We start from the raw sequence: 228,125 nt of genomic DNA, 5'->3' as shown, positions 1-228,125 counted from the left end.
CCGATCACCACGACACTGCTGACGAGCGCGAACACGCCCGCTGTCGCATGATCGAAGACGACCTCGAGTGCGTCCCCCGGGAAACCGTCGGCGCGGGCCGCGCGGCGCAGGAGTGGCCTCGTGATCGCGAGCGCAACGCCGAGCGCCAGGGCCGTGGCCGCAACGGCGATGGTCGCGGCGATGACGGCCCGTCGCTTGTTGCGCGCCAGGAGGACCCCTCCGGCGGCAGCCACCAGCGCGATCGCCGGCAGCCACGGCCCCACCGCGACGAGGAGCGTATAGATCGTCTGCACACCGGCCGCCTGCGACGTTTCGGCGATCACGAGGGTGCGATCGATGGATGGAATTCGTTCGGCCAGCGCGAAACCGTCGGCGACCAGGGCCGCCTTCACGCGGTCGACGATCGGCCCGAGCTGCACGCCGATGTCACCCTGCGGGTCGGCCCCGATCTCGATGACGGCATCCGGGTCGCCCTCGAGACTCAGGGTCAGTTGACGGTGGGTCCGCGTGAGGGCTTCGTTCCACACGGTCGAGAACGCATCCGAGCGGACGACTTTCTCCACCACACGGTCGATCGCCGAAGTCACGCCGGCTGCTGCCGGTTCGCGCAGCAGGTCGAGGGCGGCAGCGGCCTTCGGCGGCACGCCCAGACTTTCGATCCCGTCGAAGAGGTCGTCGGTGAGGGCCTCGACGTTGAGCGCTTCGCTGATCGCGGCCTCGGTTTCGCGAATCACGGCATCCTGCACAGCCGGTTCGTCCACGAGGGGACCGAAGGTTTCGACGAAAGACTGCGTGTCCGTGAGTTCTGTGACCGCCCAGCTCGCGGCGATACTCACGGGCGCGAGCACGGCGGCCACGACGATGAGCAGGGCTGAGAGGGCCTGAGAGAAAAGCCGCGCGACTCGACCCGTCTTCGGCGCGTCGGATTTTTCCGTCGTCACACGTTCGCGTTCTCGAAGCCTCGCGTTCTCGGCCTCGAGACGGGCAATCCGCACGCTTTGGGCGCTTTCCGACTCCGTCATCATGCTGCCCTTCTCGATCGGGCACACGGTCGACTACCGGGCGCTGAGCACACGGTAGCGCTTCGACGACTCAGCCCGCTGGCGTCCGTTCGAAAGAATCGGCCATACGGATGCCGACGGCCGGCAGCAGCACGCCGTCGATGATGGAGAGGAGGAACGGGCGGTCGACGGGTTTCTGCAGCACGAGCACGCGATACGCGGTCATGGCCGGGGTGATCAGCGAGAGCGTTTCGAGGTCGCAGTCGCTCGAGATCTCGCCGCGTTCGATGGCGCGCAGCAGCAGCGTCTTGTTCGCCTCGGCACGCGGCCGGATGATGGCCTGCTCGATCGCCTGCGCGAGCTCGGGCGACTTCGACAGCATCGACGAGAGCCCCGCCATGATCTGCAGCTTCTTCTCGGCCTCTTCGATCGTGCGCGGTTTGATCAGGCCGACGAGGTCGCCGCGCAGCGTGCCGGTATCGGGCAGGTGTTCGAGGTCGGCGCGTTTCATGCACGCCACGGCGTCGATCACGAGTTCGTTCTTCGAGGCCCAGCGGCGGTAGAGCGTGGCCTTGCCTGCTTTGGCCCGCGCGGCCACCATCTCGACGGTCATGCCGTCGTACCCGCATTCGGCGAGCACCTCGAGTGCGGCGTCCAGGATTTCGGGGTCGCGCGAGTGATCGCGCTTGCGCCCCAGTTTGGGGGATTCGACCTGCGTCATTGCGGCGATCTCCTCGTGTTTTCGGGCCTGCATGAGTTCACCCCATGTTAGCGAAGGGTTAAATATAGAACTGATCGTATCCGAAACTCGCCGGTTCCGTATATAGTTCTCGACATGCCACAGACTTCCTCCGCTTCACCCGCTACCGCGGCGCCCGCTGCCGCCGCATCATCCCGCCGCTGGTGGACACTGACCGCCGTCGCCATCGCCCAGCTCATGGTCGTGCTCGACGCCACCGTGGTCAACATCGCGCTGCCCGCCGCGCAGGCCGACCTGGGCTTCTCGAACGGCGACCGCCAGTGGGTCATCACCGCCTACTCCCTCGCTTTCGGCAGCCTCCTGCTGCTGGGCGGCCGCCTCTCCGACCTCATCGGTCGCAAGCGCGCCTTCATCATCGGCCTCATCGGTTTCGCCCTCGCCTCCGCGCTGGGTGGCGCCGCCGACAGCTTCGGCCTGCTGGTCGCCGCCCGGGCCCTGCAGGGTGCCTTCGGCGCACTGCTCGCCCCGACGGCCCTCGCCGTGCTCACCACGACGTTCACGATCCCCAAGGAACGCGCCCGTGCATTCGGTGTCTTCGGCGCCATCGCCGGCGCGGGTGGCGCGGTCGGCCTGCTGCTCGGCGGTTTCCTCACCGAGAAGCTCGACTGGCGCTGGAACCTCTACATCAACGTCTTCATCGCGATCATCGCGATCATCGGTGCCGTCATCTTCGTCTCCTCGCCGAAGCGCGAAGGCGCGCGGCCGAAGCTCGACGTTCCGGGAACCATCCTCGTGTCCGGCGCCCTCTTCACGCTCGTCTACGGCTTCTCGAACGCCGAGACCGACGGCTGGGACTCCCCGGCCACGTGGGGCATGCTCGCCGCGAGCGTCGTGCTGCTCGTCGCCTTCGTGTTCTGGCAGCGTCGCGCTGCGCATCCACTTCTGCCGCTGTCGATCGTTCTCGACCGCAACCGCGGGGCCGCCTACGCCTCGGTACTCATCGCCGGAGCGGGCATGTTCGGGATCTTCCTCTTCGTCACCTACTACCTGCAGGCGTCGCTCGGCTACTCCCCCATCCAGACCGGCCTGTCGTTCCTGCCCATGATCGGCATGCTCGTGCTCGCCGCGCAGCTCTCGACCAACATCTTCGTGCCGCGCTTCGGCCCCAAGGTCATGGTGCCGTTCGGCATGCTCCTCGGCGTGACGGGGATGCTGCTGCTCACGCGCCTCACCCTCGACAGCACCTATGCGGCCGATGTGCTGCCCGCGCTCATGGTTCTCGGTTTCGCGATGGGTTCGATCATGCCGGCGTCCATGCAGACCGCGACCCTCGGAGTCGACCGCCAATTCGCCGGCGTCGCCTCGGCCATGGTGAACACGAGCCAGCAGGTCGGCGGGTCGATCGGCACCGCGCTCCTCAACACGCTCGCGGCAACCGCGGCCACCGACTTCGTGGCCTCGAACCTGCCCGCCTCACCCGAGGTGCTCGCCGACGCGGCCGTGCACAGCTACTCGACGGCCTACTTCTGGGGCGCGGGTTTCTTCCTCGTCGGAGCGATCCTGTCGGCCCTGCTGTTCCGCCGTCGCGGCCACGGCGTCTCGCTGCACAACCCCGAGGGCACCGCCCCGGCGGTCGCCGAGCCGGTCGGCGCGCGCTAGTCACTCGGTGCACGCTTAACGCCGGGCGTCGGCCGCGGATCTTTCGCGAGGACGCCCGGCGTTCTGTTCGCGCGAGAGACGCAGGGCTGCAGCATCCAGCACCACCTGGTCGTGAGCTTCTGTCAGCATCAGATGCTCGTGGAGCACGCGCAGATGAGTGAGCGCGTCGTCGAGGTGATCAGCGTCGGTCCTCTTCACAGCAGGACTGCCGATGCGAGCAACGCTTCGAGGGACTCGGCCTTCACCTGATGCTCGGGGACGATATCGACCGGGACGCCGAGCAGGTCGGCCAATTCATCGCCCAGGCGAGCAATGGCCAACATGCCGACCCCGGTGTGCATCTCGACGAGAAGGTCTAGGTCGCTGTCATCGGTATCTTCTCCGCGCGCCACGGAACCGAAGACGCGAAGCCTGCTGGCCTCATGTTGGCGAGCGATGCGGACGATGTCGTCGCGGTGCTCGAGGACATGTCTCCCGATCGGGCCATGGCCCAGAGAAGCGCGGCGCACCGTTCCCAGCATCTGGGACACCGCAGGCTGACTCACGCCGAGGATGGCAGCGATCTCGCGCTGGGATATCCCCCACGTTGAGGCACGCAGCACAGCGAACCTCAGATCAGCGGATGCGTCGGCCCTCCGCTTGGCCGCCGACGCCAGTTCGAGCCGCAGCCCCTCTTCAATGGCCTTCTTCATACTCACCTTCCATAAGGCACCTTATCGCTTCTCGCGCTCTAACCAGGGCGCGGCGCCAACAGACCCTCCTCCACACATGCAGAAGGCCCGCACCGGCGAACCGGGCGGGCCTTCTGTCGTGCGTGCGCTGAGCGCGGGTTAGAGCGACGCGATGATGTCGCGCATGAGGTTGGCGGTCTCGGACGGCGTCTTGCCGACCTTCACGCCCGCAGCCTCGAGGGCTTCCTTCTTGGCCTGAGCCGTTCCGGCCGAGCCCGACACGATGGCGCCGGCGTGGCCCATGGTCTTGCCCTCGGGGGCGGTGAAGCCCGCGACGTAACCCACGACGGGCTTCGTGACGTTGGCCTTGATGAAGTCGGCTGCACGCTCTTCGGCGTCGCCACCGATCTCACCGATCATGACGATGGCCTTGGTCTCGGGGTCTGCCTCGAACGCGGCGAGGGCGTCGATGTGCGTCGTGCCGATGATGGGGTCGCCGCCGATGCCGATGGCCGTCGAGAAACCGATCTCGCGCAGCTCATACATCATCTGGTAAGTCAGGGTGCCCGACTTCGAGACGAGGCCGATCGGTCCCTTGCCCGTGATGTTCGCGGGGGTGATGCCCACGAGCGACTCGCCGGGCGTGATGATGCCGGGGCAGTTCGGGCCGATGATGCGCGTCTTCGAGCCCTTCTCCTTAGCGTAGGCCCAGAATTCGGCCGAGTCGCCGATGGGCACACCCTCGGTGATGATGACGAGCAACGGGATCTCGGCGTCGATGGCCTCGATGACCGCATCCTTGGTGAAGGCGGGCGGCACGAAGGCGATCGACACGTCGGCGCCGGTCTTCTCGATGGCCTCGGCCACGGTGCCGAACACGGGCAGCTCGACGCCACCCTCGTGCGTGACGGTGGTGCCGGCCTTGCGGGCGTTCACGCCGCCGACGACCTGGGTGCCGGCCTTCAGCATGAGGGCCGTGTGCTTGGTGCCTTCGCCGCCGGTGATGCCCTGGACGATGACCTTCGAATCCTTGTTGAGGAAGATTGACATGCTTTTTTCCTTAGTCCTTTCCGCGCTTTAGCGGGAAGCCAGTTCGGCGGCCTTGTCGGCGCCCTCGTCCATGGTGGCGGCGAGGGTGATGAGGGGGTGGTTCGCGGCCTGCAGGATGGCGCGGCCCTCGTCGACCTTGTTGCCGTCGAGTCGCACGACGAGCGGCTTGGTGGCGGTGTCGCCCAGGATGCCGAGGGCGTCGACGATTCCGTTGGCGACGGCGTCGCACGCCGTGATGCCGCCGAAGACGTTGACGAAGACGCTCTTGACCTGCGAGTCACCCAGGATGACGTCGAGGCCGGCGGCCATGACGGCTGCCGAGGCTCCGCCGCCGATGTCGAGGAAGTTGGCGGGCTTGACGCCGCCGTGGGCCTCGCCGGCGTAGGCGACGACGTCGAGCGTGGACATGACGAGCCCGGCACCGTTTCCGATGATTCCGACCTCACCGTCGAGCTTGACGTAGTTGAGGTCGTTCTCCTTGGCCTTCAGCTCGAGCGGGTCTTCTGCCGCCGTGTCTTCGAGGGCCGCGTGGTCGGCGTGACGGAACGAGGCGTTCTCGTCGAGCGAGACCTTGCCGTCGAGCGCGATGATGTCGCCCTCTTCGGTGAGCACGAGCGGGTTGACCTCGACGAGCGTCGCGTCTTCGCCCGTGTAGACGGCGTAGAGCTTGACGAAGACGTCGGCCACCTTGTCGACCAGTTCGGCCGGGAAGTTCGCGGCTTCGGCGATCTCGCGGGCCTTGGCGATGTCGATTCCGGCGATCGGGTCGACCTCGATGCGCGCGAGCGCCTCGGGCTTCTCGACGGCGAGCACCTCGATCTCCATGCCCCCTTCGACGCTCGTGAGCGACAGGTAGGAGCGGTTGGCGCGGTCGAGCAGCACCGAGAAGTAGAACTCCTGGGCGATGCGGGCGCCACCCGCGACCATGACGCGCTTGACGACGTGGCCCTTGATGTCGAGTCCGAGGATGGCCTTCGCCGCTTCCTCGGCCTCGTCGGGCGTCTTCGCCACCTTGACGCCGCCGGCCTTGCCGCGGCCTCCGGTCTTCACCTGAGCCTTGACGACGACGACACCGCCCAGCTTCTCGGCGGCGGCGCGCACCTCCTCGGGCGTCTCGGCGACGATACCGGGCAGAACCGGCACCTCGTACTTCTCGAATAGGTCTCGTGCCTGGTACTCGTAAAGATCCACGTTCGGTTCCTAACCCCGCCTCTATCTGTGTGAGTGTATGCGGCGTTCTCCGGCCGAGGTTTGCTCGACGTCGAGAGAAATTGCCTCCCCCGACTCTACTCCCGTGCGGCGGTCGGGTTGTGGCAGGGCCCTCCAAGCTGGCCACGATATGGTGCACGCCATGACCGATTTGGGGGATGTCGCGCGCGAGGGTGTGCTCGTCGCGGGCGGTGGCCGCGCCATCCTGCTGCAGATCGCCGACCCCCGTATCGGCGTGGCGGTGGCCGCGCACTCCAACTTCAGCGAACGGCCGCTCGACCGCCTGAACGGCACGCTGTCCTTCGTCTACGCGCAGGTGTTCGGCACCGAGGAGGAGCGGCGCGAGACGGCCCGGCGGGTCAATCGAGCGCACGGGCCCGTTCACAGCGATCCGCCGCCGCGTCGTGGCTCTCACGAGGCCGCGACGTCCGGTCGCGACGGGTCGCCTCCGTCGTCGCACATCGCCAGCGACCCCCACACGGTCGCCTACAACGCCTTCGATGCGGATGCGCAGCTGTGGGTCGCCGCCACGCTCTACGACACCGCCATCCAGATGTTCGAGCGCATCTTCGGCCCGCTGTCCCCCGCCGACGCCGAGCGCGTCTATCAGGGCTATGCGGTTCTCGGCACGGCGTTGCAGGTTCCCGAGGGTGCGTGGCCGGTCGATCGCACGGCTTTCGCCACCTACTGGGCCCGGCGGATGTCTGAGCTCACCGTCACTCCCGAGGCCCGACGCGTCGCCACCGATCTGCTGCACCCGCGCCGGGGGCCGCTCTGGTTGAAGGCCGGTATGCCCCTCGCGCGCCTCGTCACCGTCGGGCTGCTCGACGATCGCCTGCGCGACGCGTTCGGCTTCCGCTGGTCGCGGAGCCGCCAGCTACGGTTCGACGCGGCCATGCGGGTGACCCGGGCAATCTGGCCACGCCTGCCCCGGGTCATCCGCACGGCCCCGCGCGATCTCTATCTGCGCCGACTGCGGGTCAGCCGTTCCTCAGCAACTTGAGCTTGACCAGCAGGTCGGGGCCCGTGCGGTCGAGCGTGCGCCCGCCGACACGGATGCCGACGAACATGAGCACGAGTCCGAGCACCACGCCCACCGCGAGCGTCGCGTAGCCGAAGACGATGTCCCCCGTGACGAACGCGATGATCGTGAGGACGATCTCGGGCAGGGTGAAGAGCAGCAGCATCCCCATCACGGCGAAGGAGATGCCGGCCTGTCCGATGCTTCCACCCGCGTTCGACTTGAAGGGCGAGTCGCCCGCGGCCGGCACGGTGATGACGAACCGCGCCGACGACACGCTGACGACGGCCATGCCGGAGAACAGCAGTCCGAGGCTGAGCCCGAGGATGGCGGGCAGGAACGCCCACTCCCCCGAGATCGCGACCGAGCCGACGGCGCCCAGAACGGTGGCCGGCAGGCCGAACGACAGCAGCGCGGCAACCCGGCCCCACCGGTCGTCGACGCCGCGGACGCCGTTGGCGAGGTGGGTCGCGAAGGCGGTGCCGTCGTAGGAGATGTCGGCGAAGATGACGAGCGCCAACGAGAACGCGATGAACGGGCCCGTCAGGTAGAGCAGGATGTAGTTCTCGTTGAACGTGGACACCACCCAGAACACGGCGAACAGGATCGGCACCGAGATCAGCTGGCGCAGGTATCGCGGGTCGCGCACCCAGTAGGTGAGCGATTCCGGGCCCTCCGCGTGGTGTCGGCCGCCGACGAGTTCGACGAACTTGTCTTCGAGCGTGGATTCGCCGCGCACCTCGTCGACGGTTCCCGCCACGAGCACGCGCCCGGCGGCGATGACGGCCACGTGGTCGCACATGCGCTGCACGAGGTCCATCGAGTGGCTCGACACGATGACCGTGCCGCCGTTCTGCACATACCCCTTGAGGATGTCGCGGATGTTTGCCGCCGAGACCGGGTCGACCGACTCGAAGGGCTCGTCGAGCACGAGGACGCGCGGTGCGTGCACGAGGGCGGATGCGAGGGCGATCTTCTTCGTCATACCGGCCGAGTAGTCGACGACGAGCGTTCCGCCGGCCTTGTCGAGGTCGAGCAACGCGAGCAGGTCGTGCGTGCGCTGAGCAACGGTGTCGCGGTCGAGACCGGAGAGCAGCCCGTTGTAGGTGACGAGTTGTTCGCCCGTGAGCCGGTCGAACAACTTGACGCCGTCGGCGAGGATGCCGAGCAAACGCTTCGCTTCGATGGGATGCTGCCACATGTCGACGCCGTGCACGAAGGCTTGCCCGTAGTCGGGTCGCAGCAGGCCCGTGGCCATGCTGAGCGTCGTGGTCTTGCCGGCGCCGTTGGGGCCGACGAGGCCGTAGAACGACCCGGTGGGCACGGTGAGGCTGATGCCGTTGACGGCGATCTTCTCGCCGAACTTCTTGGCGAGCCCGGTGACCTGCAGGGCAGGCGTGTTCGGATCGACTGAATGGTCGGGAGCGGGTGGACGGTGGCTGGCGTTCGACATGGGAACCCCTCGGATCGTCGGCGGATGGTCGGCGAGGGTTCACGACGCTGCGACACGCCACCCCCGGTCGCCCCCGAGCCTACAAGAGGCGTGCGCCGCCGCGACAGGCGCAACCTCCCGCGGCGCTCACCGCCGCCGCGCTCACCGCCGCCGCGCGCGGGATCACGGCGTGGGCGCAGTTCCGCGCGCGTTCAGCGCATCCAGCGCTCCCGTCACTTCCGTCACTTCCGGCGCATCCGGCGCATCCGGCGCATCCGGCGCATCCGGCGCATCCGGCGAGCTCAGCCTGCGAGCGACTCAGATCTTCTCGATCGGCGCGATCTTGATCAGCAGCTTCTTGGCCCCGGCCGAGTCGAAGGCCACGTGGGCGATGCGTTTGGCCCCGATGCCCGTGACCTGCTGCACGCGCCCCTCGCCGAAGTCGGTGTGCCGGATGCGGTCGCCGCTCTGCAGCTCGAGGTCACCGTTGTCGCGCACCTGGTTGGTGACGCGGTTGGGCCAATCTTTCTTCTCGGTGAGCGCTTTGCCGTTGAACGACCCTTGCAGCCCGGGCGCGGAGTCGTCGCCCCAGCGGGACTTCTGCGCGTTGAGTGCCCGCGACTGGGTGCCGCCGCGCGAGTTGGCCATGCCGGGCGATTGACGCCACTCGATCAGCTCGGCGGGGATCTCTTGCAGGTAGCGGCTGGGCATCGCCACCGACGTCTCGCCATATTGCGCGCGCGTCATGGCGAGCGAGATGTGCAGCTTCTTGCGGGCGCGCGTGATGCCGACGTAGAACAGCCGGCGCTCTTCGGACGGGCCGCCCGGTTCGCCCGCCGACATGCGGTGCGGCAGCAGGTCTTCTTCGACGCCCGTGAGGAACACGGCATCGTATTCGAGCCCCTTGGCCGTGTGCAGCGTCATGAGCGAGACGGTGCCGGAGCTGTCGTCGAGGTCGTCGGCGGCGGCCACGAGCGACACCTCGGTGAGGAAGTCGACGAGGTTGCCGTCGGGGTTGTTGCGCTCGAAGTCTTTCGTCACGGCGATGAGCTCTTCGACGTTCTCGGCGCGCGCCTCGTCTTGCGGGTCGCGGCTGGAGCGCAGCGTCTCGACGAGACCCGATTTGGTGATGAGCAGCGTGATGACGTCGGACACCTTGCCCTCGGCCACGAGTGCGCTGGCCTCGTCGAGCAGCTCGGACAGGCCCGTGATCGCGCGCGTGACCTTGGGGCCGAGGCCGAGCGAGGCCGCGTCGCGCAGCGCCTCGCGGAATGAGATGTCGTTGGCCTCGGCGAAGGATGCCAGCTGCGTCTCGGTGGCGGGTCCGATGCCGCGCTTCGGCGTGTTGAGGATGCGGCGCATGGCCAGCGTGTCGAGCGGGTTGGCGACGGCCGCGAGATAGGCCATGGCGTCTTTGATCTCGGCGCGCTCATAGAACTTGGTGCCGCCCATGATGCGGTAGGGCAGGGCCGATCGGATGAAGATCTCTTCGAGCGCTCGCGTTTGCGCGTTGGTGCGGTAGAAGACGGCGATCTCGGAGTAGGCCATGCCCGCTGCGTGCAGCTTCTCGATCTCGTCGGCCACGAATTGGGCCTCGTCGTGCCCCGAATAACCCGTGAAGCCGATGATCTTGTCGCCGTCGCCGCCGGCCGACCACAGCTTCTTGTCCTTGCGGTCGAAGTTGTTGGCGATGACGGCGTTGGCGGCCGACAGGATGTTCTGCGTCGAGCGGTAGTTCTGCTCGAGCAGCACCACCTTGGCGCCCGGGAAGTCGCGCTCGAACTCGGTGATGTTGCGGATGTCGGCCCCGCGGAAGGCGTAGATCGATTGGTCGGAATCACCCACCACGGTCAGCGAGGCGCCGGGGATCTTGCCCTCGTCGTCGCGCAGATTGCGCACGTGGTCGCCCGCGGCCTCGAGCTCGTTCACCATCTCGGTCGGCACGGCCCGCGTGAGCTCGCGGATGAGTGAGTACTGGGCGTGGTTCGTGTCCTGGTATTCGTCGACCAGCACGTGCCGGAACCGCCGCTGATACTTGGCGGCCACGTGCGGGAACGCGCGGAACAGATAGACCGTCTGACCGATGAGGTCGTCGAAATCGAAAGCGTTCGCCGCCGTGAGCGCCCGCGTGTAGGCGCGGAAGATGGCGAGGAACATGGCCTCTTGCGGGTCGGAGGTGTTGACCATGCGCGCGAAGCTGTCCACATCGGCCAGCTCATTCTTGAGCTTCGAGATGCGAGCGGACGCATTGGCCGGCGTGAACCCGAACGTGTCGGCCTCGAGCTCCTTGATGATGCGCTTGAGCAGCACACGCGAGTCGGCGGAGTCGTAGATCGTGAAGCTCTGCGTGAAGCCGAAATTCTCGGCCTCTTTGCGCAGGATGCGCACGCACGCCGAGTGGAATGTGGAGATCCACATGCCGTCGGCACCTTGGCCGAGCAGCGCCCCCACGCGCTCGCGCATCTCGGCGGCGGCCTTGTTGGTGAAGGTGATGGCGAGGATCTGACTCGGCCACGCTTCGCGGCTCTCGATCAGGCTGGCCACACGGCGCGTGAGCACGCTGGTCTTGCCCGAGCCCGCCCCGGCGACGATGAGCAACGCCGGGCCGCGGTATTCGACGGCCTCGCGCTGCTGCGGGTTCAACCCGTCGAGCAGACGCGACGCGCCACCCCAGCCGGGGCCACCAGCACCGCCACCGGCACCGGCACCAGCACCGTCGCCGCCCGGCCATCCGTTCGCGCCATCGCGAGACCCGTTGCTGTCAACGCCGTCGCCCGAAGGGATCTCGGCGACGGGCCACCCGTCGAGGATGATGGGCGTCGCGGAATCGCGGTCGGAGGGGTTCTCAGTCGTCATGTCCCCCCAAGTCTAAGCGGCACCACCGACACTCTCCCGGCCGAGATCGGGGTGGTCCACGAAGATGCCGTCGACGCCCGTTTCGAGCACCGCCTGGAACTCGCCGCGCCAGTCTCCGAACGCGTTCGTGGCACCCTCCAGCCGGAACGCCGGGGTGAGGAAACGGTTCTCAGGCCGCAGCGTCCACGTGAAGACATCCAGGCCGGAATGGTGGGCGAGATTGACGAGGGCGGCCCCATCGGCGCGCTGCTCTTCCGAACCGTCAGCGCCCAACAGCAGGCTCTTGTCCACGCTGATGCCCTGCACCCACGCGCTCGCCCCGAAGGCGGCAAGGCTTTCGGATGTCAGCTGCTCGGCGTAGCTCGGCGCCTCAGGCCCGTGGGCGGCCACCCGATCGAACGGCGCCCCCGCCTTCTCGACGAGGTACACGCCGCGCCCGCCGAGACCGCGCTCGTGCAGCTGGCGCAGCACCGTCTCCTCGAACGATTCGACGACGAGATGCTCGGTCGGGAACGACGCCAGCGCGTCGGCGACCAGCTCGTCGAGCGGCACGCCGATGGATGCGAAATGGGTGGCGTGTTTGACCTCGGCCACCAGCCCGAGTTGCCGACCGCGGCGTTCGGAGGCGGCATCCACGATCTCGAGCAGGTCCTCGAGGCGCAGCAGCGGTTCGGAACCGTCGAACGCGGCGCTCCGGGGACGCACCCGGGGCAGACGTTCACGCGCACGCAGGGTCTGCAGCTCGGCCCAATCGAAGTCCTCGGTGAAGAAACCCGTGTGCTCGCGGCCATCCACCGTGGTCGTGCGCCGGCGGTCGGCGAATTCCGGATGCTCCGCCACATCGGTCGTGCCCGAGATCTCGTTCTCGTGCCGCACCACGAGCACACCGTCGCGCGTGGCCACGAGGTCGGGCTCGACAGCATCCGCCCCCATCTCGAACGCGAGTTCGTAGGACGAGCGCGTGTGCTCGGGCCGGTAGCCCGGGGCGCCACGATGCCCGATGACGAGGGGTTCGCTGCGGCCGTGCTTCTCGCGTTCAGTCATGACGTCCAGCTAACCACCGCCGGCCGAGCGCTCGCCGCACGGCGCTACCCGCCTCGGAGCGCCCTCGAGTCGGCTCGGGCACCCCGGATGCCCCCGGAATAAGGGACAGTTCTCAGCGTTCTCTACTACTGTTGAATGAATCTCTCGCACCACGAGAAACCCCACACGCATCGCTCCAACGACGAAGGACAACCAGAAATGGCTGCATCGAACAACCCGGCTTTCAATAACCGAGCGTTCCAGGGCGCAAACGGGCAGACGCTCGCCGTGCCTCCTGTCTCCGCCGACCAGCTGCAAGACATGTACAACCAGCCCGCCGCTGGTTCCGTGCAGACCGACCGCATGTCGGTCGAAGACACCGTGATGAAGAGCATCATCGCTTTCGGCGTGCTCCTCGTGGGCGCTGCGGCCGGCTGGCTGCTCGTCTCGGTAGCGCCGTCCGCTATGAGCGTCGTCATGCTCGCCGGCATCGTCGGCTTCGTGCTCGCGCTTGTGAACATCTTCAAGAAAGAGCCGTCGCCGCCCCTGATCATGGCCTACGCCGCTGTGCAGGGCGTCTTTGTCGGAGCCATCTCGCTCGCGTTCGAGACCATGTACCCCGGCGTCGTGGGCCAGGCCGTGCTCGCCACGTTGGCCGTCGTCGGCGTCACGCTCGCCCTCTTCGCCAGCGGCAAGGTGCGTGCCTCGAAGCGCGCCACCAAGATCTTCATGATCGGGATGGTCGGTTACCTCGTTTACTCGCTCATCAACGTCGGCCTCATGGCCTTCGGCGTCATTGACACCGGCTTCGGATTGGACTCGCGAGAGGTCTTCGGCATCCCCCTGGGTCTCATCCTCGGCGTCTTCGTCGTCCTCCTCGGCGCCTACTCGCTCGTGCTCGACTTCGACGCCATCCAGCAGGGTGTGCGCAACCGCGCCCCCCGCAAGTACGGCTGGACCGGCGTGTTCGGCATCATGCTGACGGTCATCTGGCTCTACCTGCAGATCCTGCGCATGCTGGCCATCGCCCGCGACTAGTCGCCTCCGCGCCGCATTCGGGCGCGAACCGCAACACATCCTCACCGAAGCGCCGGTCCCCAACGGGGCCGGCGCTTCGTCGTGTCGCCATGAGATTCACCACCCCCGTTCGCGGGCCATTTGCCGGGCGTTCACCCGGCGCCGGTCGACTGTGAGGGCTGCTCATTCGAGAGCACTCTCACTGAAGGGGTTCACATGTCCCACAGCACCACCACCCGGGCGAGGCTCACCCGCCGCCTGCTTACCGGCGCCGCAACGGTCGCCGTCGTCGGAACGTTCGTCGCCGCACCCGCCGCCGCCTTCGCCGCCGGTCCGAGCGACAACGGCGGCTCGAGCCGCCACGGCGGACAAGACCAGACCGAGGCCGTGCGCGAGTCGCTCGTCAACGGCCCCGCCAAGAACGTCATCCTGCTCATCGGTGACGGCATGGGCGACTCCGAGATCACCGTCGCCCGCAACTACGTCGAAGGCGCGGGCGGCTCGTTCCCCGGCATCGACGCCCTGCCCCTCACCGGTCAGTACACGACCTACGCCCTGAACAAAGACGGCACCCCCAACTACGCCTCCGAATCCGCCTCGACCGCCTCGGGCTGGTCAACCGGAACGAAGACCTATAACGGCGCGCTCTCGGTAGACATCGCCGGCAAGCCGCAGTCGACGCTGCTCGAGATCGCGAAGGCCAACGGCCTGAAGACGGGCAACGTGTCCACCGCCGAGATCCAGGACGCCACCCCCGGCGCCCAGATCGCCCACATCTCGGCCCGCGGCTGCTACGGCCCCGTCGCCACCACCAAAAACTGCTCGGCCGAGGCGCTCGAGAACGGCGGCCTCGGGTCGATCAGCGAACAGCTGCTCAACCTGCGCCCCGACGTCGTGCTGGGCGGAGGCTCGACCACGTTCGGCGAGAAGGCTGCCGCCGGACAGTGGAAAGACCAGACGCTCTTCGACCAGGCGGCCGACCGCGGCTACCAGCTCGTGAACAACGCAGCCGGCCTGAACGCCGTTACCGCAGCCGACCAGACGAAGCCCGTACTGGGCCTCTTCACCCCGGGCAACTTCCCCACCCGCTGGGTAGGCCCCGAGGCCACCGTCGGCGGCGGCAACTTGCCCGCGGCGAGCTGCACGCCCAACCCGGCGCGACTCGAAACGGGTCTGTCGCTCGCATCCCTCACCACCAAGGCGATCGATCTGCTCGCCGAGCCGAAGGCCGACGGCGGCCAGGGCTTCTTCCTGCAGGTCGAAGGCGCCTCGATCGACAAGCGCGACCACGCCGCCGACGCCTGTGGCCAGATCGGTGAGACCGTCGACCTCGACGAGGCCGTGAAGGTCGCCCTCGACTACGCGAAGAAGGATGGCAACACCCTCGTCGTCGTCACGGCCGACCACGCCCACACGAGCCAGATCCTCGGCTCGACCCCTCCCGGCCTCAGCGCCTCGCTGCTCACCACCGAGGGTCAGAAGATGATCGTCGGTTACGGCACCGCCAACGCGGGCGAATCGCAGCAGCACACCGGTTCTCAGGTGCGCATCGCGGGCTACGGCCCCGGCGCGGCCAACGTGGTGGGCTTGTCTGATCAGACCGACCTGTTCTTCACCTCGGCCAACGCGCTCGAGCTGAAGCGCGACCTGAAGGCACTCAGCACGGGCGCCACCGCCACGCCCAGCGCGACGACGGTCCGCCCCGGCGCCGACCTGACGGTCACGGCCGCGGGCTTCAACGCCGACTGGCAGCTGGACGGCGTCCTCGCCTCCGACCCGGTCGACCTCGGCGATGTGGACACGATCGACGGCGGCGCCGTCTACGCGTTCACGGCTCCCACCGAGCTCGGCACCCACACGGTCACGCTCACGGGCGCCCAGACCGGTGTGACGGCCACGGCGACGTTCACGGTCGCCGCCGATGCTCCCGCCACGCCGATCCCGTCCGAGACGACGACCCCGGCCGCCGTCGCACCCGTCGCGGGTAACAGCGCATCGGGACCGCTGGCGCTCACGGGCAGCACTATCGCGCCGTTCGCCCTCGCGGCTCTCGCCCTGATGGCCGTCGGCACGGTGCTCGCCGCCCGACGCCGCCTGCGCCGCGCCGGAACCCTTACGGTCACCGCCACGCGCTAACGCGCGCTCGCTCGGGGGCTGGCGGACATCCTCTCGCCCCCGAGCCCTCGCGCAGCGACGCACAGTTGAACGAAGAAGGGCCGTTCCGAGAGGAACGGCCCTTCTTCTGTGCGGCGTCAGAGTTGTGCGACACCAGAGTGATGCGGCGTCAGGCGCCTACACTCACTCCCATTCGATGGTGCCCGGCGGCTTCGACGTGACGTCGAGCACGACGCGGTTCACACCGTCGACCTCGTTGGTGATGCGGTTCGAGATGCGGGCGAGCAGGTCGTAGGGCAGACGTGTCCAGTCGGCCGTCATGGCGTCCTCGCTCGACACGGGGCGCAGCACGATCGGGTGACCGTAGGTGCGGCCGTCGCCCTGCACGCCCACCGAGCGCACATCGGCGAGCAGCACGACCGGGCACTGCCAGATCTCGCGGTCGAGACCGGCCGCCGTGAGCTCTTCGCGCACGATCGAGTCGGCCTTCTTGAGCAGCTCGAGGCGCTCGGCCGTGACCTCGCCGACGATTCGGATGCCGAGGCCGGGGCCGGGGAACGGCTGGCGCTGAACGATGACGTCGGGCAGGCCCAACTCGGAACCGATCGCGCGCACCTCGTCCTTGAACAGGGTGCGCAGCGGCTCGACGAGCTCGAATTGCAGGTCTTCGGGCAGCCCACCCACGTTGTGGTGGCTCTTGATGTTGGCCGTGCCCGTTCCGCCGCCGGACTCGACGACATCGGGGTAGAGCGTGCCCTGCACGAGGAAACGGATTGGCTCGCCATCGGCCTGTGCCTCGCGCACCAGATCGGCCTCGGCCTGTTCGAAGCTGCGGATGAACTCGCGGCCGATGATCTTGCGCTTCTGCTCGGGGTCGGTGACCCCGGCGAGGGCCGTGAGGAACTGCTCGCGGGCGTCGACCGTGACGAGGCGCACACCCGTGGAGGCCACGTAGTCCTCTTCGACCTGACGGCGCTCGTCTTGGCGCAGCAGGCCGTGGTCGACGAAGACGCAGACCAGCTGGTCGCCGACGGCCTTGTGCACGAGGGCCGCCGCGACGGCGGAGTCGACGCCGCCGGAGAGGCCGCAGATGACGCGGGCCGAACCGACCTGCGCGCGGATGTTGTCGACCTGCTCGGCGATGACGTTGCCCGGGTTCCAGTCAGAGGGGATGCCCGCGGCACGGTGCAAGAAGTTCTCGAGCACGGCCTGGCCGTGCGCCGAATGCTTGACCTCGGGGTGCCACTGCACGCCGTAGAGCTTGCGCTCGTCGTTTCCGAACGCGGCCACCGCGGTGGAACCGGTCGATGCGAGCACCTCGAAGCCCTCTGGCGCCTTGGAGACCTGGTCGCCGTGGCTCATCCACACCGTCTGATCGGTGGGCTGGCCGGCCAGCAGGGTGCCGCCGTCTCCCGTGATGGTCGCGCCGGTCGAACCGTATTCGCGCAGACCCGAGTGGGCGACCTCGCCGCCGAGCGACTGGGCCATGACCTGGAAGCCGTAGCAGATGCCCATGGTGGGCACGCCGAGGTCGAAGATCTTGCTGTCGAGCGCCGGGGCGCCCTCTTCGTAGACGCTGGAGGGGCCGCCCGACAGCACGATGCCGGTGGGGTTCTTGGCCGCCACCTCTTCGGCCGTGATGGAGTGCGGCACGATCTCGGAATAGACGCCGGCCTCGCGCACGCGTCGTGCGATCAGCTGCGCGTATTGCGCACCGAAATCGACGACGAGGACGGGTCGTTGGCTCGTGGCCTTCTCGCTAATGGGAAACCTCCGTGGGGGTGTTGGCGCGCTCGGCGCGGGAAGCAAGATAGGCCTTCACTTCGCGGCCGACTTTGGCCTCGAGGAAGAAGGAGAGGAACGGGACGATGCCGCCCAGGGCGATCAGGATGAAGCGGCTGAACGGCCAGCGCATGAGCGACCACAGGCGGAAGTCGCTGAAGAGGTAGACCACGTAGAACCAGCCGTGCGCGATGAGGATGCCGGTCGACAGGTTGACGCCCGTCACCGTGTCGACGGGCACGAGGCCGAGGAAACCGGAGCCACCGCCCAGCTCGATCTCGAAGCCCATGGCGTATTTCAGCAGCATCTCGATGCACAGCAGCAGCAGCATGACACCGGTGATGATCGACGCGATCTGGTAGAAGCGCAGAGCGCCACGGATGCGCGGCAGATCACTCTGTCGAGGTTCTAGGGGCATGGCCCTAGTCTACGCGAACGGGTTCGGGGCCAGCTCCCGAGGCCAGGAGCTTCTCCTCGTATTCGCGCTCCCAGGTGTCGCGCACGAGGCGGTACCAGAGGAAGACCGCGAAGCCCGCGAAGACGACCCACTCGACGGCGTAGAAGATGTTGAGCCAGTTGACCGTGGTTTCGGGCACGGGCGGCGGGGCGTCGATAGCCACGAGTCCGTCGACCTGGCCCACCTCGGCGGGATCGCCCGCGATCACGTATCCGCCGTAGACGTCGTGGCCGGTCATGTCCTGCCACCGATTGATGAGCGCCGACACGGCCATGGTGTTGAGCACGTTCGGGTCGCCATCCTCGGCGGTCTCGGGCGCTTGGCCCGGGATGAGTCGCCCGGTGACGGTGACATCGTCGGATGCCGCGGGCTGGGCGTTGAGCTCCGCGGCGGCGTCCTTCGCGACCTCTTCGCTCTCGGTCCATCCGACCGCCACCGCGATAGCCGCACCCTCGGAACCGGTCGTGCCCTCTGAGCCGGCCCTCTGCTCGAAGTGCGCGGCCACCCAGTAGCCCGTGCGGCCGTCTTGCACGCGCTCGGTGATGACGCTGAAGTCGCCCGGAACGTAGCGCCCCTCGGCCGTGACGGTCTGGCCGATGGATGTGTCGTACATGGGCTTGCCTGGCGTTTGCGCCTGACCGATGGGGCGCGCGATCTCGCTGACCTCGGCGGTGTCGGCCGCGGGGACCACGGCCCGCTCGAGTTGCCAGTGGCCGAGCCAGGCGAACGCACCGGCGATGGCGATCGCGAGCAGCAACATGGCGATCCAGCGCGGCCGCACCATGACGCGCACGATGGTGCGGTCGGGCTTCGGCCGCTCATCGGGGGCCACGGCCGCGGCGTTCTCGTTAGTAATCGTCTTCTCGCTTTCGGGGGCGCTCTTCGTCTGATTGGCGCATGGCCTGCTCGATCAGACGCTCGATGTTATCGGGCTCGCCTGGGCCGGTGCCGAGAGCGGGCCTCGGCTTGGGGCCGCCCTCGCGCGGCGGTACAGGCCGCTCAGGGGCGGAGTGGCTGTAGGGGTCGGGATCGACGATGGCGGCGCGACCAGCGTCGTGGCCGGCCTCGAATCCGGCCTCGAATCCGGCGGCGTGGCCCTCGCGGCGCCCGGCCGCGTGTCCTTCGTCCCGCCCGGCGGCATGACCCTCGTCGTGGCCGGCCGCACGGCCCTCGTCGTGGCCGGCGCGACGGGCTGCCTCGCGGGCTACGGCCGCGTCCTCGGCGGCCGCGCGGGCGGCGTCGTCGGCTTCGAGGTCGCGACTGACACCGGAGTTGCTCCCGCTGCGGGGGCGTGCGAGCTCGGCGTCCATCGGGTCGACGTCGGCTTCCTCGAGCGGGTCGCCGAAGGGTTCGCGGGGGCGGCGTGCGCGCGGCTCACCCGAGCGCCCGCCGAAGGCGTCGGCCAGGGCAGCATCGAGAGCGGTGTCGCCGTCGTCGGTGGCGGTGGCTGCGGCATCCGTTCGAGTGCCGGCGGGAACCTGGCCTCGCGCACCGCGTTCGCGCGCACCGCCGTCGGTCGCAGAGGGAGCCGTCGCCGCCGCCACGAGACGTTCGGCCTCGTCGAGCACGGGGTCGGCCGAGCGCGCCGCTTTCTCGCGCCGCGCGGCCTTCTGCTTGGGGCTGCGCAGGATGAGGCGACCGATCTGTTCGGAACGCGACGCGATCACGGGCCCGATGACGGCCATGATCAGCACGTAGAGGCCAGCGAAGGGCGAGATGCGCGGATCGAGCCCCGCGCTCACGGCCAGGGTCGCCAGGATGAGCGCGAACTCGCCGCGGTTCTGCAAGATGACGGTGGTGTTGATGCCCGCCTGGGGCCCGAGTCCGTTGAGCCAGGCCACGAACTGCCCCGCGATGATGTTCAACAGTATGGTCATGCCGACCGCCGCCAGCACGGGCACGAGCACGCTGCCGAATTCGGCCGCATTGAGCGCCAACCCGAAGTTGAGGAAGAAGAAGGCGCCGAAGACATCCCGCAACGGAACGGCGACGCTTTCGATGCGGTTGCGATAGCGCGTGGCGCCGAGCACGAGGCCGATCAGGAAGGCGCCAATGGCGTCGGTGACACCGAGGAATTCGCCGATGCCGCCGAAGAGCACCGCGAGGCCGAAGAACAGGATGGTGAAGAGTTCGTCGTCTTTGGTGCGGAACAGCCTCGACACGAGCTTGCCGCCGTAGCGCGCGATCGCGAACATGGCGATGATGAACGCGAAAGCGACGACCAGTTTGCCGATCACCGGCAACAGCTCGGTCTCACCCGAGAGCACGACGCCAACGATGGCCAGGTAAATGGCGATGAAGATGTCCTCGACCACCGTGACGCCCAGGATCATGGGTGTTTCGCGGTTGGTGAGGCGGTTCAGCTCGATGAGCAGTTTGGTGACGATGGCGCTCGACGAGGTGGCCGTGATGCCCGCGATGATCAGGGCTTCTTTGGCACCCCATCCGACCATGAAGCCGAAGGCGATACCCGCGGCCATGTTGAACGCGATGTACGATCCGCCCGAGATCAGCAGTTTGCCCGCGTTCTCGAAGAACTCGTCCTGATCGAACTCGAGCCCCAGGTTGAACAGCAGCAGGATGAGGCCGAACACCGCTATCAGCTCGATGTGCGAACCGTCGAACGAGAGCGGGAACCATCCACTGTTCGGGCTCGCGATCAAGCCCACCATCATGTAGATGGGGATGGCCGGAAGGCCGATCAGTTTTCCGAGGCGCCCGAGCACATATGCGATGACGAGGAGGACGCCGAGGATGATGAGGTCTTCGCCGAGGTGCATGGGCTAACCCCCGGGCGGGGAGTCGACGCCGGCCTTGGTTTTCGAGCCGGTGCGGAAGAACATGAATGCTTTTGCCACTTTTTCGGGCGAACCGGCGACCACGAGCGTGTCGCCGGGGAACACGCGGAAGTCGGGCGAGGGCGCCGGGTTGGCGGATTCGCCGCGCACGACGGCCACGACCGTGAGGCCGACGATGCCGCGCTCGGCCGGGTTGCCGAGCGGCTGGCCGGCGATGTAGTCCTCGTAGTCGACGCGGAACCAGTCGATCGACAGACCGGGGATCTGGTCGAGGGCCGTGAGCGATTCGGTGATCTGGGTGCCGCCGAGCAGTTCGGCCAGCGTGTGAGCTTCGTCTTCGGAGAGGCGCAGCGACACCTTCGTGGCGTCGGAACCGTCTTCGTCGTCGCTGAACGTGATCAGGTCGCTGTGACCCGAGCGGTGCGCGATGACGCCGACCTTGCCGCCGTCGTCGGTGACGAACGTGTGAAGAACGCCCACACCGGGAAGTTTGACCCGCCGAACATCAGCCATGCCGGAACTCCTTGTACTTGTGGCTCGCACCGATTCAACGACCGATGGCGCGCTTGTATTCCTCAGTCTATCGAGCGGCGCGCGCCGCCCGGCCGGGAAACGAGGTCGGCGACCGGGGTGGTCAGCGAGACCGCCCGGAAGGCGAAGCGGGCTCAGCCGTGCGTGACCGCCAGCGTCTGCCGCGCGATCTCGAGCTCCTCGTTCGTCGGCACCACGAGAACCGTGATCTCGGAGTCGTCGGCCGAGATGCGGCGGATGCCCCGCTCACCCGACTCATTGCGCGAGGCATCGATGCGGATGCCGAGCCGCTCCATGCCGGCCAACGCCCCCGCGCGCACGGCGGCGACGTTCTCGCCGACACCCGCGGTGAACACGATGACGTCGAGTCGCCCGAGCTCGGCGTAGTACGCGCCGACGTAACGTTTGATGCGGTGCAGGTAGACGTCGAGGGCCTCGATGGCTCCGGCATCCCCCTCTCCTGCACGCTCTTGCAGGTCGCGCATGTCGCCGCGTCCCGAGAGGCCGAGGAGACCCGACTTGCGGTTGAGCAGCTCGTCGAGCGCCGCGAAATCGTAGCCGCCCTTGCGGTTCAGGTGCAGCAGCACGGCGGGGTCGATATCGCCCGAGCGCGTGCCCATGACCAGACCCTCGAGCGGCGTCATGCCCATCGACGTGTCGACCGAACGACCGCCCTCGATGGCGGTCGCCGATGCGCCGTTGCCGAGGTGCAACACGATCTGGTTGAGCTCGCCGAGCTCGCGACCCAGGAACTCGGCCGCGGCCTCGGAGACGAACTTGTGCGACGTGCCGTGGAAACCGTAGCGGCGGATGCGGTGCTGGTCGGCGACCTTCTGGTCGATGGCGTAGCGGTAGGCGGCCGGCGGCAGCGTCTGGTGGAAAGCGGTGTCGAAGACGGCCACGTGCGGCACATCGGGGAACGCCTTCTGGGCGGCCTCGATGCCCTGCAGGTTGGCGGGGTTGTGCAGTGGCGCCAGGTCGGCGAGGTCTTCGATGTTGATCTTGACCAGGTCGGTGACGACGGTGGCCTCGTAGAAGCGTTTGCCGCCGTGCACGACACGGTGACCGACGGCGATGGGCGGCTCCTCGGTGAGCGACGGACCGGTCTCGTCGAACGCCTTGAGCATGAGCTGGAAGCCCGCGGCGTGGTCGGCGACGGGTTCAGTGACGCGCACCTCGTCGTGGCCGGGGCGGCGGTGCACCGCGACCCCCTCGGACTCGCCGATGCGCTCGACCAGTCCGGAGGCGAGGGTTTCTTCCGACTCGCTGTCGATCAGCTGGTACTTGAACGACGACGATCCCGAGTTGACGACCAGGATGCCGCTCATGCCGTCGCCGCCTGGATCGCGGTGATGGCCACGGTGTTGACGATGTCTTGCACGAGAGCTCCCCTGGACAGGTCGTTGATGGGTTTGTTGAGGCCCTGCAGAACGGGCCCGATGGCGACGGCGCCGGCCGAACGCTGCACGGCCTTGTAGGTGTTGTTGCCCGTGTTGAGGTCGGGGAAGATGAACACCGTAGCCTGGCCTGCGACCTTTGATCCGGGCATCTTCGCGGCGGCAACGGCCTGGTCGGCGGCGGCGTCGTACTGGATGGGGCCTTCGACGAGCAGTTCGGGTCGGCGCTCACGCACGAAGGCGGTCGCGGCGCGCACCTTCTCGACATCCGCGCCCTGGCCCGACTCGCCCGTCGAGTAGGAGAGCATGGCCACGCGCGGCTCGATGCCGAACTGCTCGGCGGTGGCGGCCGACGAGATCGCGATATCGGCGAGCTGCTCGGCGGTCGGGTCGGGGATGACGGCGCAGTCGCCGTAGACGAGCACACGGTCGGCGAGCGCCATCAGGAAGACGCTCGAGACGACCCCCACATCCGGCTTCGTTTTGATGATCTCGAAACCGGGGCGGATGGTGTGAGCCGTCGTGTGCGCCGCGCCCGAGACCATGCCGTCGGCGAGCCCCAGGTGCACCATCATGGTGCCGAAGTAGGAGACGTCGGTGATGGTGTCGCGCGCGAGCTCGACCGTGACACCCTTGTGGGCCCGCAGCCGCGCGTATTCTTCGGCGAACCGCAGGCGCAGCACGTCGTCGAAGGGCGACAGGATCTGCGCCTTCGAGAGGTCGAGCCCGAGGTCGAGCGCGCGCGAACGCACCTCGATCTCTTCGCCCAGGATGGTGAGTTCGGCCACGTCGCGCGCCAAGAGCGTGTGGGCGGCGCGCAGTACACGGTCGTCGGAGCCTTCCGGCAGGACGATGTGGCGGCGGTTCTGGCGGGCGCGCTCGAGCAGGGTGTATTCGAACATGAGCGGCGTGACCACGTTGGTGCGGCTGACGTGCAGCAGTTCGAGCAGCTGTTCGGCGTCGACGCTGTTCTCGAAGAGCGCGAGCGCGGTGTCGTATTTGCGCTGCGAGTCGGCGGCCAGGCGCCCGCGGGTCTGCGTGATGCGCACGGCGGTGTCGTAGCTGCCGAGCTCGGTGCGGATGATGGGCACGGCCGGCGTGAGCCCGTCGAGCAGTGTGGTGATGGAGTCGGCGAGCTCGAAGCCGCCGTTCAACACGATGCCCGCAACCGACGGGAAGGTTCCGGATGCCTGGGCCAGCAGCACGGCCAGCAGCACCTCAGACCGGTCGCCCGGGATGACGACGACGGCGCCGTCGGTGAGGCGCGGCAGCACGTTCTCCATGGACATGGCGGCGACGACCACGCCGAGCGCCTCGCGGCTGAGCAGCGACGGATCGCCTGACATCAGCGTGCCGTCGACCGATTCGAGGATCGACTGCATGCTGGGCGCGATGAGGAAGAGGTCTTCGGGGATGGCCCACACGGGGATCGTGGTGGCACTGTCGCCCGCGGTGTGGGACGAGCTGGAACCGGTGTCGCCGTGCGCGCCGGTGCCTCCTGGCAGGACCGAGCGGATGGCGGCGACGATCTCGTCGAGCGATTCGGGATCGGCGCGGTTGGCCACCACGGCGAGGAGTTGCGCGTGCTCGCTTTGCAGTTCGGCGAGCGCGAGTTCGGTGATCTGGCGCATATCGTCGGCACCGCGCGGTTCGGAGCCGCCGAGCTGTTCGCCCATGCCTTGGCCGACACGCCCGCCGAGCACGAGCACGACGGGGGCGCCGAGGTTGGCGGCAATGCGGGCGTTGTAGCCCAGTTCGGTGGGGCTGCCGACATCCGTGTAGTCGGAACCGAGGATGACGACCGCGTCGCTCTCGGCTTCGACCCGCTTGAAGCGCTGCACGATGCGGGCGAGCGCCGCGTCGGGGTCGGTGTGGACCTCGTCGTAGGTGACGCCCACGGCATCTGCGGCACTCTGCGACACGGCGTCGTGGGCCAACAGCATGTCGAGCACGTAGTCGCCTTCGGCGCCCGTGCGTGCCACGGGGCGGAACACGCCGACGCGCGGGGTTTCGTGACTGAGGGTGTCGAGCACCCCCAATGCCACGGTCGACTTGCCGGAGTGTCCTTCTGCAGAGGTGATGTAGATGCTGTGTGCCACGGTTTCCAGCCTATTGCGGCGAACCTTGGCGGCACCTCGATGCGGGGCGAATGCACACCTGTGCAGGGCAGAAAAAATGACCCCTCGCGCACCCGCCAGAGCCCGGTTACCCTTGCTACGTTTCCGTCCTGGGGGAATTGGCCTGGATGGCGCCACGCGAGGAGCCGAGAACAAGTGTAACCCACTCGCGAGCCTCGATGCGGTCACCGGCACCCTCCGCGACCGGGTAGGATACTTGAGGTCGTGTTGCCCTGGAGCACACATCTGGAGGATTCGCCTAGTGGCCTATGGCGCACGCTTGGAAAGCGTGTTGGGTGAAAGCCCTCGGGGGTTCGAATCCCCCATCCTCCGCCAATGGAAAAGGCTCGCCCCTTTAGGGCGAGCCTTTCTCCTTTTTTGGCAATAAACACAGCGATTCGATGAGGAGGGCTGGGGAACCCAGCCTGACGGGCTCCACCATCCTCCGCGCAGCACCCGCAACCCGCTCCGCGGGTTTCCCCATTTATGGCAAGCCCGTAACCCGCCACTCCCCCAAACATCCCTTCCCCACACCCCGACACACCGCACCCCGCCTCATCCCCATAACGCACCCCACCAGCAATTTAACAAACCCGTCACACCCCACGCCCCATTCGGCCACCCACATACGGCTAGGCTTTCCCCGGTCGTAACGGGTCGTTTATCAACGCATCCGAAAGCCTTCCTGGGGGGAACACGGTGACCGATGTGTTGACGGTCAAGCCGCGGCGCGCGCTGCTAGGGCAGGGTCTTCTGGCCGCTGCGATGATCGTCGTGCCCGTTTTCGCCGTGCTGCTCTGGCTGAGCCGCGATTCGGCCGCCTTCGCTTATGTCGTCGGCCTGCTCGCCATCACGCTCGTGGGCGCCGCGGTCTGGGCCGTCCTGTTCCTGAGCGTCGAGGTGCGCGTTTCGGGTGACGAGATCGTGCGTCGCACCATCTGGGGCCGCCGCGTGACCATCCCCGTTTCGGGTGTGAGCCGGTCGTTGGTGCTCGATCTGCACCGCACCATGGCGACGCAGGCGCATCCACAGTTGTTCGTGCTGGACGACGACGAGCGAGCGCTCGTGCGGCTGCGCGGCGAGTACTGGGGCCGGCACGATATGGAGTTGCTGGTGGGGCGTTTGCGGGCGCCCGTGCAGAGGCTGCAGCATCCGGTCACCCTGGGCGAGCTGCAGGTGACGAACCCCCACATGCTGTATTGGTTCGAACGCAAACCGTCCCTGCGCTCCGAATAGGAGATATCGCTCGGCTGGTGGTGGGAGCATGGGTTACTTTTAACGGATGACCGACAATCAGCTGGGCCGATCCGGGTATTGGTACGACCGTGCCGACGACACCACGGCGGCCGTGACGAGTGTCGACGTGCTGAACCTGTTCCGTCAGTACCGCGCCGCCGAGACCCAGATGCGTCGCGACACGCGTGATTCCATGGGCATGGGCGAGACAGATCTGCTGGCGCTGCGCTATCTGTTGCGGTCCGCCAAGGCGGGCCAGACGATGACGCCCGGCAAACTCGCGCAGCTGCTCAAGATTTCGACGGCATCGACGACCATTCTGCTCGACCGGCTGGAGAAGAGCGGGCACGTGCGTCGGGCGCCGCATCCCACGGACCGCCGCTCGTCGATCGTGACCGCCACCGACGGCAGCGATGACGAGGTGCGCGCCACCCTGGGCCGCATGCACCAGAACATGGTCGCCGCGGCCGACAGCCTGAGCGCCGACGAGATTCGCACGATCAGTCAGTTCTTGAAGCGCATGATTTTCGCCGTCGAGAGCGCCCACGATCACACGGCGGCCGACGCCGAGCCCCTGACCGACGATGCCGTCGCAGCCTCGGGTGCAGTCGCCGCATCGGTGAACCCTCGAGGCGCGGCCGCGGTCTAACCGCACTCGCAGGCGCTATACCGCAGTCGCAGGCGCTTCGGCGCAGCGACCCTGGCACAGTGACTCAGGCCGTTTGCCGCCCGCCGGATGCGTGGCGCTGCACGGCCCCCTCGAGCACCTCACGGATGCCGGCGATGAGCGACGACGGCACGACATGCGGCCGCCCGCCCGTGACCGCCTCCCACTCGCGCAGGGCGACGTGTTCGACCTCGGCGGCACCCAACTCAGGGTAGGCCGCGCTCATCTGGGTGAGGAGGGCGTCGTATCCGACGAGGGCGACCCCGTCGACGACGCCGACCACGTTTTCTTCGGCTGACATCCCGGCCAGCTTACGCGACCCACGTTCGGGGGTCACGAAGATACGGCCTAGAGGTCCAGTCCGCGCACCGATCCGTCGGGGTTGCTGGCGAGGAGGGGCACGAAGCCGAGGCGTTCGTAGAAGAGTCCGGCGCCTGCATTGGCCGGGTCGAGCGCGAGGTGCACGGCCGGCACCCCGCGTTCGCGCAGGCGGTCGAACATCTCGTTCATGAGACGCCGCCCGAGGCCCTGACCCTGCGCCTCGGGCAACAGGTCGATGTGCAGATGCGCGGGATAGCGATCGACATCGGCGAGCAGCATCCGGTCGGGGTCGTCGGCGGATGTCACGAGCGCAGCGTCGCTCTCCGCCACCGGGTCGGGCCGCGCACTCGGCCACCACACACCACTGAACCATTCAGCGAAGGCTCGCGTGTCGGCGGTCGCCAGCACGTATCCGACGACGCGCCTGCCGTTGTCGACGACGAGCGCCAACGACGGATCGTGGCGCGCATAGGGCACGGCGTAGACATTCGCGAGCAGGGTGGGCGACGCGTACAGGTGCGAGGCATCCTCACCGGCGGCACCCGTGCGCAGGCAGACGTCGGCGAGATCGGCCACGTCGGCGGGTTCGAACGGTCGGATGACGAGGGGCCGGGGCTCCTCGCCCACCAAGCGCCCGGCCGCCCCACCGCCGCCGCGGCTCACGGCAGGACCGTCGCCCGCAGCTGATCGTTGCGGAACACGCCGTGCGGGTCGAACCGATCGACGAGACCGCGGAAGTCGCCCAGCCGAGGGTAGAGCTCGGCGTAGCGTTCCGGCGCGATGGTCGACACCTTGCCCCAGTGCGGGCGGGCCTCGAACGATTCGAGAGCGGCCTCGAGCGTCGGCAGAAAGGCCAGCACCTCCGCCGTGCGCGGGTGCCACGTGAAGTGCAACGCCACGACGTCCTCCCCCGAGGCCGGGCTCAGCCACAGATCGTCGGCCGCGACCGTGCGCACCTCGGCGACCTGCAGGAGCGGCGCGATGCGACCCGCGAGCGAGCGGATGGCTCGCAACGCATCCACCGCGTGGCGTCGCGGCACGAGGTATTCGGACTGGATTTCGGCCCCCGAGGACGGGGTGTGGTCGAGCCGGAAATGCGGCAGACGATCGAGCCACGCGCCCGGCTCCCCCAGCTGCGGCGTGCAGGCGAAAGCCGGGTTGCCGGGCACGGGGTGGCGGGGGCCCGAGGCGGGCACGGCGCCGAACACGGTGGCCGGCGCATCCGCATCACGGTCGGGGCGGCGCTTGTGCCACACCTGATCGATGACGTCGGGGTTCTTCCACGTGGTGAACAGGCTGACGCTCGTGGCGCCCGACGTGAGGGCGTCGAAGTTGTCGAGGGCTGCGTCGACGGGCAGCCCCTCGTAGACGCGCTGCTCGACCTGATAGCTGGGCTCGAGATCGAGCGTGACCCGGGTGACGATGCCGAGCGCGCCGAGCGACACCACGGCACCGGCGAAGTCGTCGTCACCGCGCACGAGCCGGCGCAGGTCGCCATCGGCCGTCATGAGCTCGAGGCCCGAGACCGTGGCGGCCAGGCTCTGCGCGGCATCACCCGACCCGTGGGTGCCCGTCGCGATCGCGCCACCCACAGAGATGTGCGGCAGCGACGCCATGGCCGGAAGAGCGAAACCCTCGGATTCGAGACGGTGGGCGAGTTCGCCGTAGCGCACCCCGGCGGGCACGTGCACGCGCATCGCATCCATGTCGATGAGGATTTCGCCCGGAAGCGATGCCGTCGAGATCAGCGTGCCCTCGGTGTCGCACAGGGCGTTGAACGAGTGACGCGACCCGATCGCGCGCGCGTGATCGGCGGCCGTCACCTCGGCGCGCAGCTCCCCGATCGTCGTCGGAGCGGCCAGGCGCCCGGCCGTGTAGCGGTGGTTGCCCGCCCAGTTGAGACCCGCGTCGATCGTCATCGGGCCGTGGAACCGGTGGCGGGGCCGGATGCGGGGGCGTCGGCATCCGCTCGACCGCCCGACGATGACCGGGGTATGGGCTCACCGCGCAGACGTGTGGCGAACGGCGCCCAGACGATCAGCGCCACGCCCACGCCGATCAGCAGACCGCCGAGAGTGTCGCTCAACCAGTGCGCCCCGAGATAGGTGCGCGAGAGCAGCATGAGCACCGTGTAGAACAGTCCGGCGATCCACACCCAGACCTTCGGAAAAATGATGCCGAGGGCCACGGCGAGCGTTGCCGCATTGGCCGTATGCCCCGACGGGAATGAACCGTAATCCGAGGTGACCAACATGTCCTCGGGGCGCGGGCGGCCCACGATGTTCTTGATCAGCTGCACGACACCGGCGCTCAGGACCGTCGAGATGGTGAAGAAGATCGCTGCCCACGGGCGGCGGATGAGCAGCAGCACCGCGATGACGACGAGGGGCACGACGTAGATGCCGACGATGCCGCCGCCCAGGAAGTCCATGCCGTGCGCCATGAAGTCGAGCACGGGCCCGCGATTCTCGATCATCTCGTCGAGGAACTCGCTGTCGAACTCGAACGGCAGGTCGCCGTTGCGCGACAGGACCAGCGGCACGATGAGTCCCGCGATGAGGAGTGCCAGCGCTCCGCTGATGATCGGCCACCGCCTCGAGAGGTGACGCTCGGTCGGCGTGGCATTCGATTCGCCGATTCTGGCGGCAATGTCTCGGGGCATAGGGACCATCCTGCCCGCGCCCGGCCGGGATAGCCAACGCGCCGACCGGTAAACGGTCGGGGTTGACGAACGCCCCGACACCAGGATCAGTGTCGGGGCGGACATCCAGTTGCCGGGTGGGCCGGCCGAAACGCGCTAGTTGGCGAGAGCGGGAACCGTGCGCGGGCGCACGATGAACCACAGCGACAGCACCGAGATGACCGCCGTGCCCGCCATCACGATGCCCATGGGCGCCGCCGTGCCGATGCCCATGACGCCCACGAGCGGCGAGATGATGCCGGCCAGACCGAAGTTCAGCGCACCGAGCAGCGACGCCGCCGTGCCCGCCTCGTGGCCGTGATTGACGAGCGCCAGAACCTGAACGGCCGGGAAACCGAAACCACACGCCATGATGAAGAAGAAGAGCGGAATCAGGATGCCGAGGAGCCCGGCATCCGTGCCCGCCAGCGCCACGATCGTGAGGGCTGCCACGAGTTGCACGGCCGTCGTCACCGACAGGATCCACTGGGCGCCGTAGTGCCGCATGAGTCGCGACGAGACCTGCACGCCGATGACGATGCCGATCGAGTTGACCGCGAACAGGAAACCGTATTGCTGAGCATCCAGCCCGTAGACCTGCTGGAACAGGAATGACGACGACGATAGGTAGGCGAAGAGGCCCGAGAAGCTCATGCCACCGATGAGCGCCACGCCGACGAAGACGCGGTCGCTGAACACGGATTTGTAGCGCTGGCCGACGGTCGAGTGACCGGCACCCACGCGGCGCTCCTGAGGCAGCGTCTCGACGATGAAGAACGACACGGCGACGAGCACGAGGATGCCGTAGGCCGCCAGCACCACGAAGATGCCGCGCCAATCGACGACACGCAGCAGCTGAGAGCCGATGACGGGGGCGAGGATGGGGGCCAGCCCGTTGACGAGCGCCAGGCGCGACAGCATGCGGACGAGCGGTTTGCCGCCGAACAGGTCGCGCACCATGGCCATCGCCACGACACCACCGGCCGCGGCACCCATGCCCTGCAGCACGCGGAAAACGCTGAGCCACACGATGTCGGGCGCGAAGGCGGCACCGACGCTCGCGGCGATGTGCACCGACGTGGCAATGATGAGCGGCAGGCGCCGACCCACCTTGTCGCTCCACGGGCCCATGAACAGCTGACCCACCGCGAAACCAACCGTCGTGCCCGTGAGTGTCAGCTGGATGAGCGCGGCCTGCACGTCGAGTTCTTTCTCGAGCACCGGGAATGCCGGCAGATACAGGTCGATGGTGAAGGGCCCGAGCGCGGTGAGCGCACCCAGAATGAGAACGTAGACGAGTCGTTGGCGGCGCGTGAGCGCATCACCGGGGTGCAGAACGGTGGTCACGGAGCAGTTTTCCTCGCGGGGTCGAATCGATTCGAGACAATCGACAACTCTAACAGCGCGGGCGCGGGTCGATATTCCGGTCGCGCGCGAAAAAGATGACGAATGGATGAACGGGGGCACAGGTGAGGCCCCGCGAGCGTGAACTCGACGGGGCCTCGGGGTGCGCGTGCCCGACGCACGCGCACCCGGTTGGGGAATCCCTGTTACTTCTGCGGGTCAGCTGCCGTCATGTGCGGCTCCCTTCCGCCCGCGCAGGCCGGGGATGCGGCGCCGGAGCGCCGCTCCCAGTCCGAGGGCCAGCAGGAGGATCGATGCGGCCAGGGTGCTCGAGGCATCCTGGGCGCCCGTGTTCGGCAACGAACCGGAGCCGTGGGAGCCGGAGCCGCCCGAGCCCGCTCCGCCATTCGGCGACCCCGCCGGTGCTGCCGCGTCAGCTTCGGTGCGGCTCGGGTCGACGCCGTCGGGATTGCCGTCGCCATCCGAATCCGTGTCCAGATAATCCGGGATGCCGTCGCCATCGGAGTCGGTGGGCGATCCGGGCAGGGGCCCGGCTTCCTCACGGTCGGGAACGCCATCGCCATCCGAGTCGGTGTCCTGATAGTCCGGCTTTCCGTCCTTATCGGTATCGACCGGCTTCGTGGGGTCGCTGCCCGCCTCGTTCTTGTCGGGCAGACCGTCGCCGTCCGAGTCGTCGTCCTTCAGGTCGGGAATACCGTCCTTGTCCGTATCGACCGGCTTCGTCGGGTCGTTACCCACCTCGACACTGTCGGGGATGCCGTCGCCATCACCGTCGCCGTTCGGGTCCGTCGGGGTCGGGTCTGATGCATCAGGAATCCCGTCGCCGTCGGCATCCGGGTCGAGGTGGTCGGGGATACCGTCTTTGTCAGTGTCGACCGGCTTCGTCGGGTCTGCGCCCGCCTCGTCCGCGTCGGGAACGCCATCGCCATCCGAGTCGGTGTCCTGATAGTCCGGCTTTCCGTCCTTATCGGTATCGACCGGCTTCGTGGGGTCGCTGCCCGCCTCGTTCTTATCCGGCAGACCGTCGCCGTCCGAGTCGTCATCCTTCAGGTCGGGAATACCGTCCTTGTCCGTATCGACCGGCTTCGTCGGGTCGTTGCCCACCTCGACACGGTCGGGGATGCCGTCTCCATCACCGTCGCCGTTCGGATCCGTCGGCGTCGGGTCGATCGCATCCGGAATTCCATCGCCGTCGGAATCGACATCGATGTGGTCGGGGATGCCGTCACCGTCCGAGTCCTTGGGCGCGGTCGGGTCGCTGCCCGCCTCACCGCTGTCCGGAATGCCGTCGCCATCGGAGTCGGTGTCCTGATAATCCGGTTTGCCATCCGTGTCGGTGTCGACCGGCTTCGTCGGATCGGCGCCCGCCTCGTTCTTGTCGGGCAGTCCATCTCCATCCGAGTCGCCGTCCTGATAGTCGGGCTTTCCGTCCTTGTCGGTGTCGACAGGCTTGGTCGGATCGCTGCCCGCCTCCACACCATCCGGAATACCGTCGCCGTCCGAGTCAGTCTCACCCGCGTCAGGGATGCCATCGCCGTCCGTGTCGGTGGGGTTCGCCGGGTCGCTCCCGATCTCGGTGGTGTCGGGAATCCCGTCGCCGTCGTAGTCGCCCTTGGCGTCGGTGGGGGTCGGGTCGGATCCGTCGGGGATGCCGTCGCCGTCCGCATCGGGGTCGAGGTGATCCGGGATGCCATCGCCGTCCGTGTCTACCGGCTTCGTCGGGTCACTGCCCGCCTCGTCGGTGTCGGGGATGCCGTCGCCATCGGAGTCGGTGTCTTGGTAGTCCGGCTTGCCATCCGTGTCGGTGTCGACCGGCTTCGTCGGATCGGTGCCCGCCTCGTTCTTGTCGGGCAGGCCGTCGCCATCGGCGTCACCATCCTGGTAATCCGGGATGCCGTCACCATCCGTGTCTACCGGCTTCGTCGGATCGGAACCCGCCTCGACACCATCCGGGATACCGTCGCCGTCGGAATCGCCATCCTTCAGGTCGGGAATGCCGTCCTTGTCGGTGTCGACGGGCTTCGTCGGGTCACTACCCACCTCGACGGTGTCGGGGATACCGTCGCCATCACCGTCGCCCTTCGCGTCGGTCGGCGTGGGGTCGGACGCATCCGGAATCCCGTCGCCGTCCGCATCGGGGTCCAGGTGATCCGGGATGCCATCGCCGTCCGTGTCGACTGGCTTGGTCGGGTCGCTGCCCGCCTCGTCGGTGTCGGGGATGCCGTCGCCATCGGAGTCGGTGTCTTGGTAGTCCGGCTTCCCGTCCTTATCGGTGTCGACCGGAGTCGTCGGATCGCTCCCCGCCTCGTTCTTGTCAGGCAGCCCATCACCATCGGCGTCACCATCCTGGTAATCCGGGATGCCATCGCCATCGGTGTCGACCGGCTTCGTCGGATCAGAACCCGCCTCGACACCATCCGGAATACCGTCGCCGTCAGAATCGGTGTCGGCGATATCGGGGATGCCGTCCGAATCGGTGTCGACGGGCTTCGTCGGATCGCTCCCGATCTCGGCAGTGTCGGGAATCCCGTCGCCGTCGTAGTCACCCTTGCCGTCGGTGGGGGTCGGGTCGGACCCGTCGGGAATCCCGTCACCGTCGGAGTCTGGATCCAGGTGATCCGGAATGCCGTCCGAGTCGGTGTCGACCGGGTTCAACGGGTCAGATCCCACCTCGTACTGGTCGGGGATGCCGTCGCCATCGGAATCGGTGTCCTGGTAGTCCGGCTTCCCGTCCTTATCGGTGTCGACCGGCTTCGTCGGATCGGCGCCCGCCTCGTTCTTGTCAGGCAGGCCGTCACCATCGGCGTCACCATCCTGGTAATCCGGGATGCCATCGCCATCGGTGTCGACCGGCTTCGTCGGATCAGAACCCGCCTCGACACCATCCGGAATACCGTCGCCGTCAGAATCGGTGTCGGCGATATCGGGGATGCCGTCCGAATCGGTGTCCACGGGCTTCGTCGGATCGCTCCCGATCTCGGCAGTGTCGGGAATCCCGTCGCCGTCGTAGTCACCCTTGCCGTCGGTGGGGGTCGGGTCGGACCCGTCGGGAATCCCGTCACCGTCGGAGTCTGGATCCAGGTGATCCGGAATGCCGTCCGAGTCGGTGTCGACCGGGTTCAACGGGTCAGCCCCCACCTCGTACTGGTCGGGGATGCCGTCGCCATCGGAATCGGTGTCCTGATAATCCGGCTTGCCATCCTTATCGGTGTCGACCGGCTTCGTCGGATCGGCGCCCGCCTCGTTCTTGTCGGGCAGGCCGTCACCATCGGCGTCGAGATCCTGATAGTCCGGGGTCCCATCAGCATCGGTGTCGACCGGCTTTGTCGGATCAGAACCCGCCTCGACACCATCCGGAATGCCGTCACCGTCGGAATCAGTATCGATCAGGTCCGGGATGCCGTCCGTGTCAGTGTCGACGGGCTTCGTCGGGTCGGAACCCGCTTCCACGCCATCCGGAATGCCGTCGCCGTCGGAGTCGGTGTCGCGCGCATCAGGGATGCCGTCGCCATCGGAGTCGCGCGGGTTCGCCGGGTCGGGGCCGAGCTCGACCGTGTCGGGAACGCCGTCGCCGTCGCCATCGCCGTTCGGATCGGTGGGCGACGGGTCGAACTTGTCCGGGATGCCGTCACCGTCGGAGTCAGGGTCGAGATAGTCGGGGATGCCGTCGCCATCGGTGTCGACGGGCTTCGTCGGGTCGGCTCCCGCCTCATCCTTGTCGGGCAACCCGTCGCCGTCGGAATCGGCGTCCAGGAAGTCGGGCGTGCCATCCCCATCGGTGTCGCTCGGCTTCCCCGGGTCGGGGCCGGCCTCGACGCTGTCGGGGATGCCGTCCCCATCCGAGTCGGGGTCGCGGAAGTTCGCGGTGCCGTCGCCATCCGTGTCGCCCGCGCCGTCGACGCCATCGGGGATGCCATCCCCGTCGGAATCCGTGTCCACGTGGTCGGGCGTGCCATCACCATCTGTGTCGCGTGGACGAGTCGGGTCAGGGCCCATTTCCACCGCGTCCGGAATGCTGTCGCCATCCGAATCTCGGTCGATGAAGTCGGGCGAACCGTCACCGTCCGTGTCCACCGGTCTGGCAGGGTCCGCTCCTGCCTCTGCAGAGTCGAGGCGACCGTCGCCGTCGGAATCGAGGTCTCGGAAGTCGGCGATGCCATCGCCATCCGTGTCGTCTGGACCGTCGGCACCGTCCGGGATCCCGTCACCGTCGGAATCGAGATCACGCGCATCGACCTGCCCATCCTTATCCGTATCACCACAGACCGTGAACTCGACGGCATCGAGGAAGTTGCCATTTGTATTTCCGCCGCTGCTCGTACCAGAGATGAAACTGAAGCGGGTCGACGTTTGTCCGGCGGGGACGTCGTACGTCACGCTGTGCGTTTGCCACGCAGATGGCCCTGCCGAAAAATCGCCGATGCGAGTCGGTGTGACGCCTTCCGCGCCCGCCTGGACGCTGAGATTATCAGTTCCCAAGGCCCCGCGATGGGCGAATGAGAACAGGTACAGCTCGCCCGGAACTGTCGTGAGAACCTGATACAGCGTTGCTTCTTGGAGGGCGTTGAGCTCTCCCCATTGGTCGCCCGCATAAGCCTGGCGAACATTAGTAGCCTGGATCTCGATGAGTCCGTCGGATGCCGTGGTCCGCCATCCGGGAACGGCGTTCTGGTCGAAGTATTGATACTTGCCGAATTGGTCGGCCGGTTTCGTCACAAGCGGGGACTCGAAGCCGCCGTTGACCAGAGTGCTCCCCGAGCCGAGACACTCGATGGCGTTGGGGATTCCGTCGCCGTCGAGGTCGTCGGGGCCGACCGCGGCCTGAGCCGCGCCGCCGCTCAGGACGAACGAGGCGGCGACTGTGGACGTCGTCACCCACAGGCCCAGGGCGGTTCGGGTTCGAGCTCGAGAACGGGGCTGGGCAGAAGGTCGACCGGGCGAACCCTCCCAGCGTTGGATTGAGCGCATCTGTGCCACTTTCGTTAAAAACCGATTCTGAGGCTCCCCAAGGGTTTCGGCGAATGATCGCCATCACAGTGAAATATCAACACTCTGATCTCATTGGCAGCATACTGGCACAGAGCTCCCAGCTGCACAAGAGGTAACTAGAAGCTTGGATCCGCGATCCGTCGGCGTGGCGAGCGTCGCAGTGCGCGTCGAAGCGACGCCAACGCTCAATGTGGCAGCTCGGAAACCCCGCGGCGGCACCTATGCCAACGGGCTCGCGCGCAAGCGCGTGCGGAGGACGTATCGGTAGCGCGACGCACGCGACACGCTCGAGAACTCGACCGCGCAGCTTACCGAACCCGAGTCCACGATCAGAAGACGGTGTGCGATTGCCGCGATGTCGGAGGGGCGGGACGACACGATGAGGATGGCCGCACCCCGCGCTACGAGCTCGCGAACGGCGCTCAATCGCGCCGCACGGTCGACGAGGAATGGCTCGTCAAGGATGACGACCGCCGGGCCAGACGCCGACCAAGACCGGAGGACATCCGTGAACGCCGATGTATCGTCCGCACCCCGCAGGGCGGCTGCGAGCGGCCGCCGCGAGATGCGGTAGGCCCGGCGCCCGTCGATGACCCCTGACGCCGCCAATCGTTTCAAGGTAGCGCCGCTTACGCTCGTCGGGATTCCACCCAGCAGGCCCACATCGTAGGAGAGGGGCCGCTCGCTGCCATACGACATCCCCGCAAAGATCGCCTCCGCGATGGTCAGCGATCCGACATCGACTTCAGGTATCCGCTCTGCACCTTCACCCTCGGCATCGAGGCTGGGGCCGACCGAAGGAGCCCGGCGCACATGCACACTCCCCTGCGTGGCCGGGCCCATTGAGCCGCCAAATAGGCTGAGTGCCAGCTCGCGCGCCCCGTTACCCGTTAGAGCGGCGATCTCCCCACCGAAGAGGTCGAATGACACCTGGGCGGCCACGGGAGAGGACACACCGGGAAGCGCAGGGACCGTCCACTCCGACACGGTGAGAACGGGAGGCGGCACGGACGGTGACCTCTGGACGATCGAGCGAGGGCCGACTTGATGGGGCATCCCACCGGTCGCGTCGACGCCCGCCTCTGGGAGCGCGGCGAGGAGTTCGACGACCTCCTCGGATGCCATGGGCCCCGGCTCGCACGTTCCGGCAACGCGGGCCACGCCCGCAGCGAGGCTCACGACCGTGATGGTGTGCGCGTGGCTCAGGAAGACCCCCACTGCGGCACCGGCCACGACCAACCGCACGCCCCTCGACGTCAGGTGGCGACAGGCACTCAGGACCGATTCGGATGCGACGTCGGATCGATCAGCGTTGATGACGCATGCTCGCTTCCCCTCGACCGCCACGCGAGCAAGGGCGAAGAGCACGTGATCCTCGGGTCGCACGGCCGGCAGGCCGTCCGGGCGCAGGTCGAGCCCGAAACGAGCGAAGACCTCGGCGGCTTCCCGCCGCATGCGCGCCCGGTCGACGAGGCCGAAGCGACGCGGCTCGTGCCCCAGGAACAGGTTCTCGGCCGCATCCTGAAACGGACTCAGCGCCAGTTCGCCCTCGATCACGGCACCGGCCGGCACCGACAGACGCGCGAGGAGCTCTGCGGCATCGTCGACGTCGACGTCCGTGGCGATGACGTGGATGCCCGGTCCGTCGAATGTCGTCGGCCCCTCAGACATCCGCTGCCCGCCTTTCACTTAAAGCCATCGGCGGAGGTCTCCGCCCTAGAAAAGAGAGGCCTCCGCCGATGGGTGTTACCAGATTACCGTGGCCCGCAGGCCGTCGAGCTTAGCGGCCGCCCGAGCGACGCTTGTTGTAGACGTCGAAGGCGACGGCGAGAAGGAGCACGAGGCCCTTCACGGCCTGCTGCCACTCGATGCCGATACCCATGATCGACATACCGTTGTTCAGCACACCGATGATCAGACCACCGATGATGGCTCCACCGATCGTTCCGACACCACCCTGAACCGCAGCGCCACCGATGAAGGCGGCGGAGATGGCCTCGAGCTCGAAGCCGTCACCGGCCTTGGGGCCGGCCAGGTTGAGGCGGGCGGTGAAGATCAGACCGGCGAGAGCGGCCAGGATGCCCATGTTGACGAACAGGAAGAAGTCGACCTTGCGGGTCTTGATACCCGAGAGTTCGGCGGCGTGACGGTTTCCACCGATCGCGTAGATGTGGCGACCGAACACGCTGCGGTTCATGATGACGCCGTAGATCATGACGAGCACGGCGAGGATGATGAGCGTGACGGGGATGCCCTTGTACGCGGCGAGGGCGTAGGCGAAGAAGCCGATGGCGGCGATGATCAGCACGAGCTTGATGGTGAACCACACGATGGGTTCGACATCCTGGCCGTACTTCTGGCGACCGCTACGGGTGCGCACCTGGCTGATGACGAGCGCGATGATGGCGATGACGGCCACACCGAGCGTCAGCGGGTCGAGCTCGAACTCACCGAAGACGCCGTCGAGGAAGCCGTTACCGAGGGCACGGTACTCGGCGGGGAACGAACCGATGTTGGCGTTGCCGAGCACGACGAGCGCGAGACCGCGGAAGATGAGCATGCCGGCCAGCGTCACGATGAACGCTGGGATGCCCACATACGCGATCCAGAAGCCCTGCCAGACACCCACGGCCGCACCGATGGCGAGCGAGAGGATGACCGAGAGCCACCAGGGCAGGCCCATGTTCACGGCGAAGACACCGGACACGGCGCCCACGAAGGCCGCGACCGAACCGACCGAGAGGTCGATGTGGCCGGCGATGATGACCATGACCATACCGATGGCCAGAACGAGGATGTATCCGTTCTGCACGATCAGGTTGGAGATGTTCTGCGGGCGCAGCAGGATGCCATCGGTCAGGAACGAGAACAGCACGACGACCGCGATCAACGCGATGAAGATGCCGTTCTTGCCCAGGTCGCTGAGCACGTGCGTGAGCCAGCTGGTGAATTTGTTCTCGGTCGGGTTGACCAGAGCGCCGGCGGCGACGTTGTCCGTCGGCTTGGTTTCGAGATCAGACATTGTGATTCCCTGTTGTCGGTGCCGGGCGCCTTAGCGCGGCTTTTCCATGGTCATGAGTTTGAGAAGAGCTTCGGGGTTGGCTTCCTCGATAGGGAGTTCACCCGTGATGCGGCCTTCCGAGAGCGCGTAGATGCGGTCGCAGATGCCGATCAGCTCTGGCAGCTCCGACGAGATCACGATGACGCCCTTGCCGGCCGCTGCCAGCTTGTTGATGATCGTGTAGATCTCGTATTTCGCACCCACGTCGATACCGCGCGTGGGCTCGTCGAGGATGAGCACGTCGGGGTCGGAGTAGATCCACTTCGACAGCACGACTTTCTGCTGGTTTCCGCCCGAGAGCTTGCCCGTCTTGACGAGCACGTTGGGCGCCTTGATGTTCATCGACTTGCGGAACCCGTCGGCGACGGCGTACTCCTCGTTGTCGTTGACGAGGCCGCCCTTCTCCAGCTTGTTCAGCGAGGCGAGGGCGATATTGCGCTTGATGTCCTCGATCAGGTTGAGGCCGTAGTACTTGCGGTCCTCGGTGGCGTAGGCGAGGCCGTTCTTGATGGCCTCGGACACCGTGCGGGTCTTGATCTCCTGGCCGCGCTTGAACACCTTGCCGGTGATGCGCGTTCCGTAGGACTGGCCGAAGAGGCTCATCGCGAACTCGGTGCGCCCCGCGCCCATGAGCCCCGCGATGCCGACGATCTCGCCGGCCTTCACGTTGAGGTTGACGGCATCCACGACCACGCGGGAGGGGTCCTGCGGGTGGTGGGCGGTCCAGTCCTCGACGCGCAGGATCTCTTCGCCGATGGACGGCGTGTGATCGGGGTAGCGGTGTTCGAGGTCGCGGCCGACCATGTCCTTGATGATGCGCTCTTCGGTGACGTCGGTCGACCGGATGGTCTCGATCGTCTTGCCGTCGCGGATGATCGTGACGGAGTCGGCGACCTTCTTGATCTCGTTCAGCTTGTGGCTGATGATGATCGACGTGATGCCCTGCTCCTTGAGGTGCAGGATGAGGTTCAGCAGGTGGTCGCTGTCGTCGTCGTTCAGGGCGGCGGTGGGCTCGTCCAGAATGAGGAGCTTCACGCGCTTCGAGAGCGCCTTCGCGATTTCGACGAGCTGCTGCTTGCCCACACCGATGTCAAGGATCTTGGTGGTGGGGTTCTCACGCAGGCCGACGCGGGCGAGCAGCGTCTGGGCCTCGTGGTTGGTCTTGTTCCAGTCGATCAGGCCGAACTTGTCGCGCTGCTCGTTGTTGAGGAAGATGTTCTCGGCGATCGACAGGTAGGGGCTGAGGGCCAGCTCCTGGTGGATGATGACGATGCCCTCGGCCTCGGAGTCGCGGATGTCCTTGAACGACATGACCTTGTCTTCGAAAACGATGTCGCCTTCGTACGTGCCGTGTGGGTACACACCCGAGAGCACCTTCATGAGGGTCGACTTGCCGGCGCCGTTCTCGCCGCAGATGGCGTGCACTTCACCGCGCGCCACATCGAGGGTGACATCCGAGAGCGCTTTCACGCCCGGGAACGTCTTCGTGATCCCCCGCATTTCGAGGATGTTCGTTGTCATGACGACACCTTTACCATTCCGCGTTTTCCTGATCGTTAAGTAGTGGGTGGCGGGGGTCGGCCGGCGTTTCCGCCGGCCGACCCTCACCGGGTGGTGCTGTGGGCTCAGAGCCCGGTGGTGCTGAGAGCGAGAGCTCCGCGCGAGGCGGAATTAGCCCTTGATCTCTTCTTCGGTCCAGTAGCCGCTGTCGACCAGGACATCCGTGATGTTGTCCTTGACGACGATCTGCGACTCGAGCAGGTAGGACGGGACGACCTTCTTGCCGTTGTTGTAGTCCTTGTCGTTGTTCGTCTCGGGCTTGTCACCCTCGAGGACGGCCTTGGCCATGTTGACGGCTTCCTTGGCCAGGTTGCGCGTGTCCTTGAAGATGGTGGCGTACTGCTCGCCGGACTCGATGGCCTTGACCGAGTCGAGCTCAGCGTCCTGACCCGAGATGACGGGCCATTCGTCGCCCGTGGAGTAGCCGGCGTCGGTCAGAGCCGAGATGATGCCTCGCGAGATGCCGTCGTACGGGGACAGGATGGCCTGCACCTTGTCGCCACCCGAGTAGGTCGACGTGAGGATGTTCTCCATGCGCTTCTGAGCGGTCTCGCCGTCCCAGCGCAGCGTTGCCGCCTGCTGGAAGTCGGTCTGGCCGGAGCCGACCTTGAGAACGCCCTTGTCGATGAACGGCTTCAGGGTGTCCTGAGCGCCATCCCAGAAGAACGTGGCGTTGTTGTCGTCGGGCGAACCGGCGAACATCTCGATGTTGAACGGGCCGGCGGGGGCGCCGTCGATGGCCTTGCCATCGAGGTCGACGAGGCCGAGGCCGTTCAGAACCGACGTGGCCTGCTGAACGCCGACCTTGTAGTTGTCGAACGAGGCGTAGTAGTCCACGTTCTCGGTGTCGCGGATGAGGCGGTCGTAGGCGATGACGGGGATGTCGGCGTCAGCGGCCTCCTGCAGAACGCTCGTGAGCGTGGTGCCATCGATCGAGGCGACGATCAGGGCCTTCGCGCCCTTGGTGATCATGTTCTCGAGCTGCGAAACCTGGGTGGGGATGTCGTCCTCTGCGTACTGCAGGTCGACCTTGTAGCCGGCGTCTTCGAGCTGCTTCTTGACGGCGTCGCCGTCCTGGATCCAACGCTCGGAGGACTTGGTCGGCATGGCAACGCCGACGAGGCCGCCGTCGCCTTCGCCGCCGCCGCCGGAGCCGCCCGAGGAGCACGCTGCCAGGGAGAAGACCATTGCACCTGCGGCGATGGTCGAGAGAATCACACGCTTCTTCACTGTGTTTCCTTTCAAGGGGTTGGACGTCACTGTCTCGTGGTGCTGGGGGGTTCCGATCACGTCCATGTCGATCGGTTCCCGGTATTCAGTTGTTGGTTCGTCGGTGATGCTGTTTTTTGGGGTATTCAGAGACCCTGCGCCAGGCGGTAGTAAGCCTGGTTCCAGCGCACTTCTCTCTGAAATTCGGGGAGCGAGGTCGACTCGTCGATGATGAGGAGTTCGGTCTTCGCCATCTCGGCGAAGTCGCGGAACACCTCGATCCCGACGGCGGTCGACATCACAGTGTGGTGGGCAGCGCCGGCGGTGAGCCAGGCCGCCGCGGAGGTGGCGAAATCGGGGCGGGGCTTCCACACCGCACGACCAACGGGGAGCTTCGGCAGCGCCTCGGCGGGTTCGATGACATCCACGACGTTCGCCGTGAGGCGGAAACGGTCGCGCATATCGCTCATGGCGACGACGACGGCCGTGCCCGGGTCGGTGTTGAAGACCAGGCGGACCGGGTCCTCCTTGCCACCGATGCCGAGCGGGTGGACCTCGAGCGTGGGCGTCGAGGTGGTCAGCGACGGCGAGACCTCGAGCATGTGCGCACCGAGGATCTGCTCGTTACCGGGTTCGAGGTGGTAGGTGTAGTCCTCCATGAGGCTCGCGCCACCGGGCAGGCCGGCGCCCATGACGTTCGCGGTGCGAACGAGGATGGCGGTCTTCCAGTCGCCCTCGGCACCGAAACCGTAGCCCTCGGCCATGAGTCGCTGGACGGCCAGGCCGGGCAGCTGGCGCAGGGCGCCGAGGTCTTCGAAGCTCGTCGTGAAGGCGTGGAAACCGCCCGCCTCGAGGAACGTGCGCAGGCCGATCTCGATAGCCGCGCCGTAGCGCAGCGACTCGTGGCGCTCGGCACCCTTGCGCAGCTCGGGGACGACGTCGTAGAGCTCTTCGTATTCGGCGACGAGGGCGTCGATGTCGGCATCCGATGCGGCGTGCACGGCCTCGGCCAGCTCGTTGACGCCCCAGGTGTTGACCTGGACACCGAAACGGATCTCGGCCTCGGTCTTGTCACCCTCGGTGACGGCGACGTAGCGCATGTTGTCGCCGAAGCGGGCGAGCTTCATCGAGTTGGTGGCGGCCCAACCGGCGGCCGCACGCATCCAGGTGCCGACCTGCTCCTGCACGACCGGGTTCGACACGTGGCCGACGACCGTCTTGCGCGAGATGCCGAGGCGGGTCTGGATGTAGCCGAACTCGCGGTCGCCGTGCGCGGCCTGGTTGAGGTTCATGAAGTCGAAGTCGATCTCGGACCACGGCAGCTCGACGTTGGCCTGCGTGTGCAGGTGCAGCAGCGGCTTCTGCAGCGCGTCGAGACCCGAGATCCACATCTTGGCGGGGCTGAATGTGTGCATCCAGGCGATGAGGCCGATGACCTTGTCGTCAGAGTTGGCGTCGAGGGCCGCACGGCGGATGGACTCGGAGTCCGTCAGCACGTCCTTCCAGACGATCTTCACGGGCACGGATGCCGCGGCACCGAGTTCACGCGCGATGACCTGGGACTGCTCGGCGACCTGACGCAGGGTCTCCTCGCCGTAGAGGTTCTGGCTTCCCGTGAGGAACCAGACTTCGTAGGCGTCGAGGGTGGTGGTGAGTTTCGGCATCAGTTGATCTGTCCTTGAGGCTGCTGTCCGTAGACGTTCTGGTAACGGTCGAAGAGGGAGTCGATGGCATCCGAGGGGATGGCGGTGGGCTCGCCGAGCTGGCGGGCGAGGTGCACGCTGCGCGCGACATCCTCGACCATGACGGCGGCCTTGACGGCATCCTTCGCGTCGCGCCCGATGGTGAACGGGCCGTGGTTGGCCATGAGCACGGCGCGGCTGCGGTGACCCGTGAGGGTCTCGACGATGCCGCGGCCGATGGAGTCGTCGCCGATGATGGCGAAGGGGCCAACGGGGATCTCGCCGCCGAACTCGTCGGCCATGGCCGTGATGACGCACGGGATGGGTTCGCGGCGCGCGGCCCAGGCCACGGCGTAGGTGGAGTGCGTGTGCACGACTCCCCCGACCTCGGGCATGTGACGGTAGACGTAGGCGTGCGCGGCCGTGTCGCTCGAGGGCGAACGGTCGGAGCCGGGCGTGCCGGGGATGACGTCGCCGTTCAGGTCGCACAGGATCATGTTCTCGGGCGCCAGGTCGTCGTAGCTCACGCCGGACGGCTTGATGACGAAGAGGTCGGCGCCGGGCACGCGGCCCGAGACGTTTCCGCCTGTCCACACGATCAGGTTGTAGCGGACCAGTTCGTTGTGCAGGCGGGCGACATCGGCGCGCACGCGGGCGATCTGGACCTCGAGTTCGGGGCCGTAGGTGCTCATGCGTTCACCCCGCTGTTCTCGTCGAGGGCGGATGCTTCGGCGTCGAAGGCGTCGGCGGCCGAGGCGGAGGTGCCCGCGTCGACGGCGGCTGCGGCATCCTGGGCCGTCTGCGGCGCATCGGTCTCGCCGAGAACGGCGCGGCGGATGGCCTTCAGACGGTGCATGACGTCGTTGCCGCCACGACCGAAGTAGTCGTAGAGAGTGGAGTACTCGGCGAACAGCGCGTCGTAGGCGTCGGCGCGCTCGGCGTCAGGCGTGTAGACGGCGCGGTCGACCTTGCCCATGGCCTGGCTGGCGGCCGTGATGTCGGCGTAGGCACCGGCGGCGACGGCCGCGTGGATGGCCGAACCGAGCGCGGGGCCCTGGTCGCTCGCGATGATCGAGATCGGCATGCGCAGGATGTCGGAGTAGGTCTGCATGAGGAACGCGTTCTTCAGCAGGCCGCCGGCGACGATGAACTCGGTCACGGGCACGCCCGAGGCGTTGAACGTCTCGACGATGACGCGCGTTCCGAAGGCCGTGGCCTCGAACAGCGCGCGATAGACCTCTTCGGGGCGCGTCGTGAGCGTGGTGCCGAGCACGACACCCGACAGCTCATGGTCGACGAGAACCGAGCGGTTGCCCGACTGCCAGTCGAGCGCGATGAGGCCGTGGCCTCCGACGGGCTGGTCCTCGATGAGGGTGGTCAGGTACTGGTGGATGCTGAGGCCACGCGCCTCGGCTTCGGCGTAGTACGAGCCGGGGACCTGGTTCTTCACGTACCACGCGAAGATGTCGCCGACACCGGACTGGCCGGCCTCGTAGCCGTAGAGGCCCGAGACGATGCCGCCGTCGACGACGCCGCACATGCCGGGCACGACGGCCAGGGTGTCGGAGTTCATGACGTGGCAGGTGGACGTGCCCATGATCGCGACCATCTGGCCGGGGTTGGTGGCCTGGGCGGCGGGGGCCGACACGTGCGCGTCGACGTTTCCGACGGCCACGGCGATGCCCTCAGGCAGGCCGGTCCAGGAGGCGGCCTCGGCGCTCAGGCGTCCGGCGGCGTCGCCCAGCTGGCCGATGGTGTGAGCCACCTTGGTCTCGGCGAAGTCGGCGAAGTCGGGATTGAGCGCGCCGAGGAACTCCTGCGACGGGTATTCGCCGTTCTGCAGGATGCCCTTGTAGCCGGCGGTGCAGGCGTTACGCACGTATTCGCCCGTGAGCTGCCAGACGATCCAGTCGGCCGCTTCGACCCAGTGGTCCATGCGGTTGTAGAGCTCGGGGTCTTCTTCGAGCAGCTGCAGGCCCTTGGCGAATTCCCACTCGCTCGAGATGAGCCCGCCATAGCGGGGCAGCCACTCTTCGCCGCGTTCGGCGGCGAGCTCGTTGATGCGGTCGGCTTGGGGCTGCGCGGAGTGGTGCTTCCACAGCTTGACGTAGGCGTGCGGGCGGTCGGCGTACTCGGGCAGCTCGTTGAGCGGCGTGCCGTCGGCCAGGGTCGGAACCATGGTGCAGGCCGTGAAGTCGGTGCCGATGCCGATGACCTGCGACGGGTCGATGCCCGCCTTCTGCACGGCCTCGGGGACGGCGGTCTTCAGCACGTCCACGTAGTCGGAGGGCACCTGCAATGCCCAGTCCGGCGAGAGCGTCTTGCCGGATGCCGCGAGCGTCGTGTCCATCACGGCGTGCGGGTAGTCGAGTGCTGCCGAGGCCAATTCGGTGCCGTCGGAGACGCGCACGACGACCGCGCGGCCCGAGAGGGTGCCGTAGTCGACGCCGATGACGTACTGCTCCGCCTGATCGCCCGCGGGCGTGGCGGCTGCCGTCGGCTGGCCGTGGTCGGTGTTGCTCACTGAGACTCCTTTGTCGTGTCAGGTTCAGCGCCTCAGCCGATTGCAGGTCGGGGAGGATGTGCTGGGATGTGACCGGTCACATCGTTGACAAACACTACCCCCAATCTCGAAAGATTTGTCAATTCGGCAATGTCTCGATTCGATAAACGAACACCCCCTTTCGGGAGCATCGCCGACGAGGATGCCGTCACACCGGTGTCACATCGTTGTCACACGGGTGTCACACCGTCTGGGGCCGAGTGGTCAGACCGTGGGCGCTCTGAGAATGCGCGAGCGCGCCTGTGAGGGAGCGGTGGCTGCGACGAGCCACAACCCGACGGCGAAGCACAGGGCTCCCCCGGCCACGAGCACGATGGGGACGATGATGCCCGCAGCGGGAATCCACTCGGGTGAGGTGAAGAAACCCGCCCACGTGCCGTCGGTGCCGATGGCGAACCGGCGGAACGCGTAGAGGAAGGCGTAGCCCTGGACGGCCAGGTTAACGACTCCGACCGCCACGAGCGCCGCACCGCCGACAGCGGACCCGCCTCGAGCCGGCGCGGCCGGTGCATCGCCACGCTGCGAAGCGGAGTCGGCAGCGGCCTCACGAACAGGGACCGACGGGGTGCCCCCGGGCGCGGCGGATCCGAGCGCCTGTCGGCGTGAGCGCAAACCGAGCGCCAGCGCCGCCAAGGCAATTGCGACGACCGCGAACGGTAACGAATAGCGGCCCTGCCAGATGTAGCCGTAGTCGGCCGCCGTGACGGCCTGCAGAATGGCGGGCACCAGCACCGTGGCACCGGCGGCCAAGACGATCGCGAGACGGAAACGCAGGGTGCCGGCGATCAGTCCGGCGAGGAGAACCAGGACACCGAGGACGAGCCAGAGCACGTAGAACTGTTCGGGCAGGACCGTGTCGAGCCATCCGAAGACACCGACGGCGTTGCGGCCGTAATCGGGCGTCAACGCGAAGGTGTGCCAGAAGGCCTCTGCCATGTCGGGGCGTTCGGCGCCCGACGACGGGATGTAGCCGCTGCCCGAGCTGACGAAGAACGCCCACCACAGCGCGAAGACGACCGCGACGGCGCCGGCGAGGAGGATGACGCGATTGACGGTGGATCGCCAGATCTCACGCAGTGGCGGCACACCCACCGAGACAGCCACGAGCACCAGGATCATCAGCAGGATGGCGGGCGAGATGCTGCGCAGATTGCAGAGGAACGCCGCGACCGCGGTCGTGACCGCCACGACGCCCGGTGTCGGGGCGAGGCGCCTCGACGCCAGAGCCACGAGCAGCACCAGAGCGGCACCCGCCGACGACACCTCGGCACCGCTCGGGTTGACGAGGCCGCCGAGATACACGGCGAAGGGGGTGAGGCCGACCAGCATCACGGCCAGCGTGGCCCGGGGCCTCGAGGAGACGAGGGCCGCGACAGTGAACGTGATCGCCCACAATGCCGAGGACAGGAGGGCGCTGACGAGGCGCATGGCGACCACGGCGGTGTCACCCGGGACGATGAGCGAAGGCCATCCGACCAGCGCGTAGTAAACCGGGTTGTAGGCCGCGACACCGCTCTCAGCCGTCATCGTGTCGGTCGAGGCCATGAGCTCATTCGGCGCGCAGGCCGCCGACTCGGTCGCCGTGAAGACGTAGCAGGGCAGGGAACCTCCCGGCTCGCCGAGGGTGCCGGGCAGTTGAAACGATCGGATGCCGGGCGAGGCCGTCTCGGTGCCCTCGAAGTCGCCACGCACGGTGGCGGCGGCCTTCATGATGTGCCCCGACTCGTCGGGGCCCGAGGCGGGAGGGGACGCGAGCGCCCAGGCCGCCATCATCACGAAGAGGCCGAGCCAGACGACGAGGGCGCGCAGAACGACTCGGCGCGTCACTCTGCGTTTCTTTCCACGGACGAAAGTCTAGATGAGCGGCTAGAAGCTCGGGCCCGCCGTCGAGCCGCGCACGACGAGCTCGGCGGTCATGCCCTCGATGTTGACGACCTCGGGCTCGGAGATGTTGCCGAGCAGCTGCGCCACGCAGCGTCGGCCCAGCTCGGTGAAGTCCTGGCGCACGGTCGTGAGGGGCGGCCAGAAATGCGCGGCCTCGGGAATGTCGTCGAAACCGACGATGCTCACATCGCGCGGGCAGTCGAGCCCCTCATCCCGGATGGCGTGGATCAGCCCCAGCGCCATCTGGTCGTTCGACGAGAAAATCGCCGTGAAGTCGCGGAACCGCAGCAACTCGCGGCCCGCCCGGTAGCCGAAGTCGGCCGACCAGTCGCCGAGAATTGGGGCCGTCGTCGGAATGTCTTGCGCGCTCATCTCCTCGAGGAAACCGGCCATGCGCTCCTCGGCCTCGATCCAGTCCTGCGGGCCGGCCAGGTGGTAGATCATGCGGTGGCCGCGCTCGATGAGGTGCCGCGTGGCCAGGCGCGCACCACCCCGCTGGTCGACCGAGACGGTGTGCGGCGAATCCGACGACGACTGCATGGTGACGTAGGGAACCGAGACCTGCAGCTCGGAGATGACGTCGAACACACGTTTCTGCGGGGCGATCACGACGATGCCCTCGACCGATTGGGAGACGAGGTGGTTCAGGGCATCCTGAATGCCGGATGTCTCGGTGTTGTGCATATTGGCCGTGCTGACGTAATAGCCCGCCTCACGTGCGGCGTCTTGGATGGCGCCGATGCTCGAGGCCGGCCCGTAATGCGAGGCACTCGTGGCGGCCAGGATGCCGATGGTGCGCGACTTCGACGTGACGAGCGTGCGCGCGGCACGGTTGGGGCGGTATTGCAGCTGCTCCATCACCTGGAGCACGCGCTCCTTGGTGGCCTCGCGGATGCTCGGGTGATCGTTGAGCACGCGCGACACCGTCTGGTGCGAGACCCCCGCCGCTTTTGCGACGTCGCGGATGTTGGGCGCGCGAGGCGGGCTCGCGGAATCCGCAGCCCCCGACAGCTCTGTCATGTTCGAACCTCGCACGATATGTGCACGGTCACATCGGCCGCACCCCCCAATTATGCCCCGGGCCGAGGACCTCGCTGCATCATGGTTTGGGTTTCGGTTCAGGACGAAGGGCGGCGAAGCCGCACACGAACGTGGCCATCAGTAGTAAGACGTCCGAGAGCACAAAGCTCTCCCTGAGCGAGAGTACGAGCCAGTAACACGCGAAGTAGGCAAGCCCCATGAATACGGGGCGCAAAATCTTCCTAGACATGTCTCAACCCAGCAAACTCGCGACAGTGAGAGTACCGACTGCCGTGACGACCCCGCAGGTCATTGAATTGCTTGAACACCACTTCTGAAGCGCCGTGTATCCCTGACCGACGACTCCCCAGATGTTAGGCCCCGAGCGGCTTTGAGCCGCGAACACGACTTTGCCGTTGACGTAAAGGCGGTAGTACTGGCCGCATGTGGAGGGATTTTTACCGGTCCAGTCAAATGACTTCGTCATTCCACCCGAGTAGGTGCACGTTGCCCGCGTGTATCCCGATGCCATGCGCGTAGTTGGGACCGAAGCTGTCGCAGGCGTCAGGAGCCGGTAAGAACCGTCGCGCTCAACTTCTTCCAGCGTCAATGGCTGAAGGATCACCGGCGACGAGCGCTCGTTGGCATGGGCGTGAGGGACTGTCGCTGGGTTCACGACGGCCACGGCAATGACCGCCGCCGAAAGGAGAATGCGTGTTGAGAGAAATTGAACGTTCATGGAAACCTCGCTGTTTCGGGGAGCGCCGGAGACGCTCCTAAAACAGTGATATGCCCGCACCCTGACTACCACTTCAGGCTCGGTTCCGTTGAGGTGCTAGACAACTCGGGCGCGACCGTTTTCCAGACAAAATGGCCGATGTGGAACCTTGTGGCAGCCACTTCAGGCGTCGATGGCGCGCCACTTCGCCCGACCCACGGGGAGACACGCCGCGGTTTTCAAGAGCGCGCTCACGCGAAATCACCGCGAGCGGATGCAGATATTCTGATTTTTGACCGGCGAACATCGCCCTTCAGCCGATAACGACTTGGGGAAGCGTCCGCACTATCACGCGAGGAGGAGTCATTGAGTGAAACAGAAGACCGCCCACACAGGGCTAGCTGGGCCTATCTCCTCATTCTCGCCCTTGCGTTTGGCGCACTCGCCATCTGGAATGCCTCGACGGGGTCAGTCGGTGTTGGCATCGCATTCGCCGTCCTCGGCGTTGCGCTCGCGATTCTCACTCTGCTCAGGAGACGTGACGCGCGACGCCGCGGCCGCTGAACCCGCAGCCGCCTCTCAGTCGGGGATGCGGTTGGTGGCGGCGAGCTCCGAGTACCAGAGGGCAGAGTTCTTGGGGGTGCGCTCGAGCGTGTCGTAGTCGACGCGCACGATGCCGAAACGCTTCGAGTAGCCGTAAGCCCACTCGAAGTTGTCCATGAGCGACCAGACCTGGTAGCCGCGCAGGTCGACTCCGCGCGACAGGGCCTTGTGGGCGGCCGTGATGTGGCGGCGCAGGTAGTCGGTGCGGTCGGCGTCGGGCACGCGACCATCCACGACCTGGTCGTCGAACGCGGCGCCGTTCTCGGTGATCATGAGCGGCAGGTTCGGGTAGGCCGTCGACACGCTGACGAGCAACTCTTCGAGACCCGAGGGATCGATGTTCCAGCCCATCTCGGTGTGCGGGCCGGGCTGCTCGAGGAATTCGATGTCGGATGCTGCGGGCCAGGGCGATACGGACGCTTCACCGTGCCCGTCAGCGCTCTGCTTGGGGCTCACGCCATCCCACACCCGCACGAGGTTGGTGGAGTAGTAGTTGACGCCCAGCAGGTCGAGGGGCTGCTTGATGAGGTCGAGGTCGCCGTCGTGCACGAAGGACCAGTCGGTGACCTCACGCGTGTCGGCGATGACATCCGCGGGGTATTCGCCGTCGAGCAGCGGGCCGAGGAAGACGCGGTTGCCGAGGCCATCGATGCGGCGAACGGCCTCGGGGCCCGTCTCGCCCTCCGGACGCAGCACGTGCAGGTTGAGAGTGATGGAGAACTGAGGATCGTTAGTGACGACCTCTTTGAGCGCCGTGACCGCGAGGCCGTGCGCGAGGTTGAGGTGGTGCACGGCCGCGAGGGAGGCGGCGTAGTCGTTCAGGCCGGGCGCGTGCACCCCGGAGGCGTAGCCCAGGTAGGCCGAGCACCAGGGTTCGTTGAGCGTGGTCCACGTGCCGATGCGGTCGCCGAAGGCCTCCCCCACGATGCGCGCGTAGTCGGCGAAGGCGTAGGAGGTGGCCCGGTTCGTCCAGCCACCCTCGTCTTCGAGGGCCTGCGGCAGGTCCCAGTGGTAGAGCGTGACGATGGGGGTAATGCCGCGCTCGATGAGGCCGTCGATGAGGCGCGTGTAGAACGCGATGCCCTCGGGGTTGGCTGGGCCACGACCGGTGGGCTGGATGCGGGGCCACGAGATCGAGAAGCGGTAGGCCTGCAGGTTGAGCGACTTCATCAGGTCGAGGTCGTCGTCGAGGCGGTGGTAGTGGTCGTCGGCCTGGTCGCCCGTGTCGCCGTTATGCACCTTGCCGGGTGTGTGGCTGAACGTGTCCCAGATGGAGGGGCCGCGGCCGCCCTCGTTCACGGCGCCTTCGATCTGGTAGGACGCCGTGGCGGAGCCGAAGACGAAGTCGGCCGGAAACTGCAGCCCGGCGTTACGGTAGTCGTCGCGGTAGTCGGTGGTTGCCACATCAGTCATCGGAGGTGCCTTTCTGTTCGTCGACGGCGGCGGTGCCGTCGGCGCGGGCGTGCGGAGCCCGCTGGTCCATTATTGCAGGGATGAGAGCGCGATCATGCTCGCTTGATTCCGCGCCGGCGCGTCGGGCGAACCCCGCGGGATCGGCGATCACGGCCGAGAACGGCATTTCGGCCGCCCCGATGAGCAGCAGATCGCTGCCCAGCTCGGCCGAAACGATGCTGACTCCCTCCCACGACGCCGCGAGCGTCTGCGCGCCCACCTGGCGCTCGAGATAGTCGGGATCGCATTCGGCGAGCGCCGCCAGGAATCCACCCAACACGACGCGTTCAGGGTTCAGAACGTTGATGGCGTTGCGCAGGGCGACCGACAGGATGTCGAGCTCGCGGCGAATCTCGGCGTGCACACGTTCGTCATCCGACCGCCGCAGCGCGCTCGCGAACTCCTCGGGATCGGCACCGTCGAGACCCAGCAAGCCGAGCAGACGCGCGCGACTGACCTCCTGCTCAAGCGTGCCCCCCGTGGTGGGCGACGACGGGCCGTGCGGCGCCGTCACCAGGTTGTGCCCGAACTCGCCCGCGAAACCGTTGAGGCCGCCGAGGGGTGCACCATTGGCCACCACTCCCCCGCCGATGCCCGAGGCGCCGCCGTTGAGGTAGATGAAGTCGTTGTGGCCGCGGCCCGCACCGAAGAGTTGCTCGGCTTGCGCGCCCAGGCTGGCATCGTTCGCAGCGGAGGCCGCCAGGCCGGTCGCCTCGGCCATCCGCTCGGCCACGGGGGCGTCCCGCCAGCCGAGGTGGGGGGCCAGACGCACGAGGCCGTCGCGCGAACGGACCAGGCCCGGAACCGCCACGCCCACACCGGCGATCTGCCAACCGGGGGCTTCGGGATGCTCCCGGCGGATGGCGGCGATCGACTCGACGGCCACGCGCACGGCGTCGTCGACCGACGGCACCTGTGAGACCTCCCGCCGCACGCGGGAGACGACCTCGCCGTTCATGCGCACGAGACCGACCGTGATGGCGTCGAGCTCGGGGTTGACCGCGAACGCGACGCACGAGGCATCCGCGCGCACGACGGGCGACGGCCGGCCCACCTGGCCCTGCGTGTCGGGAACGGATTCCGAGACGAGGCCCGCGGCCGTGAGTTCGGCGACGAGTGCGGCGATAGTAGATCTATTAAGGCCCGTGTGCCGCGTGAGCTCGGATCTCGACGACGGGCCGTGCCGGTGCACCAATGACAGCACGCGGGACAGGTTGTGCCGACGCACGGATTCGAGCGTGTTGCCGCGGCCCGCGGCGCTCGGCCCACGTTGCACGGTCGGCTCGCCGGGCGCGGCGGTCATGCCCGGCCCGGCCCGGGCAGCAGACGGCGAGCGGATGTCGTGATCATTAGGTGGAACCCTATCGAACGGTTGCCGCCTGGCATGCAGCGCCGCCCGATAAGACGCGAGAAGACCCGGGAGTGCGGCAGGTGAGGGGTGGGTGACGGCCGCCCTCTCGGGCCGGACGCCCAAGGCCGGCGGAGTGCACGGGCGCCTTCGACGAGTGGAGGCGATCAGCTCGTGCTGATGTCCTCGACCAGGCGCCCCGTGTCGTCGGACTGCTGCGAGCGCGCGATGTCGGCCTGGCTCAGCATGCCGACCAGGTCGTGCCCGTCGATGACCGGCAGACGACGGACGTCGTGTTTGGTCATGGTGTCGATGGCTTCGTCGACGGTGTCGTCGGCGCCGATCGTGACGGGTTTGCCCTCGCCGAGCGAACCGGCCGTGACTTCGGACGGGTTGCCGCCCTCGGCCAGGCATTTCACGACGATGTCGCGGTCGGTGACGACACCGGCCAGGCGCCCGTCTTCGCCGCAGATCGGCAAGGCGCCGACGTCGAGATCGCGCAGCTTCCGGGCCACGGCGACGAGCGTGTCCCCGGATTGGGCACATTCGGCACCGGCGGTCATGATCTCTCGAACGGTCGTCATTGCGGTTGTCCTTTCTCTCGGAAACAGGAGGTGACGCCACGTTACGACGGGCTCCCGCCGACGTCAGGAGGCTTGACAAATTTGGAGGGGCGGAGGGTTGCTGCGACATCCGATCGGTTATATGTTGTAACTACCAACAAATCACCAACGACGTTGACAGAAGGAATTCGCATGTCACTCACGCCCACCCGCGACGACAAATTCTCATTCGGCCTCTGGACCATTGGCTACAACGGCGCCGACCCCTTCGGCGGCCCCACCCGTCCCCCGCTCGATGTCGTGCACGGCGTTGAGAAACTCTCGGAACTCGGCGCCTACGGCCTCACGTTCCACGACGACGACCTGTTCGCGTTCGGTTCGACGGATGCCGAGCGCCAGACGCAGATCGATCGCCTCAAGGGTGCGCTCGACGACACCGGCATCGTCGTGCCCATGGTGACGACCAACCTGTTCTCGGCCCCCGTTTTCAAGGACGGCGGCTTCACGTCGAACGACCGCGCCGTCCGCCGCTTCGCGCTGCGCAAGGTGCTGCGCAACATCGACCTGGCCGCCGAGCTCGGCGCCAAGACGTTCGTCATGTGGGGCGGGCGCGAGGGTGCCGAATACGATTCGGCCAAGGACATCCGCCAGGCGCTCGAGCGCTACCGCGAGGCCGTCAACCTGCTGGGCGACTACGTGACCGACAAGGGCTACGACATTCGCTTCGCGATCGAGCCCAAGCCCAACGAGCCCCGCGGCGACATCCTGCTGCCGACGCTCGGCCACGCGCTCGCGTTCATCGAGACGCTCGAGCGACCCGAGCTCGTGGGCGTGAACCCCGAGGTCGGCCACGAGCAGATGGCGGGCCTGAACTTCGCCGCCGGCATCGCGCAGGCGCTCTACCAGGGCAAGCTCTACCACATCGACCTCAACGGGCAGCGCGGCATCAAGTACGACCAGGACCTCGTGTTCGGTCACGGCGACCTGCAGAACGCTTTCGCGCTCGTCGACCTGCTGGAGAACGGTGGCCCCAACGGCGGACCCGCCTATGACGGACCGCGTCACTTCGACTACAAGCCGAGCCGCACCGAGGACGAGACGGGTGTGTGGGAGTCGGCCGCGGCCAACATGCGCACCTACCTGCTGCTCAAGGAGCGCGCGGCGTCGTTCCGCGCCGACCCCGAGGTGCAGGAGGCTCTTGCGACCGCCCGCGTGCCCGAGCTGAGCGTCAACACGTTGGGCGAGGGCGAGAGCTACGACGACCTGCTGGCCGACCGCAGCGCATACGAAGAGTTCAACAGCGACGAGTACTTCGGCGGCAAGGGCTTCGGCTTCGTGAAGTTGCAGCAGCTTGCATTGGAGCACCTGCTTGGCGCGCGTTAGAGCACGCTCTAACGCGCGCCACGCAGGCGCTCAAAGGCGGTAGCCCTAGGGCGGAAGAGCGAACCAGCTCTTCCGCCCGTCCCGCGGCAGCCTCTGATCCGCAACCGCCAAGTCCCGCCTCGAAAACTCAGCCATTTCTCTTCCCCACCCCACACACCGCACATCCCGCGCACCACACCCCCGAAAGGCCCCGACCAATGCCGCTCGTAGCCGGAGTCGATTCCTCCACCCAGTCCTGCAAGATCGTCATCCGCGACGCGGACACGGGCGAGGTCATCCGCCGCGGCCGCGCCACGCACCCCGTCGGAACCGAGGTCGACCCGCAGGCCTGGTGGCAGGCCCTGAACGACGCCGTCGCCGACGCGGGCGGGCTCGGTGACGTAGCCGCGATCTCGATCGCCGGCCAGCAGCACGGCATGGTGGTTCTCGACGCCGAGGGCCGCGTCATCCGCCCCGCTCTGCTCTGGAACGACACCCGCAGCGCGCAGGCCGCCGCCGATCTCGCCGCCGAAGTGGGTGCCGCCGAATACGCGGCCCAGACGGGCGTGGTTCCAGTGGCCTCGTTCACCGCCTCCAAGCTTCGCTGGCTGCGCGACGCCGAGCCCGACAACGCCGCCCGTGTCGCCGCTGTGGCACTCCCCCACGACTGGCTGACCTGGCGCCTGCTCGGCTTCGGCCCGGCCGACGACAGCGCGCTCGGCCCCGTGCTCGACGCCCTGACGACCGACCGTTCCGACGCCTCCGGCACCGCCTATTGGTCGGCCATCACCGAGGACTATGACCGAGGTTTGCTCGAGCGCGCGCTCGGACACGACGCCATCCTGCCGCGCGTGCTGCGCCCCGACGAGCGCGCGGGCACGACCCCCGACGGCCTCATCGTCGGCCCGGGCGCGGGCGACAACGCGGGGGCCGCCCTCGGTCTCGACGCGGGCGCGGGCGACGTGGTCGTCTCGATCGGCACCTCCGGCACCGTTTTCGCCGTCACCGACACCGTGTCGACCGACGCCTCGGGCACGGTGGCCGGTTTCGCCGACGCATCCGGCCGCTACCTTCCGCTCGTGGCGACGCTCAACGCCGCACGCATCCTGGACGCCGTCGCCGGACTGCTGGGCGTCGACCACGACGAACTCGGGCGGCTCGCGCTCGAGGCCGAGCCCGGCGCATCCGGTCTAGTTCTGCAGCCCTATTTCGAGGGCGAGCGCACCCCCAACCGACCGGATGCCACGGCCACCCTCTTCGGCCTGACGCTGTCGAGCACCACACGCCCAACGCTCGCTCGCGCCGCCATCGAGGGTCTGCTGTGCGGCCTCGCCGATGGACTCGACGCCGTGCGCGCCCAGGGCGTCGAGGTGTCGCGCGTGCTCGTCATCGGCGGTGCGGCGCTCAACCCGGCCGTTCAGGCCATCGCGGCCGAGGTGTTCGCCGAACCTGTCGTCATTCCTCAGCCGGGCGAATACGTGGCGGATGGCGCAGCCGTGCAGGCGGCCTGGGCCCTGACGGGTTCGCGCCCCTCGTGGCCCGTGGCCACCCGTGCGACGCCCACGCCGAACGCTCAGCCCATCATCCGCGAGCAGTACGCCGCCCGCCGGGACGGCTGATCGACGCTAAGCCGTAGCCGAGTGGCGTCGCGCGAGCTCGGCTCCGGCGCGGCGCGCATACTCGAGCGGGCCGGCCAGTGCGGCCTCGACGCTGCCCGCGAGCTCGACCAACGAGACGGCGTCGTCGAACAGGCCGCTCGGGTCGTCCGCGATCATGCCCGCGACGAGCAGCGTGCGCGCATCTTCGGGGGCCAGGCCGACGACGTAGGAGGGGACCTTGCCGGCCGCCGACTGCGCGTCGTACCGGCCCTCGCCCGTGATGATCACATCGGCGGATGCGGTGGCCGCGGGCAGCCCGATCGCCTCGCCGACGGCGACCGAACCGGCGGCCATCGTGGCGCCCCAGAGCAGCAACCCGAACCCCGTCCCGCCGGCGGCTCCCGAACCGGGGTGCTCGGCGAGGCGATCTACGGCGGCCGCGTCGAGGGCGCCGAGGCCACCCCGGTCAGCTGACGAACGGGCCGCGTCGACGAGGCGTCCCAGCGCGGCATCCAGCACCGCGATATCGGGCACCGTTGCGCCCTTCTGCGGGCCGAAGACGGCGGCCGCACCCGACAGGCCGCGGAGCGGGTTGGTCACGTCGGACAGGATGGCGACGCCGCGCGACGGAAGCGCGCGCACGTCGCCGAGGTCGAGCGTCGCGAGCGTCTCGAGGCCCCGCGCCCCCGAGGCGATCGGCGAGCCGTCGTCGGCGAGGAGTCGGGCGCCGAGGGCGCTCAGCATGCCCGCCCCGCCATCGGTCGACGAGCTGCCGCCGAGGCCCACGAGCACGCGTTCGGCACCCGCATCGAGCGCGTGCGCGATGGCCTCGCCGAAGCCGTGTGTATGAGCATCGTGGGGGCGCAGCGGGTCGAGCAGCGTGATGCCGCTCGCCGACGCCAGCTCCACGACCGCGGTGCCGTCGGGCAGCAGCAGCCAGTCGGTCTCGACGAGCTCGTCGTCGGGGCCCGAGACCTGAACGGTGTGCCGGGTCGCAGCTGGGACGGCGGCCGCGAAGGCCTCGACCGTGCCTTCTCCACCATCCGCCATGGGCAGCAGGACGAGAACGTCGTCGGGGCGCACCTCGTGCCACCCGGCCGCGATCTCTTCGGCGACCTCGGTGGCCGTGGCCGTGCCCTTGAACGAGTCGGGCGCGATCACGACGCGCACCCCTTGCTGCTGTGACGTCATCGTCATTCTCCTGCCGAGCGCCCGCGAATCATGCAGCGCTCGAGCTTCTGCGCGACGGGCGCGCCTTGCGGGACAAAGGAGCGAAACACGGATGCCGATCGGGCATTGGTTTCGCGCGCCAGTCTAGCGAGCGACCCTGGTCACCATGCGCTCAGCAGCAGTGAGGCGACGGCACGGTGAGGGGCGGCGCGATCGACGCGCCCATTTGAGTCCGCGCGCCCGTTTCGATCAGCGAGCCGTTTTCGGTCAGCGCGCCGAGCGGCGCCGGGATGCCAGCGACTCGACGGCGGTCGAGAAATCGTCGAAGGTACGCACGCCGGCGGGATCGGCCAGAGGCAGAACGGCAAAGCCGCTGCCTGAGCGCTCGACGAAGCCGAGCACGGCGGTACCATCCGCCTCATTGATGGAGGGATCGCTCACGCGCCAGCCATCGCCCGGAATCGGGATGACGGTCAGGGCGACGCCGTCTCGCGTCTTCACGAACGCCCCTCGGAGCCGGCAGATCCGGCGGCAGACAGGCCGGAGCGGGCGGCGCCGACACTGCGGTCGAACCAGCGACGGAACGTGTTGAAAGCCATGTCGCGCGACGAATACGGGCCGCTGCCGACGGGAGGCAGGTTGCCCCGACGCAATTCGGGGCGCAACCCCCGCAGGTAATAGGTGACCCCGCGTTCCTCGGTCACGGCGATGATGGCCGCATAGCGCGAGCCATTCTCGCCCATGACCAGCCACGTGTTCGCGCGGTCCTCGACAAGCCGCAGCTCGCCCTGCTCGGCGGATCGGGGAGCCGTCGCCGCTGTTGTTTCATCCACCGAAAATCCTCCTTGGTGCTTCCTCCCCATTGTGGAACGTGCCCCCAACGGGGGTCGAGAGGCTTGACAGTTTTCGGGGGTGTGTGCGTGCCTGCGGGTGAGTGCGCTCAGTGGACGGGCGGACGACGAAACGCCCGCCACCGATGACCGGTGCGGGCGCTTCGACGAGCGAGAGTCGTGCCTACAGGGCGGCGAGCGCCTGCTTCACGTCGGCGAGCAGGTCGTCGATGTCTTCGAGTCCGACCGAGAGCCGCACCACGTTCTCGGGCACGGCCAGCTCGGTGCCCTTGACCGACGCGTGCGTCATCTCGGACGGGTAGTTGACGAGCGATTCGACGCCGCCGAGCGATTCGGCGAGCTGGAACACCGACGTGCTCTCGGCGAATTTTCGCGCCGCCGCCTCGCCGCCGCGCAGGCCGATCGAGATCATGCCGCCGAACGCGACCATCTGACTAGCGGCGAGCTCGTGGCCGGGGTGCGATTCGAGGCCTGGGTAGTACACGGTCTCGACGGCGTCGTGTGTCGACAGGTATTCGGCCAGGCGCTGCGCGTTCTCGGAGTGGCGCTGCATGCGCACCTGCAGGGTTTTGATGCCGCGCGTCGTCAGCCAGGCGTCGAGGGGGCCCGACACGGCTCCCGCGGCGAACTGCAGGAAACCGATCTTCTCGGCCAGTTCGGTGTCGGCGAAAACGAGCGCCCCGCCCACGACATCCGAGTGACCGCCCAAGTATTTGGTGGTCGAGTGCACGACCACGTCGGCGCCCAGCGAGATCGGCTGCTGCAGCGCCGGGGACGCGAACGTGTTGTCGACGACGACGGTGAGCCCGGCCTCGTGCCCCACGGCGGCCAGGGCGCGGATATCGGTGATCTTCATAAGCGGGTTGGAGGGCGTCTCGACCCACAGCACGCGCGTCGAATCGGCCCGGATGGCGGCCGTCACGGCGTCGAGGTCACTCAGGTCGACGACCGTGTGCTCGATGCCCCAGGCGCCGAAGACGCGCGCGATGAGACGGTAGGTGCCACCGTAGGCGTCGTTGCCGAGCACGACATGGTCGCCGGGTTTCAGGATTCCGCGCAGCAGCGCATCTTCGGCCGCGAGGCCCGAGGCGAACGACAGGGCGCGCACGCCGCCCTCGAGCGCCGCAAGCTGCTCTTCGAGGCCCGTGCGCGTGGGGTTGCCGCCACGGCTGTACTCGTAGCCGCCGCGCAGCCCGCCGATGCCGTCTTGCACGAAGGTGGAGGTCAGGTAGAGCGGAGGGATGACGGCACCCGTGGTGGGGTCGAAGTCTTGCCCGGCGTGGATGGCGCGTGTGGCAAAACCGTGGTCGTCGCTGGAAGTCATGGTGTTCTCCTCGAAATCAGTGTGCGCTACTCGCTGAGAAACGCGAGCAGGTCGTGACGGGTGATGACGGCGGCGGGTTTGCCGTCGGCGCTCACGAGGAGCGCATCGGACTCTTTCAGGGCGGCGCGGGCGGCGGCGAACGACTCGTTCACGCCGATGAGCGGCAGGGCCGATCCCACGACCGATCCCACCGAGTCGGTCATCTGCGCGTCGCCGGCGAAGACCTTCTCGAGCAGTTCGGCTTCGGACAGCGCGCCCACGACCTCGCCCATGACGACGGGCGGTTCGGCGCTCAGCACGGGCAGCTGCGAGATGCCGTACTCGGCCATGATCTGGATGGCGTCGCGCACCGTGTCGCTCGGGTGCGCGTGCACGAGCGCGGGCAGGTCGCCCGTCTTGGCGCGCACGACATCGCCCACCGTGCGCTCGTCGGCCACATCGCTGAACCCGTAGGACTGCAACCACTTGTCGTTGAAGATCTTGCCGATGTAACCGCGACCCGAGTCGGGCAGCAGCACGACCACGACGGCGGATGCGGGCAGGTCGCGGGCAGCCTCGAGGGCGGCGACGACGGCCATGCCGCTCGATCCACCGACGAGCAGGCCCTCTTCGCGGGCGAGGCGGCGTGTCATGGCGAACGACTGAGCGTCGCTCACGGCGATCACACGGTCGACCACGGTGGGGTCGTAGGCGGCGGGCCAGAAGTCCTCGCCGACGCCCTCGACCAGGTAGGGGCGCCCGGTGCCGCCCGAGTAGACGGAACCCTCGGGGTCGGCGCCGATGATCTCGACGTCGGTACCGGCGACCTCGCGCAGGTAGCGGCCGGTGCCCGAGATGGTGCCGCCGGTGCCGACGCCCGCGACGAAGTGGGTGACGCGGCCGTCCGTGTCTCGCCAGATCTCGGGGCCCGTCGACTCGTAGTGGCTGAGCGGGCCGTTGGGGTTGGCGTACTGGTTGGGCTTGAAAGCGCCCGGGATCTCACGGGCCAGGCGGTCGGACACGCTGTAGTAGGAGTCGGGGTCGTCGGGTGCCACCGAGGTGGGCGTGACGATGACCTCGGCGCCATAGGCCTTGAGCACGTTGCGCTTGTCTTCGCCGACCTTGTCGGGGCACACGAAAACGCATTTGTAGCCCCGCTGCTGGGCCACCAGGGCCAGGCCCACACCCGTGTTGCCGCTCGTGGGCTCGACGATGGTGCCACCCGGTTTCAGCAGGCCGTCGCGTTCGGCGGCGTCGATGATGCGCGTCGCGATGCGGTCCTTGGCCGAACCGCCGGGGTTCACGTATTCGATTTTGGCGAGCACGGTGGCGGCGATGCCCTCGGTGACCTTGTTCAGTTTGACCAGGGGGGTGTTGCCCACCAGGCCCAGGACGGTTTCTGCGTACTTCACGTCTGTCCTCACGATGTCGACGGGCCCGTTGTTCGGCGCCCGGTGATCCATCGAGCCTAACCGCTTCTACCGGGTTGTTACGGGCCGCGCCATCCCTTGCGCCGTCTGGGCCGTCGACGTAATGTTCGTACAGACGAACTTTTACTTCCGACCACACGTATGACACGTATGACACGACGATAAGGATGCCGTGAGCCCGAGAACCCCCGCCACCCCGGTCTCTGCCACCCCGCACCGAGCGCCCGACGTGGTGGGCCGTCGCATCCTGCCCCTGCTCGGCCCCGCACTCGTCGCGGGTGTCGCCTACCTCGACCCGGGCAACGTGGCGAGCAACATGACGGCGGGCGCGCTCTTCGGCTATCTGCTCGTGTGGGTCGTGCTGCTGGCCAACACGATGGCGTGGCTCATCCAATACCTGTCGGCCAAACTCGGCATCGTCACGGGCAAGAGCCTGCCCGAGATCTTGGGCGAGCGCATGAAGCGGCCGTGGGCGCGCCGGGCCTACTGGGCACAGGCCGAGCTCATCGCCATGGCCACCGACCTGGCCGAGGTCATCGGCGGGGCCATCGCGCTCAACCTGCTCTTCGGCCTCCCTCTCCTCTGGGGTGGCCTGATCACGGGCGCGGTGTCGCTCGTCGTGCTCGCCATCTCACAGCGACGGGGCGCGCGGGCGTTCGAACGCGTCATCACGTCGTTCCTCGCCATCATCGTGGTCGGGTTCTGTTTCAGCATCGTCATCAGCCCGCCGGATGTCGCGGCCACACTCGCGGGCGTCGTGCCGCGTTTCGAGGGCACCTCGTCGGTGCTGCTCGCCGCCTCCATCCTGGGCGCCACGATCATGCCGCACGCGATCTATGCGCATTCGGCGCTCAGCCGCGACCGGTTCGGGCTCGTGCGGGCCGGTGCCCGGCGACGCCTCGTCTTGCGTGCAACCCGGGTCGATGTCACGATCGCCCTCGCCATCGCGGGCACGGTCAACCTCGTCATGCTGCTCGTCGCCGCGTCCACGCTGCAGGGGGTCGAGGGCACCGACACGTTGCAGGGCGCCCACGACGCCATCGGCGATGCGATCGGGCCGGTCGCCGCCACCCTGTTCGCGGTCGGCCTTCTCGCGTCGGGGCTGGCGTCGTCGTCAGTGGGGGCCTATGCCGGTTCAGAGATCATGGGCGGTTTGCTGCGCATCCGCGTGCCCCTGCTCTGGCGGCGCGTGATCACGCTCATCCCGGCACTGCTCGTGCTGGGCTCCGGCATCGACCCCACGTGGGCCCTCGTGCTGAGCCAGGTGTTGTTGAGCTTCGGCATCCCGTTCGCGCTCATCCCGCTCGTCGCCCTGACCGCGAAGCGTGAGGTGATGGGGGATGACGTCAACCGCCGCTTCACCACCGTGCTCGCCGTCGCGGCCGCCGTCTTCCTCGTGGTCCTGAATGTCGCGCTCATCGTGCTCACCGTGACGGGCGCGTAACACCGGAGCCGCCGACACGCCGCGTTTCGGGGCGAAACGGTTACATTTGGCTGAGAATTATCTGCGGAAGGGCGGCTCGGGGAAGAGCTGTCCGCTGCCTCAGGTTTGACTTGATGCAATCGCATAGATCCGAGAGGCCCCCGTGACCCCCCAGAACCCCCCGACCGGCCCGTCCGGTGCCGGCCGCCCGAGCGGCAACCCCCAGAAGCAGCAGACCGTGAAGCAGCAGCGCGCCCAGCAGCGCGAAGCCAAGGTCGAGGCGTTCAAGAAGGAGCGGGCCCGCAAGGCGCGCAACAAGAAGATCGGCATCGTGTCGGCCATCGTCGGCGGCGTCGCGATCATCGCACTCGTGGTGGTCGCCGTCTCGACCACCATCCCCCGTTTCGCCACCTACGCGGGCGGCGGCAAGGGCGACACGAGCATCGAGGGCCTCGAGACCTTCACCAACACCAACAACCACACCGAAGATACGGTCGACTACGCGCAGACTCCTCCGGCCGGCGGCGACCACAACGCCATCTGGCTGAACTGCGGCATCTACACCGAACCCGTCCCCAACGAGAACGCCGTCCACGTGCTCGAACACGGCGCCATCTGGGTCACCTACGACCCGTCGATGTCGGATGAAGACCTCGCGACGCTCAAGTCGAAGCTGCCGGCATCCTATGTTCTGCTGTCGCCCTTCGAGGGCCTCGACAGCGAGTTCGTGCTGAGCGCCTGGGATGCCCAGTTGAAGCTCGACGACGTGAACGACGAGCGCATCGCCGACTTCTTCACCGGCTACTGGAAGGGCGGCACCGCTCCCGAGATCGGCGCCCCGTGCTCCGGCGGGATCGACGCCCCCGGCAAGGTCTGATGACCGACACCCCCGACGCACGATCGGATGCCCCGCTGCCGCACGCCGCGGCCCGGGGCATCCGTCGGCGCACCGACGCTCTCCCCGTGACCGGCCGCAACGCCGACACCGACGGTCGACGGACCGGTCGCGTGGCGGCCGACACCGAACCCACCGACGCCGAACTCGAGGCCTTCGAGGCCGCGCAACGCGCCCCGAAACCGCGCCTCCCCCGCTGGATGCTCGTGGTGGCCAGCATCCTGGTCATCGTCGTCGTCGCGCTCGTCGCCTTCTCGGTCGGCCGCCTCTCGACCCTCGCCGACCCGACGCCCACGCAGAACTCGGCCGAGGCCGGTTTCTCGCGCGACATGCAGCTGCACCACGATCAGGGTGTCGAACTGGCGTTCCTGATTCGCGACCGCTCGACGTCCGACGACATCCGCACCCTCGCCTACGACATCGCGTTCACGCAGGCCAACCAGTCGGGCCAGATGCTCGGATGGCTGCAGAGCTGGGGTCTTCCGGCCGCCGCCAGCGAACCATCCATGACGTGGATGACGCGCCCCACGCTCGAGGGAGCCAGCCACGCGCACGGCGGCACCTCGACCGATGCGGCCGCCCACGAACCCGGCGCCCCCATGCCCGGGCTCGCGACCCCCGCGCAGATTCAGCAACTCACCGACGCGACGGGCGCCGACGCCGAGAAGATCTTCCTCACGCTCATGATCGCGCACCATAAGGGCGCCATCGAGATGGCCGACGCGGTGCTCGAGCGCAGCACCAACACGGCCGTCACGAAGTTCGCTCGCGGCGTCGTCAACTCGCAGGAGTCCGAGATCGGCCTCATGGAGGACCTGCTCGCCAAGCGCGGCGGCGCGTAGCGAAATATCGCACATCGAATTCCGATACATTAACGGCCTCAGTCCATTAATGAGGAGGAACTATGTCGAGGCTGGTCTTCTGGAGCGCGTACATCGCACTTCTCGTGCTGACTCAGGTGCTCGCAGCGCAGGTGGGTACCGACGCCGATTGGTTGGTGCCCATCCTGCTGACGGCACTGTTTCTCAGCAATGCGCACCCCGCCGCACGGATGGCGGGGCTGGAGGATCCCTGGGGCGACAACAAGCGCACCTAGGCATCTGCCTCGCCTAGACGATCTCTTGCTTACTCGGGAGGGGTGGCGTCGGGGTATTTGGCGGCGATGGCGTCCCAGCCGCCGGCCTGCGCGATCGGGTCCATCCAGGTGATCTCCCAGTTGTGGCCGTCGGCGTCGGCGAAGGCGCGCGACCGCATCCAGCCGTAGTCCTGTGACTGGCCTTCGGTGGCACCGGCGGCGACGGCTTTGTCGACGATGGTGTCGATCTCCGAGGCGTCGTCCACACCGAGCGCGTTGATGACGGACGACGTCTCGCTCGGGTCGGCGATGGGCTTCGACATGAAGCGGGCCCACATGCCGTGCGTGAGCAACATGATGTAGATGCTGTCGCTCAGCTTGACGGCGGCGGCGTTCTCATCGGTGAAGTTGGGGTCGAGCTCGAACCCGGCCGAGGTCCAGAACTCGGTCGAGCGGGTGAGGTCGCTCACGGGCAGATTGATGAAGACGTTCGACAGCATTCGTGCCTCTCTGCGGCGCGACTCTCGCGCGCAGCACCAGCATCCTCGCGTGGCGCGGGCCCCGTCAAGAAACGCATCCGTTTTGCGGCGCGTCGACGCTCGGCACTCGGCACTCGGCACTCGGCACTCGACGCTGGGCGCTCGGCACTCGGCACTCGGCGCTCGGCGCTCGGCTCGTCAGTGTGGGGCGACTACTTCGGGGTCACGCGGTCGAGCACGCCGTAGACGATGATGCGCTCGGCGGTGGAGCGCAGCGGGTTGCAGGCCACGAACGTGATCGTGCCCGTGGTCGCGGGCGACTCGGAGCGGGGCGTCGGCCAGGTGACGTCGATGGCGTTGGCCGAGACGTATTCGAGCGAGCGGAACTTGTAGACGACGTTGCTCGTGGCGGTTTCGACCAGGATCTCGTCGCCGACGACGAGCTCGTTGATGTGCAGGAGGGGCGCGTGGTGCGACGTGCGGTGCCCCGCCAGCGCGAAGTTGCCGACCTCGCCGGCCGCCGCGGTGCCCGGGAAGTGGCCGATGCGCGTGTTCAAGACGGTGCGCTCGCTGACGCCCTCGCCGATCTCTTGCGCGTAGTCCCCGCCGAGGCGCGGGATGCGCAGGATGCCGATCGACCCGTTGCCGATGGCGGCGGAGCGGAGCGGACCCGCGGCAACCGTGCGGGTGTCGAACGCCGCGGATTCGGCCGCCACGGGACTGACCTGACCGACTTCGACGGCACCGACTTCGACGGCATCGACCGGGGCGGCGACGGTGAGCGGCACGACGGCGGCGGTCACGACCAGCACGCCGAGGGCAAGCGCCGCACGCGCGGAACGGTGTGTGGCTCGCATCCGATCACTCCCCCTCTGTCGTCTCAAGTGTAGGCAGGGCGGCGGGGCCGCGTCACGACATTTGTTGACGATACAGCGATTCGTACGTGCCGCCGGCCGCGATCAGTTCGGCATGAGTGCCCTGCTCGACGATGTGGCCTCCGTCGAGCACGAAGATGACGTCGGCGTTGACGATGGTCGACAGCCGGTGGGCGATCGAGACGGTGGTGCGGCCGTGCGCTGCGGCGTCGAGGGCCGTCTGCACGACGCGTTCCGAGATCGAGTCGAGCGCGCTCGTGGCCTCGTCGAGGATGAGCACGGCGGGGTCCTTGAGCAGCACCCGCGCGATCGCGATGCGCTGTTTCTCGCCGCCCGACAGGCGGTAGCCGCGCTCCCCCACGATGGTGTCGAAGTGGTCGGGGAAACGAGCGATCGTCTCATAGATGTTGGCCGCGCGCGTGGCCGCCTCGAGTTCTTCGAGCGTGGCATCAGGCTTGGCATAACGCAGGTTGTCGGCGATGGAGGCGTGGAAGAGGTAGGTCTCCTGGCTGACCACGCCGATGCGCGACACGAGCGACTGCTGCGTCAGGTCGCGCACATCCGTGTCACCGAAGAGGATCCGGCCATCCGACGCCTCTTGGAAGCGCGGAATGAGGTAGGAGATCGTGGTCTTGCCCGCCCCCGAGGGCCCCACGAACGCCGCGAACTGGCCGGGCTCGATGCTGAACGACACCCGGTCGAGCGTCGGGGCGGTTTCGGGCCCGGCGTCGGGGTAGCGGAAGGTGACATCCTCGAACCGGATCGCGGGATGCTGAACCTGCAGTTCGACCGCCCCGGGCTTGTCGGCGATCGACGGCTTCAGGTCGAGGTATTCGAAGATGCGGGCGAACAGCGCACCCGAGGTCTGCAGGTCGAGGGCTACGCGCATGAGTCCGATGAGCGGGAACAGCAGGCGCGACTGCACGGTCGTGAACGCCACGATGGCACCCGCCGTGATGTCGGTCGAACCGCCCGTCACCAGCCATCCGGCGACCAGATAGACGATTGCAGGGATGGAGGACAGGAAGATGCTCACGAGCGCGAAGAACCACTGCCCGCTCATGGCCTGCTGCACCTGCAGGCCGATCTGTGTGCGGTTCTCGCGGTTGTAGCGGTCGACCTCGGTCTGCTGGCGGTTGAAGCTCTTGGCCAGCAGCACACCCGACACGCTCAGCGCCTCTTGTGTGATGGCCGTCATATCGCTCAGCGATTCCTGCGTCTTCGTCGCTATGCGTGCGCGCACCTGGCCCACTCGCCTTTGCGCGATCACGAGGAACGGCATGAGCACGAGCGCCACGATGGTGAGCTGCCAATTGATGATGAGCATGGCCACGAGCGCCGCGATCACGTTGACGGTATTGCCGAGCACGCTCTGAATGGTGTTGGTGAGCACGCTCGCCACGCCGCCCACGTCGTTCTGCAGACGCGATTGGATGACGCCGGTCTTCGTTCGCGTGAAGAACCCGAGCTCCATCGACTGCAGCTTGGTGAAGAGCGTCACGCGCAGATCGCCCATGACCGTGTTGCCGACAGTGGCCGTGAGGTAGGTCTGCCAGACGCCCACGAGTGCCGCGACGATGTAGATCACGATCATGAGGCCGACGATCTCGGCAAGCGCTGTCAGGTTGGGGCCGCCGTCGGGCGGGAAGAGCCCCACGTCGAAAGCCTGCTCGACGAGCAGCGGCGGGATGACCGTGAGGGCAGCGCCGACCAGCACGAGCGCGACCGTGAGCGTGATGCGCGTGCGGTGCGGGGCGAACAGCTCCATGATGCGGCGGAACAGATTCGGGATGCGCGGTGCCTCGGCGTTCGCGGCGCGCTGGGCTTCTTCGTCGGCCCCGCCGACACGCCTGCCGCCCGGGCCCCCACGCATACTCATCCCCTCACCTTACGCCGCGAAAACACCGCTCTCGTGCGGTCGACGGGCCCTCGCGACCGGCGCCCGCGCACGCTATAAGAGGCGCCGTTCTGCGGAAACGGCGAACCGCCCCGAGCGGGTGCCTGAGGCATCCGTTCGGGGCGGTTCGTGACGAAGGAAGGTTCGGGTCAGCCCTTCGTCGATCCGGCCAGCAACCCGCGCACGAAGTAGCGCTGCAGGCTGAAGAACACGATGAGCGGAACGACGAGCGACACGAAGGCGGCGGCGGTGAGTCGCTGCCAGTCTTGCCCGCGCGTTCCCGACAGCTCTGCCAGGCGTTGCGTCAGCGGGGCCACGTCTTGTGTGCCTCCCGAGAAGATCAACGCCACCAAGAGGTCGTTCCAGACCCACAGGAACTGGAAGATCGCGAACGACGCGATGGCCGGCAGGGCCAGCGGCAACACGATGCGGAAGAAGATCTGGCTGTGCGTGGCACCGTCGACGCGCGCGGCCTCGATGACCTCGCCCGGAATCTCGGCGATGAAGTTGTGCAGCAGGAAGATCGCCAGCGGCAGCGCGAAGATCGTGTGCGCCACCCACACGGGCAGGTAGTTCTGCTCGGGGATCATGGGGATCGCGTCGTGCAGACCCGCCTGAATGGGCCGCAGCACAGCGGTGAACATCTGCAGCAGGGGCAGCAGGGCCATCTGGATGGGGATGATCTGCAGCGCGAACACGAGGATGAACAGCGCGTTCGAGCCCTTGAACTTGATCCAGGCGAAGGCGTAGGCCGCCATGCAGGCGATCACGAGCGGGAAGACCGTGGCCGGGATGGCGATGGCCAGCGAGTTGACGAAGTAGGCGCCCAGCTGCGGCGACGACTGCGAGGCCGAGAACAGCACCTCTGAGTAGTTGTCGAACGTGAAGCCCGGGTTCTGGAAGATGGTCCACCAGCCGTTCGACTGGATCTCTTCGGCCGGTCGGAACGACGAGACGAAGAGGCCGAAGGTGGGGATGGTCCAGACGATCGCGATGATCAAGGCGACGACCGTGGCGCTGCGCGACGTGAGCCGCTTCTTGACGCGGCCGGCCTTGGTGGGCTGCTCTTCGAGCTCTTCGCCGCGACGCAGGCGGCGGGCCGTCTTCTCGTCGGTGGCCACTTCGATCGGGGTCGGTGTGACGCTCATCGGATCTCCCTCTGCTTCCGCATCGTGCGCACGTTGTAGATGACGATCGGCATGACGAGCAGGAACAGGATGAGCGCGAGTGCGGCGCCTCGTCCCTGCTCACCGGCGCGGAACGCCTGGGTGTACATCTCGTTGGCCACCACGCTGGTGTTGAAGTTTCCGCCCGTCATCGTGCGGACGATGTCGAAGACCTTCAGGGTGGCGATGGAGATGGTGGTCACAACGACGACGAGCGAGCCGCGGATGCCGGGCAGAACCACGTTGCGGAAGCGCTGCCATCCGTTGGTGCCGTCGAGCTGCGCGGCCTCGAGCTGCTCGACGGGAACGGCCTTGATGGCTGCCGACAGGATGACCATGGCGAAACCGGTCTGGATCCAGATCATGACGACGATCAGCAGGAACGTGTTGATGGGCGACGACTGCAGCCACTGAACGGGGGCCCCGCCGAACCAGACGACGATCTGGTTGAGCAGACCGATCTGTTCGCGGCCTTCGCCGCGGTAGTCGTAGACGAAGCGCCAGATGATTCCGGCGCCGACGAACGAGATGGCCATGGGCATGAAGACCAGTGCCTTGTAGATCTTCTCGCCGCGGGCCTTGTCGATGAAGTAGGCGTAGGCCAGACCGATGGATGTCGCGAGCAGGGGCACCAGGATGACCCAGATGACCGTGTTGCCGAGCGTCACGAGAGTCGAGGGCTGCGTGAACATCCAGACGAAGTTGTCGAGGGTCCACTCGCCCGAGTTGTTCTGGAACGCGAGGAGGCTCGTGCGGAACGCGGGGTAGATCAGTCCGGCGATGATGAGAACGGCGGTGGGGAGGAGGAATCCGGCCAACTGCCAGTAGTCGCGGCCGCGCTTCGGGGCGCGGTCGAGGAAGAACAGGAGAAGACCGATCACGGCGGCGAAGATGGCGAGGCCACCCACCACTTGGAGGATCTTTCCGATGAGATCAGCACTGGTCATAGCTCAGCACCCTTCATTCGTCGGTGAATTGAACGGAGTGGGCCCGCCTCTCGGCGAGCCCACCCCGGGTGTTCGGGTGTTGTTAGCTGGAGGGCCAGCTGTTTTCGATGAAGTCGACCGTGGTCTTGGTGTCCTGGCCACCGACCCAGGCGACGATGCCCTTCCAGAAGGAGTCGGTGCCGACGGCACCGGGCATCAGGTCAGATCCGTCGAAGCGGAACGTGGTGTTCTCGTCCTGCAGGATCTTGACGCTGTCCTGCAGCAACTCGCTCGAGGCGTTGGAGGCATCGAGGCCCTTGTTGGCGCTGATGACACCGCCGAGCTTCACGCGGTTGTTGGCCCAGGTGTCGCTCGAGAGGTAGGCGCGCACGGCGTCGATCTCTTTGCTCTCCTTGAAGGCGCCGACGAACTCGCCACCACCGGTGACGACCTTGTCGTCGCTGGCTTCGGTGCCGGGCAGGAGGAAGGCGTAGACGTCGCCGTCAGAGGCAACCTTGGTGCCTTCCTTCCAGAAGCCCTCGTAGAACGAGGCCTGGTGGTGCAGCGAGCAGGTCCCGTCGAGGATCGGCAGGCCGGCGTCGCCGAACTCGGTCGAGATGACCGAGGCCACGTCACCGAGGCCACCGTTCACGTAGTCGGGGTTCTTGATGATCTCGCCGACCGAGTCGAAGGCTTCGACGATGGCGGGGTCGTTGAAGGGGATCTCGTGCGAAACCCACTTGTCGTAGGTGTCGGGGCCGGCCTGGCGCAGGACGTAGTCCTCGATCCAGTCCGTTCCCGGCCAACCGGTGGCGTCACCGGAGCCGAGTCCGACACACCAGGGCTTGTGGTCGCCCTCGTCGGCGATCTTCTTCGTGAGGGTGTTGAGCTCGTCGAGCGTCTTCGGGATCTCGTAGCCCTTGTCCTTGAACTCCGTCGGGGAGTACCAGACGTAGCCCTTGATGCTGGCCATGAGCGGGGCGGCGTAGAACGTGCCGTCGCTGCCGGTGCCGTAGCCCTTCCAGTCTTCGGACCAGAACTCGTCGACGTTGGCTTCTACCTCTTTGGTGGCGGGCTTCAGGAAGCCGCCGTCGACGAGGCGGTTGAACAGACCGGGCTGCGGGATGATGCCCAGGTCGGGCGCGTTGCCGGCCTCGGCGAGCACCGAGATCTGCGATTCGAACTCTTTGGTGCCCTGGTAGTTGACCGTGATGCCGGTGCAGGTCTGGAAGTCTTTCCAGGATTCGACGAGGCGGTCGGCCTCGGCGTCTTGGATCGTGCCGCCGATCGACACCTCGGGGCTGCCCTCGAACGTGCCGTAGGCGTCGTAGGCCGAGCAGTCGGTGTTCTCTTTGTCGCCGGCTGCGATGTCACCGGTACAACCGGTGAGGGCCAGGCCGACGATTCCAGCGGCTGCGAGCGGAAGAAGTGCTCGGCGATAGCGCTTGGGACTCATCTCATATCTCCTCATTGAGTGTGGTGCATTCGGGATTGCTGCAGGGTGAAATCCGCGATCGCAGTTCGTTGGAACGAGCCGCATCATTGCGTGCCGCACCCCCGGAAGGATGTCGGCGATTTCGTCGTGCGTAGCTGCCGTCTGGAACAGGTCGGGCCCTGTTAGGGAACCGGTTCCATGCGTCAAGCTACGGCATCGTCGGGGGTTTTACAAGCACAGATTGGTAACGAATACGGCGATGATCGCGCTCTCACGATTTCTTGCCCTAGCGTACACGATGGGCGGCAGGCATCCGCAAGTCGGGAAATTGTGTAACCGGTTCCACGGGCCGAATTTTGCCGCTACGCTAACCCAGGACACCCAATGGAGGGAGGCGACATGGCCGGTGCAATAGCGGATGTCGCCGCACTCGCGGGCGTTTCCAAGGCCACGGCGTCGAGGGCGCTGTCAGGAAAAGGCTACGTCTCGCCCGAGACACGTCAGCGTGTCGTGCAGGCCGCGAGCACCATCGGATATGTCGCTTCGCCCAACGCCGCGAGCCTCGTCACGGGGCACACCAAGAACGTGGGCGTCGTCATCCCCTATATCGGGCGCTGGTTCTTCGGGCAGATCCTCGAGGGCATCGAACAGCAGCTGCTCGCGCGCGGCTATGACATGACGCTCTACACGCTCGAGCCGTTCAGCCCGGTGCGCGACCGCGTCTTCGACTTCTTCCTGGCGCGCAAACGCTTCGACGGCGTCATCGCCGTGAACATCCAGCCGGCGGGCGACGAGCTCGAACGCTTGCACCGCCTCGGCATCCCCCTCGTCGGCATCGGCGGGCCCCTCGAGGGCATCCCCACGATCGCCATCGACGATGAACGCGTCGCGGCCCTGGCCACCGAGCACCTGATCCGGCTCGGGCACCAGCGCATCGCTCACATCGGCGGCAGCCTGGCCGAACAGCTCGACTTCTCGGTGCACGGCGAGCGCCTGGCCGGGTATCGCGCCGCCCTGGCCGACGCCGGTCTGGCCGAAGCGGACCAATTCGTGCCCACGCAGCTCAGCGTGCCGGGCGGGTACGACGCCGCCGTGCAGCTGCTGAGCAACCCGGCGAACCGCCCGACGGCCATCTTCGCGGCCAGCGACGAGGTCGCCATCGGCACCATCATCGCGGCGCGTCGCATGGGCATAGCGGTGCCGACCGACCTGTCGGTCATCGGCATCGACGGGCACGACTACGCCGAGCTGTTCTCCCTCACGACGGTGGAGCAGCATCCGCGCGAACAGGGCGTCATCGCCGCCGACATGATCCTGGCGGGCATCGACGGTGAGTCGGCCGAACCGGGCGTGCGCGATCTGCCGACCCGCCTCGTCATGCGATCGAGCACGGGGCGGCCCGCGGGCGTCTGATCTCGGCCACGACCGTGCGCACGAGGGCGATCTGGTCGGCGCCGCAGCCGGTCGGCCCCGCAACGACGACGGGCGCCGCCCCGAGGTTGTCTCGGAGTGGCGCCCGCCTCGTGCGATGCGTGTCGGCTAGCTGTCGGCGCTCACGCGTCGGCGGCGCTGCGACAGGAGCAGAGCGCTACCCAGCATCAGGATGAGCGACGCGGCGATGAGTCCGCCGGCGGGCGCGGCGCCCGTGTCGGCCAAGTCGCCGTCGGAACCCGCCGAGCCGCCGATGGGCACGGCACCACCTGCGGGCGCGTCAGCGCCAGGAACCGGCGCGGGCGTGGCCGACGGGTCGCCGGGCGTTCCGGGGGTTCCGGGAGTCGGAGCGGGCGTCGGCGTCGGGTCGACCGGTGCCGCGGCGATGGCGAAGGCCACCGTCACGGGGTCGGACGCCCGCGTGCCGAGCGCTTGCACGGCCTCGTAGGAGTAGGAGCCCGAACCGGTCAGCGGCGTGGGGAACGAGTACGTCCAGGTGCCGTCCTCGGCCACGACGGTCGCGGCATCCAGGGCCATGACGCGGGCGTTCGACTCGGCGCGCGCGGTCATCGGCTCGGCGTCGGTGACGCCTCCGTCGATGCGCACCTCGGCGCCGGGCAGGCCCGTTCCGGAGAGCGTGGTGACACGCGAGCCGGCCTGAAGGGTGCCGCTCGGGGCATCCGTGACCGTGAAGCCGGTGAGGTCGGCGCGCGAGGTCAGCCACTCGGCCGGGCCCGTCGCGTGGTCGATGATGCGGGTTTCACCCACGCAGCCGTTCCAGCCGTTGCGCGCGGCGTCGTCGACCCAGTCCGAGCCGATGATCCACGGCATGTCGGGGTTGGCCGAGATGCCGGCCGCGTCGACCGCGTTGCGCAGAACGGGCGCACCGTCGACGTACATCGTGATGGTGCCCTTCTCCGCGTCGCTCACGACGGCCACGTGCGACCACGAGTCGACCATGATCTCGCCGGACCAGTTGGTGCGGTCGCCCTTGGTGGGGTCACCCGGAACGGTCGTCCACTGGAACTCACGCAGGTTCGAGATGCCGAGGGCCGTCGGTGAGGCCGTCCAGTCCCACTGCGTCTTGGCGAAGCCGTCGATCTTCGAGCGGTTGCCCGTGTGGGTCAGGAACTTCGACCACTGGTTGGCGGCGGGCGTCCACTCGGGGCTCATCTTCACGAACGTCTCGATCGTGTAGCCCTTCGAGAGGTCGGCGTTGTTGACCGGGGCATCCTTGTCGGTCGTGAGGTAGCTGTAGCGGCTGCCCGACGAGTTGGTGAAGCACGCACCCGCCTGGTCGGCGGAGTAGCCGTGCACGTCGTCGGACTCGATGGTGACGTCCGAGAGCTCGGTGCCGACCGAGTTGGTGGCGGCGGGGTCGGCGCGGTGCAGGTCGTTCGACCCGTCGCCCGCGACATCCGGAATCGTCACATCGGTGCCCACGACGCCGTCGAGGCCGTTGAACTGCCAGTGCGCGAGCGTGCCCGGAACCTCGGGGTAGTCGGCCGGCGAGCCCGGGAATTCGGTCGTGATGGGGTCGGGTCCGACGAAACCGTCGAGCAGGATGTCGCGCGCCTTCTGGCCGAGCGACGGGGTGTCGGCGGGGCCAGCGGCGAACGTCGGGTTGAAACCCTTGAACCGTTCGGAGAAGTCGATGGGCAGGCTGAACTGCTGCTGCGAGCCCTCGAGGAACGGCTGGTCGTAGCTCGTCAGGGTTTCCTGCGGCTTCCAGGTGACCCACGGCGAGGCGGTCTGCACGTTGATCACGTCGTTCGTCAGGTCGAACTCGTAGAGGCCGAGGTAACCGTCACCGCCCTCATAGGCCATCTGGTAGTCGATGACGACCTCGGTGACCGTGTGACCGAAGTCGTTGGTCTTGTCGAGGCGCGACGAGCCGTGGAAGTGGCCGTTCAGCGTGAGGAAGATCTGGTCGTGGTTCTTGATGAGCTTGTCCCAGAGGCGCAGGCCGTAGTCGGTCTCGCGGGGCGTCTCGCCGTCGGGCGCGATGTCGATCACCTGGTGCGTGGTCAGGATGACGGGCACGGTGGGATGCTGCGCCATGACGTCGGCGGCCCACGCGAGCGTCGCATCCGAGGCACGCCACGAGAGCGCCAGGACCATGTACTTCTGGCCGTCGGCCTCGAAGATGTGGAACTGGTTGAAGCCCGTGGGGTCGCTGCCCTGGAACGTCGACACGTTCTGCGCCCGGTTCGGGCCGAACCACTTGAGGAACGGCTCGTTGGCGAGGTTGTACTGGTCGTCGAAGAGGTTGTCGTTGCTGTCGCGCACGTCGTGGTTGCCGGCGAGGATCGAGTAGGGCAGCTTCGCCTCGTCGAGGTTCTTCATGGCGTTGTCGGCGGCGATCCACTCGTTGTTCACGCCCACGCGGTCGACGACATCGCCGAGGTGGGTGACGAACGGGATCTGCAGCGCGTCGGCGTTTGTGGCGAGCCAGTCCGTCTGCACCGAGAACGGGTCGTCGCCGTAGCGCGGGATGAACTGGTCGGCCGAGTAGCGCGAATAGAACTGCGTGTCGGGCAGCACCGCGAGGGTGAAGCGCGACGCGTCGGTGGTGGCGCCGGGGGCGGGCGCTGCGGCTGCGGCGACGGGGGATGCCGCTGCGGTCGTTTCGGCGGGTTGGGTGGCGGGCGTCGGGGCGGCGGATGCGGGAGCGGCGGCGATGAGGCCGGCCCCCAGGCATCCGACCAACGCCGCCGCGGGGAACGCGGAGAGGAGTCGAGGAGTTTTCACGCTCGCCAGCCTCGGGGGGCGCATCGACGGGCCGCTAGCCGCGTGGCAAACTGGCCCCCATCCGGGGGTGAACAACGGGTGTCTCGGTGCGCGGAGCGGCCGAACGGCCCGGCGGTCCGTGTCCCCGGGGATCGGTCCGGCCGCCCCGCGGTGACCCGCGGATCGAACGGGTTACTGCGGCTGCGTGAACAGCCCCGCGGGATCGTATTTCTTGCGCGCGGCCTGCAGGCGAGCCTTGTTCGCGCCGAAGTAGGCGCTGTCAGGGTCGGTGATCGAGGCATCCGAATAGTTCACGTAGGCGCCGTCGCCCCAGTGCGGCTGCATGGCCTGCCGGAACCCGCGCGCGTAGGCGTCGAAGGGCGCGGGATCGGCGCCGTTCTCGAAGGTGGCCGTGTATTGCACGGTGGCGAGGGCATCGCGCCACGGGAACGCGGTATCGCCCGCGCCGACCTTCGCGACCTGCCCGCCGAGCGCGTCGATCGACACGCCGCCCTCGATCATGCCGCCCACCTGGCCGGCCGCCGTGGCCTGGCCGATCAGGGCCTGAATCCCGGCCGCATCGAGCGGCGCCTGCGCGATATGCGACGTCGCCCCGAACGATTCGCGTTTCAAGCTGCCGCCCGGGCCCGTGTTGCACTGCGCGACGGCGATATTCGAGCATCCCGCGTAGGTCGCCATGGCCTGCCCGTAGTCGTGCGTCGACGACGTGTTGGTGCTGGGCTTCACGGCGTTCGTGAGCCCCGCCAGCTGTGCCGCGAGCTGCCCGGGCGCGCCCAGCCACGTGCCAGACATCGTGATCGCCGGGCCGGTCGGATGCTTCACGGGCCCGCCCAGCAGCTTCAACGTCGACCAGAGGCCCGGGTCGGTCTGGGGCATCCAGCTCTGCCACGCCTCGACCACGGCCGCGGCCTGCGCGAACGGCCACGACAGGAAGAACATGGTGACGGTGGGCGCCGCCTGCGTCTGGAACGTGAACGACGTGACCACGCCCAGGTGCCCGCCACCGCCGCCGCGCAATGCCCAGAACAGCTCGGGTTCGGTGGTTGCCGACGCCGTGACGACTTTTCCGTCGGCCGTGACAATCTCGATGGCCGTGACCTGATCGCACGTCAGGCCGAAGGTGCGCGTGAGCACGCCGACACCGCCGCCCAAGGTGAGCCCGGCGACACCGACCGTGGCGCACGATCCGGCCCCGATAGCCCGACCCTCGGCTGAGAGCGCGGCATACACGGATGCGAGCGCCGCACCGGCCCCGATGGTCGCCGTCCCGTCGCTTGCGACCGTCACCTGGTCGAGCGGGCGCACGTCGATGACGAGCGACGGCGGCACATCGGTTCCGCTCGCCCCGCCCGCCGAGTATCCGGGATAGCTGTGGCCACCCGACCGGATGGCGAGGGGCACGGCATGAGCGGTCGCGAACGTGATCGCGGCCGCCACATCATCCGCAGTCGCCGCCTCGAGGATGGCGAGCGGCTGGGCGTCGTCGAACCGCGGGTTCTCGACGAGTTTGAGCTGCGCGTAGTCGGCATCGGCCGGCAACACCAGCGCGCCCTTCAGCTGCGCCGCGAACGCCTGCCAATCGGCCGCCGTCGCAGTCTTCACGGCCGTCGGCGTGCCCGCGGCCGTGGGGCTCGCGGTGGGTGTTGCGGGCGACGTGCACCCCGAGAGCATCAGCGTCGCGCCCGCGAGCAGAATCGCCTGGCGCCTCGTCAGTTCTGCCATGACCGGAGCCTACTGCGCGAGCGCCGCGCGCGGCAGGACCTCTCCCCCATCCGTCCGTCGACGTCACGATCAGGCCGCTATAGTCGTCTCAGTGACACGGGGTGCCCGCACGAATGCGGGCTGAGAACACACCCGTCGAACCTGATCTAGTTAGAACTAGCGAAGGGATGTCCGCGGATGAGTATTCGCCCAGGCACCAGTACGACCCTGCCCACCACCGGCCCATTTTCCCCGGCCGCCCACCTCGAGCGGATGCGTTCAGCCGCTCCGCTCGTGCAGTGCATCACGAATCATGTCGTGGCGAACATCACGGCAAACGTGCTGCTCGCCCAGGGCGCCTCCCCCGCGATGGTCGACATCCCCGTCGAGGCCGGGCTGTTCGCGCGCATCGCGTCGGGGCTGCTCGTCAACCTGGGAACCCCGACATCCGAGCAACGGGATGCCGCGCGCGAGGCCGCCGTTGCTGCATCCGAGGCGGGCACACCGTGGGTGCTCGACCCCGTCGCCATCGGAGCGCTGCCCGTGCGCACCGAGCTGGCCCACGAGCTGGTCGCGATGCGGCCGAGCGTGATCCGCGGCAACCCGTCAGAGATCCTGGCGCTGGCTGGCGCGGGCGCGGGTGGGCGCGGCGTCGACTCGGTGGCCGGCGCCGACGACGCCCTCGACGCGGCCCGGATGCTCGCACGCACGCACGGCAGCGTCGTGGCCGTCTCGGGCGCGATCGACCTCGTGACGGACGGCGAGCGGGTCGCCCGCCTGGCGAACGGAACCGAGCTGCTGACGCTCATCACGGGCGGCGGTTGCGCGCTCGGTGCCACCATCGCCGCCTACCTCTCGGTCGTCCACGACGGCGATCTTTTCGAGGCGACCGTGGCCGCGGTGACGAACTATACGATCGCGGCCGAGGTCGCGGCCGAAGTCTTGGTCGGGGCGCCCGAATCCGGTCCCGGCTCGGGTCGCATTCCGGCGACCTCGAATGCCGCCGACGATCATGCCGAGATCCTCGTGGATCTCCGCGCCGCTCGACCCGGGCCCGGCTCATTCGCGGTCGCCTTCATCGATGCTCTCCACGCTCTCGACGCGGCAACCGTCGCCGACCGCGCGGTGCGTTCGTGACCGCGCGTCACGCCCTCGACCTCTCCCTCTACCTCGTCACCGACACCGCCCTGTGCGGCGAGCGCGGTGTCGCGGCGACGGTCGAGGCCGCTGTGCGGGGTGGAGCGACGACGGTGCAGGTGCGGGCGAAGGACAGCAGCGCGGCCGAGGCCCTGCAGCTGCTCCTCACTGTGGCGCGGGCGTGCAACGGCCGGGTTCCCGTGCTCATGAACGACCGCGTCGACGTCTTCCTCGCGGCGCGCGCCCGGGGTGCGGCGGTTCACGGCGTCCATGTGGGCCAGAGCGACCTGCCGGCGACAGATGTGCGGCACATCGTGGGCGAAACGGCGATCGTCGGGCTCACGGCATCCTCACTCGTCGAGGTCGAGGCGGCCAACGCGTTGCCCGCCGAGGTCGTCGACTACCTGGGCATCGGGGTCATTCGCGCGACCACCACGAAACCCGACCATCCCGAGCCCATCGGTGTCGCCGGTTTCGGCGAGCGCCGGGCCGCCAGCCGCCTTCCCGCCGTGGCCATCGGCGGCATCGGGTTCGACGACATCCGCCCGTTGCGGGATGCCGGAGCCGACGGCGTCGCGGTCGTCTCGGCGCTCTGCGCGGCCCCCGATCCGGAACGCTCCGCCCGCGACCTGCGAGCGGAGTGGGCACGATGAACGGCGATTCGACCATCCGCAGCGACTCGCGCGCACAGCATGACTCGGCCGCGCCCCACGACAGGATCGGCGCCGACATCCCTCGCGTGCTGAGCGTCGCGGGCACCGATCCGACCGGTGGCGCCGGCATTCAGGCCGACCTCAAGAGCATCGCGGCGAACGGCGGCTACGGCATGGCCGTCGTCACGGCGCTCGTCGCCCAGAACACCTGCGGCGTGCGCTCGGTCCACACACCGCCCGCCGCGTTTCTCAGGGAACAACTCGACGCGGTCAGCGACGACGTCGAGATCGACGCGGTCAAGATCGGCATGTTGGGCGACGAGACGACGGTCGCCGTGGTCGACGAGTGGCTCGCCCGCATCCGACCGCCCCTCGTCGTGCTCGACCCCGTCATGGTGGCCACGAGCGGCGACCGGCTGCTCGATGCCCGGGCCGAGGATGCCGTGCGACGGCTCATCGAGCGCTGCGATCTCGTCACCCCGAACCTCAGCGAGCTGGGCGTTCTGGTGCGCGAGCCGACCGCCTCGACGTGGGCGGTGGCACTCGACCAGGCGCGCCGCCTCTCCGAGAGTTCGGGCGCTATCGTGCTGGCCAAGGGTGGGCACCTGGCGGGCGACGACTGCCCCGACGCCCTCGTCGACGTCGCAGCGCGCGGCCGTATCCCCGACGGGCTCGCCGAGGTCCCCGGCACCCGCGCGGCCACACGCAACACCCATGGCACCGGATGCTCGCTCTCGTCGGCCATCGCCACGCGCCAGGCTCAGACCGGCGACTGGGTGCACGCCCTGACCCTCTCGAAGGCCTGGCTGCTCGACAGTCTGCGCTCCGCCGACGAGCTCCACGTTGGCCGCGGAAACGGCCCCATCAACCACTTCCACTCCCTCTGGGCGGATGCGTCGGCCACCGCGTCACTCACCCAGTCCTGACCTCACCACCGAAAGAACCTCATGCTCCTCTCCGAACAGATCGTTCTCGTCACAGGCGCCGGTCGCGGCCTCGGCCACTCCATCGCCCGCGCGTTCGCCCGCGAAGGCGCCCGCGTCGTCGTCAACTACCGCTCCTCGCGTGCCAGCGCCGAAGCCCTCGCCGACACGCTCAACGCCGGCTCGAGCACCCCGCGCGCCGTCGCGCTACAAGCCGACGTCACCTCACCCGACGAGGTGGCAGCGCTCTTCTCGGCCGCCCACGCTCACTTCGGCCACCCCATCACGACCGTGGTCAACAACGCCCTCGCCGACTTCTCCTTCAACGGCGACGCCCGCGCATCCGCCGACACCATCGGCTGGGATGCCTTCGCCGCCCAGTTCGAGGGCACGGTCCGAGCCACCCTCAACACGACACAGGCCGCCCTGCCCGCAATGCGCGCCGCGGGCTTCGGCCGCATCATCACCATCGGCACGAACCTGTTCCAGAACCCGGTCGTGCCCTACCACGACTACACGGCCGCGAAGGCGGCGGTCCTCTCCCTCACGCGCACGCTCGCGGCCGACCTCGGCCCACACGGCATCACCGTCAACATGGCGTCGGGCGGTCTCCTCCGCACCACCGACGCGAGCGCCGCCACCCCCGAGGCCGTCTTCGACGCCATCGCCGCGGCCACCCCGCTCGGCCGCGTCGTCACCCCCGACGAGTTCGCCGACGCCGTCCTCTTTTTCGCGAGCCCGCTCTCCCGCTCGGTCACGGGCCAAAACCTCGTCGTCGACGGAGGCCTCGTCAAAAATTGATGGCGCATGGGCCCCGAGGAGAGCCCATAGAGGACAAATGCGGTGCCATCCACGCAGGGATGGCACCGCATTCACGTCTCGTCGAGGATCAGCTCTCGCCGATGGCGATCGCCTCAGCCTCTTCGAGTTCAGACTTGATGGGCGCGTTCACGCGGGCGAGCGCCTTGCGGCCGAGCAGCACGATGAGCATGGCCACGAGGGCCGAACCGGCGGCGGCGTAGTACGGCACCGACGGCGTGAAGATCTTGGCCAGCTCGGACGCGACGGGCGGGGCAACGGCTCCGCCGAGGAACCGCACGGCCGAGTAGGACGACGACGCCACCGAACGGGGCAGGTCGGTCGCCTCCATGACGCATTCGGTCAGCACCGTGTTCATGATGCCGAGGATGAGCCCACCGACGATGACGCAGACGATCAGTCCCGCCTTGACGTCGATGAGCAGCCCCGCGGCGATGAGGTCGAGCGAGAGCAGGATGAGCGTCATCCAGAGCACGCGGGTGCGCGGCATCCGGGCGGTGAGAACGGGGGCGACGAGCACGCTCGTGACGGCCAGGCCGATGCCCCAGCCGAAGAAGACGAAGCCCAGTTGCAGGGCGGGCAGCTCGAGCGGGAACGGCGTGTAGGCCAGCAGCACGAAGAACGCGATGTTGTAGAACAGCGCGGTCGCGGCGAGCACGGCCAAAGCCGGGCGGCCGAGCGCCTTGAACGGAGCCGACAGCTTGATGGGCGTGGGCTTCGTCTCCTCCTTGCCCAGCAACACGACGATGGCGATAAATCCGACCGCCATGAGCACGGCGGTGCCGAAGAACGGTCCGCGCCAGCTCCACGAGCCGAGCAGTCCGCCGAGCAAAGGCCCGATGGCGATACCCAGGCCGAGCGCCGCCTCATAGAGGATGATGGCGGTCGACGTTCCCCCGGATGCCGCCCCCACGATCGTGGCCAACGCGGTCGAGATGAACAGCGCGTTGCCGAGACCCCAGCCGGCGCGGAAGCCGATGACGGATTCGACGTTGCCCGACAGCCCGGCCGCCAGCGCGAACGCGACGATGAGCGCGAGGCCGATGAGCAGCGTGCGCTTGGCGCCGATGCGGCTCGACAACCAACTGGTGAAGAACATGGCCACACCGGTGACGACGAGGTAGCTGGTGAACAGCATCTCGGCTTCGGTGGGCGTGGCTTGCAGGTCGGCCGCGATGGCCGGCAGGATGGGGTCGACGAGACCGATTCCCATGAAGGCGATGACGCTCGCGAAGGCGACGGCCCACACCGAGCGGGGTTGCTTGAGAACGGCGCCGAGGCCGGCGCTCTGGTGGCCCGCCATCAGGCGTCGTCCCGTTTGGAGAGGAGCGTGCCCACGGCGACGCGCTGCTGCAGAATGCGCGTGGCTTCGGTCAGGTGCTCGAGTTCTTCGGGCGCCAGGTCGGAGAAGTGCGGCACGAGGGCCTCGGCGAGGGTGTCGCGCCATTCATGCAGCGCCTTCTCCCCCTTGGGCGTGATGGCGATCTGCCAGGCGCGCCCATCATCGACGTCGACGATGCGCTTGACCCAGTCGACCTGGTCGAGGTTGCGGATGATCTTCGTCATCGTGGGCTGCGACACCCGGCTCTGGCGGGCCAATTCTCCGAGGCGCACGGGGCCCAGCGAGACGAGCGTCGAGAGCGTGCGCCACACGGCGGGCGATTCTGCGCTCTCGGTGGACTGCGCGGCGAGGCGCGTGAGGCGGTTGGCGACGGTCACGAGATCGCCGAGGAGGAGGGGTAGCTGGTCGGCAGAGACTCCCGGCTCTGCCTTCTGATCTACGGTAAGCATTACTCAATTATATACATAGCTTGGCTATGCATTCTCCCGCTTCTCTGTCGGCGAACCGTCGGGCTCCGGCATCCGGAAACGCCGAAAGGCGCCACCCCGTGCGGGATGACGCCTTTCGAACTGAGACGAGCGGATGACCGGAGCCACCCGACCGAACCCGAGTAAGAGGCCCTCTCGGGCCCTGATTACTTGAGGGTAACGGTTGCGCCGGCCTCTTCGAGCGAAGCCTTTGCCTTCTCGGCAGCTTCCTTGGTCGCGCCTTCGAGGACAGCCTTGGGGGCTCCGTCGACGACGGCCTTGGCCTCGCCGAGGCCGAGGCTGGTGAGCTCGCGCACAACCTTGATGACCTGGATCTTCTTGTCGCCGACCGACTCGAGAACGACGTCGAAGGAGTCCTTCTCTTCGACCTCTTCAGCAGCGGCGCCGGCAGCAGCCGGACCAGCAACGGCGACGGGGGCGGCCGCGGTGACCTCGAAGGTCTCCTCGAATGCCTTGACGAACTCGGAGAGCTCGATGAGGGTCAGGCCCTTGAACTGCTCGAGCAGCTCTTCAGTTGACAGCTTTGCCATGATATTTCTCCCTTTGTCTTTTATGTACTCAACCGCGTGTCTAGGCGAAACCTAGGACGCGGACTCCTGCTTCTCACGCAGCGCGTCGACCGTGCGAACGGCCTTCGACAGCGGTGCGTTGAACAGATATGCGGCTCCGAACAGCGAGGCCTTGAAGGCGCCGGCAAGCTTGCCGAGCAGAACTTCGCGGGACTCGAGGTCGGCGAGCTTGCCTACCTCTGCGGCGGACAGCGGGTTACCGTCGAAGTAACCGCCCTTGACCACCAGGAGAGGGTTTGCCTTGGCAAAGTCGCGCAGACCCTTCGCAACGGCGACCGGGTCACCGTGAACGAATGCGATGGCGGACGGACCGGCGAGCTCGTCGTCGAACGACGAGATGCCGGCGTTGTTCGCCGCAATCTTGGTCAGCGTGTTCTTCACCACGGCAAAGGTTGCGTCCTCACTGATGGACTTGCGCAGCGTCTTGAGCTGAGCAACAGTGAGACCGCGGTACTCGGTCAGCAGAACGGCAGTCGAGCTCTGGAATTTCTCCGTGAGTTCGGCAACCGAGGCTTCCTTGTTCGCCATGGCCACTCCTTATGTATTAGTTCCGTAACGCGGTGAGCGTTACGTGACCAGGCCACCGGCAACTCTGTTGGAGTCACACCCGCACATGAAAAAAGCTCCGGCGCAAGCGCTCGGAGCAGAATGACGATCTCGGGAAAAACCCGAACCATCGAAAACTTCGAATCACCTGCGCGGGCGTTCTCGTGAGAGAGCCTTAGTTCGTCGTGCATTGCTGCACTCGGATAACCAGCGGTCTTTGGTCCTGGATCAGAGTACGCGAGGGGATGCCGCGGCGCAAGTTCGGCCGCGACATCCGTTCTGCGTGCCGGCGTTGGGCACGGGATGCCCGGAGCGACACGCTCTGACGCCCGCCCCGCGCCGTCGCGCACGAGGTCGTCAGGCGAGGGGTAGCGTGACGCGGAACACCGTGCGACCCGGGCGGCTCTCGGCCGTCACCGTTCCGCCGTGCGCCTGCACGACGCCGTGCACGATGGCGAGGCCGAGGCCCGTCGAACCCGTGGCCCGCGACCGGGAGTCGTCGCCGCGCGTGAAGCGCTCGAACAGGCGCGGCGTGAGCTCCGGGTCGATGCCGGGGCCGTCATCCGAGATCTCGATCACGGCCGTCGATGCCTCTCCGAGGGCGAGCGACGCGGTGACCGTGGTGCCGGCGGGTGTGTGCACGCGCGCGTTGCCGAGCAGATTGGCCACGACCTGGTGCAGGCGCGGCGCATCCCCCACCACACTGATGGGCTCGTCGGGGATGTCGAGCTCGAACACGTGATCGGGCGCGGCGGCATGCGCGTCGTTGACGGTGTGGATGAGAAGATCCGTGAGGTCGACGGGCGCGCGGTCGAGCTCGCGCCCCTCGTCGAGACGGGCGAGCAGCAGCAGGTCCTCGACGATGGTGGTCATGCGGCCGGACTCGGACTGGATGCGGCCGAGCGAGTAGTTGACGTCGTCGGGCAGGTCGTCGCTGTGCCGGGTGGCGAGCTCGGAGTATCCGCGGATGGAGGCGAGCGGCGTGCGCAGTTCGTGCGAGGCATCCGAGACGAATTGCCGCACCTTGCTCTCGGAGGCCTGACGGGCCGTGAGCGCCGAACCGACGTGCCCGAGCATCCGGTTGATGGAGGAACCGACGCGGCCGACCTCGGTGCGGGGGTCGGCATCGGCGTCGGCCACGCGAACACCCAGCGCGACCTCGCCGCGGTCGAGCGGCATCTGTGACACGGCAGCGGCGGTGGCGGCGACACGGTCGAGCGGGCGCAGCGACAGGCGCACGATGAGCCAGGCCACGAGACCCGCGAGCACGGCGCCGAAGAGGGAGATGAGCAGCACGATGAGCACCTGCTGCGAGACCGTCGCGTCGACCTCGTCGAGTGGCAGGCCGAAGATGTAGTCGCCGTAGGGCGTTGGCACCACGACCATGCGATAGTCGCCGAACTGGCCGCCGAGGCTGACCGTGCGGGGGCGCTCGATCTGGATGACGCCGTCCCACCCGGGCGTGCCGGACGAGGCTGCATCGACCTGTGCCGCATAGGCCACGAGCGCCCGGCCCTGGGCGGCGGGCAGTGTGTAAGCCGCACCGTGGGCCACATAGCCGGCGTCGATGAGCGAGCCGTTGCGGTAGATGGCGCCGATGAAACCCTGCGAATAGCCGGGGCGCTGGATGAAACCGGGGGGCGTCGTGTAGGTATCGGAATTCGTCGAACCCGTGCCGGGCTCCGAGCCCGACGATGTCGCACCGCCGCGGCTCACGACCTCGCGCAGCTGGTTGTCGACACCCGCGATGAGGAGGGACTGCGTCGAGAGCACGGTCGCGAAGCCCACGATCAGGCTCGCGATGGCGAGCAGCGCGATGACCGCGACCGTGAGCTGGCGGCGCAACGTCCAGGGCAGCCCGAGAGCGCGGCGCCAGAACGCGGGGCGCGCTGCCCGAGCCTCGCCGGGTTCGCCTGACGGCGCCTGTCGCGCAGACGCATCGGCCGCCGATGGCGCGCCAGGGCGAGGAGGGGGCGCGTCAGGGCGAGGCGGGTGCGGCGACGCGGGCGTCGCGGGGGGCGTGGTCACGCGCCATCCGCCGGTTTGATCATGTAGCCGACGCCGCGGATCGTGTGGATCATGGCGGGGCGCCCGGCGTCGATCTTCTTGCGTAGATAGGAGATGTAGATCTCGACGACGCTGGCCTTGCCGCCGAAGTCGTAGCTCCAGACGCGGTCGAGGATCTGGCTCTTCGAGAGCACGCGACGCGGGTTGCGCATGAGGTAACGCAGCAACTCGAACTCCGTGGCGGTCAGCTCGATGGGGGTGCCGTCGCGGTAGACCTCGTGGCTGTCCTCGTTGAGCGTCAGGTCGCCGACCTGCACGGTGGGTCCGTCGTTGTCCACAGCGAGAAGGGTCGACCGGCGGATGAGGCCGCGCAGGCGCGCCACGAGCTCTTCGAGGCTGAACGGCTTGGTGACATAGTCGTCGCCGCCCGCCGTGAGTCCGTTGATGCGGTCGTCGAGGGAGTCCTTGGCGGTGAGGAACAGCACGGGCATGTCGTCGCCGTTGGCACGCAGGCGGCTGAGGATCTGCAGGCCGTCGAGATCGGGCAGCATGATGTCGAGCACCACGGCGTCGGGGCGGAAATCGCGTGCGGCGGCGAGCGCGGCCTGCCCGGTGGCGGCGGTGCGCACCTCCCAGCCCTCGTAGCGCAGTGCCATCTTGAGCAGATCGGTGAGGGTGGCCTCGTCGTCGACGACGAGCACGCGCACGGGCGAACCGTCGGCGCGGGTGAGGGCGGTGCGGTGGGCGCTCGAAGCGAAGGGTGTGTTACTCACAATCCTCAGTATGGGCATCTTCCTATGAGCGGTCTATGAGCCAGCCAGATGCACGCCGACATAGAGAACGCAAAGGAATCGTCGTGGCCGGGCATAGGCGGCGTCCCTACCTTCTGGACTGCGGCACCCCGGCCGCCCTAACGTCAGAAGGAATCCTCATGTTTGGCACCTATCTTCGGCGCGAGCTGATCGGCAGAAGAAAACAGACCATCATCATCGCCATCGGCATGGCCCTCGCGATCGCGCTCGTCATCATCGTCAACTCGGTCTCGGCCGGGGTGAGGAATGCTCAGACGACGGTGCTGCAATCCGTCTATGGTGTCGGCACCGACATCACCGTGAGCCAGGCCGCGACTCCCCCGGCGGAAGGCGGCACCGATGGGCCCGGCCAGCGCTTCGACTTCGGGGCGGATGCGGGGGCCACCACCGACGGATCGACGACGGTCGCGACATCCCGCCTCGAGGCCGCTCGCGGGACCACCACCTTCGCCGCCTCGGACCTCGACACGGTCACGGCGTTGCAGGGCGTCTCCGGTGCCGCCGGAACCCTCGCGCTGACGAACACGACGTTCGACGGCGAGCTGCCCGACTTCTCGCAGATGCAGGCGCCCGGCGCGACCGGCTCCGACGCGGGCACGGACGCCGACTCGGGGACGGGCACTGACTCGGGCACCGACTCAGGCACGGGCTCCGACGCGGGCACGGCCCCTCAGGGCGGCGCGGATGGCGCGGGCGGCAGCTCCTTCAACGTGGACTCCTTCACGGTGCTCGGCCTCGATCCCGCCGCCGACGCCGTCGGCCCCCTCTCGGCCGTGACCCTGACGGACGGACGCGGGCTCGAAGCATCCGACACGGGCACCGACAACGCCGTGCTCGATGCCACCTACGCCACGGCCAACGACCTCGCCACGGGTGACACGCTCGACATCGGCGGAACCACGTTCACGGTCGTGGGCATCGTCGGGGCCACGGGGTCGGACGCCGAGACCGCCTCGAACGTCTACATCCCGCTCGACCGCGCGCAGACCATCTCGGGTCTGACCGACCAGATCTCGACCATCTCGGTGCAGGCGTCGTCGTCGACCGAGATCGCCGCGGTGAAGGCCGCGATCGAAAAGGACCTGCCCGACGCGACGGTCTCAACGCAGGAAGACCTCGCCTCGAGCGTGTCGGGCTCCCTATCGTCGGCCTCGGGCCTCGTCTCGAGCCTCGGCACCTGGCTGTCGATCATCGTGTTGGCCGCGGCGTTCCTCATCGCCATCCTCTTCACCATCTCAGGGGTCTCTCGCCGCACGCGCGAATTCGGCACGCTCAAGGCCATCGGATGGTCCAACCGCCGCATCGTGGGCCAGGTCGCGGGTGAATCGGTCGTGCAGTCGCTCATCGGCGGAGCCGTCGGTGTGGCCGTCGGACTCCTCGGCGTGGTCGTCGTGAACCTCTTCGCCCCCACCCTTACGGCATCGGCCAGCTCGTCGGCCGGCGGCGGCATGCCCGGTGGCGCACCCGCTGCGGCGGGTTCGGGCGGCGGTTCGGGCGCGGGCGACGCGGCCGCGAACCTGCCCGGTGGCGGTTTCGGCGGCGGCCAGGCGGCGGCATCCACCACCGATGTCGTGTTGAACGCCCCCGTCACGCCGCTCATCATCGTGATCGCCGTGGCCCTGGCGGTGGCCGGCGGCCTGCTCGCCGGCGCGATCGGTGGATGGCGCGCCTCACGCCTGCGCCCCGCCGAGGCCCTGCGCTCGGTCGGTTAGGCCGCACTCCCCTTCCCCTTATTACTTCTCTCAACGAACCCCGACGGAGCATCCGATGTACACCCTCACCGACCTCACCAAGACCTATTCACAACCCAAACGCACCGTCACGGCGCTGAACGGCGTCGACCTCACGATCCCCGACGGCCAGCTCGTCGCCATCCAAGGCCCGACGGGCGGCGGCAAGTCGACGCTGCTTCAAATGCTCGGCGCCCTCGACCGGCCCACCTCCGGGTCGATCGCGCTGCGCGGCGACGACCTGTCGACCCTCAGCGAGGCGAAGCTCGCCACCATCCGGGCGTCGGAGATCGGTTTCGTCTTCCAGGGGTTCAACCTGATCCCCACCCTGACGGCACTCGAGAACGTCGAGATGGCGCTGATTCCCGCGAAAGTGCCGGCCCAGGAGCGCGTGCATCGGGCCACCCAGGCGCTCGAATCGGTGGGCCTCGGCGAGCGCGCCACACACCTGCCCAACGAGCTCTCGGGCGGCCAGCAGCAGCGCGTCGCGATCGCCCGCGCGCTGGTCAAGAACCCGAAGGTGCTTCTCGCCGACGAGCCGACGGGCAACCTCGACGAGCAGACGCGCGACGAGATCATGCAGCTGCTGGAAGGCCTCTGGCGCGAGCAGAACCTCACGGTCATCATCGTCACGCACGATTCGGCGGTGGCCAAACGCGCCGAGCGGCGACTGCGCATCGCGAACGGCACGATCAGCGAAGTGGCCTGAAAAAGCGAAAAAACCCCGATCGGATGCTGAGAACCCCTACGATATTGGATGCCCACCGTGGGCGCTCTGCCACCTCCCCTGAAAGGGACACAATGACAAACGCTCCCCAGTACCAGTCCGCCCCCGGCCAGCAGGCCACGCCCGCCGACTACCCCGGCAAGACCCTGGGCCTCGTCGGTTTCATCCTCAGCATCGTCGTGCCGGTCGTCGGCCTCATCCTGAGCCTCGTCGCCCGTTCGCAGTCGAAGAACGCCGGCTTCGAGAACAAGTGGGCCAAGATCGGCATCATCGTCGGCATCATCCTGACGATCCTCGGCATCATCGGCTTCATCATCAACATGGCGGTCCTGCTGCCGATGCTGCAGCAGTACTAGATCGCGACAGCACCACCAGCGCGCTCCACGAACAGGGCGGTACTCCGGAGACGGGGTGCCGCCCTTCGTCGTGTGGCCGGGCGGGCGGCCCCGCGAGCGGTGGGTAGTCCTGCCCCTGGCGGCCCGGTAGCCATCCGTGTTTAGAGTGGGGTGGACGAGCCGATCCCGGCCCCCTTCACCGCCCCAGGAGGCGCCGTGCATTCTCTGCTTCCCGCGCCGCAAACGCCGCCGGCGCCCGAGCGCCCATCCGCGGTTAGCGCCACTCCGGCACAGTCCATACCCGCCGCGCCCGCCGCATCCCGCCGCCTCCCGTTTCCCGGCTGGCCGCTGTGGCTCATCTTCGGGCTCGGCATCATCCCGAGCCTCCTCGCCCTGCTCGTGCTCGGCCTCGCCAAGGACGCATCCATCGACACCGCCGCCCGGCAAGCACCGCTCGTCGACCGCACCGTCGTCGTCACCGGCACGCTCGACTCGATCGACACGACTTCGGGCATGCCGAACGTGACGGGCTACTACACGCTCGAGGTGCCGGCGGAGGCTGAGGGCGGAACGCCCATCGAGCTCACGGCGCGCGGCGGCACGAACTGGGGTTTCCCGCCCTCGAAAGACTTTCCCGAGCAGATGTCGTTCCTGGTCGAGCGGGGCGCCGACCCGAGGGTCGTGGATAGCGGCCGCCTCGGCAGCCTCGAGCCAGTCACCGCGGCTAGCGAGCGCGGAGACCGAATGGATGTCGTCATAGCCGTCGCCGCGTGGGTGATCTCGATCATCCTCTTCTGGGTGTGCGCCCTCGGCCTGCCCATCCTCGCGGTCGTGCAAACGGTGCGCCGCCGTCGCGCCCGCGTCGAACAGGCCGTCGCCGCGGGCGGCCACCGCTGGACGCACCCCTACCCCAAACGCGGCTGACGCCGGCATCCGGGCCCGTTCGGCGGCCGCGCGTACGAGGTTGCCCGCGACCGGCGACCCCGTGGCACCGTCCTCCGCATGGGTACTCCTCCCCGTGGCCCGCCCCATGCCCCTCCGCTAGGTTCGACACATGACGACCAGCACCACGCCCGCCGCCGACGCCCCCGCCTCCCCCTCGGCCGCCCGCCGACCGCGTCGCCGCCTGCGCATCGAGCTGTCGCCCCTGCGCTGGACCCAGGCCGCCTTGGCGGCCTTCGCGGTGTTGTCGGTGCTCGTCGGCGTGGGTTACATCCTGCCGGCCGTGCCAAACGACGGCCCCACCTACGAGCTGCCTGAGTCGTTCACGGCGAAGACCGACGACGGCCGAACCATCACGTTCACGGCCGAGCGCGGCATGCGCTTCGGGCTCCTGCGCCAGGACACCTCCAAGGGCTACCGCGCCGACATCCTCGACGTGAAGACGCCGCAACCGTCCTCGACCGAGTTCCCGTTCTCGGACGACTTCTTCGGCCGGAATGAGCGCAACGCGATCACGCTCTCGTTCACGCGCATCGCCCAACCCAACAGCCAGAAGGGGCCGAACCAGACCCTCACGGAGACCTTCGGCGACGTCGACACGATCTATGTCGCCTCCGAGAGCCTCTTCCCCGGCCGCACCGAGCGTGAGATCAGCGAGCTGCCCACTGCCGCGATGACGCTGACGAGCGACCTCGACACGATTCAGAACATCCGATATGCCTACGGCCCCGACGGGAACTCCGACGACGCCAGCGAGTGGTGGGTCACGTTCAACTTCGACGCCCTGCAGAAGGCGGGCAAGACTAACCTGCTCTACCCGCTCGAGTGGTACACCAACCCGCTCTTCCCCGAGCTGCGCCGCATCGCGCCCTGGGTGGCCGGTTACGCGGTCCTCGCCGCGCTGCTCGCGCCGATCCCCTTCGGCATCGCCCGCCGCCTGCGCGAGCGCCGCGACGACAAGGATGCGCCCGCGCGTTAACAATCGGTGACTCCCGGCCCGCCTCGCGCGAGACGGCCGCGCTTCTGCCTAAGATCGCCGAGGGCAGATCACCGGAGGTACGCGTGTCGGCATACGACATCGACGAATACGACGACGTGCGACACGAGCACATCGACGCCGATGCGATCCGGCGACGGCGAGAACCCGACGGCCGCGGCGGATGGATCACGCTCGGCATCGTGCTCATCGCCCTGTTCGTCACCATCCGCGTGGTCGCGCAGGCCGCGAATTTCGAAATCGGCGAGCCGCTGCGCGACTTCTTCACGCTGTCGATCAGCGTGGTCGTCGAGTCGCTGCCGTTCGTCTTCCTCGGCATCCTGCTGTCGATCTTCGTGCAGATCTGGTTGCCCGAGAACTTCCTGCTGAAGCGGCTGCCGCGCAACCCGTTCTTCCGGCGCATGGTGCTGTCGCTGCTCGGCGTGCTCTTTCCCGTCTGCGAATGCGGCAACATGCCGCTCGCGCGCGGCCTCATGATGAAGGGCCTGTCGACGGCCGACGCCATCACGTTCCTGCTCGCGGCGCCGATCCTCAACCCGATCACGATCATCACGACCTACCAGGCGTTCGGGTGGAACGACGGCATCCTCATCTCGCGCATCATCGGCGGCTTCGTGATCGCCAACCTGGTGGGCATGCTCATCAGCCGGCACCCGAAGCCCGATTCCCTCATCACGCCGGGGTTCCAGGCCGCGTGCGCCAACCAGGGTCACGGGCACGATCAGGGCCGCCGCACCACCCGCAGTGTGCGCGCCTTCGCCGAAGAAAGCTCGGCCATGCTGCCGGCGCTGTTCATCGGTTCGGCCATCGCGGGCGCCATCCAGGTGGGCATCCCCCGCGACTTCCTCGTCGCGCTCGGCTCCAACCCCATGCTCTCGGTCATCGCCCTCGTGCTGCTGGCCTTCGTGATCTCCATCTGCGCCAACGTCGACGCTTTCTTCATCCTGTCGTTCGGGGCATCCTTCATGCCCGGCGGAATCGTCGCGTTCCTCGTGTTCGGGCCCATGATCGACATCAAGATGCTCACCCTGATGCGCACGACCTATACGACGCGCGCGCTCGTCCTCATCACGGCCCTCGTCGCGGCGGGCGCCATCATCCTCGGCCTGGCGGTGAACCTCCTTGCATAACAACTTCCTCCGACGCTGGGTCGGACCGGTGCTCGCCCTCATCGGAATCGTCGCCATGCTCTGGCTCGGGCTGACGGGCAAACTCGAGCTCTACATCCATCCGCGCTATGTCGTTTTCACCGTGGTGATGGCGGTCATCGGCTTGGTGTTCACGCTCGCCTCGTTCTTCATGGCGCCACAGTGGCGCGACAAGCACACCCACGATGAGGATGCTGCACCCACCGGGCGCGCCCGCCGCCTCGCCAAGGCCACCGGCCTCCAGCTGAGCGCCGCCGCCATCATCGTGGCCGCCATCTTCGCCATGCTCGTGCTGCCCCCTGCCCCACTCTCCCTGTCGGCGGCCGAGCAGCGCAGCGTGAACAGCTCGGTCGGCAGCGCGCCCGTCGCTCCCATCAGCGACGAACAGCTGGCATCCATCGACACCTCCACCTTCACGGTCAAGGAGTGGACGACCTATCTGAACATGGGCGTCAGCGCCGAATTCTTGGCCGAGAACCCCGTCGACGTGACGGGTTTCGTGAGCGCCGACACCAACGACCCCGACAACGTGTTCTTCGTCACGCGGTTCTCGATCACGTGCTGCGCCGTCGACGCCAGTCCCCTCGGCCTCGCGGTCTATCACCCGAACTGGCAGAACGAACTCACCGAGGGCAAGTGGGTGCGCGTGCGCGGCGGCATCGTGCCCAACCCGAGCGCTTTCAGCACCGAGACCTATGCGGTCGTGCCGACCGACGTCGAGCCCGCCGACGATGCGACGGAACCGTATGTCTTCTAGTGCCCCGGCGTCTCCGGCGTCGCAACGCACGCGGCGCTCGCAGCGCACCCCTGCGCAGCGCTACCGGCGCCTCGTCATCGCGACCTTCAGCGTGCTCGTGCTGCTGCTCGGCGGCCTCACACTCGCCAACTTCGGCCTCGCGCCCGCTCTTGAACAGGCGCGCTTCGACGCCACGACCCTCACGCAATCACGCGGCCAGACGGTCGAGTTCCAAGCCAACCAACCGCTCGCCGAGGCCGGCACCATCACGGTGAAACCCGAGACCGCCTTCACCACCTCGCTCGACGATCGCACCCTCGTCGTCACCTTCCCCGAGCCGCTGCTCTCCGACACCGACTACACGATCAGTGCCACGGATGTCGGGGGCTCCCAGACATTCGGTCGGGCGACGTTCACGACCTCCTTCAGCACGCCGGGCTCCGAGATCCTCACGCTGATCGACGGCGCGAGCGCCCCAGGAACCGGCGCTGAGGGCGGCACGGGCCGCGACACCATCCGGCGCACGCTTCTGACCGACGCGTCGCACGAGGACATCCTCGAGGCCGACAGCATCGACGAGTTCGTCAGCACGGGGCAACTCGTCATCGCCGCCGTCACGAGCGACTCCGGCATCCGCTCGCTCATCGTGCACCGTTTGCGCGACGGCTACGAGGAGCGCGTGCGCCTGCCGGCCGGGTCGAGCGCCGTGCAGCTGCGGTCGTCGCCGACCACGAACCTGTTCGGATTCGTGCAGCGCACGCCGGGTGCGAGCGACACCCTCACGCTGTACGACACCACCGACCTGACGCAGCCTCAGTATGTCTTGGGCGCGACCGAGGGCATCCCCGAGAGCATGCTCGAGTGGCGTTTCGTGCCGAACACCTCGCAGCTCATCGTGCAATCGGACAAGCAGGCGCTCAGCCTGATCGACCCGGCCGGCGCCCAGCCGCCCCTGCCGCTCGGGTTGCATGCCGACATCCGCGCGTTCATCCCCGGCACGCTGTCGTTCGCGGTCTCCGACCCGACGGGCGGCTCGATCGTCAACCTGCAGACGGGCGAGACCACGCCCCTCGAGGCCATCGCCAATCCCGATGCCGCCGGCGAACCCGACCGTCTCGCCGTCGTCTCGGTGCCCGAGGGCGGCGGCCCGGCCAGCCTCGTCGAATCGCGCGTCGTGCGCGACCCCGCCACCTTCGCCGACCTGCGCTACGCCGTCTACAGCCTCACACCCGACGGCGCGCGCATGCTCTACGACCGCCCCGCGTCCAGCGGCGAGGTGCGCTCCCTCTGCCTCTCCGACAACGGGCAGTACCTGGCCATCGACGTGCGCCCGAACATCGGGGATGCCGACGCCGCCGCCTCCGAGGCCGCCACCGCCCCCGGCGCCCAGACCCTCATCACCGACCTCCGCACGCAGAAGGACGTCGGCGTCGTCGAGGGCGCCTCGGCCGACTGGTGCCTCTGACGTTCGTCGCCCAGTTCGAGCCGATCCGGCTGTATTACGGTGGCAGGGTGGATGCCGCAGCCAGACTCGTCGACCTCGCCAGAACCCTCGGCGCCGCCGAGCCCGATGCACGACGTTTCCTCGCCGAACTCGGCCGCCGCGGAGCGGGCGTGCGGCGCGGTCCGCTCTGGTTCCTCGACGCGGGCCGCGGCGGTCGCAACACCATCTCGGGCACGGGTGTGAAGCCCGAGTTCGACGACGGCACGCGCGGCCAGATCCGTCACTTCACGGGCACCGCTGCGACCGTCGCCCGCATCGGTTCGCGCGCCACCCGCTGGGCCACGCTGCACATTCTGCGCGACGGCCCCGACACGGCCGACGGTCGGCTGAGTGAGGCGGCCATCACGTTCGCCGAGGCACTCCTCTCGGGCGAGCTCGCAACGCGCGATGCGGCCGACTGGATCGCGCGCAACATCCTCGCCTGATCGGCTTTTCGCGGGCGGGAATACCTCAGGTGCCCCTCCGCTTATAGATAGTTGACCAAAGTCCACTAGATGGTTATAGTTGACCTATATCAACGACATGGCGCAGCGTCGGGCCAGCAACCACACACGTTTCCTCTGGAGCATCCACTCATGACCACCGCATCAACCGAGGCGCCGCCCGCCCCGAAGATGACGCACCGCCAGGTGCTCGAAGCCCTCTCGGGCCTCCTGCTCGGCATGTTCGTCGCCATCCTCGCCGGCACCGTCGTCTCGACCTCGCTTCCCCGCATCGTCTCCGACCTCAACGGCGACCAGACCGCCTACACCTGGGTCGTCACCGGCACCCTGCTCGCGACCACGGTCTCGACACCCATCTGGGGCAAGCTCGCCGACCTCTTCAACCGCAAGCTGCTCATCCAGCTCTCGCTCGTCATCTTCGTGATCGGTTCGGCCCTCGCCGGCTTCTCGCAAGACACCAACACGCTCATCATCTTCCGCGTGCTGCAGGGCCTCGGCGCCGGCGGCCTCACGGCACTCAGCCAGATCATCATGGCCGACATCATCAGCCCGCGTGAGCGTGGCCGCTACATGGGTCTCTTCGGCGGCGTCATGGCCGTCGGCACGGTCGGTGGCCCCCTCATCGGTGGCTTGCTCACCGACGGTTTCGGCTGGCGCTGGAACTTCTTCGTGGCCCTGCCCGTCGCCATCGTCGCGATCATCCTGCTGCAGAAGACGCTGCACCTGCCCAAGGTCGTCAAGCGCGTCGTCTCGATCGACTACCTCGGTGCCGTCCTCATCGCCGGCGGCGTCTCGCTGCTGCTGATCTGGGTCTCGATGGCCGGAAACCAGTTCGACTGGTGGAGCACCACGACCGCCTGGATGGTGGGAGGCGCCGTCGTCGCCCTCGTGCTCGCCGTGATCGTCGAGCTGCGCGCCAAGGAGCCCATCCTGCCGATGAGCCTCTTCAAGAACCGCACCTTCACTCTCGCCGTCATCGCCTCGATCTCGGTCGGTGTGGCCATGTTCGGCACCTCGGTCTACCTCGCGCAGTACATGCAGCTCGCCCGTGGCGCCTCGCCCACCGAGTCGGGTCTGCTCACGCTGCCCATGATCGCCGGCCTGCTGCTCTCGTCGACCATCATCGGAAACATCATCAGCCGCACGGGCGTGTGGAAGCCGTACATGATCGGCGGCTCGATCGCCCTCGCCATCGGCCTGGGCCTCATGGGCACCATCCACTACGACACCAACTACGTGCTCGTCTCGGTCTACATGCTGATCCTCGGCGCCGGTGTCGGTGCCGTCATGCAGAACCTGGTGCTCGTCGTGCAGAACGCCGTGCAGCCCTCCGAGCTCGGCGCCTCGAGCGCCGGTGTCGCGTTCTTCCGCAGCCTCGGCGGCACGGTCGGCGTCTCGGTCATGGGTGCCATCCTGGCCACTCGCGTCTCCGACTCGCTCGCGGCCAGCACGGCCCAGCTGCAGGCGGCGTTGGCCAAGCTCGGCGCCGAGGGTGCCAAGATCGGCGAGGCGCTCGCATCCGGAACCATCCCCAAGGTGTCGACGCTGCCCGATTCGGTCCGCCCCATCATCGAGTCGGCCTACGGCGAGGGCGTGGCTCACGTCTTCCTGCTGGCCGCCCCGCTCGCCCTCGTCACGATCCTCGCGATCGTCTTCCTGCCGAACCTCAGCCTCGGCACCAAGACGGCCCTCGAGCGCCGTGAAGAGAGCCGCCTGCAGGAGTCCGAAGAGCGCGTGTTCGAGACGGCCATCGCCTCGATCGACGGCACGCCCACCGGTTCGATCGGCGTAGTCCGCGACGGCGAGACGCGGGATGCCTCGGCCCCCGCCTCCGGCGAACACGGCGCCGACGACAGCGCGCGTCGCTCGGGCAAATAGCACCATGAGCCACGCACTCGACGCCCCGCACGACCCCGCCGTCGACCAGTCCATCGCCCGGGTGGAGGAGCAGTTCGGACTGCTCATCAACCGGGTGAAGGCGTCGATGCGGGACCGTGCCGAGCGGGTCTACCCCGGCCTGCAGCCGGTCGGGTACAAGGTTCTCTCCACCGTGGTCCGGGCGGGGCGTCTGCAATCGGGCGCCCTCTCCGAGATGCTCATGACCGACAAGAGCATCATCAGCCGCACGGTGAAATACCTCGAACAGGTCGGGCTCATCACGCGTGAGCCCGACCCGCTCGACGGTCGCTCGAGCTACATCGTGCCCACGGCTGTCGCCGTCGAACGCATGGATGCCGTGCGACTCGACGATCAGGAGATGCTCTACGACCGCCTGCGCGGCTGGGACCTGGGCGACGTCGAGCGGCTCGCCACCCTGCTTCACATGCTCAACGAGGCCGTGCCGACGGGAGCCTCGGCGGCCACGCGCGAGCGGGAACACGAGCGGGGTTCGTCGTCAGGCGCCTGCTGACGCTCGCCTAGCGCGCCGGTCGCTTCCGGGGAAGCCCGGCGGCCGCGGCCCGCGACAGCGTCGTGACGGCCGTCTCCAGCGGCCCCCGACGCCCCAGCAGCGCCAGCACGAGCCCGATGAGAAGTGCCCCGGCCACGTGCAGAAGCCACAGCTGGGGGCTCGATACGAGCCACATCAGGTCGTCATCCATCCATGCATCGGGCGGCAGCACGGCGGCCGTCGCCGCTTCGACGAAAACGTGGGTGCAGTAGATGGTGAGCGGCGCAGCCCCAGCCGCCACGACGGGTGCCAGAACCGCCGCACCCACGCCGCGCACGGCGAGCCCGGCGAACAGGCACAGGCCGATGATCGCCACGGCCGTGCCCGCCGTGAGCACGAGGTCCAGGGTCGAACCCGAGTGCGCGAGCGAGGATGTCAGCCACCACGGGCTCTCGAGCGGCACGAGACCGAAGCCCGAACCCTGCAGATCGGTTGCGACCATATCCTGTCCTTCGGAGCCGGCGGTGAACCCCCGCGACCGCGCGATGGCATCGATGCCACCGAGCGGTCCGAGCGCCAGGGCCGACAGTGCCCAACCGGCAAAAGCGGCCACTGCTCCACCGAGGGTCAGCCGCAGGGCGAGGCGCCGCAGCATGCGACCGCCGTCCTGGGCAGCGGCTGCCCGGGCCACCAATACGAGGCGCCCCACAGCCATGCCCACGAGCAGGTAGACGATCCAGGTGAAGACCGGATAGACACCCGTGACGAAAAGGTCGGCCACGAACTGCGGCTCGCCGAGGTTCGTCCACGACGGATTCGCGAAATCAGTCGCCGTCAGCCATTCCGTGCGGATGCCGAACGAGACGATCGGCCACACGACAGCCCACAGCAGCGCCACGCCGACGAGGGCGCCCGCATGCAGGCGCAAGAACGGGATGGTGAGCCAGAACGACGCCCCGTAGAAGACGAGGATGATGGCGATACCGCTGTCGACGAGGCCCACCGTCAGGCCGATCGCCATGACCACGGCGCCACGAGCGAGCAGCGCACGGATGGCGGGAGCCATCCCCTGGGGCGCCCGGAAGAGCTCGAAGGACCCGGGCGACGCGACGGTTTCGGCCGGCCGATCGCGCGCCGCCGTTCGGCTTTCGGGTCCGTGCCCGCTCCCGTCGACCCCTCCCAGGTAGCGTCGCATCGACAGCACGACGCCGACGCCCGCCAGCACCGCGAACAGCGCCGCCGCGCGCCCCTGCACGAGCGTGAGCGCGACCGTGGGGCCGCCCTCGGGCAGCTGCTCGTTCCAGACGTGAGCGGCCATCATGCCGATGAGCGCTAGGAAACGCGCCAGGTCGAGACCGACGACCCGCCCGCCGGCCAGGCGCGCGAAACCGAACGCCCGGCGGGGCGTGTCGTGACCGCTGCGGGTGGACGCGCCGGCTCCGTCAGTGGAGGGCGACGCGGCATCCGCCCGCGTCATCCGTTGCGCCAGCTGTGCTCGGGTTCGAAGCCCAGCACGCGCCGGGCCTTGTCGATCGAGAGCAGGGTCTCGTTGTCGCCCAGCTCGCTGAGGTCGCGCGCGAGCGGCACGCCCGGGAACACCTCGGCGACGAGTTCGGAGTTGGGCCTGCTCATGACGGTGTCGGCGGCCGCGATAATGAACCGGTCGAACCCGGTCGTCTGCCAGGCCAGGGCCTTCTCGATCGCCTGCGCACCATCGCGCGCGTCGATGTAGCCCCAGAGGTTCCACTTGCGCAGGGTGGCGTCGGCGTCGAACGAGGGGAACTCGGCATAGTCCTCTGGCGCCATGACGTTGGAGAACCGCAGCCCCACGATCTTCAGGTCGTCGTGCCAGCGCGTGAGCTCGATGGCCATCTGCTCTTCGAGATGCTTCACGAGCGAGTAGGTGCTCTCGGGCCGGGCCGCATACTCCTCGTCGACGGGGATGTAGGGCGGCGGGGTGTCGAACGGCAACCCCAACACGGTCTCGCTCGACGCATACACGACGTTGCGGATGCCGGCGCGGATCGCCCCGTGGAACACGTTGTACGTGGACAGCATGTTGTTGTGGAACGTGGCCACGTCGCTCGCCAGCCCGGGCGCCGGGATGGCCGCGAGATGCACGACGGCGTCGAACCCGCCGATCTTGTCGTTGATACCCCCGAGCGCATCGACGACCTGGCCGTAGTCGCGCAGGTCCACGCGCGTGAAGAGCGGCCCCCGCTCCCCCGCCTGATCGAGGTTCACGACCTCGTTACCACTCTCGACGAGCGCCGCGACGACCGCGCGACCCAGCTTTCCCGACCCACCGGTCACCGCAATACGCATGCGTCCTATTCTGACCCGGGAATGCCTCTGCGCCTAGCTGTCGAGCCGCATTCGGACGACCTCGCCCGACACGCCATCCCCGGTTCGCCCCCGCGCTCGGGGAGAGGGACAATAGATAAGTGAATCCCCTGCTCGCTGGCCGCATCGTCGTCGATGGTGACGACCGCATCGCCTGGCTGCGGGCACGCTCGCGCGGAATCACGGCAACGGATGTCGCCAAACTCAGCACGCCGGCATCCATCCAGTCGGCCGCGACCGCCAAGTTGATGGGCACCGGTTTCGGCGGCAACCGTTACACCGACCACGGCAAGGCGCGCGAACCCGAGATCGCCCGGTGGGTGGCCGCCACGCACGGCATCCAGCCATCGTCGGCGCTCTTCCACAGCGAATACGAGCGCCGCCACCTGGCGACGCCCGACGGCCTGGCGAGCACCGAAGACGGGCGCGTCATCCTCTCCGAGATCAAAACGACGAACAAGTCGTGGCGCAGCATCCCGCGCCACTATCTGCGCCAAGTCTGGTGGCAGCAATACGTTCTGGGTGCCGAACGCACGCTCGTGGTGTGGGAACAACACAACGACTTCGTGCCCCTCGACGACGAGCCCCTCTGCCGCTGGGTCGACCGCGACGAACGCGAGATCAACACCCTGGTCACCATGGCGAACGCGCTCATCGACGAGCTGCACCGGCGCACGACACGCCCCGCCTGACACCCTGGCGGACACCTCTCGGTGGTCTCCGATGCAGTCTTAGCAGTGCGGTGACGCCCCCGAAACATGCGCGAATCATTGCCCCGTGAGACTGACACCAGCACGGCACACGACCCGAACGGTGCCTCGACCATCCGCAACGACAGAGGGGGTACGATGCGCCAGGCAATGCATGAGTCGTGGCTGACTCACACCGAACCACTACCGATCGAAGAAGTTCCCGAGCGCATGACGGCCGCCGTCATCGACGCCGTCGGAGGCCCCGAACAGCTGCACCTCGCCGAGGTCGACACGCCCCGTCAGGTGAACTCCGAGTTCATCGTGCGCGTCGTCGCCGCTGGCGTCAATCCGCTCGATGTGAAGACCCGAGCGGGCCGCGGCGTCGCGGCGGGCATCGAGTCTTACCCGGCCGTGCTGGGCATGGACTTCTCAGGCGTCGTCGTGCGAGCCCCCTACGAGGCGCACCCGCTGCACCCCGGAACCGAGGTCTACGGCATGGTGTCGTTTCCCCGCTACTCGGGCAGTTATGCGCAATACGTCTCGGTTCCGAGCCTGTCGCTGGCCCGCAAACCCGTGGCGCTCTCGCATGTCGAGGCCGCCGGCATCCCCGTCGCGGCACTCACGGCCTGGGGCATGGTGGTCGAGGTCGCCAAGGCGCACGAGGGTCAGCGCATCCTCATCCACGCGGGGTCGGGCGGCGTCGGCCACTTCGCGGTGCAGTTCGCCAAATACTTCGGCGCCCACGTGATCGCCACGGGTTCGGCCCGCAACGAGGGATGGCTGCACGAACTCGGTGCCAGCGAATTCATCGACTACGAGGCCCAACGTTTCGAAGACGTGCTCACCGAGGTGGATGTCGTCATCGACCTCGTCGGCAACGTGCACGACGACACCGGCTCACGTTCGCTGAAAGTCTTGCGGCACGGCGGACTCATCGTCAACGCCCCGACGGGCAGCTGGCCCACGTTCCTCGACGAGGTCGCCGAGGCGGGTGTGCGCGGCACCACCTATAAGGTCGCGCCCGACGGCAACACCCTCTCCACGGTGTCACGTCTGCTCGAATCGGGCGATGTGCGCGTATTCGTCGACCAGGTCTTCGACTTCTCGCAGGCCTCCGAGGCGCATGCGGCCCTCGAGACCGGGCACACGCGCGGCAAGATCGTGCTGCACGTCGCAGACAGCTAGTCAGGCGGCGCCCGTGTTCAGCAGCCGATCTCCGAGCTCGCTGCGCAGGTACAGCACGCTGTGCCCGTAGCGCGTCGAGGTGACGAGCCCGACGGCACGCAGCGCCCGCAGATGCTGGTTCACGGCCGACGTGCTCACGCCGAAGCGCAGGCCGAGTTCGGTCGACGACGCCGGCTCGGCCAGGGCGGTGAGCAGCGCGGCCCGCACGCGACCGAGCACGTTGGTCACGGCATCCGCATCGCCCGTCGGCTGGGCCTCCCACATGGCGCCCTGGCCGCGGGCCGGATACATGACCATGGGCGGTTCGTCGTCTTCGACGGGCGACGAGCCACGGCGTGTGAACATGGTGGGCACGAGCGTGATGCCGAGCCCCGCGGTGGGCAGCGTGCGATCGCCGGGTGACATGACGTCGATCGACAGGACACCGTCGGCGTAGCTCATCGAATCACCCAGGTTGTTGAGCATGGCGGCCAGACCGTTCTGCGCGATCTGCCGCCCCCGGAACACGATGTCGGCCTCGAGGATGGTGCGCATGCGCCCCCAGTACGGCTGAAAGCAGCTCTGCCAATAGTGTTCGAGCCCGCGCAGCATCCGCTCGATCGCCCGGTGCGGGTCGCCCGCGAACACGCGCGGAACCGTGCCGTGGACGGCCTCGAGCTGTCGCCGGAACACGGCCGGATCGATCGCGGCCAGCCGGGCGAACTCGTCCTCGATGCGCGTGAGCGGTGAAGCGGGTCGGGGGTTGAGAAAGTCCGGCGTCCACTGCCTCGTGTCGATCAGTGCGCTCAACACCTCGGTGTCGACGTCGCGTCGCGCCTCCTGCGTATGCCGCAACCACGGCAGCTGCAGCGGGTAACGGGATGGCTCGGTCAGGGCCCGCAATGACAGCCCGAGTTCGCACAGCGGCGAGATGCCGAAACGCAGCCCTGCAAGCTCGACATCGTCCAAGGTGTAGCGCAACATGAAGCACAACGCTACATCACTGCCGCGGGCCACCCGACCCGTGGGACAACTGATCCGTGAGCAACATTCCGCCTTCCGCCGAAACCGGCAGCATCCCCCGTCTCGATCCCGCACCTCTCGCCGACCCCACGCCCGAGGGCCCCGAGTCCTCCCGAGGCCTCTCCGGCCTGCGACGTCGCCTGCCGGCCGCCCTGCAGAACCCCGTGCTGCGGGTCCTCATCGCTTCAACGTTCGTGCACACCCTCGGCCGCGGCGTCTTCCTCACCGTCACGGTCCTCTACTTCAGCCTCATCGTGGGACTCAGCGCGGCCGAGGTCGCTGTGGTCCTCACGGCCGCGAGTGCCGTCGGCGTCGCGACCTCGTTCCTCGGCGGCTTCCTCGCCGACCGCCTGAGCGCGCGCCTCCTGTCGATCATCGCGGCGGCGGGCTCGGGGCTCGCCCTCATGGCTTACACGCTGGCCGACTCCTTCGTCACGACCCTCGTCATAGCGTGCGTCGTCGATGGTTTGATGAGCGCCGAGCACGCCATCCGCGGCGCCATCATCGCCCGGGCTTTCACGGGCACCGAGCGCGTCTCGGCCCGCGCCATCCTCCGCACCGTCACCAACATCGGCATCGCGGTCGGGTCGGGTGCCGGCGGCATCGCCCTGCTGATCTCCACCCCCGAGGCCTACCGCTGGACCATGCTGGGGGCCGGCGCCATCACGGCCGCCAGCGCGCTCCTCCTCGCCAAACTGCCCACCACGGTCGACGCGCACCGCCCCTCTGCGGGAGAAACCGCCGAGCGCCTCAGCGGCCTGTCCCCTTGGCGCAACCCGCGCTACCTCGCCTTCACCACCCTGTCCGGCATCTTCGCCATCCAGTTCGCGGTCTTCGAGATCGGGGTTCCGCTCTGGATCATCCACGACACGGATGCTCCTCCCGCCGTCGTCGCCCTCCTCACGTTCATCAACACCGCGCTGGTGATCGCGTTCCAGATCCCCCTGTCTCGCGGCACCCACGACATGCGCTATGCCGGCCGCGTGTCGTTCGTCGCCGGAATCCTCATGGCGGGCGCCTGCGTCCTCTACTTCACGGCGTCGCTCACGGCCGCCGTCGCGACCGTCGTGGTGTTGCTCGTCGCCCTGGTGCTGCACTCGTTCGCCGAGATCTTGTCGTCGGCCAGCTCGTGGGGACTGTCGTTCGAACTCGCCGACCAGCGCCTGGCGGGCAGCTACCAGGGCGTCTACTCCATGGGCTATTCGCTCGGCACCATGGTCGCCCCGCTCATCGTGACGGGCCTTGCTATCACGCACGGCCTGTGGGGATGGCTGGGCCTCGCCGCCCTCTTCGTCGCCTCCGCTTCTGGCATCACCCTCATCGCGTCGCGCGCCGCCTCCCGCACGCCGTGAGAAGTGGCGGGCGCCTTCGTGGCCCGCGCGGCCGCCCCCGTTAACGCAAGAATGGCCCGCCGAAGCGGGCCATTCTTGTGATGCTGTATCGCGCTGAGTCGTGAAGACTTAGACGAGGATGTTCACATCGAGGGGGATGCCGGGGCCGAACGTGGTCGACACCGTGCCCTTCTGGATGTAGCGGCCCTTGGAGGAGGACGGCTTCAAACGGACGACCTCTTCGAGGGCGGCGTTGATGTTCTCGTCGAGCTGCTCGGGCGTGAAGCTAGCCTTGCCCACGACGAAGTGCACGTTGGAGTGCTTGTCGACGCGGAACTCGATCTTTCCGCCCTTGATCTCGGTGACGGCCTTGGCGACGTCGGGCGTCACGGTGCCGGTCTTCGGGTTGGGCATGAGGCCACGGGGACCGAGGACCTTACCGAGACGACCGACCTTGCCCATGAGCTCGGGGGTCGAGACGGCGGAGTCGAAGTTCGTGTAACCCTCGGACACCTTCTGGATGAGCTCGTCGCCACCGACCTCGTCGGCACCGGCTGCGAGAGCGGCTTCGGCGGCCGGACCGGTCGCGAAGACGATGACGCGCGCGGTCTTACCCGTGCCGTGGGGCAGGATGACGGTTCCACGAACCATCTGGTCTGCCTTGCGGGGGTCGACACCGAGCTTCAGAGCGACCTCGACGGTGCTGTTGAACTTCGACGAGCCGGTCTCTTTGGCGAGCTCGACGGCTTCGGTGGGCGTGTAGAACTTGTCAGCCTGGATCTTGTCGGCTGCGGCCCGGTAGGCCTTAGACTTCTGTGCCATTTTGTTCTCCCATTCGAGAATGTGGTGTGCCTACGCCGGAACCCGCGGGTTCCTGGTGCAGTCGCGCCTGGCTAGCGCTGCCACGATGTTGAAAAAAGGGTGGACTGCTTAGCCTTCGACGGTGATGCCCATGGAACGGGCGGTGCCGGCGATGATCTTCGAGGCGGCGTCGATGTCGTTGGCGTTCAGGTCGACGAGCTTCGCCTCAGCGATTTCGCGAACCTGGTCCTTGGTGAGCTTGGCAACCTTGACGGTGTGCGGCGTGCCGGAACCCTTGGCGACGCCGGCAGCCTTCTTGATGAGCTCGGCGGCGGGCGGGGTCTTCAGGATGAACGTGAACGAGCGGTCTTCGTAGACCGTGATCTCGACGGGGATGACGTTGCCGCGCTGGGCTTCGGTCGCCGCGTTGTAAGCCTTGCAGAACTCCATGATGTTCACGCCGTGCTGACCCAGGGCGGGGCCGATGGGCGGGGCCGGGTTGGCGGCGCCGGCCTTGATCTGAAGCTTGATCAGACCTGTGACCTTCTTCTTCGGTGCCATGTTTCTTCCTTCTTTCTGAGGTTCGAGCTCCCCGCGAGGGGGCGCTCTCCCACGAACCGGTTGGTTCGCGGTGGTCTAAAAAATCTGTGGATGCTGCGAGCGGCGTTGGCCGAACCTACAGCTTGGTGACCTGATCGAAGCTGAGCTCGACCGGGGTCTCGCGCTCGAACAGCGACACGAGGACCGTGAGCTTGCCGCTCTCGGGCTTGATCTCGCTGATCGAACCGGGCAGGCCCGCGAACGAACCTTCCTTGATCGTGATGGTCTCGCCGATCTCGAAGTCGACCTCGGCAACAGCGGCGCGGGCCTGGGTCTGGCCACCCTTCTGGGCGCCTCCCTTGGCAGGTGCCTGCTCCTTGACCTCGACGAGGCTCTTCAACATGTTGAAGGACTCTTCGAAGCGCAGCGGCGTCGGGTTGTGGGCGTTGCCCACGAATCCGGTGACGCCGGGCGTGTGACGGACCACAGACCAGCTGTCTTCGTTGAGGTCCATGCGCACGAGCACGTATCCGGGGATGCGCACGCGGGTGACCATCTTGCGCTGGCCGTTCTTGATCTCGACGACGTCTTCCATGGGGACTTCGACCTGGTAGATGAAGTCGGCGACGTCGAGCGAGCCCTTGCGCTGCTCGATGTTGGCCTTCACCTTGCGCTCGAAGCCGGCGTAGGAGTGGATGACGAACCACTTGCCGGGCAGCGTGCGCAACTCGGCGCGGAATGCGTCGTACGGGTCGACGTCGACGTCGGAGGCCTCGGCCTCTTCGCCGTCTTCGGCGTCGTCTTCATCGGCATCGTCTTCGTCGGCACCGAAACCGTTGTCTGCGGCGACCTCGTCGACCTGCGCCTGGGCGTCTTCGGCGGACTCGGCGTCGTCGCTCTCGGAGGAGAACAGCTCTTCGCTGAGGCTCTCGGGCGTGAGCGTGATGGGGTCTTCTTCTTCGTCTTCGACGGCCTCGGCGGCAGCTTCTGCCTCATCGGCGTCGTCGATGTCGAGGGCGTCGTCCACCACGGCGTCGGCCTCGGGGTCGTTGGCCTCGGCCATGGCGTCGAGAACGGCGTCGAGGTCTACCTCATCGCTTTCGACGTGGATGGCTTCGTGCTCGGCAGCGTCGACGGAGTCTTCGGCGGCGGCGAGGGTCTCGCCCTCCTGCACCTCATCGACTTCGCTCGACTGCTCGGCAGCGGTCGCCCAATCGACGTCGTCGCGATTTCTCTCTGACACTGAATCTCTTCCCTTTACTGTTCCCGGACTTGCGTGGAGGTCATCCGCTGCAACGTCTCGGTGTGCATTGCTTGTGTGTTCTGGAACCGCGCCTCTGCGAGGGCGAGCCGATCAGAAACGGGGCCGGATGCCATCTTCCGCCCGACTCCAGACGATCAGACCCCGGGGGTGCCGAAGGTCAGGAGGACCAGCCAGGAGAACAGCTGGTCGAGACCGTAAACGATGGCCATCATGATCACGACGAATACCAGCACGACGCCGGTGTAGCTCAGCAGCTCTTTACGAGTCGGGGTGACGACCTTCTTGAGTTCGCCGATCACCTGCTTGATGAACAAGATGATGCCCGCGAAGAGTCCACGCTTTTCGGCGCGTTCCCGCTTCGCTGTTGCGACGATTTCCTCGCTGGGTTCGTCGATAACTTTTCGAGCCATCTCGTTTACACCTTTCGTGTGCCGACACTGTCATGTCGACGCGCAGGGCGGACAGGACTTGAACCTGCAACCTGCGGTTTTGGAGACCGCTGCTCTACCAATTGAGCCACCGCCCTATGGAACTCCCGGAGGGAACTCCCTGGCAATCGTAGCGAACCCTGCGCGAATCCGCTCGACCTGAACCCCACGGCCACCCACCGACCTCCTGTGAAAAAGGGCAGAGAAAAGCTTGGCAGGATTCATCTGCCGCCCTCCAGTGTAGGGGACGGCTGGCCGTGAGTAAAGCTGGGGCCGGGCCGCCCGGCGGGTCGTCGGGCCAGCCGTCGGCCACGCGTCGGGCCAGCCGTCGGGCCAGGCGTCAGCGGTCGCGCTGCTCGAGCGGCACGACCATGGGGTCGCCCGTCACGGGGTCGGGGATCACGAGGGCGTGCAGCCCGAACACGTCGAGCACCAGATCGGCGTCGACGATGTCCGCCGGCGCACCCTCGGCCACCACACGGCCATCCTTCATGGCGATGAGGTGGTCGGCATATCGAAAAGCCAGGTTCAGGTCGTGCAGCACCGCGACGAGCGTGTAGTCGCCCGAGTCATGCAGCGACCGGCACAGGTCGAGCACGTCGAGTTGGTGCGCGATATCGAGGTAGGTGGTGGGCTCGTCGAGCAGCAGCACGGGCGTCTGCTGCGCGAGCACCATGGCGAGCCACACGCGCTGACGCTGGCCGCCGGACAGTTCGTCGACGCTGCGGCCGGCCAGATGCGTGATGTCGGTGGCGGTCATGGCGCGCTGGACGGCGGCTTCGTCATCCGGGGACCACTGGCGCAACAGGGTCTGGTGCGGAAAACGGCCGCGCGAGACGAGATCGGAGACGCTGATGCCATCCGGCGCGATCGACGTCTGCGGCAATAGCCCCAGGCGCCGAGCAACCTCTTTCGAGGAGTACTGCGTGATGGCTTTGCCGTCGAGCACCACATCGCCCGCCGTCGGCTTGAGCAGGCGCGAGAGCGCGCGCAGAAGGGTCGATTTTCCGCACGCATTCGGGCCGATGATGGCCGTGAACGATCGCGGCGGGATGCTGACGCTCAACGCCTGCGAGATGACCCGTCCGTCATAACCCAGCGTCAGGTCGCGCCCGGCCAGCGTCTCGGCATCGATCGCGGAGGCAGCAGTCATGGGGTAAGCCTAGCCTTACCTACTTCACCGGTCGACATATCGTGGTGCCCGCACGGGCCTCCCCGATAGAGTGTGGCCGTGGCCGAACAACTCAGACTGTCCCAGAAAATCTCGTCGATCGCCGAGTCGGCGACCCTCAAAGTAGACGCGAAGGCGAAGGCCCTGCAGGCCGAAGGTCGCCCCGTCATCAGCTTCGCGGCGGGCGAGCCCAACTTCCCCACTCCCGCCTTCATCGTCGAAGCCGCCGAGCGGGCCGTGCGCGATCCGAAGAACCACCGCTACACGCCGGCCGCCGGTCTGCCCGATCTGCGCGAGGCGATTGCGCAGAAGACGGCGCGCGACTCGGGGCTCGAGGCATCCGCCAGCCAGGTCATCGTGACGAACGGCGGCAAGCAGTCGGTCTACCAGGCGTTCCAGGTGCTGCTCAACCCGGGTGACGAAGTCATCGTGCCCACGCCCTATTGGACCACCTACCCCGAGGCCATCGCGCTGGCTGATGGCGTGACGGTCGAGGTCTTCGCGGGTGCCGAGCAGGAGTACCGCGTGACGGTCGAGCAACTCGAGGCCGCGCGCACCGAGCGCACGAAGGTGCTGCTGTTCGTGTCGCCGTCGAACCCCACGGGCTCGGTGTACAGCGAGGAAGAGACCCGCGCCATCGGCGAGTGGGCCCTCGAGCACGGCATCTGGGTCATCAGCGACGAGATCTACCAGAACCTCACCTACGACGGTGTGCGCGCCGTGTCGATCGTCGAGGCCGTTCCGGGGCTGGCCGATCAGACCATCCTCGTCAACGGCGTGGCCAAGACCTATGCCATGACCGGATGGCGGGTGGGCTGGATGGTGGGCCCCGCCGACGCCATCAAGGCCGCATCGAACCTGCAGTCGCACCTGTCGAGCAACGTGAACAACATCGCGCAGCGCGCCGCCGTGGCCGCCCTGACGGGCCCGCAGGACGAGGTCGTCGCCATGCGCGACGCCTTCGACGCGCGCCGTCGGGTGATCGTGGCCGAGCTCAACAAGATCGAGGGCTTCCGCACGCCGACGCCGACGGGCGCGTTCTACGTCTACCCCGACGTGACCGAGCTGCTCGGGCGCGAGTGGCACGGCGTGACGCCCCAGACATCCCTCGAGCTGGCCGACCTGATGCTCGAACAGGCCGAGGTGGCCGCGGTTCCGGGCGAAGCGTTCGGCCCGAGCGGATACCTGCGCTTCAGCTACGCCCTGGGCGACGACCAGCTGCTCGAGGGCGTCCAGCGCCTGCAGAAGCTCTTCGCGCGGTAAAGCTAGATCTCGACGCCCACCAAGACGGGTTCGGGCTGCAGGATGACCCCGAACTCCGACTGCACGCGCGACTGCACGTAGCGGGCCAGCTCGGCGATCTCGTCGGCGCTCGCCCCACCGCGGTTCGTGAGGGCGAGCGTGTGCTTGCTCGAGATGGCGGCGTGAGAACCGGGCAACTGGAAGCCGCGGTGCACGCCCGCGTTCTCGATCAACCACGCGGCGCTGAGCTTCACCTGCGCTTCACGGGGGGCCAGGCGCGTGATCTCACCCGTGAACTCGTCGAGCGGAATGACCGTCACGACATCGTCGTCGGCATCGACGGGCCAGCGCGGTGCCCGCTCGGGCAGGGTGCGGGCGAACGACTCGGCGACGACGGGGTTGGTGAAGAACGAGCCCGCGCTCCAGGTGTCGGGGTCTGAGGCATCCCACACCATGCCCTTGGAGGCACGCAGGGCGATCACGGTTTTGCGCACCTGGGCGACCGACAGGCGTTCGCCGAGTTCGACACCCAACGAAAATGCGAGCTGGGCGTAGGCGATGGGCTCGCTCAGGCCGCCGTTGTCGCGCAGGTCGATCTCGATGCCGAGCACCACGGCGTCTCGCTCGGGTTCGTCGCCCGAGTGGCGCTTGAGGGTGGACGTGCGGTAGCCGAGGCCGAGCTCGTCGGCGGGCACGCGCGTGACCTCGAGGGTGTCGCGGTCGAGCAGGTCGACGGCCACGAGCACCGACTCGAGTTCTTGGCCGTAGGCACCGATGTTCTGGATCGGGGCTGCACCGCACGATCCCGGAATGCCGCTCAGGGCCTCGATGCCCGCCCAGCCGTTTTCGACGGCGTGCGCCACGAGGCCGTCCCAGGATTCGCCGGCTTCGACGCGCAGTCGGACGGTGCCCTCGGGCACGTCGGCGGTGCTGCGCTCGATTCCGGATGTCGCGACGCGGATCAGGGTGCCGTCGAAACCGTCGTCCGAAACCAGCGAGTTCGAGCCGCCTCCGATGAGGAGAGGCTCGTCGTGGGCGCGCCAGGTGTTGCGCACGGCGTCGACGAGTTGGTCGCGCGTGGTGGCGACGACGGTCGACGCAGCCGGTCCGCCGACGCGGAACGTCGTGTAGGCGGCGATCGGGGTCGGCTTCTGCGAAACGCGAGCGCTGCTCGGTGCGCCGCCTGTCTCGCGGCCGTCGGAGTTCGCTCTTTCGGAAGCAGTGGCGTCTCCGGCCGACGCACCAGCCTGCCGCAGCGGAGCGGCGTCGACGTGCGTGTCGGGCCGCGCGTGGCGACCTCTCGGACGATCCGTCATCGGGTCACCTCCGCGTTCCGGGTGTCAAACGTGCTGGGTATCAAGCGTGCTGAATTCACACGTGCTGGGCGGGCGCGAACGAGACGCGGGCCTGGGCCTTGCCGAGCACCGTGGACCCGTCGACCGACACCGTGAGATCGATGCGCGCCACGGATGCCTCGGCATCGAGCTGGCCGACCTTGGCCACGACCGTGACCGAGACCCCGACCGCGGGGTCGACGACCACGGGACGCGTGAACCGCACCTGGTAGTCGATCACGGCGGCGGGATCGCCCACCCAGTCGACGACGGGCTGCACCGCGAAGCCCATGGTGAGCATGCCGTGCGCTAGGACGCCCGGCAGGCCGACGGAGGCGGCGACGTCGTCGCGGTAGTGGATCGGGTTGAAGTCACCGGAGGCGCCGGCGTAGCGCACGAGCGAGTCACGCGTGAGGGCGAAATCACGCTCGGCGACGACGTCTCCGACGGTCAGCGTGGCGAAGTCGATCGTGGTGCTCATGCGTCTCCCCTGACGACGAGGGTGGAGATGGCCGTGACGACGTGCGCGCCTCCGGCATCGACGATGTCGGACGAGGCCGTGACCATCGAGTTGCCACCCAGCGACTTGACGCTCGTGACCGTCAGCGTGGCCGTGAGCTCGTCGCCTGCGACGATAGGACGCGTATAGCTGAAGCGCTGCTCGCCATGCACGACGCGGCTGAAGTCGATTCCGGCCGTCTCATCGGCGAGGAGCTGGGCCAGAGTGGCCTCTTGCACGACCACCGGGAAGGTGGGCGGCGCCACCACATCGGCGTGCCCCGCGGCGCGGGCGGCCTCGGGGTCGAGGTTGATGGGGTTGGTGGCGAAGACGGCGCGCGCGAACTCGCGCACCTTCTCGCGGCCCACGAGATAGGGGGCCGTCGGGGGGAACTCTTTCCCCTGGATGTCCGGATTCACAGTCACCCGCCCAGCCTACCGGGCGCTCCGCGACGACCGGATGGCACGCACCGTCAGCTGGATGCCGACCGCGATCAGGAACACGGCGAAGAGGATCGTGCCAAGAGACGGCGGGATGATAGCCGCGATGAGGGCACCCAGCGCCGTGGTCGTGCACGCCGCCAACCCGATCACGCCGGCCGCCACCAGGTCGATGTTGCCGCGGCGCAGATTGCCGATGCTGCCCGAGATGCCGGTGGGGATCATCATGAGGAGCGACGTGCCCTTGGCCGCCAGGTCGCTCGCGCCGAACAGCACGATGAGCAACGGCACGACGACGACTCCCCCGCCGATTCCGAGCAGGCCCGAGAGGATGCCGGTCAGCAAGCCCAGCACGACGAGACCGATCGACGACCAGACGGTGTAGTCGATCACGGCATCCCGCGCCGGCACCACGAGGAAGAGCTGCACGATCACCACGACGAGGAACGCGATGAACGCCCACTGCAGCACGAGCTTCGGGATCTTGTGCAGCAGCCACGAACCGATCTGCGCGCCGACGATCGCACCGAGCGCGAGATAGAGCGCAGCCATCCATTCGACCGAACCGCTGGCCGCATAGGAGATGACGCCCACGATGGACGTGGGCACGATGGCGCCGAGTGAGGTGCCGGCGGCGAGGCGCTGGTCGAACTTGAGCAGGAACACGAGCGCCGGGACGATGAGGATGCCGCCACCCACGCCGAAGAGCCCCGACAGCAGGCCGGCGACGAGCCCGGTCACGATCAGCCAGACGTAGGTGCGAGGCGTACGCTTCATGACACTTCTCCTGCCGAAATATGCCGAGCGAATGCAAAACGGCCCCCGAAATCGAGGGCCGTTCAATCGAGCGGTAGCAGGAGCGGGGCTTGAACCCGCGACCTCACGATTATGAGTCGTGCGCTCTGACCAGCTGAGCTACCCTGCCGCGAAACCCACCCCGCCACGTTGCTGCGTGACAGCCGCGTGAACCGAGAAAGTTATCGAGCCCCGAGTCGGGTTTGAACCGACGACCCCTTCCTTACCATGGAAGTGCTCTACCACTGAGCTATCGGGGCGTGACCGCATTGCTTGCGCAATTTGGCACCAGTAGAGAATAGCATCTTCGAACCCTCGGTTCGAACCACCATTCCCCGCTGCATCCACTCTATAAGAGGAGCGACGGACTATTTGACGCTTCCGGCCGTGAGCCCGCCCACGATGTACTTCTGCAGGAACAGGAACAGGGCCATGACGGGCAGCGCGGCAAGCACGGCACCGGCCGCGAAGACGCTCCAGTTCGAGGTGAACTCCTGCGAGACGAACTGGTAGAGCCCCACCGCGAGCGTCTGTTTCTCGGGCGACACGAGCACCACGCTCGCGATCACGAACTCGTTGGTCGTCGCGATGAACGACAGCAGCCCGACGACCGCGAGGATGGGCGCCACGAGCCGCAGGATGATCGTGAAGAAGATGCGCGCGTGCCCCGCGCCGTCGATCTTGGCCGCCTCGTCGATGGCCGGCGGCACCGTGTTGAAGAAGCCGTACATGAGGTAGGTGTTCACGCCGAGCGCGCCGCCCAGGTAGACCATGATGAGCGCCAGCTGGTTGTCGAGACCCAGCGCGGGGAAGATGTCGCCCAGCGTGGTCAAGAGCAGGAAGATCGCGACGACCGCGAGCAGTTGAGGAAAGATCTGCACCACCAGCAGGCTCATGAGCCCGAAGCGGCGGCCCGTGAACCGCATGCGACTGAACGTGTAGGCGGCGAGCGCGCCGAGCAACACGGTGCCGACGGCCGTGGTGAGCCCGATCACGAGCGTGTTGACGAACCACGCGGCGTACGGCTGCTGCGACGACTGGAAGAGGGCGACATAGCTGTCGAATCCCAGCCGCGAGAAGAGCGCGTTCGAGCCGATGAGCGTGCCGTTCGGGTTGAGCGACGCCGAGAGCACATAGAGGAGGGGGAACACCGAGAAGACGACCATGACGATGCCGATGAGGTGACGCCATCCGGTCGCGCGGAAGCGGGCTCCCGCAGTGACGGGTCGGCGCATCGGAATCTCGGACAGGGGGGTGTGCGTGCTGCTGCTCATATCAGCTCAGCTCCTCGAGGGCCTTGGTGCGCCGGAAGCTGACCACCGAGATGATCGCCACCAGCAGGAAGATGATGATCGAGAACGCGCTCGCCAATCCGTAGTCACGATCGGCACCGACGAAGGCGACCTTGTAGACCATCGAGATGAGGATGTCGGTTCCGCCCACATTGACGCCGGCCGCGGCATCCCTCGGCCCACCGCCCGTCAGCATGTAGATCAGGTTGAAGTTGTTGAAGTTGAATGCGAACGACGCGATCAACAGGGGCGCGACCGACACGAGCAGCAGCGGGAACTTGATGAGCCGGAAGATGGCGAACGGTTTGGCGCCGTCGACCGTTGCGGCCTCTTGCAGCTCTTCGGGGATCGACTGCAGCGCGCCCGTGCACACGAGGAACATGTAGGGGAACCCCAACCACAGGTTCACGAAGAGCACGCTCGCCTTGGCCAGCCACTCGTTGGTCAACCACGGGATGTCCGCCCCACCGAACAACACCTGGTTCACGAACCCGAAGTCCTGGTTGAGCAGTCCCGCCCACACGAGCGCCGAGAGGAAGCCGGGGAATGCGTAGGGCAGGATCATGAGCACGCGATAGAACTTGCGGCCCTTCATGCGCTGGTCGTTGAACACGATCGCCAAGAACAGCCCGAGCGCGAAAGTGGTCGCGACCGAGAGGATCGCGAAGACGAACGTCCAAATGATGACGCCGATGACCGGGCCGCGGATGGTCGGGTCGGTGAAGGCTTTGACGTAGTTCTCGCCGCCCACGACGATGCTCCAGCCGGGCAGCAATTCGGTGCCGTCGTCGGCCGTGAACGCGCCCGTGCCGATGTCGGAGTAGACGGTGCCGGTGGCCGCATCGGTCATGGTGTCGGCCGAGGCGTCGTAGACGAGCGACGAGGTATAGAGGTAGGCGCTCGACCCGTCGGGGGTGCGCAGGGTGCCGTCGTTGGGGTCGTCCGAGACGGGAACCGCGAGGTCGGCGATCTCGCCCTGCCGCTGCACGATCTGCGCGAAGTCGAGCGAGGTCGCACCCGGCACGGCCACCGCTTTTCCGAGCGAGAGTTCGGCGTCGGATGTCGGGGCGAGCGGCGTCTCGGGGTCGCCGACGAGCACCTCGCCGTCGGGGTCGGTCACGAGGAAACCGAGCGTGCCGGCGCGTTCGATGACCGTCAAGTCGTAGGTGGGCGAGTCCGGAACGCGGGCCTGCGACGACTGGATGAGCGCGGTGACCGCATCCTCCTTCGTGCTGTTGTGCCCCGTGCCGTAGTTCGTGACCGAGATGTAGGCGGTGTAGCCGATCACGAACACCTGGAACACCAGGAGGAAGACGAGTCCGGGGGCGAGGTACTTGAGGGGAAGCATCCCGGGCCGGAAGTAGATGAGGTTGATGAGTCCCGCGCCGACCAACACGACGGCGAAGAGCACCCAGTTTTCCTGTAACGCGATGACGAACAACGCATAGACGCTGACGGCGTCGAGGATGCCGAGTGCCACGATCTTGACGATGAGGGGCCAGATGCCGCCCGATGCCACCTCGGCCACGCGGCGGGCCCGGCGTTGATTCGTGGTGGGCGGTGGTGCGTCGCCGCGCGCCCGATCGGAGTCGGCGCGCGGCCGGAGGTTGGTGCTCATGGTGTGTGCCGTTCTCGTGAACTGGGTGCGCGGGAGGGGCGGGTGCCGGCAGACCGAAGCCGCCGGCACCCGCGGAGGGCTGGCGCCGGACTAACCGGTGATGGCGCCCTGGATGTCGGTGGTCATCTTTTGCCACAGCTCGACGGGGTCACCCTGGCCCTGGATGATGGCGGCCTGCGTGACGCCCCAGTACTGCCACACCTTGCCCATGGCGGGGATCGACGGCATGGGCACACCGTTCTTGCTCACCTCACCGAACGCGGCGACGATCGGGTCGGATGCCGCAGCCTCGAACGATGCGGTATTGGCGGGTGCGCGCCCACCGACCTTGTAGAGCTCGGTCTGCACCTTCTCGGTGCCGATGAAGTTGGTGAGGAACTCGTTGGCGGCGAGCTGGTTCTTGGTCTTCGCCGAGACGAAGAAGCCCTGCACACCCACGAAGGGCTGTGCGGCCTGGCCACCCGGCGCGGGGATCGGGTCGACGGCCACGTCGATGCCGGCCTTCTGGGCGTCTGGCACGTTCCACGGTCCGGTGATGAAGAAGGGCGAGGCTCCCGCGTTGAACTTCTCCTTCGCGATGTCGGGCGTCACCGAGGTGCTCATCAGGCCGGCCTGACCCTGCGCCTGCAGCCAAGTCGCGAAAGCGTCGCCGCCCGCGTTGCCGATCTGCAGGTCGTCGGCGTTGTAGGTGCCGTCGGCGTTGGTGCCGAAGACGGGCGCCCCGAACGAGGTCTGGAACGGGTAGAGGTGGTAGGGGTCGGCCTCTTCGCCGATCTGCACCAGGTAGGGGAACTCGGTTCCGGCGGCCTTACCCGCCGCGACCATGTCGTCGTAGGTGGCCGGGGCCGTCGGCGCGAGTGCCGTGTTCCGCAGCAGGCCGATCGACTCGATCGAGTACGGCACGCCGTAGGTCTTGCCGTCATAGGTGACGGCCTGAATCGCGACATCCTCGAATTCGGATGCCGAGTCACCCAGCTCGACGGGCTGCACGACGCCGTTGGTCACGAAACCACCCAGCCAGTCGTGTGCGCCGATGGTGATGTCGGGACCCTTGCCCGACGGCACCTGCGCCACGAACTCCTCCTGGATCTTGGCGAAGTCTTTCTGTACGAGTTTCACATCGACGCCGGTCTCCTTCGTGAATGCGGCGGCGGCGTCCTTCAGAACGGGCGCGCGGTCGGCGTCGACCCACACGGTCAGAGTGCCACCCGAGGTCGACTCATCGGAGCTGCCTCCGCCCGATGCGCAGCCGGCCAATGCCAGCGCTGCTGCGGCTCCCGCCGCGATGACCGACAGGGAACGGTTCTTTTTCACCCTCATTGGTGATGCCTTTCTCAAAGCGATAGCCGGGAGGCCTTTCTCCCGACGGCTGCAACTGCAAGCGTTTCCATTCATACCCCCTGCTCGGGGGCGGAGCAACTCGACATCGCGGCAAGAAGCGATCGTTGCCGGAAAGTTACGGAAGAGTTCTGAGGGCAAGCGTTTCCAGGAACACCGCGACTCCCGTAAAGTACCGCCATGACTATTACGAGCGACGCGACTCCCGAACTGCCCGGAGAAGGCTCCGTCACCGACATCGCCCCCGAACAGGTGCTCACCGCCACGGGTGACGAATGGTGGCGCAGCGCCGTCATCTACCAGATCTACCCGCGTTCCTTCGCCGACGCGAACGGCGACGGCATGGGCGACCTCCCCGGCATCACCTCGCGCCTCGACTCCCTCACCGACCTGGGCGTCGACGCCATCTGGCTGTCACCGTTCTTCACCTCGCCGCAGAAAGACGCCGGCTACGACGTGGCCGACTACTGCGACGTCGACCCGCTCTTCGGCACGCTGCATGACTTCGACCGGCTCGTGACCGAAGCGCACGCCCGCAGCATCCGCATCATCGTCGACCTTGTTCCGAACCACTCCTCGTCGGAGCACGAATGGTTCAAGCAGGCGCTCGCCGCTGCCCCCGGCTCGCCCGAACGCGGCCGCTACCTGTTCCGCGACGGCAAGGGCGCCGACGGCTCGGAGGCGCCCAACAACTGGGAGTCCGTGTTCGGCGGCCCCGCGTGGACGCGCGTCACCGAACCCGACGGCACGCCCGGCCAGTGGTACCTGCACCTGTTCGACCAGAGCCAGCCGGACTTCGACTGGACCAACGAAGAGGTGCGCGAGCGATTCCGCGGCATCCTGCGCTTCTGGCTCGACCGCGGCGCCGACGGATTCCGCGTCGATGTGGCCCACGGCATGATCAAAGAAGACGGCCTGCCCGACTACACGCCACCCGCCGAGGGTGGCAGCATGGGCGGCGCCGGCGGCATCGACCCCGAGACGGGCGAGCAGATCGAGCTGCCGAGCGCTCCCTACTGGGGCCAGGAGGGTGTGCACGAGATCTACCGCGACTGGCACAAGGTGCTCGACGAATACGAGGGCGAACGCGTGCTGTGCGCCGAGGCCTGGGTCGACCCGCTGTCCAAGATGGCCAAGTGGGTGCGCCCCGACGAGATGCAGCAGGCGTTCAACTTCCCCTACCTCGAGACCCCGTGGAACGCCTCGGCCCTGCGCGTCGTCATCGACGAGTCGCTGGCCGCATTCGGTGCCGTCGGAGCCCCGAGCACGTGGGTGCTGTCGAACCACGACGTCGTGCGGCACGCCTCGCGCCTGGCGCTGACCGCCGAGAACCCCCAGGGCGCCGGCATCGGCCCGAAGAGCCCCGGCAAGCCCGTGCGCGAGGTGGGGCTGCGACGTGCGCGTGCGGCATCCGCCCTCATGCTGGCGCTGCCGGGCGGCGCGTACATCTACCAGGGCGAAGAGCTCGGCCTGCCCGAGGTCATCGACCTGCCCGACGAGGCACGCCAAGACCCCACCTGGTTCCGCACCAACGGCGAGCGCTACGGGCGTGACGGATGCCGCGTGCCCATCCCGTGGCAGGCGGGAGCGCCCGCATACGGCTTCAACGAGACCGGTGCCTCGTGGCTGCCGCAGCCGGACGACTGGGACGACTACGCGCGCGACCGTCAGGAGGGCACGCCTGGATCGACCCTCGAGCTCTACCGCCTCGCGCTGCAGCTGCGCCGGGCCCACCACCTGGGACTCGGCGGCGTCACCTGGATCGACGGTTTCGGCGACGACGTCGTGGCCTTCGCGAACAGCGGCGTGACCGTGATCGCGAACGCCGGCGAGACGGCCGTCGAACTGCCCGCCGATCTGCTGGGCGCCGAGGTGCTGCTGGCCTCTGGTCCCATCGAGGGCGCCGTACTGCCCGCCGACACCACCGTCTGGCTCGCCCGCTAGCCGCGACCTCCGAATGCCCGGCCGCCGCCCTTCGGGGCGCTGGCCGGGCATTCGGCCGTTCAGGGACGCTCTCGCAAGCGCCCGCTACACTGGACGGCGTGTCTAGACTCCTCGTAACCGGCGGCGCCGGATTCATCGGTTCCAACTTCGTCCACTATGTGCTCGCCAACACCGACCACACGGTCACTGTGCTCGACAAGATGACCTACGCCGGCAACACGGCGTCGCTCGAGGGGCTGCCTGCAGACCGCTTCGAACTCGTCGTCGGCGACATCCAAGATGCCCCGCTCGTCGACCAGCTCGTCGAAGCATCCGACGCCGTCGTGCACTACGCGGCCGAGAGCCACAACGACAACTCGCTGAACGACCCGCGGCCGTTCCTCGACACCAACATCATCGGCACCTACACGTTGCTCGAGGCGGCGCGCAAGCACGACAAGCGCTTCCACCACATCTCGACCGACGAGGTCTACGGCGACCTCGAGCTCGACGACCCCAACCGCTTCACCGAGAAGACGCCCTACAACCCGTCGAGCCCCTACTCGTCGACCAAGGCCGGCAGCGACCTGCTCGTGCGCGCCTGGGTGCGCTCCTTCGGCGTGAAGGCCACCATCAGCAACTGCTCCAACAACTACGGGCCCTACCAGCACGTCGAGAAGTTCATCCCGCGCCAGATCACCAACGTGCTGCGCGGCGAGCGCCCCAAGCTCTACGGCTCGGGCGAGAACGTGCGCGACTGGATCCACGCCAACGACCACTCCTCGGCGGTGCTCACCATCCTCGACAAGGGCGAGATCGGCGAGACCTACCTCATCGGCGCCGACGGCGAGAAGAACAACAAAGAGGTCGTCGAGCTCATCCTCACCGAGCTGGGCCAGCCCGCCGACGCCTATGACCACGTGATCGACCGCCCGGGCCACGACCTGCGCTACGCCATCGACTCGTCGCGTCTGCGCACCGAGCTCGGCTGGCAGCCGCAGTTCTCCGACTTCGCGTCGGGCCTCGCCGACACCATCGCGTGGTACCGCGACAACGAGGCCTGGTGGGCTCCGCAGAAGGACGCCACCGAGGCGCGTTACAAGGCGCAGGGGCAGTAGAGCGCCAGCGCGCATCAACCGCGAAACGGCGGGCCGGGCATTCGTTGCCGGGCCCGCCGTTTCGGCGTTCGGGTGTCAGGTTCAGTCGAGCGTGAGCCCAGCTCGCTTCAGCGCGATCTCGAGCTCGACGAAGAGTTCGGGAGCCGCCGCGATAGTGAGGTCACGCCCATATCGCGCGCCGTCGAAGCCGGCAACGGTCGCGCCTGCCTCTTCCGCGATGAGAGCGCCGGCACCCAAGTCCCACGGGTTGAGCCCGCGCTCGTAGTAGGCGTCGATGCGTCCGGCCGCGACGTTGCACAGGTCGAGCGCCGCCGAACCGATGCGGCGGATGTCGCGCACCTCGGCGAGCAGGTTCTGCACGACGCCGGCCTGCACCACGCGGCGCTCGGCCGCATAGGAGAATCCCGTGCCGGTCAGCGCCAGGTTGAGCGGCACGTTGCGGTTGACGCTCAGCGTGCGCCCGTTCAGGGTCGCTCCCCCGCCGCGCGTGGCCACGAACGTCTCGTCGGCCGCCGGGTTCGCCACGACCCCCGCGATCGACTCCCAGGTGGCGGGGTCGGCATCCCCCTCGACCACGGCGATCGACACGGCATAGGCCGGGATGCCGTAGAGGTAGTTCACGGTGCCGTCGATCGGGTCGACCACCCACGTGATGCCCGATGCGCTCGACGCCTCGCCGGTCTCCTCGCCGAGGAAGCCGTCGTTCGGTCGCGCGTCGGCCAGGCGACCCTTGATGAGCTGCTCGACCTCGCGATCGGCGGCCGTCACGATGTCCTCGGGCGACGATTTGCTCGCCGCCACGCTGACCCCCTCGTGTCGGCGCTGGAAGGCGAGGGCGGATGCCTCGGCGGCGATGTCCTGGGCGAGGGCGACGAATTCGGCGGCAGCTGTCATGCCTCCACGCTATCGCGACACGCCTGTGCGGTGGATGCCGGAGGCGCCACTTTTCGGCGCACACCCCCGTGATCATCGCGTGCCGTTCTGCCTGCCCGCATCCACGCCGTTTCGGCCACCTGCCGACCTGTTACCGTGGTCCCGTCCCCGCCCCGCGCCGCCCGTTGGCGCGTCAGATCGCATGCACGCGAACACGCATAAGGGGATTCGATGGCTCTCGAACGCAAATACTCCGTCGAGCTGAAGGCCGAGGCGCTCGCCATGGTCGACGAGCTTCGGGAGCGCGACCCGGGCGATCGCTCCGTGGTGCGCACGACGGCCACGACGCTCGGGGTGGGCGAGCAGTCGCTGCGGTCGTGGCTGAAGACGCGCGAGAAACGGGAAGCTCAGCGGGCAGCGCGGGAGGCCGGGCGCGGGGGTGCGGCATCCGGGATCGCGGGGGCGGCCGGCGCTGCGGCCAGTGCTCGCCTCGATACCGACGGCTTGGGCACGGGCTATGCAGGCGCGTCAGAAGAGCTCGAACGCGAGCTGGCCTATCTCCGCGGCGAATGTGCGCGGCTGCGGGCCGCAATCAACGCGCTGATTTCGCCGTGACGCGAGCGGCATGCGAAGAACGGCTTCGCAAAAGCACAGCCGTGCGGGCAAAAGCACAGCCTGTGCGGGCAAAGGCACAGCCGTGTGGGCACAGGCACAGCCGGTGCGGGCGACAGCGTGGGGTGAATATGGTGGCGAGTGAGGGATTCGAACCCCCGAATGCTGAGCAGTCTGATTTACAGTCAGATCCCTTTGGCCGCTTGGGTAACTCGCCAGAGCGCGCTCGACCAAACTTGAACAGCCAACCGAAGGCGCTTGAAAATAGTAGCCTGAGATGGCCGTTCAGAGAAATCGAGGCCGGTCGATAAGCTGTGTTCACATCCGGAAGGTTCGAAGGGCGCTCATGGTCGGCATCGACGACGTTGCGAAGCATGCCGGCGTCTCGACCGCAACGGTCTCGCGGGCCCTCAGCGGCCGCGGCTACGTGTCCGACGCCACGCGTGCAAAAGTCAGCGCGTCGGCCGAACACCTCGACTACGTCGTCTCGTCGAATGCCTCGAGTCTGGCGTCCGGTCGCACGCGCAACGTGGGCATCGTGGTGCCGTTCCTGTCGGAGTGGTACTTCTCCTCGGTCGTCGAGGGTGCCGAGACGGCTCTGCTCCGCCGGGGCTACGACCTCACCCTCTACAACCTGACGGGCGGCGGCGACGATCGCCGCAGCGTTTTCGAGCACTTCCTCCTGCGCCGACGCGTCGACGCGGTCATCGCGGTCAGCCTCGAGCTGAGCGACGACGAGGTGTCGAGCCTGCACTCGCTCGGCAAACCACTCGTGTCGGTCGGCGGCGTGCTGCCCGGTGTGCCCAGCCTCACGGTCGTCGACAGCGCCATGACGAGCCTGTCCACCGAGCACCTCCTGTCGCTCGGGCACACGCGCATCGCGCATATCGGCGCCGACAGCGCGTTCGACCGCGACTTCAAGGTGCCCACCTACCGCCGCAAGGGCTACGAACAGGCGCTGCGGGATGCCGGCATCACCCCCGATCCGGCCCTGTTCCGCGCGGCCGACTTCACCATGAAGGGCGGTTTCCGCGCGGCGAAGCAGCTGCTCGGGCAACCGCGGGATCGGCCGACCGCGATCGTGGCGGCATCCGACGAAATGGCCATCGGCAGCATCCTGGCCGCGCGCGACCTGGGCCTCAACGTGCCGGGCGATGTGAGCGTGTCGGGCGTGGACGACCACCAGCTGGCCGACTTCTTCGGGTTGACCACCGTGGCGCAGTTTCCGAAACGCCAGGGCGAACGGGCCGTCGAGCTGCTCATGGAGCACCTCGAACCCGAGCCGGGGGCTGCCCAGCCGGCTCCCGACCTCTCGAGCGCCGAACGCGTGCCCGTGCCGTTCGAGCTGGTCGTGCGCTCGTCGACGGCCGCCCCGAAGCCTTCCACGGCGTAGTCGATCCCGGCTGTGGTGCGCCACCATCCCTTCGCTAGGATGGGGGGATGGCAGATTCCTCTTTTGACGTGGTCAGCAAGGTCGACAAGATGGAGGCCGACAACGCCCTCCACCAGGCGCACAAAGAGATCGAGCAGCGCTACGACTTCAAGGGCACGGGTGCGTCGATCGCCCCGAGCGGCGAGAAGATCCTCATGAAGGCCAACAGCGAAGAGCGCGTCAAGGCCGTGCTCGACGTCTACCAGTCCAAGCTCATCAAGCGCGGCATCTCGCTCAAGAGCCTCGACGCGGGCGAGCCCTACGCGAGCGGCAAAGAGTTCCGCATCGAGGCGTCGTTGAAAGACGGCATCACGCAGGAGAACGCCAAGAAGATCAACAAGCTCATCCGCGACGAGGCTCCCAAGGGCGTCAAGTCGCAGATTCAGGGCGACGAGCTGCGCGTGCAGTCGAAGAGCCGCGACGACCTGCAAGACACGATCGCCATGTTGAAGTCGAGCGATCTCGACATCGACCTGCAGTTCGTCAACTTCCGCTAGGCCGGTTCCGCGACGGCAGTTGCGCGACAGCGGTCCCGCGAGATCGGCTGCCGTTGCGTGTCTTTCGAGATGTCGATGTGCGCCGCGCGTGGTCCTCGGGGCCGATGCGAGCGGCACTGACGGCCGACGACGAGCGGATGCGGCATCCCTAGCGTTGAGCTGTGAATAAAGTTCGCTCTCTCGTCTTCGCCCTGCGTCAGCCCGGCCGCCTCGTCAGCCTCACGGTGGTGACGCTCAGCGCTTGCTACGCCGTGCTGTTGCTCACCCTCACCACGGCGGCCGCCAATGGCGTGCTGGCCAGCGTGTTCGGCGACAACCCCTCGGTCATCGTCGTCCTCGCCATTCTGGCGTTCGCGTTCCTCGTGATCTCGGTCGTCGTCTCGACGGTCGTCATCTCGAACACCTACAGCATCGTGACGGCGAGCCGAGTGCGGGACATCGCCCTGCGACGCCTGCTCGGCTCGGAGGCGCGCACCGAACGTCGTCGCATCGCCGCCGACGGCCTCGGCACGGGCGTTACGGGAGCCGTGCTCGGCGGCCTGCTCGGTATCGCCATCAGCGTGGCCGCCATCCGTTTCGCCGCCGACAACCACGAGCTGCTGCTCGACCCGGATGCCGCCGGCAACTCGCTCACGCCGCTCATCGCCGTGCCACTCGCCCTCATCGTGCTGTGCACCTGGTGGGCGGCCTGGCGCGGGTCACGCGGGGTCATCGACGTGCAGCCCATCCAGGCGCTCGGCGTGGCCGCGATCGGCGGCGCGGACGAATCCGAGGCACGCTCGCGCACCCCGCTGGCCGGGCTCATCACGCTCGCACTCGGCGTCGTGCTGCTCCTCGGTGCCGCCGCGCTCGGCGTCATCACCCCGCTCGCCTCGCTCCTGGGCCTCGTGGCGGGCACCGTGACCGTCATCGGGTTCATCGGCTCGGCATCCTGGACCATCCCGCTCGTGCTGCGGCTCGTAAACCTGCTGCTGCCCCGCACGTTCGGAGCCAGGAGGGCGGCCGAGAGCCTGCAACGCCATCCGCTCCGCACCTCGCGCGCGGCCCTCGGCGTGACCATCAGCGTGGCCGTCGTGACCATGTTCGTCGTCGCCTCGGCCTCGTTCGAGGCCACCCTCACGCGCGCCTACGCGGGTTCGGAGTCCGAGGGCGACGCGTACTCGATCATCGGCATGGTGCTCGTGGTCGTGCTCGCCCTCATCAGCTTCACGGTCGTCATCGCGGCCATCGGCCTGGCCAACGCCGTGAGCCTCAGCACGCGCCTGCGGTCACGCGAGATCGCGCTCATGCGCGTGCTCGGGCAGACACGCGCCGGTGTCGCGGGGTCGATCGTGTCCGAGAGCGCGCGACTCAGCATCGCCGCCACCGTGACGGGGCTCGTCATGGGCTTCGCCTTCGGATGGATCGGAACGCAATCGCTTCTCGGCTCGATCCGTGACATCGGCCTCGTCATCCCCGTCGTACCACCGCTCTTCCTCGTCGGTGCCGTGGCGGCCGGGCTCGCGCTGACCGTGGTGGCCAGTGTCTCACCCACGCGCGACGTGTTGAAGGATGCTCCGATCGAGGCGTTCAGCCGGGCATAGGGCAGCGGCGAGGCGACTAGGCGGCGGTTGCGGCATCCACCTCTTCCTCGGTGCCATCCGATGCCCCTCGGCGCAGGCTCTCGCCGCGGAAGAAGCCCGGATTGCGCACGGCCTGCACGATCATGATGATCACGCCGAGCCCCAGCACGGTCATGCCGAGGATGAAGACCAGACCGACGCCAGCGATGTTCGAGCCGGAGCCATACTCGGGGTCCATGCTGTCGACCACGGTCGTGAAAAACAGCACGGTCAGGATGAGGCCGCCGATGAGCGGGAACAGCAGCTGGAAAAACACATTGTGCGCCGACTTGAACAGCTGCTTGCGGAAGTACCACACGCTTGCGAACGCCGTGATGCCGTAGTAGAAGCAGATCATCATGCCGAGGGCCGTGATGGTGTCCCACAAGACATCCTCACTGATGAAACGCATGACGGCGTAGAAGGCCGAGGCCGCGATCGCCGAAACGATGGTGGCGAAACCCGGCGTGAAGAACCGCGGGCTCACCTGCGCGAAGCGTGCGGGCAGGGCGCCGTAGTGGCCCATGGCGAGCAGTGTGCGGGCGGGCGACACGAACGTCGACTGCAGAGACGCGGCCGAGGACGAGAGCACGGCGATCGAGACGAGCACGGCGAACGGCCCGAGGATGGGGCCCGCCAGCGCGAAGAACACGTTGCCCTGGATCTCTTCGTTGCCGAGGCCGTACTCCCCCGTGCCGACGCCCGCGAAACCGATCGACGTGACCGAGACGAACAGGTAGAGGATCACGATGATGATGACCGTGAGCGTTGCGGCGCGACCGGGCGTCGAGCGCGAACCCTTGGTTTCTTCGGACATGGTGAGTGTGACATCCCAGCCCCAGAAGATGAAGATCGATAGGGAGAGACCTGCGGCGAAGGCACCGAAGGAGGCGACCTCGAACGGGTTGAACCACTCCCAGCTGACGGGGGTCAGATCGAAGGCGCTGCCCGACGACATGTGCACGATGGCCGCCACACCGAAGAGCAGCAGCACGAAGAGCTGGAAGCCCACGAGCACGTACTGCAGCTTCTGCGTGGTCTGCATGTCGCGATAGGAGATGATCGTCGCACCCGCCATGAACGCGAGACACGTCACGACGTTGATGACCGGGTTGAGCGTCAGATCGGCGATCGACGGGTTGCTGAAGATCTGCGACAGCATGAGATAGAAGAAGTCCACGGCGATTCCGGCCAGGTTGGACAACACGAGGATGGTGGCGGCGATGAGGCCCCAGCCCGCCATCCAGCCGATCCAGGGGCCGAAGGCACGCGTCGCCCAGGTGAACGAGGTGCCCGAGTCGGGCATGGCGCGGTTGAGTTCGCGATAGCCGAAGGCCACCAACAGCATGGGGATGAAGCCCACGATGATGATGGCGGGCACCTGCACCCCGACCTCCGACACCGTGGGGCCGAGAGCCGCCGTCAGCGTGTAGGCAGGCGCGATGCACGAGATGCCGATGACGATGGCGCCGATGAGGCCCACCGAACCGGCGCTCAGGCCCTTCTTGGAGATGCCGCCCGACGAGGCGGTCGAGGATGCTTCGGCAGACGCCTGGGCGCCCGATTTGTGCGTGGTCACAATGTCACTCTCCGAGAGTGAGGACGGAGTCGCGGGGAACGACGACCATCGGAACGGGAAGCTCGCGCAGGATTTTCGCTGCGGTCGAGCCGAGGAAGAGGTGTTGCGGGCGCGCGAGCCGGCTCGAGCCGACGAACACGATCTCGGCGGGGTCCCAATCGATCGACTGGACGGCGTCTTCGATGCGGTCGCCCGTGGCGATGACGGCCTCGGGCACGAGGTCGTCCGGCAGATACGTGCGGGCCTGTTCGACCACGGCCGTCGCGTGTTCGCGCGCCCGATCGACGGCGGCCCGGTCGGCCGATCCGCCCGGCTGGTCGATGGCGACGAGCGAGAGCAGGCGGAGGGGCGAGTCGCCGCGGCGCGCGAAGAGCAGGGCCCCGTCGAGCAGGGCGTCGGCGCCGGCGCGGGTGCCGACGGCGCACGTGATGCGGCTGAGCGGCGCGGTGCCCACGCGGCGGGCACCCTCGGGCGCGAGCGCGACGGGCACCTTGGCGCTGTGCAGCAGGTCGCTGGCCACGGTGCCGAGCGCGAACCGGCCGAGCAGGCCCCCGCGCGCGGCCCCGATGACGATCATCGAGGCGAGCAGGTCGCGCGAGGCTCCGAGCAGACCCTCCGAGAAGGAGTCGGCGTAGACGATGTGCGAGTCGTGCTCGATATCGTCGGGCAGGGATGCTTCGGCCTCGGCCAGCCATCCCGCGGCCGTGTCCTGCAGAAAGCGTTCGTAACCCGGGTCGGTGGGTGTCAGCGTGGGCTTCGACTCGCTGCCCAGAACGATGACGAGGTGCAGGCTGCCCCCGTAGGACCGGGCGAGGCGGATGCCCAGGGCGAGCGCATCCCTGCCGGTCGGTGTATCGGTGTAACCAATGACGTAACGCAAACGATCCTCGGCTTTCGGGTCGGCGAGCGGGTCGGATACCGGCGGCGTTGCCGGGCGTCTGATGGTGCGGGTGTCTGGCTGGGACTAGTGAAGCAGAGTCACGGGATTGGTGACGTTAATTCTGTATTTCGGCTCGGTTCCCGCGGGATGCTGCGGGTAGGGCCGAGCAGCGTGCGCGCCGGGTGGGGCGCGCACGCTGTGCGGAGCGACGGTCAGAGGCCGCGCGCCCCGAGGATCTCGTCGGCGGTGTCGCGACCGCGGCGGATGGCGCCATCCACGTGCTGGTAGCCCTCGGCGGCGATATCGCTGCACGACCAGTGGATCGGCCCGACGGGTTCGAGCTGGTAGGCGCCGTAACGGTGCAGGCCACCCATGTCGTAGCTCGCGGCATACGCACCGCGCGTCCACTCCTCGACGGCCCAGTCGCTCTCAAAATAGACGACGGGATTCAGCGTCTCGGGCCCGTAGTAGTGAGAAAGCGACGTGAGGATCTCTTTCTGACGATCCTCGGGGCTCAGCGTGAAGAGGCGATCGGCCTTCACATCCGAGACGAAGGCCACGAGGGTTCCTCGCGGGTCGTCGTAGTTCGAGTTGTCGTAGGCCTCGTGGGCGATCTCGTAGGGGCTGAAGGCCGTGCCCGACAGGCCGGCCTCGCGCCAGAAGGGTGTCTCATAGACGGCGTGCACCTTGATGACGAGGCCGAGCGACAGGTGCTGGTGCATTTGCTGCTGCACACGGGGCAGCGGCGGCTGGAAGTCGATGCGCGAATAGAGGTTCGGGGGAACGGCCACGATGACGTGTTTCGCCGAGACTGTCATGCCGTCGGCCGTGACCGTGGCTCCGGCATCCGTGTAGTCGATGCGGCGGACCGGCTGGCCGAGGAACACGTCGTCGCCCAGACGGCGGGCGAGCTCGATGGGAACCCGCTGCAGGCCGCCGACGACGCGCTTGTCGAGGATGAAGTCGGCGTCGACGAGGTTGCTGAAGCTGCCGGCCGACGCCGCCATGAGGAACGCCTGCAGCGCCGAGAAGGCGTAGGACGGTTTGGTGAGCATGGCCTCGGCGATGAAGAGCGCGATGTTGTCGCGGGCCTCGACATCGTCGGTCTGCTGCTCGAGCCACTCGGCCCAGGTCACCTGGTCCCATTCGGCCGCACGCGGGTGCTCCCACGGGCGGTGCGGGCCCACCTCGGCGACGATGCCGTCGATGAGCGTGATGAGGCGCTCCATCTCGGCCTCGGTCTCGGCCGACACCGGGAACATCTCGCCCGTGAAGTGCGTGAGCTCGCCACTCGGGCCGATGTAGACGCTGTCGCCCTCGCGGTAGCGCGAGTAGGTCTCGAGGCCGAGCTCCTCGACCGTCTCGATGAGCGCGTGCTGGTCGGGAGAGACCCACTGCCCGCCGATCTCGAGCAGGGCGCCGTCGATCTCGCGGGTCCAGAGCCGGCCGCCGACGCGGTCGCGCGCCTCGAGGACGGCGACGCTGAGCCCCGCGTCCCGCAGCTTGTTTGCGGCGGTCAGACCGGATGCTCCGGCGCCGACGATCACGACATCGCGTTCGAGGTGGGTCATGGATTGTCTCGATTCTGGGGGCGGCGGGGCCGCGGTTCGGGTTCGGGTGGTGTGTTCAGGAGCAGAGAGCGCGATCGAACGGATGCGTCACACGTCGTCGATGGCCGACATGACGTGCTTGATCCGCGTGTAATCCTCGAGACCGTAGGAGGACAGGTCCTTGCCGTAGCCCGACATCTTGAAGCCGCCGTGCGGCATTTCGGGCGTCAGCAGAATGTGGGTGTTGATCCACACGGCGCCGAAGTCGAGGTCGCGCGACACCCGCATGGCCGTTCCGTGGTCCGTCGTCCAGACGCTCGAGGCGAGGGCGTAGCGCACGTCGTTGGCCTTCTCGACGGCCTCGGCCTCATCGGCGAACGATTGCACCGTGAGCACGGGGCCGAAGGTTTCCTCCTGCACGCACTCGTCGTCCTGGTTGACGCCCGTGATGACGGTCGGCGCGAAGAAGTAGCCGCGGTCGCCCACGCGCGTGCCGCCCGTCGCGATGGTCGCGTGGGCGGGCAGCCCCTCGATGACGCTCGCGACCTTGTCGAAGTGCGTCTTATTGTTCAGGGGCCCGTAGAGGGCGTCGGGGTCTTCGGCATCCCCGGTCTTCGAGGCTTCGGCCGCGGCGACGAGGGCTTCGACGAAGGCGTCGTGGATGCTCTCGTGCACGAGCACGCGCGTCACGGCCGTGCAGTCTTGGCCGGCGTTGAAGTACGCGGCTCCGGCGATCGCCTCGGCGGTGGCTTCGACATCCACGTCACCAAAGACCACCGCGGGCGCCTTGCCGCCGAGTTCGAGGTGCACGCGGTGCAGTTGCGGGGCGGCAGAGGCGGCGACGGCCATGCCGGCGCGCACCGAACCCGTGATGGCTACGAGCTGGGGCGTGGGGTGCTCGGTCATGGCCTGGCCCGTCGAGGCGTCGCCGAGCACGAAGTTGAGCACACCGTCGGGCAGGATGCCGTGGCTCAGGCGCGCGAGCACGAGGGTCGACTCCGGCGTCGTGTCGGAGGGCTTCAGCACGACCGTGTTGCCGGCGGCGAGCGCGGGCGCGATCTTCCAGATGAGCATCATGAACGGGTAGTTCCAGGGCGTGACCTGGGCCACGACGCCGAGGGGTTCGCGCCGCACAAACGAGGTGTGACCGGCCAGGTATTCGCCCGCCGATTTGCCCTCGAGGGTGCGCGCGGCGCCCGCGAAGAAGCGCAGGTGGTCGGCGCCCGTGATGACCTCTTCGACCTTGATGGCCTCGCGCGGCTGACCCGTGTTGCGGAACTGCGCTTCGACGATCTCGTCGGCGTTCTGCTCGATGGCGTCGGCGAGCGCGAGCAGGGCGCTCTGGCGCTCCCCCGGCGTCGTGCGGCGCCAGGTGCGGAAGGCGGCGTGCGCTGTCTGGAACGCGGCATCCACATCGTCGGCCGTCGAGACGGGATATCGCGCCACGATCTCCTCGGTCGCGGGGTTCACGACGTCGATGATCGTGTCACCGGTGGGGTCGACGAATCGGCCGCCGATGTAGTTCTGCAGCATGTCCCGGGTGGTGGTCGTGTCGGCCATCGGGGTTCCTTCCGTGCGGTCGTGGTGCTCGGTGTGCTTACGGGTTCGGCGTCATCGTGTATTTGGTGCTCAGGTATTCGTGGATGCCCTCGAGCCCGCCCTCTCGACCGATGCCCGACTGCTTGACACCGCCGAAGGGTGCGGCTGCGTTCGAGACGACGCCCACGTTCAGTCCCATCATGCCCGTGTCGAGCCGCTCGATCATGCGCTGCCCGCGCGCGAGGTTCTCGGTGAAGACGTAGGCGACGAGGCCGTATTCGGTGTCGTTCGCGAGGCGCACGGCATCCTCTTCGTCGTCGAACGGGATGATGGCGAGCACCGGACCGAAGATCTCTTCGCGCAGGATGTCGCTTCCCGTCGGCACCTCGGTGATGACCGTCGGGGCGAAGAAGGTGCCGTCTCCGTCGATGGCCGAACCGCCCGTGAGCACCTGGGCGCCGCGCGTGACGGCGTCGTCGGTGAGCGTGCGGGCCTTCTCGACCGCCGACGCGTTGATGAGGGGGCCGATGGTGACGCCCTCGTCGGTGCCTCGGCCGACGCGCAGCTGTTCGACGCGTTCGGTGACGCGGCGGGCGAACTCGTCGGCGATGCCGCGCTGAACGATGAAGCGGTTGGCCGCCGTGCAGGCCTGGCCGATGTTGCGGAACTTGGCGAGCATGGCGCCATCCACGGCCTTGTCGAGGTCGGCGTCGTTGAAGATGACGAAGGGCGCGTTGCCGCCCAGCTCCATCGAGGTGCGCAGCACGTTCTCGGCGGCCTGGGCGATGAGCCTCTTGCCGACGGCCGTCGAACCCGTGAAGCTCAGCTTGCGGAGGCGGGGATCGCTGATGATGGGCTCCGAAACGGGGCCCGAGTGCGTGGTCGTGACCACGTTGAGCACACCGGCGGGCAGGCCGGCATCCGTCAGTAGCTGCGCGAAGAACAGCGTGGTGAGCGGCGTGAGTTCGGCCGGTTTGACGACCACGGTGCAGCCAGCGGCGAGCGCTGGCGCGATCTTGCGCGTGGCCATGGCGAGCGGGAAGTTCCAGGGCGTGATGAGGTAGCAGGGGCCGACCGGATGCTGCGACACGATCGTGCGGCCGGTGCCCTCGGGGTTGACGCCGTAACGCCCCGTGATGCGCACGGCCTCCTCCGAGAACCAGCGCAGGAATTCGCCGCCATAGGCCACCTCGCCGAGCGATTCGGCGAACGGTTTGCCCATTTCGAGTGTCATGAGCGTGGCGATCTCGAGTTTGCGCTCCTGCAGCAGGTCGAAGGCGCGGCGCAAGATCTCGGCGCGCACGCGCGGTGCGGTCGCGGCCCATTCGGCGGCGGCGTCGACCGCGGCGTCGAGGGCCGTGATGCCGTCGGCTGGCGTCGCATCGGCGATCGTGGCGATGGTGCGACCGGTCGCGGGGTCGGCGACGTCGAACGTGGCGCCGCCCGAGGCATCCCGCCATTCGCCGCCGATGAAGAGGCCGGAGGGCAGGGAGGCGAGCAGCGTCGCTTCGTCGACGGGGCGCGGAGCGGATGCGGTGTTCTGGGCGGCGGTCATGCGCGGGCCTCCTGCGTGTTCTCGGTCGATGCCTGGGCGTCGAGTGCCGCCAAGACGACGTCGATGCCCTCGTTCAAGAGCGTGTCATCGATCGTCAGCGGGGGCAAGAAGCGGATGACGTTGCCGAACGTTCCACACGTCAGCACGATGACACCCTCGGCGTGGGCGGCCTTTGCGACGGCCTGCGTGAGCGCCGCATCCGGCTCTGTGGTGCCCGGTTTCACGAACTCGACGGCGATCATGGCACCGCGCCCCCGGACATCCCCGATGCGCGCGTCGTGCGCCTGGCGGTCGCGGAACCGGCCCGTGATGAGGTCGCCGATGGCCGCGGCGCGCTCGACGAGGTTGTCTTCCTCATAGGTTTCGATGGCGGCGAGCGCGGCGGCGCAGGCGAGCGGGTTGCCGCCGTAGGTTCCGCCGAGGCCGCCCGCGTGTGTGGACTCCATGATCTCGGCGCGGCCCGTGACGGCCGACAGGGGCAGGCCGCCCGCGATGCCCTTGGCCGTGACGACCAGGTCGGGCACGATGCCCTCGTGTTCGCTCGCGAACATGGCGCCCGTGCGCGCGAAACCGGTTTGCACCTCATCGGCGATGAAGACGACGTCGTTGGCGCGGGCCCATTCGACGAGCGCGGGGAGGAATCCCTCGGCGGGCACGATGAAGCCGCCCTCGCCCTGGATGGGTTCGATGATGATGGCCGCCAGGTTGTCGGCGCCGATCTGCTTCTCGATGAGCTGGATGGCGCGCGCCGCAGCATCCGCGCCGCTCAGGTCGCCGTCGCGGAAGGGGTAGGACAGCGGGGCCCGGTAGATCTCGGAGGCGAAGGGGCCGAAACCGCTCTTGTAGGGCATGGACTTGGCGGTCAGCGCCATGGTCAGGTTGGTGCGGCCGTGGTAGGCGTGGTCGAACGCGACGACGGCCTGCTTCTTGGTGTGGCTGCGCGCCACCTTGATGGCGTTCTCGACGGCCTCGGCACCCGAGTTGAAGAGGGCCGTGCGCTTCTCGTGGTCGCCGGGGGTCAGGCGGTTGAGCGCCTCGGCCACCTCGACGTAGCTGTCGTAGGGCGTGATCATGAAGCACGTGTGCGTGAAGGCGGCCACCTGGGCTTGCACGGCCTCGACCACGCGGCGAGCCGAGTTGCCGACACCCGTGACGGCGATGCCCGAACCGAGGTCGATGAACGAGTTTCCGTCGACATCGACGACCACTCCGCCGCCGGCCGCCTGCGCGAAGACGGGCATGGTGGTTCCGACGGCCGTGGGCACGGCCTGTTTCTTGCGCTCCATGAGCTCGATCGAGCGCGGACCGGGGATGCTCGTGACGATACGGCGTTCCTGCGCGAGGGTTTCTCCACCGATGGCGGGGGCGGTCAGGGTCATAAGATCCTCCTTCGCAGGGCGTTCAGAACGCGGCTGTCGGCGATGCTGCCGTTCACGCCATGTTAGGGATGAGGACCGGATGCCTCGACTGCCGTTCTGTCGAAACATCCGCTCTCTTTTCGACAGAGCGGCAGGTCGTGGCTAGAGTGGCGGCATGCGACCGGCCCTGCGCAACGTGCTCGACGCCCCCGACCTGCACCTGACCCTCGTCGAAGGCGGTGGCCCCGGCGCCCTCGAGCGTGGAATCGACTGGGTGCACGGCTCCGATCTGCTCGACCCCACCCCGTTCCTGGCCGAGGGTCAGGTGGTGCTCACGACGGGTACCCAATTCGCGGATGCCTCGGAGCCCGACTTCGCCGACTACGTGCAACGCCTCGTGCGCCGCGGTGTGCGCGGTCTCGGTTTCGGCACCGAGGTCATCCGCGCCGGAACTCCCGCGGAGCTCGTCGCCGCCTGCCACGCCTCGGCCCTCCCCCTCTTCGAGGTGCCCTATCGCACGCCGTTCATCGCCGTCGTGCGTGCAGTCGCCGATCTGCTCGATCGCGACGCCCACGAGCGCGATGATTGGGCACGGCAGGCGCAGCGGGCACTGTCGCTCGCGGCGTTGCGGCCACATCCGATCGAGGCGGTGTTGGCCGAGCTTCACCGTCAGCTCGGGCATCCGGTCTTCCTCGTCGGCGCGGATGCTTCGGTGCGCGAGTCGCAGGCCGCGTCGGCATCGGCATCGGCGCGAGACGTCGTCGGCACAGAAGCAGCCCGGCTGCTCGACCGCGGCCAGCGCGCCAGCTCGTCCATCGCCGTCGGGGCGGCGGGCGGGGCTGGCCCGGCTGGCTCGGCTGGCTCGGCTGTCGCCGCTGCCGGCGAACACGCCACCCTGCAAACGATCGGCCGCGCGGGCGAACTCCTCGGGGTTCTCGCCGTCACATCACCCACGAGTGCATCCCTCGACCGCGCCGCCCAATCGGTCATCACGGGCGTCGTGGCCCTCCTCGGCCTGGCGCTCGAGCACGACCGCAGCCGAGCCCGCGACGGCGTCGAGCTGCGGGCTGCGCTCCTCGAGGAGGCCCTGCGCGGCGCCCCCGAGACGGCCGCCCGTCTCGCCCGCGACACGGGCAATCCATTCCCCGACGGACCCCTCGTCGTCGCGCGCCTGCGCCAAGCCGCCTCCGAGACCGAAGTGCTGCTGCGTGACACCACCTCGGCGAGCGCCGACGGCCTCGTCTTCGCGTCCCGCACCGCCGACGGCCTCATCCTCTGCGGTTCGCCCGCCCGCATCGCGGTCCTCGCCGAACGTGCCCGCTCACGCGCGGCCGCCGTCGGCCTGTCGAGCCCCGTCGCCCTCCCCGCGCTGGCCGAGGCCGCCGAGCATGCACAGCTCGCCTGCGCCCGCGCGGGTTCCAGCCAGCTGGTGCGCTTCGACGACCTCGTCCAGAACGGCATGCGCTCGGCCCTCGACGCCGACCGTCTGCGTGCCATCGCCGAGGCGCTCATCGGCCCGGTGCGCGAACACGATGCCCGATTCCAGAGCGGTTTGCTCGAGGCATCCCGCGTCTGGCTCGAGCACAACGGGCAGTGGGAGAAGGCCGCGGCAGAGCTCGGGATGCATCGCCACACGCTCAAGGCGCGCATCCGCCAGGTCGAGCAGCTCACCTCCACGTCGCTCGACTCGTTCGCCGCTCGGGCCGAGCTGTGGCTTGCACTCACGGCCTCAGAGGCGTCTTAGAGCGCGAGTCCCCGCACGAACCGCGTCAGCCGCGCATAGGCGTCGCGTCGAACGTCCGCCCGCGACAGCAGGATGTCGTGCAATGCGCCGTCGATCCGTGCAATGGTCACGGTGGGCGCCAGTTTCAGGGCGCGCATGGCGATGTCGTCCACGTTCAACACGATGTCGCTCGAGCGCATGGCCTCCGACCACACGGGTGCGATGGTCGACCGGGCCGACACCATGGTGAAGACCGCCGCGTCGATCGACAACCCCATGGCCACGCGCGCGTGCCCGGCGAGCACGGCGTTCAGCCATGCGGGCCGCACGGGGAAACCGCGCTCGGGCCGCCAGTCGAGGTTGTACTCCCAGTCGCCACCCTTGGCCTTCAGCACGCTGCGGGTGTAATAGCCGAGGTCCACGTTCGGCAGGACACGCAGCGGGTCGACCCGCGCGCCGATGCCGATGAGCGGCGTGAACACTTCGCGGCCGAAACCGCGCGCCTGAAACTCGAGCCAGGGCGAATTCAACACGACCGCCTCGGCGCGTCCCGGATGCCGGTCGGCCCACAGGCTGAGCGTGAGCCCGCCCGTCGAGTGCCCCATCAGAATGAGCGACCGCGACGGGTGGTCGGCCTCGCCGTGTCCGATGACCGACAGCGCAGCCTCGAGGTCCTCGTCATAGGTGGTGAGGTTGTCGACGAAACCGGGGGTCTGGCCGTCGCGCAGGCTGCGGCCGTACTTGCGCAGGTCGACGGCATAGAAGTCGGCGCCCATGCGATGCCAGTAGCGCGCCAGCTCGGTCTGGAAGAAGTAGTCGGACCACCCGTGCACATAGAGCACATCGGTGCGCCGCGCCGGGCGGTCGTGCAGCCCGAAGTCGGGCCCAGGCTTGTATCGCACCAGGGTGGCCGCGACCTCGCCCTCGGTGTCCGAACCGAGCGGCAACGTCAGCTGCTCGAAACCCGGCCCCAGGATGTCGGGGTGCCACGCTGCGCTCGCCATGACGTCAGCTCACCCCATCCATGAGGTCGTCGCTCCCCCGCACACAAACAGACATGCCCCCACCTTAGGGGCGGGGGCATGCCTGACGCTCAGTCTTGTCTGACGCTCAGTCTTGTCTGACGCTCAGTCTTGTCTAACCCTCAGTCTTGTCTGAAGCTCAGTCGAGGTCGGCGAGCGACACCGGCTGGCTGGCCGTGGGCTTCGCGGGCTCGGAACCACCTTCGAATGCCGTGTCGCCGGCCTGCGGTGCCGCGTGGCGCGGACCCTGGCCGTCGTCGCTCTTCGGCGACGCGTCGGCGGGCGTGGCGGAGGCGTGCTTGGGCGCCGGACCGTTGATGTCGCTGTCGGTCAGGGGCTCGTCTTCGCCGCGCGAGACGTTGACCATCTCGCCACGGGCGACGACCTTCACGCGCACGCGTCCCTCGGCCTCGCCCAGGGCCATCTCGTGCTGGTCGAGGTTGTGCCAGCCGTCGAGGTCGGTGAAACGCACGCCGCGCTCGGTCAGCAGGGCGGGGATGCTCTCCTCGGACGGGTCCTCGGGGCTCCACCAGCTGGCCTGGTCGTTGATGACGTGCGAAACCGTCTCCATGGCGTCGGACTTGGTGTGGCCGATGAGGCCGACGGGTCCGCGCTTGATCCAGCCCGTGGCGTAGACGCCGTGCAGCAGGTCGTTGTCGTCGCCCGACAGCACCTTGCCCTCATGGTTGGGGATGACGCCGTGCTTGTCGTCGAAGGGGACGCCGTCGATGGGCGAGCCGAAGTAGCCGACCGCGCGGTAGATCGCCTGGATCGGAACCTCGCGGATCTCACCCGTGCCTTCTACTCCGCCCTGGCCGTCGGGCCGCGTGCGCTCGTAACGGAAGGCCTGGACCTTGCCGTTCTCGTCGCCCACGACCTCGAGCGGCTTGGCGAAGAAGTGCAGGTGCAGGCGGCGGGATGCCTGGCCGGTCTCGCGTTCGCGCCACTTCTGCAGCACGCGGTCGATGACCATGACCTGCTTGTTGCTGGAGACGGCGATCTTGGATGCCTCGTCGTAGTCGAAGTCTTCGTCGTAGACGATCATGTCGACATCGCGCAGCTCGCCGAGCTCGCGCAGTTCGAGCGGCGTGAACTTCACCTGCGCGGGCCCGCGGCGCCCGAAGACGTGCACATCGGTGACGGGAGACTGCTTGAGCCCCTCGTAGACGTTGGCGGGGATCTCGGTCGGCAGCAGGTCTTCGGCGTGCTTGGCCAGGATGCGCGACACGTCGAGCGCCACGTTGCCATTGCCGATCACGGCCACGCTCTCGGCCTCGAGCGGCCAGGTGCGCGGCACGTCGGGGTGTCCGTCGAACCAGCTGACGAAGTCGGCGGCACCGTAGGAGCCGTCGAGGTCGATGCCCGGGATATCGAGATCGGCGTCGCGCACGGCACCCGTCGAGAAGATGACGGCGTTGTAGTGCTTCTTCAGGTCGTCGAGCGTGATGTCGGTGCCGAAGTGCACGTTGCCGAAGATGCGGATGTCACCGCGGTCGAGCACGTCGCGCAGGGCCGTGATGATGCCCTTGATGCGCGGGTGGTCGGGCGCGACGCCGTAGCGCACGAGCCCGTAGGGGGCCGGCAGCTGCTCGAACAGGTCGATCGAGACGTCGAATTTGCGTTCGGATTTGAGCAGGATGTCGGCGGCGTAGATTCCGGCCGGTCCGGCACCGACGATGGCCAGCCTGAGCTTGGTCATGTTGTTTCCTTAGTTTGTGTGGTGGGGAGTCGTTAGTGGCTGCGGTCGACGATGGTGCCCGCGAAGCGCACGAGCGCCTCTTTCACGGGGCCCTTCGGCAGCACGTCGAGTGCGGCGACGGCTTCGTCGGCCCAACGGTGGGCCTCGGCCAGCGTGCGCTTCGTGACGTCGTGTTGGCGCAGCTCGGCGATGGCGGCGTGGAAGTCGTCGGAGGCGCCGCTCTCGCTGTCGGAGACATCGGCCCGGGAGGCATCGATCCCCGTCACGTCGGCCTCAATGCGGCCGAGAAGCGCGGCGGCCTGCGGGTCGGTCTCGGCCTGACGGCGCAGGTAGATGAGCGGCAGCGTGACGACGCCGGCGCGCAGATCGGTGCCGGGCACCTTGCCGGTCTCTTCGGGCTGCGGCGACAGGTCTATGACGTCGTCGACGAGCTGGAACGCGATGCCCACCTTCTCGCCGTATTCGACCATGGCCTGCTCGTATTCTTCGGGGGCGTGCGAGAACGAGACACCGGCGCGCGCGGCCGTCGCGATGAGCGAACCGGTCTTGTCGGCCAGCACCTGGATGTAGTGCGCCTCGGGGTCGTCTCCCGGCTGCACGCCGACGGTCTCGTGCAGCTGACCGAGCACGAGGCGCTCGAAGGTATCGGCCTGCAGCAGGATGGCGCGCTCACCGAGCGAGGCCATGAGCTGGCTGGCGCGGGCGAAGAGCAGGTCTCCCGTGAGGATGGCGACCGAGTTGCCGAACACGGCGTGTGCGCTCGGCACCCCGCGGCGCTTGTCGGCGTCGTCCATGACATCGTCGTGGTAGAGCGAGGCGATGTGGGTGATCTCGATGGCCTCGGCGGCCGTGATGACCTCGTCGGTGACGCCGTCGCCCAGCTGCGCCGTGAGCAGCGTGAGCATGGGGCGCACGCGTTTGCCGCCCGCCTCGAGCAGGTAGCGCGTGGTGGCATCGGCGACGCTGTCGGCGAAGCCCAGCTCGCGCATGAGCCCCTCTTCGATGCGGTCGAGCCCGTCATCGATCGACGCGATCAGGTGTTTCGTGCCCGGGGACGCGAAAATGCGTTCGGTCAGGCCCAGCTGACTGGTCAGACGGCTGCCTCGACGGGTGGCGCTCGGATTCACAGCTCTAGCCTATCCATTGCGGGTGGGATGGTGGGTGCCGGTCGTTGGCCGCACCCGCGGGTTACTCGGCGGCAGGAAAAGGCTTGGTCGCGCGGTGCAGTGCCACGATGCCGCCCGTGAGGTTGCGGTAGTGCACATCGGTCCACCCCGCCTCGCGCAGCCACGAGGCCAGCGTGCGCTGGTTGGGCCAGGCGTGGATGGAGTCGTTCAGGTATTCGTAGGACGCAGGGTTGGAGGAGACGACCTTGGTGAGCGCCGGCATGACCTTGTTGAGGTAGAGGTCGTAGGCCGTGCGCATGGCCGGGTTTGCGGGCGTCGAGAACTCGCAGATGACGATGCGGCCGCCGGGGCGCGTGACGCGCAGCATTTCTTCGAGGGCCGTGCGCGGGCGGACGACGTTGCGCAACCCGAAGGAGATGGTCGTCGAATCGAACTCGTCGTCGGCGAAGGGCAGCTCGGTGGCGTCGGCCTCGACAAACGAGACGCGGTTGAGGTGACCGTATTTCTTCTGGCCGACGGCGATCATGCCGGGCGAGAAGTCGGCCGCGACGACCGTGGCGCCCTCGTGAGCGATGGCCGCGCTCGACGTGCCCGTGCCGGCTGCGAGGTCGAGCACCTTGTCGCCCGGGTGCGGGTCGAGCGCCTTGACCGTGGCCACGCGCCAGAGCAGTGCGTTGCCGGCCGACAGGATGTTGTTGGTGCGATCGTATTTCGCAGCGACCTCGTCGAACATCGCGGAGACTTGCGCGGGCTTTTTCGAGAGGTCTGCCTTGTTCATCCCCCCATCCTAGGCCGGGTTTCCGGGGCGTAGGCTGTGGGTGTGACCGATACCGAGACCCGGGTTCTAAGCGTCGAGACCATCGAGATCTCCGACCTGAAACAAATCATCCCGCTCAGCGATCCCGAGCGACCGCTCCTGTGGATGCGCAAGGGGCAGGGGCTCGTCGGCATCGGCGAAGCGGTGCGCCTCGAGTTCGAGGGGCCGACGCGCATGCAAGACGCCGCGGCGGCCTGGCGCGAGCTCGTCGATGCGGCCACGGTGTCCAACCCCGTGCAGCTGCCCGGCACGGGTCTCGTGGCGTTCGGCGCTTTCGCGTTCTCGGCGTCGTCGGCCGAGAAGAGCGTGCTCATCGTTCCGCGCATCATCCTCGGCAAGCGCGACGGGCGCTTCTGGGTCACCAAGATCACCGTTGCGGGCGACGACCGGCCGCTCCCCCGCCTCGAGCCGCGGGCCTTCGGCGACGAATACCGCATCTCGCTCTTGCCGGGCGACGAAGATCCGGGGGCCTTCCGCGCCGACGTCGAGACGGCCATCCAGCGCATCGTGCGGGGAGACGTGGGCAAGGTGGTGCTGGCGCGCAACCTCGTCGGACACCTGCCGGAGGGCTCAGACATCCGCCGCGTTCTCGTCGACCTGGCCATGGGCTATCCCGATTGCTGGACGTATTCGGTCGACGGCCTCATCGGCTCGAGCCCCGAAACGCTCGTGGGCGTCTCCAATCGCACGGTCTCGGCGCGCGTGCTGGCCGGCACCATGTCGCGGGGGCGGGATGCCGACAGCGATGCCGAGGCCGCGACATCCCTCGTCACCAGCGTGAAAGACAACGACGAGCACGCCTTCGCGGTGCAGAGCGTGGTTGCGGCCCTGCGCCCGCACTCGCCGCACCTCACGTGGAGCGAGCTGCCCTTCGCCCTCAAGCTGCCGAACCTCTGGCACCTGGCCACGGATGTCGCGGGCCCCCTCACCGATCGTGCGACCTCGCTCGACCTCATCGCCGCCCTGCACCCCACGGCCGCCGTCGCGGGCTTCCCGACCGACGCCGCCCTCGCCCTCATCGACGAGCTCGAACCCTTCGACCGCGGTCGTTACGCGGGCCCCGTCGGCTGGGTCGACGCAGCGGGCGACGGCGAGTGGGCCATCGCACTGCGCTGCGCCCAGATCAGCCCCACGGGTGACATCACGGCTTACGCGGGCTGCGGAATCGTGGCCGAGAGCGACCCGATGAAAGAGCTCACCGAGACCAAGATGAAGTTCCGTCCCATCGTCGAAGCCTTCGGATAGACGAGTTCGTCAGCCGAAAATCTGTTTACCTGGGCGAAACACGGCCACGCCACGGGCGGAAACAAAGCTCCAGCAGGATGTGACCACGCGATAAGCAGCGCGTGCGAGCGAATGGGGTTTTCTCAATGGATCAAGGTAATACGGCGTTCTTGTTGATCGCCGCCGCCCTCGTGCTTCTCATGACGCCGGGGTTGGCATTCTTCTACGGTGGTCTCGTCAAGGCGAAGAGCGTCATCAGCATGATGATGCTGAGCTTCGGCTCGATGGGTCTCATCGGTGTGCTGTGGGTTCTCTACGGTTACGCCATCGCCTTCCCGGGTGCCGAGGGAACACTGTTCCCCTGGGCCATCGACGGTTCGGCTCTCGGCCTGAACAGCCTGCTCGAAACGCCTGAGGGCGCGGCCTACCCGCCGCTCGCCTTCGTGGCCTTCCAGGCGACGTTCGCCATCATCACGGTCGCCCTCGTCTCGGGCGCCATCGCCGACCGCGCCAAGTTCGGCAGCTGGATGGTGTTCGCCGGTGTCTGGGCGACCGTCGTCTACTTCCCGGTCGCCAGCTGGGTCTTCAACTTCGGCCTCGCCGAAGACGGCAGCTTCGCCTACGGCGGCTGGATCACACACGGCCTGCAGGATGTCTTCGGGGTCGGTGCCATCGACTTCGCCGGTGGAACCGCGGTCCACATCAACGCCGGTGCCGCCGCCCTGGCCCTCGCCCTCGTCCTCGGACGTCGCGTCGGATTCCAGAAGGGCGCGAACGTTCCTCACAACCCGCCGTTCGTCCTCCTCGGTGCCGGTCTGCTCTGGTTCGGATGGTTCGGCTTCAACGCCGGTTCTGAACTCGCCGCCGACGGCACCGCCGCCCTGGCCTTCGTCAACACCATCGCCGCTCCGTCGGCCGCTCTCCTCGCCTGGTTGGTCGTCGAGAAGGTCAAGGACGGCAAGCCCACCTCGGTCGGTGCCGCCTCCGGTGCCGTCGCGGGTCTGGTCGCCATCACGCCGGCGTGTGCCTCCCTCCACCCCGTGTGGGCCATCGTCCTCGGCCTCGTCGCCGGTGCCGTCTGCGCCCTGGCCGTCGAGCTGAAGTTCAAGCTCGGCTTCGACGACTCGCTCGACGTGGTGGGCATCCACCTCGTCGGTGGTCTCATCGGAACGCTGTACCTCGGCTTCTTCGCCAACAACACCGGCCTCTTCATGGGCGGCAACGGAGCTCAGCTGCTCGTGCAGGCCATCGCGGCCTTCGCGGTCATGATCTACTCCTTCGTCCTCGCCTACCTGATCGGCTTCGTCATCCAGAAGACCATGGGCTTCCGGGTGAAGAACGAGGACGAGATCGCGGGCATCGACACGTCGGTCCACGGCGAAGAGGGATACGTGCTCACCGACGCACGCTAACCCTTCGTCCCTCGACGAAAACCCCCAATCGCGGGTCTGGCTTCGGCCGGGCCCGCGATTGTCGTTTGCCGGCGGGCGCGCCTACGGGTGCTGCCCCGGTGCCGATTCGGCGCCTGAACGACCGTCGACGACGGGCCGTCTCAGACCGTCAGCGGTCGAGCGGAACTTCGATGACGACGGGTCGCTCGACGGGCGCGGTCAGGGCCTGGTCGAGCTCGGCCCGCGTCTTGGCGCGCACATAGCCCCATCCGAAACCCTCGGCGAGCTTCTGGATGTCGACGCGCTGCGGTGTGTAGAGGACGCGCTGCATGGCCTCGGGCGCGGCGCTGGCCGCCACCTCGAGCCCGTCGAAGATCGTGCCGCCGCCGTCGTTTCCGACGATGACCTGTAGGCGCGGCATCCGCTCGTCGTGGCCCGGCAGAAGTGCGCCGATGTCGTGCAGGAACGTGAGGTCGCCGACGAGAACGCGTGTGACGCCGGGTGAACCGTCGGCCTGGCTGGCGAGCGCGATACCCGTGGCCGTGGCCGTGGTGCCGTCGATGCCGGCGAGCCCCCGGTTGGCGTGCACGCGCACCTTCTTGCCCCCGAGAACCTGATCGGCCTCGCGGATGAGCCGGGATGCCCCGAAGACGAGTCGATCGTGCGGCCACGTCGCGCGCCACACCGCTTCGACGAGCAGGCGCCGGTCGAGCGGGCGACGGATGGCGGCGAACTCGGCCTGCGCGAAAGCGAGCCGCTGGGCGGGGTCGTGCGAGTGTCCGGCCTCGAGGTCGGGGGCGACATCGTCGTCCTGCGCCGCGAGAACGGCTCGGGATGCGACCACCCACGCTCCGAGCCACGCGCGGTCGACGGGGCCCGATGTCACCGACACCTGCCCGACCACGCGGGCGTTTCGGCCGGGGTCGTAGGCCTCGGCACCGTGCGGAGCGACGACGATGGTCTCGACATCCGCTCGTTTCAGCAGCGCCGGCACCTGGCGGGAGAGCGTGGGATGCCCGAAGACGATGGCGCGTTCGATGCGCCCACCGAGTTCGGCGTCGTCGAGGAGCGGGCGGTATCCGGCAACGAGGTTGCGGCCGAAGCGGGAACCGCTCGTGACCTCGGCGATGAGCGGCCACCCGCCCGCGTGGGCGACGTCTTCGGCGGCGGGGCCGGCGGCGTTGCCGGCGATAACGACGGTGCGCGGCCCGCGTTCGACGAGCAGTGTGGAGCGACGGCGGCGGTCGCTCTGCGTCGCGGCGTCATCGGAGGAGGCTGGGGCGTCGAGGTGGGCGCGCACGCGCTCGAGTTCGAGCTCGTCTTCGGCGTCGGAGACGGAGGACAGCGGTTCGCGGAACGCGAGGTTCAGGTGCACCGGGCCCGGGCCTGCGACGCCCTTCGTCGTGCCGACGGCGTGGGCCCAGGACTCGCTCGCGAGGGCGGCCGGATCGAGCGCTTCGTCGCCGGGCTGGCTGCGGAAGCCCCCCGAGGGACCGGGCGCGGGAACGTCTGTCGTGAAGCGGGCGGCCCGGCCGAAAATCCCGGGCTGGTGAGTGGTCTGATTCGAGCGGATGCCGCGCAACTCGGTCGGGCGGTCGGCCGTGAGCAGCAGCATGGGCACACCGCTGTGGTGTGCCTCGAGAACGGCGGGGTGCAGGTTTGCCACGGCCGTTCCGCTCGTCACGACCACGGCGGCAGGCACGCCGGATTCGGCGGCGAGCCCGAGGGCGAGAAAGCCAGCGACCCGTTCGTCGAGTCGCACGTGCAGGTGCAGGAGACCGGCGCGCTCATATTCGGCGGCCGCGAGGGCGAGGGCTTGGGAACGTGACCCGGGGCAGAGCACCAGATCACGCAGGCCGAGGCGCACGAATTTGCCCAGGAGGCGAACGGCGAAGCGGGTGCTGGGCGAGGACTCAGACATCCGCTCGGCCTGCGCCGGGCTCGTCGTCGGACTTGCCGCGCTTGGCCGTGCCGTCGTCGGTGCCGGTCGGCTCATCGCCGGTGCCCGGCTCGGGTTCGGGTTCTGAAGCCGTGGGCTGAGTCGAGGATGCACCGGACGAGGGTGCACCCGTCGAACCGGCGCCTGTCGATCCGCGGGAGGGGCCGGCAGCCGCGGGACCAGTCGATCCGTCGGCGGGACCCTCGGAGTCGAGCGCAGCCAGTTCTTCTTCGAGGCGGCGGATGCGCTCGTCCTGATCAGGATCGACCGCGGACGCCGAGGAGCGGCCGAAGAATTCGGGGTTGTCGTCGGGCGGAAGCTGACGCGTGCGCGCTTGCGCTTGGCGGCCGCGCCCGATGAGGAACCACAGCACCACGCCCACGACGGGGAGGACCAGGATGATGACGAGCCAGGCCGGTTTGGGCAGCCCTCGCACTCGATCGTGGGCGAGCATGGCGCAGTCGATGACCGCGTAGATCGTTGCGACCACGACGACGACGACGAGTCCGAGCAGCAGGCGTGCCATCCCCCCATGTTAGTCGGCGCGTCTGAGCCTTTTCTCCACGGCGGCGGCTCCCAGCGGCCCGACTTACACTGGTGGAGTGAAACGCATCTCCCCCGTCCTCGTCTATACGGTCTTTCGGCTTCTCACCTTCGCCGTGCCCCTGACGGCGCTGCTGCTGATGCAGATCAACCCGCTCATCGCCACGCTGCTCGCAGCGCTCATCGGCGTGAGCCTGTCGTACATCTTCCTGCGCCCACAGCGCGAGCAGGTGTCGCGCGAGCTCTATGCGCGCCGCCACGAGGGCAAGACCTCGCCGCACGCCCACGATGACGAAGACGCCGAAGACGCGATCCATACCGACAGCACGGATGCCGCGGCCGCACGCCCGGCATCGGGGCACCGCCCCGCCACCGACGTCGCATCCCCCGCCGACACGAAACCGGCCGCAAACGAGCGCTGAGCCTGGCTCAACCACCCGTCGCGGCCGGCGTTGTGACGCGGTGTCGCTGCGACCCTCTTACTGACCGCCGCTGTACAGCCAGAAAGCCACGAACAGCGCGATCGCGTAGAACAGCTGCGCCACCCCGGTGAGCTTCAGCACGAGGATCAGTTCGCGCGGCGTGCGCGCGGTCGCCGTGATGATGCACGCGGGCAGCGCGGCCAGCAACACGAACATGGCGAACCACGCGGCCGGGTAGAAGAGCGCGAGAACGCCGGCGATGACGAACGGCACGAGCATCAGCACGATGTAGAGCACGCGTGTGGCCGTGGCGCCGATGAGCACCGAGAGCGTGCGCTTGCCCGACATCCGGTCTTGTTCGATGTCGCGCAGGTTGTTGACGACGAGGGCCGCCGTGGCCATGAACCCGACCGCGATGGCGCCGAACCAGGCCTCTTGGTTGAGCTGGTAGACCTGCACGAACGTGGTGCCGAGCGTGGCGACGAGGCCGAAGAAGACGAAGACGAACACCTCGCCGAGCGCGTTGTAGCCGTAGGGGCGCTTGCCACCCGTGTAGAACCACGCGGCGACGAGGGCCGCGGCTCCCACGATGAGCAGCCACCAGAGGCCCGAGATCACCGTGAGCACGAGGCCCGCGACGGCCGCGATGCCGAAGAAGACGAGGGCGACCGTCAGCACCGATTTGGCCGAGGCCTTTCCGCTGCCGACGAGGCGCTGCGGACCCACGCGGTTGTCGTCGGTGCCGCGGATGCCGTCGGAGTAGTCGTTGGCGAAGTTCACGCCGATCTGCAGGGCCACCGAGACGATGAGGCACAGGAGCGCGCGCACGGGGTGATAGACGCCCGGCTCGCTCGCCACGATCGCGGCACCGGTTCCCACGATGACGGGCGAGATCGACAGCGGCAGCGTGCGCACGCGCGAACCGTCGATCCAGTCGGTCAGCGTGGCCTTCTTCACGGCGTCGTACCGTCGCGCCGCGGGGTTGCCGCTCTTGCCGCGCCCGCTGGTCTTCGTGCGCACCGTCTTGTCGGCGTCGGCGTTGCGGCCGTTGACGTTGCGGGGGTCGACCGACCTCGTCGCGTCGATGCGTTGCTGCTTGGGTCGTTGCTGCTTGGGCGCCACTACCGTCTCCTTCGGGTCCGGAGCGAGTTTACGACACCGGGCTATGCCGGCGGGTTCACCGCGGTCTCGCGAGGGCCTCTTCCACGAGCGAGCGGATGCGGCGCCGGTCGGGTTTGCCCGACGACAACGTGGGCATCGTGCCGAGCGTCACAACCGCGGCCGGTTGGGCGGCCACCCCGAGGAGGGCCGCGACGTGCGCGCGGACCGCGGCTCGAGCATCCGTTTCGGCGTCGGAGCCCGAGCCGTTGGAGCCGGCCGCCCAGCCCGAACGCGAGCCCGAGCCGACCCCGGAGCCTGGGTTGCCGCTGGCGCCCGAACCGAGCGCGCCATCGGCGAAGAGGGCGACGACGGGAACCTGACCCCAGCGCTCGTCATCGACGCCGACGACGATGGCCGTGCCGTAGCCGTCCAGTGCACGCACGGCCTCCTCGACGCGGTCGAGGGAGACGTTCGTGCCACCCGAGATGATGACGTTGTCGATACGCCCTGACACCGAGACCCGGCCCGCCTCGACTGTGCCCGTATCGCCCGTGCGATACCAGCGGCGCACAATGCCATCGGCGTCGGGATCGCGGTGGAACGCCGCATCCGTGCGCTCGGGGTCACCGAGATAGCCGTCGGCGAGCATCGGGCCGGCGAGCTCGATCTGACCGTCGACGACCCTCGCCTGAGCGCCCGGTAGCGGGACACCGTCATAGACGCAGCCGCCCGCGGTTTCGCTCGACCCGTAGGTGCGCACGACGCGCGCACCCAACCGATCGGCGCGCTCGGCGAGCACCGCGTCGAGGCGCTGACCGCCGATCAGGATGGCGTCGTAGCTCTGCAGGGCGCGGCGCACGCGGCGTGAATCGGTTGCCGCATCGACCAACGTGAGCAGCTGGGCGGGTACGAGCGAGGTGAAGCGCAGGTCGCCGTCGAGACGCGACGTGCCTACGGCGAAGGCCCGGGCGTCGAACCGGCCGGGCGGCAGCACCCCGGGCGTCGTGCCGGCCGCGAGGGAGCGAGCAAGCACCTGCACCCCGGCTACGTAGTGCGTCGGCAGCGCGAGCAGCCACTGCCCGGGCCCGCCGAGCGCGGTCTCCGAGGCCGCGACACTCGCGAGCACCGCGTCGGCCGACAGCATCACGCGTTTGGGGATGCCCGTCGAACCCGAGGTCTCGATCACGAGCGCGGTCGATTGCGGCACGGTGTCGCGCGGCCCTGGACGCACAGCACCGGCTCCCGCGGGCGGATGTGCCGACGCACCCGGCGATGTCAACGGGGCCGACACGGCCGATGCGGTCGATGCGGCCGCGGCGCCGTCGTCAGAATGAGCCGGTGCTGCTGCCTGCACGGCCACGGGCAGGATGGCGGGCCCCGACCGATCGAGCGCCCCCCGCAGAGCCTGCATCACGGCCATCGGATCTGCGGCCGACACGCGCCGCAACTGCCTCGTCATGCCGCCGACCTCTCGAGCGAAAGGCTCAGTACTGCCACGGGTACGGGCCCCAGTCGGGTTCCCGCTTCTCGAGGAAAGCGTCGCGCCCCTCGACGGCCTCGTCGGTGCCATAGGCCAGGCGCGTGGCTTCACCCGCGAAGACCTGCTGACCCACCATCCCGTCGTCGACCGCGTTGAAGGCGAACTTGAGCATGCGGATGGCTGTGGGCGACTTCGTGAGAATCGTGCGCGCCCAGCGGATGGCCTCGACCTCGAGCTCGGCGTGGGGCACCACGGCATTCACGGCACCCATCTGGTAGGCGCGTTCGGCCGAATACTCCTCGGCCAGGAAGAAGATCTCGCGCGCGAACTTCTGCCCGATCTGCCGCGCGAAGTAGGCGCTGCCGTAGCCGGCGTCGAACGAACCGACATCCGCATCGGTCTGCTTGAACTTGCCGTGCTCGCGGCTGGCGATGGTGAGGTCGCAGACCACGTGCAACGAGTGCCCGCCGCCCGCCGCCCAGCCGGGCACGACCGCGATGACGACCTTGGGCATGAAGCGGATGAGGCGCTGGACCTCGAGAATGTGCAACCGCCCGCCGCGCGCCGCATCGACCCCCGCGGCCGTCTCGGAGTCGGAGTACTTGTAGCCGTCGCGCCCGCGGATGCGCTGGTCTCCGCCCGAGCAGAATGCCCAACCGCCGTCTTTCGCGCTCGGGCCGTTGCCCGTCAGCAGCACCACGCCGATGCGCGAGTTGAGCCGCGCGTCTTCGAGCGAGCGATAGAGCTCGTCGACCGTGTGCGGCCGGAACGCGTTGCGCACCTCGGGCCGGTTGAAGGCCACGCGCGCGATGCGCCCGTCGAGGCTGTGGTGGTAGGTGATGTCGGTGAGGGTGTCGAACCCGTCGACGGTGGTCCACTGGCTCTCGTCGAAGATCTCGGAAACGCTCATGCAGCCAGTCTAGACACGCGACAGAATGGACCCATGACGCCCAGCCTCGAAGATGTGTTGGCCACCCTGCGCGTGGTTGCCCTGCCCCTGACGACGCGGTTCCGCGGGGTGACGGTGCGCGAGGCGGCGCTCTTCGAGGGCCCGAACGGGTGGACCGAGTTCTCGCCCTTCGTCGAGTACGACGACGCCGAGAGCGCCATGTGGTTGCGAGCGGCCCTCGAATACGGCTGGGGCCAGGTGCCCGTGGCACGCCGCACGTCGATCGCCGTGAATGCCACCGTCCCGGCCGTCGCCGCTCAGGATGTCGCGAGCGTCCTCGCCCGCTATGACGGGTGTCGCACGGCCAAGGTCAAGGTCGCCGAACGCGGCCAGACCCTCGAGGACGACATCGCGCGCGTGCGGGCCGTGCGCGAGGCCATGGGTCCCGAGGGCCGCATCCGCATCGACGCCAACGCGGGGTGGAACGTCGACGAAGCGGAGCACGCCATCCACGCACTGTCGACGTTCGACCTGGAGTATGTCGAGCAGCCGTGCGCCAGCATCGAAGAGCTCGCCGACATCCGTCGCCGCGTGAAATATGCGGGCATCCCGATCGCTGCCGACGAGAGCGTGCGCAAGGCCGACGACCCGTTACGCGTGGCGCGAGCTGGGGCTGCAGACATCCTCATCATCAAGGTGCAGCCGCTCGGTGGAGTCACGCGCGCGCTCGACATCATGGCGCAGGCCGGACTGCCCGCGGTCGTCTCGAGCGCCCTCGACACGTCGGTCGGCATCGGCATGGGCGCGGCCCTCGCGGCGGCGCTCCCCGAGCTCGACTATGACTGCGGGCTCGGAACCGCCGCGTTGTTCTCGCGCGACGTCACCTCGAGCCCCCTCGTGCCGGCGGACGGCGCGCTCGAACCGCGTCGCGTCTCCCTAGACGAGGCGGCGGCCGCTCAGGTCGAGGCGGATGCAGAGCGCACCGAATGGTGGCGCAACCGTCTCACCCGCTGCTTCGCGCTCATCGAAGCCGACGCGCAGGCGTAGACAGGCGACCTACAGGCCCGAGTACGCGTGCAGACCCTTGAAGAAGATGTTCACGATCGTGAAGTTGAACATGACGGCCGCGAAACCGATGATCGCGAGCCACGCACTGCGTGAGCCCCGCCATCCGCGGGTCGCCCGGGCGTGGATGTAGCCCGCGTAGATCACCCAGATGATGAAGGTCCAGACCTCTTTGGTGTCCCAGCCCCAGTAACGGCCCCAGGCGCGCTCGGCCCAGATGGAACCGGCCATGAGCGTGAACGTCCAGAAGATGAAACCCACGATGTTCACGCGATAGGCGAGGTTCTCGAGGCGCTCGGACGAGGGCAGCGTTGCGAGGAACTTGAGCTTCAGCAGCTTGAGGTCTTTGCCGGCCAGCTCGCGCCGGTGCTGGAACAACTGGATGCCGCTCAGCGCGAAACCGAGCCCGAAGAACGCCGTGCCGAGGCTCGCGACGAACACGTGGATGATGAGCCACGCCGACTGCAGTGCGGGCGGCAGCGGCACGACGGCCACATAGAAGTTGACGCCCGAGACGCCCAGCAGGATGAGCACGAGGCCCATGACGAACGTTCCGAGGAACCGCAGGTCGACCTTGACGATGACCATGAGGAACACCATGACGATGAGCAGCGTGCCCGTCATGGCGAACTCGTACATGTTGGCCCACGGCACGCGCTGGGCGCTGATGCCGCGTGTGACGTCGGCCGTTGCGTGCAGCAGGAACCCGATGATGGTCAGCGCGACGCCGATGCGCAGCGTGGCGGAACGCTTGGGCGTGACGTCGCTCGCATCTTCGTCGACACGCTCGATGGTGGCCGTCGAGGACACCCGCGAGGTGGTCGTGGTCGCGGCGGAACCGGCCGATGCGACCTGCGCTCCGTCGGCACGCGAACCAGCAGAGGATGCGAGCGCCGCCTGCTCATCGGCGTAAGCACTCACCTCGGCCGACCGCTTTGCCAGGTCGAGCGCGAAGGCAATGAAGGCGAGCGCATAGATGGCCATGGCCGACCACAGGCTCAGCACCGAAAGTTCGTCGAGATTCACTTCTTAACAGTACCTCTCAGATCGCGCGGCACGCCCAGGATGGTTCCATGCCGATAGGCGATGGCATCGACGGCTTGTCGCAGCCCGGGGTCTTCTCCGCGGGCGAGTCCCGCGTACTGCAACGTGACGCTGCCGTCTTCCTTCTCGACGGCTTTGACCCACACGCGTCGGCGCGGCACGAAGAGCGAGGTCAGCAGACCCAGCATGACGAGGATGGCGAACAGCAGCACGAATCCCTGCGACGGGTCGTGGTGCACATCGAGCGACACGAAGCGCGGCACGGTGTTGTCGAAGTTGCCGGCGGCCTGCTGCGGTGAGGCGTTCTCGAACGTGACGGTGCCCATTCCGTTCGGCAGGTCGGATGTTTGCCCCGGTTGCAACTCGATCGAGTCGACATCCGTTTTGCCGCCCGTGAGCTGGGTCATGCCATCCGTCACCAGTTCATAGACCGATTTCGGCGCACCCTCGTTGATGCCGAGGTCGCCTTTGTAGACGTTGAGCGTGAGCAACGGGTAGACGAGGTCGGGATAGGTGGATGTGTAGGCGCCGGACTCGTTCTTCACGGCCGTGGGGTAGAAGAACCCGATCATGCCGAGCTGGTCGGAGAGGCCATCCGGAACCTTGACGACACCGATCGACGTGAGGTTGGCGTCTTGCGGCAGGAACGGCACCGAGTCGGTGAAGACCACGTTGCCCTGAGGGTCTTTCACCGTGATCTTGGGCGCGTAGCCGTTGCCGAGCAGGTAGACGTCGGTGTTGTCGTAGCGCAGGGGCTCGTTCACCTTGATGGTCTGCTTCTCGGGCTCCTGGCCGGGCGAGCGCGTCGTGACCTTGGCCGTGAAGTCGATCGGCTGACCGTAAGCGTCGAGGTTCTGCTTCTCGTACTCGACGGCGAAATCATCCACCGTGAGCGCATAGGGCGACAGGGTGTCCGGGTTGAAGAAGCGGCCCGGGTTGAACGAGTTGTAGTCGAGCAGGGTGTTGACGAAGGTCTGTCCCTCGACGAGCACGCGCTGCCCGGCATAGCCGAAACCGCCGCCCACGCCGATGGCCAGCAGGATGCCGACGAGCGCCGAGTGGAAGACCAGGTTGCCGGTCTCGCGCAGATAACCGCGTTCGGCCGAGACCGAGAGCGAACCGCCACCTTCGTACATCTCGACGCGATAGCCCGACTTCTTCAGCAGCGTGCGAGCCGACGAGATAGCGGATGCCGCGTCGGCACCTTCGACGGTCTGCTCCGTGTAGGAGTCCAACCGGTTGAGCCGGGCGGGCGTGCGCGGAGGCCGCGCGCGCATGGCCTGGAAGTGGTGCTTGGTGCGCGGGATCACGCAGCCGATCAGCGAGATGAAGAGCAGCAGGTAGATCGCGGAGAACCACGCCGAGCCGTAAACGTCGAAGAACTGCAGGTTGTCGAGCACGGGCGCGAGCGACGGGTTGTCGCGGAAGTACTGCGTGACGCCGTTGGGGTCGGAGCTGCGCTGCGGCACGAGCGAACCCGGCACCGCCGCGATGGCCAGCATGAGCAGCAGGAACAGAGCCGTGCGCATGCTCGTCAGCTGGCGCCAGGCGAACCGGATCCAGCCGACGAAGCCCAGTTTGGGTTGCTCGACGGAATTGTCGTCGTTCGTCGGCTGCCGTTTGGCGCTGCCGGAGTCGACGTAATCAGAGGGGCGTGACAAAGCCTTGGATCACCATCCCGAGTTGTGACATGAGTTTTCCCCAGATTCCGGAGACCATCAGGATGCCGATGATCATGAGGAGGACGCCGCCCGCGATGTTGATGGCGCGGATGTGGCGTTTGAGGAAAGCGATGGTTCCCGTCATCCAGCTGAGGCCGAGGGCCACCAACACGAAGGGGATGCCGAGCCCGATGCAATAGAACAGGCCGAGCAGGGCGCCGCGGCCCGTCGAACCGGAGTTGAGGCTGAGGCCCGTGATGGCGGTCAGGACGGGCCCGAGGCACGGCGTCCAACCGATCGCGAACACGATGCCGAGGAGCGGCGCACCGGCCAACCCGGTCGCGGGGCGGAATGACGGCTTGATGGTGCGCTGCATGAACGACACCTGGCCGACGAAGACGAAGCCCATGACGATGACGACAGCGCCGAGGATGCGCGTGATCAGGTCTTGCCACTGCACGAAGAACGCGCCGACCGTGCCGACGAACGCGCCCGTGAGCACGAAGACGAGCGTAAAACCGGCGATGAAGCCGGCCACCCCGAGCAGGAGCCGCGGCTTTCCGGGTTGCAGGCGGGCTGGCCGGGCCGACGAGCTCGAGCCGCCCGTGCCGCTGCCTGTGCGGGCGCCGGGTTTCGCGGCCGTCGACATGCCCCCGACATAGGCGAGATAGCCCGGCACCAGCGGTAGGACGCAGGGCGAGGCAAACGAGATGAGGCCCGCGAGCAGAGCGATCGGGATGGCCGCGACCAACTGCCCGTTCGCGACGATGTCACCCGGGTTCACGAGGTGGGCCCGGTCATTCGGCTATCGTTTCGCGCACCAGCGTGTCGAGGATCGACTCGGCGGGCAGCTGGCCCAGGATTCGACTCGCCACGCGTCCCTCTTTGTCGAGGACGATCGTGGTGGGCACGGCCTTCGGCGGCACGGAACCCGTGAAGGCCAGCTTCACCGAACCCGAGTCGACGTCGAGGATCGAGGGGTAGGTGATGCCGTAGGTCTTGTTGAACGAGGTGGCGGTCTCGGCCTGGTCGTAGACGTTGACGCCCACGAAGCTCGCACCCTTGCCCTCGTACTTCTCGTTCAGCTCTTGCAGCTGCGGCGCCTCGGCGCGACAGGGGGCACACCCCGCGTACCAGAAGTTCACGACCGTGACCTGGCCCGCGAGATCGGCCGAATCGATGGTCTCGCCGCTCTCGTCGATGCCCGAGAACGAGATCTTCTCGCCGCGCTCGTCGACGGGGATGGTGGTGACGCTGCCGTCGCCCGCGATGTAGCCCTTGTCGCTGCCCTCTTTGTATTGAGCGGCCAGCGGGTCGGCAGAGCAGCCCGCTAGGCCGAGGGTGGCGGCGATCGAGACGGCCAGGGCGACGGTTGCGAACCGGCGGCGCGGGCGCTGCGGGGCGAGGGAACCGCTGGGTGCGCCTGCTGCGACCGAGGTCGTGACAGGTGAGGACGTCGAACGTGCGCGGGTCATACTGCTCCTACGTCGATGGCCCCGGCGGCCAGTCCGGCCGCGGGGTTCGAATAACCGACCTCGATGAACGAATCCCCCACGCGTTCGAACGAAGTGATGCTGGACAGATCGCAGCGGCGACGGCGCGGATCGTGCGCCAGCTGCTCGCCCGCGATGAAACGGTGGGTGGTCCAGATGGGCAACTGGTGGCTGACCATGACGACGTCACCCTCGCCATCCGCCACCTCGTTCCACGCATCTTCCATCGCGCGCACCATGCGGTCGGCGATGGAAAGGTAGGGCTCGCCCCAGCTCGGCACCGACGGCGCGCGCAGCACGGGCCAGTTGAGCGGGTTGCGCAGCGCGCGCGACATGACCTTGCCCTCGAAGTGGTTGGTCGGCTCGATGATGCGCGCTTCGGTGCGGATGTCGAGGCCCGTGAGTTCGGCGATGGGTGCAGCGGACTCTTGGGCGCGCTGCAGGGGCGATGCGTACACCCGGGCGATCGGACGCTCGCGGGCGACGATGTCGTCGGCGGCACTCCGGGCCATGAGCTCACCACGTTCGGAGAGTCGGAAACCGGGGATGCGGCCGTACAACACACCCGAGGGGTTGTACACCTCACCATGTCGAACGAGATGAATCTGGCTAGCTCCCACCTGGCAAGTCTACGTTCGACTCGGCTGGGAATACGCCACACCGGTAGGCTTGGTCCTCGTGAACGAACGAGTACTCATCAAAGACCTGTCCACCCTGCCCGAAGGCCCCGTCACGGTGTCCGGATGGGTCGATACCGTTCGCGACCAGAAGAAGGTGCAGTTCGTCGTGCTGCGCGACGAATCGGGCGCCGTGCAGATCGTCAACCCGGCCACCCGCGAGGTCGCCGAAGACGACGCCTCCTCGGCCGAGCGCGTCGCCACGACCGAATCCATCTCGGGCCTCAGCCAGGGCTCCTTCATCACGGTCACGGGCACGCTCAAGCACGACGAGCGCGTGAAGCTCGGCGGCCTCGAGGTCAAACTCGCCACGATGGATGTCGTCAGCCACGCCATCCCCGAAACCCCCATCGCCGCCGACTCCTCGCTCGACAAGCGCATGGACTGGCGCTTCATCGACCTGCGTCAGCCCAAGCAGAACCTCATCTTCCGCATCCAGACCACGTTCGAGCACGCCCTGCGTCAGTACTGGATCGACAACGACTTCATCGAGATCCACACCCCCAAGCTCATGGCGAGCGCCAGCGAGTCGCGCGCCGAGCTATTCGAGGTCGAGTACTTCGACACCAAGGCCTACCTGGCGCAGAGCCCGCAGTTCTTCAAGCAGATGGCGCAGCCGGCCGGTTTCGGCAAGGTCTTCGAGGTCGGCCCCGCGTTCCGCGCCGACCCGTCATTCACATCGCGTCACGCGACCGAGTTCACGAGCATCGACTCCGAGATCAGCTGGATCGACAGCCACGAAGACGTCATGAAGCTGCACGAAGACCTCATCGTCGCCGGCTTCACCGCGGTCGCCGAGAAGCACGGCGACGCGATCCGCGAACTCTTCGGACTCGAGGTCACCGTGCCATCGACGCCGTTCCCCCGCATCCCCCTCGCCGAAGCGAAGCGCATCGTCGCCGAGCGCGGCTATGAGGTGCCCCGCGCCGACGACGACATGGACCCCGAGGGCGAGCGCCAGATCGCCGCCTATGTGAAAGAGGAGTTCGGGCACGAGTTCGTGTTCCTCACCGACTATGCCTCGAGCATCCGGCCGTTCTATCACATGCGCAACGACGAAGACGGCTCGCTCACCAAGAGCTACGACCTCATCTTCAACGGCGTCGAGATCTCGACGGGCGCTCAGCGCGAACACCGCGTCGACGTGCTCATCGAGCAGGCCAAGGAGAAGGGCCTCGAGCCTGAGGAGCTCGAGTTCTACCTCGACTTCTTCCGCTACGGCGTCCCTCCGCACGGCGGCTTCGGCATGGGTCTCGCGCGCGTGCTCATGCTGATGCTGCACGAGACGTCGATCCGCGAGGTTACCTACCTGTTCCGCGGCCCGACGCGTCTCGCGCCGTAGCGAGCCGGGCACCCGCCCATACGACAAACGCCAGAGGCGGAGGAGAGCGTTGCTCCCTCCGCCTCTGTCACGCGTGCCGAAGGCCGCGCAGGTTCGTGGCGCGCCGCGCGTCGACTCAGTGCGCGGGCAGCGTGTAGTCGATCGCTGAACGCTCGGTGACGAGCGAACGGATGACGGCAGCCGCTGCCTGATGTGCCGGGTGGACCTGGTAGGCCTGCAGGTTTGCGGCATCGGCGAACTCGGAGACAAGCACGACATCCCAGTTGCCCGGGGTGTCGTGCAGATCGATGCCGACCTCGAGGCTGTCGATGATGTCGCCGAGCTGCGGCACGAGGGCAGTCAGCTCCTCGCGAATGCGGGTGGCGTCTTCGGCCTTCTGCTCGACGCTCGGCGCACCGAGCTTCCAGGTCACGATGTGGCGGATGGTCATCGGGCTTCCTCCAGTGCTCGGGCGAGGCGCGCCGGGTCGATGCGCCAGTAATTGTGGACTTTCCCGTTGATGAGCACCACGGGGATCTCCTCCCAGTAGCGATCGAACAGAGCCGGATCGTCGAGAATGGAGAGCTCTTCGCGCAGGGGAGCGTCATCGCCGAGGGGTGCCGTGACCTGGTCGATGACGGCTCGCGCATCGTCACACAGGTGGCAATCGGGCTTGCTGATGAGAGTGAGGGTCGTCGTCACCCCCTCAGCCTAATCCGAGACCGATCCGGCGGCAGCCTCCGAACATTACATGCGCACAGGCTCTAGAGTATTTATGTTTATAAACATAATGCGCGCGCTCTCTGTGTTATTTTCGTATGAGAGACCATCATGGGACTATGTCCGCGTTCCACTCCGAAGCCGCCCACGTCTTGGGCGCGCGTATTCGTGAGGCTCGGAATCAACGCTCCCTCACACTCGAAGACCTGGGGGCCCTCGCAGGCGTGCATTGGACCAACATCGGCAAGATCGAGCGCGGGCAAGTTCACCCGAGCGTCGAAACGCTCGTTCGCCTGGCGAGCGCGATGGATGCCGACCCCAAGGTTTTCGTCACCGGCCTCACGGCCGACATGTATCCACGGCCGCGGCACAAGCTCACAGCCAACGATCTGATTCGCGAACGCGAAGAGCGAAGCCGGCACCGCGACGCTGAATAGCGACGCTGAATAGCACCGAGCGTCGCTACAGAGACACCAGCCACAGGTATTGCACGCCATCGTGGAACCAGGAGACCTGCACCTTCGTTTGGCGCGCGAGATCGTCGCCGAACAACCACACCGCTAGCGCCTGACCGGGTTCGAGCTTTGCCGGAGTGTGTGCGACGAAGTGGCCCGGGCCCATGAGATCGATGGTGATCCACCGAAGCACGTCGCGGCTCGCATTGCGCAACTCGATGCGCTCAGACCCGAAACGTTCGACCTCGAAGGGCATGCGATAGGCGACGGGCCGAGCTTCACCGAATGGTTCGGCACCGAATGGTTCGGCACCGAACGAGTCGGCACCGAACGAGTCGGCACCCACCGAGTCGGCACCGACCGAGCAGGCACCTCGCGATGTGGCACGCGGCGGAAACGGCCGCGCCAAGTCGATCGTGGCGGTGTAGTGCACGGCGTGCGTCATGGTTGTGCCCCCGAGTCGGTTCGACGATTTCCCGTCCCGATGAACACTAAGGCGAACCCCCGACACCGGCGCCCGAACGCCAAAAAGCGCCAGTCACAAGGACTGACGCTTCGCAGCTGCGTTACAACTACTTCTTGTTGCGACGCTGGTGACGAGTCTTACGAAGCAATTTGCGGTGCTTCTTCTTCGCCATGCGCTTGCGGCGCTTCTTGATGACAGAACCCACTGAGACCTCACATAGAAAGATTGGGTATGGCCGCGGATGCGACGACTGGCAGTAAAAATGCCTCCGTGGAGTCTACCTGATGACCACGGCAAAGCGCGACTCGACGGGGCGAGTGACCGTCACGGACGGAGTTTGCGCGTGACAGCCTGCACCGCCGACGTGACGGCGTGCGTGGCATCCGCGGCAACTTTTCCGACCGTGTCGGCCACGGCACGAGCCTGGTCCGGCAGTGGACCGCCGGTCGACTGCGACATGAGCGATGCCGCGTCGAAGTCGATGCTGAGGAACGGTATCAGCCAGTCTTCGATCTGCTCGAGCGGCGTGTATTCGAGCCGATAGAAACGGTGCTGGCCTTCTTCGCGGACGGTCACGAGGCCCGCCTCGCGCAAAACCTTGAGGTGCTTCGACACGGTCGGCTGGCTGAGACCGAGCGTCGACACGATCTCGGACACGGAGGTTCCGCCGGCTGTCTCGTCGTCGGCCGGGTGCCGCTCGAGAAGGACTTGGAGGATGTCGCGTCGGGTGGCATCCGCAACCACGTCAAAAATGTCGGCCATCCACCCAGGGTAGTGACTCCGGAGACGGAGTACCATGACATCCAGCATTCGACACGAACGAACAACAAGGAGCTGAGAATGCCCGCGAGCTCCTCACGGAACGTCGTCCACCGGCCCCCGCGCCTCAGCGTGCGCACGGTGCGTGACCGCATCAGCGACTTCACCGGGCGTTCTCCCTCTCGCTTCGCGCTCCTCATCTTCACGGCGCTCATCCTCGTCTTCACGCTGCTGTTCTCGTTGCCCATCGCCTCGAGCGCCGGCACCATCACGCCCCTCGCTGATTCGCTTTTCACGGCCGTCTCGGTCATCTGCGTGACGGGCCTCTCGGTCGTCGACATGGCGACGCACTGGTCGCTGGTCGGGCACATTTTCGTGTTTATCGGCGTGCAGATCGGCGCCCTGGGCGTGCTGACGCTCGCTTCCATCCTGGGTCTCGTCATTTCGCGCAAGCTCGGGTTGCGCGCCAAGCTCATCGCGGCGAGCGACAGCAACCCGTTGCGCGTGCACCACGGCCCTGTGGCCGAGGGCCAGGCCGTGCGCCTCGGCGAAATCGGCAGCATGTTGCTCACGGTCGCCATCTCGGCTCTCGTCATCGAGGCGGTCATCGCGGCACTGCTCTTCCCGCGCATGTTGATCGATGGCATTCCCGCCTGGGATGCGCTGTGGAACAGCTTCTACTACTCCGCCATGGCCTTCACCAACACCGGGTTCACGCCGAACGCCGAGGGGCTCGAACGCTTCGCGAACGACTATTGGTTCCTCAGCATCCTGATGATCGGCGTCTTCCTCGGCGCCATCGGTTTTCCCGTCATCTACGCCCTCAGCCGCTCGTTCTTCAAGCCGCGCCGCTGGTCGCTGCACGTGAAGCTCACGCTGCTCACGACTGTGATCCTCTTCGTGGCCGGGGCCGTGGCGTTCGTGATTCTCGAATTCAACAATCCGAAGACTTTCGGCAGCTTGAACGCCAGCGATACGGCGTTCCAATCGCTGTTCCTCTCGATGATGACGCGATCAGGCGGTTTCTCGACGATCTCGATCGCCGACCTCAACGGCTCGAGCCTGCTGGTCGCCGACATGCTCATGTTCATCGGCGGCGGTTCGGCGTCGACGGCCGGTGGCATCAAGGTGACGACCCTCGCCGTGCTGTTCTTGGCGGCCCTCGCCGAGGCGCGGGGGCGCCCCGATATGGAGGCTTTCGGTCGACGCATCCCCCAGGACGTCGTGAAGGTGGCGCTCAGCGTCGTGCTGTGGGGCGCGACTATCGTGGCGGTATCGTCGATCGTCATCCTGCAGATCACCAAAGCGCCCCTCGACCATGTGCTCTTCGACGTCATTTCGGCATTCGCCACGACGGGTCTCTCGACGGGTCTCACCGATCAGCTCCCCGATTCAGGCAAGTATGTGATGGCGGCGACCATGTTCATGGGGCGCATTGGTACAGTGACACTCGCCGCGGCCGTCGCGGCCAGCCAGAACGCGCAACTGTTCCGGCGCCCCGAGGAAAGGCCCATCGTTGGTTGATCGCATCAAACACAACGCCCCGGTGCTCGTGATCGGGCTCGGGCGGTTCGGTGCAGCCTGCGCCGGAGAGCTCGACCGGCTCGACCGCGAGGTGCTGGCAATCGACGACAACGCCGACCTCGTACAGAAGTGGTCGGAGCGCGTCACGCACACCGTGCAGGCCGATGCCCGCAACATCGAAGCCCTCAAGCAGATCGGCGCCACCGATTTCTCGATCGCCGTGGTGGCGGTCGGCTCGTCGATCGAGGCCAGCGTGCTCATCACCGCCAACCTCGTCGACCTGAAGATTCCGCAAATCTGGGCCAAGGCGGTTTCGCAGTCGCACGGCAAGATCTTGGCCCGTGTCGGCGCCAACCACGTGATCTACCCCGAGGCAGAAGCCGGCGAGCGCGTCGCCCACCTGGTGTCCGGCCGCATGCTGGACTTCATCCAGTTCGACGACGATTTCGCGCTCGTCAAGATGTACCCGCCCAAGCCCATCCGCGGCCTGAACCTGACCGAATCTGGCGTGCGCACCAAGCACAACGTCACGGTCGTCGGCGTGAAGTCGCCCGGCAAACCGTTCACCTACGCCACGGCCGACACCGTCGTGTCGAACCACGACCTCATCATCGTGTCGGGCACGTCCGCCGATATCGAGCGCTTCGCGGCGCTCGGCAACTAGCCGGCGAGCTCGCGGGCCCGGGCGAGAGCGGCATCCGTCGCCTCGTCGAAAATGGCGGCGAAATCGGCCTGCTGCATCACGGCGATGGCGCGTTCGGTCGTGCCCTTGGGGCTCGTCACCTGTCGGCGCAGCTCCTCGGGCGTCTGACCCGATTCGTGCAGCAACTCGGTGGCCCCGCGGAATGTGCCCTCGACCATGGTGCGGGCCTCGTCGGGAGTGAACCCCTTCGCGATGGCGGTCTTGGTCAGCTCCTCCATCATGAGGAACACGTAGGCGGGGCCCGAGCCCGAGATGGTGCTCAGAGCGTCGATCTGATCTTCGGGCACCTCGAGCACTTCCCCGACGGTCTCGAACAGTTCGCGCGTGAGGGCCAGCTGCTCGGGTGTGCTGCGGGTCCCCGGCGAGATACCCGTGACGGCCCGTCCGACCAGGGCCGGCGTGTTGGGCATCGAGCGGATGACGGCGACACCCTCGGGCAGGTTGGCCTCGAAGGTCTCGATGGTCACGCCCGCGGCGACGCTCACGACGATGGTGCCCGGCGTGAGGTCATCCCTAATCTCGTGCAGCAGGTCGACGACCATGCCCGGTTTGACGCCGATGACGACGATGGATGCCGCAGCCGCCGCCCGGCGATTGGCCCCGGGCTCCTCCTCCAACGCCTCCGAACGCACGCCCTCGAGCGCGTCGAGCGCCCGGGCCTTTGCCACGCTGCGGTTCGTCACGACGATGCCTCCCTCGACCCGCACGTCGGGCGACACGAGACCGTTAAGGATGGCCGATCCCAAAGATCCGGCACCCAGGATGGCGATTGATGGCAGAGTTGTCGTGGTCATTCGGCCATCCTATGCACCGAGGGGTAGCGCGCTCCATGACGCACATTCGACACCGGCTCGCCATCGACGGCGGCCAGACGGGCATCCGCCTGCGGCTCACCGAAGAAGCTTCGGGAGGGAGCGACGGGCCCGCCACGTCGAAGGTTCTCGCCGAACTCGACGAGCCCGGGGTGCTCACCGACCGATCGGTGGTCGATCAGGTCGCCGAGCGCGTCGTGGCCTTCGCCGCCTCTGCCGCGGTTACTCGATCCGTGGCCGCGGCGGGCGGGGGTGCCGCGCTAGACGCACATGCGGCGCGCACGGGCACCTCGCCCCGCGGTGACGGCATCTGCATCGACGAGGTCGCGGTCGGTCTTTCCGGCCTTACGCCCGCTGGCGCGAAGCCCGACGAACTCCTGCGGCACACGCGCTCCGTCGGTGTCGACCGCGTGGCGCTGGCGCACGACTCGGTCACGGGTTATCTGGCCGCCAACGGCACCGCCTCAGGCGTGGTCCTGGCGATCGGAACGGGCAGCGTCACACTCGCCGCATCCGACACGCGCACGGCGAAGGTGGATGGCTGGGGCTATCTGCTGGGCGACGCGGGCAGCGGTTTCTGGCTCGGCCGCGCGGGGCTCGACGCCGTGATGCGTGCCCACGACGGGCGCGGACCGGAGACAGCGCTCAGTGCGCCCGCCGTCGACCTGTTCGGCACCGAAGACGAGATGTACATGCGCCTGCAGGGCGACACACGTCGGGTCTCACTCGTCGCGTCCTTCGCCCGCACGGTCGTGGAGGCGGCTGCGGCCGGTGATGCGGTGGCACTCGGAATCACGCGGGGCGCCGCCGAAGAACTCGCGGTCTCGGGCGCGAGCGCGCTGGCACGCACGGGCTGGATGCCGGGCTCCCCCGCCCGAGCCAGTTGGGTCGGGTCGCTGCTCACGTACTCCGCGGTGCTGCGCGCCCACGTCGACGAGCAACTCGCCGCACGCACGGGTGGCCTTACGCTCGAGCATCCGTTCGGAGGACCGCTCGACGGTGTCAGCACGCTGCTCGACGTCGCGGGCGGCCATCCGTTGCACGCACTCATCCACACGGCTCATATCGGGCCCGCCGACCCCGTACGATGATTCCATTCCGGCAAAGGGGACATCTGTGAGCGCATCTGGCGGCAACAAGGCGATCATCGCGGCATTCAGCGCGAACCTAGGCATCGCGGTGACCAAGTTCATCGCGTGGGCCCTCTCGGGTTCGTCGTCGATGCTGGCGGAGGGCGTTCACTCGCTCGCCGATTCGGGCAACCAGCTGCTGCTGCTGCTCGGCGGTCGCAAGGCCAAGAAGCGCGCCGATAGCGAGCATCCCTTCGGCTACGGCCGCGAGCGCTACGTCTATGCGTTCGTCGTCGCGATCATCCTGTTCAGCGTGGGTGGCGTGTTCTCGCTCTACGAGGGCTACGAGAAGCTGCACGATCCGCACCCGCTCGAGAACTGGTGGATCCCGGTGCTCGTGCTCGTGATCGCCATCGGCCTCGAGAGCTTCTCTCTCCGCACCGCCGTGAAGGAGTCGAACCACGTGCGGGGCAAGCAGTCGTGGGTCAAGTTCATTCGCCACGCCAAGGCGCCCGAGCTGCCCGTCGTGTTGCTCGAGGACATCGCCGCTCTGCTCGGCCTCGTGCTCGCCCTGTTCGGAGTCGGCCTCACGGTGATCACGGGTGACGGCATGTGGGACGCCATCGGCACCCTCGCGATCGGTGTGTTGCTGATCGCCGTCGCCGTCATTCTGGGCATCGAGACGAAGAGCCTGCTGGTGGGCGAGGGCGCCAACGATGCGGATGCCGAGGCCATCGCCGCCGCCATCTCCTCCAGCCCGGCCATCCACTCGCTCATTCACATGAAGACGCTCTACCTCGGGCCCGACGAACTGCTCGTGGCGGCGAAGATCGCGTTCGACGCCGACCGCCCGCTCGGAACGGTGGCCGAGGCCATCGACGATGTCGAAGCGCGCATCCGTGCCGCCGTGCCGGTCGCCCGGGTGATCTACCTCGAACCCGATGTCTTCAGCGCCGAGAAGGCGGCCCTCAAGAACTCTGCGGGCGCGGTCGAACCGAAGCACTGACGCGCTGAGGCGTGGTCGAACCGAAGCACTGACGCGCTGAGGCGCGGTCGCTGCCGCTGTCGCTGATCCCGTCGCATCGACACAGTGACCCGCCGAGGCTCGAAGCGCTGTGTTGCGGAAGCGCCGTGATGCTGTGGCGCTACTTCTCCCGGAAGAACGCCGTGAGGGCGCGACTACACGCCTCGGCCTCGACGCCGGCGTAGACCTCGACGCGGTGATTGAGTCGGCGATCGCGCACGATGTCGTAGACCGATCCCGCACCGCCGGCCTTGTCGTCCCAGGCGCCGAACACGACGGTGCCGACACGCGCCGCGACGATCGCGCCCGCGCACATGACACAGGGTTCGAGTGTCACGACGAGCGTGCAATCCGTCAGGTGCCAGTCCTGGCGTGCAGCCGCCGCGCGCCGGATCGCGACGATCTCGGCGTGGCCGGTGGGGTCGTGCAGCAGCTCGCGTTCGTTGATTCCGGTGGCGACGAGTGTGCCGTCGCCGTCGAAGAGGAGCGCCCCGACGGGAACATCGCCCGACTCGGCCGTGCGGGCGCTCAGGGCGAGGGCGTCGAGCATCCAGCGTCGGTAGCGTTCCGGCACTTCTGGTGGCACGTCGACTGTCCTTCCCGAGAACGGATAGATTGAAGCCTATGCGAGTGCACGTAGCCGACCACCCCCTGATCACCCACAAGCTCACGGTGCTCCGTGACGAGAACACGCCGTCGCCGGTCTTCCGCGCGCTGACGGAAGAACTCGTCACCCTGCTTGCCTATGAGGCCACCCGCGGCGTGCGCGTCGAAGAGGTCGAGGTGAAGACGCCCGTGACGACCACGACGGGTCTCGCCATCAGCCAGCCCCGCCCCCTGGTCGTGCCCATCCTGCGCGCCGGCCTCGGAATGCTCGAGGGCATGGTCAAGCTCCTGCCCACCGCCGAAGTCGGATTCCTCGGCATGGTGCGCAATGAAGAGACGCTCGAGCCCACCACCTACGCCGAGCGCCTGCCCGACGATCTGAGCGACCGTCAATGCTTCGTGCTCGACCCCATGCTCGCCACCGGCGGTTCGCTCGGGGCGGCCATCGACTTCCTGTTCCAGCGAGGTGCCGTCGACGTCACGGCCATCTGCCTGCTCGCGGCTCCCGAGGGCATCGCTGCGCTCGAGAAGGCGACCGAGGGGCGCGATGTCACCATCGTGCTGGGGGCGATGGACGAGCGTCTCGACGAGAACGGCTACATCGTGCCCGGGCTGGGTGACGCAGGCGACCGCCTGTATGGTCTGGTCTAGCCAGCCCCGATATCGCGGCTTCGTGCCGCTGCAGCGTTTCCAGAGGCGTCATCCGAAGAGCGGATGGCGCCTCTCGCGCTTGTATGCCGTGCGCAGCTGCATCCCCCAACGCAATAATTTTTCACCGCGCGCAACTAATCGCCACAAACGGTCACGACTTGACACAAAGCGACACCTTCGGGTTGAATCAACCCATGACTGAAATCGCACGCCCCCTGACCTCCATTGAGGCTCTTGGGACTGCCGGCATGATGATGGCCGGCAGCAGCGCAGTCATGTGTTGTCGAATGTGTCGCTAATCTGACGACCCCTCGCCGAGACACAGCGTAGAACGCACTGCATTTCGCAACGGTGCCACCCGCACCCGCCGTTCTGAGTCAATCGGGCTTCTCGCCCCGCTCACACGCAACGTCTCACGGATGCCGCATCCTGCATCCGATTCTCGCCCCCAACGGCACCACACTCTGACCCTCATCCGGTGAAGCCGCGCTCATTCTGACCGCGCCTCCCCCAGGGTTCTCTTCGCATCATCATCGAAGGATCTTCCCCATGTCTCTCGCCACCGTTCCCGCAACGCTCCCCCGCCAGGCCGCCTCAGCTCCGGTCCCTACTCCCGTTCAGGCCGCGCCGACCGCGCCGCAGCCCGCCGCCGGTCCCACCGCCGGTCGCCTGCGCGCCGTGCCGAACGGCACCGAAGCCCGCGGTTTCGCCCTCTACGTCGGTCTCGACGAAGCGAAGGCCCTCGCCGCCGGCACCAGCCTCGGCCAGATCGTCGAGGCCGTGAAGAACCTCCTCGGTGAACTCGCCCCCGGCGCCGAGAGCTACGCCTCTGTCGCTCTCGCTCCCGAAGGAGCAGGCGGCCGCGACGTCGATGTCGTCCGCCTGGCGCTACAGGAGCCGTCGGCGCTGGCCAAGCGCCGCGACGTCCCCGTCGAAGAAGACCTCGACCGCGCGGCATCCGGTGTCGTCATCGACATCTCGCGCAAGCGCCTGATCCTCGACAACGAATCGGTCGGGCTCACCTACAAGGAATTCGAGCTGCTGCAGTACCTCGTGCTGCGCGAGGGCCGCACGATCGAACGCGCCGAGCTGATCACCGCCCTCTGGCAGGCCGGTGACGACGAGGATGCCCCGAACGAGCGCACGATCGATGTGCACATCCGTCGCCTGCGCGCCAAGCTCGACCGCTACGAGGACATCGTCCGCACCGTGCGAGGCGTGGGTTACCGCTTCGACCGCCACGCGGACGTGTCGATCCGCCACGCATCCACGCCGTCGCCCGACCTCTTCTAGGCAGAATCCAAGGTCAACGCGGCAAACTCTCAGCGAAAATAACGGTTTGATAACTAGCGGTCGTTACCTGTCCGTTATATATTCGTAGAGCGTTAGTTGTTTTGCTGTGGCAGCTACGCAAATGTGATTGCAGGACACTCTTGGTGCAAGGGAGAAGGCCGGTCGTAAGCCTCTACGACCGGCCTTCAGTCATGTCTAGGGGGCATATGTCTGGGCGGCATACGTCGGGGCGGCATGTGCCTGGGCGGCATACGTCGGGGCGGCGTTAGCCTAAAAGCATGAGCACCCATACCGGCGAGGAACACGCCCAGTCCGCGACACGCGCATCCCGCCCACGTCTTGCGTCAGGCATCCTCACGTTCGGAGTGGGCATGCTGCTCGCTGCCGCCGGCATCGTCGGCGTGCTCATCGGTGCCGTCTCCGGCCCGGGCTGGCTCATCGCGGCAGGAATCGGTGCCATCATCGTCGGACTCGGCGTCGCCTTCCTGGGCATGGTGCTGCTCTACCGGGCGCTCGTCGCCCCCACAAGCGGGCCACGGTCGACCCCCGGAAAGAAGTAGGCTCGAATCCCCGTCGACCAGCGACACGTGCTGCGCCGGATCGACCATTTTCCACCGCCACGCAGGGCAGTGCACGATCGAAAGGACGAGCGCATGTCTCAGCGACTAGCCGTCACCGCCTGGGAGTCGCTTTTCCGAGCCCAAGTGGGCGTTATGCGCGCGCTCTCCGCCGATTTCCCCTCGCACGATCTGTCGCTCAACGAATACGACGTGCTGTTCAACCTGTCGCAGCAACCCGACCGAAGCGCCCGGCTGCGCGACATCAACCAGCTCGTACTCCTCAGCCAGCCGAGCGTCTCACGTCTCGTCGATCGACTCGTCGCGCGCGGCCTGGTCGAGAAGCTGCCCGACACGCACGACCGCCGCGGCACGATCGTGCGCATCACCGACGAGGGTTTCGATCACTACCGCGCCGTGGCCGTCACACACATGCGCACCATCGACAGCATCATGTCCGAGGCGCTCACACCCGACGAACTCCGTCAGCTGGCGGCACTCACCGACAAACTGCGCTGCCCCGACAGTGATCCAGACGAAGGTGCCTGCCCGGGCTCAGAGCTCGAACAGACCGAGGCTCAGGCCCGCGCGCAGCCGCAGGCGTAGGCGGGACGGCTCGACCGCGCCTCGCAGCGCTCGCGCAACATGCGGCACATGCAGCGAGGGCGACAGCGGCAGCAAAAACGGCCGCGACGCGCAAGGCCTCTCGCGCACTCACCGGCGTGCATAGGGTGAGGGGATGACTGCACCCACCATCGTCTGGTTCCGCGACGACCTGCGGATGGCCGACAACCCGGCCCTGCGTCACGCCGTCGACAGCGGCACACCCGTGCTGTGCGTGTACGTGCTCGACGAGGAGAGCGACGAGGTGCGTGCCCTCGGTGGTGCCGCCAAGTGGTGGCTGCACGGCAGTCTGACCTCGCTCGGGGCCGATCTCGCGGAAGCGGGCGCGTCGTTGCACCTGCGACGCGGGCGCGCCGAAGAGGTGATCCCCGCCCTCGTCGCCGAGACAGGGGCACAGGCCGTCGTGTGGAATCGCCGCTACGGGGCCGCGCGGGACATCGATGCTCGGCTCAAGTCGCGTCTGCGCGGTGACGGCCTCGAGGTGAGCAGCTTCGACGCCGCGTTGCTCGTCGAACCGTGGACTATGCAGACCGGTTCGGGCGGACCCTACGCGGTCTTCACGCCTTTCTGGCGCTCGGTGCAGAAGCGTCTGCAGGAGGACCCGCCGCGGCATCCGCTGGCCCGACCGAAGACCATCGACGGCTTCGACGGGGCGGGTGGCGATGCCGGCGACGCGCTCGACGACTGGGATCTGTTGCCGACTCATCCAGACTGGGCTGCCGGGTTGCGCGAGAACTGTGTGCCCGGTGAGAAGGACGCCCACGACAAGCTGCATGGCTTCCTCGCCGACGACGTCATCGACTATGTCGACGGTCGAGATCGACCGGGCGAGAGCGTGACCTCGGGTTTGTCACCGCATTTGCGCTGGGGCGAGATCAGCCCGCACCAGATTTGGGCAACCGCGAACCAGGCGCGCGACCGCCGCAACGCGGATGCCGTCGGAAGCTTCCTCCGCGAGGTCGGATGGCGGGAGTTCACCCATCACGTGCTCTACCATTTCCCGCGGCTGGCGACCGACAACTGGCGCTCGGAGTTCGATGCCTTCCCCTGGCCCGACCTCGATGAGGGTGCGCTGCAGGCATGGCAGCAGGGGCGCACGGGCATTCCGCTCGTCGATGCCGGCATGCGTGAGCTGTGGCACACGGGCACGATGCACAACCGGGTGCGGATGGTGACCGCATCCTTCTTGATCAAGAACCTGCTGATCGACTGGCGCCTGGGCGAACAGTGGTTCTGGGACACGCTCGTCGACGCCGACCCGGCGAACAACCCCTTCAACTGGCAATGGGTGGCGGGCTCCGGCGCCGATGCGACGCCGTACTTCCGCGTCTTCAACCCCGAACTCCAGGCGAAGAAGTTCGACCCGCACGGCGACTACATCCGCCGCTGGGTGCCGGAGTATGGCACGGACGACTACCCGGAGCCCCTCGTCGACCTCGCCGCGACCCGGCAGGCGGCCCTCGCCGCCTACGACGTCGTGAAGCACGCTCGCGCCGAGGCGCAGGGCGATTAGGCATTGAGCGACTGGTCGCTGAGCGACTAGGCGCTGACGCTGGCTAGGGCTCGCAGCAGCTGGTCGAGCGACGGCGCACCCGCAGCCCGAAAGCTCCCGGCGTCGCCTTCGATGACGAGCGTGGGCGTCGAGCGGATGTCGGCAGCCTCGGCCTCGTCGGTGTGCGAAGCCACATCGAGCTCCGTGACCTCGAGCCCGGGCACCAGTTCTTGCGCCTGGGCCACTGTCGCGCGAGCGGCGTGGCAGGGCGCACAGAAGGCGCTCGTGAACAGGGTGAGCTTCATGACCGGTGGAACGACGAATGCCGCACGGGTATTCCGTGCGGCATTCGTTGTGCTTTCTTTTGCGTCTGGCCTAGCGGCGACGGAACCGTTGGGCTGCCGGGCAGTCGAACGGGTCGCGGGCCGAGAGGCCGACACGGTTCAGGTAATCGATAACGATGGCGTAAGAGCGGGTCAGCGACGTCTCGGTGTAGAGGATGTCCTGATCGCGGCAGTGCTCCTTGACGATGGCACGCGCGGCAGCGAGGTGCGGGCGCGGCATGTTGGGGAACAGGTGGTGCTCGATCTGGAAGTTGAGGCCACCCATGAAGATATTCATGCCGGCGCCACCCTTGATGTTGCGCGAGGTGAGGACCTGCTTGCGCAGGAAGTCGAGCTTGACGCCCTCGGCGATCTGGGGCATGCCCTTGTGGTTCGGGGCGAACGAGGCACCCATGTAGACACCGAAGACGGCCATCTGCACGCCGATGAACGCGAATGCCATGCCGAGCGGCAATGCCCAGAAGATCACGGCGATGTAGGCCAGCATGCGGAAGGCGATCAAGCCCAGCTCGATGAAGCGGCCCTCGACCTTGCCCTTGGCGAAGAGCGTCTGCAGCGAACGGCCGTGCAGGTTGAGGCCCTCGAGCGTGAGGAGGGGGAAGAAGAGGTAACCCTGTTTGCGAGTGATGAGGGCGAGGAAGCCCGTGCGCTCGGCGGCATCCTTCTCCTGGAAGGAGATGGTGTCTTTCTCGATGTCAGGGTCTTTGCCGACCTGGTTGGGGTTGCCGTGGTGACGCGTGTGCTTCGTCATCCACCAGGCGTAGCTGATGCCGACGACTCCGGCGGCGAGGAAGCGGCCGAGCTTGTCGTTGGCGGGGCCCGACTCGAGCACCTGGCGGTGCGAGGCCTCGTGGGCGAGGAACGCGAACTGCGTGAGGATGATTCCGAGCGCGCCCGCGATGAGCAACTGATACCAGGTGTCACCCAGAAGGATGAACCCGGTCACGCAGCCGGCGAGAGCGACGGTGAGTGCGGCCATGACGGCAATGTAATAACCGCGGGTGCGGCGCAGGAGGCCTGCGTCACGCACCGTCTTGAGAAGAGAGGAGTAAGTGCTCGTCACGTTGGGGGCTGACGTGATGCGAGGGACGGTTGTGCGGACCGGTCCGAGGGTACTGCTGAGCGTCATAGGGGCTCCGGCGTCTTGATTTTCGACTTCCCAGCCGGATGCAATGAGCGTGCGCTCTTAGATATTTCGAACATAGGGGCGGCACCTGATGATTCGCCTCACATTTGTCATTTAACGTCGGAGTCCGTTCTGCCGGTGTGAGAAATATGTCGGAAACCTTGTTGCGCCGCAGCTTCATGAGCTACTGTGGGGTGTCAGTTGTTGTGTTGCGCATATGTATATCAAGTGGACGACTCCACCGGAGTCAGAAGCTTTTCGTCAGGAGCGATTAACTAACACCGCGACGAACGGTCCCGAAAGTCGGGGCCGGTCCCCTCACGAAAAGAGAATGTTATGTCCACTGGTACCGTCAAATGGTTCAACGCTGAAAAGGGCTTCGGATTCATTGCCCCCGACGACGGCTCGGCCGACGTCTTCGCGCACTACTCCGCCATCGCTTCGAGCGGCTACCGCTCGCTCGAAGAGAACCAGAAGGTTGAATTCGACACCGCTCAGGGCCCCAAGGGTCTCCAGGCTGAGAACATCCGCCCCCTCTAAATCTCCCTTCGGGATCAGGTAAGCGCCTCGGCGTGAACACCCCCGAAAGAAGAATCTTCGATTCTTCTCCCCATGAAGCCCCGGTCTTTCGGCCGGGGCTTCATGCTTTAACCCGGCGGCATTTTCACCGCGAACCGGCAGCGCCGGATGCCCGTCACACGGCAGGTCAAGGCCTTGACGCATCCGCTCGAATCCGTCGAAATGGATACACGATGAATGAACACGACGAACCCCTGCAGCTGCCGAACGATCGCAGCGACCGGCCCATCGAGGGATCGAGCCCGGCCGTCCTGGCGTTGACCCTGTCTGAAACAAGAGGCCAGCTCGCTGAGACGATGCGGGAAATACAAGACCGCCTCACACCGGACGCGCTTCGCGCCCGCGTGCGGGAGATCCTCTGGGAACGCCGCGTCGGCATCATCGCCGCCGCAGCCCTCGCAACTGCGACCATCGTGCTCGTCGTCACCGTGAAGAAAGGCCAGAACCGATGACCGACACCGCCAAGAAGACGACCCCCGAGAATGTTCCCGAGGGCGACGATGCCCCTCGCGACACCGGCAAGGACTCCCCCGCGAAGCTGAAGGGCCGTCACTGGGGTTACATCCTGAAGCGTGCGTTCCGACAGTTCACGCAGAACCAGGGCAGCGACATCAGCGCCGCCCTCACCTATTTCACCGTTCTGGCGATCTTCCCCGGCATCCTCGCCATGGTTTCCATTCTCGCGCTCATCGGGCGTGACGATGATGTGACGAGCCAACTGATCGCTTTCATGAACTCCTCCCTTCCCCAAGATACCGCCGAGACTCTGCGCGGACCCATCGAGAACCTCACCTCATCACCGGGTGCGGGATGGGCGCTCGTCATCGGTCTTGCGGGCGCGATCTGGTCGGCATCCGGTTATGTCAGCGCCTTCTCGCGTGGCCTGAACCGCATCTACGGCGTGAAAGAGGGCCGCCCGGTCTGGAAGCTGCGCCCCAAAATGCTGCTGGTCACGGTCATCGTGCTCGTGACGCTCGTCATCATGTCGTTGCTCATCATCGTCTCCGGCCCCATTGCCGAGGCCATCGGCAACTTCATCGGGCTGGGCGATGCCGCTCTGCTTACCTGGAACATCGTCAAGTGGCCCGTCACCGTTTTCCTCGCTGTGTTCCTGCTCGCCGTGCTCTATCACATGACCCCCAACGTGGCTCAGCCGCGATTCCGTTGGGTGAGCCCGGGCGCCATCTTCGGGCTGCTCGTCTGGGCGCTTGCGACCGTCGGATTCTTCTTCTACGCCGCCAACTTCAGCAACTATGACGCCACATATGGCTCGCTCGGTGGCGTCATCATCTTCCTGCTGTGGCTGTTCATCTCGAACAACGCTCTCGTCCTCGGCGCCCACGTCGATGCCGAGATCGAGCGGATGCGTGAACTGCGCGCCGGCATCGAAGCGGAATACGACCTGCAGCTCCCCGTCCACGACCGGGCACAGATCGACAAGTCGATCGATGCCGCGGCGAAGGATGTCCTCAAAGCGCGCGAGTTCCGGTTGTCTGAGGGCAACCCGGCACCGGGCTCCGACGGCGACACGAGTGGCGACTCACACAGCGACGAAGGCACGCGTCGTGATCGCGACACGCCGTCTAACCGGAAATAAGTCGACGCACACCCGGGCTTTTTTGAGGAATCTGACGTAGGCTGAGAGATGTCCTGTTGCCACACAATGGCGACGGGCCCGGGCCGGGGCGCCTCTACACTCATCTCCCTGGTTCCGTGTGCCGTTCTGATTTGCGCTGCAGATGAGGCGACCGTTGGGTCGTCGAGGCGCCGGAGGATCCAACTTTGGCAACAAGCTCTACACCGGAATCGTCGAAGCCCGACCGCACGCTCGTCGACTCCTCTGCTCCCGAGGTGCCCGCAGCCTCGCTGAGTGACTCGGCACACTCCTTGCCCACCCGCCGCAGTCGGCGTGCCGCATCCGCGGCCCCGGCAGCATCGGCCCCGGCAGCATCGGCCCCGGCAGCATCGGCCCCGGCTGAGCCCACGCAGCTTCCCGCAGCAAACGCTCCGAGTCTGCGCACGCCGACCACCATCGTGGTCGAAGAAGGTGCACCCGCACGCCCCCTGACCCGACGCGAGTTGCGTGAGCAGCGCCTGCGCGAGCAGGCCGAGATCGTCGCCGCGGCCGACGCTATCGATGTCAGCGCCATCGAGGTCAGCGACACCGAGGTCAGCGACACCGACGAAGTTTCGTCCGACGAAGGCGAGACCGTCACGGTCAGCGTCGAGGTTGCCTCGGCCCCCGAGCAGTCGACCGCCGCACCCGCCACGTCCTCGATCACCATCCCGGCGGTTCACAACACCTCCGACGAGGGCGCGAGCGTTGTGCCCGGTGCACCGGCCTCCCCGCGAGCAGCATCCGTCGCCGCGGCGCCGATCGGTGCGGCAGTTGCCGATGACCGTGCCCCTGCCGCAGCGGGCCAAAGCCCCCGGCCCGTGTTCACGCTTCCCGGGGGCGAAGACTCGCGCCCCGTGGCATCCGCTCGGTTCGATAACGCCGACCGTGCGCCCAAGCCCGTGGCCGCCGCCATTTTGCCCGCATCGACCGGTGGTCACTCCGACCTTCCCGGCGCTTCGACCCGCAAGGGTTTGCGCGAACGACTGCGGTCGACTCGGTCCACCTTCGCCGTCGCGCTCGTCATCCCCGGACTCGTGGGAACATTCGCACTTCCCGCTTACGCTCTGGCACCCACCGCGACCGGCACCGTCGACGCCATCGGCCAGCCCATCACCCGCACCGTTGACGGCCAGTCGCTGACCGTGGCACAGACGGTGGCCCAGGCCGACCTCGCCCGTGACACCTACGACGCCACGTCGAAGGCCGACCTGTCCACGGCCCAGCGCGCAGCCGGCTTCGCCTTCGCATCGGGTGGCGCTCTCAGCGACTACACCGCACCCTCCGAGACCGGATGGTGGCGCCCCGCGCCCGGCGCGATCACCTCGCCCTACGGCCCGCGCTCGCTCATCTGCAACGGCGTCGGCTGCTCGAACAGCTTCCACGAGGGCATCGACTTCGGCGGTGCATGCGGAACACCGCTCAAGGCTGCGTCCGACGGCGTCGTGACATTCGTCGGCAACGCCGGAGCCTACGGCAACCGCGTCATCATCAAACACAACGAGGTCGAAGAGACGATCTACGGCCACCTGCTGAGCGGTTCTTTCCAGGTAGCCGTCGGTGACGTGGTCAAGGGTGGCCAATACATCGCCGACATCGGTGCCACGGGTGTCGTCAGCGGGTGCCACCTCGACCTCAAGGTGCAGATCAACGGCGAGCACGTCGACCCCGCGATCTTCCTGCGCAGCAAGGGCGTCACCGTCTAAATTGACTCCGCGAGATTGACTCCGCGAGGGTTTCCCAGCGAGGGTTTCCCAGCGAGGTTCACCCAGCGAGGTCCACCCAGCGACGATCGCCCTGCAACACGCATTTACGAAGAAGCCCGGCCCACCTGAGTGAGCCGGGCTTCTTCGCGTGGCACCGGCTCAGCGGCGGCGGCGTGAAGCGTCGAGCCAGTAATTGCTGAAGCCCGCGTCCTCGGGGTTGACGTTGGTGCCGGGGGCGACGATCTCGTCGATGCGGTCGAGGGTGGCGTCGTCGAGTTCGACGGATGCGGCATCCAGTTGCGATTCGAGTTGCTCGAGCGTGCGGGGGCCGATGATGGCACTCGTAACACCCGGGTGGCGCAGCACGAACGCCAGGGCGAGGTGCACGAGCGGGATGCCGAGGTCGTCGGCCAGGGCACCGAACTTGTCGGCCGCCTCGAACTTGGCGGCAATCGCCGGGTTGCTGAGGTCGTAGCGGTTGGGGTCGCGGTCACTGCGGTGGGTGGTGGGCAGGTCGCGGCCCGCGCGGAACTTGCCGCTCAGCCATCCGCCGGCGAGGGGGCTCCAGACGAGCGTGCCCATGCCGTGGCGATGCGTGGTGGGCAGGAGGTCGGCCTCGATGCCACGGGTCAGCAGCGAGTAGGGCGGCTGCTCGGTGACGAAGCGGGCAGTGTGATTCTGGCGGGCGGCCCACTGAGCCTCGACCACCTGTGACGGCTGGAAGGTGGAGGAGCCGATGTAGCGGATCTTGCCCTGGCGCACGAGATCGTCGAGCGCACCCAGCGTCTCTTCGATGTCGGTGTGCTCATCGGGCCGGTGCATTTGGTAGAGGTCGATGTAGTCGGTGCCGAGGCGCTGGAGCGAGTCTTCGACCGCACGGATGACCCAGCGACGCGACCCACCCCGATAGTTGGGTTGCTGCTTCATACCGTTGAAGAATTTGGTGGCGAGGACGATGTCGTCGCGACGGCCGGACTGCGCGATCGCCTTGCCCACGATCTCTTCGGACTCGCCGTAAGCGTAGATGTCGGCGGTGTCGATGAAGTTGATACCGGCGTCGATCGCGCGGTGGATGACCCGGATGGAGTCGTCGTGGTCTTTATTGCCCCAGTCGCCGAACATCATGGTGCCGAGGCACAGGCGGCTGACCTCGACGCCCGTGCGGCCGAGGGTTGTGGTGGGTTGGTTGGCGGATTCTGTGACGGTCTGCTCTGACATGCGCCCCACCCTACGCTTCGCGGGTGACCGACCGGATGGGGTGGCGCGAAACGCTAACGAGGGCTACGCCACAGCGGGGTGCGCGATGAGGACGCAGCTGACGTCAGGCCGCGGCGTAGCGCTCGTCGAGCACGTAGCCGCTGTCGTGAATGACGGGGAGCACGAGGGTGGGCGGCATCTCGGTGCGGGCGAGCTCGCGCTCGGAGGCTGTGTAGTCCTCCCAGGCGCCGGCGTCGTAGGTGGTGTCGGTGCCTGCGCCCGTGCTTGCACCTGCACCTGCACCTACGGCAGCCGTCGTCTGCGCCGGGACGACCGTCGAGGCGGAGTCGGCTCCGCGCGTGAGGCGCTTGACGAGTGGCACGACGGCCTGCAGGCCGATGACGATCCACACGGCGTTCACGGCGGCCGAGGGCCACGCCTGGCTGACCGTCGCACTGACGCAGAGCAGCGCCGCACCCGCGATGTTGAGGGACTGGAACGTGGCCGACGTGGAGGTCAGTTTGCCGAACGTCAGGAGGGCGTAAGCCGTGACGGTGCCGAGCGCGCCGAGCCAGCCGGCGAGGGTGAGGAAGAGCGAGGAATCCACGTGCGGGTGCAACTTTCGGGAACGACGATCACCGCGTCAGCGGTGAGGTGTGAAGGGGTATGAGGCAATCATCCGTCACTCGACGCCTAAGCACAAATAACGAATCCTGATGCGATGCATTAGATTTGCTTACTGTGGACATGGACCCGAAGCGCCTCTCGTTTTTGCTCGCCGTCGCCCGATACGGGAGCATCCTGGCGGCCGCCGATTCGCTGCACCTGACCGCATCCGCCGTGTCGCAGCAGGTGAGCCGGCTCGAGAAGGAGGAAGGCGTCGAGCTGCTCGAGCGCGGGCCCCGGGGTGTCGGCCTGACGCCGGCCGGCCGCATCCTGGTCGAGGCCGCCGAGAACATCGAGCGGGAACTGGCTGATGCACGCAGCCGGCTCTCAGAGGCCCAGCACGGCGTGACCGGACGCGTGGTCATCGGGGCGTTCCAAACGGTCGTCTCCGGCTTCCTGGTGCCCATTCTCGACCACCTGCACGAGGCTCTGCCCGGCCTCGAGCTCAGCATCGCGGATGCCACAAGTGCGAGGCTTCCTCGAATGCTGCGCACCGGCGAGGCCGACCTCATCATCGTCGACCGGGACCTGGCCGACACGGGCCACACGCCAGCCCACACCGCCGATGTGCCGCTGCTGGACGAACCGTGGCGGCTCGTCGTCCCCCGGGGCTCGACGTTCGACCTGAGCGGCGCGGGGCTCGAGAAGCTGCCGTGGCTCGGGGTGGCGCCCGGCGGGGCATCAGAACTGCCCGTCGAACGCGCGAAGGCCGCGCTCGGCATCACTCCCCCGGTCGTGCACCGCTACGAGGACTTCCAGGCGGCGCTGGCGCTCGTGCAGGGCGGTCTCGGCGTGACGCTGCTGCCTGCACTGACCGTGCGGCTGGGCGTGCCGGAGGGCCTCGATGTCATCGACCTGCCCGGGCTCGGCAGCCGTCACCTGACGATTCGGCATCGGTCGACGCGGCGCGAGCCCGGAGCGGGGACGCGGGCTGTCGTGACCGAGCTGGTGCGGGCGGCCGGCGAGTTGGACGTTCTCGGGAGCGGCGACTGAGGAGCTGAGTGAGGCGGCGAGGGGTTAAACGAAAGCGGCCCGCCGAAGCGAGCCGTTTCGATCTGTCTCAACCAGATCTGTGGATGTGAATCCTGTGCGCCCGGAGGGATTCGAACCCCCAACCTTCTGATCCGTAGTCAGATGCTCTATCCGTTGAGCTACGGGCGCATGGCTTGTTCTCTCGGAGTTTGTGCTCTTCAAGGCCGAAGATGAGCCTACACGAAGCTGGCGGGCGGCGCCAATCGGGGCCGGACGAGCGCGATTCGCCGAGGATCGGAACAGCGAAATTCGTGCGTACGAACAGTATGCATTCGGCGGTATACGGCCGAAAACCGCCGTAAACTCGCGGGGTGAACGACTCCGTTGTGCCACCCGAGGCACACTCCCCCAGCTCAGCCGACCTGCGCCGATGGCGACGATACCTCGCCGACGAGCGGGCCGAGGCGGCCACCTACCGCGACCTCGCCGAGCGCCGAGAGGGTCAGGAGCGCGACATCCTGCTGGCCCTGGCCGACGCCGAAGGCCGCCACGAGGCGCACTGGCTCGAATTGCTCGGCGAGCGCGAGGGCAAGCCCGCGCGCACCGACCTCCGCACCCGCATCCTGGGCACGCTCGCGCGGCGCTTCGGCTCGATTTTCGTGCTCGCGCTCGTTCAGCGGGCCGAGGGTCGCTCACCGTACGCCGACGACACCGACGCGACCGTGGCCATGGCGGCGGATGAGCGCATCCACGGCGAGGTCGTGCGGGGCCTGGCAGCTCGGGGCCGCAGTCAGCTGTCGGGCACGTTCCGCGCCGCGGTCTTCGGCGCCAACGACGGGCTCGTCTCGAACATGGCGCTCGTGGTGGGAATCAGCGCGACGGGTGTGCCCACTCCACTGGTGCTCGCCTCGGGCGTGGCTGGTCTCCTCGCCGGGGCCCTGTCGATGGGCGCGGGCGAATACGTGTCGGTCTCGTCGCAACGCGAGCTCTTGTCGGCATCCACCCCCGACCCTGAGGCGCGCACGGTTCTGCCGCACCTCGACGTCGACGCCAACGAACTGGCGCTGGTCTACCGGGCCCGCGGCATGGAACAGCGCGCCGCCGAAGAGCACGCCCGCGAGATGATCTCGGGTGCCGAATGCGCGCACGGCGACGATCCGCACGTCTCGGCCTCGAATATGCCCGACGAATCCCGCGATGAACACGAAGCCATCGGGTCGGCGTGGGGAGCCGCGATCTCGAGCTTCCTCTTCTTCGCCTCGGGCGCGATCATCCCGATCATCCCCTACCTCTTCGGCATGGGCGGGCTGCCCGCACTCGTCGTCGCCGCTGTCCTCGTCGGGCTCGCCCTGCTGGTCACGGGTGCGACCGTCGGCGTGTTGTCAGGGGCGTCCCCTCTCAAACGGGCATTGCGACAGCTGGCCATCGGCTACGGCGCCGCGATTGCGACGTACCTGCTCGGCCTGCTGTTCGGAACGTCGGTCGCCTAGCTCAGTCGGGCGCGAACAATCTGACACCGTTCAGGCCGCGCGCGTCCGTCCACGCGCGGCCGCGGCGCTTTAGCCCCAGAGCTGCTGAGTGGCCCGGCGCGCCCCTTCCGAAAGCGTCTCGAGCTTCGCCCACGCGATCTGCGGATGGATGCGCCCACCCAGGCCGCAGTCGGTCGACGCGATGACCCGCTCGCGCCCGACCGCCGCGGCAAAACGCCCGATGCGCTGCGCCACCAGGTCGGGGTGCTCGACCACATTCGTTGCGTGGCTCACGACACCGGGGATGAGCACCTTGCCGTCGGGCACGACGACATCGCCCCACACGGTCCACTCGTGCTCGTGCCGCACGTTTCCGGCCTCGAACGAGTAGCCGCCCGCGTTGATCTCGAGCATGAGGTCGACGATGTGCTTCAGCTCGATGTCGGTCGTGTGCGGGCCATGCCAGCTGCCCCAACACAGGTGGAAGCGGATGCGGTCCTCGGGCAACCCGCGGATGGCGTGATTCAACGCCTCGACCCGGATGCGGGTGAACGCGCGGTAGTCCTCGACGGACGGTTCGGGGCTGATCTGGTCCCAGTTCTGGCGATCGAGGGGTCGTCGATCTGCAGGATGAGGCCCGCGTCGATGATGGCACGGTACTCCTCGCGCAGCACCTCGGCCCATGCCCACACATGCTCCTCGTCGGTCGCGTAGTGGTGGTTCGCGACGCGCGCACCACTGCCGGGCGAGAGGGCCGTCAGGAAACCGTCGGCGATGCCCGCCGCGTCGAGCGCGCGTCGGAGGTTCGAGGCATCCGAAGCGACCTGCTCCTGACCCACATAGCGCAGCGGGCCCGTGGTCGACGGGAACGCCGTGGCACCCGAACCGGTCGAGATGCCGGATGTCGGGTCGGTGTACGCGTCGTGAAAACGCACCCAGTCGCGGCGATCGGGGAAGGATGTGAGCCGGACATCGCCCGGGGATGAGCGCACGGGCTGCTGGCTGAAGATGTTCTCGTCGGTGAGCGTGAGTCCGGCCACGCGCTGGAACGAGTACGACCACCAGGCGCCGTAGTCGACCGCGCTCGTCATCGCTTTGCCGAACTCGCCGTCGTTGGGCTGGCTGATGCCCGCTGCGGCCTGGCGGGCCACCACATCGTCGACCGCACCCGCGAGCTGCTGCTCGAATTCAGGCGTCGACACGAGCGTGAAACCGTCGTCGGCGAACTCGCGTGCCTCGTTCGCCGCGATGAGCTCGGGGGTGCGCGGCAGCGAACCCGCGTGGCTGGTCTGGATGAAATCGTCGTTCAGCAAGGGCACGGTGGCCTCCTCGATCGTCGTTCGAATGCCGGGGCTGGTTGCCGCCGACCGCGCGCGAGGCTTCGCATGATGCGCATCACTGCCGCCCAGTTTTCCACGTCGCGGCACCGAAGCGGCAATGTTTCCTCGTGTTTCCAGCCGGACAGGGCATCATGGGTAAGCACAGGCCACCGCCTCTGCAGACGAACTGCACGCCCACCGCATCCCCAGCGGTCGTGCGGCACGGAGAAAGGGAGCCGACCCATGCCACTCGTGGACAACGGCGTATACATCGCCGGCAAGCGCACCGAGAACCCCGCCAGCCTGGACGAGACATTCGAGGCCATGCGATCGCAGAACGGCATGGCCTGGATCGGCTTGTACCGCCCCGACGCCGAAGAGGTGCAGGCCGTCGCGGCCGAATTCGGGTTGCACCACCTCTCCGTGGAGGACGCGCTGTCGGGCCATCAGCGGTCCAAACTCGAGCGCTATGACGACACGCTCTTCGTCGTGCTGCGACCCGCACGCTACCTCGACGCCGAGGAAGAGGTCGAGTTCGGCGAACTGCACATCTTCGTGGGGCCCGACTTCGTGGTCACCATCCGTCACGCCGAATCGCCCAACCTGGCCCGCGTGCGCAACCGCATGGAGGCGAACCCCGCGCTGCTCGCGCTCGGGCCCGAAGCGGTGCTCTATGCCATCCTCGACGAGGTCGTGGACGAGTATGCGCCCGTCATCGCGGGCCTCGAGAACGACATCGACGAGATCGAGGATCAGCTCTTCGGCACCAACGAAGACGTCGCGCAGCGCATCTACGAGCTGTCGCGAGAGGTGATCAAGTTTCAGCGGGCCGTGCACCCGCTGACCGCGATCATCGAGGCGCTGCTGCGCGGGTCGGCCAAGTACCAGGTGGATGTCGAACTGCAGCGTTCACTGCGCGACGTGCTCGACCACACCATCCGTGTCGTCGAACGTACAGACGGCTTCCGAGCGCTGCTCGACAACGCGCTCACCACGCACTCGACCCTCGTTGCGCAACGCCAGAACGACGAGATGCGGCGGATGACCGAGACCAGCCTCGCCCAGAACGAAGAGGTCAAGCGCATCTCGGCGTGGGCCGCCATCCTCTTCGCGCCCACGCTCATCGGCGCCATTTACGGCATGAACTTCGACAACATGCCCGAACTGCACTGGGAGTTCGGCTACCCCATGGCAATCGGGCTCATGGTGCTGAGCGGCATCGGGTTGTACGTGGCATTCAAGTTCAGGAAGTGGTTGTAGCGGGGTACGGGACCGGTCGTATGCTCGCTAGGTGAGCGATACGACGGTGACAAGCGGGCAAGGATCGGCGTCGGACGACGACGCGAGCAAGGAGACGTCGGGCGGGAGCATCCGCACGGTCGTGATCGCGTTCGTGGCGAACCTGCTGGTGGCGGTTGCGAAGACGATCGCTGCTTTCGTGACAGGGTCGGCGTCGATGGTGGCCGAATCGGCGCACTCGTGGGCGGATGCGGGCAACGAGATCTTCCTGCTCATAGCCGAACGTCGCTCGGTGAAGAAGATCGACGGCAGCCATCCGCGCGGGTATGGCCGCGAGGCCTATGTGTGGTCGCTGTTCGCCGCGGTCGGGTTGTTCACGGCGGGCGCCGTCGTCTCGATTCAGCACGGCATCCAGGAGCTGTCGAACCCCGAGGAATCCTCGGACCAGATCGTCGCCTACATTGTGCTCGCGATCGCCTTCGTGCTCGAGGGGTTCTCCTTCGTGCAGTCCTATCTGCAGGCGAAGAAAACTGCCGAGGCGCGCGGGATGGGCACGTTGCACCACGTGTTGGGCACGTCGAACACCACGTTGCGTGCCGTCTTCGCCGAGGACGCCGCGGCGCTGATCGGACTCGTCATCGCCTTCTTCGGCGTGTTCCTGCACCAGATAACGGGCAACGCCGTATTCGACGCGGTCGGTTCGATCCTCGTGGGCGTTCTGCTCGCCATCGTGGCGCTCGTGCTCATCGACCGCAACCGCCGGTTCCTGGTGGGCGAGCCGGCCTCGGCGGATGTGCGGCGGCGCATCGTGGGGCTGTTGCTCGAACGCGACGACGTCGAACGCGTCACCTACCTACACCTCGAGTTCGTGGGGCCCGAGCGATTCTTCCTCGTGGCATCGATCGACCTGACCGGGAACGACCGTGAGGTGGATGTCGCTCGCGAGTTGCGCCGCATCGCCACCGATCTGGAGCAGAGCCCGTACATCGCGGATGCCGTGCTGACGCTGTCGACACCGGACGAAACGTCACTGACGGCGTAGGCGAACCGGCGGGAGGCACGCCGTTTGAATGTGCGGAAACGACGGGAGGCACGCCGTTTCAATATGCGGAGACGGCGGGATTTGAACCCGCGGTCCCCGTGAGGGGACTCCACCTTAGCAGGGTGGTGCACTCGGCCGGACTATGCGACGTCTCCAATGCGGCCGACTGGCGGACGCACGTCTGCAATCATAACGGGTGCCGGGGCGCGAACCCAATCCGGGCCGGCGACGAGTTGTCGCGGCATCCGTTCGACTGTCGTTAGTTGTTGCCTTTGGAGCAGGTGCGGTCTTCGGCGGTCTGGCCGAGCACGTTCTCGGGCAGGGCCACGGCGCCCCCGGAGGTGGCGGGCGGAGCGGTCGCGCCGGCGTCGAGTGGGGGCGTCGACGGGGTTTCGACGGGTGCTGGGGTTTCGACGGGCGCGGGGGTTTCGGCGGCGCCGGGAGCGTTGGGGTCGAGCTCGGAGCCGACGCCCGTGCCACCGGTCAGCGAGATGGGCTGGTCGTTCTGGATGGCCTGGAAGAGGGCGTTGGCGGACGATTTGATCGGCAGCACACCGCTCTGACCGCCGGACTCACCGATGCCGTTGGGGTATTGCACGAACACGATCTGGTCGAACGGGATGTCTTTCAGCGCGAGCGCGATCGAGACCATGTTGTTGAGGTTGTTGAGGTGGTTCGACAGCGTCATATTGCTGGCCGCGGCCTTCGCGATGCCGAACAGCTTGGTCGGGTCGGACAGCGTGTTGCCGTCTTTCAGCGTGCGCACGAGCGCCGAGAGGAAGACCTGCTGGTTGCTGATGCGGCCGAGGTCGGATCCGTCGCCGACGCCGTGCCGGGTGCGCAGGAACTGCAGAGCTTCGAGGCCTTGGAGGTTGTGCGTGCCGGCGGCGAGGTCAAGGCCCGTGTAGGGGTCTTTGATGGGCGATCCGACGCAGACATCCACGCCGCCGACCGCATTCGACAGCTCGATGACGCCGTTGAATTGCACCTCGGCGGCGAACGGGATGCTGAGACCGGTCAGTTTCTCGACCGTGAGCACCGTGCAGGGCAGGCCGCCGTAGCTGAGGGTGGTGTTGATCTTCTGCGAGCTCATTGCACCGTAGGTGCCGCCGTCGGGGTTGGGGCACGCGGGGATCGGCACGAAGAGGTCACGAGGGAAGCTCACGACGGTGGCGCTGCTGTGGTCTTCCGAGATGTGCAGCAGCATGGTGACGTCGTTGAGGGTGGCCGTCTCTTTCTCGGGATCGCCGAACATGGCGTCCTGTCCCTGGCGACTGTCGCTGCCGACGAGCAGCAGGTTCACGCCGCCCTCGATGGCGTCGATATCGGGCATCTGCACGCCCGGCGTCTCGTTGGCCAGGGTGACCGAGGGCTGGATGCTGGACACCACGCTCCAGGCCGCGATCGCGGCGACCGAGCCGCCGCTCACGAGCAGAACGGCCAGGGCGGCAGCCAAGAACTTGAGCACGGCGCCGACGGGGCTGTAGCGCTTGAGACGCCCGTGGCGCGCGATCGTGGGAACACGGGCAGCGCGGCGAGGACGACGTCCCAGATCGCTCACAAATGTTCCCCTCGTTGCGCTGACCCTGCGGTTGGTGCGGTTGGTGCAAGCACTTCTGCGGAGGGCGTGGGATTCGAACCCACGAGACATTTCTGCCCACTGGTTTTCAAGACCAGCTCCATCGGCCGCTCGGACAGCCCTCCCAGCCGCGCAAAACCTCGCCCGACCTCGGATGATTCTATCTGATGGACTGTTTCGGACTCGTCACATCGGTGCGGGGCGGGTTGAACGTCAGTCGCGCGCGCCCGGCAGCGACAGCAGCACATCGGCCAGGCCGTCGTCGTCGACCGCACCCGTGACCTCGGTGGCGACCTCTTTCACCTCGTCGGGAGCCTGCCCCATTGCGACCGCGCGGCCGCCGGCCGAACCCGCCCAGGTGAGCATTTCGATATCGTTGCGGCCGTCACCGGCCACGAGCACACGGGATGCCGGAACGCCCACCCAGTCGCGCACGCGCTGCAGAGCCGTGGATTTGTTCACCCCGAGCGGCGCGATGTCGAGCCACGCCGTCCATCCGATCGAATAGGTGACCTGGTGCAGGCCCATGCTCTCGACGATCTTCAGGAACTCCTGCTCGCCGTGCTCGGGCGACACGACGACGACGCGCGTGACCGGGTCGTGCAGCAGACGCTCGAACGGAACCATCTCGGCGTTGTCGAGGTTCCAATCGACCATGCCCTGGGTGTAGCGACGGAAACCGTCGGGGTATTCGACCATGTAGCGGCCGTCGTCGAGCGAGCTGGCGATGGTCTTCAACACGTCGCTCGGGTCGAACGTCTCGATGAGGTGTCGGCGATAACCGTCGGCCTCGTCATCGTCGCGTTTCATGACCAAGGCACCGTTGGCGCACACCACGTAGTCGGGGTGGATGCCGAGGGTCTCGAGCACGGGCGCCGTGGTCTCCCAGCTGCGCCCCGTCGCGAGCATGATCTCGTGGCCCGCGTCTGTTGCACGCGCGACGGCGTGCTTCACGGCATCCGTGCACGTGCCGTCTTCGTGCAGCACCGTGCCGTCGACGTCGAGTGCGACGAGCCAGCGCGTGGATTCGGTATCGCTCACGCGTTCACCGGCAGAGCCACCTCGAGGCCACCCAGGTAGGGGCGCAGCACCTCGGGGATGAAGACCGAGCCGTCGGCGCGCTGGTGCGTCTCGAGCAGGGCGACGATCCAGCGTGTCGTGGCGAGCGTGCCGTTGAGCGTGGCCGCGGGCGTGGTCTTGCCGTCTTCGCCGCGGAAACGCGTGCTCAGGCGACGCGCCTGGTAAGTGGTGCAGTTGGAGGTGGAGGTGAGCTCGCGGTAGGCACCCTGCGTGGGCACCCAGGCCTCGACGTCGAACTTGCGCGCCGCGCTCGAGCCGAGGTCGCCAGCCGCCGTGTCGATCACGCGGTAGCTGAGGCCCAGGTCGCGCAGCATGCCCTCTTGCCAACCGAGCAGGCGCTGGTGCTCCTCTTCGGCGTCTTCAGGGCGCGTGTAGACGAACATCTCGAGCTTGTTGAACTGGTGCACGCGGATGATTCCGCGGGTGTCCTTGCCGTAGGAACCCGCCTCTTTGCGGTAGCACGTGGACCATCCGGCATAACGCAGCGGACCCTTTTCGAGGTCGATGATCTCGTCGGAGTGGTAGCCGGCCATGGCCACCTCGCTCGTGCCCGTGAGGTAGAGGTCTTCGTCTTCGAGGTGGTAGACCTCATCGGCGTGCGAGCCGAGGAAGCCCGTGCCCGCCATGATCTCGGGCCGCACGAGCGTGGGCGTGATGAGCGGCGTGAAACCGGCGTTGAGGGCGCGGTCGAGGCCGAGGCTCATGAGCGCGATCTCGAGGCGGGCACCGATGCCGCTGAGGAAGTAGAAGCGCGAACCGCTGACCTTGGTGCCGCGCGCCATGTCGATGGCGCCGAGCATTTCGCCGATCTCGAGGTGGTCGCGCACGGGGAAGTCGAACTCTGGCTTGTCGCCGACCTCGCGCAGCGTGACGAAGTCGTCTTCGCCACCCTCCGGCACACCGTCGACGATGAGGTTCTGGATGCTGCCGGCGAGGCGCACGAACTCGGCCTCGCTCTCGTTGGCGAGCTGCTGCGCCTCTTTCACCTTGTCGGCCAGACCCTTTGCCTCGGCGACGAGCACGGCCTTCTCCTCTTTCGGGGCCTTGGCCACGAGCTTGCCGAACGCGTTCTGCTCGGCACGCAACTCTTCGTAGGCCGAGATGGCGGCGCGGCGAGAGCTGTCGGCGGCGAGGGCTTCGTCGACGACGGAGACGGAGGCGCCCCTCGCCTTCTGCGAGCGCCGGAAGAGGTCGGGTTGGTCGCGGAGGAGCACTGGATCGATCACCCGCCAAGTCTATCGACCGAACGCTTATGCCCAGGCGTGCCCGCTGATGTGTGCCGCAATCATCCTCACGGCCGAGGGCGGATCGCACGCCGTACCGTAGCGTGGGCTGCATGACCATCGAGGCGGCAGGACCTGACGGCGCGGCACGCGAAACTCCGCGCCAGATCGACGACCTACGGCGCGCCGAAAGCGCCGAGGCAGACACCCCGACGAAGACGCGCCGCGCGGCTGTCGTCTACAACCCCGTCAAGGTGCGTGTGGCCGATCTGCGGGCACTCATCGAGCCTGCCGCGGCCGAGGCCGGGTGGGCCGAGACGCAGTGGGTCGAGACGAGCATCGAAGATCCGGGCGAGGGCGTCACAAGCGAGCTGGCGCGGTCGGGCATCGACATGGTTTTCGCGGCCGGAGGAGACGGCACGGTGCGATCGGTTGCGCAGGGGTTGCGCGACTCAGGGGCCTCGCTCGCCATCATCCCGAGCGGCACGGGCAATCTGCTGGCTCGGAACCTCAACCTGCCTCTGTCGGATGTGCCGGCCTCGGTCGCCATCGCTTTTCAGGGCGCCGACCGCAAGATCGACCTCGGCATCGTCACGATCGGGCGCGAAGACGGCCCCGACGAGGAACACGCCTTCCTCGTGATGGCTGGCATGGGCATCGACGCCACCATCATGGCGAACACGAATCCTGCGTTGAAGAAGGCCGTCGGATGGCTCGCCTACGTCGATGCGGGCATGCGCGCCCTGCCCAAGGCCCGCCCCTTCAAGATCCGCTATCAGCTGCGCGGGCGTCATGAGCACACGGCGCACGTCTCGACCATCCTGTTCGGAAATTGCGGAACGCTGCCCGGCAATATCGAGCTGCTGCCCGACGCCGTGGTCGACGACGGTCTGCTCGACATCGCCTTCCTGCAGCCCAAGGGTGTGTTCGGGTGGGTGCAGGTGTGGCGCAAGGTGCGGTGGGAGAACAGCGCGCTGGCGAAATCGTCGCTCGGGCGCACGATCGTGAAGGCCACCGACAACGGTGGGCCCAAGATGGTGACCTATCTGCGGTCGGAGTCGACGACCATCGTGCTCGAGGAACCGCAGGAGATCGAGCTCGACGGCGACGAGTTCGGGCGGGCGACGCGCGCGCGGTTCTCGACCGACGCGGGCGCTTTGCTCGTGCGGGTGCCGGCGGTCTAGGCGCGGCGTTCGGTGCCCTTCGGGCGACCCGAGTAGCGCGTCGCCGCGAAGAGGACGCTTGCCACGACGATGCCGAGACCCGCCATGAGAAGCATGGCCGAGTGTTCGAAGTAGGGGCGGCGGTCGAAGCCCCAGTAGAAACCCCCGGGCCCGGGATTCGAGCTGATGAGCACGCGCTCCTCAGCATCTGTGTAGGCATTCATCTGCGAGATGTCTTCGCCGTTGTAGGGAGAGACGGTCACCGAACCGGGCACCAATCCGGTGCGGATGGCCTCGGACAAACGGCTCGTGCGCAACTCGACGACGCCGCGCAACGTGGGATCGACGCCATCCGCGAGCACGATGGATGCCTCGACGTCGGCGATGCGGTCGGTGGCTGTGATGACGACTGTGCCGAGTCCTGCAACCGTGACGAGCGCCCCGAGGACGAAGAGGGCCCATACGCGCACGGACGGCTTCATGTCGCGAACGCGGCGCCCGGTTTCGCGAACTCCCATCAGCGGCCGCGCGAGCTGGCAGACGGCCCCGGCTGATCGAACGGGACGAACGTGCCTGCGGCCCCGTTCCAGGCGTCGTCATCGTCGAGGGCGAAATCAGCATCGAGTGCGGCGTCGTCGGTCGCGTCGACGAGAAGTGGGCGCGCAGCCAGCCAGCTCGCAGCCACGAAGAACAGCGCACCCATGAGCGTGGCGCCTCCGACGATGACGAGGGTGGGGCCGAGGATCCAGGCCACCTGCACGCCGGTGTAGTCGATCGGTTGATCGCCTGAAGATTGCGAGCCTGCCAGGGGGCTGTACATCATGAAGAGCGACCACCGGGTGAGTGAGACGCCAGCGATCGTCAGGGCGCTGCCAGCCGCGAACAGCACATAGAGCCAGGGGTTGCGCCACGGTGAGATGCGGCGTCGGGTCGAGGTCGGCGTGCTGGCGGCACCGGTGTGCGCTTCGGCCTCGACGCTCGTTGTCGCGGGCGCTGAAGCGGCCAGTGCACCGCCGCCGGCCGGGCGCCCGAGAAGGGGAGCGTGCGCCGCAGTGGCGCCGCCGCCGGTCAGCACCTCCGCCGACGAGGATGTGGATGCCGATGAGGCGGTACTGTCGGCCGCTGCGTAGGGAGAGAGGCGGGCCGCTTCCTCGGGCGGCATACCGATCAACGAGCGGGCCTCGGTTCGGTGGCCGGGGAGTTCGCGCGCCGCGGCTCCCCCACGCGCTCGTCGGCGCTCGCCGAGGCCCGACCCCGTCGATGGGGACGAGCTGGGCCGGGACGACGTGGGTGCGGATGACGACCCCGACGGGCCTCGGGAACGACCGGGTGCGTAGGGCGACGTGCGCGAAGCATCCTGCACACCGTCGGCCTGCGGAAAACCGCGCTGGAACTCGGGGGCGAAGCGGGGGTCGAACGAGGCGTCGTCGCTCATCGGGCGGTCCTCACGGTCGGGCGGTCACCGGGGTGACCGTGTGGTCTGGCGGCGACAGGGTGTCACCCGGCGGCCTCACCGCTCAGGGGTATCGTACGGTTCGCCCGAGATGAGCGCACGCAACCAGTCGCGCGCCTCGATGAAGACGGCGTCGGAATAACGGTTGTCGTAGGCGTTGGGAACGCGGTCGGCGCGCGGATAGGAGCCGAGGAACCTCACCTCGGGGCTGAATCGCCGAACACCCAGCAGGGCGTCGGCGACGCGCTCATCGAGGATGTGCCCGTCGGCGTCGATGACGAAACGGTAGCGCCCGAGCTCGTCGCCGACCGGCCGCGATTCGAGCAGGCTCATGTTGACCCCGCGCGTGGAGAACTGCTCGAGCAACTCGAGCAACGCGCCGGCGCGATCGACGGGGAGCTCGGCGATGAGGCTCGTCTTGTCGGCGCCGGTGGGCTGGGGAAGAGCGCCCGGGCGACTGACGAGCACGAAGCGCGTGACGGCGTTCTTGTTGTCGCCGATATCGCGGGCGAGCACGTCGAGGTCGTAGTGCTCGACGATTCCGGGAGGCGCGATGGCGGCATGGCCGGGGCGCAGGGGTTCGTCGAACAGATCGGCCGCGGCCGCGACGTTACTCGACGCGGGGATGTGCGCGTGGTCGGGCACCGCGGCATCGAGCCATTTGCGGCATTGCGCATAGGCCACCGGATGCCCGTTCACGACCGTGACCTCGTCGAGCGTCGTGCCCGGCCGCGCCACGAGTACGAAGTTGACCGAGACGAGGTATTCGCCGACGATGCGCAGATCAGGGAGCGTGGCGAGGGCGTCTTGCGCGACCGAGACGCCGCCGTCGACCGAGTTCTCGATAGCGATCATGGCGGCGTCGCTGCGGCCCGCGATCACGTCTCCGAGCGCCTCGCCCACGTTGTTCACGGTGCGCCATGTCTGGCCGACCGCCTCGGGCACTTGCGCCAGGGCGGCCTCGGTGAACGTTCCGCGCGGGCCCAGGAAGCTGTAGGTGCGTTCGGGGGCGGATGCGGCGGCTTCAGACATAGAGGAAGCGTATCGGCTCGCGGCACCCCGTCGACGTACCACTTCTTCTGCACAAGCACCGATCTGCGAATCTCTCCACAGGCGCGTCAAGGGCTGTCAGGGCGTCGCCGTCCGGTGCCAGAATGGGCACATGACGACGCGAGCAGGAACCCCAGCACAAGAGTCCGACCTCATCGATGTCGAGGCGCTCATCCAGGCCTATTACGACCTCAAACCGGATGTCTCCGAGCCCGAGCAGAGGGTCGTCTTCGGCACTTCTGGCCACCGTGGTTCGTCGCTCAAGACCGCGTTCAACGAAGACCACATCGCGGCCACCACCCAGGCCATCGTCGAATACCGCGCCAGCCAGGGCATCACCGGGCCGCTCTTCCTCGGGGCCGACACTCACGCCCTCAGCGCCCCCGCCCGCACGACGGCGCTCGAGGTGCTCGTGGCCAACGAGGTGCGCGTGCTCGTCGACGAGTTCGACGACTTCGTTCCCACGCCGGCGCTCAGCCACGCCATCCTGCGATACAACAATGCGGGCAACGACGATGAGGCCGACGGCATCGTCGTGACGCCGAGCCACAACCCGCCCGCCGACGGCGGTTTCAAGTACAACCCCCCGCACGGCGGCCCGGCCGACAGCGACGCTACGAGCTGGATCGCGAACCGCGCAAACGAGCTCATCGAGGGCGGCATGGTCGAGGTCAAGATGGCCGAGCCGAGCGCCGTCGAGACCTATGACTTCCGCGGCCATTACGTCGACGACCTCGAGAACATCATCGATGTCGCGGCCATCAAGAAGGCCGGCGTGCGCATCGGCGCCGACCCGCTGGGTGGCGCGAGCGTGCACTACTGGCAAGCCATCGCCGAGCGCTACGAGCTCGACCTCACCGTGGTCAACCCCGATGTCGACCCCACGTGGCGCTTCATGACGCTCGACTGGGACGAGAAGATCCGCATGGACCCGTCGAGCCCCTCGGCCATGGCATCGGTTCTGGCCCACAAAGACGAGTACGACGTGCTCACGGGCAACGACGCCGACGCCGACCGGCACGGCATCGTCACGCCCGACGGTGGCCTCATGAACCCCAACCACTACCTGGCCGTCGCCATCGACTACCTCTACCAGCACCGTGACGGGTGGAAGAGCGACGCGGCCATCGGCAAGACGCTCGTCTCGTCGAGCATCATCGACAAGGTCGCCGAATCGCTCGGACGACGCCTCTGGGAGGTGCCCGTGGGCTTCAAGTGGTTCGTGCCAGGACTCGTCGACGGTTCGGTCGGCTTCGGTGGCGAAGAGAGTGCGGGCGCGAGCTTCCTGCGCTTCGACGGCACCGTCTGGACGACCGACAAAGATGGCATCCTGCTCGCGCTGCTGGCCAGCGAGATCATCGCCGTCACGGGTAAAACGCCGTCTCAGCTCTACACCGAGCTCACCGAAAAATTCGGTGACCCCGTCTACCAGCGTGTCGACGCCGCCGCCTCGAAGGCTCAGAAAGCCAAGCTGGGCAAGCTCGACGGCGACGCCATCACGGCGACCGAGTTGGCGGGCGACGCGATCACGGCCAAGCTCACGCACGCGCCCGGCAACGACGCAGCCGTCGGCGGCCTCAAGGTCGTCACCGACAAGGCGTGGTTCGCGGCGCGACCCTCCGGCACCGAAGACGTGTACAAGATCTATGCCGAGTCGTTCGTCGGCGAAGACCACCTGCGTCAGGTGCAAGAAGAAGCCAAAAAGATCGTCGACGCGGCCATCGCGGAGTAGACGACGCACACGAAGTCAGGCGCACGGGCCTGCGGTCAGCCCCGGCTGGTCGCGGGCCCGGTTGCTTGGCCGGGCCGGCGCACTGCAGAACCAGGCGTTCGGCTAGACCGAACGCTCAAAGATCAGGCGTTTTGCTAAGCCGGGACGCTCCAGAACCAGGCGTTGCCGCCCGGGTGCTCCACCGTGATCGTCTCATCGAGGTCGCGGTAGTCGAAGTCTTTGTTGTGACCAACGGCCTTGATGACCGTCTTGCCACCCTCGGTCGTGACCTGCGACACGATCATGACGTGATCCGGGATGTTGTTCTGGTTCCAGTCGAACATGGCCACGTCGCCCACCTTCACCTGATCGCGCTGATCGAGCGACAACCGGGTCAAGCCGAGCGCGGGGGTGGCCTGGAAAAACTGGTCCATCGCCGGCACATAGCCCCACGCGGGAGTCCAATCGGCAGCCTGATTGAAGTTGTGCCAATCCCCCGTCTGAGTCCAGCCGCGCTGAATGAGCGTCTGGCTGACGAAGTTGGCGCAATCGCCGCCCACCGGGTTGAGGTTGCCCCACTCGGCGAGGTTGTAATCCTTCCAATACGACAACGCGTACTGCATCTGCTTGTCGAGAGGCGTGACGGACTCGAAGCGATAGGCAGCGTCGCCGGGAAGCGACACCGGCTCGCCAGCCGCTGACACCTCGAGCGCCGCTTCGGCCGGCTGGAAGTTCGCCGCCGCCGGGGTGACCGCCGTGACCGTCTTATCGTCGACCACCGTGACATCGGTGGCCGGAACGCCGCCCACCGTGACCGCGTCGACCTTCGAGAGGCCCGAGCCCGCGATCGTGATGGTCGTGCCACCCGACAGGGCACCCGCCGCCGGAGACACCTCGGCGACCGCCGGGGCCGCGGAGGATGCATCCGCCGAGGACGTCGACGACGCCGCGGGGGTCGGCGAAGACGTCGACGCGACAGGCTGCGTGCTCGTGCACGCCGACAACACCACGACGGCACCGACGGCGACAGACGTCAGCAGGGCGCGACGGTGGAAAGACGAAGAATGGATGAGAACCCCCTCAAGGCAACGGTTCCATCGTACGGTGCACCACCGACGAAAAGGCTGGACGCGGCGCGAACGCAGCCCGCGCCCTGGCGCAATACGATGAACCCGTGGAGTCGCCGTCGCAGCAAACCGTCCCCCGCCGCACGCCCACCCTCGAAATGGTGGCCGAAGTGGCGGGAGTCTCGCGCGCCACCGTGTCCCGCGTGATCAACGACTCCCCCAAGGTCACCCCCGAAGTGATCGCCGTCGTCAACGCCGCGATCGCCGAACTCAACTACGTGCCCAACCGCGCCGCACGGTCGCTCGCCAGCCGCAAGACCCAGGCCATCGCGCTCATCGTGCCGGAGAGCACCGCCAAAGTCTTCGCCGACCCGTTCTTCGCCTCCGTCGTGCAAGGCGTCGCCACCCACCTCTCGAGCACCGACTACACGCTCAATCTCCTCATCGCCTCAGAAACCGACCCCGACAAGACCCGCCGCTACCTGCTCGGCGGCAACGTCGACGGGGCCCTCGTCGTCTCGCACCACTCGGGCGACCACTCCTACACGCAGCTCGGCAACGCGCTCCCCATCGTCTTCGGTGGTCGGCCCCTGCAAGCCGAGGCCACCGACAGTTACTACGTCGACGCCGACAACGTGCACGGCGCCCGCATCGCCACCGAATACCTCATCGAGCACGGCCGCCGCCACATCGCCGCGATCGCCGGCCCGCAGGACATGCCGGCGGGCATCGACCGCCTGCGCGGATTCCGGGAGGCGCTCGACGCCGCGGGACTCGCCGAAGGGCCCGTCGAGACCGCCGACTTCTCGCCCGCCGGAGGGGCCGAAGCCATGCGCCGCCTGCTCGCCACCGGAGAGCCGATCGACGCCGTTCTCGCCGCCAACGACCAGATGGCCGCCGGAGCATACGGGGCCCTCGCCGAAGACGGCCTGCGCGTGCCCCACGACGTGGCACTCATCGGCTTCGACAACGACAACTTCGGCGCCACCCTGTCGCCTCCCCTGACGACGGTGGACCAATCCCCCATCGCCCTCGGCGAAGAGATGGCACGCAAACTCGTACGCCTCATCGCCGGCGACCCCGTGCCGCGCGCCACGATCACGCCGACGCGCCTGGTCGAACGCACGAGCGTGTGACCCGAGCATCCGAGTGACGCTCACGGCGTAACAAGAGCCTCCTCGCTGGCAATCCACGGTGTGCCCGGCGAGAATAGGAATGCACCTCGGATGCTCGAGCATCCCGCCGCGCCCCTCGCCGCCCGGCCGACACCCCGCATAGGAAGCACCCCGTGACACGCGCTGACCTCCCCCGCACCACCTTCGGTAACGACGACGCGAAACGGGTGCGGGCCGATTTTCCGGCGCTCGACCAAGAGGTGAACGGGCACGCGCTCGTCTACCTCGACTCGGGCGCCACCTCGCAGAAACCGCGCGCCGTGCTCGACGTCGAACGGTACTACTACGAGCGGCAGAACGCGGCCGTGCACCGCGGCGCCCACACGCTGGCCGCCCTCGCGACCGAAAGCTACGAGGAAGCGCGCGAGAAAGTCGCGGCCTTCGTGGGTGTCGACGCCGACGAGATCGTGTGGACCTCGAACGCCACAGAGGGTATCAACCTCGTCGCCTACGGCCTGTCGAACGCGAGCCTCGGCCGCGGCGGGGCCGAAGCCGACGCGCTGCGGCTCACGGCCGACAGCGAGATCGTCATCACCGAAGGCGAGCACCACTCGAACCTCGTGCCCTGGCAGGAGCTCGCCGCACGCACGGGGGCCACGCTGCGGGCCATCCCGCTGCAGGACGACGGCACCCTGTCCCTCGACGATGCCGAGCGCCTGATCACGGACCGAACGGCCATCGTCGCCGTCACGCACGTGTCCAATGTGACCGGCGTGATCAACCCCGTCGCCGAACTCGTCGAGATCGCTCACCGCCACGGCGCCCTGCTGCTGCTCGACGCCTGCCAATCGGCCCCGCACCTGCCGCTCGACCTGCACGCCCTCGGCGTCGACTTCGCCGTGTTCTCGGGCCACAAGATGCTGGCCCCCACCGGCATCGGCGCGCTCTACGGCCGCCGTGCTCTGCTCAACGCCCTGCCACCCTTCCTCACGGGCGGTTCGATGATCACGACCGTCACGCTCGAGGAGAGCGGCTACCTGCCCGCACCACAGCGCTTCGAGGCGGGCACCCAGCGCATCTCGCAGGCCATCGCTCTGGCCGCCGCCACCGACTACCTCGGCGAGATCGGCATGCAGAACGTCGCCGCCTGGGAGCACACGCTCGGCGAACGCCTGCTCGCCGGGCTGCTCGAGATCGACGGCGTTCGCGTGCTCGGCCCCCAGACCCCCGAGGGCCGCGCGGGGCTCGTCGCATTCGACCTCGACGGTGTGCACGCCCACGACGTCGGGCAGTTCCTCGACGACCGCGGCATCGCAGCACGCGTCGGGCACCACTGCGCGCAGCCGCTGCACCGACGGTTCGGGGTGACGGCGTCGACTCGCGCAAGCACCTACGTGTACAACACGTTCGAAGACGTGGATGCTTTCGTCGACGGTGTGCGCGACATCCGCTCGTTCTTCGGGGTCGTGTAATGGCGTCGCCGGAGCTGGCCGGGCTGTATCAGCAGGTCATTCTCGACCACTCGAAGCTGCGCAAGGGCTCGGGTCTGGTCGACGGGGGTGTGGCCGAATCGCATCAGTTGAACCCCACGTGCGGCGACGAGATCACGCTGCGTCTGCACCTCGTCGAGGGCACGGGCGACGCGGGCGCGGCCGGCGAACCCGTCATCGAACGGCTCAGCTGGGACGGCCAGGGATGCTCGATCTCGATGGCCTCGGCCTCGCTGCTGTCCGAGCTGGCGCCGGGTCTCACCCCCACCGAGCTGACCGAGCGCATCGCGCTGTTCCGCGAGATGATGCGGTCGCGGGGCGCCGGTGTCGAGGACGACGAACCGCTCGGCGACGCCGCCGTGCTCGAGAGCGTCTCGAAGTACATCGCGCGCGTAAAATGCGCCATGTTGGCCTGGGTCGCCGCCGAAGACACCGTTCAGCAAGTCACCGCAGGGCGCGCTTAGTCCCCGATCGCCGGTGCGGACGCTGGCGCAGGTGCCGAGGCCGACGCCGCCGCATCGGCCGCGAGACGCGCGTGGATGACCGCGATCGACTCGGGATTCTGGTCGACGAGAACGACGTTGCGGCCGAGCTTCTGCGCCACCGCGCCCGTCGTGCCGCTGCCCGCGAAGAAGTCCAGCACCCAATCGCCCTCGCGACTGGAGGCCTGGATGATACGCCGCAAGATGCCCTCGGGCTTCTGCGTGGGATAGCCCGTCTTCTCGCGGCCCGTGGGCGACACGATCGTGTGCCACCAGACATCCGTGGGCAGCTTGCCCTTGAGCACCTTCTCGGGCGTGACGAGCCCGGGCGCCATGTAGGGCTCGCGGTCGACCGTGGTCGAATCGAAGTAGTAGCCGCTCGGGTTCTTCACGTACACGAGGATCGTGTCGTGTTTCGTGGGCCAGCGGTTCTTGGACTTCGCACCGTAGTCGTAGGCCCAGATGATCTCGTTGAGGAAGCAGTCGCGGCCGAAGATGGCGTCGAGCAGCACCTTCGCGTAGTGCGCCTCGCGGTAGTCGAGGTGGAGGTAGAGGGTGCCGTCGTCGGCGAGCAGGCGCCACGCCTCGATCAGGCGGGGTTCGAGAAAAGCCCAGTAGTCGTCGAAGGCGTCGTCGTAGCGTTTGAGGTCGCCGCGGATGCGTTCGTAGGTGCGGCCCTTGAAACCCGTGACGAGCGCGCCCGATTCACCCGAGCCGCCCGCGACCGTGCGTTTGGCCGTGCTCGTCTGGCGCGTCTGGGTGCGACCCGTGTTGAACGGCGGGTCGATGTAGATGAGCGTGAACGCCTCGTCGGGCAGCGTCGGCAGCACGGCGAGGTTGTCGCCCTCGATGACGTGCGGCGATACGAGAACGGGCGGGGGCCCGGGCAGGGGGTCTGGCGCGCTCACGGAACCCGGTGCAGCCACTGCTCGGTGGCGAACTTCGACTCGACGAGCGCCTCGGCCGCCGCATACTCGTCGTCGGTGATGTGCCCCTCGACGGCGCCCGTGAGCGACACGAAGGTGGCCTTCATGCGGTCGATGATCTCGGACCGCTCGAGCCCGGACTGGCTGCGCAGCGGGTCGACGCGTTTCGCGGCCGATGTGGTGCCCTTGTCGCTCATCTTCTCGCGGCCGATGCGCAGCACCTTGGTCATGAGCTCGCCGTCCATGTCGTAGCTCATGGTGACATGGTGCAGCACGGCACCCGATCCCAGACGCTTCTGCGCGGCCCCGCCGATCTTGCCGCCGGGGCTCGTGATGTCGTTGAGGGGTGCGTAGCTGGCGTCGATGCCGAGCGAATGCAGCGCGACGAGCACCCAGTCGTCGAGGTAGGCGTAGCTTTCGGCGAACGTCATGCCCTGCACCATCTCGGCGGGCACGTAGAGCGAATAGGTGACGATCGAGTTCTTGGCCATCATCATGGCGCCACCGCCCGAGATGCGGCGCACGACGTCGAAACCGTACTTCTCGGCATTCTCGAGGTCGACCTCGTTCTTGACCGACTGGAAGCTGCCGATGACGACGGCCGATTCGTTCCACTCCCAGATGCGCAGCGTGGGGCCACGGCGACCCTCGCCCACCTCGGCCGTGAGCACCTCGTCGAGCGCCAGGTGCACGCGCGGCGCAACGGCCTTGTCGTGGATGAGCTGCCAGTCGTAGTCGCGCCAATCGGTGGCGTTCGACAGCGAGCGGCGGATGGCCGTGGCGACGCTGTCGGGAGTGAAGCCCAGCAGGGTGGCGTCGGCGGGCAGGGCGGCGCGGATGGCGGCGGCGAGCGCTGCGGCATCCGTTTGCGCCGGGAGGCCGTTGACGGCGCGGTCGATATCGCCCAGCGCCTCGTCGGGTTCGAGGAAGAAGTCACCCGCCAGCCGGAAGTTCGCGATCTTTCCGTCGACGACATCGAGGTCTACGACGACGAGTTTTCCGCCCGGAACCTTGTACTCACCATGCATACGCCCAGCCTAACGGCGCGCTCCGTGATCGCACCCGCAATCGCAGCGCACAACGCCGGCCCTCATCGCGGCCAGACGAGCGTCGACCACGCCTCGCGTTTCTCCGGTTCGAGCTCGCCCACATCGTGCCCGCCGTCGGCCGTGATGCGGTGCACAGAGCGGCCCTCGTGGTGCGGTGCCCACGGCCGGCCGGGCGTGCCGGGGTCGCCCGCACGCACGAAGGCGATCCAGGCATCCTGGATCTCACCCGACAGACGGCGGATGGTGCGCCGCGGGCCCAGCACCCCGAGAACTTTTCCGATGGGCTCGCCGAGGGTCCCGAAGACGAGAGGGATGTCGGACCCGTGGGTGGCTCCCAGGCCGAGGAGTCGCTCGATGCGCGAGGCGAAACCGTACTGGTAGACGAAGGTGTGGGCGCGAGGGGCATTCCGACGGGTTTGGCCGCCGTTGCCGGCGTTGGACGCGTTGATGGCGTTGGCCCGGTTGCCGGCGTGGATCGTGTGGCCGGCGGCAGCGCGCAGGACGGGCTGCCGGAACGTCCAATCGGTGCCGAAGTCGAGGGCCGCTCGTGACGAGCGGGGGCGCGGGTAGGTGGCGAGGATGCGCTGGCGGCTCGCGTCATCCGCGTTCTCGAGCGTTTTCATCATAAGGTCGGCCGTGGTGGGCACGATGGGCGGGTCGGCGCGCTTGAACAGCGTCGATTCGTCATCGTTGGTGCCGATGAGGAGCGGCACGGCGTGCGTGCGACCGGTTTCGAAGGCGTCGAGCGGATGCTGCGGCAGATACGCGCCGTCGACCACCTGTCCGAACGCCAAGGTGCCGGGGCGTTCGCGGGCGTTGCGGGTGAGCACGCTCGACGATGCCTGCACGATGAGTGACACGGGGACGTCGCGCAGGCGGGTGACGTCGGCGGGTTCGATGCCGAGCTCGTCGAGGATCTCGCGCGCGCGGGCCGCCGATCGTTCGCGGCCGTAGACCGTCGTGACGGGCGGACTCTCGGCGATGGCGCCCCGGAAGAGCCCGGCGGCCGCAGGCGTGGCCAAAAGGGTCGTGACCATCGACGCGCCCGCCGATTCGCCCATGATGGTGACGCGCGTGGGATCGCCGCCGAACGCCTCGATATTGACGCGCACCCAGTCGAGCGCGGCCACGGCGTCGCGGAGCGCCAGGTTGCTGTCGAAGCCGTCGCGGCCCGCGAGCCCGGAGCGACCGTCTCGAGCGGTCCCACGGGCGGCACCGCGGCCGAACGACGAGAAGTCGCCGAAACCGAGCGCGCCCAGCCGGTAGTTGGCGGTGACGACGACGAGGTCGCCGCGCGCCGACAGCGACGCGCCGTCATAGTCGGGCAGCGACGAGGCCCCCGAGACGTTGGCGCCGCCGTGGAACCACACGAGCACGGGCCGTAGCGGCCGCCCGCCCACGCTGGAGGGCGCCCCCGGCGACCAGACGTTGAGGTTGAGGCAGCCCTCGTTCTGTTCGGGACCGCCCGCCTTGGTCATGATGCCCGATGTGCGCTGGTCGTCTTGCGGCGCAATGAAGCCGAAGCGCGTGGCATCCCGCACGCCGCTCCACGGCACGACCGGCCGCGGCGCACGACCGCGCGCGTCTCCCACGGGCGGCGCCGCGAAGGGAATGCCGCGCCACACCGAAACGGGCCCGGCAGACTCGCCGAGCACGCGCCCGGATGCGGTCTCGACGACATAGTTCATGCGCGCGGGAACCGGGCGTCGAGCCAGCCGACGAGGTCGCGGATGATGTCGAGCTTGTTGGTCTCGTTGTAGATCTCGTGGCGCGCGCCCGGGTAGATCATGAGCGTCACATCGGTGAGCCCGGCTCGGCGACGGTAGGCCTTCTGCAGCAGGGTCATGCCGCGCGTCCCCCCGAGAGAGTCGTCCGAGCCGCCCTGGATGAGCACGGGCAGGGTCGGCGACATCTTCTTCGCGGGCCGGCCGAGAAAGGCGAGCGCTTGTCGAAGCGTCCACACGGGCGTGACGGCGATGTCGAACGTGAGCGGGTCGGCCGCGAACCGCTCGCGCGCGGCCGGATCGCGGCTCAACCACTCGAGGCCCGTCGCATCCGGGCCACGCCAGCGCTTGTTCAGGTCACCGCCGTTCAGGACACCCGGCATCGCGAGCGACGTGCCGGACAGCACGAAACCGGCGTAGATGTCGGTGGTGCCCACGATCTTCTGAGCCATGAGCGAGCCCCAGCTGTGGCCGATCATGACGAGGGGCACGCCGGGGTTCTCGGCGCGGATACGCTCACCGACGGCCTGCACCGAGCGCGTCGCCGCCCTCGTCGAACCCGGTCCCAGGTGCGACAGGCCGAGGTGGCCGAGCCCCGTCCTCCCGTGCCCCCGATGGTCGTCGGCCACCACGGTGTATCCGGCGGCGACCAGGTGCCCGGCGAGCTCGTCGTAACGCCGGGCGTGATCGCCCGCACCATGCGACACATGGATGATCGCGCGCGGCCTCTCGGCCCGCCAGACGTAGTAGAACACCTCCACGTCGTCGGCGTCGCGCAGGGTGAAGGTCTCGGGTGTCGCCGGCCCCGTCGGGCGGGGGGACGATGAGTTCGGGCTCACGTTCTCACAGTAGACCGCTGGATGCTCCACCCGGCGCTTTTCGACCCCGCACACGCGCCGCGACCAGAGCTTTTACCCCGGGGTTTTCCTTTCGTCAAGCCCCTCCTCCGGGGGGCGCGCGTCGCGTAGTTTGTAACTCGAAAGGCCCCCCACCCAGAGTCCCTTCGCTTAGGCATTATCGGAGAATGCCCGGACGCCGAACGGACGGGTGGGCCTGCCTGAGGGGGTAGCTGGTTCGGGTCCAGCTACCCCCTTACTTTTTTTGCTCGCGGGCGCGGCCGCCGGTCAGATCGAGGGTCGGGTCAGATCGAGGGTCGGGCCAGATCGAGGGTCGGGCCAAATCGAGGGTCGGGCCAAATCGAGGGTCAGGCTAGACCGATCCTCGTTCGATCAGCGTGCTCCCGATCGTGATCGTGTGCTCGACCGTCTCGCGGGCCAGCAAGCGATGCAGCGCTTGAACGAGCAACGCGCCCTTCTCGGCGGTGTGCAGGTCGACGGTCGTCAGCCCGGGCGCCGTGTCGGCGGCGAAGAAGTTGTTGTCGACCGCGGTCACGGCGATGTCCCCCGGCACCGACAGGCCGTGTTCCCGCAGTCGTCCCATCGCGCCGGACGCCATCTGCGCCGAGGCCGCGAAAACCGCGTCGACGGGCTGTCCCGTGTCGAGAATCCGCTGCATTGCAGCTGCGCCGCTGGCGGGCGTGAATGTGCCCTCGGCCTGCGGGCCTTCGACGAGACCGGCGCCTTCGAGCGCCCGCCGCCATCCCTCGAGCCGGTCGAGTCCCGCGGCCGTGTCGAGCGGACCCGTGATGGTGGCGATGCGCGTGCGGCCCGCGTCGATCAGGCGCTGCGTGGCCAGGATGCCGGCTTCGACGTTGTCGGCGTCGACCACGTAGGGCTCGGGCACGATCGTCTCGAGCGGTCGCACGCCGAACACCACGGGCAGCGACGGCGACAGGTCGGCGTAGCTCTGCATGCTGCTGTGATGCGACAGGACGAGCGCGCCATCCACGTTGCCACCCGTGAGAAAGCGTCGTGTCTTCTCGGGGTCGGTGTCCGATTCGATGAGCAGCGTGAGCGTGTAGTCGGTCGACGACGCGTACAGCGCCGCCCCCTGGATGACCTCGGCGAAGTACGGGTCGGCGAAGAACTCCGAGGTGCGCTCGGGGATGACCATGGCGATCATCTGCGTGCGCCGCCGCACGAGGTTGCGCGCCGCCCGGTTGGGCACGTAGTTCAGCTGTTTCACGGCCGCCGTGACCTGCTCGACCGCCTCGGGCGTCACCTGCGGCGAACCGTTCAGCACGCGGGACACCGTCGACTTCGAGACCCCGGCCAGGCGGGCGACGGCGATCAGTGTGGGTGCCGCCGGTGCGGTCTCGACGTCGGTGATGGTGTCTCCTTCGGGCTGCGGCTCCGCGTCATCCTATTCGGGGATGCGGTGCCGATCAATGAGCGCACCCAGCCAGCGACCCGAGTCCTTCACGGTGCGCACCTGCGTGTCGTAGTCGACGTGCACGATGCCGAACCGCTTGCTGTAACCGTAACCCCACTCGAAGTTGTCGAGCAGCGACCAGACCAGGTAGCCGCGCAGGTCGACGCCGCGTGCGATGGCCCGGTGCGCGGCCGTGAAGTGGCGGCGCAGATAGTCGAGGCGGCCGACATCCCGCACCCGGCCGTCGGCATCGATCTCGTCGTCGAAGGCCGCACCGTTCTCGGTCACCATGAGCGGCAGGCCCGGGAACTCGGCGCCGAGCGAGACGAGCAGTTCTTCGAGGCCGTCGGGCGCGATGTTCCAGCCCATCGACGTGTACGGACCCTCTTGCACGAGGAACTCGACGTGCTCGCTGCCCGGCCACGGTGTTCCGCCGGCAGCCTTGTGGCCGTCCGCGTGTTGCCGGGACGACGTGCCGTCCCACATCCGCACGGTCGCGGTCGAGTAGTAGTTGACCCCCAGGAAGTCGAGCGGTTGGTGGATGATGCGCTCATCCCCCGGCAACACGAACGACCAGTCGGTGATCGCCGCGGTGTCGGCTCGCAGGTCGGAGGGGTATCCGCCGTGCAGCATCGGACCCGTGAAGGCCCGATTGGCCAGGGCGTCGATGCGCCGACGCGCCTCGGGAGACGAGGCATCCTCACCGCGCAGCACGTGGAAGTTGAGCGTGACCGAGACCTCGGCGTGCGCGGGCAGTTCCTCGCGCAACACCTGCACGGCCAGGCCGTGCGCGAGGTTCAGGTGGTGCATGGCGCGCAGGGACGCCTCGGCATCGGTGCGGCCGGGGGCGTGCGCACCCGATCCGTAGCCGAGGAAGGCGCTGCACCAGGGCTCGTTCAGGGTCGTCCACACCTCGACGCGATCGCCCAGGACGCGGGCCACGAGGCGGGCGTAGTCGGCGAAACGCGTTGCGGTCTCGCGCGAGGTCCAGCCCCCCGCATCCTCGAGCTCCTGCGGCAGATCCCAGTGATACAACGTGACGATCGGTCGGATGCCGCGGGCCAGAAGCCCGTCGACGAGTCGGCTGTAGAACGCCACACCCTCGGGGTTGGCCGGCCCGACCCCCGACGGCTGGATGCGCGGCCACGACACCGAGAAGCGGTAAGCCTCGAGCCCCAGCGAGACCATGAGGTCGAGATCTTCATCGAGCCGGTTGTAGTGGTCGTCGGCCACGGCACCCGTGTCGCCGTTCGTGATCGCACCGGGCGTGGCACTGAACGTGTCCCAGATCGAGGGCCCGCGTCCCCCCGCGGTCACCGCCCCCTCGATCTGGTAGGCGGCCGTGGCCGAGCCGATGACGAACCCGTCGTCGAAAACGAGCCCGGAATCGCGGTAGTCGGGGCGGCTCGACGTGAGCTGCTCGTCAGAAATGGTCATCTAGCCTTTCACTGCTCCCTGCATGATGCCGGCGACGAGCTGCTTGCCCGCCAGGATGAAGAGGATGAGGAGCGGGATGGTCGAGAGGACCGCCCCGGCCAACACGAGCGAATGGTCTGGCGTCTGCCCGCCGGCGGCACTCAGGGCCGCGAGCGCCGTCTGCACGCTCGGATTGCGGGGCCCCAGCACGAGCAGCGGCCACAGGAAGTCGGTCCACGCGGCCATGAACGAGAAGAGTCCGAGCACGGCCATGGCCGGGCGGGCGGCCGGGAGGGCGACGTGCCAGAACGTGCCCCACATCGACGCGCCATCGACGCGCGCGGCCTCGATCAATTCATCCGGAATCACGTCGACGAGGTACTGCCGCATGAAGAACACGCCGAACGCCGTGACGAGCCCCGGCACGATGACGGCCTGCAGCGTGCCCACCCAATGCCACTCGGCCATGAGCATGAACAGCGGGATGATGCCGAGCTGCGTCGGGATGGCCATGGTCGCGATGACGGCGAGAAGCAGGCCGTTGCTGGCGCGGAACTTCAGCTTGGCGAAGGAGTAGCCGGCCAGCGTGGAGAAGAACACCACCGACGCCGCGATGACGGTCGAGATGATGAGGCTGTTGGCGAGCGCCAGCATGAACGGCGCCGATTCGAACACCTTGGCGGCGTTGCTCAAGAAGTTCGGGCCCGGCACCATGACGGGCGGCACGGCGTTGGTGTCCGAGGACTGCCGACTGGCGATCACGAACGACCACCACAGCGGGAAGGCCGAGACGAGGAAGAACGCGATGAGGATCGAGTAGGTGAGGATGCCGGGCCGCTCGTGGTCGGTCCCGCGGCGGTACTTCGTGGGCGGTGTCGGCGACGACGGTGTCGACGAGACGGGTGGGCGTTCGATGAGGGCGGTCATGATCAGCCTCGTTTGCGGGTGTCGGGGACGGATGCAGGCACGGGCGGTTTCACGCGGGGCAGCTTGGTCGGTTTCGTATCGGCCGTGCGGATGGCGCGCGAGATCGCGAAGTTCAGCAGGCCGGCCAGGATGATGATGAGGAACAGGATCCACGCGGTGGCCGATGCGCGCCCGAAGTCGCGGCGCGGGAAAGCCAGCTCATAGAGGTAGAGCACGATCGTCTGGAACTGGCGGTCGGAGCCACCGTTGGTGCGGCCGTCGAACAGCTTCGGCTCGGTGAAGATCTGCAGGCCACCGATGGTCGCCGTGATGACCACGAAGATGAGGGTGGGTCGGATCATGGGGATCGTGATCGACCAGAACCGGCGCACCTTGTTGGCGCCGTCGAGAGCGGCCGATTCGTAGACATCCCGCGGGATGGCCTGCATGGCGGCCAGCAGGATGAGCGCGTTGTAGCCCGTCCAACGCCAGTTCACCATGGTGGCGATCGCCACGTGCGACGGGAAGACGTCGAAGGCCCAGCGCACCGGGTCGAGGCCGAACAGCTCGAGCAACCCGGCGATGGGGCCGTGGTACTGGTTGAAGATCTGCAGGAAGATGACCGCGACGGCCACGGGAGCCACGATGTAGGGCAGCAGGATGCTCATGCGCCAGAAGGTGCGCCCACGCAGGGTCTGATCGAGCAACGCCGCGATACCGGTGGCCACCACGAGCTGCGGGATGGTCGAGAGCAGGAAGATGCTGATGGTGTTGCGGAACGCGTTCCAGAAGAACGGGTCCGTGAGCACCGAGACGTAGTTCTCCAGGCCGACGAAATCGCCCTGGCCCTTCAGCAGATGCCAGTCGTAGAGCGACACGTTGAAGGTGTAGATGATCGGGAACAGGCCGATCAACGCGAACAGGATGAAGAAGGGCGCGATGTAGAGGTAGGGCGAGAATTTGTAGTCGAAGCGGTTGAGCTTCTGTCTGAACGTCAGAGCCGTCGGAGCGGGGCGGACGCTGGTTGTGCTGGTCATGGCTCGGCCAATCCGAAAGAGGTGGGCGGCGGGAAGAGGGCGGGGCGGCGGCGGGGCGGTCGGGCACGAAACGGTTCCTGTGCGAACCATCCGTGCCCTCGTGCCGTGCCTGCCGCCCCGCCGCGGGTGCCCCGAATGAGCGAGACACCCGTGAGGCGACGTCGCGTCTACTGCTCGACGAGCTGGTCGAGCAGCTTCAGCGCTTCCTTCCACGCCGTCTCACCGTCGGTGATCTCGCCCTGGCTCACCTTGTCGAGCACGGGGCCGAACACGTTGTCCTGGATGTTGGAGTCCTCGGGTCCCTTGACCTGCGCGATGACGCCTTCCGAGCGGGCCGCGAAGATCTCCCCCACGGGTGCGTCATTGAAGAACGCGCTGGTCGTGTCGTTCACGAGCTCTTGACCTTCGGTCGTGCTGGGGAACGGTCCCGCCAGTTCGAACGAGGCCGCCTGCTGCTCGGGGGCCGCCAGCCAGAGGGCGAGCTCGGCCGCTTCCTCCTTGTGCTCGGACGATTCGGAGACGCCGAGGAACGCGCCGCCCCAGTTGGCTGCACCGCCCGGAAGGACGTCGGCGAAGTCCCATCCGCTGTCGGTCGTGCCCTCGTCGTAGTAGCCCTGCACGATGCCGAGCATCCAACTCGGGCACATGTAGGTGGCGTACTTGTCCTCCTTGGCCTCGGGGCCGACATCCCAGCCGGGGAGGCCAGCGCCGAGCCCGTCGACCTCGGCCTCGACGACCTTGGCGAACTGGTCCTTCAGCACGTCGTTGCCCTTGATGTTGAGGGTTTCTCCGTCTTTCTTGTAGTAGCCCTCTTCTTGCTGGTTCACGAAGGAGTTCCAGAAGAATCGGGGGCTGTGATAGAACGCCTTGCCCGACTTCTCGACGTATTCGGCACCGACCTCATAGAAGCGGTCCCACGTCGCCTCTTCACCACCGAAGTACTCGGCCACCTCGGAGCGCTCGCTCGGCAGGCCGGCCGCCTCGAACAGGTCGCCGCGGTAGCAGAGACCCTGCGGGCCGATGTCGAGACCGGCGCCGATGACGCGGCCGTCGGCATCCGTGCCCTGCTTGTACTTCCAGTCGAGCCACGAATCCTTCACGTCCTCGATGCCGTAGTCGCGCAGGTCGACGAACGAGCCCGTGACCTCCTGGATGGTGCCGAGCCAGCCCTCTTCGATGGCGACGATATCGCTGAGGCCCGTGCCCGCCGCGATCTTGGCGTAGGCGTCGTCGCGAGCCGCGCCGCCACCCTCGAGGTTGGTGGCCTCGATCGTGATGTTGGGGTGTTCTTTCTCGTACTTCTCGTAGTTCGCGTCGACGCCCATGGTGCCGAACGTGGTGATCGAGAGGGTGATCTTCTCGTTGGGGTCGGCGCCGGCGGATGAGCTGCAACCCGCCGCCACGAGGGCCAGGGTCGCCGCCCCGGCGATGGTCGCCGCGACTTTTGCGCGTCGTGTGTGATTCACGGTCACTCCTTTGTGTGCGTGTGTGAGGGAATCTCGGAATCCCCGCCAACATGCCGCGGGAGCGTTCCCATGAGATTGGCGCAAGACTACGTCGAGAATTCGGATCCGTCAAGAGAGCGCTCTCATGTCGTGCGCGGAACGACACCGCGCGAGCGGTTCAGCGCGGCTCAGGCCGAGAAATCGCGCAGGCGACCCTTCGCCTCGATCACGGCTTCGAGCCGGTGCAACAACTCGGCGGCCGAGCACGGCTTCGACAGGAACGCATCCACACCCGCACGCTGCGCCTCCTCGGCATCCTCCGCCGAACTCTTGGCCGTGAGCATGAGCACAGGCACCCGTTCGAGGCCCGGCTCGCGCCGGATCTGGCGGCTGAGATCGACACCCGACAGCAGCGGCATCATCCAGTCGAGGATGACCGCGTCGGGGCGCTCGAGCCGCATGAGATCGAGGGCGACAGAGCTGTCGGCCTCCTCGACCACATCGTGGCCGGCCTTGCGCAAGCGGATGGCGAGCAACCGCAGCAGGTCGGCATCATCCTCGACGATCATCACACGTGCCATGGTCTTCCCCTCGTTTCCCCGAAGCGAATCACATCGGGGCACCCCGCGTCCATTTGCCGTACGTTTTCGAGGGGGTCAGGCCTCGCGCGTGATCTCGACCGACACGAACAGCGACGAGCGGAACGGGCCAGCGTAGACGCCACGGAGCGGTGCGACATCCTGATAATCGCGACCACGGCCCACCAGCACGTGCCGGTCGCCGATGTCGAGCATGTTCGTCGGGTCGAACCCGTGCCACGAGCCGCAGAACCATTCGACCCAGGCGTGCGATTCGCCCACCACGGTCTCGCCGATCTCGGCATTCGGTTTCGGATGCAGATAGCCCGACACGTAGCGCGCCGGAATGCCCACCGAACGCAACGCCCCGAGCACGATGTGCGTGATGTCCTGACACACGCCGCGCCGGTCGGCCCACGCCTCGGCCGCGCTCGTGTGCACGCTCGTCACACCCTGCACGTACTCCATCTGCTCGCCGATCGTGCGCGCGATCTCGGAGGCCGCTTCACACGGGTTGTCGTGCTTCTCGGCGATATCGCGCGCCAGTTTCATGAGGTCTTCGGAAGGCTCGGTGCGCCGCGTCTGCGCGGTCTGCTCCTGCGTCTCGAGGCGCAGCCCCGCGATGCCCGGCAGGTCGTCCCAGCTGGTCGAAGCCTCGGCGTGCGCCCGCGGCCGCACCTCGACGAGGCTCGACGCCTGCAACGACAGCTCCTGGTGCGGGGTCAACAACTCGAAAGCCGTCACACGGGTGCCGAAATAGTCGACATAGGCGTGCTGGGATGCCGTCGGCTGGATCTCGATGGTCGACGACAACACGAACTGGCCGTCCGTCGTCGAGGGCAGCATGCGCGCCTCGTTGTAGGACGCCTTGACCTGGCCCTGATAGCTGAAACCCGTCTTGTGCACGATGCGCAGACGTTTCATGAGTTCTCCCCGATCCAACTCGGCTCGGCGTGCGTGGGGAAGAACCTCTCGCGCACCGCCTCCGAGGTCTCCATCGTCGCGCGTTGCACGCTGTCCATGTAGCGCGGCAGGTCGGCCAGCACATCCCCGACGGGCGTGTACTCCAGCTCGCTGCGGATCTGGCCGAGCAGGCGCTGCGCGTTGCCCGAGACACCCATGCGGTCGGTGCGCGGTTCGACGGCCTGGATGCACTCCTCGGCGCGAGCGATCGCGAAGACGATGGAGCGCGGGAACAGGCGGTCGAGCAGCAAGAATTCGGCGGCATTGCGGGCCGACGGCACGCCCCGATAGGTGCGCAGATAGGCCTCGTAGGCGCCGCACGAGCGCAGGATGGTCGTCCAGCTGGGCCCGGATGCCTCGGTCAGCGAGCGCGTGGCCAACAGGCGGGCCGTCATATCGGCCCGTTCGATGCTGCGGCCGAGCGTGAAGAACTGCCAGGCGTCATCGCGGCTCGTGGCCGAGTCGACCACACCCACGGCGAGCGCCGAACGTTCGCGCACCCATCCGAAGAAGTCGTGCACCTTGTCGCTCGGCAGGCGGCGAGGCATGCGGGCGCTCGTGGTGTTGAGGCATTCCCACAACTCGGTCGACACGATCTCGCGGGCGCGGCGGGCATTTTCGCGCGCGGCGCTCAACGAGTAGGCGATGGAGGCCGGCTGGGTGCGGTCGACGGCGAGCTGCTGCAGCACGTCGGCGCGGGTCAGGCCGCCCGTCTCCGGTGCGACGCTGCCCATAACCGAGAGCAGCGACCGGCAGGCCGAGTCCTCGTCGATCCACGGGTCTTCGAGCAGCAACTGCAGGTGCACGTCGAGAATGCGGGCGGTGCCGTCCGCGCGTTCGATGTAGCGGCCGATCCAGAAGAGGCTCTCGGCGATGCGGCTCAGCATGGGGCACCCGCTTCCCGCTCGGTGATGGTCGATGCGGCCGTGCCGCCCTGCTGTTGCTGCTGCTCCTGCTGGTCGTGGTTCTTCGGCCCGTCGTGCGGCGAATGCTCGGGGCTCGGCTTCTCGTCATAGATGATCGGGATGGCCTGAGTGGCCGTCGCCTGATCGGCCACAAGCCCTTGGATGTCGTGCTCGGCGACCTCGGACGGCTGTGTGCCCGCCGGCTGCCCCACGACCCACGTGTCCTTCGACCCGCCGCCCTGACTCGAGTTGACGACCAGCTGCCCCTCGGGGAGCGCGACGCGCGTGAGTCCGCCCGGCAGCACCCAGATGTCGTTGCCGTCGTTCACGGCGAAGGGCCGCAGGTCGGCGTGCCGCGGCCGCATGCCGTCCTCGACGAGCGTGGGGATGGTGGACAGCATGACGACGGGCTGAGCGATCCAGCCGCGTGGGTCGGCGATGAGGCGCGTTCGCAGCTGGGCGAGTTCCTCTTTCGAGGCATCCGGGCCCACGACGAGGCCTTTGCCGCCCGAACCGTCGACGGGTTTGACGACCAGTTCGTCGAGCCGGTCGAGTACTTCCTCGAGCGCACCCGGCTCTTCGAGCCGCCAGGTGTCGACGTTGGGCAGGATGGGCTCTTCGCCCAGGTAGTACCGCGTCAGATCGGGCATGTAGGTGTAGACGAGCTTGTCGTCGGCCACACCGTTGCCCACCGCGTTGGCGATCGTCACGTTGCCGAGGCGCGCCGCCAACATGAGGCCGGGAGACCCGAGCATCGAGTCGGCGCGGAACTGCAGCGGGTCGAGGAATTCGTCGTCGACGCGCCGGTAGATGACATCCACGCGCTGCGGCCCGCTCGTCGTGCGCATGAACACACGGCCACCCGAGCAGAACAGGTCGCGCCCCTCGACGAGCTCGACACCCATCAGCCGCGCGAGCAGCGTGTGCTCGAAGTAGGCCGAGTTGTAGACACCGGGCGTGAGCACGACGACGTTGGGGTCGTCGATGCCGTGGGGCGCACTCGCGCGCAGGGCCTGCAGAAGCTTGTTGGGGTAGTCGCCGACGGGGCGCACGCGCATCGAGAGGAACAGCTCGGGCAGCGTCTGCGCCATGACCCGGCGGTTCGAGATGACATAGCTGACACCCGAAGGCACGCGCACATTGTCCTCGAGCACGCGCATCTTGCCGTGCTCGTCGCGGATGAGGTCGATGCCCGACACCTGGATGCGCACGTTGTTGGCGCTCGTGATGCCGGCGGCCTGGCGGTGGAAATGCGACGACGAGGAGATGAGCCCGGCCGGGATGACGCGGTCGCGCACGGCGTTCTGGCGGCCATAGACGTCGGCGAGGAACGCTTCGAGGGTGCGTACGCGCTGCTTGATGCCGGCCTCGATGGTGACCCATTCGTCCTGTTCGATGACGCGGGGCACGGCGTCGAGCGGGAAGGGCCGCTCCTCGCCCGCGAAGTCGAACGTGACGCCCTGCGCGAGATAGGAGCTCGCGAGCGCTTCCGTGCGTCCGCGCAACTCTTCCTGGGTCATCTTGGCGAGAGCCGAATAGATGTCCTTGTAGGACTCACGAGACGGCGCATGGTCGCCGTGCATGAGGGGCTCGCCGAACATTTCGTCCCACGGGAGGTCGCCACCCGGGGTCCTGCGCGGCGCCAGTGTTGCGCCGTATCCATCGAAGAGATCCGCCATGGACCGAGCATAGACCGGCTCATGTTGCGGGCAGATTTCGGGGGGATGCGGGCGTGTGTCGGCGGCGCAGTCGTGGCGTGTCGCGGTGTGTCGCGCTCGATGACGCGGATGCTACGGGCTTGCTCGGAACTGCCAGGTGCGGCCAATCCGCCGCCGCAGTACGCTTCGAGGCATCGGGCCGGGACGCGGCTCCTCACCCTCTTGGAGGCTCGCAGTGCGAAAACTGACGGCAGGACTTTTTCACAGCATCGACGGCGTCGTCGAAGCGCCCAATCTGTGGCAGTTCGACTCGTTCGACGCTGAGCTGGGCGAGGAGATGACCGACATGATGTCGCGCGTCGACACCGTGCTCATCGGCCGCGTCGGCTACGAGCAGTGGTCGGAGTATTGGCCGACCGCGACCGACCCGTTCGCCGAGTTCATCAACCCGGTCGAGAAGTTCGTCGCCTCGCGCACCCTCTCGGGCGAGCTGTCGTGGAACAACGCGTCGCTCATGGACAAGCCGCTCGAGGAGTTCGTCGCCGACCTGAAAGAGACGCCGGGCGGCGAGATCAGCGTGTGCGGCAGCGTCTCGATCGTGCGCCAGCTGTTCTTCGCGGGTCTCATCGACTCGCTCACCCTCATGACCCACCCGGTCGTGGCCGGATCGGGTCGCCACTTCTTCGAGCCGACCGACCCGACCACGCGCCTCGTCTTGCAGAAGTCGCGCATCACATCGGCCGGCAACGCCCTCCTCACCTACGGCCTGAGGTAGCCCCTCCCTCACGCGAAGCCTTGGCCGACCGGCGCCTCTTCAGCGTCCGTCGGCCGAGAAACGCAGCGATCCAGACGATCGCCACCACCGAGCCGATAAGAAGTGTCGACCACAGGACATCCAGCACCACATCGCTCATGGCATCAGTTCTTTCTTCACAAGGGCGGATGTCGGGAGGACGACACCTGGTGGTGACCGGTTCCGCGCCACCAGCATGGCGTTAATACGCTGATATGTGAAGTAGGGGTATACAAAAGGGGCGCCCGGTTCTTTAGCGGACGCCCCTGTGCAGGAAGTATTACTACGCGCTCGGCACCTGCGCGGCGGAGGCCTTGTCGAGCTGGGCGAGTTCGGCTTCGGTGAGGGTGAGCTCGGCGGAGGCGAGCAGGTCGGGCAGCTGCTCGACCGTGCGGGCGCTCGCGATGGGCGCGACGACCGTGGGCTGCTGGCGCAACCACGCGAGCGAGACGGACGCCACCGACGCGTCGTGCGCGGCTGCCGTCTGATCGAGGACCTCGAGCACGTGGCGGCCACGGTCGTCGAGGTAGGCCGATGCGCCCTGAGCGCGCTGGCTGTCGACATCCGCGCCGTCGCGGTACTTGCCCGTGAGGAAACCCGAGGCGAGCGCGAAGTAGGGCACCACGGCGAGTCCGGCGCGCGCGGCGGCCTGACGCGTCTCGTTCTCGAAGCCACGCTCCATGAGGTTGTAGTGCGGCTGCAGCGCGACGGCCTTGTGGAACCCCTCGCGCCCGGTCACCTCGAACCACTCGTCGATGCGGGCCGCCGAATAGTTGGACACGCCGATGTAACGGATCTTGCCGGCATCCACGAGACCCGACAGCGCCTCGATGCGCTCCTCGATGGGCGTCTCTTCGTCGTCGATGTGGGCGTAGTAGAGGTCGATGTAGTCGGTTCCGAGACGCTCGAGCGACTCGTCGACGGCGGCGCGGATGTTGTCACCACCGAGACCCTTGCGCTCGGCCAGGCTGCCCACCTTGGTGGCGACGACGACGTCTTCGCGAGCGTGGCGCGCCGACATCCATTCGCCGATGATGCGCTCCGACTCGCCACCCGAGTTGCCCGGGATCCACTGCGAATAGACGTCGGCCGTGTCGACGAAGTTGCCGCCGCCCGCCACGTAGGCGTCGAGCACGTCGAACGAGGTGTCGCGGTCGGCGGTCCAGCCGAACACGTTGCCGCCGAGCGAGAGCGGGAAGACGGCCAGGTCGGAGCTGCCGAGACGGGTGTGTTGTGCGGTCATGCGTTCCTCCAAGTAGTCGGCGCCGAACCAGGGGGCGCCCGCACGGTAGAACGTGTCAGGGCCCCCGATATTCCGCGCCCCCGCCACAACGCAAGGGGGTTACGGATGCCGAGAGCCCGACGTAGCGTGCCAACCATGAGCATCGACAACCAGAACCCCGCCGACGGCGGCCCCCAGCACTCCGATCACACCCAGATCGAGGACCACCGCACGCCCACGACCGACGACGACCTGAACGAGCGCGACCAGATTCGCAAAGACCGCACCTACAGCCCGGCATCCGAAACCGAGACAAGCCGCAAGCAGGAAGAGCACACGTCGGAGAACCTGGTCGACATCGACACCGACGACGTGAAGGTGGCTCCGGGCACGGGCGGACCCGACGATGTGGGCGACGTCGAGGTCGACGAGAGCGAGATCAACATGCCGCGCGACACGGGGGCGCACTGAGCCCACGCTGCGCCTGACGGCTGAGCCGACGGCGAGAATTCGTGGCACCAACCAGGTCGTGGGATTTCTCGTGGCCGAAAGCGTGCCGAGAGGTGCGACCACACTGGGGAAGGAACGCCACGTGAAGCGAACCACCGTGACGATCGACAAGCAGCGTTTCGCCGTGCCGGTGACGAGCGACATCACCGCACTGAAAGACTCGATCGAGGACGTCCTGAGGCGGGGCGGCGGGTTCGTCGACGTGCCCGCGGGGCCGAACCACACGCTGTCCGTGCTCGTCACCCCCGGCCTGACCCTCTTCATCGAAGAAGAGGACCTTCCCGCCGACGAGCATGTCCGTGGCGAGTCGGATCACGCTCCGCACGAGGATGGCTCGGGATCGTATTGGCCGACCGACCAGATCGATTTCGACCTGGACGTCTAGACGCCGTCGGTGTTGGAGGGGACGTCCGTATCACGGGGCCGCGTCGACTCGCGCACAACGAGTTCCGGCTGGAACACAATCTGCTCATGCTCGAATCCGGGCCCACCCGCGGCCTCACGCAGCAGTAGATCCACCGCGGTGTAGCCGATGAGCGTGCTCGGCTGCCGAACGCTCGACAACGGCACGACGGCGGCCGACGCGAACCCGATGTCGTCATAGCCGATGAGTGCGATGTCCTCGGGCACCAGCCGCGCGGGGCCCATGTTGAGCGCCTGCAAGACGCCCATGGCGAGCAGGTCGTTGGCCGCGAAGACCGCGTCCGGGCGCTCGCTCGCGGGGCGCTCACGCAGTTGAGCCCCGACCGCCCGGCCTTGCAGCACGGTCAACGAGTCCGTCGCGCAGATCTCGAGAGTGGCCTCTGGATGCCGGGCAACCGCCCTCTCGGCCCCGGCGAGCCGGTCTTGCACCTGCCGGATGCTCGAGGGCCCGCCCACGAAGGCGATGCGTCGACGACCCGTTTCGATGAGGTGCGTGACCGCGATGTCGCCACCGGCCACGTCGTCGACGGCGACCGACGAGAACGAGGTGTCCTCGGAACCGCGGTCGACCAGGACGGCGGCCGTGCCACGCTGACGCAGACGATCGAGTCGCGCCGCGACATCCCCGTGCGGCGAGATCAAGACGCCGTGGACGCGCTGCTCTTCGAAGAGGTCGAGGTAGGCGATCTCGCGCTCGGTGTTCTCGTCGCTGTTGCCGAGCAGCACGGCCAGATGGTCTTCGGACGCCCGGTCTTCGGCGCCTCGAGCCAGATCGGTGAAGAACGGGTTGGCCACGTCGAGGACGATGAGGCCGATCGAACGGCTGCGGCCGGCGCGCAACTGCCTCGCGGCGTCGTTGCGCACGAACCCGAGCTCGTCGATCGCGGCCTGCACGCGGGCGACGGTGTCCGACGCGACCTTGTCCGGACGGTTCAGGACGTTCGACACGGTGCCCACCGACACCCCGGCGAGCGCCGCCACCTCTTTCACACTGATGGTCACGCCATCACACTCCAGCCTGGATCCCCGGAACGCATGATGGCTCCCCCTGCATGATCGCACCAGCGCGGGCGAGGCTGCAACGGCGCGCTCGCGAACCGGCGACACCTCGACACGCCGCGGGGCGCACACTTCGCGGCACACCGCACAGCCGTGGTCGCGGGAGCCCCCCGGACGAGCACGCATGGGCAGCACTATCCATGGTCCGGGCGCGGCCTTTTTCGGTACGCTGACGGCAGATTCGAAGAAGGGGATCGAATGTCGGACACCTTGGAGATGAAAGACGCGGAAGTCCGCGCGCTCGCCTCGACCGTCGACGCGCAGGCCGCGGCACTGCCGACCGGTACGTCGCTGTCGATCGACGCGTGTGGCAGCGCATCCGTCGCCGAGTCCGCCGCGTCGTTCTCGCTGTGGGCACACGTGCAGAACCAGCTCATCGCCGAGAAGCTCGGAAACCAGGCCACCGCCGCACGGGACGCCGTTGCCGCCTTCGACGAGATCGAAAAAGCCATCGCCGCCAACGTTCCGGAGGAATGATCATGACGCAGTGGACCGACGAAGACCCGGGTGCCGGCGACACGAGTGTCGTGGCAACCGCGAGCAGCACGCTGACCGAACTCGCGGGCAAGGTCGACACGGTCGTGACGTCGCTCGGGACGACCGCATCCGGTGTGGGCGGTGGAGTCTGGACCGGTTCGGCCGCCGACGGATGGTCGACCAGCCTCACGACGCTCGCCTCGGAGCTCGCGCCCATGAAGAGTGCCTACACGACCGCCGCGACCGCATTGGCCGCCTATGTGAGCACGGCCGACGACATCCGCGCCCGTGCCGTGCCCCTGCGGCTGCGCCTCTCGACGGCTCAATCCGCCCAGAACAAGACGTATATGGACGGCTCGGAGGGCCCGACGCCCGCCCAGCAGGATCAGCGCGATCAGGACAAACAAGACGCGATCCGCGAAGAGACCTACGTTCGCGGCGAGCTGGAAGCCCTGGCCGAAGAGCGACGCACCGCCGATACCGCCCTGCAGACAGCCCTGACGAATGCCGTTCCGACAACGTGGCCGGCGCAGCAAGCAGCACTCGCCGCCGTGGGCATCGACTCCGTAGCCGACGCCACACCGCGTGCCGTCGCCCAGGCCATGGCGGATCTCGCCAGCCGCATCGCGAACGGGGACAACACCGATCCCGACGACGTTCAGAAGCTGACCGACCTGCTCTCGCTGTACGGCGACGACCAGTCCGTCATGGCGCAGATGATGCTGGCCTTGGGCGGCACCGACCTCGTCACGCTCATCGACCGGCTCGGCGACGACGCCAACAACAACAAGCTCGATGTCGGCGCCGCCGCGGCGCTGGCCGTGCTCCTCCGCTCCGGCCTCTCTACCGGCTCGGCCGACTGGACCGACGCCACGGGGTCTCGCTTCGCCGACCAGATGTTCGAATCGGCGAGCTACAGCGGCGGCGGCGGTATCGCGGCCATCGGGTTCCTCTTCGGCGATGCGGCGAATGCTCCCGTCGGCGAGACCACCGCCTACGCGGCCGCGGTGATCATGGACGACTGGGAACGCAAGGATTACAACGGTTCGACCGTCGACCAGTCGATGGCGGGCGCGAGCTACCTGTCGCTCTATATGGACGAGGCCAACGGTTTGCGCGTCATCGATGCCGCGGGCCGCATCTTCGAGACGTTGGGCGAGTACCCCGACTCGGCTCACGAATTCTTGACCGACACCACGATCGAGAACGGCACCGACAGCGGCCCGACAGTCGGCCAGAACCGCATCCAGTATTGGTACGGCGAGCGCGACTGGTCGAACGCGGACGGGTTCGCCGGCCCGGGCGCTCTCTGGGCGGGCGCGCAACGCATCCTCGGCGGCCCGGCTGATCCGTCCGGCGCCTACGACGCCGAGGCATGGACGTCGGCCGCCGACCTCTCCTCCCGCGCCATGAACGCACTCGCGGAAAACCCCTCCTACCTGAGCGAGAACGTGACCGAACTCGGCGCCGTGCACCTTGCCGAAGCCTTCCTGCCGCAAATGCAGGGCATCGTCGAGATGCCCGTGCTCGACGACGACTACCGGGGCGCCGACGCGCCGGGCACCGTCATGGTCGACCTGCGGGGCTCCGGAACCGAACGTGCGGCGGCGATCATCTCGCAGCAGAACCTCGCCGAGTTCCTCGCCGGGTTGGGCGAGAAGGACGGGGCCGCGGTCATCCTGCGCGACGCCGCATCGTCCTACCGCGACGTGCTCATCGCCGAGGCGGCGGGCGAAGGCACACCGGGTGCCATGTACGACGCCATCCGTCGCAACGACGCCTTGACCGCCATCTTCGACGGATCAGACCTGGGTGCCGGTGTCGGTGAGACCGTGCGCACCGACAAGGCCGTGAGCGACGCCGTCGACGGCGCGAAGGAACTGGTCGGGCTCATCCCCATCCCCGGTGCGAGCGAGGTCCTCTTCAAGGGCGGCAACGTGGCGCTCGACTGGGGCCAGGGCAAGGTCGAGGGATGGCTGACCGACCAGGGCGGATCGGCCCTCGAGCGCATTCTCGGCGGCGGGCAGACCGACGCGGTCCGGGCGTCGGCCGCGCTCGACGCCGAAGGGCGCTCCGACATGCTCACCTTCGCGAACCTCGAGATCATGTACGCCCTCGCCGAACCGGACGGCGGGTGGGACAACATCCCCGAGCCGCCGCGCTTCACGCCCGAAGCCGGATGGAGCGCCGAACGGTACGACGCCGAATTCGCCGACTTCCAGACCGAGGCCAAAGCCTGGTCAGAGGCGCACACGCCCCAGCTCGACGAGGCCTACCAGGAAGCGACGGGAAGCGACGAGAGCGTGAGTGAGCTCGAGACGCGATACGAGCCTCTCCGCGACAAGTTCGCGACGTGGGCGGAGGGGAACTGAGCATGACGAGACACGTCCTGGCGCCCCTGGCTGCAGCCGTCGTCGCCTGCACCCTCGGTCTCGGCCTGTCCGCCTGCACGACACCGCGCACCGCGGGCCCCGACCCGTCCGTCGTCTGGGACAACCACGAACCGGCAGGGCCGCTGGAATCGGATCCCCTGGTCCAACGCGCACGGGCCGCCGACCTCGCTCAGAAACTCGCGCAGAACTCGAACGACTTCAGCCGCGGCGACCTGCGCTCCACGTGGACGGGATCGGCGATCGGAACCATGTCCAGCGATCGTGCGAACGCGCTCGAGAACCCGGACAACTTCGAGCCCCGTGTCGCGCCCGGCCCGATGCCGTGGAACGCGACGGCCGTCGACACCGACGAGGACGGCAACACGATCGTCAGAGGGTGCGCGCTCGCGGACGGCTGGTACATCTCCGACGACCACCCCGCGCCCGAGGACCCCGCAGACTCTCAACCCACGGAGCTGACGGTGGTCTTCGAGGGCACGGGCACCGACGCTCTCGTATCGCGGATCGTCCGGTCGAATGTGGCCTGCACGACCTCGGATGTCGCGGTCGGACGCTTCGATCCCCCGCCCCGGCTCGAAGACGCCAGCGCCCCGGTCATCGCGCCGTAGGTTTCGCGAGACACGCGCATCCTTCGTCACGGATTCGACGCGAGCATCTAACGCATTCAGCGTCGACACGCTGGGCACCCGCATCGCCCAGCGACCGAGGACAACCGCTTCATCATCGCGCGCGGCACGAGCGGCATCTGGCGCTACGACGGCCGATCCCAAAGGATGAGCGCCGTGCAACCCGCGTATTGATCGGGCGGGCGGGAAAGCGAACGGGTACACTTTCTTGTACCTGGAGGTTTTCATGAAGACACTGACCTACTCGCAGTCGCGAGCCAATTACGCCGCCACGCTCGACTCGGTCCTCGACGATCGCGAAGAGGTGGTTATCACGCGCGCCGGTAAGGAGCCCGTGGTTCTCGTGGCACTGGAAGACTACGAGTCGCTCAAGGAGATGGCCTACCTCCTGCGCAACCCGGTGAACGCACACCGCATCCTGCGTTCGATTGTGCAACTAGAGGGCGGCGAAGGCGTCGACCGCGAGCTCGACGAGTGAAGTACACGTTCTCGATGGATGCGTGGGAGGACTACACGCACTGGCAATCCGAAGACCGGCGGGTGCTCAAACGCATCAACCTGCTGTTGAAGGACATCGAGCGAAACGGTAACGAAGGCATCGGCAAACCGGAGGCGCTCAAGCACGGGTTTCACGGCTATTGGTCGCGGCGCATTACCGACGAACATCGGCTCGTCTATCGTCTTGCGGACGACCAGATCCTCATCGCGCAGTGCCGGTTCCACTACAGCTGAACTACAGCTGAGCTGAGTCGCCCTCGGTGACGGTGACGGGGGTTCCCGCTGGTTTGGCGGCGGCGATGGCCGCACGACCCGACGGCAGTGCGATGGCCACGCCCATGACGACGACCATGACGATTCCCGCGACGATCAGCAGCAATTGCACGCTGATGACATCTGCGAGCGGGCCGAAGACCACCATGCCGAGCGGCGTGGCGAGCGCCATGACGATGCCCACGTAGCTAAAAACCCGGCCGTGCATCGCGGGTTTCACGGTCTCTTGGATGATGGTCATGAACGGCGCCGAGAAGAGCGGCACGAGCAGCCCGAACGCGAACATGAAGGCGTAGAAGACCCAGAGGTTGGGGCTCAGCCCCAGCGCCACAGTGAAAGCCGCGAAGCCGAACGACGCGAACAGGATGAGGCCCATGGCGCTGCGTTTCGCCAGCACCGTGCCCACCAGGACGCCGCCGATGATCATGCCGACGCTGAACGCCAACTCGAGCACCGTCACCATCCATACCTCGGAGCCGAACGAGCGGGCCACCATGAGCGGGGTGATGAAGGACGGCGCCACCGACAGCAGGAACACGATGGCGAACACACCGAGGAGCCAGCGCACCACCCGGTTGTTCCAGATGAACCGGAACCCCTCGGCCAAGTCTTCTCGGTAGCTCGACGTCTTGTCGGCCAACGACGCGAGCGTGGGGACGCTCACGAAAGCCAGGAATGCGATGCCGATGGCCGCCGTGACGACGTCGATGAAGAACACGGGCACGATGCCGAAGATGCCGAAGACGGCCCCGGCCGCGGCGGGGGCCAAGAGCGCCATGGCCGACTGGATGGTCTGAAAGAAACCGTTGATGCGCATGAGCTGCTCGGGCGGCACGATCTGCGGGATCATCGCCTGCACCGCCGGCGACTGGAATCCCGCCCCGACCGAGCGCACGCCGACGGCCAAGAGGATCACCCATAGATCGGTGATGCCGTTCATCATGAGCACGGCGAGAACGAGCGTGGCGATCGCGATCGAGCCGTCGGCGACCATGACGAGCACGCGCCGATTCATGCGGTCGGCGATGACGCCGCCGAAGATCGACACGACACCTTGGGGCAGAAAGGCAGCCACGGCGTAGAGGGCGACCGCCAGGCCGGACCGCGTCTCGAAGGTGACCCACCACATGACCGCATATTGGACGATCATCGAGCCGAAGAGGGACACCGTCTGGCCGGTCAGGAAGAGCGTGACGTTGCGCTTCCACGGCTGGGGCACGTCGCTGACGACGGCACTCGGGGCGGTGAGGGCGGCATCGTCGTCGCTCATGGCGTCCTCCACGGGTGATTCGGCGGATGAGGGTGTGGGGACAGCGTAGCGAGGGGGTCCGACGTTCGGCAGTCCCCCGTTTCGACCTACAGCTTCTTGTCGGAGCGCACCTCGTCTGGGTGCGACCCGAAACGCTGCTCGTGCATGCCCAGCGCGTCGATGCGGGCGAGGTCGGGCCCGTCGAGCGCGAACGAGAACACGTCGAGGTTCGAGCGGATGCGTTCGGGGGTCACCGACTTGGGGATGACGATGTTGCCGAGCTGCAGGTGCCACCGCACGATGACCTGGGCGGGCGAGACGCCGTGTTTGCGCGCGAGGGCCGCGATGGTCGGGTCGGCGAGCACGTTTCCGCGGCCGAGCGGGCTCCACGCTCCCGTGACGATTCCGTGGCGCGCGTGCAGCTGACGCAACTCGGCCTGCTGCAGGTAGGGGTGCAGTTCGATCTGATTGACGGCGGGCGCGACATCCGTGTCGGCGAGCAGGCGTTCGAGGTGCGCGGGCTGGAAGTTCGACACGCCGATAGCGCGCACGAGACCGTCGTCGACGAGGGTTTCGAGGGCCCGCCAGGCCGCGACATAGAGGTCTTGATCGGCGGCCGGCCAGTGGATGAGGTAGAGGTCGAGGCGCTCGACGGCGAGGGCGTCGAGGCTGCGGCGCGCGGCATCCCGAACCTTGTCGTGCTCGTCGTTCCAGAGCTTGGTGGTGAGGAAGACCTCGTCGCGCGCGAGACCGGATGCCGCGACCGCTCGCCCGACAGCCGCCTCGTTGCCGTAGGCCGACGCCGTGTCGATGTGCCGATAGCCCGCCTCGAGCGCCTCGGACACCACCCGCTCGGTGTCGGCCGCATCGACCTTGTAGACGCCGAAGCCGAGCTGCGGAACGATGACGCCGTTGTTGAGCGTGAGGCGGGGAACGACCGGTGTACTCATAGCGAAACGCTAACACCGGCGGGTGTGCGCCGCCGGGCCGGATCGCCCGCCCGGAACCACTCCGCGAAGAAGACGATCAGCAGCGCGAGTTCGGCCAGGCCTCCCCCGTAGTACATGAGCTGGGCGCCGGCCAGAGCATCGGATGGAGTCACCCCGGCGGGTGGGTCGGCGGCGACCAGCTTGGCCAGCACGCTGTGCAGCCCGAGAGCCGGCAGCAGGATCGCCAGGCGCCACCCGAAGCCGGGACGATGCGGGGCCGGATCGGGGCCCACGAACGCCGCCGCGAACAGGAAACCGGCGGCCACGAAGTGAGCGGTGAGGAGCGGATGCAGCGCAGGAGCCTCGAGCAGCGCGTGCCCGAACGGGGTGGCGAAGAGCAGCCACAGCGATCCGACGTTGAGCACCGAAGCCGTGACGGGGTGGGCGACGACGCGCGCGACCCGCGAACGCAGGAGCCGCGACAACCGGCGAGCGTGACCGACCTCGAGTGTGCGCAGGGCGAGGGTCACGGGCGCCGCGAGCACGAGCAGCAGGGGCGCGACCATGGCGGCGACGAGGTGCACGAACATGTGGGCGACGAAACCGGTGTGCGCGGCATCCGCGAGGGGGCCGACGAGGCACGCCGCGACGAGCAGCAGACCGAACATCCATGAGACCGTGCGGATGGCAGGCCAGTCGCGGGTTGCTCGGCGGCGCTCGGCGCGCACGGCCCCGAGGTAGAGGGCGCCCGCGAGGAGGATCGGGAGGAGCGCGAGAAGGCCCGGGTCAGGAGCCGCGACATGATGCGCTGCGGAAAAGGACATGCGCTCAGTTCTCGGCCGGAGTGCGCCGCGCGGCACGGACGGTCAGCACGACGCCGATCGCCAGGAGCACTGCGCCGGCCCCGATCCAGGCGAGATCGTAGGGCAGGAGCTCGACGCCGTAACGAATCTGGTGCACGCGCAAGACCTTATGGTCGATCATGCCGTCGAAGAGTTGGAAGAGGCCGAGCCCGACGAAGAGGCCCGCGACCACCATCGGCCGAGCCAACGCGTCGCGGCGGCGGGCGTCGGCGAGCAGGAAGAACCCCGCGACGAGCGCGATGAGGGATGCGGCGTGTAAGAGGCCGTCGGAGAGCAACCCGATGGCGGGCGTCGACCGATCGAAGAAGTGGTGCCACGCGAGGATCTGGTGAAAAACGATCTCGTCGACGGCGGCCATGATGGCGGCGCCGACAAGGAACGCACCCCAGAAGCAGCGGCTCTGCAGGGGACGGGCGGGTGACGCCTGGCGGACGTCGGTGCGAGCGGACATGGTTCCACAGTTGCGCGTGCGCGGCGGCCCTGTCGACCCCCTTGCCAGAGCCCGCACGCCCGTCAAGCCGACCCGAATCAGCCCGATCATGCGTGGAGTTAAGCGCATACATCTGGAACGATGGGTGAGCCATGACTTCTGCACCGACGCCGCCCTCCGCCCACCCGTCGACCCCGGCCACGCAGGCCGAAGCATCCGCTAACGTGCCCTATCGCGACGCGAATCTCGGCATCGACGAGCGGCTCGCCGACCTGCTGTCGCGCATGACGCTCGAGGAGAAGATCGGGCAGATGCTGCAGCTCGACGCGCGCGCCGACCTCGACGAGTTGGTGGGTGTCTCGCTCGTCGGCTCGCTGCTGCATGCCTCGCCCGAGCGCAATATCCGCGCGCAGCAGCTCGTCACGCGTACTCGCCTCGGCATCCCTCTTCTCATGGCCGACGACTGCATCCACGGCCACTCGTTCTGGCCCGGCGCCACCATCTTCCCCACGCAGCTCGGAATGGCGGCCACCTGGGACACGGCCCTCGTCGAACAGGGCGCGCGGGCGACGGCCGTCGAGGTCGCCGCGACGGGCCTGCACTGGACCTTCTCCCCCGTGCTGTGCATCTCGCGCGACCTGCGCTGGGGCCGCGTCGACGAGACGTTCGGCGAAGACCCGCACCTCATCGGCGAGCTCGGCGCCGCCATGATCCGCGGCTACCAGGGCGAGGGGCTCACCGACCCCGACGCCGTGCTCGCCACCGCGAAACACTTCGCCGGCTACTCCGAGACGCAGGGCGGGCGCGACGCCAGCGAGGCCGACCTCAGCCGCCGCAAGCTGCGTTCCTGGTTCCTGCCGCCGTTCGAACGGGCCGTCGAGGCCGGCGCCCGCACCTTCATGCTCGGCTACCAGGCCATCGACGGCGTTCCCGTCACGGCCAACGAGTGGCTGCTCAACGACGTGCTCAAAGGCGAGTGGGGTTTTGATGGAACCCTCGTCACCGACTGGGACAACGTGGGCCGGATGGTGTGGGAACAACACGTCGCCGCCACCTACGAAGACGCCGCCGCCGTGGCCGTGTCCGCCGGCAACGACCTCATCATGGCCACGCCGAAGTTCCGCGACGCCGCGCTCGCGGCAGTGGGCTCCGGCCGCCTGACCGTGGCGCAGATCGACGACGCCGTCACCCGCATCCTGCGGCTCAAGTTCGAGCTCGGGTTGTTCGAAAACCCGCGCCTGCCCGACCCCGAACGCCAGCGCCAGGTCATCGGCAGCGCGCCGCACACCGCCCTCAACCTCAAGATGGCTCGTCGCTCACTCGTGTTGTTGCGCAACGACGGCACGCTGCCCCTGCTCGAGACGCCGGATGCCGCGCCCTCCGCACCCCGCACGGTCGCCGTCATCGGGCCCAACGCCGACGACCCGCACGCGCAACTCGGCGACTGGGCGGGCGCATCGGGCCAGGTCGACTGGATGCCCGACGGACACCCCCGCGAGACCGTCCTCACCGTGCTCGACGGTTTTCGCCGGGCCGTGCCCGAGAGCTGGACGATCACGCACGCACGGGGCGCCGACATCGGCGATCTGGCCGACGACCCCCGCGGCGTGTTCCCCGACGGGCAGCCCCGGCCGCCGTACTTCCAGGCGGCGAGCCCCGACGAACGCATGATCACGGAGGCCGTCGAGGCTGCGACATCCGCCGATTGGGCTGTCGTCGTCGTGGGCGACACGGTCGCGCTCGCGGGCGAGGGACGCTCGACTGCGACGCTCGAATTGCAGGGCGCGCAGATCGCGTTGCTCGACGCCGTGATCGCCACGGGAACCCCCACCATCGTGGTGCTCGTGCAGTCGAAACCGTCGGTTCTGCCCGAATCGGCGCTCCAAGCCGCGGCGATCGTCGAGGCATTCAACCCCGGCATGCAGGGCGGGCTGGCCGTGGCCGAACTCGTGCTCGGCCGCATCGAACCCACGGGGCGCCTGCCCATCACGTTCGCCCGGCACGCGGGGCAGCTGCCCGTGTTCTACAACCAGCTGCGTGGGCAGCACGGCGACCGCTATGCCGACCTGACGCAGGACCCGCTGTTCGCATTCGGCGAGGGCCTCAGCTATTCGCGCGTCGAGTACCGCGATCTGCGACTCGACGACTCCGAGGTGACGGCGGCCGACACCATCCGCGCCACCGTGACGCTGACCAACATCGGCGAGCGCCCCTCGACCGAGACCGTGCAGGTCTACGTCACCGACACGGTCACGAGCGTGACGTGGGCCGAACGCGAACTGAAGGCGTTCCGCCAGGTGACCGTGCCGGCGGGGGCCACGGTCGACGTCTCGATCGAGATTCCGGCGTCGGCCTGTTCCCTGGTGGATGCCGTGGGCGATCGCGTCGTCGAGCCCGGCGACTTCGAGCTGCTCGTCGGCACCAGCTCGCGACCCGCCGATCTGCAGAGCGCGCCGTTCCGCATCACCTCCGCCGACTGACGACGCCCCGATCGCGGTCGTCAATCCCCTGCCGCCGGCGCCGAGGCTTGCCTAGCATCGTGGGACTGCGGCGCTGCGCGAACGGCAGCTGCGCGCCACGCGAAAGGGGAACCCATATGGCACAGGCCATCTTCGGAGAGAGCGCGACGGGCGCGAAGACCCGGCGCGCCACGTTGAGCAAAAACGTGGCACCCGGCATCCACCGGCTCGAACACGCCTACGTCAACTGCTACCTGATCGAGGACGAGAGCGGTGTGACGCTCGTCGACACCGCCTTTCCCGCGACGTGGCCGCTGCTGCAGAACGCGCTGCGGCAGATCGACCGCACGAAGGACGATGTGCGCGCCGTCGTGCTGACGCACGCGCACTTCGATCACCTGGGCATGGCCGAGCGCCTGCGCAGGGAATGGAGCGTGCCCGTGTGGGCGCACCCCGAGGAGCGGTACATCGCCCGCCACCCCTACCGTTATGCGCACGAGTCGCCGCGGCTGCTCTGGCCCGTCACCCACCCCACGTCGATCCCCATCCTCGGGCGGATGGTGCGGGCGGGCGCCTTGACCGTCCCGGGCATCGACGAGCTGCGCACCTTCGCGGCCGGCGACGTGCTCGACGTGCCCGGCCAGCCGCGCGTGGTCTTCAGCCCGGGTCACACCTTCGGACACTGCGCCCTGCACCTGCCCGACCGTTCGGCGCTGATCTCGGGCGATGCGCTCGTCACCTTCAACCCCTACACGGGCGGCACGGGCCCGCAGATCGTCTCGGGGGCGGCCACGGCCGACAGCGCGCAGGCCCTCGCCTCTCTAGACGCCCTCGCGGCAACCGGGGCGGACATCGTGCTGCCCGGTCACGGCAAGCCGTGGAAGAAGGGCATCGTGAGCGCGGTCGCCGAGGCGCGCGCGGTCGGCCGCACCTGAGACTCAGCGACGCACGGCCCGCACCCCGGCGCGGCCGACGACGAAAGCGGCCCAGCCGACCAGTAACCACGGCCCGGCGACCACGATCGGGTCGATCCAGCTGTGCTTCACATCGACGCGACGCCGCCCGAAGCGGGACGCGAACCCGTGATACTTGCCCTCGGCCAACACGCCCGTCTCGGTGATCGGGTTATCGGGGTGTCCGGATGCCAGCGACGTCACGTGACTCTCGATGGCGTCGACACGATCGCCCAGGATGAGCAGCATCCAGTGCGCCAGTCGCCCCTCGCTGTACTGCGCATAGGCATAGCGACGGATGACTCCGCTCAGCCCCTTGAGCGGCGCCGACGTGCCGAAAACGGGCGTCAAGAACTTGTGCTCGATCGAACGCTCGCGCGGCACCAGCTCCTCCTGGCGCTCGGGGAAGTCCCAGTGCGCCCCCGTCACCTCGGGAGCGAAACGCTCCTTCGGCACGGCCGGGCGGTCCTTCTTGTCGAGGTCGGCGCCCCAGCCGGGGATGCGCTGACGCAGCTCATCGCTCGACAGCGCGCGGGTCGGTTTCTCTGCGGTGTAGGCCATGATCGTTTCTCCTCTCCGGCGGCGGGCCGGGTCAGCTCGCGCTCGGCACGATGACGGGTTTGATGCAGTCGTCCAGCTTGGACGAGAACAGGTGGTATCCCTCGGCGATCTCGTCGAGCGGGATGCGGTGGGTGATGATGTCGCGCGGGCTCAGGTACCCGTTCCTGATGTGTTCGAACAGGCGCGGCCACTGGCGCTTCACGGGCGCTTGGTTCATGCGCAGCGTGAGGCCCTTGTTCATCGCGTCGCCGAACTTCACGGCGCTGAAGATGGGGCCGTAAGCACCCATGACCGAGATCGTGCCGCCCTTGCGAACCGAGTCGATGGCCCAGTTGAGAGCGGTCGGTGAGCCGCCCTGCAGCTTGAGCTTGGTGCCCGTGATGCTCTGCGTGAGATTGCCGTCGGCCTCGGCGCCCACGGCGTCGATCGCGACATCCGCCCCGAGGAAATCGGTGATCTTCTTCATGTGCACGACGATGTCGTCGTATTCGGCGAAGTTGTAGGTCTCGGCGTGGGCGAACGTGCGGGCCTTCTCGAGACGGTTCTCGAGGTGGTCGATCACGATCACCCTGCCGGCGCCCATGAGCCACGACGATTTCGCGGCGAAGAGGCCCACCGGTCCGGCGCCGAACACCACGACGGTGTCGCCCTCGACGATGTCGCCGAGCTGTGCGCCGAAATAGCCCGTCGATAGCGCGTCGGTCATGAGCAGGGCATCCTCCTCGTGGATGTCGTCGGGGATGACCTGGGGCCCGACATCGGCGAACGGCACGCGCACATACTCCGCCTGTCCCCCGTCGTAGCCGCCGCACGTGTGCGAGTAACCGTAGATGCCGCCCACGGCCGTGGCATTCGGGTTGACGTTGTGGCAGTTGGAGTAGAGGCCGCGCGCACAGAAGTAGCACGAGCCGCAATAGATGTTGAAGGGCACCATCACGCGGTCGCCGACCTTCAGGTTCTCGACCGACGAACCGACCTGCTCGACGACGCCGATGAACTCGTGGCCGAACGTGTGGCCGACGCGGGTGTCGGGCATCATGCCGTGATAGAGGTGCAGATCGGAACCGCAGATCGCGGCCATCGTGACGCGCACGATGGCGTCGTTCGGATGCTCGATCTTCGGCATGTCTTTCTCCTGCACGCGGACCTTGTACGGTCCGCGGTATTCCATGGCGCGCATGTCTTCTCCTTGGCGGGATGGGGTGACGTGGTCGTCTTGGTCGGCCACTTTTCCAAAATGAGCGCGATCCGACAAGACGATTGCCAGCACCCCCGAACGGGTGTAAAAAGCGCCTCCCGCGGGCCGAAACGCGCACGGGGCGCACGATCGTTGCGCGCGACATCCATGCGTGCCGCTTTTCGCGCGCCCCGCGAAATAATGCGTCAGAAAGGCCTGTCTAGCGCGACAAATGACGCAAACGAAGCTGAAACGAGCCGGAAACGTAAGGAAACCGGGGCCGAAACGCAGCGCCCCTATTCTGGGGCGGCACCTCCACATTTCGACGAACGGAAACCATGGCTAAGAAAAGACCCATCCTCACCGTTGGTGCCATATCGGCAGCAGTGGCGCTTCTCTCGTTCTTCCCCGACCCCGCGGTCGCCGATGCCGAGTCGTCGGCGACTCCCATCGTGCGCCCCACCAACCCGGCCATCAAGATGCCGACCAGCTACCCCTTCCAGCAGCCCGTGCCCCTGGCCGCCGACTTCCCGGCCGATGCATCGACGCAGCGCGGCCTGACCCCCTACGACGAGATCGCACCCAAGATCAACTCGTGGCTCGCACGCAGCAACAAGGTTTCCGCGCAGGTGGTCGGCACAACCGACCTCGGCCGCGACATCCACTT

At 67.6% G+C, this 228,125-nt stretch carries 205 protein-coding genes, 8 tRNA genes, 1 other RNA gene, 3 pseudogenes and 1 riboswitch (2 of these 218 only partly in view); of the genes and pseudogenes, 79 read left to right on the top strand and 138 right to left on the bottom strand.

Annotated features, from left to right (window positions below; all coding sequences use genetic code 11):
* A protein-coding gene (locus tag ACZ6IE_RS03555) for a hypothetical protein (RefSeq protein WP_464606802.1) crosses the window boundary here: on the bottom strand, positions 1-941 show its 5' portion. The gene continues 340 nt to the left of window position 1, outside the view; only the first 941 of its 1,281 coding nucleotides appear in the window; its start codon is at positions 939-941; its stop codon lies off the left edge, out of view.
* A 151-nt stretch (positions 942-1,092) separates the two neighbouring features.
* Positions 1,093-1,722: a TetR/AcrR family transcriptional regulator gene (locus tag ACZ6IE_RS03550; protein WP_079726985.1), complete on the bottom strand. Its 630-nt coding sequence runs from the start codon at positions 1,720-1,722 to the stop codon at positions 1,093-1,095.
* Positions 1,723-1,836: 114 nt separating this feature from the next.
* On the opposite strand from ACZ6IE_RS03550, the gene ACZ6IE_RS03545 reads away from it, so the two are divergent.
* Entirely contained in the window at positions 1,837-3,360 is a 1,524-nt protein-coding gene (locus ACZ6IE_RS03545; protein WP_464606801.1) for an MFS transporter, read from the top strand.
* A 15-nt stretch (positions 3,361-3,375) separates the two neighbouring features.
* Here the strand turns inward: ACZ6IE_RS03545 and ACZ6IE_RS03540 are convergent, their stop codons facing one another.
* The 4 genes from ACZ6IE_RS03540 to sucC form a co-directional block, all read right to left on the bottom strand.
* On the bottom strand, positions 3,376-3,558 hold the full coding sequence (locus ACZ6IE_RS03540; RefSeq protein WP_464606800.1) for a hypothetical protein: 183 nt from the start codon (positions 3,556-3,558) through the stop codon (positions 3,376-3,378).
* Complete coding sequence (locus tag ACZ6IE_RS03535) at positions 3,555-4,052, bottom strand: nucleotidyltransferase domain-containing protein (protein WP_464606799.1); 498 nt, start codon at positions 4,050-4,052, stop codon at positions 3,555-3,557. The genes ACZ6IE_RS03540 and ACZ6IE_RS03535 overlap by 4 nt, the downstream gene beginning before the upstream one ends.
* 138 nt (positions 4,053-4,190) lie before the next feature.
* Positions 4,191-5,081: a succinate--CoA ligase subunit alpha gene (sucD, locus tag ACZ6IE_RS03530; RefSeq protein ID WP_077053792.1), complete on the bottom strand. Its 891-nt coding sequence runs from the start codon at positions 5,079-5,081 to the stop codon at positions 4,191-4,193.
* 27 nt (positions 5,082-5,108) lie between these two features.
* Positions 5,109-6,272 (bottom strand): ADP-forming succinate--CoA ligase subunit beta, encoded by a 1,164-nt coding sequence (sucC, locus tag ACZ6IE_RS03525; protein ID WP_079726981.1) that lies wholly within the window; start codon positions 6,270-6,272, stop codon positions 5,109-5,111.
* A gap of 160 nt (positions 6,273-6,432) precedes the next feature.
* Here sucC and ACZ6IE_RS03520 point away from each other — a divergent pair, with 160 nt between their 5' ends.
* Positions 6,433-7,293: an oxygenase MpaB family protein gene (locus ACZ6IE_RS03520; protein WP_464606798.1), complete on the top strand. Its 861-nt coding sequence runs from the start codon at positions 6,433-6,435 to the stop codon at positions 7,291-7,293.
* A gap of 676 nt (positions 7,294-7,969) precedes the next feature.
* On the opposite strand, the pseudogene ACZ6IE_RS03515 reads toward ACZ6IE_RS03520, so the two are convergent.
* The 3 genes and pseudogenes from ACZ6IE_RS03515 to ACZ6IE_RS03505 all read right to left on the bottom strand — a co-directional run.
* Positions 7,970-8,764 (bottom strand): annotated as a pseudogene (locus ACZ6IE_RS03515) (ABC transporter ATP-binding protein); the annotation flags it as partial.
* 297 nt (positions 8,765-9,061) lie between these two features.
* Entirely contained in the window at positions 9,062-11,599 is a 2,538-nt protein-coding gene (locus ACZ6IE_RS03510) for an ATP-dependent helicase (protein ID WP_464606797.1), read from the bottom strand.
* 12 nt (positions 11,600-11,611) lie between these two features.
* Entirely contained in the window at positions 11,612-12,643 is a 1,032-nt protein-coding gene (locus ACZ6IE_RS03505) for a glycerophosphodiester phosphodiesterase family protein (RefSeq protein WP_464606796.1), read from the bottom strand.
* Between the two features lie 198 nt (positions 12,644-12,841).
* Here ACZ6IE_RS03505 and ACZ6IE_RS03500 point away from each other — a divergent pair, with 198 nt between their 5' ends.
* Positions 12,842-13,660 (top strand): Bax inhibitor-1/YccA family protein, encoded by an 819-nt coding sequence (locus tag ACZ6IE_RS03500; protein WP_445997210.1) that lies wholly within the window; start codon positions 12,842-12,844, stop codon positions 13,658-13,660.
* A gap of 195 nt (positions 13,661-13,855) precedes the next feature.
* Positions 13,856-15,775 (top strand): alkaline phosphatase, encoded by a 1,920-nt coding sequence (gene phoA / locus ACZ6IE_RS03495; protein WP_464606795.1) that lies wholly within the window; start codon positions 13,856-13,858, stop codon positions 15,773-15,775.
* 162 nt (positions 15,776-15,937) lie between these two features.
* On the opposite strand, the gene guaA is transcribed toward phoA, so the two are convergent.
* From guaA to ffs, 8 genes are all read right to left on the bottom strand, one after another.
* Positions 15,938-17,518, bottom strand: coding sequence for a glutamine-hydrolyzing GMP synthase (gene guaA, locus ACZ6IE_RS03490; RefSeq protein WP_464608580.1), 1,581 nt, complete (start codon positions 17,516-17,518; stop codon positions 15,938-15,940).
* Positions 17,514-17,954, bottom strand: coding sequence for a DUF3817 domain-containing protein (locus tag ACZ6IE_RS03485; protein WP_077053800.1), 441 nt, complete (start codon positions 17,952-17,954; stop codon positions 17,514-17,516). Before ACZ6IE_RS03485 ends, guaA begins: the two co-directional genes overlap by 5 nt.
* 4 nt (positions 17,955-17,958) lie before the next feature.
* The gene (locus ACZ6IE_RS03480) at positions 17,959-18,825 is read right to left on the bottom strand and encodes an SURF1 family protein (protein ID WP_464606794.1); all 867 of its coding nucleotides are present in this window, start codon (positions 18,823-18,825) and stop codon (positions 17,959-17,961) included.
* A 16-nt stretch (positions 18,826-18,841) separates the two neighbouring features.
* A complete protein-coding gene (locus tag ACZ6IE_RS03475) occupies positions 18,842-20,773 on the bottom strand; it encodes a cation:proton antiporter (RefSeq protein WP_464606793.1) in 1,932 nt (643 codons plus the stop codon).
* A gap of 3 nt (positions 20,774-20,776) precedes the next feature.
* Positions 20,777-21,304: a cation:proton antiporter regulatory subunit gene (locus ACZ6IE_RS03470; protein ID WP_077053802.1), complete on the bottom strand. Its 528-nt coding sequence runs from the start codon at positions 21,302-21,304 to the stop codon at positions 20,777-20,779.
* Between the two features lie 152 nt (positions 21,305-21,456).
* Entirely contained in the window at positions 21,457-22,650 is a 1,194-nt protein-coding gene (locus ACZ6IE_RS03465) for an acetate/propionate family kinase (protein ID WP_464606792.1), read from the bottom strand.
* Positions 22,647-24,818: a phosphate acetyltransferase gene (gene pta, locus ACZ6IE_RS03460; protein ID WP_464606791.1), complete on the bottom strand. Its 2,172-nt coding sequence runs from the start codon at positions 24,816-24,818 to the stop codon at positions 22,647-22,649. Before pta ends, ACZ6IE_RS03465 begins: the two co-directional genes overlap by 4 nt.
* Positions 24,819-24,890: 72 nt before the next feature.
* Positions 24,891-24,987: signal recognition particle sRNA small type (gene ffs / locus ACZ6IE_RS03455), an RNA gene on the bottom strand.
* 97 nt (positions 24,988-25,084) lie between these two features.
* On the opposite strand from ffs, the gene ACZ6IE_RS03450 reads away from it, so the two are divergent.
* The 3 genes from ACZ6IE_RS03450 to ACZ6IE_RS03440 all read left to right on the top strand — a co-directional run bounded on the left by ACZ6IE_RS03450 (position 25,085) and on the right by ACZ6IE_RS03440 (position 26,721).
* A tRNA-Ser gene (locus ACZ6IE_RS03450) sits at positions 25,085-25,172 on the top strand.
* 363 nt (positions 25,173-25,535) lie between these two features.
* Positions 25,536-26,072 (top strand): hypothetical protein, encoded by a 537-nt coding sequence (locus ACZ6IE_RS03445; RefSeq protein ID WP_464606790.1) that lies wholly within the window; start codon positions 25,536-25,538, stop codon positions 26,070-26,072.
* Between the two features lie 46 nt (positions 26,073-26,118).
* Positions 26,119-26,721, top strand: a complete 603-nt coding sequence (locus ACZ6IE_RS03440) for a MarR family winged helix-turn-helix transcriptional regulator (RefSeq protein ID WP_464606789.1) — start codon at positions 26,119-26,121, stop codon at positions 26,719-26,721.
* 64 nt (positions 26,722-26,785) lie between these two features.
* On the opposite strand, the gene ACZ6IE_RS03435 is transcribed toward ACZ6IE_RS03440, so the two are convergent.
* The 19 genes from ACZ6IE_RS03435 to ACZ6IE_RS03345 all read right to left on the bottom strand — a co-directional run bounded on the left by ACZ6IE_RS03435 (position 26,786) and on the right by ACZ6IE_RS03345 (position 53,778).
* On the bottom strand, positions 26,786-27,040 hold the full coding sequence (locus ACZ6IE_RS03435; RefSeq protein ID WP_464606788.1) for a hypothetical protein: 255 nt from the start codon (positions 27,038-27,040) through the stop codon (positions 26,786-26,788).
* Positions 27,041-27,087: 47 nt separating this feature from the next.
* Positions 27,088-27,723 carry a GNAT family N-acetyltransferase gene (locus ACZ6IE_RS03430; protein ID WP_464606787.1) on the bottom strand — a complete coding sequence of 212 codons (636 nt, stop codon included), beginning with the start codon at positions 27,721-27,723 and terminating at the stop codon, positions 27,088-27,090.
* On the bottom strand, positions 27,720-28,979 hold the full coding sequence (locus ACZ6IE_RS03425; protein WP_464606786.1) for an FAD-binding protein: 1,260 nt from the start codon (positions 28,977-28,979) through the stop codon (positions 27,720-27,722). Before ACZ6IE_RS03425 ends, ACZ6IE_RS03430 begins: the two co-directional genes overlap by 4 nt.
* Complete coding sequence (locus ACZ6IE_RS03420; protein ID WP_464606785.1) at positions 28,976-29,722, bottom strand: phosphatase PAP2 family protein; 747 nt, start codon at positions 29,720-29,722, stop codon at positions 28,976-28,978. Before ACZ6IE_RS03420 ends, ACZ6IE_RS03425 begins: the two co-directional genes overlap by 4 nt.
* A gap of 135 nt (positions 29,723-29,857) precedes the next feature.
* Positions 29,858-31,087, bottom strand: a complete 1,230-nt coding sequence (locus ACZ6IE_RS03415) for a multidrug effflux MFS transporter (protein WP_464606784.1) — start codon at positions 31,085-31,087, stop codon at positions 29,858-29,860.
* Positions 31,088-31,303: 216 nt separating this feature from the next.
* Positions 31,304-35,980 carry a thrombospondin type 3 repeat-containing protein gene (locus tag ACZ6IE_RS03410; protein WP_464606783.1) on the bottom strand — a complete coding sequence of 1,559 codons (4,677 nt, stop codon included), beginning with the start codon at positions 35,978-35,980 and terminating at the stop codon, positions 31,304-31,306.
* Between the two features lie 333 nt (positions 35,981-36,313).
* On the bottom strand, positions 36,314-37,765 hold the full coding sequence (locus ACZ6IE_RS03405) for a sugar ABC transporter ATP-binding protein (protein WP_464606782.1): 1,452 nt from the start codon (positions 37,763-37,765) through the stop codon (positions 36,314-36,316).
* Between the two features lie 109 nt (positions 37,766-37,874).
* Positions 37,875-39,116 (bottom strand): multiple monosaccharide ABC transporter permease, encoded by a 1,242-nt coding sequence (mmsB, locus tag ACZ6IE_RS03400; protein WP_077053813.1) that lies wholly within the window; start codon positions 39,114-39,116, stop codon positions 37,875-37,877.
* 30 nt (positions 39,117-39,146) lie between these two features.
* Positions 39,147-40,676, bottom strand: coding sequence for a multiple monosaccharide ABC transporter ATP-binding protein (gene mmsA / locus ACZ6IE_RS03395; RefSeq protein ID WP_464606781.1), 1,530 nt, complete (start codon positions 40,674-40,676; stop codon positions 39,147-39,149).
* Between the two features lie 150 nt (positions 40,677-40,826).
* On the bottom strand, positions 40,827-41,903 hold the full coding sequence (gene chvE, locus ACZ6IE_RS03390; RefSeq protein WP_464608579.1) for a multiple monosaccharide ABC transporter substrate-binding protein: 1,077 nt from the start codon (positions 41,901-41,903) through the stop codon (positions 40,827-40,829).
* A gap of 167 nt (positions 41,904-42,070) precedes the next feature.
* Positions 42,071-43,588, bottom strand: a complete 1,518-nt coding sequence (gene araA / locus ACZ6IE_RS03385) for an L-arabinose isomerase (RefSeq protein WP_464606780.1) — start codon at positions 43,586-43,588, stop codon at positions 42,071-42,073.
* On the bottom strand, positions 43,588-44,298 hold the full coding sequence (locus ACZ6IE_RS03380; RefSeq protein ID WP_464606779.1) for an L-ribulose-5-phosphate 4-epimerase: 711 nt from the start codon (positions 44,296-44,298) through the stop codon (positions 43,588-43,590). Before ACZ6IE_RS03380 ends, araA begins: the two co-directional genes overlap by 1 nt.
* The gene (gene araB, locus ACZ6IE_RS03375) at positions 44,295-46,130 is read right to left on the bottom strand and encodes a ribulokinase (protein ID WP_464606778.1); all 1,836 of its coding nucleotides are present in this window, start codon (positions 46,128-46,130) and stop codon (positions 44,295-44,297) included. The genes ACZ6IE_RS03380 and araB overlap by 4 nt, the downstream gene beginning before the upstream one ends.
* Before the next feature lie 243 nt (positions 46,131-46,373).
* Positions 46,374-47,996, bottom strand: a complete 1,623-nt coding sequence (locus ACZ6IE_RS03370) for a DUF2142 domain-containing protein (protein WP_464606777.1) — start codon at positions 47,994-47,996, stop codon at positions 46,374-46,376.
* Positions 47,997-48,035: 39 nt separating this feature from the next.
* Positions 48,036-49,073 (bottom strand): LacI family DNA-binding transcriptional regulator, encoded by a 1,038-nt coding sequence (locus ACZ6IE_RS03365; RefSeq protein ID WP_464606776.1) that lies wholly within the window; start codon positions 49,071-49,073, stop codon positions 48,036-48,038.
* 253 nt (positions 49,074-49,326) lie between these two features.
* On the bottom strand, positions 49,327-49,812 hold the full coding sequence (locus tag ACZ6IE_RS03360; RefSeq protein ID WP_464606775.1) for a hypothetical protein: 486 nt from the start codon (positions 49,810-49,812) through the stop codon (positions 49,327-49,329).
* A gap of 558 nt (positions 49,813-50,370) precedes the next feature.
* On the bottom strand, positions 50,371-51,807 hold the full coding sequence (locus tag ACZ6IE_RS03355; RefSeq protein ID WP_464606774.1) for a GH1 family beta-glucosidase: 1,437 nt from the start codon (positions 51,805-51,807) through the stop codon (positions 50,371-50,373).
* A complete protein-coding gene (locus ACZ6IE_RS03350; RefSeq protein ID WP_464606773.1) occupies positions 51,800-53,149 on the bottom strand; it encodes an ROK family transcriptional regulator in 1,350 nt (449 codons plus the stop codon). Before ACZ6IE_RS03350 ends, ACZ6IE_RS03355 begins: the two co-directional genes overlap by 8 nt.
* Before the next feature lie 212 nt (positions 53,150-53,361).
* Positions 53,362-53,778 (bottom strand): CBS domain-containing protein, encoded by a 417-nt coding sequence (locus ACZ6IE_RS03345; RefSeq protein ID WP_464606772.1) that lies wholly within the window; start codon positions 53,776-53,778, stop codon positions 53,362-53,364.
* 171 nt (positions 53,779-53,949) lie between these two features.
* Here ACZ6IE_RS03345 and xylA point away from each other — a divergent pair, with 171 nt between their 5' ends.
* Together xylA and xylB are read left to right on the top strand one after the other, a co-directional pair.
* Complete coding sequence (gene xylA, locus ACZ6IE_RS03340; RefSeq protein WP_464606771.1) at positions 53,950-55,140, top strand: xylose isomerase; 1,191 nt, start codon at positions 53,950-53,952, stop codon at positions 55,138-55,140.
* Between the two features lie 197 nt (positions 55,141-55,337).
* Positions 55,338-56,738 (top strand): xylulokinase, encoded by a 1,401-nt coding sequence (gene xylB / locus ACZ6IE_RS03335; protein ID WP_464606770.1) that lies wholly within the window; start codon positions 55,338-55,340, stop codon positions 56,736-56,738.
* Positions 56,739-56,744: 6 nt separating this feature from the next.
* Here the strand turns inward: xylB and ACZ6IE_RS03330 are convergent, their stop codons facing one another.
* From ACZ6IE_RS03330 to ACZ6IE_RS03310, 5 genes are all read right to left on the bottom strand, one after another.
* Positions 56,745-57,908: a glycerate kinase gene (locus ACZ6IE_RS03330; protein WP_464606769.1), complete on the bottom strand. Its 1,164-nt coding sequence runs from the start codon at positions 57,906-57,908 to the stop codon at positions 56,745-56,747.
* Between the two features lie 246 nt (positions 57,909-58,154).
* Positions 58,155-58,388, bottom strand: coding sequence for a hypothetical protein (locus ACZ6IE_RS03325; protein ID WP_464606768.1), 234 nt, complete (start codon positions 58,386-58,388; stop codon positions 58,155-58,157).
* Positions 58,385-58,720, bottom strand: a complete 336-nt coding sequence (locus ACZ6IE_RS03320; protein WP_464606767.1) for a hypothetical protein — start codon at positions 58,718-58,720, stop codon at positions 58,385-58,387. Before ACZ6IE_RS03320 ends, ACZ6IE_RS03325 begins: the two co-directional genes overlap by 4 nt.
* A gap of 181 nt (positions 58,721-58,901) precedes the next feature.
* The gene (locus ACZ6IE_RS03315) at positions 58,902-60,062 is read right to left on the bottom strand and encodes a cystathionine gamma-synthase (RefSeq protein ID WP_464606766.1); all 1,161 of its coding nucleotides are present in this window, start codon (positions 60,060-60,062) and stop codon (positions 58,902-58,904) included.
* A 26-nt stretch (positions 60,063-60,088) separates the two neighbouring features.
* Positions 60,089-61,453 (bottom strand): cystathionine beta-synthase, encoded by a 1,365-nt coding sequence (locus tag ACZ6IE_RS03310; protein ID WP_464606765.1) that lies wholly within the window; start codon positions 61,451-61,453, stop codon positions 60,089-60,091.
* Between the two features lie 190 nt (positions 61,454-61,643).
* On the opposite strand from ACZ6IE_RS03310, the gene ACZ6IE_RS03305 reads away from it, so the two are divergent.
* From ACZ6IE_RS03305 to ACZ6IE_RS03290, 4 genes are all read left to right on the top strand, one after another.
* Complete coding sequence (locus tag ACZ6IE_RS03305) at positions 61,644-62,915, top strand: Nramp family divalent metal transporter (protein WP_464606764.1); 1,272 nt, start codon at positions 61,644-61,646, stop codon at positions 62,913-62,915.
* 142 nt (positions 62,916-63,057) lie between these two features.
* A complete protein-coding gene (locus ACZ6IE_RS03300; RefSeq protein WP_077053828.1) occupies positions 63,058-63,771 on the top strand; it encodes a DUF3105 domain-containing protein in 714 nt (237 codons plus the stop codon).
* The gene (locus ACZ6IE_RS03295) at positions 63,771-64,631 is read left to right on the top strand and encodes a DUF305 domain-containing protein (RefSeq protein WP_464606763.1); all 861 of its coding nucleotides are present in this window, start codon (positions 63,771-63,773) and stop codon (positions 64,629-64,631) included. The genes ACZ6IE_RS03300 and ACZ6IE_RS03295 overlap by 1 nt, the downstream gene beginning before the upstream one ends.
* 62 nt (positions 64,632-64,693) lie before the next feature.
* Entirely contained in the window at positions 64,694-64,885 is a 192-nt protein-coding gene (locus tag ACZ6IE_RS03290) for a hypothetical protein (RefSeq protein WP_464606762.1), read from the top strand.
* A 29-nt stretch (positions 64,886-64,914) separates the two neighbouring features.
* Here the strand turns inward: ACZ6IE_RS03290 and ACZ6IE_RS03285 are convergent, their stop codons facing one another.
* The 6 genes from ACZ6IE_RS03285 to ACZ6IE_RS03260 all read right to left on the bottom strand — a co-directional run bounded on the left by ACZ6IE_RS03285 (position 64,915) and on the right by ACZ6IE_RS03260 (position 71,663).
* Positions 64,915-65,334: a VOC family protein gene (locus ACZ6IE_RS03285; RefSeq protein WP_464606761.1), complete on the bottom strand. Its 420-nt coding sequence runs from the start codon at positions 65,332-65,334 to the stop codon at positions 64,915-64,917.
* 221 nt (positions 65,335-65,555) lie between these two features.
* Positions 65,556-66,200, bottom strand: coding sequence for a sortase domain-containing protein (locus tag ACZ6IE_RS03280; RefSeq protein WP_464606760.1), 645 nt, complete (start codon positions 66,198-66,200; stop codon positions 65,556-65,558).
* Between the two features lie 52 nt (positions 66,201-66,252).
* Positions 66,253-68,097 (bottom strand): ABC transporter ATP-binding protein, encoded by a 1,845-nt coding sequence (locus ACZ6IE_RS03275; RefSeq protein WP_464606759.1) that lies wholly within the window; start codon positions 68,095-68,097, stop codon positions 66,253-66,255.
* 167 nt (positions 68,098-68,264) lie between these two features.
* Positions 68,265-69,263 (bottom strand): carbohydrate ABC transporter permease, encoded by a 999-nt coding sequence (locus tag ACZ6IE_RS03270; RefSeq protein WP_077053831.1) that lies wholly within the window; start codon positions 69,261-69,263, stop codon positions 68,265-68,267.
* Positions 69,260-70,228: a carbohydrate ABC transporter permease gene (locus ACZ6IE_RS03265; protein WP_077053832.1), complete on the bottom strand. Its 969-nt coding sequence runs from the start codon at positions 70,226-70,228 to the stop codon at positions 69,260-69,262. Before ACZ6IE_RS03265 ends, ACZ6IE_RS03270 begins: the two co-directional genes overlap by 4 nt.
* 82 nt (positions 70,229-70,310) lie before the next feature.
* Complete coding sequence (locus tag ACZ6IE_RS03260; RefSeq protein WP_464606758.1) at positions 70,311-71,663, bottom strand: ABC transporter substrate-binding protein; 1,353 nt, start codon at positions 71,661-71,663, stop codon at positions 70,311-70,313.
* A 378-nt stretch (positions 71,664-72,041) separates the two neighbouring features.
* Here ACZ6IE_RS03260 and ACZ6IE_RS03255 point away from each other — a divergent pair, with 378 nt between their 5' ends.
* On the top strand, positions 72,042-73,055 hold the full coding sequence (locus tag ACZ6IE_RS03255) for a LacI family DNA-binding transcriptional regulator (protein ID WP_464606757.1): 1,014 nt from the start codon (positions 72,042-72,044) through the stop codon (positions 73,053-73,055).
* A 126-nt stretch (positions 73,056-73,181) separates the two neighbouring features.
* Here the strand turns inward: ACZ6IE_RS03255 and ACZ6IE_RS03250 are convergent, their stop codons facing one another.
* Together ACZ6IE_RS03250 and ACZ6IE_RS03245 are read right to left on the bottom strand one after the other, a co-directional pair.
* Positions 73,182-75,824, bottom strand: a complete 2,643-nt coding sequence (locus ACZ6IE_RS03250) for a LamG-like jellyroll fold domain-containing protein (protein ID WP_464606756.1) — start codon at positions 75,822-75,824, stop codon at positions 73,182-73,184.
* 171 nt (positions 75,825-75,995) lie between these two features.
* Positions 75,996-77,546 carry an FAD-binding oxidoreductase gene (locus ACZ6IE_RS03245; RefSeq protein ID WP_464606755.1) on the bottom strand — a complete coding sequence of 517 codons (1,551 nt, stop codon included), beginning with the start codon at positions 77,544-77,546 and terminating at the stop codon, positions 75,996-75,998.
* A gap of 87 nt (positions 77,547-77,633) precedes the next feature.
* Positions 77,634-77,731, top strand: a riboswitch (TPP riboswitch).
* Between ACZ6IE_RS03245 and thiM the strand changes: the two genes are divergently transcribed.
* The 4 genes from thiM (at position 77,724) to ACZ6IE_RS03225 (ending at position 81,039) form a co-directional block, all read left to right on the top strand.
* Positions 77,724-78,662 carry a hydroxyethylthiazole kinase gene (gene thiM / locus ACZ6IE_RS03240; protein ID WP_464606754.1) on the top strand — a complete coding sequence of 313 codons (939 nt, stop codon included), beginning with the start codon at positions 77,724-77,726 and terminating at the stop codon, positions 78,660-78,662. It overlaps the preceding riboswitch by 8 nt.
* Positions 78,659-79,315 (top strand): thiamine phosphate synthase, encoded by a 657-nt coding sequence (gene thiE, locus ACZ6IE_RS03235; RefSeq protein ID WP_464606753.1) that lies wholly within the window; start codon positions 78,659-78,661, stop codon positions 79,313-79,315. The genes thiM and thiE overlap by 4 nt, the downstream gene beginning before the upstream one ends.
* Entirely contained in the window at positions 79,312-80,241 is a 930-nt protein-coding gene (thiD, locus tag ACZ6IE_RS03230; RefSeq protein WP_464606752.1) for a bifunctional hydroxymethylpyrimidine kinase/phosphomethylpyrimidine kinase, read from the top strand. Before thiE ends, thiD begins: the two co-directional genes overlap by 4 nt.
* A 21-nt stretch (positions 80,242-80,262) precedes the next feature.
* Positions 80,263-81,039, top strand: a complete 777-nt coding sequence (locus ACZ6IE_RS03225) for a 3-oxoacyl-ACP reductase (RefSeq protein WP_464606751.1) — start codon at positions 80,263-80,265, stop codon at positions 81,037-81,039.
* A gap of 88 nt (positions 81,040-81,127) precedes the next feature.
* Here the strand turns inward: ACZ6IE_RS03225 and ACZ6IE_RS03220 are convergent, their stop codons facing one another.
* The 6 genes from ACZ6IE_RS03220 to ACZ6IE_RS03195 form a co-directional block, all read right to left on the bottom strand.
* Positions 81,128-82,360, bottom strand: coding sequence for an MFS transporter (locus ACZ6IE_RS03220; RefSeq protein WP_464606750.1), 1,233 nt, complete (start codon positions 82,358-82,360; stop codon positions 81,128-81,130).
* Positions 82,360-82,848 carry a MarR family winged helix-turn-helix transcriptional regulator gene (locus tag ACZ6IE_RS03215; RefSeq protein WP_464606749.1) on the bottom strand — a complete coding sequence of 163 codons (489 nt, stop codon included), beginning with the start codon at positions 82,846-82,848 and terminating at the stop codon, positions 82,360-82,362. Before ACZ6IE_RS03215 ends, ACZ6IE_RS03220 begins: the two co-directional genes overlap by 1 nt.
* A gap of 185 nt (positions 82,849-83,033) precedes the next feature.
* Positions 83,034-83,417 carry a 50S ribosomal protein L7/L12 gene (gene rplL / locus ACZ6IE_RS03210; RefSeq protein ID WP_077053843.1) on the bottom strand — a complete coding sequence of 128 codons (384 nt, stop codon included), beginning with the start codon at positions 83,415-83,417 and terminating at the stop codon, positions 83,034-83,036.
* 51 nt (positions 83,418-83,468) lie between these two features.
* Positions 83,469-83,984, bottom strand: a complete 516-nt coding sequence (rplJ, locus tag ACZ6IE_RS03205) for a 50S ribosomal protein L10 (protein WP_077053844.1) — start codon at positions 83,982-83,984, stop codon at positions 83,469-83,471.
* Positions 83,985-84,359: 375 nt separating this feature from the next.
* Positions 84,360-86,030 carry a sensor histidine kinase gene (locus tag ACZ6IE_RS03200; RefSeq protein ID WP_464606748.1) on the bottom strand — a complete coding sequence of 557 codons (1,671 nt, stop codon included), beginning with the start codon at positions 86,028-86,030 and terminating at the stop codon, positions 84,360-84,362.
* Complete coding sequence (locus ACZ6IE_RS03195; protein WP_464606747.1) at positions 86,027-86,800, bottom strand: response regulator transcription factor; 774 nt, start codon at positions 86,798-86,800, stop codon at positions 86,027-86,029. Before ACZ6IE_RS03195 ends, ACZ6IE_RS03200 begins: the two co-directional genes overlap by 4 nt.
* A 140-nt stretch (positions 86,801-86,940) precedes the next feature.
* On the opposite strand from ACZ6IE_RS03195, the gene ACZ6IE_RS03190 reads away from it, so the two are divergent.
* The 11 genes from ACZ6IE_RS03190 to ACZ6IE_RS03140 all read left to right on the top strand — a co-directional run bounded on the left by ACZ6IE_RS03190 (position 86,941) and on the right by ACZ6IE_RS03140 (position 97,793).
* Positions 86,941-88,533: an FtsX-like permease family protein gene (locus tag ACZ6IE_RS03190; RefSeq protein WP_464606746.1), complete on the top strand. Its 1,593-nt coding sequence runs from the start codon at positions 86,941-86,943 to the stop codon at positions 88,531-88,533.
* Between the two features lie 55 nt (positions 88,534-88,588).
* Complete coding sequence (locus ACZ6IE_RS03185) at positions 88,589-89,260, top strand: ABC transporter ATP-binding protein (protein WP_464606745.1); 672 nt, start codon at positions 88,589-88,591, stop codon at positions 89,258-89,260.
* Positions 89,261-89,352: 92 nt separating this feature from the next.
* Positions 89,353-89,634 carry a DUF4190 domain-containing protein gene (locus tag ACZ6IE_RS03180; RefSeq protein WP_077053848.1) on the top strand — a complete coding sequence of 94 codons (282 nt, stop codon included), beginning with the start codon at positions 89,353-89,355 and terminating at the stop codon, positions 89,632-89,634.
* Positions 89,635-89,829: 195 nt separating this feature from the next.
* Positions 89,830-90,537 carry a hypothetical protein gene (locus ACZ6IE_RS03175; RefSeq protein WP_464606744.1) on the top strand — a complete coding sequence of 236 codons (708 nt, stop codon included), beginning with the start codon at positions 89,830-89,832 and terminating at the stop codon, positions 90,535-90,537.
* A gap of 130 nt (positions 90,538-90,667) precedes the next feature.
* Entirely contained in the window at positions 90,668-91,534 is an 867-nt protein-coding gene (locus ACZ6IE_RS03170) for a hypothetical protein (RefSeq protein ID WP_464606743.1), read from the top strand.
* Between the two features lie 83 nt (positions 91,535-91,617).
* Positions 91,618-92,682 (top strand): permease, encoded by a 1,065-nt coding sequence (locus tag ACZ6IE_RS03165; protein WP_464606742.1) that lies wholly within the window; start codon positions 91,618-91,620, stop codon positions 92,680-92,682.
* Entirely contained in the window at positions 92,675-93,457 is a 783-nt protein-coding gene (locus ACZ6IE_RS03160) for a TIGR03943 family putative permease subunit (protein ID WP_464606741.1), read from the top strand. The genes ACZ6IE_RS03165 and ACZ6IE_RS03160 overlap by 8 nt, the downstream gene beginning before the upstream one ends.
* Positions 93,447-94,901, top strand: coding sequence for a hypothetical protein (locus ACZ6IE_RS03155; protein ID WP_464606740.1), 1,455 nt, complete (start codon positions 93,447-93,449; stop codon positions 94,899-94,901). Before ACZ6IE_RS03160 ends, ACZ6IE_RS03155 begins: the two co-directional genes overlap by 11 nt.
* Positions 94,902-94,948: 47 nt before the next feature.
* Entirely contained in the window at positions 94,949-95,365 is a 417-nt protein-coding gene (locus tag ACZ6IE_RS03150; RefSeq protein ID WP_464606739.1) for a hypothetical protein, read from the top strand.
* Between the two features lie 150 nt (positions 95,366-95,515).
* Positions 95,516-97,261, top strand: a complete 1,746-nt coding sequence (locus tag ACZ6IE_RS03145; RefSeq protein ID WP_464606738.1) for an MDR family MFS transporter — start codon at positions 95,516-95,518, stop codon at positions 97,259-97,261.
* A 4-nt stretch (positions 97,262-97,265) separates the two neighbouring features.
* Positions 97,266-97,793, top strand: a complete 528-nt coding sequence (locus tag ACZ6IE_RS03140) for a MarR family winged helix-turn-helix transcriptional regulator (RefSeq protein ID WP_464606737.1) — start codon at positions 97,266-97,268, stop codon at positions 97,791-97,793.
* Positions 97,794-97,800: 7 nt separating this feature from the next.
* On the opposite strand, the gene ACZ6IE_RS03135 is transcribed toward ACZ6IE_RS03140, so the two are convergent.
* Both ACZ6IE_RS03135 and ACZ6IE_RS03130 read right to left on the bottom strand, forming a co-directional pair.
* Positions 97,801-99,249 (bottom strand): heparan-alpha-glucosaminide N-acetyltransferase domain-containing protein, encoded by a 1,449-nt coding sequence (locus ACZ6IE_RS03135; RefSeq protein WP_464606736.1) that lies wholly within the window; start codon positions 99,247-99,249, stop codon positions 97,801-97,803.
* A complete protein-coding gene (locus ACZ6IE_RS03130; RefSeq protein WP_464606735.1) occupies positions 99,246-100,097 on the bottom strand; it encodes an NAD-dependent epimerase/dehydratase family protein in 852 nt (283 codons plus the stop codon). Before ACZ6IE_RS03130 ends, ACZ6IE_RS03135 begins: the two co-directional genes overlap by 4 nt.
* A 119-nt stretch (positions 100,098-100,216) precedes the next feature.
* On the opposite strand from ACZ6IE_RS03130, the gene ACZ6IE_RS03125 reads away from it, so the two are divergent.
* Positions 100,217-100,807 carry a YqaJ viral recombinase family protein gene (locus ACZ6IE_RS03125; protein WP_077053858.1) on the top strand — a complete coding sequence of 197 codons (591 nt, stop codon included), beginning with the start codon at positions 100,217-100,219 and terminating at the stop codon, positions 100,805-100,807.
* A gap of 168 nt (positions 100,808-100,975) precedes the next feature.
* Positions 100,976-101,992, top strand: a complete 1,017-nt coding sequence (locus tag ACZ6IE_RS03120) for an NADP-dependent oxidoreductase (protein ID WP_464606734.1) — start codon at positions 100,976-100,978, stop codon at positions 101,990-101,992.
* Here the strand turns inward: ACZ6IE_RS03120 and ACZ6IE_RS03115 are convergent, their stop codons facing one another.
* Positions 101,993-102,955: an ArsR/SmtB family transcription factor gene (locus ACZ6IE_RS03115; RefSeq protein WP_464606733.1), complete on the bottom strand. Its 963-nt coding sequence runs from the start codon at positions 102,953-102,955 to the stop codon at positions 101,993-101,995. It lies immediately after the preceding gene.
* A 56-nt stretch (positions 102,956-103,011) separates the two neighbouring features.
* On the opposite strand from ACZ6IE_RS03115, the gene ACZ6IE_RS03110 reads away from it, so the two are divergent.
* Positions 103,012-104,346, top strand: a complete 1,335-nt coding sequence (locus ACZ6IE_RS03110) for an MFS transporter (protein ID WP_464606732.1) — start codon at positions 103,012-103,014, stop codon at positions 104,344-104,346.
* A gap of 108 nt (positions 104,347-104,454) precedes the next feature.
* On the opposite strand, the gene rplA is transcribed toward ACZ6IE_RS03110, so the two are convergent.
* The 6 genes from rplA to ACZ6IE_RS03080 form a co-directional block, all read right to left on the bottom strand.
* On the bottom strand, positions 104,455-105,147 hold the full coding sequence (gene rplA, locus ACZ6IE_RS03105; RefSeq protein ID WP_079726917.1) for a 50S ribosomal protein L1: 693 nt from the start codon (positions 105,145-105,147) through the stop codon (positions 104,455-104,457).
* 108 nt (positions 105,148-105,255) lie between these two features.
* Entirely contained in the window at positions 105,256-105,687 is a 432-nt protein-coding gene (gene rplK / locus ACZ6IE_RS03100) for a 50S ribosomal protein L11 (protein WP_077053862.1), read from the bottom strand.
* Positions 105,688-105,802: 115 nt separating this feature from the next.
* Complete coding sequence (nusG, locus tag ACZ6IE_RS03095; protein WP_464606731.1) at positions 105,803-106,909, bottom strand: transcription termination/antitermination protein NusG; 1,107 nt, start codon at positions 106,907-106,909, stop codon at positions 105,803-105,805.
* A gap of 155 nt (positions 106,910-107,064) precedes the next feature.
* Positions 107,065-107,340 (bottom strand): preprotein translocase subunit SecE, encoded by a 276-nt coding sequence (secE, locus tag ACZ6IE_RS03090; RefSeq protein ID WP_464606730.1) that lies wholly within the window; start codon positions 107,338-107,340, stop codon positions 107,065-107,067.
* A 43-nt stretch (positions 107,341-107,383) separates the two neighbouring features.
* Positions 107,384-107,456 (bottom strand) — tRNA-Trp (locus tag ACZ6IE_RS03085).
* A gap of 242 nt (positions 107,457-107,698) precedes the next feature.
* Positions 107,699-108,511, bottom strand: coding sequence for an ABC transporter ATP-binding protein (locus tag ACZ6IE_RS03080; protein ID WP_464606729.1), 813 nt, complete (start codon positions 108,509-108,511; stop codon positions 107,699-107,701).
* A gap of 78 nt (positions 108,512-108,589) precedes the next feature.
* On the opposite strand from ACZ6IE_RS03080, the gene ACZ6IE_RS03075 reads away from it, so the two are divergent.
* Positions 108,590-109,792: a pyridoxal phosphate-dependent aminotransferase gene (locus ACZ6IE_RS03075; protein WP_464606728.1), complete on the top strand. Its 1,203-nt coding sequence runs from the start codon at positions 108,590-108,592 to the stop codon at positions 109,790-109,792.
* 2 nt (positions 109,793-109,794) lie between these two features.
* On the opposite strand, the gene ACZ6IE_RS03070 is transcribed toward ACZ6IE_RS03075, so the two are convergent.
* The 9 genes from ACZ6IE_RS03070 to ACZ6IE_RS03030 all read right to left on the bottom strand — a co-directional run bounded on the left by ACZ6IE_RS03070 (position 109,795) and on the right by ACZ6IE_RS03030 (position 117,069).
* Positions 109,795-111,087 (bottom strand): UDP-N-acetylmuramate dehydrogenase, encoded by a 1,293-nt coding sequence (locus tag ACZ6IE_RS03070; protein WP_464606727.1) that lies wholly within the window; start codon positions 111,085-111,087, stop codon positions 109,795-109,797.
* Positions 111,088-111,142: 55 nt separating this feature from the next.
* On the bottom strand, positions 111,143-111,586 hold the full coding sequence (locus ACZ6IE_RS03065) for a MaoC family dehydratase (RefSeq protein ID WP_464606726.1): 444 nt from the start codon (positions 111,584-111,586) through the stop codon (positions 111,143-111,145).
* Positions 111,583-112,029: an FAS1-like dehydratase domain-containing protein gene (locus ACZ6IE_RS03060; RefSeq protein WP_445997152.1), complete on the bottom strand. Its 447-nt coding sequence runs from the start codon at positions 112,027-112,029 to the stop codon at positions 111,583-111,585. The genes ACZ6IE_RS03065 and ACZ6IE_RS03060 overlap by 4 nt, the downstream gene beginning before the upstream one ends.
* A 9-nt stretch (positions 112,030-112,038) precedes the next feature.
* Positions 112,039-112,821 carry a sulfite exporter TauE/SafE family protein gene (locus ACZ6IE_RS03055; protein WP_464606725.1) on the bottom strand — a complete coding sequence of 261 codons (783 nt, stop codon included), beginning with the start codon at positions 112,819-112,821 and terminating at the stop codon, positions 112,039-112,041.
* A 74-nt stretch (positions 112,822-112,895) separates the two neighbouring features.
* Positions 112,896-112,969 (bottom strand) — tRNA-Met (locus ACZ6IE_RS03050).
* Between the two features lie 58 nt (positions 112,970-113,027).
* Positions 113,028-113,099: transfer RNA gene (locus ACZ6IE_RS03045), tRNA-Thr, on the bottom strand.
* 108 nt (positions 113,100-113,207) lie between these two features.
* Positions 113,208-114,113, bottom strand: a complete 906-nt coding sequence (locus tag ACZ6IE_RS03040; RefSeq protein WP_464606724.1) for a sugar ABC transporter permease — start codon at positions 114,111-114,113, stop codon at positions 113,208-113,210.
* 1 nt (position 114,114) lies between these two features.
* Positions 114,115-115,749, bottom strand: a complete 1,635-nt coding sequence (locus ACZ6IE_RS03035) for an ABC transporter permease subunit (RefSeq protein ID WP_464606723.1) — start codon at positions 115,747-115,749, stop codon at positions 114,115-114,117.
* A 90-nt stretch (positions 115,750-115,839) separates the two neighbouring features.
* Positions 115,840-117,069: a sugar ABC transporter substrate-binding protein gene (locus ACZ6IE_RS03030; RefSeq protein WP_464606722.1), complete on the bottom strand. Its 1,230-nt coding sequence runs from the start codon at positions 117,067-117,069 to the stop codon at positions 115,840-115,842.
* A gap of 198 nt (positions 117,070-117,267) precedes the next feature.
* Here ACZ6IE_RS03030 and ACZ6IE_RS03025 point away from each other — a divergent pair, with 198 nt between their 5' ends.
* Together ACZ6IE_RS03025 and rfbB are read left to right on the top strand one after the other, a co-directional pair.
* Complete coding sequence (locus ACZ6IE_RS03025; RefSeq protein ID WP_464606721.1) at positions 117,268-119,031, top strand: glycoside hydrolase family 13 protein; 1,764 nt, start codon at positions 117,268-117,270, stop codon at positions 119,029-119,031.
* Between the two features lie 98 nt (positions 119,032-119,129).
* Positions 119,130-120,128: a dTDP-glucose 4,6-dehydratase gene (rfbB, locus tag ACZ6IE_RS03020; RefSeq protein ID WP_445997149.1), complete on the top strand. Its 999-nt coding sequence runs from the start codon at positions 119,130-119,132 to the stop codon at positions 120,126-120,128.
* A gap of 81 nt (positions 120,129-120,209) precedes the next feature.
* On the opposite strand, the gene ACZ6IE_RS03015 is transcribed toward rfbB, so the two are convergent.
* The gene (locus ACZ6IE_RS03015) at positions 120,210-121,022 is read right to left on the bottom strand and encodes an inositol monophosphatase family protein (protein ID WP_464606720.1); all 813 of its coding nucleotides are present in this window, start codon (positions 121,020-121,022) and stop codon (positions 120,210-120,212) included.
* A 210-nt stretch (positions 121,023-121,232) separates the two neighbouring features.
* Here ACZ6IE_RS03015 and ACZ6IE_RS03010 point away from each other — a divergent pair, with 210 nt between their 5' ends.
* Positions 121,233-121,616 (top strand): hypothetical protein, encoded by a 384-nt coding sequence (locus ACZ6IE_RS03010; RefSeq protein WP_464606719.1) that lies wholly within the window; start codon positions 121,233-121,235, stop codon positions 121,614-121,616.
* A gap of 129 nt (positions 121,617-121,745) precedes the next feature.
* Here the strand turns inward: ACZ6IE_RS03010 and ACZ6IE_RS03005 are convergent.
* Positions 121,746-121,830 (bottom strand) — tRNA-Tyr (locus ACZ6IE_RS03005).
* 129 nt (positions 121,831-121,959) lie between these two features.
* On the opposite strand from ACZ6IE_RS03005, the gene ACZ6IE_RS03000 reads away from it, so the two are divergent.
* The 3 genes from ACZ6IE_RS03000 to ACZ6IE_RS02990 all read left to right on the top strand — a co-directional run bounded on the left by ACZ6IE_RS03000 (position 121,960) and on the right by ACZ6IE_RS02990 (position 125,125).
* Entirely contained in the window at positions 121,960-123,006 is a 1,047-nt protein-coding gene (locus ACZ6IE_RS03000; protein WP_464606718.1) for a LacI family DNA-binding transcriptional regulator, read from the top strand.
* A gap of 47 nt (positions 123,007-123,053) precedes the next feature.
* Positions 123,054-123,542, top strand: a complete 489-nt coding sequence (locus ACZ6IE_RS02995; RefSeq protein ID WP_077054057.1) for a YajQ family cyclic di-GMP-binding protein — start codon at positions 123,054-123,056, stop codon at positions 123,540-123,542.
* A gap of 161 nt (positions 123,543-123,703) precedes the next feature.
* Positions 123,704-125,125 carry an ABC transporter permease gene (locus tag ACZ6IE_RS02990; RefSeq protein ID WP_464606717.1) on the top strand — a complete coding sequence of 474 codons (1,422 nt, stop codon included), beginning with the start codon at positions 123,704-123,706 and terminating at the stop codon, positions 125,123-125,125.
* 16 nt (positions 125,126-125,141) lie between these two features.
* On the opposite strand, the gene ACZ6IE_RS02985 is transcribed toward ACZ6IE_RS02990, so the two are convergent.
* From ACZ6IE_RS02985 to gabT, 6 genes are all read right to left on the bottom strand, one after another.
* Positions 125,142-126,722 (bottom strand): APC family permease, encoded by a 1,581-nt coding sequence (locus ACZ6IE_RS02985; RefSeq protein ID WP_464606716.1) that lies wholly within the window; start codon positions 126,720-126,722, stop codon positions 125,142-125,144.
* 4 nt (positions 126,723-126,726) lie between these two features.
* Positions 126,727-127,602: a universal stress protein gene (locus tag ACZ6IE_RS02980; protein WP_464606715.1), complete on the bottom strand. Its 876-nt coding sequence runs from the start codon at positions 127,600-127,602 to the stop codon at positions 126,727-126,729.
* A gap of 212 nt (positions 127,603-127,814) precedes the next feature.
* The gene (locus tag ACZ6IE_RS02975; protein WP_464606714.1) at positions 127,815-129,173 is read right to left on the bottom strand and encodes a flavin monoamine oxidase family protein; all 1,359 of its coding nucleotides are present in this window, start codon (positions 129,171-129,173) and stop codon (positions 127,815-127,817) included.
* Between the two features lie 87 nt (positions 129,174-129,260).
* Positions 129,261-130,712, bottom strand: a complete 1,452-nt coding sequence (locus tag ACZ6IE_RS02970; RefSeq protein ID WP_464606713.1) for a gamma-aminobutyraldehyde dehydrogenase — start codon at positions 130,710-130,712, stop codon at positions 129,261-129,263.
* 37 nt (positions 130,713-130,749) lie between these two features.
* On the bottom strand, positions 130,750-132,246 hold the full coding sequence (locus ACZ6IE_RS02965; protein ID WP_464606712.1) for an NAD-dependent succinate-semialdehyde dehydrogenase: 1,497 nt from the start codon (positions 132,244-132,246) through the stop codon (positions 130,750-130,752).
* Entirely contained in the window at positions 132,243-133,625 is a 1,383-nt protein-coding gene (gabT, locus tag ACZ6IE_RS02960; RefSeq protein WP_464606711.1) for a 4-aminobutyrate--2-oxoglutarate transaminase, read from the bottom strand. Before gabT ends, ACZ6IE_RS02965 begins: the two co-directional genes overlap by 4 nt.
* Positions 133,626-133,779: 154 nt before the next feature.
* Here gabT and ACZ6IE_RS02955 point away from each other — a divergent pair, with 154 nt between their 5' ends.
* Positions 133,780-135,348, top strand: coding sequence for a PucR family transcriptional regulator (locus tag ACZ6IE_RS02955; RefSeq protein ID WP_464606710.1), 1,569 nt, complete (start codon positions 133,780-133,782; stop codon positions 135,346-135,348).
* On the opposite strand, the gene ACZ6IE_RS02950 is transcribed toward ACZ6IE_RS02955, so the two are convergent.
* The 4 genes and pseudogenes from ACZ6IE_RS02950 to ACZ6IE_RS02935 all read right to left on the bottom strand — a co-directional run bounded on the left by ACZ6IE_RS02950 (position 135,345) and on the right by ACZ6IE_RS02935 (position 139,953).
* The gene (locus tag ACZ6IE_RS02950) at positions 135,345-136,331 is read right to left on the bottom strand and encodes an alpha/beta hydrolase (protein ID WP_464606709.1); all 987 of its coding nucleotides are present in this window, start codon (positions 136,329-136,331) and stop codon (positions 135,345-135,347) included. The genes ACZ6IE_RS02955 and ACZ6IE_RS02950 overlap by 4 nt on opposite strands.
* A 361-nt stretch (positions 136,332-136,692) precedes the next feature.
* Positions 136,693-138,048 (bottom strand): annotated as a pseudogene (locus ACZ6IE_RS02945) (FAD-dependent oxidoreductase); the annotation flags it as partial.
* A gap of 32 nt (positions 138,049-138,080) precedes the next feature.
* Positions 138,081-139,175: a polyprenyl synthetase family protein gene (locus tag ACZ6IE_RS02940; RefSeq protein ID WP_464606708.1), complete on the bottom strand. Its 1,095-nt coding sequence runs from the start codon at positions 139,173-139,175 to the stop codon at positions 138,081-138,083.
* Between the two features lie 61 nt (positions 139,176-139,236).
* On the bottom strand, positions 139,237-139,953 hold the full coding sequence (locus ACZ6IE_RS02935; protein WP_464606707.1) for a demethylmenaquinone methyltransferase: 717 nt from the start codon (positions 139,951-139,953) through the stop codon (positions 139,237-139,239).
* A 42-nt stretch (positions 139,954-139,995) separates the two neighbouring features.
* On the opposite strand from ACZ6IE_RS02935, the gene ACZ6IE_RS02930 reads away from it, so the two are divergent.
* Both ACZ6IE_RS02930 and ACZ6IE_RS02925 read left to right on the top strand, forming a co-directional pair.
* Positions 139,996-141,237: an isochorismate synthase gene (locus ACZ6IE_RS02930; RefSeq protein ID WP_464606706.1), complete on the top strand. Its 1,242-nt coding sequence runs from the start codon at positions 139,996-139,998 to the stop codon at positions 141,235-141,237.
* Positions 141,238-141,362: 125 nt separating this feature from the next.
* The gene (locus ACZ6IE_RS02925; RefSeq protein ID WP_464606705.1) at positions 141,363-142,628 is read left to right on the top strand and encodes an ammonium transporter; all 1,266 of its coding nucleotides are present in this window, start codon (positions 141,363-141,365) and stop codon (positions 142,626-142,628) included.
* Between the two features lie 148 nt (positions 142,629-142,776).
* Here the strand turns inward: ACZ6IE_RS02925 and menD are convergent, their stop codons facing one another.
* Together menD and ACZ6IE_RS02915 are read right to left on the bottom strand one after the other, a co-directional pair.
* On the bottom strand, positions 142,777-144,528 hold the full coding sequence (gene menD / locus ACZ6IE_RS02920) for a 2-succinyl-5-enolpyruvyl-6-hydroxy-3-cyclohexene-1-carboxylic-acid synthase (protein ID WP_464606704.1): 1,752 nt from the start codon (positions 144,526-144,528) through the stop codon (positions 142,777-142,779).
* Positions 144,521-145,072: a PLDc N-terminal domain-containing protein gene (locus tag ACZ6IE_RS02915; protein WP_464606703.1), complete on the bottom strand. Its 552-nt coding sequence runs from the start codon at positions 145,070-145,072 to the stop codon at positions 144,521-144,523. The genes menD and ACZ6IE_RS02915 overlap by 8 nt, the downstream gene beginning before the upstream one ends.
* Positions 145,073-145,148: 76 nt before the next feature.
* Here ACZ6IE_RS02915 and ACZ6IE_RS02910 point away from each other — a divergent pair, with 76 nt between their 5' ends.
* Positions 145,149-145,511: a DUF4229 domain-containing protein gene (locus ACZ6IE_RS02910; RefSeq protein ID WP_464606702.1), complete on the top strand. Its 363-nt coding sequence runs from the start codon at positions 145,149-145,151 to the stop codon at positions 145,509-145,511.
* 57 nt (positions 145,512-145,568) lie between these two features.
* Here ACZ6IE_RS02910 and ACZ6IE_RS02905 read toward each other — a convergent pair whose 3' ends face one another.
* From ACZ6IE_RS02905 to ACZ6IE_RS02895, 3 genes are all read right to left on the bottom strand, one after another.
* The gene (locus tag ACZ6IE_RS02905; RefSeq protein ID WP_464608578.1) at positions 145,569-146,531 is read right to left on the bottom strand and encodes a 1,4-dihydroxy-2-naphthoate polyprenyltransferase; all 963 of its coding nucleotides are present in this window, start codon (positions 146,529-146,531) and stop codon (positions 145,569-145,571) included.
* A 157-nt stretch (positions 146,532-146,688) separates the two neighbouring features.
* Positions 146,689-148,071 carry an AMP-binding protein gene (locus tag ACZ6IE_RS02900; protein WP_464606701.1) on the bottom strand — a complete coding sequence of 461 codons (1,383 nt, stop codon included), beginning with the start codon at positions 148,069-148,071 and terminating at the stop codon, positions 146,689-146,691.
* A gap of 25 nt (positions 148,072-148,096) precedes the next feature.
* Positions 148,097-149,002: a 1,4-dihydroxy-2-naphthoyl-CoA synthase gene (locus ACZ6IE_RS02895; RefSeq protein ID WP_464606700.1), complete on the bottom strand. Its 906-nt coding sequence runs from the start codon at positions 149,000-149,002 to the stop codon at positions 148,097-148,099.
* Between the two features lie 33 nt (positions 149,003-149,035).
* Between ACZ6IE_RS02895 and ACZ6IE_RS02890 the strand changes: the two genes are divergently transcribed.
* Positions 149,036-150,028, top strand: coding sequence for an o-succinylbenzoate synthase (locus ACZ6IE_RS02890; protein ID WP_464606699.1), 993 nt, complete (start codon positions 149,036-149,038; stop codon positions 150,026-150,028).
* A 9-nt stretch (positions 150,029-150,037) separates the two neighbouring features.
* Here the strand turns inward: ACZ6IE_RS02890 and ccsB are convergent, their stop codons facing one another.
* Genes ccsB through ACZ6IE_RS02865 form a run of 5 tightly spaced genes read right to left on the bottom strand, consistent with a single transcriptional unit; the run spans position 150,038 to position 154,864 of the window.
* Positions 150,038-151,030 carry a c-type cytochrome biogenesis protein CcsB gene (gene ccsB, locus ACZ6IE_RS02885; protein WP_464608577.1) on the bottom strand — a complete coding sequence of 331 codons (993 nt, stop codon included), beginning with the start codon at positions 151,028-151,030 and terminating at the stop codon, positions 150,038-150,040.
* Positions 151,031-151,068: 38 nt separating this feature from the next.
* Positions 151,069-152,751, bottom strand: coding sequence for a cytochrome c biogenesis protein ResB (gene resB, locus ACZ6IE_RS02880; RefSeq protein ID WP_464606698.1), 1,683 nt, complete (start codon positions 152,749-152,751; stop codon positions 151,069-151,071).
* The gene (locus ACZ6IE_RS02875) at positions 152,735-153,535 is read right to left on the bottom strand and encodes a cytochrome c biogenesis CcdA family protein (protein WP_464606697.1); all 801 of its coding nucleotides are present in this window, start codon (positions 153,533-153,535) and stop codon (positions 152,735-152,737) included. The genes resB and ACZ6IE_RS02875 overlap by 17 nt, the downstream gene beginning before the upstream one ends.
* A 13-nt stretch (positions 153,536-153,548) precedes the next feature.
* Entirely contained in the window at positions 153,549-154,226 is a 678-nt protein-coding gene (locus ACZ6IE_RS02870) for a TlpA family protein disulfide reductase (RefSeq protein ID WP_464606696.1), read from the bottom strand.
* The gene (locus ACZ6IE_RS02865; RefSeq protein WP_464606695.1) at positions 154,223-154,864 is read right to left on the bottom strand and encodes a histidine phosphatase family protein; all 642 of its coding nucleotides are present in this window, start codon (positions 154,862-154,864) and stop codon (positions 154,223-154,225) included. Before ACZ6IE_RS02865 ends, ACZ6IE_RS02870 begins: the two co-directional genes overlap by 4 nt.
* Positions 154,865-154,922: 58 nt before the next feature.
* Here ACZ6IE_RS02865 and aspS point away from each other — a divergent pair, with 58 nt between their 5' ends.
* Entirely contained in the window at positions 154,923-156,263 is a 1,341-nt protein-coding gene (gene aspS / locus ACZ6IE_RS02860) for an aspartate--tRNA(Asn) ligase (protein WP_464606694.1), read from the top strand.
* Between the two features lie 115 nt (positions 156,264-156,378).
* On the opposite strand, the gene ACZ6IE_RS02855 is transcribed toward aspS, so the two are convergent.
* Both ACZ6IE_RS02855 and ACZ6IE_RS02850 read right to left on the bottom strand, forming a co-directional pair.
* Positions 156,379-156,693, bottom strand: a complete 315-nt coding sequence (locus ACZ6IE_RS02855; protein WP_464606693.1) for a Dabb family protein — start codon at positions 156,691-156,693, stop codon at positions 156,379-156,381.
* Positions 156,690-156,944: a glutaredoxin family protein gene (locus tag ACZ6IE_RS02850; RefSeq protein WP_464606692.1), complete on the bottom strand. Its 255-nt coding sequence runs from the start codon at positions 156,942-156,944 to the stop codon at positions 156,690-156,692. Before ACZ6IE_RS02850 ends, ACZ6IE_RS02855 begins: the two co-directional genes overlap by 4 nt.
* A gap of 137 nt (positions 156,945-157,081) precedes the next feature.
* On the opposite strand from ACZ6IE_RS02850, the gene ACZ6IE_RS02845 reads away from it, so the two are divergent.
* Positions 157,082-157,399, top strand: coding sequence for a helix-turn-helix domain-containing protein (locus ACZ6IE_RS02845; protein ID WP_464606691.1), 318 nt, complete (start codon positions 157,082-157,084; stop codon positions 157,397-157,399).
* A gap of 25 nt (positions 157,400-157,424) precedes the next feature.
* Here ACZ6IE_RS02845 and ACZ6IE_RS02840 read toward each other — a convergent pair whose 3' ends face one another.
* The 3 genes from ACZ6IE_RS02840 to ACZ6IE_RS02830 form a co-directional block, all read right to left on the bottom strand.
* Entirely contained in the window at positions 157,425-157,862 is a 438-nt protein-coding gene (locus ACZ6IE_RS02840; RefSeq protein WP_464606690.1) for a hypothetical protein, read from the bottom strand.
* A 127-nt stretch (positions 157,863-157,989) separates the two neighbouring features.
* A complete protein-coding gene (locus tag ACZ6IE_RS02835; RefSeq protein WP_003792170.1) occupies positions 157,990-158,088 on the bottom strand; it encodes a 30S ribosomal protein bS22 in 99 nt (32 codons plus the stop codon).
* A gap of 119 nt (positions 158,089-158,207) precedes the next feature.
* Positions 158,208-158,645, bottom strand: coding sequence for an ArsR/SmtB family transcription factor (locus tag ACZ6IE_RS02830; protein ID WP_464606689.1), 438 nt, complete (start codon positions 158,643-158,645; stop codon positions 158,208-158,210).
* A gap of 78 nt (positions 158,646-158,723) precedes the next feature.
* Here ACZ6IE_RS02830 and ACZ6IE_RS02825 point away from each other — a divergent pair, with 78 nt between their 5' ends.
* Both ACZ6IE_RS02825 and ACZ6IE_RS02820 read left to right on the top strand, forming a co-directional pair.
* On the top strand, positions 158,724-160,166 hold the full coding sequence (locus tag ACZ6IE_RS02825) for a TrkH family potassium uptake protein (protein ID WP_464606688.1): 1,443 nt from the start codon (positions 158,724-158,726) through the stop codon (positions 160,164-160,166).
* Positions 160,159-160,830 (top strand): potassium channel family protein, encoded by a 672-nt coding sequence (locus tag ACZ6IE_RS02820; protein ID WP_077054085.1) that lies wholly within the window; start codon positions 160,159-160,161, stop codon positions 160,828-160,830. Before ACZ6IE_RS02825 ends, ACZ6IE_RS02820 begins: the two co-directional genes overlap by 8 nt.
* Here the strand turns inward: ACZ6IE_RS02820 and proC are convergent.
* Positions 160,827-161,663, bottom strand: a complete 837-nt coding sequence (gene proC / locus ACZ6IE_RS02815; RefSeq protein ID WP_464606687.1) for a pyrroline-5-carboxylate reductase — start codon at positions 161,661-161,663, stop codon at positions 160,827-160,829. The two genes, ACZ6IE_RS02820 and proC, sit on opposite strands and share 4 nt — an antisense overlap.
* 35 nt (positions 161,664-161,698) lie before the next feature.
* Between proC and ACZ6IE_RS02810 the strand changes: the two genes are divergently transcribed.
* Positions 161,699-162,772, top strand: coding sequence for an N-acetylglucosamine kinase (locus ACZ6IE_RS02810; protein ID WP_464606686.1), 1,074 nt, complete (start codon positions 161,699-161,701; stop codon positions 162,770-162,772).
* Positions 162,773-162,797: 25 nt separating this feature from the next.
* Complete coding sequence (locus tag ACZ6IE_RS02805; protein ID WP_464606685.1) at positions 162,798-163,757, top strand: cation diffusion facilitator family transporter; 960 nt, start codon at positions 162,798-162,800, stop codon at positions 163,755-163,757.
* A gap of 139 nt (positions 163,758-163,896) precedes the next feature.
* Here ACZ6IE_RS02805 and tadA read toward each other — a convergent pair whose 3' ends face one another.
* Positions 163,897-164,325, bottom strand: coding sequence for a tRNA adenosine(34) deaminase TadA (gene tadA / locus ACZ6IE_RS02800; protein WP_464608576.1), 429 nt, complete (start codon positions 164,323-164,325; stop codon positions 163,897-163,899).
* Between the two features lie 74 nt (positions 164,326-164,399).
* Here tadA and upp point away from each other — a divergent pair, with 74 nt between their 5' ends.
* From upp to ACZ6IE_RS02775, 5 genes are all read left to right on the top strand, one after another.
* Positions 164,400-165,032 carry a uracil phosphoribosyltransferase gene (upp, locus tag ACZ6IE_RS02795; protein ID WP_077054090.1) on the top strand — a complete coding sequence of 211 codons (633 nt, stop codon included), beginning with the start codon at positions 164,400-164,402 and terminating at the stop codon, positions 165,030-165,032.
* A 549-nt stretch (positions 165,033-165,581) separates the two neighbouring features.
* A complete protein-coding gene (locus ACZ6IE_RS02790) occupies positions 165,582-166,325 on the top strand; it encodes a winged helix-turn-helix domain-containing protein (RefSeq protein WP_464606684.1) in 744 nt (247 codons plus the stop codon).
* A 278-nt stretch (positions 166,326-166,603) separates the two neighbouring features.
* Positions 166,604-166,885, top strand: a complete 282-nt coding sequence (locus tag ACZ6IE_RS02785; RefSeq protein ID WP_464606683.1) for a hypothetical protein — start codon at positions 166,604-166,606, stop codon at positions 166,883-166,885.
* Between the two features lie 93 nt (positions 166,886-166,978).
* Positions 166,979-167,488 carry a MarR family winged helix-turn-helix transcriptional regulator gene (locus ACZ6IE_RS02780; protein ID WP_464606682.1) on the top strand — a complete coding sequence of 170 codons (510 nt, stop codon included), beginning with the start codon at positions 166,979-166,981 and terminating at the stop codon, positions 167,486-167,488.
* Positions 167,489-167,621: 133 nt separating this feature from the next.
* Positions 167,622-169,019: a cryptochrome/photolyase family protein gene (locus ACZ6IE_RS02775; protein ID WP_464606681.1), complete on the top strand. Its 1,398-nt coding sequence runs from the start codon at positions 167,622-167,624 to the stop codon at positions 169,017-169,019.
* Positions 169,020-169,045: 26 nt separating this feature from the next.
* Here ACZ6IE_RS02775 and ACZ6IE_RS02770 read toward each other — a convergent pair whose 3' ends face one another.
* Positions 169,046-169,303, bottom strand: coding sequence for a glutaredoxin family protein (locus ACZ6IE_RS02770; RefSeq protein WP_464606680.1), 258 nt, complete (start codon positions 169,301-169,303; stop codon positions 169,046-169,048).
* A 70-nt stretch (positions 169,304-169,373) separates the two neighbouring features.
* On the bottom strand, positions 169,374-170,471 hold the full coding sequence (locus tag ACZ6IE_RS02765; RefSeq protein WP_464606679.1) for a fatty acid desaturase family protein: 1,098 nt from the start codon (positions 170,469-170,471) through the stop codon (positions 169,374-169,376).
* Positions 170,472-170,804: 333 nt separating this feature from the next.
* Between ACZ6IE_RS02765 and ACZ6IE_RS02760 the strand changes: the two genes are divergently transcribed.
* From ACZ6IE_RS02760 to ACZ6IE_RS02745, 4 genes are all read left to right on the top strand, one after another.
* Positions 170,805-171,008 carry a cold-shock protein gene (locus ACZ6IE_RS02760; RefSeq protein ID WP_077054097.1) on the top strand — a complete coding sequence of 68 codons (204 nt, stop codon included), beginning with the start codon at positions 170,805-170,807 and terminating at the stop codon, positions 171,006-171,008.
* Between the two features lie 212 nt (positions 171,009-171,220).
* Positions 171,221-171,499 (top strand): hypothetical protein, encoded by a 279-nt coding sequence (locus ACZ6IE_RS02755; RefSeq protein WP_464606678.1) that lies wholly within the window; start codon positions 171,221-171,223, stop codon positions 171,497-171,499.
* Entirely contained in the window at positions 171,496-172,644 is a 1,149-nt protein-coding gene (locus tag ACZ6IE_RS02750) for a YihY/virulence factor BrkB family protein (RefSeq protein WP_464606677.1), read from the top strand. Before ACZ6IE_RS02755 ends, ACZ6IE_RS02750 begins: the two co-directional genes overlap by 4 nt.
* Positions 172,645-172,829: 185 nt before the next feature.
* Positions 172,830-174,368, top strand: coding sequence for a M23 family metallopeptidase (locus tag ACZ6IE_RS02745; protein WP_464606676.1), 1,539 nt, complete (start codon positions 172,830-172,832; stop codon positions 174,366-174,368).
* Between the two features lie 159 nt (positions 174,369-174,527).
* On the opposite strand, the gene ACZ6IE_RS02740 is transcribed toward ACZ6IE_RS02745, so the two are convergent.
* On the bottom strand, positions 174,528-175,586 hold the full coding sequence (locus ACZ6IE_RS02740) for an aldo/keto reductase (RefSeq protein ID WP_464606675.1): 1,059 nt from the start codon (positions 175,584-175,586) through the stop codon (positions 174,528-174,530).
* A gap of 103 nt (positions 175,587-175,689) precedes the next feature.
* Positions 175,690-176,172, bottom strand: coding sequence for a CBU_0592 family membrane protein (locus ACZ6IE_RS02735; RefSeq protein ID WP_464606674.1), 483 nt, complete (start codon positions 176,170-176,172; stop codon positions 175,690-175,692).
* A gap of 140 nt (positions 176,173-176,312) precedes the next feature.
* On the opposite strand from ACZ6IE_RS02735, the gene ACZ6IE_RS02730 reads away from it, so the two are divergent.
* Complete coding sequence (locus ACZ6IE_RS02730; protein ID WP_079726858.1) at positions 176,313-177,224, top strand: LysR family transcriptional regulator; 912 nt, start codon at positions 176,313-176,315, stop codon at positions 177,222-177,224.
* A gap of 95 nt (positions 177,225-177,319) precedes the next feature.
* Here the strand turns inward: ACZ6IE_RS02730 and ACZ6IE_RS02725 are convergent.
* A tRNA-Arg gene (locus ACZ6IE_RS02725) sits at positions 177,320-177,392 on the bottom strand.
* 182 nt (positions 177,393-177,574) lie between these two features.
* Between ACZ6IE_RS02725 and ACZ6IE_RS02720 the strand changes: the two genes are divergently transcribed.
* The gene (locus ACZ6IE_RS02720; protein WP_464606673.1) at positions 177,575-178,693 is read left to right on the top strand and encodes a VIT1/CCC1 transporter family protein; all 1,119 of its coding nucleotides are present in this window, start codon (positions 177,575-177,577) and stop codon (positions 178,691-178,693) included.
* Positions 178,694-178,762: 69 nt separating this feature from the next.
* Here ACZ6IE_RS02720 and ACZ6IE_RS02715 read toward each other — a convergent pair.
* Positions 178,763-179,991: pseudogene (locus ACZ6IE_RS02715) on the bottom strand (cobalamin-independent methionine synthase II family protein).
* A gap of 243 nt (positions 179,992-180,234) precedes the next feature.
* Here ACZ6IE_RS02715 and corA point away from each other — a divergent pair.
* Both corA and ACZ6IE_RS02705 read left to right on the top strand, forming a co-directional pair.
* On the top strand, positions 180,235-181,251 hold the full coding sequence (gene corA / locus ACZ6IE_RS02710; protein WP_464606672.1) for a magnesium/cobalt transporter CorA: 1,017 nt from the start codon (positions 180,235-180,237) through the stop codon (positions 181,249-181,251).
* Between the two features lie 31 nt (positions 181,252-181,282).
* Positions 181,283-182,272: a cation diffusion facilitator family transporter gene (locus ACZ6IE_RS02705; RefSeq protein ID WP_464606671.1), complete on the top strand. Its 990-nt coding sequence runs from the start codon at positions 181,283-181,285 to the stop codon at positions 182,270-182,272.
* 66 nt (positions 182,273-182,338) lie between these two features.
* On the opposite strand, the gene ACZ6IE_RS02700 is transcribed toward ACZ6IE_RS02705, so the two are convergent.
* The 5 genes from ACZ6IE_RS02700 to serS all read right to left on the bottom strand — a co-directional run bounded on the left by ACZ6IE_RS02700 (position 182,339) and on the right by serS (position 186,157).
* Positions 182,339-182,427: transfer RNA gene (locus tag ACZ6IE_RS02700), tRNA-Ser, on the bottom strand.
* 104 nt (positions 182,428-182,531) lie between these two features.
* Positions 182,532-183,833: an LCP family protein gene (locus ACZ6IE_RS02695; protein ID WP_464606670.1), complete on the bottom strand. Its 1,302-nt coding sequence runs from the start codon at positions 183,831-183,833 to the stop codon at positions 182,532-182,534.
* A 58-nt stretch (positions 183,834-183,891) separates the two neighbouring features.
* Positions 183,892-183,976, bottom strand: a tRNA-Ser gene (locus ACZ6IE_RS02690).
* Between the two features lie 88 nt (positions 183,977-184,064).
* Positions 184,065-184,892 carry an HAD family hydrolase gene (locus tag ACZ6IE_RS02685; RefSeq protein ID WP_464606669.1) on the bottom strand — a complete coding sequence of 276 codons (828 nt, stop codon included), beginning with the start codon at positions 184,890-184,892 and terminating at the stop codon, positions 184,065-184,067.
* Positions 184,889-186,157 carry a serine--tRNA ligase gene (gene serS / locus ACZ6IE_RS02680; RefSeq protein WP_464606668.1) on the bottom strand — a complete coding sequence of 423 codons (1,269 nt, stop codon included), beginning with the start codon at positions 186,155-186,157 and terminating at the stop codon, positions 184,889-184,891. Before serS ends, ACZ6IE_RS02685 begins: the two co-directional genes overlap by 4 nt.
* 110 nt (positions 186,158-186,267) lie before the next feature.
* Between serS and ACZ6IE_RS02675 the strand changes: the two genes are divergently transcribed.
* Positions 186,268-187,338 carry a diacylglycerol/lipid kinase family protein gene (locus tag ACZ6IE_RS02675; RefSeq protein ID WP_464606667.1) on the top strand — a complete coding sequence of 357 codons (1,071 nt, stop codon included), beginning with the start codon at positions 186,268-186,270 and terminating at the stop codon, positions 187,336-187,338.
* Here ACZ6IE_RS02675 and ACZ6IE_RS02670 read toward each other — a convergent pair.
* The 3 genes from ACZ6IE_RS02670 to pheA all read right to left on the bottom strand — a co-directional run bounded on the left by ACZ6IE_RS02670 (position 187,335) and on the right by pheA (position 189,802).
* The gene (locus ACZ6IE_RS02670; RefSeq protein ID WP_464606666.1) at positions 187,335-187,799 is read right to left on the bottom strand and encodes a hypothetical protein; all 465 of its coding nucleotides are present in this window, start codon (positions 187,797-187,799) and stop codon (positions 187,335-187,337) included. The two genes, ACZ6IE_RS02675 and ACZ6IE_RS02670, sit on opposite strands and share 4 nt — an antisense overlap.
* Positions 187,800-187,834: 35 nt before the next feature.
* The gene (locus ACZ6IE_RS02665) at positions 187,835-188,752 is read right to left on the bottom strand and encodes a hypothetical protein (RefSeq protein WP_464606665.1); all 918 of its coding nucleotides are present in this window, start codon (positions 188,750-188,752) and stop codon (positions 187,835-187,837) included.
* Positions 188,753-188,827: 75 nt separating this feature from the next.
* A complete protein-coding gene (gene pheA / locus ACZ6IE_RS02660) occupies positions 188,828-189,802 on the bottom strand; it encodes a prephenate dehydratase (protein ID WP_464606664.1) in 975 nt (324 codons plus the stop codon).
* A 130-nt stretch (positions 189,803-189,932) separates the two neighbouring features.
* Between pheA and pgm the strand changes: the two genes are divergently transcribed.
* Positions 189,933-191,552, top strand: coding sequence for a phosphoglucomutase (alpha-D-glucose-1,6-bisphosphate-dependent) (gene pgm, locus ACZ6IE_RS02655; RefSeq protein ID WP_464606663.1), 1,620 nt, complete (start codon positions 189,933-189,935; stop codon positions 191,550-191,552).
* 134 nt (positions 191,553-191,686) lie between these two features.
* Here the strand turns inward: pgm and ACZ6IE_RS02650 are convergent, their stop codons facing one another.
* A complete protein-coding gene (locus tag ACZ6IE_RS02650) occupies positions 191,687-192,541 on the bottom strand; it encodes an amidase domain-containing protein (RefSeq protein WP_464606662.1) in 855 nt (284 codons plus the stop codon).
* Between the two features lie 215 nt (positions 192,542-192,756).
* On the opposite strand from ACZ6IE_RS02650, the gene ACZ6IE_RS02645 reads away from it, so the two are divergent.
* From ACZ6IE_RS02645 to sufU, 3 genes are all read left to right on the top strand, one after another.
* Entirely contained in the window at positions 192,757-193,734 is a 978-nt protein-coding gene (locus ACZ6IE_RS02645; protein ID WP_464608575.1) for a LacI family DNA-binding transcriptional regulator, read from the top strand.
* Positions 193,735-193,886: 152 nt separating this feature from the next.
* Positions 193,887-195,185: a cysteine desulfurase gene (locus ACZ6IE_RS02640; protein WP_464606661.1), complete on the top strand. Its 1,299-nt coding sequence runs from the start codon at positions 193,887-193,889 to the stop codon at positions 195,183-195,185.
* Complete coding sequence (gene sufU, locus ACZ6IE_RS02635) at positions 195,185-195,667, top strand: Fe-S cluster assembly sulfur transfer protein SufU (protein WP_464606660.1); 483 nt, start codon at positions 195,185-195,187, stop codon at positions 195,665-195,667. Before ACZ6IE_RS02640 ends, sufU begins: the two co-directional genes overlap by 1 nt.
* On the opposite strand, the gene ACZ6IE_RS02630 is transcribed toward sufU, so the two are convergent.
* From ACZ6IE_RS02630 to ACZ6IE_RS02570, 13 genes are all read right to left on the bottom strand, one after another.
* Positions 195,664-196,593 carry a DNA-methyltransferase gene (locus ACZ6IE_RS02630; protein WP_464606659.1) on the bottom strand — a complete coding sequence of 310 codons (930 nt, stop codon included), beginning with the start codon at positions 196,591-196,593 and terminating at the stop codon, positions 195,664-195,666. The genes sufU and ACZ6IE_RS02630 overlap by 4 nt on opposite strands.
* Entirely contained in the window at positions 196,590-197,639 is a 1,050-nt protein-coding gene (locus tag ACZ6IE_RS02625) for a lipoate--protein ligase family protein (RefSeq protein WP_464606658.1), read from the bottom strand. The genes ACZ6IE_RS02630 and ACZ6IE_RS02625 overlap by 4 nt, the downstream gene beginning before the upstream one ends.
* Before the next feature lie 62 nt (positions 197,640-197,701).
* On the bottom strand, positions 197,702-199,348 hold the full coding sequence (locus ACZ6IE_RS02620; protein ID WP_464606657.1) for a carboxylesterase/lipase family protein: 1,647 nt from the start codon (positions 199,346-199,348) through the stop codon (positions 197,702-197,704).
* Positions 199,345-200,223, bottom strand: a complete 879-nt coding sequence (locus ACZ6IE_RS02615) for an alpha/beta fold hydrolase (RefSeq protein ID WP_464606656.1) — start codon at positions 200,221-200,223, stop codon at positions 199,345-199,347. Before ACZ6IE_RS02615 ends, ACZ6IE_RS02620 begins: the two co-directional genes overlap by 4 nt.
* A 370-nt stretch (positions 200,224-200,593) precedes the next feature.
* Positions 200,594-201,574, bottom strand: coding sequence for a LacI family DNA-binding transcriptional regulator (locus ACZ6IE_RS02610; protein WP_464608574.1), 981 nt, complete (start codon positions 201,572-201,574; stop codon positions 200,594-200,596).
* 72 nt (positions 201,575-201,646) lie between these two features.
* The gene (locus tag ACZ6IE_RS02605) at positions 201,647-203,092 is read right to left on the bottom strand and encodes a GH1 family beta-glucosidase (protein WP_464606655.1); all 1,446 of its coding nucleotides are present in this window, start codon (positions 203,090-203,092) and stop codon (positions 201,647-201,649) included.
* Positions 203,093-203,998, bottom strand: a complete 906-nt coding sequence (locus tag ACZ6IE_RS02600; RefSeq protein WP_464606654.1) for a carbohydrate ABC transporter permease — start codon at positions 203,996-203,998, stop codon at positions 203,093-203,095.
* Positions 203,999-204,000: 2 nt separating this feature from the next.
* Complete coding sequence (locus ACZ6IE_RS02595) at positions 204,001-205,014, bottom strand: carbohydrate ABC transporter permease (protein WP_464606653.1); 1,014 nt, start codon at positions 205,012-205,014, stop codon at positions 204,001-204,003.
* A gap of 167 nt (positions 205,015-205,181) precedes the next feature.
* On the bottom strand, positions 205,182-206,480 hold the full coding sequence (locus ACZ6IE_RS02590) for an ABC transporter substrate-binding protein (protein WP_464606652.1): 1,299 nt from the start codon (positions 206,478-206,480) through the stop codon (positions 205,182-205,184).
* 167 nt (positions 206,481-206,647) lie between these two features.
* Positions 206,648-207,040: a response regulator transcription factor gene (locus ACZ6IE_RS02585; protein WP_464606651.1), complete on the bottom strand. Its 393-nt coding sequence runs from the start codon at positions 207,038-207,040 to the stop codon at positions 206,648-206,650.
* A gap of 75 nt (positions 207,041-207,115) precedes the next feature.
* Positions 207,116-207,961: a transglutaminase family protein gene (locus ACZ6IE_RS02580; RefSeq protein WP_077054125.1), complete on the bottom strand. Its 846-nt coding sequence runs from the start codon at positions 207,959-207,961 to the stop codon at positions 207,116-207,118.
* Positions 207,958-208,887 (bottom strand): alpha-E domain-containing protein, encoded by a 930-nt coding sequence (locus tag ACZ6IE_RS02575; protein WP_464606650.1) that lies wholly within the window; start codon positions 208,885-208,887, stop codon positions 207,958-207,960. The genes ACZ6IE_RS02580 and ACZ6IE_RS02575 overlap by 4 nt, the downstream gene beginning before the upstream one ends.
* A complete protein-coding gene (locus ACZ6IE_RS02570) occupies positions 208,881-210,584 on the bottom strand; it encodes a circularly permuted type 2 ATP-grasp protein (protein ID WP_464606649.1) in 1,704 nt (567 codons plus the stop codon). Before ACZ6IE_RS02570 ends, ACZ6IE_RS02575 begins: the two co-directional genes overlap by 7 nt.
* Before the next feature lie 214 nt (positions 210,585-210,798).
* Here ACZ6IE_RS02570 and ACZ6IE_RS02565 point away from each other — a divergent pair, with 214 nt between their 5' ends.
* Positions 210,799-211,338 (top strand): dihydrofolate reductase family protein, encoded by a 540-nt coding sequence (locus ACZ6IE_RS02565; RefSeq protein ID WP_464606648.1) that lies wholly within the window; start codon positions 210,799-210,801, stop codon positions 211,336-211,338.
* Positions 211,339-211,639: 301 nt separating this feature from the next.
* On the opposite strand, the gene ACZ6IE_RS02560 is transcribed toward ACZ6IE_RS02565, so the two are convergent.
* On the bottom strand, positions 211,640-212,599 hold the full coding sequence (locus ACZ6IE_RS02560) for an aldo/keto reductase (RefSeq protein ID WP_464606647.1): 960 nt from the start codon (positions 212,597-212,599) through the stop codon (positions 211,640-211,642).
* 135 nt (positions 212,600-212,734) lie between these two features.
* On the opposite strand from ACZ6IE_RS02560, the gene ACZ6IE_RS02555 reads away from it, so the two are divergent.
* Both ACZ6IE_RS02555 and ACZ6IE_RS02550 read left to right on the top strand, forming a co-directional pair.
* Entirely contained in the window at positions 212,735-213,049 is a 315-nt protein-coding gene (locus tag ACZ6IE_RS02555; RefSeq protein ID WP_464606646.1) for a hypothetical protein, read from the top strand.
* Positions 213,050-213,170: 121 nt separating this feature from the next.
* Complete coding sequence (locus ACZ6IE_RS02550; protein ID WP_464606645.1) at positions 213,171-213,473, top strand: hypothetical protein; 303 nt, start codon at positions 213,171-213,173, stop codon at positions 213,471-213,473.
* On the opposite strand, the gene ACZ6IE_RS02545 is transcribed toward ACZ6IE_RS02550, so the two are convergent.
* Positions 213,470-214,513, bottom strand: a complete 1,044-nt coding sequence (locus tag ACZ6IE_RS02545) for a LacI family DNA-binding transcriptional regulator (protein ID WP_464606644.1) — start codon at positions 214,511-214,513, stop codon at positions 213,470-213,472. The two genes, ACZ6IE_RS02550 and ACZ6IE_RS02545, sit on opposite strands and share 4 nt — an antisense overlap.
* Positions 214,514-214,768: 255 nt before the next feature.
* Here ACZ6IE_RS02545 and ACZ6IE_RS02540 point away from each other — a divergent pair, with 255 nt between their 5' ends.
* The 5 genes from ACZ6IE_RS02540 (at position 214,769) to ACZ6IE_RS02520 (ending at position 218,798) form a co-directional block, all read left to right on the top strand.
* Positions 214,769-215,047, top strand: coding sequence for a hypothetical protein (locus ACZ6IE_RS02540; protein WP_077054132.1), 279 nt, complete (start codon positions 214,769-214,771; stop codon positions 215,045-215,047).
* 2 nt (positions 215,048-215,049) lie between these two features.
* Positions 215,050-217,419 (top strand): hypothetical protein, encoded by a 2,370-nt coding sequence (locus ACZ6IE_RS02535; RefSeq protein ID WP_464606643.1) that lies wholly within the window; start codon positions 215,050-215,052, stop codon positions 217,417-217,419.
* Positions 217,420-217,421: 2 nt separating this feature from the next.
* Positions 217,422-218,048: a hypothetical protein gene (locus ACZ6IE_RS02530; RefSeq protein WP_464606642.1), complete on the top strand. Its 627-nt coding sequence runs from the start codon at positions 217,422-217,424 to the stop codon at positions 218,046-218,048.
* 244 nt (positions 218,049-218,292) lie between these two features.
* A complete protein-coding gene (locus ACZ6IE_RS02525; protein WP_464606641.1) occupies positions 218,293-218,544 on the top strand; it encodes a type II toxin-antitoxin system Phd/YefM family antitoxin in 252 nt (83 codons plus the stop codon).
* A 14-nt stretch (positions 218,545-218,558) separates the two neighbouring features.
* Positions 218,559-218,798, top strand: coding sequence for a Txe/YoeB family addiction module toxin (locus tag ACZ6IE_RS02520; protein WP_079727893.1), 240 nt, complete (start codon positions 218,559-218,561; stop codon positions 218,796-218,798).
* A gap of 1 nt (position 218,799) precedes the next feature.
* Here ACZ6IE_RS02520 and ACZ6IE_RS02515 read toward each other — a convergent pair whose 3' ends face one another.
* From ACZ6IE_RS02515 to ACZ6IE_RS02500, 4 genes are all read right to left on the bottom strand, one after another.
* Positions 218,800-220,107, bottom strand: a complete 1,308-nt coding sequence (locus ACZ6IE_RS02515) for an MFS transporter (protein WP_464606640.1) — start codon at positions 220,105-220,107, stop codon at positions 218,800-218,802.
* An 86-nt stretch (positions 220,108-220,193) separates the two neighbouring features.
* A complete protein-coding gene (locus ACZ6IE_RS02510) occupies positions 220,194-221,036 on the bottom strand; it encodes an aldo/keto reductase (RefSeq protein WP_464606639.1) in 843 nt (280 codons plus the stop codon).
* Positions 221,033-221,839, bottom strand: a complete 807-nt coding sequence (locus ACZ6IE_RS02505; RefSeq protein ID WP_464606638.1) for a cytochrome c oxidase assembly protein — start codon at positions 221,837-221,839, stop codon at positions 221,033-221,035. The genes ACZ6IE_RS02510 and ACZ6IE_RS02505 overlap by 4 nt, the downstream gene beginning before the upstream one ends.
* Before the next feature lie 4 nt (positions 221,840-221,843).
* On the bottom strand, positions 221,844-222,329 hold the full coding sequence (locus ACZ6IE_RS02500) for a DUF2243 domain-containing protein (RefSeq protein ID WP_464606637.1): 486 nt from the start codon (positions 222,327-222,329) through the stop codon (positions 221,844-221,846).
* A gap of 131 nt (positions 222,330-222,460) precedes the next feature.
* Between ACZ6IE_RS02500 and ACZ6IE_RS02495 the strand changes: the two genes are divergently transcribed.
* Together ACZ6IE_RS02495 and ACZ6IE_RS02490 are read left to right on the top strand one after the other, a co-directional pair.
* On the top strand, positions 222,461-224,788 hold the full coding sequence (locus ACZ6IE_RS02495; protein ID WP_464606636.1) for an exo-beta-d-1,3/1,6-glucosidase: 2,328 nt from the start codon (positions 222,461-222,463) through the stop codon (positions 224,786-224,788).
* Positions 224,789-224,904: 116 nt separating this feature from the next.
* Positions 224,905-225,702: an MBL fold metallo-hydrolase gene (locus ACZ6IE_RS02490; RefSeq protein ID WP_464606635.1), complete on the top strand. Its 798-nt coding sequence runs from the start codon at positions 224,905-224,907 to the stop codon at positions 225,700-225,702.
* A 3-nt stretch (positions 225,703-225,705) separates the two neighbouring features.
* Here ACZ6IE_RS02490 and ACZ6IE_RS02485 read toward each other — a convergent pair whose 3' ends face one another.
* Together ACZ6IE_RS02485 and ACZ6IE_RS02480 are read right to left on the bottom strand one after the other, a co-directional pair.
* Positions 225,706-226,281: a hypothetical protein gene (locus ACZ6IE_RS02485; RefSeq protein WP_464606634.1), complete on the bottom strand. Its 576-nt coding sequence runs from the start codon at positions 226,279-226,281 to the stop codon at positions 225,706-225,708.
* A gap of 31 nt (positions 226,282-226,312) precedes the next feature.
* Positions 226,313-227,461: a zinc-dependent alcohol dehydrogenase gene (locus tag ACZ6IE_RS02480; protein ID WP_464606633.1), complete on the bottom strand. Its 1,149-nt coding sequence runs from the start codon at positions 227,459-227,461 to the stop codon at positions 226,313-226,315.
* Positions 227,462-227,796: 335 nt separating this feature from the next.
* Between ACZ6IE_RS02480 and ACZ6IE_RS02475 the strand changes: the two genes are divergently transcribed.
* Positions 227,797-228,125 carry the beginning of a M14 family zinc carboxypeptidase gene (locus ACZ6IE_RS02475; protein WP_464606632.1) on the top strand. It continues 2,536 nt past the right edge of the window, so 329 of the gene's 2,865 nt are visible here — the first part of the coding sequence; it begins with the start codon at positions 227,797-227,799; its stop codon lies beyond the right edge, outside the window.

Source organism: Okibacterium sp. AC114, from assembly GCF_979253355.1.
Note: the sequence above shows the minus strand (reverse complement) of the source record. Positions and strands in the feature narration are given on the sequence as shown.

Coding starts and splice junctions, on each gene's coding strand:
- ACZ6IE_RS03550 (WP_079726985.1), bottom strand. CDS start 1,722: ATGACGCAGGTCGAATCCCCCAAACTGGGGCGCAAGCGCGATCACTCG.
- ACZ6IE_RS03545 (WP_464606801.1), top strand. CDS start 1,837: ATGCCACAGACTTCCTCCGCTTCACCCGCTACCGCGGCGCCCGCTGCC.
- ACZ6IE_RS03535 (WP_464606799.1), bottom strand. CDS start 4,052: ATGAAGAAGGCCATTGAAGAGGGGCTGCGGCTCGAACTGGCGTCGGCG.
- sucD (WP_077053792.1), bottom strand. CDS start 5,081: ATGTCAATCTTCCTCAACAAGGATTCGAAGGTCATCGTCCAGGGCATC.
- ACZ6IE_RS03520 (WP_464606798.1), top strand. CDS start 6,433: ATGACCGATTTGGGGGATGTCGCGCGCGAGGGTGTGCTCGTCGCGGGC.
- ACZ6IE_RS03510 (WP_464606797.1), bottom strand. CDS start 11,599: ATGACGACTGAGAACCCCTCCGACCGCGATTCCGCGACGCCCATCATC.
- ACZ6IE_RS03505 (WP_464606796.1), bottom strand. CDS start 12,643: ATGACTGAACGCGAGAAGCACGGCCGCAGCGAACCCCTCGTCATCGGG.
- ACZ6IE_RS03500 (WP_445997210.1), top strand. CDS start 12,842: ATGGCTGCATCGAACAACCCGGCTTTCAATAACCGAGCGTTCCAGGGC.
- phoA (WP_464606795.1), top strand. CDS start 13,856: ATGTCCCACAGCACCACCACCCGGGCGAGGCTCACCCGCCGCCTGCTT.
- ACZ6IE_RS03485 (WP_077053800.1), bottom strand. CDS start 17,954: ATGCCCCTAGAACCTCGACAGAGTGATCTGCCGCGCATCCGTGGCGCT.
- ACZ6IE_RS03475 (WP_464606793.1), bottom strand. CDS start 20,773: ATGCACCTCGGCGAAGACCTCATCATCCTCGGCGTCCTCCTCGTCATC.
- ACZ6IE_RS03470 (WP_077053802.1), bottom strand. CDS start 21,304: ATGGCTGATGTTCGGCGGGTCAAACTTCCCGGTGTGGGCGTTCTTCAC.
- ACZ6IE_RS03465 (WP_464606792.1), bottom strand. CDS start 22,650: ATGAGCGGCATCCTGGTCGTCAACTCGGGATCGTCGTCGTTCAAGTAC.
- ACZ6IE_RS03440 (WP_464606789.1), top strand. CDS start 26,119: ATGACCGACAATCAGCTGGGCCGATCCGGGTATTGGTACGACCGTGCC.
- ACZ6IE_RS03435 (WP_464606788.1), bottom strand. CDS start 27,040: ATGTCAGCCGAAGAAAACGTGGTCGGCGTCGTCGACGGGGTCGCCCTC.
- ACZ6IE_RS03425 (WP_464606786.1), bottom strand. CDS start 28,979: ATGACGATCGACGCGGGTCTCAACTGGGCGGGCAACCACCGCTACACG.
- ACZ6IE_RS03420 (WP_464606785.1), bottom strand. CDS start 29,722: ATGCCCCGAGACATTGCCGCCAGAATCGGCGAATCGAATGCCACGCCG.
- ACZ6IE_RS03405 (WP_464606782.1), bottom strand. CDS start 37,765: ATGTCTGAGGGGCCGACGACATTCGACGGACCGGGCATCCACGTCATC.
- mmsB (WP_077053813.1), bottom strand. CDS start 39,116: ATGTCTGATCTCGAAACCAAGCCGACGGACAACGTCGCCGCCGGCGCT.
- mmsA (WP_464606781.1), bottom strand. CDS start 40,676: ATGACAACGAACATCCTCGAAATGCGGGGGATCACGAAGACGTTCCCG.
- chvE (WP_464608579.1), bottom strand. CDS start 41,903: ATGGTCTTCTCCCTGGCAGCGTGCTCCTCGGGCGGCTCCGGCGGCGGC.
- araA (WP_464606780.1), bottom strand. CDS start 43,588: ATGCCGAAACTCACCACCACCCTCGACGCCTACGAAGTCTGGTTCCTC.
- ACZ6IE_RS03380 (WP_464606779.1), bottom strand. CDS start 44,298: ATGAGCACCTACGGCCCCGAACTCGAGGTCCAGATCGCCCGCGTGCGC.
- ACZ6IE_RS03365 (WP_464606776.1), bottom strand. CDS start 49,073: ATGACAGAGCTGTCGGGGGCTGCGGATTCCGCGAGCCCGCCTCGCGCG.
- ACZ6IE_RS03360 (WP_464606775.1), bottom strand. CDS start 49,812: ATGAACGTTCAATTTCTCTCAACACGCATTCTCCTTTCGGCGGCGGTC.
- ACZ6IE_RS03355 (WP_464606774.1), bottom strand. CDS start 51,807: ATGACTGATGTGGCAACCACCGACTACCGCGACGACTACCGTAACGCC.
- ACZ6IE_RS03350 (WP_464606773.1), bottom strand. CDS start 53,149: ATGACCGCCGCGCCCGGCGAGCCGACCGTGCAACGTGGGCCGAGCGCC.
- ACZ6IE_RS03345 (WP_464606772.1), bottom strand. CDS start 53,778: ATGACGACCGTTCGAGAGATCATGACCGCCGGTGCCGAATGTGCCCAA.
- xylA (WP_464606771.1), top strand. CDS start 53,950: ATGTCACTCACGCCCACCCGCGACGACAAATTCTCATTCGGCCTCTGG.
- xylB (WP_464606770.1), top strand. CDS start 55,338: ATGCCGCTCGTAGCCGGAGTCGATTCCTCCACCCAGTCCTGCAAGATC.
- ACZ6IE_RS03330 (WP_464606769.1), bottom strand. CDS start 57,908: ATGACGTCACAGCAGCAAGGGGTGCGCGTCGTGATCGCGCCCGACTCG.
- ACZ6IE_RS03315 (WP_464606766.1), bottom strand. CDS start 60,062: ATGACTTCCAGCGACGACCACGGTTTTGCCACACGCGCCATCCACGCC.
- ACZ6IE_RS03295 (WP_464606763.1), top strand. CDS start 63,771: ATGACCGACACCCCCGACGCACGATCGGATGCCCCGCTGCCGCACGCC.
- ACZ6IE_RS03290 (WP_464606762.1), top strand. CDS start 64,694: ATGTCGAGGCTGGTCTTCTGGAGCGCGTACATCGCACTTCTCGTGCTG.
- ACZ6IE_RS03280 (WP_464606760.1), bottom strand. CDS start 66,200: ATGCGAGCCACACACCGTTCCGCGCGTGCGGCGCTTGCCCTCGGCGTG.
- ACZ6IE_RS03275 (WP_464606759.1), bottom strand. CDS start 68,097: ATGAGTATGCGTGGGGGCCCGGGCGGCAGGCGTGTCGGCGGGGCCGAC.
- ACZ6IE_RS03270 (WP_077053831.1), bottom strand. CDS start 69,263: ATGAGCGTCACACCGACCCCGATCGAAGTGGCCACCGACGAGAAGACG.
- ACZ6IE_RS03265 (WP_077053832.1), bottom strand. CDS start 70,228: ATGACCAGTGCTGATCTCATCGGAAAGATCCTCCAAGTGGTGGGTGGC.
- ACZ6IE_RS03260 (WP_464606758.1), bottom strand. CDS start 71,663: ATGAGTCCCAAGCGCTATCGCCGAGCACTTCTTCCGCTCGCAGCCGCT.
- ACZ6IE_RS03255 (WP_464606757.1), top strand. CDS start 72,042: ATGGCCGGTGCAATAGCGGATGTCGCCGCACTCGCGGGCGTTTCCAAG.
- ACZ6IE_RS03245 (WP_464606755.1), bottom strand. CDS start 77,546: ATGGCAGAACTGACGAGGCGCCAGGCGATTCTGCTCGCGGGCGCGACG.
- thiM (WP_464606754.1), top strand. CDS start 77,724: ATGAGTATTCGCCCAGGCACCAGTACGACCCTGCCCACCACCGGCCCA.
- thiD (WP_464606752.1), top strand. CDS start 79,312: ATGAACGGCGATTCGACCATCCGCAGCGACTCGCGCGCACAGCATGAC.
- ACZ6IE_RS03225 (WP_464606751.1), top strand. CDS start 80,263: ATGCTCCTCTCCGAACAGATCGTTCTCGTCACAGGCGCCGGTCGCGGC.
- ACZ6IE_RS03220 (WP_464606750.1), bottom strand. CDS start 82,360: ATGGCGGGCCACCAGAGCGCCGGCCTCGGCGCCGTTCTCAAGCAACCC.
- ACZ6IE_RS03215 (WP_464606749.1), bottom strand. CDS start 82,848: ATGCTTACCGTAGATCAGAAGGCAGAGCCGGGAGTCTCTGCCGACCAG.
- rplL (WP_077053843.1), bottom strand. CDS start 83,417: ATGGCAAAGCTGTCAACTGAAGAGCTGCTCGAGCAGTTCAAGGGCCTG.
- rplJ (WP_077053844.1), bottom strand. CDS start 83,984: ATGGCGAACAAGGAAGCCTCGGTTGCCGAACTCACGGAGAAATTCCAG.
- ACZ6IE_RS03195 (WP_464606747.1), bottom strand. CDS start 86,800: ATGCCCATACTGAGGATTGTGAGTAACACACCCTTCGCTTCGAGCGCC.
- ACZ6IE_RS03190 (WP_464606746.1), top strand. CDS start 86,941: ATGTTTGGCACCTATCTTCGGCGCGAGCTGATCGGCAGAAGAAAACAG.
- ACZ6IE_RS03185 (WP_464606745.1), top strand. CDS start 88,589: ATGTACACCCTCACCGACCTCACCAAGACCTATTCACAACCCAAACGC.
- ACZ6IE_RS03180 (WP_077053848.1), top strand. CDS start 89,353: ATGACAAACGCTCCCCAGTACCAGTCCGCCCCCGGCCAGCAGGCCACG.
- ACZ6IE_RS03170 (WP_464606743.1), top strand. CDS start 90,668: ATGACGACCAGCACCACGCCCGCCGCCGACGCCCCCGCCTCCCCCTCG.
- ACZ6IE_RS03155 (WP_464606740.1), top strand. CDS start 93,447: ATGTCTTCTAGTGCCCCGGCGTCTCCGGCGTCGCAACGCACGCGGCGC.
- ACZ6IE_RS03145 (WP_464606738.1), top strand. CDS start 95,516: ATGACCACCGCATCAACCGAGGCGCCGCCCGCCCCGAAGATGACGCAC.
- ACZ6IE_RS03140 (WP_464606737.1), top strand. CDS start 97,266: ATGAGCCACGCACTCGACGCCCCGCACGACCCCGCCGTCGACCAGTCC.
- ACZ6IE_RS03135 (WP_464606736.1), bottom strand. CDS start 99,249: ATGACGCGGGCGGATGCCGCGTCGCCCTCCACTGACGGAGCCGGCGCG.
- ACZ6IE_RS03130 (WP_464606735.1), bottom strand. CDS start 100,097: ATGCGTATTGCGGTGACCGGTGGGTCGGGAAAGCTGGGTCGCGCGGTC.
- ACZ6IE_RS03120 (WP_464606734.1), top strand. CDS start 100,976: ATGCATGAGTCGTGGCTGACTCACACCGAACCACTACCGATCGAAGAA.
- ACZ6IE_RS03115 (WP_464606733.1), bottom strand. CDS start 102,955: ATGTTGCGCTACACCTTGGACGATGTCGAGCTTGCAGGGCTGCGTTTC.
- rplA (WP_079726917.1), bottom strand. CDS start 105,147: ATGGCACAGAAGTCTAAGGCCTACCGGGCCGCAGCCGACAAGATCCAG.
- rplK (WP_077053862.1), bottom strand. CDS start 105,687: ATGGCACCGAAGAAGAAGGTCACAGGTCTGATCAAGCTTCAGATCAAG.
- secE (WP_464606730.1), bottom strand. CDS start 107,340: ATGGCTCGAAAAGTTATCGACGAACCCAGCGAGGAAATCGTCGCAACA.
- ACZ6IE_RS03080 (WP_464606729.1), bottom strand. CDS start 108,511: ATGACTGCTGCCTCCGCGATCGATGCCGAGACGCTGGCCGGGCGCGAC.
- ACZ6IE_RS03070 (WP_464606727.1), bottom strand. CDS start 111,087: ATGACGGATCGTCCGAGAGGTCGCCACGCGCGGCCCGACACGCACGTC.
- ACZ6IE_RS03065 (WP_464606726.1), bottom strand. CDS start 111,586: ATGAGCACCACGATCGACTTCGCCACGCTGACCGTCGGAGACGTCGTC.
- ACZ6IE_RS03055 (WP_464606725.1), bottom strand. CDS start 112,821: ATGAAGCGTACGCCTCGCACCTACGTCTGGCTGATCGTGACCGGGCTC.
- ACZ6IE_RS03040 (WP_464606724.1), bottom strand. CDS start 114,113: ATGAGCAGCAGCACGCACACCCCCCTGTCCGAGATTCCGATGCGCCGA.
- ACZ6IE_RS03035 (WP_464606723.1), bottom strand. CDS start 115,749: ATGAGCACCAACCTCCGGCCGCGCGCCGACTCCGATCGGGCGCGCGGC.
- ACZ6IE_RS03030 (WP_464606722.1), bottom strand. CDS start 117,069: ATGAGGGTGAAAAAGAACCGTTCCCTGTCGGTCATCGCGGCGGGAGCC.
- ACZ6IE_RS03025 (WP_464606721.1), top strand. CDS start 117,268: ATGACTATTACGAGCGACGCGACTCCCGAACTGCCCGGAGAAGGCTCC.
- ACZ6IE_RS03015 (WP_464606720.1), bottom strand. CDS start 121,022: ATGACAGCTGCCGCCGAATTCGTCGCCCTCGCCCAGGACATCGCCGCC.
- ACZ6IE_RS03010 (WP_464606719.1), top strand. CDS start 121,233: ATGGCTCTCGAACGCAAATACTCCGTCGAGCTGAAGGCCGAGGCGCTC.
- ACZ6IE_RS03000 (WP_464606718.1), top strand. CDS start 121,960: ATGGTCGGCATCGACGACGTTGCGAAGCATGCCGGCGTCTCGACCGCA.
- ACZ6IE_RS02995 (WP_077054057.1), top strand. CDS start 123,054: ATGGCAGATTCCTCTTTTGACGTGGTCAGCAAGGTCGACAAGATGGAG.
- ACZ6IE_RS02975 (WP_464606714.1), bottom strand. CDS start 129,173: ATGACCCACCTCGAACGCGATGTCGTGATCGTCGGCGCCGGAGCATCC.
- ACZ6IE_RS02970 (WP_464606713.1), bottom strand. CDS start 130,712: ATGGCCGACACGACCACCACCCGGGACATGCTGCAGAACTACATCGGC.
- ACZ6IE_RS02965 (WP_464606712.1), bottom strand. CDS start 132,246: ATGACCGCCGCCCAGAACACCGCATCCGCTCCGCGCCCCGTCGACGAA.
- gabT (WP_464606711.1), bottom strand. CDS start 133,625: ATGACCCTGACCGCCCCCGCCATCGGTGGAGAAACCCTCGCGCAGGAA.
- ACZ6IE_RS02955 (WP_464606710.1), top strand. CDS start 133,780: ATGCGACCGGCCCTGCGCAACGTGCTCGACGCCCCCGACCTGCACCTG.
- ACZ6IE_RS02950 (WP_464606709.1), bottom strand. CDS start 136,331: ATGGCGAGCGCAGCGTGGCACCCCGACATCCTGGGGCCGGGTTTCGAG.
- ACZ6IE_RS02935 (WP_464606707.1), bottom strand. CDS start 139,953: ATGAACAAGGCAGACCTCTCGAAAAAGCCCGCGCAAGTCTCCGCGATG.
- ACZ6IE_RS02925 (WP_464606705.1), top strand. CDS start 141,363: ATGGATCAAGGTAATACGGCGTTCTTGTTGATCGCCGCCGCCCTCGTG.
- menD (WP_464606704.1), bottom strand. CDS start 144,528: ATGTCTGAGTCCTCGCCCAGCACCCGCTTCGCCGTTCGCCTCCTGGGC.
- ACZ6IE_RS02915 (WP_464606703.1), bottom strand. CDS start 145,072: ATGGCACGCCTGCTGCTCGGACTCGTCGTCGTCGTCGTGGTCGCAACG.
- ACZ6IE_RS02900 (WP_464606701.1), bottom strand. CDS start 148,071: ATGACGAGGCAGTTGCGGCGCGTGTCGGCCGCAGATCCGATGGCCGTG.
- ACZ6IE_RS02895 (WP_464606700.1), bottom strand. CDS start 149,002: ATGAGCGTTTCCGAGATCTTCGACGAGAGCCAGTGGACCACCGTCGAC.
- ACZ6IE_RS02890 (WP_464606699.1), top strand. CDS start 149,036: ATGACGCCCAGCCTCGAAGATGTGTTGGCCACCCTGCGCGTGGTTGCC.
- ccsB (WP_464608577.1), bottom strand. CDS start 151,030: ATGGCCATCTATGCGCTCGCCTTCATTGCCTTCGCGCTCGACCTGGCA.
- ACZ6IE_RS02870 (WP_464606696.1), bottom strand. CDS start 154,226: ATGACCCGCGCACGTTCGACGTCCTCACCTGTCACGACCTCGGTCGCA.
- ACZ6IE_RS02855 (WP_464606693.1), bottom strand. CDS start 156,693: ATGACCATCCGCCACATCGTGACCTGGAAGCTCGGTGCGCCGAGCGTC.
- ACZ6IE_RS02845 (WP_464606691.1), top strand. CDS start 157,082: ATGTCCGCGTTCCACTCCGAAGCCGCCCACGTCTTGGGCGCGCGTATT.
- ACZ6IE_RS02840 (WP_464606690.1), bottom strand. CDS start 157,862: ATGACGCACGCCGTGCACTACACCGCCACGATCGACTTGGCGCGGCCG.
- ACZ6IE_RS02830 (WP_464606689.1), bottom strand. CDS start 158,645: ATGGCCGACATTTTTGACGTGGTTGCGGATGCCACCCGACGCGACATC.
- ACZ6IE_RS02825 (WP_464606688.1), top strand. CDS start 158,724: ATGCCCGCGAGCTCCTCACGGAACGTCGTCCACCGGCCCCCGCGCCTC.
- proC (WP_464606687.1), bottom strand. CDS start 161,663: ATGACCACGACAACTCTGCCATCAATCGCCATCCTGGGTGCCGGATCT.
- ACZ6IE_RS02810 (WP_464606686.1), top strand. CDS start 161,699: ATGACGCACATTCGACACCGGCTCGCCATCGACGGCGGCCAGACGGGC.
- tadA (WP_464608576.1), bottom strand. CDS start 164,325: ATGCTCGACGCCCTCGCCCTGAGCGCCCGCACGGCCGAGTCGGGCGAT.
- upp (WP_077054090.1), top strand. CDS start 164,400: ATGCGAGTGCACGTAGCCGACCACCCCCTGATCACCCACAAGCTCACG.
- ACZ6IE_RS02790 (WP_464606684.1), top strand. CDS start 165,582: ATGTCTCTCGCCACCGTTCCCGCAACGCTCCCCCGCCAGGCCGCCTCA.
- ACZ6IE_RS02785 (WP_464606683.1), top strand. CDS start 166,604: ATGAGCACCCATACCGGCGAGGAACACGCCCAGTCCGCGACACGCGCA.
- ACZ6IE_RS02780 (WP_464606682.1), top strand. CDS start 166,979: ATGTCTCAGCGACTAGCCGTCACCGCCTGGGAGTCGCTTTTCCGAGCC.
- ACZ6IE_RS02775 (WP_464606681.1), top strand. CDS start 167,622: ATGACTGCACCCACCATCGTCTGGTTCCGCGACGACCTGCGGATGGCC.
- ACZ6IE_RS02770 (WP_464606680.1), bottom strand. CDS start 169,303: ATGAAGCTCACCCTGTTCACGAGCGCCTTCTGTGCGCCCTGCCACGCC.
- ACZ6IE_RS02765 (WP_464606679.1), bottom strand. CDS start 170,471: ATGACGCTCAGCAGTACCCTCGGACCGGTCCGCACAACCGTCCCTCGC.
- ACZ6IE_RS02760 (WP_077054097.1), top strand. CDS start 170,805: ATGTCCACTGGTACCGTCAAATGGTTCAACGCTGAAAAGGGCTTCGGA.
- ACZ6IE_RS02755 (WP_464606678.1), top strand. CDS start 171,221: ATGAATGAACACGACGAACCCCTGCAGCTGCCGAACGATCGCAGCGAC.
- ACZ6IE_RS02750 (WP_464606677.1), top strand. CDS start 171,496: ATGACCGACACCGCCAAGAAGACGACCCCCGAGAATGTTCCCGAGGGC.
- ACZ6IE_RS02740 (WP_464606675.1), bottom strand. CDS start 175,586: ATGTCAGAGCAGACCGTCACAGAATCCGCCAACCAACCCACCACAACC.
- ACZ6IE_RS02730 (WP_079726858.1), top strand. CDS start 176,313: ATGGACCCGAAGCGCCTCTCGTTTTTGCTCGCCGTCGCCCGATACGGG.
- corA (WP_464606672.1), top strand. CDS start 180,235: ATGCCACTCGTGGACAACGGCGTATACATCGCCGGCAAGCGCACCGAG.
- ACZ6IE_RS02675 (WP_464606667.1), top strand. CDS start 186,268: ATGACCATCGAGGCGGCAGGACCTGACGGCGCGGCACGCGAAACTCCG.
- ACZ6IE_RS02670 (WP_464606666.1), bottom strand. CDS start 187,799: ATGAAGCCGTCCGTGCGCGTATGGGCCCTCTTCGTCCTCGGGGCGCTC.
- ACZ6IE_RS02665 (WP_464606665.1), bottom strand. CDS start 188,752: ATGAGCGACGACGCCTCGTTCGACCCCCGCTTCGCCCCCGAGTTCCAG.
- pheA (WP_464606664.1), bottom strand. CDS start 189,802: ATGTCTGAAGCCGCCGCATCCGCCCCCGAACGCACCTACAGCTTCCTG.
- pgm (WP_464606663.1), top strand. CDS start 189,933: ATGACGACGCGAGCAGGAACCCCAGCACAAGAGTCCGACCTCATCGAT.
- ACZ6IE_RS02645 (WP_464608575.1), top strand. CDS start 192,757: ATGGTGGCCGAAGTGGCGGGAGTCTCGCGCGCCACCGTGTCCCGCGTG.
- sufU (WP_464606660.1), top strand. CDS start 195,185: ATGGCGTCGCCGGAGCTGGCCGGGCTGTATCAGCAGGTCATTCTCGAC.
- ACZ6IE_RS02625 (WP_464606658.1), bottom strand. CDS start 197,639: ATGCATGGTGAGTACAAGGTTCCGGGCGGAAAACTCGTCGTCGTAGAC.
- ACZ6IE_RS02620 (WP_464606657.1), bottom strand. CDS start 199,348: ATGAACTATGTCGTCGAGACCGCATCCGGGCGCGTGCTCGGCGAGTCT.
- ACZ6IE_RS02605 (WP_464606655.1), bottom strand. CDS start 203,092: ATGACCATTTCTGACGAGCAGCTCACGTCGAGCCGCCCCGACTACCGC.
- ACZ6IE_RS02600 (WP_464606654.1), bottom strand. CDS start 203,998: ATGACCGCCCTCATCGAACGCCCACCCGTCTCGTCGACACCGTCGTCG.
- ACZ6IE_RS02595 (WP_464606653.1), bottom strand. CDS start 205,014: ATGACCAGCACAACCAGCGTCCGCCCCGCTCCGACGGCTCTGACGTTC.
- ACZ6IE_RS02585 (WP_464606651.1), bottom strand. CDS start 207,040: ATGGCACGTGTGATGATCGTCGAGGATGATGCCGACCTGCTGCGGTTG.
- ACZ6IE_RS02580 (WP_077054125.1), bottom strand. CDS start 207,961: ATGAAACGTCTGCGCATCGTGCACAAGACGGGTTTCAGCTATCAGGGC.
- ACZ6IE_RS02575 (WP_464606650.1), bottom strand. CDS start 208,887: ATGCTGAGCCGCATCGCCGAGAGCCTCTTCTGGATCGGCCGCTACATC.
- ACZ6IE_RS02570 (WP_464606649.1), bottom strand. CDS start 210,584: ATGGCGGATCTCTTCGATGGATACGGCGCAACACTGGCGCCGCGCAGG.
- ACZ6IE_RS02560 (WP_464606647.1), bottom strand. CDS start 212,599: ATGACCGCACAACACACCCGTCTCGGCAGCTCCGACCTGGCCGTCTTC.
- ACZ6IE_RS02555 (WP_464606646.1), top strand. CDS start 212,735: ATGAGCATCGACAACCAGAACCCCGCCGACGGCGGCCCCCAGCACTCC.
- ACZ6IE_RS02540 (WP_077054132.1), top strand. CDS start 214,769: ATGTCGGACACCTTGGAGATGAAAGACGCGGAAGTCCGCGCGCTCGCC.
- ACZ6IE_RS02535 (WP_464606643.1), top strand. CDS start 215,050: ATGACGCAGTGGACCGACGAAGACCCGGGTGCCGGCGACACGAGTGTC.
- ACZ6IE_RS02530 (WP_464606642.1), top strand. CDS start 217,422: ATGACGAGACACGTCCTGGCGCCCCTGGCTGCAGCCGTCGTCGCCTGC.
- ACZ6IE_RS02525 (WP_464606641.1), top strand. CDS start 218,293: ATGAAGACACTGACCTACTCGCAGTCGCGAGCCAATTACGCCGCCACG.
- ACZ6IE_RS02520 (WP_079727893.1), top strand. CDS start 218,559: ATGGATGCGTGGGAGGACTACACGCACTGGCAATCCGAAGACCGGCGG.
- ACZ6IE_RS02515 (WP_464606640.1), bottom strand. CDS start 220,107: ATGAGCGACGACGATGCCGCCCTCACCGCCCCGAGTGCCGTCGTCAGC.
- ACZ6IE_RS02510 (WP_464606639.1), bottom strand. CDS start 221,036: ATGAGTACACCGGTCGTTCCCCGCCTCACGCTCAACAACGGCGTCATC.
- ACZ6IE_RS02505 (WP_464606638.1), bottom strand. CDS start 221,839: ATGTCCTTTTCCGCAGCGCATCATGTCGCGGCTCCTGACCCGGGCCTT.
- ACZ6IE_RS02500 (WP_464606637.1), bottom strand. CDS start 222,329: ATGTCCGCTCGCACCGACGTCCGCCAGGCGTCACCCGCCCGTCCCCTG.
- ACZ6IE_RS02495 (WP_464606636.1), top strand. CDS start 222,461: ATGACTTCTGCACCGACGCCGCCCTCCGCCCACCCGTCGACCCCGGCC.
- ACZ6IE_RS02490 (WP_464606635.1), top strand. CDS start 224,905: ATGGCACAGGCCATCTTCGGAGAGAGCGCGACGGGCGCGAAGACCCGG.
- ACZ6IE_RS02485 (WP_464606634.1), bottom strand. CDS start 226,281: ATGGCCTACACCGCAGAGAAACCGACCCGCGCGCTGTCGAGCGATGAG.
- ACZ6IE_RS02480 (WP_464606633.1), bottom strand. CDS start 227,461: ATGCGCGCCATGGAATACCGCGGACCGTACAAGGTCCGCGTGCAGGAG.